This is a genomic window from Roseateles sp. T103, from assembly GCF_057219915.1.
On record NZ_JBXVVS010000002.1, the window covers coordinates 368,797 to 593,205 of the forward strand.

The 224,409-nt window shown below is 68.7% G+C and carries 201 protein-coding genes, 2 tRNA genes, 3 pseudogenes and 2 riboswitches (1 of these 208 only partly in view); of the genes and pseudogenes, 127 read left to right on the forward strand and 79 right to left on the reverse strand.

Translation table 11 applies throughout. The features are described from left to right. Nucleotides 1-38: 38 nt before the first annotated feature. Nucleotides 39-1,829 (reverse strand): acyl-CoA dehydrogenase C-terminal domain-containing protein, encoded by a 1,791-nt coding sequence (locus AC2EBS_RS08130; RefSeq protein WP_484727888.1) that lies wholly within the window; start codon nt 1,827-1,829, stop codon nt 39-41. Nucleotides 1,830-1,899: 70 nt separating this feature from the next. Continuing rightward, a complete protein-coding gene (locus AC2EBS_RS08135; protein ID WP_484727889.1) occupies nt 1,900-2,616 on the reverse strand; it encodes a TetR/AcrR family transcriptional regulator in 717 nt (238 codons plus the stop codon). A gap of 255 nt (nt 2,617-2,871) precedes the next feature. Between AC2EBS_RS08135 and AC2EBS_RS08140 the strand changes: the two genes are divergently transcribed. The 4 genes from AC2EBS_RS08140 (at nt 2,872) to AC2EBS_RS08155 (ending at nt 5,297) form a co-directional block, all read left to right on the forward strand. After that, entirely contained in the window at nt 2,872-3,429 is a 558-nt protein-coding gene (locus tag AC2EBS_RS08140; RefSeq protein WP_484727890.1) for an HNH endonuclease, read from the forward strand. A 104-nt stretch (nt 3,430-3,533) separates the two neighbouring features. Next, nucleotides 3,534-4,034 (forward strand): outer membrane lipoprotein, encoded by a 501-nt coding sequence (locus tag AC2EBS_RS08145; RefSeq protein ID WP_484727891.1) that lies wholly within the window; start codon nt 3,534-3,536, stop codon nt 4,032-4,034. A gap of 136 nt (nt 4,035-4,170) precedes the next feature. After that, complete coding sequence (ribA, locus tag AC2EBS_RS08150) at nt 4,171-4,812, forward strand: GTP cyclohydrolase II (RefSeq protein ID WP_484727892.1); 642 nt, start codon at nt 4,171-4,173, stop codon at nt 4,810-4,812. Between the two features lie 5 nt (nt 4,813-4,817). Continuing rightward, entirely contained in the window at nt 4,818-5,297 is a 480-nt protein-coding gene (locus AC2EBS_RS08155; RefSeq protein WP_484727893.1) for a DsrE family protein, read from the forward strand. A 33-nt stretch (nt 5,298-5,330) separates the two neighbouring features. On the opposite strand, the gene AC2EBS_RS08160 is transcribed toward AC2EBS_RS08155, so the two are convergent. The 3 genes from AC2EBS_RS08160 to hrcA all read right to left on the reverse strand — a co-directional run bounded on the left by AC2EBS_RS08160 (nt 5,331) and on the right by hrcA (nt 7,400). After that, entirely contained in the window at nt 5,331-5,693 is a 363-nt protein-coding gene (locus AC2EBS_RS08160) for a carboxymuconolactone decarboxylase family protein (RefSeq protein ID WP_484727894.1), read from the reverse strand. Nucleotides 5,694-6,224: 531 nt separating this feature from the next. Further along, nucleotides 6,225-6,301, reverse strand: a tRNA-Ile gene (locus AC2EBS_RS08165). 79 nt (nt 6,302-6,380) lie between these two features. After that, complete coding sequence (gene hrcA / locus AC2EBS_RS08170) at nt 6,381-7,400, reverse strand: heat-inducible transcriptional repressor HrcA (RefSeq protein WP_484727895.1); 1,020 nt, start codon at nt 7,398-7,400, stop codon at nt 6,381-6,383. 69 nt (nt 7,401-7,469) lie between these two features. Here hrcA and AC2EBS_RS08175 point away from each other — a divergent pair, with 69 nt between their 5' ends. Genes AC2EBS_RS08175 through rapZ form a run of 3 tightly spaced genes read left to right on the forward strand, consistent with a single transcriptional unit; the run spans nt 7,470 to nt 10,986 of the window. After that, nucleotides 7,470-8,348: an NAD kinase gene (locus tag AC2EBS_RS08175; protein WP_484727896.1), complete on the forward strand. Its 879-nt coding sequence runs from the start codon at nt 7,470-7,472 to the stop codon at nt 8,346-8,348. Next, nucleotides 8,348-10,063, forward strand: a complete 1,716-nt coding sequence (gene recN, locus AC2EBS_RS08180) for a DNA repair protein RecN (protein WP_484727897.1) — start codon at nt 8,348-8,350, stop codon at nt 10,061-10,063. Before AC2EBS_RS08175 ends, recN begins: the two co-directional genes overlap by 1 nt. Beyond that, the gene (gene rapZ, locus AC2EBS_RS08185) at nt 10,060-10,986 is read left to right on the forward strand and encodes an RNase adapter RapZ (RefSeq protein WP_484727898.1); all 927 of its coding nucleotides are present in this window, start codon (nt 10,060-10,062) and stop codon (nt 10,984-10,986) included. The genes recN and rapZ overlap by 4 nt, the downstream gene beginning before the upstream one ends. Before the next feature lie 54 nt (nt 10,987-11,040). On the opposite strand, the gene mutY is transcribed toward rapZ, so the two are convergent. Beyond that, nucleotides 11,041-12,099, reverse strand: a complete 1,059-nt coding sequence (gene mutY, locus AC2EBS_RS08190; protein WP_484727899.1) for an A/G-specific adenine glycosylase — start codon at nt 12,097-12,099, stop codon at nt 11,041-11,043. Continuing rightward, nucleotides 12,096-12,929 carry a bifunctional DNA-formamidopyrimidine glycosylase/DNA-(apurinic or apyrimidinic site) lyase gene (gene mutM / locus AC2EBS_RS08195; RefSeq protein WP_484727900.1) on the reverse strand — a complete coding sequence of 278 codons (834 nt, stop codon included), beginning with the start codon at nt 12,927-12,929 and terminating at the stop codon, nt 12,096-12,098. The genes mutY and mutM overlap by 4 nt, the downstream gene beginning before the upstream one ends. 86 nt (nt 12,930-13,015) lie before the next feature. Here mutM and AC2EBS_RS08200 point away from each other — a divergent pair, with 86 nt between their 5' ends. From AC2EBS_RS08200 to AC2EBS_RS08295, 20 genes are all read left to right on the forward strand, one after another. Beyond that, on the forward strand, nt 13,016-14,833 hold the full coding sequence (locus AC2EBS_RS08200; RefSeq protein WP_484727901.1) for a tetratricopeptide repeat protein: 1,818 nt from the start codon (nt 13,016-13,018) through the stop codon (nt 14,831-14,833). Nucleotides 14,834-14,838: 5 nt separating this feature from the next. Next, the gene (locus tag AC2EBS_RS08205) at nt 14,839-15,381 is read left to right on the forward strand and encodes a lipoprotein insertase outer membrane protein LolB (RefSeq protein ID WP_484727902.1); all 543 of its coding nucleotides are present in this window, start codon (nt 14,839-14,841) and stop codon (nt 15,379-15,381) included. 13 nt (nt 15,382-15,394) lie between these two features. After that, complete coding sequence (gene ispE, locus AC2EBS_RS08210; protein ID WP_484727903.1) at nt 15,395-16,351, forward strand: 4-(cytidine 5'-diphospho)-2-C-methyl-D-erythritol kinase; 957 nt, start codon at nt 15,395-15,397, stop codon at nt 16,349-16,351. A gap of 39 nt (nt 16,352-16,390) precedes the next feature. After that, a tRNA-Gln gene (locus AC2EBS_RS08215) sits at nt 16,391-16,467 on the forward strand. 116 nt (nt 16,468-16,583) lie between these two features. Beyond that, on the forward strand, nt 16,584-17,555 hold the full coding sequence (locus tag AC2EBS_RS08220; protein WP_484727904.1) for a ribose-phosphate pyrophosphokinase: 972 nt from the start codon (nt 16,584-16,586) through the stop codon (nt 17,553-17,555). Nucleotides 17,556-17,674: 119 nt separating this feature from the next. After that, nucleotides 17,675-18,298, forward strand: a complete 624-nt coding sequence (locus AC2EBS_RS08225; RefSeq protein WP_484727905.1) for a 50S ribosomal protein L25/general stress protein Ctc — start codon at nt 17,675-17,677, stop codon at nt 18,296-18,298. Nucleotides 18,299-18,437: 139 nt separating this feature from the next. Next, nucleotides 18,438-19,112: an aminoacyl-tRNA hydrolase gene (gene pth / locus AC2EBS_RS08230; protein WP_484727906.1), complete on the forward strand. Its 675-nt coding sequence runs from the start codon at nt 18,438-18,440 to the stop codon at nt 19,110-19,112. Nucleotides 19,113-19,123: 11 nt separating this feature from the next. Further along, entirely contained in the window at nt 19,124-19,618 is a 495-nt protein-coding gene (locus AC2EBS_RS08235; RefSeq protein WP_484727907.1) for a hypothetical protein, read from the forward strand. A 46-nt stretch (nt 19,619-19,664) separates the two neighbouring features. Further along, nucleotides 19,665-19,908: riboswitch (cobalamin riboswitch) on the forward strand. A 72-nt stretch (nt 19,909-19,980) separates the two neighbouring features. After that, complete coding sequence (locus AC2EBS_RS08240; protein ID WP_484727908.1) at nt 19,981-21,873, forward strand: TonB-dependent receptor plug domain-containing protein; 1,893 nt, start codon at nt 19,981-19,983, stop codon at nt 21,871-21,873. Between the two features lie 3 nt (nt 21,874-21,876). Next, the gene (gene cobU / locus AC2EBS_RS08245; protein ID WP_484727909.1) at nt 21,877-22,431 is read left to right on the forward strand and encodes a bifunctional adenosylcobinamide kinase/adenosylcobinamide-phosphate guanylyltransferase; all 555 of its coding nucleotides are present in this window, start codon (nt 21,877-21,879) and stop codon (nt 22,429-22,431) included. A 2-nt stretch (nt 22,432-22,433) separates the two neighbouring features. Then, nucleotides 22,434-23,357 (forward strand): ABC transporter substrate-binding protein, encoded by a 924-nt coding sequence (locus tag AC2EBS_RS08250; RefSeq protein WP_484727910.1) that lies wholly within the window; start codon nt 22,434-22,436, stop codon nt 23,355-23,357. After that, nucleotides 23,354-24,364 (forward strand): FecCD family ABC transporter permease, encoded by a 1,011-nt coding sequence (locus AC2EBS_RS08255; RefSeq protein WP_484727911.1) that lies wholly within the window; start codon nt 23,354-23,356, stop codon nt 24,362-24,364. The genes AC2EBS_RS08250 and AC2EBS_RS08255 overlap by 4 nt, the downstream gene beginning before the upstream one ends. After that, nucleotides 24,361-25,143, forward strand: a complete 783-nt coding sequence (locus AC2EBS_RS08260) for an ABC transporter ATP-binding protein (RefSeq protein WP_484727912.1) — start codon at nt 24,361-24,363, stop codon at nt 25,141-25,143. Before AC2EBS_RS08255 ends, AC2EBS_RS08260 begins: the two co-directional genes overlap by 4 nt. 8 nt (nt 25,144-25,151) lie before the next feature. Further along, entirely contained in the window at nt 25,152-25,721 is a 570-nt protein-coding gene (gene cobO, locus AC2EBS_RS08265) for a cob(I)yrinic acid a,c-diamide adenosyltransferase (RefSeq protein WP_484727913.1), read from the forward strand. Between the two features lie 85 nt (nt 25,722-25,806). Beyond that, nucleotides 25,807-25,995, forward strand: a complete 189-nt coding sequence (locus AC2EBS_RS08270; RefSeq protein WP_484727914.1) for a hypothetical protein — start codon at nt 25,807-25,809, stop codon at nt 25,993-25,995. Further along, complete coding sequence (locus AC2EBS_RS08275; RefSeq protein ID WP_484727915.1) at nt 25,992-27,467, forward strand: cobyric acid synthase; 1,476 nt, start codon at nt 25,992-25,994, stop codon at nt 27,465-27,467. Before AC2EBS_RS08270 ends, AC2EBS_RS08275 begins: the two co-directional genes overlap by 4 nt. Before the next feature lie 15 nt (nt 27,468-27,482). Continuing rightward, the gene (cobT, locus tag AC2EBS_RS08280; RefSeq protein WP_484727916.1) at nt 27,483-28,532 is read left to right on the forward strand and encodes a nicotinate-nucleotide--dimethylbenzimidazole phosphoribosyltransferase; all 1,050 of its coding nucleotides are present in this window, start codon (nt 27,483-27,485) and stop codon (nt 28,530-28,532) included. A gap of 33 nt (nt 28,533-28,565) precedes the next feature. After that, nucleotides 28,566-30,113, forward strand: coding sequence for a DUF3369 domain-containing protein (locus AC2EBS_RS08285; protein WP_484727917.1), 1,548 nt, complete (start codon nt 28,566-28,568; stop codon nt 30,111-30,113). Nucleotides 30,114-30,186: 73 nt separating this feature from the next. Next, a complete protein-coding gene (cobS, locus tag AC2EBS_RS08290) occupies nt 30,187-30,978 on the forward strand; it encodes an adenosylcobinamide-GDP ribazoletransferase (protein ID WP_484727918.1) in 792 nt (263 codons plus the stop codon). Continuing rightward, nucleotides 30,971-31,513: a histidine phosphatase family protein gene (locus AC2EBS_RS08295; protein WP_484727919.1), complete on the forward strand. Its 543-nt coding sequence runs from the start codon at nt 30,971-30,973 to the stop codon at nt 31,511-31,513. The genes cobS and AC2EBS_RS08295 overlap by 8 nt, the downstream gene beginning before the upstream one ends. Nucleotides 31,514-31,601: 88 nt before the next feature. Here the strand turns inward: AC2EBS_RS08295 and AC2EBS_RS08300 are convergent, their stop codons facing one another. Then, the gene (locus tag AC2EBS_RS08300) at nt 31,602-32,318 is read right to left on the reverse strand and encodes a Crp/Fnr family transcriptional regulator (protein ID WP_484727920.1); all 717 of its coding nucleotides are present in this window, start codon (nt 32,316-32,318) and stop codon (nt 31,602-31,604) included. Between the two features lie 152 nt (nt 32,319-32,470). Between AC2EBS_RS08300 and AC2EBS_RS08305 the strand changes: the two genes are divergently transcribed. Then, nucleotides 32,471-33,061, forward strand: coding sequence for a hemerythrin domain-containing protein (locus tag AC2EBS_RS08305; protein WP_484727921.1), 591 nt, complete (start codon nt 32,471-32,473; stop codon nt 33,059-33,061). On the opposite strand, the gene AC2EBS_RS08310 is transcribed toward AC2EBS_RS08305, so the two are convergent. Together AC2EBS_RS08310 and AC2EBS_RS08315 are read right to left on the reverse strand one after the other, a co-directional pair. Beyond that, the gene (locus AC2EBS_RS08310) at nt 33,030-34,367 is read right to left on the reverse strand and encodes a glycerate kinase type-2 family protein (RefSeq protein ID WP_484727922.1); all 1,338 of its coding nucleotides are present in this window, start codon (nt 34,365-34,367) and stop codon (nt 33,030-33,032) included. The two genes, AC2EBS_RS08305 and AC2EBS_RS08310, sit on opposite strands and share 32 nt — an antisense overlap. A gap of 37 nt (nt 34,368-34,404) precedes the next feature. After that, nucleotides 34,405-34,776 carry an ArsR/SmtB family transcription factor gene (locus AC2EBS_RS08315; protein ID WP_484727923.1) on the reverse strand — a complete coding sequence of 124 codons (372 nt, stop codon included), beginning with the start codon at nt 34,774-34,776 and terminating at the stop codon, nt 34,405-34,407. A gap of 214 nt (nt 34,777-34,990) precedes the next feature. Here AC2EBS_RS08315 and AC2EBS_RS08320 point away from each other — a divergent pair, with 214 nt between their 5' ends. The 7 genes from AC2EBS_RS08320 to AC2EBS_RS08350 all read left to right on the forward strand — a co-directional run bounded on the left by AC2EBS_RS08320 (nt 34,991) and on the right by AC2EBS_RS08350 (nt 43,379). Continuing rightward, the gene (locus tag AC2EBS_RS08320; protein WP_484727924.1) at nt 34,991-36,043 is read left to right on the forward strand and encodes an efflux RND transporter periplasmic adaptor subunit; all 1,053 of its coding nucleotides are present in this window, start codon (nt 34,991-34,993) and stop codon (nt 36,041-36,043) included. Between the two features lie 80 nt (nt 36,044-36,123). Continuing rightward, the gene (locus AC2EBS_RS08325) at nt 36,124-39,351 is read left to right on the forward strand and encodes an efflux RND transporter permease subunit (RefSeq protein WP_484728310.1); all 3,228 of its coding nucleotides are present in this window, start codon (nt 36,124-36,126) and stop codon (nt 39,349-39,351) included. Between the two features lie 33 nt (nt 39,352-39,384). Next, nucleotides 39,385-39,594: a YgaP family membrane protein gene (locus AC2EBS_RS08330; protein WP_484727925.1), complete on the forward strand. Its 210-nt coding sequence runs from the start codon at nt 39,385-39,387 to the stop codon at nt 39,592-39,594. A gap of 14 nt (nt 39,595-39,608) precedes the next feature. After that, nucleotides 39,609-40,988 carry a TolC family protein gene (locus tag AC2EBS_RS08335; protein WP_484727926.1) on the forward strand — a complete coding sequence of 460 codons (1,380 nt, stop codon included), beginning with the start codon at nt 39,609-39,611 and terminating at the stop codon, nt 40,986-40,988. Between the two features lie 48 nt (nt 40,989-41,036). After that, the gene (locus tag AC2EBS_RS08340; RefSeq protein ID WP_484727927.1) at nt 41,037-41,336 is read left to right on the forward strand and encodes a rhodanese-like domain-containing protein; all 300 of its coding nucleotides are present in this window, start codon (nt 41,037-41,039) and stop codon (nt 41,334-41,336) included. A 19-nt stretch (nt 41,337-41,355) separates the two neighbouring features. Continuing rightward, nucleotides 41,356-42,393, forward strand: a complete 1,038-nt coding sequence (locus AC2EBS_RS08345) for an SLAC1 family transporter (protein WP_484727928.1) — start codon at nt 41,356-41,358, stop codon at nt 42,391-42,393. A 119-nt stretch (nt 42,394-42,512) separates the two neighbouring features. Next, nucleotides 42,513-43,379 (forward strand): plasmid replication/partition related protein, encoded by an 867-nt coding sequence (locus AC2EBS_RS08350; protein WP_484727929.1) that lies wholly within the window; start codon nt 42,513-42,515, stop codon nt 43,377-43,379. Nucleotides 43,380-43,401: 22 nt separating this feature from the next. Here AC2EBS_RS08350 and AC2EBS_RS08355 read toward each other — a convergent pair whose 3' ends face one another. Continuing rightward, nucleotides 43,402-44,598, reverse strand: coding sequence for a urate hydroxylase PuuD (locus AC2EBS_RS08355; protein ID WP_484727930.1), 1,197 nt, complete (start codon nt 44,596-44,598; stop codon nt 43,402-43,404). A gap of 245 nt (nt 44,599-44,843) precedes the next feature. Between AC2EBS_RS08355 and AC2EBS_RS08360 the strand changes: the two genes are divergently transcribed. Continuing rightward, the gene (locus tag AC2EBS_RS08360) at nt 44,844-45,245 is read left to right on the forward strand and encodes a DUF302 domain-containing protein (protein WP_484727931.1); all 402 of its coding nucleotides are present in this window, start codon (nt 44,844-44,846) and stop codon (nt 45,243-45,245) included. 31 nt (nt 45,246-45,276) lie between these two features. On the opposite strand, the gene AC2EBS_RS08365 is transcribed toward AC2EBS_RS08360, so the two are convergent. From AC2EBS_RS08365 to AC2EBS_RS08380, 4 genes and pseudogenes are all read right to left on the reverse strand, one after another. Next, nucleotides 45,277-45,933, reverse strand: a complete 657-nt coding sequence (locus AC2EBS_RS08365; protein ID WP_484728311.1) for a dienelactone hydrolase family protein — start codon at nt 45,931-45,933, stop codon at nt 45,277-45,279. A gap of 90 nt (nt 45,934-46,023) precedes the next feature. Then, nucleotides 46,024-46,578 (reverse strand): annotated as a pseudogene (locus AC2EBS_RS08370) (phosphoribosyltransferase); the annotation flags it as partial. 111 nt (nt 46,579-46,689) lie between these two features. Continuing rightward, nucleotides 46,690-47,403: a glutathione S-transferase N-terminal domain-containing protein gene (locus AC2EBS_RS08375; protein ID WP_484727932.1), complete on the reverse strand. Its 714-nt coding sequence runs from the start codon at nt 47,401-47,403 to the stop codon at nt 46,690-46,692. Nucleotides 47,404-47,761: 358 nt separating this feature from the next. Then, nucleotides 47,762-48,409 carry a hypothetical protein gene (locus AC2EBS_RS08380; protein ID WP_484727933.1) on the reverse strand — a complete coding sequence of 216 codons (648 nt, stop codon included), beginning with the start codon at nt 48,407-48,409 and terminating at the stop codon, nt 47,762-47,764. A 450-nt stretch (nt 48,410-48,859) separates the two neighbouring features. Here AC2EBS_RS08380 and AC2EBS_RS08385 point away from each other — a divergent pair, with 450 nt between their 5' ends. Further along, nucleotides 48,860-50,053 carry an esterase/lipase family protein gene (locus AC2EBS_RS08385; RefSeq protein ID WP_484727934.1) on the forward strand — a complete coding sequence of 398 codons (1,194 nt, stop codon included), beginning with the start codon at nt 48,860-48,862 and terminating at the stop codon, nt 50,051-50,053. Between the two features lie 104 nt (nt 50,054-50,157). Here the strand turns inward: AC2EBS_RS08385 and AC2EBS_RS08390 are convergent, their stop codons facing one another. The 4 genes from AC2EBS_RS08390 to uraH form a co-directional block, all read right to left on the reverse strand. Further along, complete coding sequence (locus AC2EBS_RS08390; protein WP_484727935.1) at nt 50,158-51,261, reverse strand: cyanophycinase; 1,104 nt, start codon at nt 51,259-51,261, stop codon at nt 50,158-50,160. A gap of 127 nt (nt 51,262-51,388) precedes the next feature. Beyond that, a complete protein-coding gene (locus AC2EBS_RS08395; protein WP_484727936.1) occupies nt 51,389-51,859 on the reverse strand; it encodes a cache domain-containing protein in 471 nt (156 codons plus the stop codon). 87 nt (nt 51,860-51,946) lie between these two features. Then, the gene (gene xdhC / locus AC2EBS_RS08400; protein ID WP_484727937.1) at nt 51,947-52,777 is read right to left on the reverse strand and encodes a xanthine dehydrogenase accessory protein XdhC; all 831 of its coding nucleotides are present in this window, start codon (nt 52,775-52,777) and stop codon (nt 51,947-51,949) included. Nucleotides 52,778-52,960: 183 nt separating this feature from the next. Further along, complete coding sequence (gene uraH, locus AC2EBS_RS08405; protein WP_484727938.1) at nt 52,961-53,314, reverse strand: hydroxyisourate hydrolase; 354 nt, start codon at nt 53,312-53,314, stop codon at nt 52,961-52,963. 54 nt (nt 53,315-53,368) lie between these two features. Between uraH and AC2EBS_RS08410 the strand changes: the two genes are divergently transcribed. From AC2EBS_RS08410 to AC2EBS_RS08425, 4 genes are read left to right on the forward strand one after another with little or no spacing between them, the layout of a single operon-like run. Then, nucleotides 53,369-54,103: a GntR family transcriptional regulator gene (locus tag AC2EBS_RS08410; RefSeq protein ID WP_484727939.1), complete on the forward strand. Its 735-nt coding sequence runs from the start codon at nt 53,369-53,371 to the stop codon at nt 54,101-54,103. A gap of 10 nt (nt 54,104-54,113) precedes the next feature. Further along, nucleotides 54,114-55,073 (forward strand): allantoinase PuuE, encoded by a 960-nt coding sequence (gene puuE, locus AC2EBS_RS08415; RefSeq protein ID WP_484727940.1) that lies wholly within the window; start codon nt 54,114-54,116, stop codon nt 55,071-55,073. 2 nt (nt 55,074-55,075) lie between these two features. After that, entirely contained in the window at nt 55,076-56,863 is a 1,788-nt protein-coding gene (gene uraD, locus AC2EBS_RS08420) for a 2-oxo-4-hydroxy-4-carboxy-5-ureidoimidazoline decarboxylase (RefSeq protein WP_484727941.1), read from the forward strand. Continuing rightward, nucleotides 56,860-58,125, forward strand: a complete 1,266-nt coding sequence (locus AC2EBS_RS08425) for a M20 family metallopeptidase (protein WP_484727942.1) — start codon at nt 56,860-56,862, stop codon at nt 58,123-58,125. Before uraD ends, AC2EBS_RS08425 begins: the two co-directional genes overlap by 4 nt. On the opposite strand, the gene AC2EBS_RS08430 is transcribed toward AC2EBS_RS08425, so the two are convergent. Beyond that, a complete protein-coding gene (locus AC2EBS_RS08430) occupies nt 58,112-58,912 on the reverse strand; it encodes a hypothetical protein (RefSeq protein WP_484727943.1) in 801 nt (266 codons plus the stop codon). The two genes, AC2EBS_RS08425 and AC2EBS_RS08430, sit on opposite strands and share 14 nt — an antisense overlap. A gap of 322 nt (nt 58,913-59,234) precedes the next feature. On the opposite strand from AC2EBS_RS08430, the gene AC2EBS_RS08435 reads away from it, so the two are divergent. The 4 genes from AC2EBS_RS08435 to AC2EBS_RS08450 all read left to right on the forward strand — a co-directional run bounded on the left by AC2EBS_RS08435 (nt 59,235) and on the right by AC2EBS_RS08450 (nt 63,101). Beyond that, a complete protein-coding gene (locus tag AC2EBS_RS08435; protein ID WP_484727944.1) occupies nt 59,235-60,284 on the forward strand; it encodes an ABC transporter substrate-binding protein in 1,050 nt (349 codons plus the stop codon). Between the two features lie 115 nt (nt 60,285-60,399). Beyond that, entirely contained in the window at nt 60,400-61,233 is an 834-nt protein-coding gene (locus AC2EBS_RS08440) for an ABC transporter ATP-binding protein (protein WP_484727945.1), read from the forward strand. Then, nucleotides 61,230-62,060 carry an ABC transporter permease gene (locus tag AC2EBS_RS08445; protein ID WP_484727946.1) on the forward strand — a complete coding sequence of 277 codons (831 nt, stop codon included), beginning with the start codon at nt 61,230-61,232 and terminating at the stop codon, nt 62,058-62,060. The genes AC2EBS_RS08440 and AC2EBS_RS08445 overlap by 4 nt, the downstream gene beginning before the upstream one ends. Before the next feature lie 66 nt (nt 62,061-62,126). Further along, entirely contained in the window at nt 62,127-63,101 is a 975-nt protein-coding gene (locus AC2EBS_RS08450; RefSeq protein WP_484727947.1) for a porin, read from the forward strand. A gap of 312 nt (nt 63,102-63,413) precedes the next feature. Here AC2EBS_RS08450 and AC2EBS_RS08455 read toward each other — a convergent pair whose 3' ends face one another. Continuing rightward, nucleotides 63,414-64,043, reverse strand: a complete 630-nt coding sequence (locus AC2EBS_RS08455) for a TetR/AcrR family transcriptional regulator (protein WP_484727948.1) — start codon at nt 64,041-64,043, stop codon at nt 63,414-63,416. Between the two features lie 159 nt (nt 64,044-64,202). On the opposite strand from AC2EBS_RS08455, the gene AC2EBS_RS08460 reads away from it, so the two are divergent. The 4 genes from AC2EBS_RS08460 (at nt 64,203) to AC2EBS_RS08475 (ending at nt 68,369) form a co-directional block, all read left to right on the forward strand. Then, on the forward strand, nt 64,203-65,603 hold the full coding sequence (locus tag AC2EBS_RS08460; protein WP_484727949.1) for a flavin-containing monooxygenase: 1,401 nt from the start codon (nt 64,203-64,205) through the stop codon (nt 65,601-65,603). 3 nt (nt 65,604-65,606) lie between these two features. After that, nucleotides 65,607-66,413, forward strand: coding sequence for an alpha/beta hydrolase (locus AC2EBS_RS08465; RefSeq protein ID WP_484727950.1), 807 nt, complete (start codon nt 65,607-65,609; stop codon nt 66,411-66,413). Continuing rightward, nucleotides 66,410-67,216 (forward strand): SDR family oxidoreductase, encoded by an 807-nt coding sequence (locus tag AC2EBS_RS08470; protein WP_484727951.1) that lies wholly within the window; start codon nt 66,410-66,412, stop codon nt 67,214-67,216. Before AC2EBS_RS08465 ends, AC2EBS_RS08470 begins: the two co-directional genes overlap by 4 nt. A 145-nt stretch (nt 67,217-67,361) precedes the next feature. Beyond that, nucleotides 67,362-68,369, forward strand: coding sequence for a magnesium transporter (locus tag AC2EBS_RS08475; RefSeq protein ID WP_484727952.1), 1,008 nt, complete (start codon nt 67,362-67,364; stop codon nt 68,367-68,369). A 117-nt stretch (nt 68,370-68,486) separates the two neighbouring features. Here the strand turns inward: AC2EBS_RS08475 and AC2EBS_RS08480 are convergent, their stop codons facing one another. Further along, nucleotides 68,487-68,798, reverse strand: coding sequence for a hypothetical protein (locus AC2EBS_RS08480; protein ID WP_484727953.1), 312 nt, complete (start codon nt 68,796-68,798; stop codon nt 68,487-68,489). 276 nt (nt 68,799-69,074) lie between these two features. Between AC2EBS_RS08480 and groES the strand changes: the two genes are divergently transcribed. The 4 genes from groES to AC2EBS_RS08500 all read left to right on the forward strand — a co-directional run bounded on the left by groES (nt 69,075) and on the right by AC2EBS_RS08500 (nt 75,507). Next, a complete protein-coding gene (gene groES, locus AC2EBS_RS08485; protein WP_484727954.1) occupies nt 69,075-69,365 on the forward strand; it encodes a co-chaperone GroES in 291 nt (96 codons plus the stop codon). Nucleotides 69,366-69,415: 50 nt separating this feature from the next. Further along, the gene (gene groL / locus AC2EBS_RS08490; protein ID WP_484727955.1) at nt 69,416-71,059 is read left to right on the forward strand and encodes a chaperonin GroEL; all 1,644 of its coding nucleotides are present in this window, start codon (nt 69,416-69,418) and stop codon (nt 71,057-71,059) included. Between the two features lie 133 nt (nt 71,060-71,192). Then, nucleotides 71,193-73,229: a DUF1631 family protein gene (locus tag AC2EBS_RS08495; protein ID WP_484727956.1), complete on the forward strand. Its 2,037-nt coding sequence runs from the start codon at nt 71,193-71,195 to the stop codon at nt 73,227-73,229. Next, a complete protein-coding gene (locus tag AC2EBS_RS08500; RefSeq protein ID WP_484727957.1) occupies nt 73,216-75,507 on the forward strand; it encodes a patatin-like phospholipase family protein in 2,292 nt (763 codons plus the stop codon). Before AC2EBS_RS08495 ends, AC2EBS_RS08500 begins: the two co-directional genes overlap by 14 nt. Before the next feature lie 6 nt (nt 75,508-75,513). Here the strand turns inward: AC2EBS_RS08500 and AC2EBS_RS08505 are convergent, their stop codons facing one another. Further along, entirely contained in the window at nt 75,514-76,401 is an 888-nt protein-coding gene (locus AC2EBS_RS08505) for an alpha/beta fold hydrolase (RefSeq protein WP_484727958.1), read from the reverse strand. A gap of 59 nt (nt 76,402-76,460) precedes the next feature. Further along, nucleotides 76,461-77,225: a ribosome biogenesis GTP-binding protein YihA/YsxC gene (yihA, locus tag AC2EBS_RS08510; RefSeq protein WP_484727959.1), complete on the reverse strand. Its 765-nt coding sequence runs from the start codon at nt 77,223-77,225 to the stop codon at nt 76,461-76,463. A 69-nt stretch (nt 77,226-77,294) separates the two neighbouring features. On the opposite strand from yihA, the gene AC2EBS_RS08515 reads away from it, so the two are divergent. From AC2EBS_RS08515 to AC2EBS_RS08575, 13 genes and pseudogenes are all read left to right on the forward strand, one after another. Continuing rightward, nucleotides 77,295-77,912, forward strand: a complete 618-nt coding sequence (locus AC2EBS_RS08515; protein ID WP_484727960.1) for a c-type cytochrome — start codon at nt 77,295-77,297, stop codon at nt 77,910-77,912. Between the two features lie 250 nt (nt 77,913-78,162). Further along, the gene (locus AC2EBS_RS08520; RefSeq protein ID WP_484728312.1) at nt 78,163-80,226 is read left to right on the forward strand and encodes a cytochrome c biogenesis protein ResB; all 2,064 of its coding nucleotides are present in this window, start codon (nt 78,163-78,165) and stop codon (nt 80,224-80,226) included. Continuing rightward, nucleotides 80,223-81,590 carry a c-type cytochrome biogenesis protein CcsB gene (gene ccsB, locus AC2EBS_RS08525; RefSeq protein WP_484727961.1) on the forward strand — a complete coding sequence of 456 codons (1,368 nt, stop codon included), beginning with the start codon at nt 80,223-80,225 and terminating at the stop codon, nt 81,588-81,590. The genes AC2EBS_RS08520 and ccsB overlap by 4 nt, the downstream gene beginning before the upstream one ends. 15 nt (nt 81,591-81,605) lie before the next feature. Beyond that, the gene (locus tag AC2EBS_RS08530; RefSeq protein WP_484727962.1) at nt 81,606-82,388 is read left to right on the forward strand and encodes a substrate-binding periplasmic protein; all 783 of its coding nucleotides are present in this window, start codon (nt 81,606-81,608) and stop codon (nt 82,386-82,388) included. Between the two features lie 98 nt (nt 82,389-82,486). Next, nucleotides 82,487-83,467 (forward strand): protein-methionine-sulfoxide reductase catalytic subunit MsrP, encoded by a 981-nt coding sequence (msrP, locus tag AC2EBS_RS08535; protein WP_484727963.1) that lies wholly within the window; start codon nt 82,487-82,489, stop codon nt 83,465-83,467. An 87-nt stretch (nt 83,468-83,554) separates the two neighbouring features. Further along, nucleotides 83,555-84,187 carry a protein-methionine-sulfoxide reductase heme-binding subunit MsrQ gene (locus AC2EBS_RS08540; RefSeq protein WP_484727964.1) on the forward strand — a complete coding sequence of 211 codons (633 nt, stop codon included), beginning with the start codon at nt 83,555-83,557 and terminating at the stop codon, nt 84,185-84,187. 81 nt (nt 84,188-84,268) lie between these two features. Then, nucleotides 84,269-85,102 (forward strand): hypothetical protein, encoded by an 834-nt coding sequence (locus AC2EBS_RS08545; RefSeq protein WP_484727965.1) that lies wholly within the window; start codon nt 84,269-84,271, stop codon nt 85,100-85,102. An 11-nt stretch (nt 85,103-85,113) separates the two neighbouring features. Next, a pseudogene (locus tag AC2EBS_RS08550) lies at nt 85,114-85,836 on the forward strand (NAD(P)/FAD-dependent oxidoreductase); the annotation flags it as partial. 231 nt (nt 85,837-86,067) lie between these two features. Then, entirely contained in the window at nt 86,068-86,436 is a 369-nt protein-coding gene (locus tag AC2EBS_RS08555) for a dihydroneopterin aldolase (RefSeq protein WP_484728313.1), read from the forward strand. Between the two features lie 107 nt (nt 86,437-86,543). After that, a complete protein-coding gene (gene ttcA, locus AC2EBS_RS08560) occupies nt 86,544-87,482 on the forward strand; it encodes a tRNA 2-thiocytidine(32) synthetase TtcA (protein WP_484727966.1) in 939 nt (312 codons plus the stop codon). Nucleotides 87,483-87,631: 149 nt separating this feature from the next. Continuing rightward, nucleotides 87,632-88,276: a DUF4136 domain-containing protein gene (locus AC2EBS_RS08565; protein ID WP_484727967.1), complete on the forward strand. Its 645-nt coding sequence runs from the start codon at nt 87,632-87,634 to the stop codon at nt 88,274-88,276. A gap of 76 nt (nt 88,277-88,352) precedes the next feature. Next, nucleotides 88,353-89,729, forward strand: coding sequence for a bifunctional UDP-N-acetylglucosamine diphosphorylase/glucosamine-1-phosphate N-acetyltransferase GlmU (glmU, locus tag AC2EBS_RS08570; protein ID WP_484727968.1), 1,377 nt, complete (start codon nt 88,353-88,355; stop codon nt 89,727-89,729). Between the two features lie 168 nt (nt 89,730-89,897). Further along, a complete protein-coding gene (locus AC2EBS_RS08575; protein ID WP_484727969.1) occupies nt 89,898-90,362 on the forward strand; it encodes a hypothetical protein in 465 nt (154 codons plus the stop codon). Nucleotides 90,363-90,384: 22 nt separating this feature from the next. Here the strand turns inward: AC2EBS_RS08575 and AC2EBS_RS08580 are convergent, their stop codons facing one another. Next, complete coding sequence (locus AC2EBS_RS08580; RefSeq protein WP_484727970.1) at nt 90,385-91,266, reverse strand: amidohydrolase family protein; 882 nt, start codon at nt 91,264-91,266, stop codon at nt 90,385-90,387. Between the two features lies 1 nt (nt 91,267). Beyond that, nucleotides 91,268-92,113, reverse strand: coding sequence for a transposase (locus AC2EBS_RS08585; RefSeq protein ID WP_484727971.1), 846 nt, complete (start codon nt 92,111-92,113; stop codon nt 91,268-91,270). A gap of 109 nt (nt 92,114-92,222) precedes the next feature. Here AC2EBS_RS08585 and AC2EBS_RS08590 point away from each other — a divergent pair, with 109 nt between their 5' ends. Further along, nucleotides 92,223-93,143, forward strand: coding sequence for a DUF808 domain-containing protein (locus AC2EBS_RS08590; RefSeq protein ID WP_484727972.1), 921 nt, complete (start codon nt 92,223-92,225; stop codon nt 93,141-93,143). 15 nt (nt 93,144-93,158) lie between these two features. Here AC2EBS_RS08590 and AC2EBS_RS08595 read toward each other — a convergent pair whose 3' ends face one another. Beyond that, the gene (locus tag AC2EBS_RS08595) at nt 93,159-94,067 is read right to left on the reverse strand and encodes an ion transporter (RefSeq protein ID WP_484727973.1); all 909 of its coding nucleotides are present in this window, start codon (nt 94,065-94,067) and stop codon (nt 93,159-93,161) included. An 81-nt stretch (nt 94,068-94,148) separates the two neighbouring features. Here AC2EBS_RS08595 and AC2EBS_RS08600 point away from each other — a divergent pair, with 81 nt between their 5' ends. From AC2EBS_RS08600 to AC2EBS_RS08610, 3 genes are all read left to right on the forward strand, one after another. Next, nucleotides 94,149-94,391, forward strand: coding sequence for a hypothetical protein (locus AC2EBS_RS08600; RefSeq protein ID WP_484727974.1), 243 nt, complete (start codon nt 94,149-94,151; stop codon nt 94,389-94,391). 25 nt (nt 94,392-94,416) lie between these two features. Continuing rightward, nucleotides 94,417-95,040: a UPF0149 family protein gene (locus AC2EBS_RS08605; RefSeq protein WP_484727975.1), complete on the forward strand. Its 624-nt coding sequence runs from the start codon at nt 94,417-94,419 to the stop codon at nt 95,038-95,040. 83 nt (nt 95,041-95,123) lie between these two features. Beyond that, on the forward strand, nt 95,124-95,438 hold the full coding sequence (locus tag AC2EBS_RS08610; protein WP_484727976.1) for a hypothetical protein: 315 nt from the start codon (nt 95,124-95,126) through the stop codon (nt 95,436-95,438). Here AC2EBS_RS08610 and AC2EBS_RS08615 read toward each other — a convergent pair. Both AC2EBS_RS08615 and uvrA read right to left on the reverse strand, forming a co-directional pair. Next, on the reverse strand, nt 95,432-96,295 hold the full coding sequence (locus tag AC2EBS_RS08615; protein ID WP_484727977.1) for an SIR2 family NAD-dependent protein deacylase: 864 nt from the start codon (nt 96,293-96,295) through the stop codon (nt 95,432-95,434). The two genes, AC2EBS_RS08610 and AC2EBS_RS08615, sit on opposite strands and share 7 nt — an antisense overlap. Nucleotides 96,296-96,300: 5 nt before the next feature. Next, a complete protein-coding gene (gene uvrA / locus AC2EBS_RS08620; RefSeq protein ID WP_484727978.1) occupies nt 96,301-102,030 on the reverse strand; it encodes an excinuclease ABC subunit UvrA in 5,730 nt (1,909 codons plus the stop codon). 415 nt (nt 102,031-102,445) lie between these two features. On the opposite strand from uvrA, the gene AC2EBS_RS08625 reads away from it, so the two are divergent. The 4 genes from AC2EBS_RS08625 to AC2EBS_RS08640 all read left to right on the forward strand — a co-directional run bounded on the left by AC2EBS_RS08625 (nt 102,446) and on the right by AC2EBS_RS08640 (nt 105,885). Continuing rightward, entirely contained in the window at nt 102,446-102,934 is a 489-nt protein-coding gene (locus AC2EBS_RS08625; RefSeq protein ID WP_484727979.1) for a response regulator, read from the forward strand. Between the two features lie 185 nt (nt 102,935-103,119). Next, complete coding sequence (locus AC2EBS_RS08630) at nt 103,120-104,124, forward strand: Bug family tripartite tricarboxylate transporter substrate binding protein (protein WP_484727980.1); 1,005 nt, start codon at nt 103,120-103,122, stop codon at nt 104,122-104,124. Between the two features lie 13 nt (nt 104,125-104,137). After that, nucleotides 104,138-105,679, forward strand: coding sequence for a malonate--CoA ligase (locus AC2EBS_RS08635; RefSeq protein WP_484727981.1), 1,542 nt, complete (start codon nt 104,138-104,140; stop codon nt 105,677-105,679). Further along, nucleotides 105,676-105,885, forward strand: a complete 210-nt coding sequence (locus AC2EBS_RS08640; protein WP_484727982.1) for a cysteine-rich CWC family protein — start codon at nt 105,676-105,678, stop codon at nt 105,883-105,885. The genes AC2EBS_RS08635 and AC2EBS_RS08640 overlap by 4 nt, the downstream gene beginning before the upstream one ends. Here AC2EBS_RS08640 and AC2EBS_RS08645 read toward each other — a convergent pair. From AC2EBS_RS08645 to AC2EBS_RS08670, 6 genes are all read right to left on the reverse strand, one after another. Then, nucleotides 105,812-106,567, reverse strand: a complete 756-nt coding sequence (locus AC2EBS_RS08645; RefSeq protein ID WP_484727983.1) for an ABC transporter ATP-binding protein — start codon at nt 106,565-106,567, stop codon at nt 105,812-105,814. The two genes, AC2EBS_RS08640 and AC2EBS_RS08645, sit on opposite strands and share 74 nt — an antisense overlap. 13 nt (nt 106,568-106,580) lie before the next feature. Continuing rightward, nucleotides 106,581-107,840, reverse strand: a complete 1,260-nt coding sequence (locus AC2EBS_RS08650) for an ABC transporter permease (protein WP_484727984.1) — start codon at nt 107,838-107,840, stop codon at nt 106,581-106,583. Between the two features lie 15 nt (nt 107,841-107,855). Then, nucleotides 107,856-109,187 carry an efflux RND transporter periplasmic adaptor subunit gene (locus AC2EBS_RS08655; RefSeq protein WP_484727985.1) on the reverse strand — a complete coding sequence of 444 codons (1,332 nt, stop codon included), beginning with the start codon at nt 109,185-109,187 and terminating at the stop codon, nt 107,856-107,858. Nucleotides 109,188-109,203: 16 nt separating this feature from the next. Continuing rightward, on the reverse strand, nt 109,204-109,893 hold the full coding sequence (locus AC2EBS_RS08660) for a TetR/AcrR family transcriptional regulator (RefSeq protein WP_484727986.1): 690 nt from the start codon (nt 109,891-109,893) through the stop codon (nt 109,204-109,206). Nucleotides 109,894-109,923: 30 nt separating this feature from the next. Beyond that, nucleotides 109,924-110,436: a 3'-5' exonuclease gene (locus tag AC2EBS_RS08665; protein ID WP_484727987.1), complete on the reverse strand. Its 513-nt coding sequence runs from the start codon at nt 110,434-110,436 to the stop codon at nt 109,924-109,926. Between the two features lie 74 nt (nt 110,437-110,510). Then, entirely contained in the window at nt 110,511-111,527 is a 1,017-nt protein-coding gene (locus AC2EBS_RS08670) for a tripartite tricarboxylate transporter substrate binding protein (protein WP_484727988.1), read from the reverse strand. Between the two features lie 217 nt (nt 111,528-111,744). On the opposite strand from AC2EBS_RS08670, the gene AC2EBS_RS08675 reads away from it, so the two are divergent. Next, complete coding sequence (locus AC2EBS_RS08675) at nt 111,745-114,192, forward strand: Lon protease family protein (RefSeq protein WP_484727989.1); 2,448 nt, start codon at nt 111,745-111,747, stop codon at nt 114,190-114,192. 94 nt (nt 114,193-114,286) lie between these two features. On the opposite strand, the gene AC2EBS_RS08680 is transcribed toward AC2EBS_RS08675, so the two are convergent. Further along, on the reverse strand, nt 114,287-115,549 hold the full coding sequence (locus AC2EBS_RS08680) for a nitronate monooxygenase (RefSeq protein WP_484727990.1): 1,263 nt from the start codon (nt 115,547-115,549) through the stop codon (nt 114,287-114,289). Nucleotides 115,550-115,671: 122 nt separating this feature from the next. Between AC2EBS_RS08680 and AC2EBS_RS08685 the strand changes: the two genes are divergently transcribed. The 3 genes from AC2EBS_RS08685 to AC2EBS_RS08695 are packed head-to-tail and all read left to right on the forward strand — an operon-like array spanning nt 115,672 to nt 117,554. Beyond that, complete coding sequence (locus AC2EBS_RS08685; RefSeq protein WP_484727991.1) at nt 115,672-116,214, forward strand: hypothetical protein; 543 nt, start codon at nt 115,672-115,674, stop codon at nt 116,212-116,214. 53 nt (nt 116,215-116,267) lie between these two features. After that, nucleotides 116,268-116,696 (forward strand): PACE efflux transporter, encoded by a 429-nt coding sequence (locus AC2EBS_RS08690; RefSeq protein ID WP_484727992.1) that lies wholly within the window; start codon nt 116,268-116,270, stop codon nt 116,694-116,696. 39 nt (nt 116,697-116,735) lie between these two features. Beyond that, the gene (locus AC2EBS_RS08695; RefSeq protein ID WP_484727993.1) at nt 116,736-117,554 is read left to right on the forward strand and encodes an alpha/beta fold hydrolase; all 819 of its coding nucleotides are present in this window, start codon (nt 116,736-116,738) and stop codon (nt 117,552-117,554) included. Nucleotides 117,555-117,572: 18 nt separating this feature from the next. Here AC2EBS_RS08695 and AC2EBS_RS08700 read toward each other — a convergent pair whose 3' ends face one another. The 9 genes and pseudogenes from AC2EBS_RS08700 to AC2EBS_RS08740 all read right to left on the reverse strand — a co-directional run bounded on the left by AC2EBS_RS08700 (nt 117,573) and on the right by AC2EBS_RS08740 (nt 124,238). Further along, entirely contained in the window at nt 117,573-117,788 is a 216-nt protein-coding gene (locus tag AC2EBS_RS08700; protein WP_484727994.1) for a tautomerase family protein, read from the reverse strand. Between the two features lie 8 nt (nt 117,789-117,796). Continuing rightward, complete coding sequence (locus AC2EBS_RS08705) at nt 117,797-118,387, reverse strand: malonic semialdehyde reductase (protein ID WP_484727995.1); 591 nt, start codon at nt 118,385-118,387, stop codon at nt 117,797-117,799. 8 nt (nt 118,388-118,395) lie between these two features. Continuing rightward, nucleotides 118,396-119,835 carry an aldehyde dehydrogenase family protein gene (locus AC2EBS_RS08710; RefSeq protein ID WP_484727996.1) on the reverse strand — a complete coding sequence of 480 codons (1,440 nt, stop codon included), beginning with the start codon at nt 119,833-119,835 and terminating at the stop codon, nt 118,396-118,398. Continuing rightward, nucleotides 119,835-120,383 (reverse strand): VOC family protein, encoded by a 549-nt coding sequence (locus AC2EBS_RS08715; protein WP_484727997.1) that lies wholly within the window; start codon nt 120,381-120,383, stop codon nt 119,835-119,837. Before AC2EBS_RS08715 ends, AC2EBS_RS08710 begins: the two co-directional genes overlap by 1 nt. Before the next feature lie 14 nt (nt 120,384-120,397). Then, complete coding sequence (locus tag AC2EBS_RS08720) at nt 120,398-120,976, reverse strand: amino acid synthesis family protein (protein WP_484727998.1); 579 nt, start codon at nt 120,974-120,976, stop codon at nt 120,398-120,400. 4 nt (nt 120,977-120,980) lie between these two features. Then, nucleotides 120,981-121,967 (reverse strand): Bug family tripartite tricarboxylate transporter substrate binding protein, encoded by a 987-nt coding sequence (locus AC2EBS_RS08725; protein ID WP_484727999.1) that lies wholly within the window; start codon nt 121,965-121,967, stop codon nt 120,981-120,983. A 28-nt stretch (nt 121,968-121,995) separates the two neighbouring features. Next, on the reverse strand, nt 121,996-122,859 hold the full coding sequence (locus AC2EBS_RS08730) for a fumarylacetoacetate hydrolase family protein (protein ID WP_484728000.1): 864 nt from the start codon (nt 122,857-122,859) through the stop codon (nt 121,996-121,998). After that, nucleotides 122,856-124,055, reverse strand: a pseudogene (locus tag AC2EBS_RS08735) (CaiB/BaiF CoA transferase family protein). Before AC2EBS_RS08735 ends, AC2EBS_RS08730 begins: the two are co-directional and overlap by 4 nt. 9 nt (nt 124,056-124,064) lie before the next feature. After that, the gene (locus AC2EBS_RS08740; RefSeq protein ID WP_484728001.1) at nt 124,065-124,238 is read right to left on the reverse strand and encodes a hypothetical protein; all 174 of its coding nucleotides are present in this window, start codon (nt 124,236-124,238) and stop codon (nt 124,065-124,067) included. Nucleotides 124,239-124,379: 141 nt separating this feature from the next. Between AC2EBS_RS08740 and AC2EBS_RS08745 the strand changes: the two genes are divergently transcribed. Beyond that, on the forward strand, nt 124,380-125,288 hold the full coding sequence (locus AC2EBS_RS08745; RefSeq protein ID WP_484728002.1) for a LysR family transcriptional regulator: 909 nt from the start codon (nt 124,380-124,382) through the stop codon (nt 125,286-125,288). A gap of 75 nt (nt 125,289-125,363) precedes the next feature. On the opposite strand, the gene AC2EBS_RS08750 is transcribed toward AC2EBS_RS08745, so the two are convergent. Beyond that, entirely contained in the window at nt 125,364-128,309 is a 2,946-nt protein-coding gene (locus tag AC2EBS_RS08750; RefSeq protein WP_484728003.1) for an adenosylcobalamin-dependent ribonucleoside-diphosphate reductase, read from the reverse strand. A gap of 322 nt (nt 128,310-128,631) precedes the next feature. Here AC2EBS_RS08750 and AC2EBS_RS08755 point away from each other — a divergent pair, with 322 nt between their 5' ends. Continuing rightward, on the forward strand, nt 128,632-129,261 hold the full coding sequence (locus tag AC2EBS_RS08755) for a GGDEF domain-containing protein (protein ID WP_484728004.1): 630 nt from the start codon (nt 128,632-128,634) through the stop codon (nt 129,259-129,261). Between the two features lie 51 nt (nt 129,262-129,312). Here AC2EBS_RS08755 and AC2EBS_RS08760 read toward each other — a convergent pair whose 3' ends face one another. Continuing rightward, the gene (locus AC2EBS_RS08760) at nt 129,313-129,948 is read right to left on the reverse strand and encodes a DUF1134 domain-containing protein (protein WP_484728005.1); all 636 of its coding nucleotides are present in this window, start codon (nt 129,946-129,948) and stop codon (nt 129,313-129,315) included. Nucleotides 129,949-130,186: 238 nt separating this feature from the next. Here AC2EBS_RS08760 and AC2EBS_RS08765 point away from each other — a divergent pair, with 238 nt between their 5' ends. The 4 genes from AC2EBS_RS08765 (at nt 130,187) to AC2EBS_RS08780 (ending at nt 131,962) form a co-directional block, all read left to right on the forward strand. Continuing rightward, nucleotides 130,187-130,636, forward strand: a complete 450-nt coding sequence (locus AC2EBS_RS08765; RefSeq protein WP_484728006.1) for a hypothetical protein — start codon at nt 130,187-130,189, stop codon at nt 130,634-130,636. A 117-nt stretch (nt 130,637-130,753) separates the two neighbouring features. Then, a complete protein-coding gene (locus AC2EBS_RS08770; protein ID WP_484728007.1) occupies nt 130,754-131,059 on the forward strand; it encodes a PilZ domain-containing protein in 306 nt (101 codons plus the stop codon). 229 nt (nt 131,060-131,288) lie between these two features. Next, nucleotides 131,289-131,495 (forward strand): cold-shock protein, encoded by a 207-nt coding sequence (locus AC2EBS_RS08775; protein WP_484728314.1) that lies wholly within the window; start codon nt 131,289-131,291, stop codon nt 131,493-131,495. Nucleotides 131,496-131,743: 248 nt separating this feature from the next. After that, entirely contained in the window at nt 131,744-131,962 is a 219-nt protein-coding gene (locus AC2EBS_RS08780) for a hypothetical protein (protein WP_484728008.1), read from the forward strand. A gap of 69 nt (nt 131,963-132,031) precedes the next feature. On the opposite strand, the gene AC2EBS_RS08785 is transcribed toward AC2EBS_RS08780, so the two are convergent. From AC2EBS_RS08785 to AC2EBS_RS08795, 3 genes are read right to left on the reverse strand one after another with little or no spacing between them, the layout of a single operon-like run. After that, a complete protein-coding gene (locus AC2EBS_RS08785) occupies nt 132,032-133,435 on the reverse strand; it encodes an efflux transporter outer membrane subunit (protein WP_484728009.1) in 1,404 nt (467 codons plus the stop codon). 23 nt (nt 133,436-133,458) lie between these two features. Further along, a complete protein-coding gene (locus AC2EBS_RS08790; protein WP_484728010.1) occupies nt 133,459-136,620 on the reverse strand; it encodes an efflux RND transporter permease subunit in 3,162 nt (1,053 codons plus the stop codon). A gap of 35 nt (nt 136,621-136,655) precedes the next feature. Next, nucleotides 136,656-137,924 carry an efflux RND transporter periplasmic adaptor subunit gene (locus AC2EBS_RS08795; protein WP_484728011.1) on the reverse strand — a complete coding sequence of 423 codons (1,269 nt, stop codon included), beginning with the start codon at nt 137,922-137,924 and terminating at the stop codon, nt 136,656-136,658. Between the two features lie 190 nt (nt 137,925-138,114). Here AC2EBS_RS08795 and AC2EBS_RS08800 point away from each other — a divergent pair, with 190 nt between their 5' ends. Both AC2EBS_RS08800 and AC2EBS_RS08805 read left to right on the forward strand, forming a co-directional pair. Continuing rightward, entirely contained in the window at nt 138,115-138,837 is a 723-nt protein-coding gene (locus AC2EBS_RS08800; protein ID WP_484728012.1) for a TetR family transcriptional regulator, read from the forward strand. A 126-nt stretch (nt 138,838-138,963) separates the two neighbouring features. Then, nucleotides 138,964-141,318, forward strand: a complete 2,355-nt coding sequence (locus AC2EBS_RS08805; RefSeq protein ID WP_484728013.1) for a YgiQ family radical SAM protein — start codon at nt 138,964-138,966, stop codon at nt 141,316-141,318. 12 nt (nt 141,319-141,330) lie between these two features. Here AC2EBS_RS08805 and AC2EBS_RS08810 read toward each other — a convergent pair whose 3' ends face one another. Further along, the gene (locus tag AC2EBS_RS08810) at nt 141,331-141,648 is read right to left on the reverse strand and encodes a hypothetical protein (RefSeq protein WP_484728014.1); all 318 of its coding nucleotides are present in this window, start codon (nt 141,646-141,648) and stop codon (nt 141,331-141,333) included. Next, nucleotides 141,645-142,031 carry a phage holin family protein gene (locus AC2EBS_RS08815; protein WP_484728015.1) on the reverse strand — a complete coding sequence of 129 codons (387 nt, stop codon included), beginning with the start codon at nt 142,029-142,031 and terminating at the stop codon, nt 141,645-141,647. The genes AC2EBS_RS08810 and AC2EBS_RS08815 overlap by 4 nt, the downstream gene beginning before the upstream one ends. A 242-nt stretch (nt 142,032-142,273) precedes the next feature. Here AC2EBS_RS08815 and AC2EBS_RS08820 point away from each other — a divergent pair, with 242 nt between their 5' ends. Next, nucleotides 142,274-144,523, forward strand: coding sequence for a putative bifunctional diguanylate cyclase/phosphodiesterase (locus AC2EBS_RS08820; RefSeq protein WP_484728016.1), 2,250 nt, complete (start codon nt 142,274-142,276; stop codon nt 144,521-144,523). A gap of 32 nt (nt 144,524-144,555) precedes the next feature. Here AC2EBS_RS08820 and AC2EBS_RS08825 read toward each other — a convergent pair whose 3' ends face one another. Continuing rightward, entirely contained in the window at nt 144,556-144,864 is a 309-nt protein-coding gene (locus tag AC2EBS_RS08825) for an ElaB/YgaM/YqjD family protein (protein WP_484728017.1), read from the reverse strand. Between the two features lie 84 nt (nt 144,865-144,948). After that, nucleotides 144,949-146,061: an alanine dehydrogenase gene (gene ald / locus AC2EBS_RS08830; RefSeq protein ID WP_484728018.1), complete on the reverse strand. Its 1,113-nt coding sequence runs from the start codon at nt 146,059-146,061 to the stop codon at nt 144,949-144,951. 212 nt (nt 146,062-146,273) lie between these two features. On the opposite strand from ald, the gene AC2EBS_RS08835 reads away from it, so the two are divergent. From AC2EBS_RS08835 to AC2EBS_RS08845, 3 genes are all read left to right on the forward strand, one after another. After that, on the forward strand, nt 146,274-147,509 hold the full coding sequence (locus AC2EBS_RS08835) for a 6-phosphofructokinase (protein ID WP_484728019.1): 1,236 nt from the start codon (nt 146,274-146,276) through the stop codon (nt 147,507-147,509). 26 nt (nt 147,510-147,535) lie between these two features. After that, nucleotides 147,536-148,198, forward strand: coding sequence for a dienelactone hydrolase family protein (locus AC2EBS_RS08840; RefSeq protein WP_484728020.1), 663 nt, complete (start codon nt 147,536-147,538; stop codon nt 148,196-148,198). 80 nt (nt 148,199-148,278) lie between these two features. Next, nucleotides 148,279-149,442 (forward strand): hypothetical protein, encoded by a 1,164-nt coding sequence (locus tag AC2EBS_RS08845; protein WP_484728021.1) that lies wholly within the window; start codon nt 148,279-148,281, stop codon nt 149,440-149,442. 24 nt (nt 149,443-149,466) lie between these two features. Here the strand turns inward: AC2EBS_RS08845 and AC2EBS_RS08850 are convergent, their stop codons facing one another. The 8 genes from AC2EBS_RS08850 to AC2EBS_RS08885 all read right to left on the reverse strand — a co-directional run bounded on the left by AC2EBS_RS08850 (nt 149,467) and on the right by AC2EBS_RS08885 (nt 159,377). Continuing rightward, nucleotides 149,467-150,378: a hydroxymethylglutaryl-CoA lyase gene (locus tag AC2EBS_RS08850; protein ID WP_484728022.1), complete on the reverse strand. Its 912-nt coding sequence runs from the start codon at nt 150,376-150,378 to the stop codon at nt 149,467-149,469. 148 nt (nt 150,379-150,526) lie between these two features. Beyond that, nucleotides 150,527-152,518 (reverse strand): acetyl/propionyl/methylcrotonyl-CoA carboxylase subunit alpha, encoded by a 1,992-nt coding sequence (locus AC2EBS_RS08855; RefSeq protein WP_484728023.1) that lies wholly within the window; start codon nt 152,516-152,518, stop codon nt 150,527-150,529. A 30-nt stretch (nt 152,519-152,548) separates the two neighbouring features. After that, a complete protein-coding gene (gene bioB, locus AC2EBS_RS08860; protein ID WP_484728024.1) occupies nt 152,549-153,613 on the reverse strand; it encodes a biotin synthase BioB in 1,065 nt (354 codons plus the stop codon). A gap of 55 nt (nt 153,614-153,668) precedes the next feature. After that, nucleotides 153,669-154,382: a dethiobiotin synthase gene (gene bioD / locus AC2EBS_RS08865; RefSeq protein ID WP_484728025.1), complete on the reverse strand. Its 714-nt coding sequence runs from the start codon at nt 154,380-154,382 to the stop codon at nt 153,669-153,671. Continuing rightward, nucleotides 154,379-155,635: an 8-amino-7-oxononanoate synthase gene (bioF, locus tag AC2EBS_RS08870; protein ID WP_484728026.1), complete on the reverse strand. Its 1,257-nt coding sequence runs from the start codon at nt 155,633-155,635 to the stop codon at nt 154,379-154,381. The genes bioD and bioF overlap by 4 nt, the downstream gene beginning before the upstream one ends. Beyond that, a complete protein-coding gene (gene bioA / locus AC2EBS_RS08875; RefSeq protein ID WP_484728027.1) occupies nt 155,616-156,950 on the reverse strand; it encodes an adenosylmethionine--8-amino-7-oxononanoate transaminase in 1,335 nt (444 codons plus the stop codon). Before bioA ends, bioF begins: the two co-directional genes overlap by 20 nt. A gap of 10 nt (nt 156,951-156,960) precedes the next feature. Further along, a complete protein-coding gene (locus tag AC2EBS_RS08880; RefSeq protein WP_484728028.1) occupies nt 156,961-157,752 on the reverse strand; it encodes an enoyl-CoA hydratase/isomerase family protein in 792 nt (263 codons plus the stop codon). A 17-nt stretch (nt 157,753-157,769) separates the two neighbouring features. Then, nucleotides 157,770-159,377 carry a carboxyl transferase domain-containing protein gene (locus AC2EBS_RS08885; RefSeq protein WP_484728029.1) on the reverse strand — a complete coding sequence of 536 codons (1,608 nt, stop codon included), beginning with the start codon at nt 159,375-159,377 and terminating at the stop codon, nt 157,770-157,772. A 163-nt stretch (nt 159,378-159,540) separates the two neighbouring features. On the opposite strand from AC2EBS_RS08885, the gene AC2EBS_RS08890 reads away from it, so the two are divergent. The 7 genes from AC2EBS_RS08890 to AC2EBS_RS08920 all read left to right on the forward strand — a co-directional run bounded on the left by AC2EBS_RS08890 (nt 159,541) and on the right by AC2EBS_RS08920 (nt 169,656). Continuing rightward, a complete protein-coding gene (locus tag AC2EBS_RS08890) occupies nt 159,541-160,284 on the forward strand; it encodes a TetR/AcrR family transcriptional regulator (protein ID WP_484728030.1) in 744 nt (247 codons plus the stop codon). Nucleotides 160,285-160,361: 77 nt separating this feature from the next. After that, nucleotides 160,362-160,739: a zinc ribbon domain-containing protein gene (locus AC2EBS_RS08895; protein WP_484728031.1), complete on the forward strand. Its 378-nt coding sequence runs from the start codon at nt 160,362-160,364 to the stop codon at nt 160,737-160,739. Between the two features lie 46 nt (nt 160,740-160,785). Further along, nucleotides 160,786-162,444, forward strand: a complete 1,659-nt coding sequence (locus AC2EBS_RS08900; protein ID WP_484728032.1) for a FecR family protein — start codon at nt 160,786-160,788, stop codon at nt 162,442-162,444. A gap of 15 nt (nt 162,445-162,459) precedes the next feature. Next, nucleotides 162,460-165,201 carry a hybrid sensor histidine kinase/response regulator gene (locus AC2EBS_RS08905; protein WP_484728033.1) on the forward strand — a complete coding sequence of 914 codons (2,742 nt, stop codon included), beginning with the start codon at nt 162,460-162,462 and terminating at the stop codon, nt 165,199-165,201. An 83-nt stretch (nt 165,202-165,284) separates the two neighbouring features. Beyond that, nucleotides 165,285-165,755, forward strand: coding sequence for a (2Fe-2S)-binding protein (locus tag AC2EBS_RS08910; RefSeq protein WP_484728034.1), 471 nt, complete (start codon nt 165,285-165,287; stop codon nt 165,753-165,755). A 1-nt stretch (nt 165,756) separates the two neighbouring features. Continuing rightward, a complete protein-coding gene (locus AC2EBS_RS08915; RefSeq protein WP_484728035.1) occupies nt 165,757-167,907 on the forward strand; it encodes a xanthine dehydrogenase family protein molybdopterin-binding subunit in 2,151 nt (716 codons plus the stop codon). Nucleotides 167,908-167,958: 51 nt separating this feature from the next. Beyond that, complete coding sequence (locus tag AC2EBS_RS08920; RefSeq protein ID WP_484728036.1) at nt 167,959-169,656, forward strand: PAS domain-containing sensor histidine kinase; 1,698 nt, start codon at nt 167,959-167,961, stop codon at nt 169,654-169,656. Nucleotides 169,657-169,681: 25 nt separating this feature from the next. On the opposite strand, the gene AC2EBS_RS08925 is transcribed toward AC2EBS_RS08920, so the two are convergent. Beyond that, nucleotides 169,682-169,894 carry a heavy-metal-associated domain-containing protein gene (locus tag AC2EBS_RS08925; protein ID WP_484728037.1) on the reverse strand — a complete coding sequence of 71 codons (213 nt, stop codon included), beginning with the start codon at nt 169,892-169,894 and terminating at the stop codon, nt 169,682-169,684. A 139-nt stretch (nt 169,895-170,033) separates the two neighbouring features. On the opposite strand from AC2EBS_RS08925, the gene AC2EBS_RS08930 reads away from it, so the two are divergent. Next, nucleotides 170,034-172,424 (forward strand): heavy metal translocating P-type ATPase, encoded by a 2,391-nt coding sequence (locus AC2EBS_RS08930; RefSeq protein WP_484728038.1) that lies wholly within the window; start codon nt 170,034-170,036, stop codon nt 172,422-172,424. A 117-nt stretch (nt 172,425-172,541) separates the two neighbouring features. Then, on the forward strand, nt 172,542-172,955 hold the full coding sequence (gene cueR, locus AC2EBS_RS08935) for a Cu(I)-responsive transcriptional regulator (RefSeq protein ID WP_484728039.1): 414 nt from the start codon (nt 172,542-172,544) through the stop codon (nt 172,953-172,955). Nucleotides 172,956-172,964: 9 nt separating this feature from the next. On the opposite strand, the gene AC2EBS_RS08940 is transcribed toward cueR, so the two are convergent. The 4 genes from AC2EBS_RS08940 to AC2EBS_RS08955 all read right to left on the reverse strand — a co-directional run bounded on the left by AC2EBS_RS08940 (nt 172,965) and on the right by AC2EBS_RS08955 (nt 177,693). Next, nucleotides 172,965-174,002, reverse strand: coding sequence for a hypothetical protein (locus tag AC2EBS_RS08940; protein WP_484728040.1), 1,038 nt, complete (start codon nt 174,000-174,002; stop codon nt 172,965-172,967). A 35-nt stretch (nt 174,003-174,037) separates the two neighbouring features. Further along, nucleotides 174,038-176,035 (reverse strand): GspE/PulE family protein, encoded by a 1,998-nt coding sequence (locus tag AC2EBS_RS08945; RefSeq protein WP_484728041.1) that lies wholly within the window; start codon nt 176,033-176,035, stop codon nt 174,038-174,040. 55 nt (nt 176,036-176,090) lie between these two features. Further along, on the reverse strand, nt 176,091-176,990 hold the full coding sequence (locus tag AC2EBS_RS08950) for a pirin family protein (RefSeq protein ID WP_484728042.1): 900 nt from the start codon (nt 176,988-176,990) through the stop codon (nt 176,091-176,093). 79 nt (nt 176,991-177,069) lie between these two features. Continuing rightward, the gene (locus AC2EBS_RS08955) at nt 177,070-177,693 is read right to left on the reverse strand and encodes an FMN-dependent NADH-azoreductase (protein ID WP_484728043.1); all 624 of its coding nucleotides are present in this window, start codon (nt 177,691-177,693) and stop codon (nt 177,070-177,072) included. 138 nt (nt 177,694-177,831) lie between these two features. Here AC2EBS_RS08955 and AC2EBS_RS08960 point away from each other — a divergent pair, with 138 nt between their 5' ends. From AC2EBS_RS08960 to AC2EBS_RS08985, 6 genes are all read left to right on the forward strand, one after another. Beyond that, on the forward strand, nt 177,832-178,755 hold the full coding sequence (locus AC2EBS_RS08960) for a LysR family transcriptional regulator (protein ID WP_484728044.1): 924 nt from the start codon (nt 177,832-177,834) through the stop codon (nt 178,753-178,755). 44 nt (nt 178,756-178,799) lie between these two features. Beyond that, nucleotides 178,800-178,907, forward strand: a riboswitch (TPP riboswitch). 206 nt (nt 178,908-179,113) lie between these two features. Further along, the gene (thiC, locus tag AC2EBS_RS08965) at nt 179,114-180,976 is read left to right on the forward strand and encodes a phosphomethylpyrimidine synthase ThiC (RefSeq protein ID WP_484728045.1); all 1,863 of its coding nucleotides are present in this window, start codon (nt 179,114-179,116) and stop codon (nt 180,974-180,976) included. Between the two features lie 426 nt (nt 180,977-181,402). Continuing rightward, nucleotides 181,403-182,440 carry an FAD-dependent oxidoreductase gene (locus tag AC2EBS_RS08970; protein ID WP_484728046.1) on the forward strand — a complete coding sequence of 346 codons (1,038 nt, stop codon included), beginning with the start codon at nt 181,403-181,405 and terminating at the stop codon, nt 182,438-182,440. Next, nucleotides 182,437-182,646, forward strand: coding sequence for a sulfur carrier protein ThiS (gene thiS, locus AC2EBS_RS08975; RefSeq protein ID WP_484728047.1), 210 nt, complete (start codon nt 182,437-182,439; stop codon nt 182,644-182,646). Before AC2EBS_RS08970 ends, thiS begins: the two co-directional genes overlap by 4 nt. 4 nt (nt 182,647-182,650) lie before the next feature. Then, nucleotides 182,651-183,463 (forward strand): thiazole synthase, encoded by an 813-nt coding sequence (locus tag AC2EBS_RS08980; RefSeq protein ID WP_484728048.1) that lies wholly within the window; start codon nt 182,651-182,653, stop codon nt 183,461-183,463. Beyond that, nucleotides 183,460-185,190 (forward strand): bifunctional hydroxymethylpyrimidine kinase/phosphomethylpyrimidine kinase, encoded by a 1,731-nt coding sequence (locus AC2EBS_RS08985; RefSeq protein WP_484728049.1) that lies wholly within the window; start codon nt 183,460-183,462, stop codon nt 185,188-185,190. Before AC2EBS_RS08980 ends, AC2EBS_RS08985 begins: the two co-directional genes overlap by 4 nt. Here AC2EBS_RS08985 and AC2EBS_RS08990 read toward each other — a convergent pair. Continuing rightward, nucleotides 185,171-185,629, reverse strand: coding sequence for a GNAT family N-acetyltransferase (locus AC2EBS_RS08990; RefSeq protein WP_484728050.1), 459 nt, complete (start codon nt 185,627-185,629; stop codon nt 185,171-185,173). The two genes, AC2EBS_RS08985 and AC2EBS_RS08990, sit on opposite strands and share 20 nt — an antisense overlap. A 202-nt stretch (nt 185,630-185,831) precedes the next feature. Beyond that, the gene (locus tag AC2EBS_RS08995) at nt 185,832-187,877 is read right to left on the reverse strand and encodes a hypothetical protein (RefSeq protein ID WP_484728051.1); all 2,046 of its coding nucleotides are present in this window, start codon (nt 187,875-187,877) and stop codon (nt 185,832-185,834) included. Nucleotides 187,878-188,076: 199 nt separating this feature from the next. Between AC2EBS_RS08995 and AC2EBS_RS09000 the strand changes: the two genes are divergently transcribed. The 8 genes from AC2EBS_RS09000 to AC2EBS_RS09035 all read left to right on the forward strand — a co-directional run bounded on the left by AC2EBS_RS09000 (nt 188,077) and on the right by AC2EBS_RS09035 (nt 198,286). Then, complete coding sequence (locus tag AC2EBS_RS09000) at nt 188,077-189,039, forward strand: alpha/beta fold hydrolase (RefSeq protein ID WP_484728052.1); 963 nt, start codon at nt 188,077-188,079, stop codon at nt 189,037-189,039. A gap of 124 nt (nt 189,040-189,163) precedes the next feature. After that, complete coding sequence (locus tag AC2EBS_RS09005) at nt 189,164-189,535, forward strand: hypothetical protein (RefSeq protein ID WP_484728053.1); 372 nt, start codon at nt 189,164-189,166, stop codon at nt 189,533-189,535. Nucleotides 189,536-189,725: 190 nt separating this feature from the next. Next, nucleotides 189,726-190,964: a TolC family protein gene (locus AC2EBS_RS09010; RefSeq protein WP_484728054.1), complete on the forward strand. Its 1,239-nt coding sequence runs from the start codon at nt 189,726-189,728 to the stop codon at nt 190,962-190,964. 40 nt (nt 190,965-191,004) lie between these two features. Further along, on the forward strand, nt 191,005-191,568 hold the full coding sequence (locus AC2EBS_RS09015; protein WP_484728055.1) for a hypothetical protein: 564 nt from the start codon (nt 191,005-191,007) through the stop codon (nt 191,566-191,568). Continuing rightward, the gene (locus AC2EBS_RS09020) at nt 191,565-192,692 is read left to right on the forward strand and encodes an efflux RND transporter periplasmic adaptor subunit (RefSeq protein WP_484728056.1); all 1,128 of its coding nucleotides are present in this window, start codon (nt 191,565-191,567) and stop codon (nt 192,690-192,692) included. The genes AC2EBS_RS09015 and AC2EBS_RS09020 overlap by 4 nt, the downstream gene beginning before the upstream one ends. A 10-nt stretch (nt 192,693-192,702) precedes the next feature. Beyond that, nucleotides 192,703-195,822: an efflux RND transporter permease subunit gene (locus tag AC2EBS_RS09025; protein ID WP_484728057.1), complete on the forward strand. Its 3,120-nt coding sequence runs from the start codon at nt 192,703-192,705 to the stop codon at nt 195,820-195,822. Nucleotides 195,823-195,859: 37 nt separating this feature from the next. Continuing rightward, a complete protein-coding gene (locus AC2EBS_RS09030) occupies nt 195,860-196,246 on the forward strand; it encodes a hypothetical protein (protein WP_484728058.1) in 387 nt (128 codons plus the stop codon). A 129-nt stretch (nt 196,247-196,375) separates the two neighbouring features. Next, nucleotides 196,376-198,286 carry an FAD-dependent monooxygenase gene (locus tag AC2EBS_RS09035; RefSeq protein WP_484728059.1) on the forward strand — a complete coding sequence of 637 codons (1,911 nt, stop codon included), beginning with the start codon at nt 196,376-196,378 and terminating at the stop codon, nt 198,284-198,286. A 30-nt stretch (nt 198,287-198,316) separates the two neighbouring features. On the opposite strand, the gene AC2EBS_RS09040 is transcribed toward AC2EBS_RS09035, so the two are convergent. Further along, nucleotides 198,317-199,021: a GntR family transcriptional regulator gene (locus tag AC2EBS_RS09040; RefSeq protein WP_484728060.1), complete on the reverse strand. Its 705-nt coding sequence runs from the start codon at nt 199,019-199,021 to the stop codon at nt 198,317-198,319. Nucleotides 199,022-199,106: 85 nt separating this feature from the next. On the opposite strand from AC2EBS_RS09040, the gene AC2EBS_RS09045 reads away from it, so the two are divergent. From AC2EBS_RS09045 to AC2EBS_RS09060, 4 genes are all read left to right on the forward strand, one after another. Beyond that, nucleotides 199,107-200,156, forward strand: a complete 1,050-nt coding sequence (locus AC2EBS_RS09045) for a Rieske 2Fe-2S domain-containing protein (RefSeq protein WP_484728061.1) — start codon at nt 199,107-199,109, stop codon at nt 200,154-200,156. A 10-nt stretch (nt 200,157-200,166) separates the two neighbouring features. Beyond that, nucleotides 200,167-201,150 carry a PDR/VanB family oxidoreductase gene (locus AC2EBS_RS09050; RefSeq protein WP_484728062.1) on the forward strand — a complete coding sequence of 328 codons (984 nt, stop codon included), beginning with the start codon at nt 200,167-200,169 and terminating at the stop codon, nt 201,148-201,150. 114 nt (nt 201,151-201,264) lie between these two features. Beyond that, nucleotides 201,265-203,430, forward strand: coding sequence for a diguanylate cyclase domain-containing protein (locus tag AC2EBS_RS09055; RefSeq protein WP_484728063.1), 2,166 nt, complete (start codon nt 201,265-201,267; stop codon nt 203,428-203,430). 41 nt (nt 203,431-203,471) lie between these two features. Further along, entirely contained in the window at nt 203,472-203,906 is a 435-nt protein-coding gene (locus AC2EBS_RS09060; RefSeq protein WP_484728064.1) for a PaaI family thioesterase, read from the forward strand. A gap of 22 nt (nt 203,907-203,928) precedes the next feature. Here the strand turns inward: AC2EBS_RS09060 and AC2EBS_RS09065 are convergent, their stop codons facing one another. Both AC2EBS_RS09065 and AC2EBS_RS09070 read right to left on the reverse strand, forming a co-directional pair. Then, complete coding sequence (locus AC2EBS_RS09065; protein ID WP_484728065.1) at nt 203,929-204,090, reverse strand: hypothetical protein; 162 nt, start codon at nt 204,088-204,090, stop codon at nt 203,929-203,931. Between the two features lie 434 nt (nt 204,091-204,524). Beyond that, entirely contained in the window at nt 204,525-204,785 is a 261-nt protein-coding gene (locus AC2EBS_RS09070) for a hypothetical protein (protein WP_484728066.1), read from the reverse strand. A 215-nt stretch (nt 204,786-205,000) separates the two neighbouring features. Between AC2EBS_RS09070 and fabI the strand changes: the two genes are divergently transcribed. Both fabI and AC2EBS_RS09080 read left to right on the forward strand, forming a co-directional pair. Then, nucleotides 205,001-205,804, forward strand: coding sequence for an enoyl-ACP reductase FabI (gene fabI / locus AC2EBS_RS09075; protein WP_484728067.1), 804 nt, complete (start codon nt 205,001-205,003; stop codon nt 205,802-205,804). A gap of 75 nt (nt 205,805-205,879) precedes the next feature. Then, nucleotides 205,880-207,286 (forward strand): bifunctional enoyl-CoA hydratase/phosphate acetyltransferase, encoded by a 1,407-nt coding sequence (locus AC2EBS_RS09080; RefSeq protein WP_484728068.1) that lies wholly within the window; start codon nt 205,880-205,882, stop codon nt 207,284-207,286. 648 nt (nt 207,287-207,934) lie between these two features. On the opposite strand, the gene AC2EBS_RS09085 is transcribed toward AC2EBS_RS09080, so the two are convergent. Both AC2EBS_RS09085 and AC2EBS_RS09090 read right to left on the reverse strand, forming a co-directional pair. After that, a complete protein-coding gene (locus tag AC2EBS_RS09085) occupies nt 207,935-209,563 on the reverse strand; it encodes a PEP/pyruvate-binding domain-containing protein (RefSeq protein ID WP_484728069.1) in 1,629 nt (542 codons plus the stop codon). After that, the gene (locus AC2EBS_RS09090) at nt 209,560-211,521 is read right to left on the reverse strand and encodes a phosphate transport regulator (RefSeq protein WP_484728070.1); all 1,962 of its coding nucleotides are present in this window, start codon (nt 211,519-211,521) and stop codon (nt 209,560-209,562) included. The genes AC2EBS_RS09085 and AC2EBS_RS09090 overlap by 4 nt, the downstream gene beginning before the upstream one ends. A 182-nt stretch (nt 211,522-211,703) precedes the next feature. On the opposite strand from AC2EBS_RS09090, the gene AC2EBS_RS09095 reads away from it, so the two are divergent. Continuing rightward, nucleotides 211,704-213,482 (forward strand): PHA/PHB synthase family protein, encoded by a 1,779-nt coding sequence (locus tag AC2EBS_RS09095; protein ID WP_484728071.1) that lies wholly within the window; start codon nt 211,704-211,706, stop codon nt 213,480-213,482. A gap of 6 nt (nt 213,483-213,488) precedes the next feature. Here the strand turns inward: AC2EBS_RS09095 and AC2EBS_RS09100 are convergent, their stop codons facing one another. Continuing rightward, a complete protein-coding gene (locus AC2EBS_RS09100) occupies nt 213,489-213,908 on the reverse strand; it encodes a hypothetical protein (RefSeq protein ID WP_484728072.1) in 420 nt (139 codons plus the stop codon). A 244-nt stretch (nt 213,909-214,152) separates the two neighbouring features. Here AC2EBS_RS09100 and AC2EBS_RS09105 point away from each other — a divergent pair, with 244 nt between their 5' ends. Then, entirely contained in the window at nt 214,153-215,217 is a 1,065-nt protein-coding gene (locus tag AC2EBS_RS09105; protein WP_484728073.1) for a transporter, read from the forward strand. Nucleotides 215,218-215,220: 3 nt separating this feature from the next. After that, entirely contained in the window at nt 215,221-216,504 is a 1,284-nt protein-coding gene (lplT, locus tag AC2EBS_RS09110) for a lysophospholipid transporter LplT (protein WP_484728074.1), read from the forward strand. A gap of 159 nt (nt 216,505-216,663) precedes the next feature. Here the strand turns inward: lplT and AC2EBS_RS09115 are convergent, their stop codons facing one another. Continuing rightward, a complete protein-coding gene (locus tag AC2EBS_RS09115) occupies nt 216,664-217,389 on the reverse strand; it encodes a cytochrome c biogenesis CcdA family protein (RefSeq protein WP_484728075.1) in 726 nt (241 codons plus the stop codon). Between the two features lie 21 nt (nt 217,390-217,410). Then, entirely contained in the window at nt 217,411-217,800 is a 390-nt protein-coding gene (locus tag AC2EBS_RS09120; protein ID WP_484728076.1) for a thioredoxin family protein, read from the reverse strand. Nucleotides 217,801-218,015: 215 nt separating this feature from the next. On the opposite strand from AC2EBS_RS09120, the gene AC2EBS_RS09125 reads away from it, so the two are divergent. The 3 genes from AC2EBS_RS09125 to AC2EBS_RS09135 are packed head-to-tail and all read left to right on the forward strand — an operon-like array spanning nt 218,016 to nt 219,778. Beyond that, entirely contained in the window at nt 218,016-218,381 is a 366-nt protein-coding gene (locus tag AC2EBS_RS09125; RefSeq protein WP_484728077.1) for a DoxX family protein, read from the forward strand. Between the two features lie 31 nt (nt 218,382-218,412). Continuing rightward, entirely contained in the window at nt 218,413-219,117 is a 705-nt protein-coding gene (locus tag AC2EBS_RS09130; RefSeq protein ID WP_484728078.1) for a sigma-70 family RNA polymerase sigma factor, read from the forward strand. Nucleotides 219,118-219,142: 25 nt separating this feature from the next. Beyond that, nucleotides 219,143-219,778, forward strand: a complete 636-nt coding sequence (locus AC2EBS_RS09135; RefSeq protein ID WP_484728079.1) for an NrsF family protein — start codon at nt 219,143-219,145, stop codon at nt 219,776-219,778. Between the two features lie 125 nt (nt 219,779-219,903). Here the strand turns inward: AC2EBS_RS09135 and AC2EBS_RS09140 are convergent, their stop codons facing one another. Beyond that, nucleotides 219,904-221,178, reverse strand: a complete 1,275-nt coding sequence (locus AC2EBS_RS09140; protein ID WP_484728080.1) for a glycosyltransferase family 4 protein — start codon at nt 221,176-221,178, stop codon at nt 219,904-219,906. Between the two features lie 204 nt (nt 221,179-221,382). Here AC2EBS_RS09140 and AC2EBS_RS09145 point away from each other — a divergent pair, with 204 nt between their 5' ends. Further along, nucleotides 221,383-221,997 carry a hypothetical protein gene (locus AC2EBS_RS09145; protein ID WP_484728081.1) on the forward strand — a complete coding sequence of 205 codons (615 nt, stop codon included), beginning with the start codon at nt 221,383-221,385 and terminating at the stop codon, nt 221,995-221,997. A 20-nt stretch (nt 221,998-222,017) separates the two neighbouring features. On the opposite strand, the gene AC2EBS_RS09150 is transcribed toward AC2EBS_RS09145, so the two are convergent. Continuing rightward, nucleotides 222,018-223,676 carry an aminotransferase class III-fold pyridoxal phosphate-dependent enzyme gene (locus tag AC2EBS_RS09150; RefSeq protein ID WP_484728082.1) on the reverse strand — a complete coding sequence of 553 codons (1,659 nt, stop codon included), beginning with the start codon at nt 223,674-223,676 and terminating at the stop codon, nt 222,018-222,020. Nucleotides 223,677-223,751: 75 nt separating this feature from the next. Between AC2EBS_RS09150 and asd the strand changes: the two genes are divergently transcribed. Beyond that, nucleotides 223,752-224,409, forward strand: partial view of an archaetidylserine decarboxylase gene (asd, locus tag AC2EBS_RS09155; RefSeq protein ID WP_484728083.1) — the 5' portion only. 215 nt of this gene lie beyond the right edge of the window; only the first 658 of its 873 coding nucleotides appear in the window; the start codon lies at nt 223,752-223,754; its stop codon lies off the right edge, out of view.

Below are 224,409 nucleotides of genomic sequence, written 5' to 3' on the forward strand. Positions count from 1 at the left end.
CGGGGCGGCCGCGCGAGCGGCCCCCCCACGACGGGAACTTAGAACAGTGCCTCGTCCATTTCCATCAGCGGCGTCAGTCCGGCGCGGGCGGTGCGGATCAGCGATGCCGTTTCCGGCAGCAGCTTGGCGAAGTAGAAGCGGGCGGTGGCCAGCTTGGCGGTGTAGAAGGGGTCGCCACTGTCCTTCTTCTCCAGTGCGATCTTGGCCATGCGCGCCCAGAAATAGGCGAAGGTCATGTGGCCGACCACGCGCAGGTAGTCCACCGCGGCAGCGCCGACCTCGTCGGGATTCTGGAAGGCCTTCATGCCGATCTCGGTGGTCAGCTTGGTGACCTTGTCGCCCAGGTCGGCCAGCGGGTTGACGAATTCCTGCATCGCCTCGTTGGTGCCCTCTTCCTCGACGAAGGCGGCGATCTTCTTGCCGAACTTCTTCAGCGTGGCGCCGTTGTTGCCCAGGATCTTGCGGCCCAGCAGGTCCAGCGATTGCACGGTGTTCGTGCCTTCGTAGATCATGTTGATGCGCGCGTCGCGGACGAACTGCTCCATGCCCCACTCGTGGATGAAGCCGTGGCCGCCGTAGACCTGCATGCAGTGCGAGGTGGCGATCCACGCGTTGTCGGTGATGAAGGCCTTGATGATCGGCGTCAGCAGCGCGACTTCCTCTTCGCAGGCCTTGGCCTCGTCGGCATCGTCGGAAGCCAGCGCCTTGTCCAGCTGCAGCGCCACATAGGTCGCCAGCGCGCGGCCGCCTTCGGCATAGGCACGGGCGGTCAGCAGCATCTTGCGCACGTCGGGGTGGACGATGATGGGATCGGCCGGCTTGTCCGGCGCCTTCGGGCCGCTCAGCGCGCGCATCTGGATACGGTCCTTGGCGTAGACCACGGCATTCTGGTAAGCCACTTCGGTCAGGCCCAGCGACTGGTTGCCCACGCCCAGGCGGGCGGCGTTCATCATCACGAACATGGCCTGCAGACCCTTGTTGGGCTGGCCAACCAGCGTGCCGACGGCACCATCCAGCACCATCTGCGCGGTGGCGTTGCCGTGAATGCCCATCTTGTGCTCGAGGCCGCCGCAATAGATGCCGTTGCGCGCACCCAGCTTGCCATCGGCATTGACCAGGAACTTGGGCACGATGAACAGCGAGATGCCCTTGGAGCCCTGGGGCGCGTCAGGCAAACGGGCCAGCACCAGGTGGACGATGTTCTCGGCCATGTCGTGCTCGCCGGCCGAGATGAAGATCTTTTGGCCGGTGATCTTGTAGGTGCCGTCGGCCTGAGGCTCGGCCTTGGTGCGCAGCAGGCCCAGGTCGGTGCCGCAGTGCGGCTCGGTCAGGCACATGGTGCCGGTCCACTCGCCGCTGGTCAGCTTGGGCAGGTAGGTAGCCTTCTGCTCGGGCGTGCCATGGGCATGCAGGGCCTCGTAGGCGCCGTGGCTCAGACCGGGATACATGGTCCAGGCCTGGTTGGCCGAGTTCAGCATCTCGTAGAAGGCGTTGTTGACGATCACCGGCAGGCCCTGGCCACCGTACTCGGGATCGCAGCCCAGCGCAGGCCAGCCGCCTTCCACATACTGCTTGTAGGCTTCCTTGAAGCCTTCAGGCGTCTTCACCTCGTGCGTGCTCTTGTCGAGCTTGCAGCCTTCGGCGTCGCCGCTGAGGTTCAGCGGAGCGATGACTTGCGAGGCGAACTTGCCGCCCTCTTCGAGCACGGCATTGATCGTGTCCGCATCGATGTCCGCGTGGGCGGGCAGCATCTTCAGCTCGTCGACCACGTTGAGCAGCTCGTGCATGACGAACTGCATGTCACGCAAGGGAGGGTTGTACTGAGGCATCGCGATCTCCGCAGGAAAAAACGTGAAGGAAACGAAGGGTTGAAGAAACTAAAGAAACTCGGGAACCGGATCAGGCCGCCACTTTCTTGCGGCCGGCCGGTGCAGGTCTGCCGGCGCTGCTCTCGACGCGCTGGCCCGCTGGCGTGATCACCGACTGGATGACGCGCTCGAAACCGGCGCGCGCATGCTCGGTCGCACCCGGGCTGCGCATGAAGCGGGCGTCGTGGTGCAGCGACAGGATCAGCCCATGCAACTCGAAAAGCACCTGATCCACATCGGTATCGGCGCGCAGATGGCCTTCTTCCTTGGCCAGCACGATGGCCTTGTGCAAGGCGGCGTGCCAGGCCTTGACCATCGAGACCAGCGCATCGCGCACCGGGCCGGGGCGGTCGTCGAACTCGACGGCGCCGCTGATATAGATGCAGCCCGAATCGATCTCCACCGACACGCGGCGCACCCAGCGCTCGTACATGCCTCGCAGGCGCGGCAGGCCGCGCGGCTCGCGAATCGCCGGGAAGAACACCTCTTCCTCGAACTTGGCGTGGTACTCGGTCACCACCGCGATCTGCAGTTCCTCGCGCGAGCCGAAATGGGCGAACACCCCCGACTTGCTCATCTTGGTGACGTCGGCGAGCGCGCCGATCGACAGGCCCTCCAGGCCCATATGAGAAGCCAGACCCAGCGCCGCCTCAAGGATGACGGCGCGCGTGTGCTGACCCTTCTGCAGGGAACGGCCGGCCCGTCGCAGGGCGGGCTTGGCGGGGGCGGCTGTCTCTGTGGTGCTCACGGCGGCAGGGCTTGGTGGATGCAGAAGTCCGAATAATAAAACGAACGGTCGTTCTATTTTGCATGGCATTGCATCGCCACGCCAACTCCTTCCCCTGCATCTCTAGGGGCTGTCGTCTAGAACGAGGGCGCAAGCCTGGCGCGATGACCGCGGCGTGACAGCGTCGCAAGCCCGAGACGCGCGCAGGCCTGGCTGGCGGCGGCGCTTGAGTCCGTGGGGCGCGTTGCGCTACCCTGCCGTCTGGAGGTCAACGCTGTGGATGTTCTGCAACTGGATGTCTGTGGCCGGCCGCAAGCCTGGATCACGACCAAAGAGGCGGCCGTGATCTACGCCAGCGACGGCGTCGCCTGGACCCTGGGCCAAACCTGCCATGTGCTGCGCGGTGGCGTGCAGCGCATCACCGGCCTGCAATCGCGCATCGAGGTTCATCCCATCATCGCGGTGCGCGGCGCCGTGCCCAGCCGGGCCTGGCGGCAGTCGCCGGCGCTGACCAACCACAAGCTCTTCGTGCGCGACCGGCATGTCTGCGCCTACTGCGGCCACCGTTTCCCGGCCGAGGACCTGACCCGCGAGCACATCGTGCCCACCTCTCGCGGCGGTGCCGACAGCTGGATGAACTGCATCACCGCCTGCCGCTGCTGCAATGGCCGCAAAGCCAACCGTCTGCCCGAAGAGGCGCGCATGAGCCTGCTCTACCTGCCCTATGTGCCCAGCCTGCACGAGGACATGATCCTGCGCGGCCGGCGCATCCTGGCCGACCAGATGGAATTCCTGCTCGCCAGCGTGCCGCGCAGCAGCCGGCTGCACGGCTGACGCGCAGCGCACGCGGTAAAGACTTGTTGCAGACGGCGGCTGCCGCGGTCAACGCCGCGACAATGCCGGCCGTTGGGGCACTGTCCGCCCATGGAGATCATTCGATGCAAAGCAACAAGTTCCTCATCGCCACGACAGTGGCCCTCGCCGCCGCACTGTCTGGCTGCTCGACCACCAGCCCGGACGTCATCCAGCGCAGCGAGGCGCAACGCATGGCGCAGATCCAGGACGCGGTCGTGCTGACCGTCCGTCCGGTCAATGTAGATGGCTCGCAGAGCGGTGTCGGTGCCGCGACGGGTGGTGTGATCGGCGCCGTGGCCGGCTCCAGCGTCGGTGGCCGGCGCGAATCGGTGGCGGTCGGCGTGCTCGGCGCCGTGGCTGGCGCGGTGATCGGCAATGCCATCGAGCGCAGCACGACCACCGAAGAAGCCTTGGAGATCATCGTCCAGCTGCGCAACGGCGAGCGCCGCTCGGTCGTGCAGGCCAAGGGCAACGAGACCTTCAATCCTGGCGACGCCGTGATCCTCACCACCACCGGCGGCAAGACGCGCGTGAGCCGCGCACCGGCCGTCGCCGGCGGCCCGGCCGAGCCGCGCCGCGACTGAGCGCAACGGCTGGCCGGCAGCAGCGGCGCCCTAGGGCGCCGCACTTGCTTTGGGCGCGGGCGCTACCATCTAGGGCCAGAGGACGGCCTGCGGCCGTCCTGTCCGACTGTCAGCTGTCCACTCCAGACCCGTCCGCGTGAATTCCCCGTACGCCAGTTCCGCCCCTGAAGCCCCGGCAGTGCCGGCACCCGTCAAACGCGTCTCCAGCGCGAGGCTGCCGACCAAGTACGGCGAGTTCATCGTCCACGTCTACCAGGCGCCGGGCAGTAGCGAAGAGCATGTCGCCATCGTCAAGGGCGAAGTCGCCCGCGAAGGCGTGCTGCTGCGCATGCACTCCGAGTGCTTCACCGGCGACGTGCTGGGGTCGCTGCGCTGCGACTGCGGCGAGCAGCTTGCGCTGGCGCTGCAGCGCATCGAGGCCGAAGGCGGCATCGTCATCTATCTGCGCGGGCACGAGGGCCGCGGCATCGGCCTGGGCCAGAAGCTGCGGGCCTACCAGCTGCAGGACAAGGGCATGGACACCGTCGAAGCCAACCTCGCGCTGGGCTTGCCCATCGACGGCCGGCGCTTCGACGCCGCCGCCGACATCCTGCGCGACCTGGGCGTGCAGTCGGTACGACTGATGAGCAACAACCCGTTCAAGCTGGCCGCGCTGCACGAGCTCGGCATCGAAGTCGTCGCCCGCGAGGGCCACGAGGTCGAGCCCACCGAAGAGAGCGGCTACTACCTGCGCACCAAGCGCGAGAAGCTGGGTCACCAGCTCGAACTGCTGCCTTGAGCCACATGAAGCTGCGTCGCCGTCTCCTTGCCGCCCTGCCTTTGATCGGCGGCAGCGCCGCCATCGCTGCAACGCAAGCCAGGCCCGCCACCGCCAAGGCCGAGCGCTTCCCCGGCGATCCGCCCGAGCACAAGCTGGTCTACCAGCTCAACCATGCAGACGCCGACTACATCGAACACATCCTCAACTCGGTGGGCGCAATGATCGGCAAGTATGGCGACAACGTCGCGCTGGTCGTCGTGGTCTTCGGGCCGGGCATCCACCTGCTGGCCAAGGCGCCCAAGCGGCCCATCCCGGCCGAGCTGCGCGAGCGCGTGCGCAGCCAGGCGCGCGACTACAGCGTGAAGTTCATCGCCTGCGGCAACACGATGAAGACCGTCGGCTGGACGGCCAAGGACATGGCCGACTTCGCGCAGATCGAGGAAGTCGGCGCCGCTGCCTTGATGGAACTGCAGGAGCAGGGCTACGCCTACATCGCCTGGTAGCGCGCCCGCCCTGCCCGGCGGCAGCGCCCCGGGTCAGGCGGCAGGCGTTGCGCGTTCGCCGCCGAATTGCTCGTAGGCGTCCAGCGCGTGTGCGGCGTACATCAGCGCCGGGCCGCCGCCCATGTAGACGCACATGCCCAGCATCTCCTCGAATTCCTTGCGCGTGGCGCCCAGCTTCACCAGCGCCTCGGCATGGAAGCCGATGCAGGGGTCGCAGCGCGCCGCCACCGACAGCGCCATCGCGATCAGTTCCTTGCTCTTCTTGTCGAGCACGCCGTCCTTGGTGGCGGCCTGCGCCAGTGCAGAGAAGCCACGCGTCGTGTCAGGGATGTCAGCGCGCAGCTTGGCCAGCGAGGCCGAGACCTCGGCGGTGATTTCGCGATAGTTCTTCGTCATCGGGGACTCCGTGGGAATGGACGGCCCAGAGCGCGCCGGGCTGGCGCCGCATTGCCGAATCCAAATATAAGTGTGTCCGAATTTTTGCGCTAGTGTGGCCGCTGTGCCTTGAGCCAGCGCAGAGCGCGGGTTGACACAGCGCCGGCCCAGCTTGTCCAGCACCCACTGCAAGATCAGGATGTCGCGCGCGCAATGCGCCGGCGCAGCTGTGCAGGTATTTGAAGCACGACGCGGGCCGCCTGCCAATTGATTTCCCCGTAGGCATCGAGAGCCTGGCAATCCCTCGCCCTGCCCAGTTCACGGCACCGTTGCGCATACCTATCGCCATACTGCTGCTTGCCACACGCCAGAGTGACTTCGGCTACCGCCAAATGGCGCGACGGAACGCCGGGACCGGCCGCGTCAAGAACGGCTCCGCGATCTAGTTCAATGTGGACCGCCGGCTGAAGCTGAAACCGAGCTGAATGTGATCGAGTGCCACAGAGCCGGGCAGCCGAATCTGAGCATGGAGATCGTCTGATCCACGGGGATTGGTAGGCCGTATTGGACTTGAACCAATGACCAAAGGATTATGAGTCCTCTGCTCTAACCAACTGAGCTAACGGCCCCCTTGGGGAACTCCTGGCCTTGCACCAGGAGCGGCGCATTGTATCGGCGGGGCCGCAGTGCCCCACCGCGCTCAGCGGCTCACTTCTGCGACAGCACGTTGCTGACCATGCGCGAGGTGATGTCGACGATCTGGATCATGCGGTCGTAGGCCATGCGCGTGGGGCCAATCACGCCCAGCGTGCCGACCACCTGGCCGTCGATCTCGTAGGGCGCGGAGACGACCGACAGTTCCTCGAAGGGCACGACCTGGCTTTCGCCGCCGATGTAGATGCGCACGCCCTCGGCGCGGCTGGACACGTCGAGCAGGCGCATCAGCTGGGTCTTCTGCTCGAAGAGGTCGAAGAGCCGGCGCAGGCTGCCCATATCGTTGCTGAAGTCCTGCACGGTGAGCAGATTGCGTTCGCCGGAGATGACGACGCGCTCTTCCTCGTGCTCCATGGCCTCGGCGCCCACCTTGACCGCCGTGCTCATCAGCTCGGCGATCTCGCTGCGCAGCGCGTCGACCTCGCCCTTGAGCTTCTCGCGTACCGCCTCCAGCGTCAGGCCCGCGTAGCTCATGTTCAGCCGGTTGCTGGCCTCGGCCAGCTCGCTCTGGCTGAAGTCCTGCTGCGTGAAGATCACGCGGTTCTGCACATCGCCGTCGGGCGCCACCATGATGACCAGCACACGCCGCTCACCCAGGCGCATGAACTCGATGTGGTGGAACACGCTGGGCTTGCGCGGCGCGGTGACCACGCCGACAAAGCTGGACAGGCTGGACAGCAGCTGCGCGGCGCTGGCAATGACGCGCTGCGGCTGGTCGGGTTGAAGCGGCGTCTCGATAGGTGGCGGCTCGGCCACCAGCACGCCGGGGTTGGCGGTGAGCATGGTGTCGACGAAGAGCCGGTAGCCGCGCGCGGTCGGCACCCGGCCGGCGCTGGTGTGCGGGCTGGCGATCAGCCCCAGCTCCTCCAGGTCGGCCATCACGTTGCGTATGGTCGCTGGCGAGAGCTCCAGACCCGAGGCCTTGGAGAGCGTGCGAGAACCGACCGGCTGGCCGTCGGCGATATAGCGTTCGACCAGGGTCTTCAGCAGTGATTTGGAGCGCTCGTCGAGCATGGTTTTCATTGTACGGATGCCCGGCCGGCTACCCGCAAGCCGGCATATCCCTGTGGTGTAATTCTTCGCATGGTTCCCAAGCGTTTCAAACATGTCGCGGTCGTCGGCAAGCATCAGGCGCACGGCATTCGCACGGTGCTCGAGGAAGTCGTCGAGTACCTGACCCGGCAGGGGCTGGACGTTTCGCTGGAACGCGACACCGCGCTGAACACCGGCATCAGCGGCTATGAGGCGCTGACGCCTGTCGAGCTGGGCAGGCAATGCGACCTGGCGGTGGTGGTCGGCGGGGACGGCACGATGCTGGGCTTCGCCCGCGAGATGGCCCGCCACGGCACGCCGCTGGTGGGCATCAACAAGGGACGCCTGGGCTTCATCACCGACATCCCGATGGAGCGTTTCCGCGAGGCCATGGGCCCTATCCTGGCCGGCGACTTCGAGATGGAGCACCGCCCCATGCTCGAAGGCGAGGTCTGGCGCGACGGCGAATGCATCTTCGAGGGCATGGCGCTCAACGATGTGGTGGTCAGCCGCGGCGCCACCGCGGCGATGGTGGAGCTCAGGGTCGACATCGGCGACGAGTTCGTCGCCAATATGCGCGCCGACGGCGTGATCGTTGCGTCGCCCACCGGCTCCAGCGCCTATGCGCTGTCGGCCGGCGGCCCGCTGCTGCACCCGAGCATCGCCGGCCTGGTGCTGGTGCCGATCGCCTCGCACACGCTGTCCAACCGGCCCATCGTGCTGCCGGATTCGGGCGAGGTGCGCATGGAGATCGTCGCCGGCCGCGACGCCAGCGTGAACTTCGACATGCAGAGCCTGGCCAGCCTGCTGCACGGCGACCGCATCACCGTGCGGCGCTCCAGCCACCGCGTCTGCTTCGTCCACCCCAAGGGCTGGAGCTATTACGCGACGCTGCGCCGCAAGCTGCGCTGGTATGAGGGAGTCGTGTGATGTTACGGAGACTCGCGCTGCGCGACTTCGTCATCGTCCCCGAGCTGGAGCTGGACTTCGCCGCCGGCTTCTCGGCGCTGACCGGCGAGACCGGCGCCGGCAAGTCCATCCTCATCGACGCGCTGCAGCTGGTGCTGGGCGGTCGTGGCGATGCCGGCGTGGTACGTGAGGCTGCCGCTCGTGCTGAGATCAGCGCTGAGTTCGACCGCCCTACCGCGCTGGCTGCCTGGCTGGATGAAGCCGGCTTCGAGTCTGACGGCGAAACCCTGCTGCTGCGCCGCGTGATCGACGCGCAGGGCAAGAGCCGCGCCTGGATCAACGGCAGCGTGGCCACCGTGGCCCAGCTGCGCGAGCTGGCCGACAGCCTGCTGGACATCCACGGCCAGCACGCCTGGCAAGGGCTGACCCGTGCCGCATCGGTGCGAGAGCTGCTCGACGGCTTCGCCGGGCTCGATACCCGCGCGCTGGCCGGGCTCTATGCCGTGTGGAAGCAGGCCAGCGAGAAGCTCGACGCCGCGCGCGGCCGCGCCGACGAGCTCAGCCGCGAACGCGAACGCCTGGCCTGGCAGATCGAGGAGCTGGGCCGCCTCGGCCCGCGCGAGCAGGAATGGGAAGAGCTCAATGCCGAGCACCAGCGCCTCTCGCATGCCGCCTCGCTGATGGACGGCGCGCGCCTGGCGCTGGACGCGATCAGCGAGGCCGAGCTCAGCGCCGAGACGATGACCGACAAGGCCATCGACGCGCTGCAGGCGGTGATCGACTACGACGCGCGCCTGGCCCCCGCCGCCGAGGCGCTGCAGGGCGCGCAGGCACAGCTGCGCGATGCCGCACACACGCTGGCGTCCTACCTGAACAGTACCGAGCTGGAACCCGAGCGGCTGCAGGAGCTGGACGAGCGCCTGTCGGCCTGGATGACGCTGGCGCGCCGCTACCGCCGCCCCGGCGCCGAGCTGCCGGCACTGCTGCTGCAATGGCAGGACGAGCTGCGCGCATTGGATGAATCGGCCGACGTGGGCGCGCTGGAGCGCGCAGTTGCCGAGGCACGCAAGAGCTACGAGCAGGAAGCCAAGCGCGTCGGCCGCGCCCGTGCCGACGCGGCGCCGCGCCTGGCCGCTGCGGTGACGCAGGCGATGCAGCAGCTGGGCATGGCCGGCGGCGCCTTCGAGGTCAGCCTGATCGCGCAGGAGCAGCCGCAGAGCTTCGGCCTGGAGAGCGCCGAATTCCTCGTTGCCGGCCATGCCGGCAGCACGCCGCGGCCGCTGGCCAAGGTGGCCTCGGGCGGCGAGCTGTCGCGCATCGCGCTGGCCATTGCCGTCACCACCTGCCAGAGCGACCCGAATGGAGCCGGCACGCTGATCTTCGACGAGATCGACGCTGGCGTCGGCGGCGCCGTGGCCGAGACCGTGGGCCGGCTGATGAAGCAGCTCGGCCGCAGCCGCCAGGTGCTGGCCGTCACGCATCTGCCGCAGGTGGCCGCCTGCGCCGACCAGCATTACGTCGTCGCCAAGTCGCTGCGCGCCGATGGCGTCACCGCCAGCGAGGTGCGCCCCGTCGCCGGCGAGGCGCGCGTGCAGGAGATCGCGCGCATGCTGGGCGGTGAGCGCCTGTCGTCGGCCAGCCTGGCACATGCCCAAGAGATGTTGCAGTTGTCGTCGTCCACCGCAGTAGCTGAAGAGGCCGCGCCAGCGCGCGGCAGCAAGAAGGCCCGTACATGAGTGAGACCCCCGCACCGGCGGCAGCCGGCGCCAACGAGACCGCTGCCCAGCGCAGCGATGTGGTGCTGGTCACCGGCATGGCCGGCGGCGGCAAGTCGGTCACGATGCATGCGCTGGAAGACGCCGGCTTCTTCTGCGTGGACAACCTGCCGCCCGAGCTGCTGCCCGCCTTCCTGGAGCTCGAGCGCCGCCGCGGCCTGCAACGCCGCGTGGCCATCGCGGTGGATGTGCGCAGCGCGGGTTCGCTGCCTCATGTGCTGCCCATGCTCAAGCAGCTGCGCGCCGAGGGCGTAGCGGTGCGCTCGATCTTCCTGGACGCCAACACCGATGCGCTGATGCGCCGCTTCTCCGAATCGCGTCGACCGCACCCGCTGCGCCGCGATGCGAAAGACAGCGGCGAGGACGAGCACCGCGCGCTGCTCGATGCGATCCAGCTGGAGCGCGAACTGCTGTCGCCGCTGCGCGTCGAATCGACGGTGATAGACACCAGCCTGCTGCGCGCGGCGCAGCTGCGCGCCTGGGTGCGCGACCTGGTCAGCGTGGCCGGCGATTCGCTGACGCTGGTGTTCGAGTCCTTCGCCTTCAAGCACGGCGTGCCCAGCGATGCGGACTTCGTCTTCGACGTGCGCGTGCTGCCCAACCCCTATTACGACCGCGACCTGCGCCCCTTCAGCGGGCGCGACGAGCCGGTGGCGGCCTTCCTGAAGGCGCAGCCCGAGGTCAACCTGATGCTGGGCCAGATCAGCGGCTTCATCGGCCAGTGGCTACCCAGCTTCGCCGCCGACCACCGCAGCTACCTCACGGTGGCGATCGGCTGCACCGGCGGCCAGCACCGTTCGGTCTATCTGGTCGAGACGCTGGCCAGGCAGTTCGCCGGCCACGGCCATGTGCTGAAGCGCCACCGCGAGCTGGACGCCAAGTAGGCGCCTGGCAGCCACTACGCACACGCTGAGGCCGCGCCAGCGGCACCGCCTCCCTCAGCCGACCAGCAGCTTTTTCAGCGGCGCCGGCAGCGCATAGGCCGCCAGCTCTTCGCGCGCCACCCAGCGTGCACCCTCGGGCGCTGCCGCGGGTGCAGTCAGCAGCGCACGCCGCGGATGCAGTACCCAGTCGAAATGCGTCAGCGCATGTTCGATGCGCGGCAGCGGCTCCGGCTCCCTTGCCCCCAGGCTGCCGGCCTGGGCCAGCAAGGCAGCCTCGTCGTCGAACATCGGCAAGGTCCACAAGCCCGCCCAGACGCCGCTGTCCGGGCGCTGCTGCAGCAAGACCTGACCCCGTTGCTCGGCCCACAGCCACCAGTTCTCGCGCCGGCCGCGCTTGAGCTTGCGTGTTTTCACCGGATAGGCGGTGGGATCGCCCTCGGCGCGTGCACGGCACAGCTCGCCGACCGGGCAGAGCAGGCATTGCGGCGAGCGCGCCGTGCACAAGGTAGCACCCAGGTCCATCAGCCCCTGCGTGTAGGCCGGCATGTCCGCTTCGGCGGCGGGCAGCATCGCGTCGGCCAGCTGCCAGAGCTTCTTCTCCTGCGCACTGCTGGCCAAGTCGCCGTCGAAGGCGAGCAGCCGGCCCAGCACGCGCTTGACGTTGCCGTCGAGGATGGCCACGCGCTCGTCGAAGCAGAAGGCAGCGATCGCTGCAGCGGTGGAGCGGCCAATGCCGGGCAGCTGCTGCAGCGCCTCGGCGCTACGCGGGAACTCGCCGCCATGTACATCGCGTACGGCCTGCGCGCAGCGGTGCAGATTGCGCGCCCGGCTGTAGTAGCCCAGGCCCTGCCACATCGCCAGCACCTCGTCGAGATGCGCGTCGGCGAGGTCGACCACGCGCGGGAAGCGGGCCAGGAAGCGCTCGTAGTAGCCGAGCACCGTGGTGACCTGGGTCTGCTGCAGCATGATTTCCGACAGCCAGACGCGATAGGCGTCGCGCGTGCGCTGCCAGGGCAGCGCGTGGCGGCCATGCCGGCGCTGCCAGGCCACCAGCAGCGCGGCGAAGTCTCGCGGCAGCTCGTCGTGCGGTCGCTTATCTTTCTTGCGGCTCATCGCTTCTGGCAGTGCGGGCAGAAATAGGTGGAACGCTGCGCCTGCACGATGCGGCGGATCGGCGTGGCGCAGAGGCGGCAGGGCTCACCCTCGCGGCCATAGACCTGGGCCTGCAGCTGGAAACTGCCGGCCACGCCGTGTGCGTCCTTGAAGTCGCGCAGCGTCGTGCCGCCCGCCTGCAGCGCCGCGCCCAGCACCTGGCGCAGCGCCTGCGCCAGCCGCTCGCAGCGCGGCAGGCTCACCTTGCCGGCCGGCGTGCGCGGATCGATGCCGGCGAGGAACAGCGCCTCGCAGGCGTAGATATTGCCGGCGCCGACCACGATGTCGCCGGCCAGCAGCGCCAGCTTCACCGCGACGCGGCGCTTCGCGAAGCCGGCCTTCAGATGCGCGCCGTCGAAGCCCGCATCGAAAGGCTCTAGGCCCAGCCCGGCCAGCAGCTTGGCGGCCGGATCCCGGTCCAGCGCCGGCGACCAGACGACGGCGCCGAAGCGCCGCGGGTCGTTCAGGCGCAGTTGGCCGTGGTCGGTCTGCAGCTCGAAGTGGTCGTGCGGCCCCGGTGGCGGCAGATGCTCGGCAAAGGCCAGCGAGCCCGACATGCCCAGATGCAGCAGCAGCCCACCGGCGGCCTCGCCCGTCGCACCGATCAGCGGCAGCCACAGGTACTTGCCCCTGCGCTGCACCGCGCCGATGCGCAGGCCGACGAGCATCTGGACATCGACGCCCAGTGGCCAGCGCAGCGGCTTGCCCAGTGTGACGCCCAGCACGCGCGCGCCCGCGATGGCGGCCGCGAAGGAACGGCGGGTGATCTCGACCTCGGGCAACTCCGGCATGGGCGCGATCATAGAGAGGTAGCCGCCCGGCACGCTGCCCTCCACCCGCGATACCCCCTCCTACAATCCGGCAACACGGTGAGGGCATGATCCGAAGCGTCCTCGTGATGTTCACGATGTCCGCACGACGTGTGTTTGCCTTGCTGCAGGAGCAGTCCTTCATGCCCAAACCCCACTCCCTCCTCGCCAGAACCTGGCTGCCCGCACTGGCGCTCGCGCTGCTGAGCCCGGTGCTGCCGGCCGACGCCCAGGCCGCCAAGGAGGAAGCCAGCTCGGTCAGAAACTCAGAGATGGACGCGGCGCTGTTTCACCAGCTGCTGGTTGCCGAGATTGAACTGCGCGCCGGCCAGCCCGGCGTGGCCTATCAGCTGCTGCTCGACGCGGCGCGGCGCACCGGCGACGAGGGCGTCTTCCGCCGCGTCGTCAACATCGCCATGCAGGCGCGGGCCGGCGAGCAGGCGTTGACCGCCGCCAGGGCCTGGAGCGAGGCCTTGCCCGACTCGATAGACGCGCACCAGACGGTGCTGCAACTCGTCGCGCTGCTGAACCGACCAGGCGAGGCAGCTGCACCGCTGGCCCGGCTGCTCGCGCTCGGCAGCGAGACTCAGCGCGTCGGCCTGCTGGCATCGCTGCCGCGTCTATTCCAGCGTGCGCCGGAGCAGACCAAGGTGCTGGCCGCACTACGCCCGGTGCTGGACGGCGCCCGCAAGCAGGAAGCCACGCGCCTGATGGCCAGCCTGGTGTTGGGTCGCTTCGCGCTCAATGCCGGCGACAACGACCTGGCGGTGTCGCTGGTGCGCGAACTGGTGCTTGCCTACCCACAGGCGGACGAGCCCCTAATGCTGGCGCTGGATGTCATGCCGGTGCGCGCCGAGGTTGAAGAGCTGATCACAGCGCGCCTGCAGGCCCGGCCCGAACATCACAGCCTGCGCATGGCCTATGCGCGCACCCTGGCACGCAGCCAGCGCGCTGCCGACGCCGCGCGAGAGTTCCGCACCGTCACGACCAGCGCGCCGGATCTGCACCAAGCCTGGTATGCATTGGGCGCACTGGAGCTCGAGCTGCGCCACAACGCCGAAGCCGAACAGGCGCTGAATACCTTTCTGCAGCGCATCGGCGACGACGAACAGCACAAGGACCTGCGCCAGCAAGCCTGGCTGATGCTGGCGCAATCGGCTGAACAGCGCGGCGAACTGAAGACCGCCGAAGCCCTGCTGGCCAAGGTCGACCTGCCGCAACGCCAGCTGGAGGTCACGGCACGACGCGCCTCGCTGCTGGCACGGCAGGGGCAGTTGACCAAGGCGCGTCAGCTGATCCAGTCCTTGCCCGGCGACCGAGTAGAGGAGCGACGCATGCGCGACCTCGCCGAAGTGCAGCTGCTGCGCGAGGCGCGCGACTGGCGCTCGGCCCATCAGCTGCTCGAGCAGCTCAACAGGCAGTTCCCCGACGACGTCGATCTTCTCTACGAACAGGCAATGACCGCCGAAAAGCTCGATCGCCTGGACGAGATGGAGCAACTGCTGCGGCGGGTGATGACCATCAAGCCCGAGCACTACCACGCCTACAACGCGCTGGGTTACTCGCTGGCCGAGCGCAATCTGCGGCTAGCCGAGGCCAAGACGCTGATCGCCAAGGCACTGGAGTACGCACCCAACGAACCCTTCATCGTCGACAGCCTGGGCTGGGTCGAGTACCGCCTGGGCAACCATGCCGAAGCCCTGCGCCTGCTGCGCCAGGCCTACAAGGCCAGGCCCGATGCCGAAATCGCAGCCCATCTGGGCGAAGTGCTGTGGGTCAGCGGCGAACGCGAGGAAGCGCGCCGCATCTGGGCTGAAGGCCGCAAGCGCGATCCAAAGAACGAGGCGCTGCAGGAGACCACCAAGCGCCTGCAGGGCCAGCGCTGAGATCGATGCTGCGCGCCCTGTACTTGGGACCGGCAAAGGTCGGCGCGGCGCTGGCGCTGGCAACGCTGCTAACCGCTTGTGCCACCCGACCACCGGTCATGCCCGCCTACGAGGGTCAAAGGCTGCAAGGCCGGCTCTCGGTGCAAGCCGCCAGCGGCCAGGGCGGCAGCAGCGCCTTCGAGCTGCTTGGCAATGCCTTGGCGGGGCAGCTCGAGCTGAGCACGCCGCTGGGCAGCCTGGTGGCCCGTGCCAGCTGGGATGCGCAAGGCGTGCGCCTGGAGACGCCACAGCAAGGCAGCCGACTCTTCCCCAGCCTGGACGCGCTCGGGCAGGAACTGCTGGGCGAGGCCATCCCAGTCGCGGCGCTGTTCGACTGGCTGCAGGGCAAGCCCTGGTCGCAGGCCGAAGCAAGCCCGCTGCCTGCGCCCGCCCGCGGCTTCGAGCAGCTGGGCTGGCGCATCGAGCTGGATCGATTCGACGAAGGGCTGCTCATCGCCCGGCGCCTCGGTGAACCGACGGTGACGCTGCGCGCCCGTCTGGACCGCTGAAACCTCACTCCTGATGCAAGCCCTCTACGACATTCCGGCCCCGGCCAAGCTGAATTTGTTCCTGCACGTGGTCGGCAAGCGGCCCGATGGCTATCACCTGCTGCAGTCGCTGTTCGTGCTGATCGACTGGGCCGATACCCTGCACTTCGAGCGCCGCAGCGACGGCCTGCTGCAACGCCATGACCAGGGAGACGCGCTGCCGGCTGACGACCTCTGCCTGCGCGCAGCCCGCGCGCTGCAGCAGGCCAGCGGCTGCGCCTTCGGCGCAGACATCCACATCGAGAAGCGCCTGCCATCAGGCGCCGGCATGGGCGGCGGCAGCTCCGACGCGGCATCGACGCTGCTGGCCCTGAACCGGCTCTGGGGCCTGCACTGGCCGCTCGCAAAGCTGCTGCCGCTGGGGCTGCGTCTGGGCGCCGACGTGCCTTTCTTCCTCGGCGGACGGCATGCCTTCGTCGAAGGCATTGGCGAGATCCTCCGTCCCTTGGACCTGCCGACGCAGAGCTTCGCAGTGCTCAAGCCAGCGGCCAGCATCGCAACCAAGGAAATTTTTTCGAGCCCCCTCTTGGCAAGGTCGAGTTCGATGGCTATAGTAGCGGGCTCTCCTGCACACAACAGCGGAGACAACGAAAAGACAAGCTTTTCGACGTCAAACGAGGTTGTGAGCCTGGATGCCGAAGGCGCAGCAAAGCTCGCCGGTGGCTTCGGTCGAAACGACCTGCAGCCACCAGCCGAAGCGATCTGCTCCGAGGTCAGCCAGGCCTTGCAGTTGCTGGAGTCCAGATACGGCAACAGCCGGATGACGGGCTCAGGCAGTGCGGTATTCGCTCGCGTGAATATCGATGCAGCGCAGGAGAACGGCAAGTCGCTCCAATCCTCGGCGACAATGCTGGCGGATCTTCCGCCAGATTGGATTGGAAAGATCTGCCGAAGTCTGGATCGCCATCCCTTGTATGGCTGGGCAGACTGAACAGGTTTGAGGGTGCTGCAGCTCTGCAGTGTCCTGTGTAGGGGAGTCGCCAAGTTGGTTAAGGCATCGGATTTTGATTCCGACATGCGAGGGTTCGAGTCCTTCCTCCCCTGCCAAAGACTTTGTTGAAGAAGCCCGCCCGGCGGGCTTCGATGCTGATGGGGCCCGCAATGCGGGCCTCAGCTTCTGAAAGACCGGGACACGCTGGTTGACCACGGGTCCTTCACCAAGGATGGCCGACGTGCTGCTCAACACCGTCCTCTTCACCGGCAACGCGAATCCGGTCCTCTCCCAAGAAATCGCCACCCATCTGGGTCTGGAGCTCGGCAAGGCTTCGGTCGGCCGCTTCTCCGATGGCGAGGTGGCCGTGGAGATCCAGCAGAACGTCCGCGCCCGCGACGTTTTTGTGATCCAGCCGACCTGTGCGCCGACCAACGACAACCTGATGGAGTTGCTGGTCATGGTGGATGCGCTCAAGCGCGCCAGCGCCCGCCGCATCACGGCCGTGATCCCCTACTTCGGCTATGCGCGCCAGGACCGCCGTCCGCGCAGCACCCGCGTGCCGATCTCGGCCAAGGTCGTGGCCAACCTGCTGGAGACCGTGGGCGTCGAGCGCGTGCTGACCATGGACCTGCACGCTGACCAGATCCAGGGCTTCTTCGACATCCCGGTCGACAACATCTACGCCAGCCCGGTGCTGCTGTCGGACCTGAAGAGCCGCAACTATTCCAATCTGGTGGTGGTCAGCCCCGACGTCGGTGGCGTGGTGCGCGCCCGCGCGCTGGCCAAGCAGCTGGGCTGCGACCTGGCCATCATCGACAAGCGCCGTCCGGCCGCCAACGTCTCCGAAGTGATGCACGTGATCGGCGAGATCGACGGCCGCAACTGCGTGATCATGGACGACATGATCGACACCGCCGGCACGCTGGTGAAGGCAGCCGAGGTCCTGAAGGACCGCGGCGCCAAGAGCGTGTTTGCCTACTGCACCCACCCCATCCTGTCCGGCCCAGCGATCGAGCGCATCTCGGGCTCGCACCTGGACGAGGTGGTGATCACCAACACCATTCCGCTGTCGAACGCCGCCCGCGCCTGCGGCAAGATCCGCCAGCTGTCGGTCGCCTTCCTCTTCGCCGAGACCATTCGCCGCATTTCGGATGGCGAGTCGGTCACCTCCCTCTTTGCGGAGCAGAACAACAACTTCTGATCTGCACATCCAACCATCGGCCGTCGCAGCGATGCGGCGGCCTTTGACAGGAAGAGCCTGGTCGCGGGCCTTCCGCCCACTGAAGCGCCATGGGGGCGTTTCTTCACTTGGAGCTACACATGAAATTCACCGCTTTCGAGCGCAAGTTGCAGGGGACCGGAGCGAGCCGCCGCCTGCGTAACGCCGGCAAGGTGCCGGGCATCGTCTTCGGCGCCGGCGAGCCGACCATGATCGAGCTGGACCACAACGCGCTGTTCCACGCCCTGAAGAAGGAAGCCTTCCACAGCTCCATCCTGGAGATGGAACTGGCCGGCAAGACCGCCCAGGTGCTGCTGCGCGACTTCCAGATGCACCCGTACAAGCCGCAAGTGCTGCACGTGGACTTCCAGCGCGTGGACAACACGACCAAGATCACCAAGAAGGTGCCGCTGCACTTCAAGGGTGAGGCCGAGTCCCCGGCTGTCAAGCTGGACCACTGCACGGTCAACCACGTGATGACCGAGCTGGCCATCAGCTGCCTGGCGCAGCAGCTGCCCGAGTTCATCGAAGTGGACCTGAGCGGCCTGACCAAGGGTCACTCGCTGCACGTCAACGATCTGAAGCTGCCCGAGGGCATCAAGGTCGTCACGCACGGCAAGCCGAACCCGGTCGTGGCTACGCCGGTCGAGCCGGTGGCCGAGGAGATCGTCGTGGCCGCCGCTCCGGCCGCCGACGACAAGAAGGGCAAGAAGGGCAAGAAGTAATCCTTCGCCCCTGGCACCTGCGTGCCTCTGCACAGGCCCCGCTGATGCGGGGCCTTTTCATTTCTGCGCCCTGTCCGCCCCCGCCCTCGTCTTCAAGATGGATGCCGCGGCAGGGCCTGCGCCGATAATCCGCGCCATCATGATTCGACTCTTTGTCGGCCTGGGCAACCCGGGCAGCGAATACGAGGACACGCGCCACAACGCCGGCTTCTGGTGGGTGGACCAGCTGGCACGCCGCCTGGGCGCCAGCCTGCAGCTGGAGCGCAGCTACCACGGCCTCGTCGCGCGCGTGAACAACGCGCCGGGCGCGGACGGGCCGATCTGGCTGCTCGAGCCGATGACCTATATGAATGTCTCCGGCAAGTCGGTCGCGGCGCTGGCGCGCTTCTTCAAGATCGCGCCCGAGCAGATCCTCGCGGTGCACGACGAGCTGGACCTGCTGCCGGGCGAGATGAAGTTCAAGCAGGGCGGCGGCAATGGCGGCCACAACGGCCTGAAGGACATGCAGGCCCAGCTCGGCTCGCCCAACTTCTGGCGCCTGCGCCTTGGCATAGGCCATCCCGGCGTCAAGGCCGAGGTGGCCGGCTATGTGCTGCGCAAGCCGCCGCTGGCGGAACGCCAGGCGATTGAGGACTGCATCGCCAAGTCGCTGGACGCGGTGGAACTGATGCTCAAGGGCGATATGCAACGCGCCATGATGAAGATCCATGCCAAGCCGCCTCGTCCGAAACCACCCAAGCCGGCCCAGCCGGCCACGCCCGAGGGTGAGGCCAGAACCGGCGCTGCGCCGACGTCGACGAGCGCCATCGACTGAGGAGCGCCACCATGCAGCCAGCGCAGCAGCGTAAAAGGATCTCGCCGACCCTGCGCCTGCTGCTGTTGCCGCTGCTGCTCCAGGGCCTGCTCGCGCCATGCGCCGAAGCGCAGGCTCAAACGGAGACCCGCAGCACGCCGCTGTACCGCTGCGGCCCGGACGGCCGGGACCTGCGCGACTCGCCTTGCCCCGAGGCCGCCGGCAAGCCTGCGCAGAGCGTGCAGCACGATCAACCCAGTGCTGCACAGACACGCGAGGCGCGTGAGCGCGCCGCCGGTCAGCAGCGACAGGCCGACGCGCTGGAACGCGAAAGACTGGCGCGCGAAGCCAAGAGCAGACCTGCACCGCCCAGCGGCATCCACCACCGCGGCGAACCAGCGGTGGGCGCAGCCAGCGCACCGGCCGCCAAGAAATCGCCCGACAAGAAGAACAAGAACGCGAGCAAGGCCGGCAAACCCAAGACCAGCAAGAAGCCCGCACCGGCTGCCGGCGCCGCTCGATCGTGATCAAGCCGCTGCGCTGAGTCAGCGCAAGGGCCGTGCAAGGCCGTCGACTAGAATGCCTCCCGTTGGTGCTCGCGCGGCCCTTCGTTTGGTCCGCGCAGTTAAACGGGAATCAGGAGGGCGCGCCTCGCCGAGGCAAACCTAACCTGAGCTGTCCCCGCAACGGTAAGCGGACGAGGCTCACAAGCCTCCAGTCCCTGCGCAGGAATCCACTGGCGTCCATCGGCGACGCTGGGAAGGATGCAGGGGTGTGTTCCGCCAGCCCGGATACCGGCCAACAGGTGGTGTGCCGTCCATGGCGGCGCATCGTTTCACAGGGGCCTGCGGGGAAGCTGGCGCCTGGACTGTTCCGTTCAAGTTCTCAAATGACTGCTCCCATCCAAGGCGCTTCGCGTCCTTGCACCCTCGCCCGCGCGGCTGCGCTGGCCTGCCTCGCCCCCTTCGCCCTGGCCAACCCAGCGCATGCAGCACCCGCCAAGCAGCTCGACCCGGTCGTCGTCACCGCCGCGCGCATGCCGCAACGCCTGGCCGAGGTGCTGGCCGACCTCACGGTGATCACCCGCGAGGACATCGAACGCCAGGCCTTCGGCTCGCTGGCCGACCTGCTGCGCAACAGCGGCTGCGCGGAGATGGTGCGCAACGGCGGCCCTGCCGCTTCCACCACCGTCTTCCTGCGCGGCGCGGACACGCGCCACACCGTGGTGATGCTCGACGGCGTGCGCATCGACTCGCAGTCCACCGGCGGCGCCTCCTGGCAGGCCATCCCGCTGGCGCAGATCGAGCGCGTCGAGGTGCTCAAGGGGCCGGCCAGCGCGGTCTACGGCTCCGATGCCGTTGCCGGCGTCATCCAGATCATCAGCCGCAAGAACCCCGGCAAGCCTCGCGCCGAGATCGGGATCGGCGCGGGCAGCCTGTCCACGACCAAGGCCGACTTCGCGCTCAGCGGCGGTGACGCGCGCTTCGACTATGCGCTGAGCCTCGCTGCCGAAGACAGCGCCGGCTTCAACGCGACCACGCCGCAGTCGACCTTTTCCTACGTGCCGGATCGCGATGGCTGGAGCAACTACAGCGGCAGCCTGCGCCTGGGTGCGGCCCTCGTTGAAGGCCATCGTGTCGAGCTCACCGCACTGAAGGCGCACAGCGACGGCCAGTACGACGCCTCGGCCTCGCGGCCCAGCGTCGACGACCATTCCGTGCAGAAGAACCAGGCGCTGCGCGCCGCGTGGAGCGCACAGTGGAGCGCCGCGCTGCGCACCGAGCTGAGCATTGGCGAGGGCCGCGACCGCTTCCTGACCACGCCGTCGGTCTATCTGAGCGAGACGGCAATCCGCAGCGCCACGCTGCTGGGTTCCTACAAGCTCGGCCCGGCGCAGCAGCTGAACTTCCAGCTCGAGCGCCGCGAGGACCGGCTGGACAACAGCGGCCTGCGCAATGGCACCGACCGCCGGGAGCAGGATGCCGTCGGCCTGGGCTGGATCTTCAACGGCCAGAGCATCGACCTGCAGTTGCACGCCCGCCATGACGAGGACAGCCAGTTCGGCGGCGTGAGCACCGGCACGCTGGCCGGCGGCCTCAGATTCGCGCCCGGCTGGCGCGTCTACGCCTCAGCGGGCAATGCCTTCCGCGCCCCCACGCTCTACCAGCGCGGCAGCGTCTATGGCCCCGACCTGAGCAAGGCCGGCGTGGCCCCGCTGGACGCCGAGCGCGGCCGCAATCTCGAGCTGGCTCTCAAGCGCGATGCAGCGGGCCATGGCTTCGGCATCACTGCCTACCGCAACAAGGTCAGCGATCTGATCGTCTTCGGCGCCGCCGGCAACTGCAACAGCAGCTTCGGCTGCTACCAGAACGTCTCGCGCGCGCTGCTGCAGGGCGTGAGCCTGTCCGGCCATCTGCAGCTGGGCATCGTGCGTCTGTCCAGCACGCTGGACTTCGGCTCGCCGAAGAACGAGGCCACCGACAAGCTGCTGGCCCGCCGCGCCCAGCGCTTCGGCACGCTGCGGGCCGAAACCACGCTGGGCGACTGGCAGCTCGGTGCCGGCGTGCAGGCCAGCGGACGTCGCTGGGACGATGCGGCCAACACGCGCAAGCTCGGCGGCTATGCCCTGGCCAACTTCGACCTGCAGTACCGCGTCAGCGAACAGCTGCGCCTGCGCGTGAATCTGGACAACGCCTTCGACCGCGAGTACCAGACCGCTTATGGCTACCAGCAGGCGCCGCGCAGCCTCTTCGTCGGCCTGCGCTACACGCCGGAGCTCTGAGCCATGGCCGGGCACCGCCTCATCGTCGGAGGCCAGCGCAGCGGCAAGTCCCGCCAGGCCGAGCGCCTGGCGCTGGACTGGCTGCGCCACGCTGACCGCGACGTGGCGGTGGTCGCCACCGCCGAGCCGCTGGACGAGGAAATGTGCGCGCGCATCGCCCGACATCGCGCCGCGCGGCCGGCCGGCTTCGCCACCGTGGAGGAGCCGCGCCATCTGGCCGCCGCCCTGCGTGCGGCCGACGCGCCGCAGCGCCTGCTGGTGGTGGACTGCCTGACGCTGTGGCTGGCCAACTGGCTGATGCCCATGCACGCCGCGGCCGACCCTGAAGGCTGGCGCGCCGAATGCGACGCGCTGGACGCGCTGCTGCCGCAGCTCGCCTCGCCGGTGGTCTTCGTCTCCAACGAAGTCGGCTGGGGCGTGATGCCGCTGGGCCGCGAGGTGCGCGACTATGTGGACGAGCTCGGCCGCCTGAACCAGCGCATCGCCCGGCGCTGCGAAGCACTGACCCTGATGGTGGCCGGCCAGCCCTGGACCCGACCGGTGGAGCCGATCGAATGACCATGATCCGCAGACTCTGCGCGGCGCTGCTTGCCGCCCTGCTGCCGGCCGCACCGACGCTGGCCGCGCCGCTGGCGGTGCAGGACGATCGCGGCCGCAGCATCGCGCTGGCCGACACGCCGCGGCGCATCGTCAGCCTGCTGCCGTCGCTGACCGAGAGCGTGTGCGAACTCGGTGAGTGCGCGCGCCTGGTCGGCGTGGACCGCTACTCCAACCACCCGGCCGCGGTGCAGAAGCTGCCCAAGCTCGGCGGCCTGGACGACACCGCCATCGAAGGCGTGCTCGCGCTCAAGCCCGACGTGGTGCTGCTGGCGATCTCCTCGCGCCTGACCGACCGGCTCGAGTCCCTGGGCCTGAAAGTGGTTGCGCTGGAGCCCAAGACCCACGCCGATGTGCAGCGCGTGCTCGGCAAGGTGGCACAGCTGCTGGGCAAGCCCGACGAGGCGCGCCGCGTGTGGAACCGCATCGACGGCGCCATCCAGCACGCCGCCCAGAGCCTGCCGCCGGCCGCGCGCGGACTGAGCGTCTACTACGAGGTGGACAGCGCGCCCTATGCAGCCGGCACCGCCTCCTTCATCGGCGAGACCCTGGCGCGGCTGGGCACGCGCAACATCGTGCCGCCGGAGCTGGGCCCCTTCCCCAAGCTCAACCCGGAGTTCGTCGTACGTGCGGACCCGCAGGTGATCATGGTCGGCCAACGCAATGCGGCCGGCCTGCCGCAGCGCCCCGGCTGGCCCGGCATGCGCGCGGTGCGCGACAAGCGCATCTGCATCTGGACGGCCGACGAGTCCGACGTGCTGGTGCGCCCGGGGCCGCGCATGGCCGAGGCTGCCGCGCTGATGGCGCGCTGCCTGAAGGATGCCGCGGCCGGGCCGGTGACCTGGCCCACCCAGCCCCTAGGCGGCGGCGCGGGAGGCATGCGTTGAGCCCGACGCAGCGTCGCCGCCGCAGCCAGCTCTGGCTCCTGCTGCTGCTCGCCGCCAGCGCGGCGCTGCTGCTGCTCGGCCTGTCGGTCGGCGCCACCGGCTTCACGCCCTGGACATCGCAGGACGAGGCGATGCGTCAGATCCTCTGGGAAATCCGCGCGCCGCGTTCGCTGGGCACCTGGCTGGCCGGCGCCCTGCTCGCGCTGGCCGGCGCCATCGCGCAGGGCCTGTTCCGCAACCCGCTGGCCGACCCCTATCTGCTCGGCTGTTCTGCCGGCGCCTCGCTGGGCGTGGCGGGCCTGAGCTTCGCCATCGGCCTGACGCCGGCGGCCACCGCGATGGCGCTGCGCCTGGGCCTGACCGGCGCGGCCTTCGCCGGCGCCGTGCTGGCGGTGATGCTGACGCTGCTGCTGGCACGCGGCGTCGAGCAGACGCTGCGCCTGCTGCTCGCCGGCGTGGTGGTCGGCGTGGTGCTGGGCTCGGGCTCGGCCCTGCTGACCCTGCTGAACCCCGACATCCTGCGCGCAATGCAGGCCTTCATGCTGGGCAGCACCGGCTTCCTCGGCTGGAACGCGGTGGCCATCATGGCGGTGGTGCTGCTGGCCACGCTGCTGCTCGCACTGGCCAGCAGCAAGACCCTGGACGCGCTCACGCTGGGCGAGGCCACGGCGCGCTCGCTGGGCATGCGGCTGGCGCTGGTGCGCCTGCTGCTGATCGTCGCGATGACCCTGGCCACCGCCGCCGCGGTGGCGCAGTGCGGGCTGATCGCCTTCGTCGGCCTGGTGGCGCCGCACCTGGTGCGCAGCTGGGCACCGAGCGCCCACCGCGGCCTGCTGCTGCTGTCCACCCTCAGCGGCGGCGTGCTGCTGCTGGCCGCCGACATCGCAGCGCGCTGGCTGATCGCACCGCAGGAGCTGCCGGTGGGCATCGTCACCGCACTGCTGGGCGGCGGCTACCTGCTGTGGCTGATGCACCGGCGCCCGCGCCATCTGGGAGGCCAGCGATGACGGACCAGCGCCTGCCCGAGTTCCCCACGCTGACGCTGGAACTGCGCAGCCTGGCGCTGGGCGGCCGCCCCGTGCTGGGCCCGCTGTCGCTGCGCATCGCTGCGCCCGGCTGGACCGCCGTGGTCGGCCCCAACGGCGCCGGCAAGTCCACGCTGCTGCGCGCCTTGTGCGGCCTGCTGCCCTTCGACGGCACGCTGACGCTGCAGGGGCGCGACTGGGACAGCTGGCCGGCCAAGGCCCGCGCCCGCGCGCTGGCCTGGCTGGGTCAGAACGAGAGCAGCACCGACGAACTCACCGCTGCCGAGGTGGTGATGCTGGGCCGTCTGCCACACCAGGCCTGGCTGGCGCCGCCCGGCGCCGCCGACACGCTGGCCGTGGAACAGGCGATGCGCCAGACGCAGAGCTGGGACTGGCGCGACCGCCCGCTGGGTAGCCTCTCCGGCGGCGAACGACAGCGCGTGCTGCTGGCCCGGGCGCTGGCCGTGCAGTCCATGCTGCTGCTGATGGACGAGCCGCTGGCCCATCTGGACCCGCCGCATCAGAGCGACTGGGTGCAGATCGTTCGCGGCCGCGCCGGCTGCGGCGCCGCCGTAGTGAGCGTGCTGCACGAACTGAATATCGCGCTGCAGGCCGACCAGCTGATCGTGATGGACAAGGGCAGCATCGTCCATGTCGGCGCACCCGGCGATGCCGCCACCCACGCCGCGCTGCAGCAGGTCTTCGCGCAGCGCCTGCTGATCCTGCAGGTTGCCGGCCGCTGGGTCGCACTGAACGCCTGAGAGTAGCGATGAACATCGAGAGCCCCCCGGTCGATCGCGCGCGCATCGTGCCCAGCGCCGAGCGACGCGGCCTGATCCTGGTCCACACCGGCGATGGCAAAGGCAAGAGCACCGCCGCCTTCGGCCTGGCGCTGCGCGCCCACGGCCGCGGCAAGGCGGTGAAGATCTACCAGTTCATGAAGGTGCCCAGCGCGCGCTTCGGCGAGCACCGGCTGTTCGAGCAGCTGGGCGTGCCCATCGAGGGCCTGGGCGACGGCTTCAGCTGGAAGAGCAAGGACCTGGAACACAGCGCGCAGCTGGCACGCGAGGGCTGGGCCCGCGCCGCGGCGACCATCGCCGCCGGCGAGCACTTCCTCGTCGTGCTGGACGAGATCATGTATCCGCTGCGCTATGGCTGGCTGCCGCTGGAACCGGTGCTGCAGGCGCTGCGCGAACGGCCGGCGCATGTGCATGTGCTGCTCACCGGCCGCAAAGCGCCCGAGGAGCTGATCGAGCTGGCCGACACCGTCACCGAGATGGCTCTGCTCAAGCATCACTTCCAGGCCGGCGTGCCGGCGCAGCGCGGCATCGAAGACTGACAGCGGACCGAGCACCCGCCCTGCGGCGGGTGCGACGCCGGTCGAAGGACGGCCCGCCTACCAGCGGGCCGGCTGAGGCAACACGATGAACCCTGATATCACCCTGCTCCTGCCGCTGGCCACGCGGGCCACACGGCTGGTGGAACAACAGATGGATAAGCCGCCAGCGCCGCTGCGTCCGGTGGTGGCGATGGGCCGCTTCCTCGACGTCTTCAGCGTGCGCCTGTTCGCGCAGCCGGACGGCCGGCTCGCAGCGATGGAGAGACAGTCATGACTGCACGCTCGGTGATGGTGCTGGGCACCACCAGCCATGCCGGCAAGAGCTTTCTGGCCACTGCGTTGTGCCGCTGGTATGCGCGCCAGGGCCTGAAGGTCGCGCCCTTCAAGGCGCAGAACATGAGCAACAACGCGCGCGTCGTGCCCGGGCTTGCGAGCGGCCCAGCGCCCGGTCTGGCCCGCATGGGCGAGATCGGCAGCGCGCAGTACTTCCAGGCCCTGGCCGCACGCCGCGTGCCCGAGGTGCGCATGAACCCGGTGCTGCTCAAGCCCGAGGCCGACACCGCCAGCCAGGTGGTGCTGCTCGGCGCGGTCAGCGAGGAGCTCTCGCGCATGCCCTGGCGCGAGCGCAGCGCGCAGCTGTGGCCGCACGCGCGCGCCGCGCTGCACGAGCTGATGGCCGAGAACGAGGTCGTGGTGATTGAGGGCGCGGGCTCGCCGGCCGAGATCAATCTGCACGCCAGCGACTATGTGAACATGCGCTGCGCGCTGGAGGCGCGCGCGGCCTGCCTGCTGGTCACCGACATCGACCGCGGCGGCGCATTTGCGCACCTGTACGGCACCCACCAGCTGCTGCCGCCCGAGGAACGCGCGCTGATCAGGGGCTTCGTGCTGAATCGCTTCCGCGGCGATGCCGCGCTGCTCGCGCCCGGGCCCGAGCAGCTGCAGGCACTGACCGGCGTGCCCACGCTGGCCACGCTGCCGATGTGGCGCGGCCACGGCCTGCCGGAGGAAGACGGCGTTTTCGACGAGCAGCCCGTGGGCAGCGGTCTGCGCATGGCCATCGTCGCCTACCCGCGCATCTCCAACCTCGACGAGTTCCAGCCGCTGCGCGGCCTGAACGGCGTGCATCTGAGCTGGGCACGCACGCCCGAAGCGCTGGCAGCGGCCGACTGGATCATCCTGCCTGGCTCCAAGTCCGTCGCTGCCGACCTGGCCTGGCTGCGCGCGCAGCGCCTGGATGCCGCCATTGCCGCGCATGCCGCGGCCGGCAAGCCGGTGCTGGGCATCTGCGGCGGCTTGCAGATGCTGGGCGAGACCCTGGTCGATCCCCATGGTCTGGACGGCAACGCACCGGGTCTGGGCCTGCTGCCGCTGGTGACGCAGTTCGAGGTGAGCAAGCTGCTGCGCCCGGCACGGCTGCGCTTCGCCGCCACCCTGGCCGCGCCCTGGCAGGCGCTGTGCGGCGTGCAGCTGGAAGGTTATGAGATCCACCATGGCCGCACCGTCCAGCATCCCTCCCTGGCAGCCGCCGCCGAGGCCCTGCACGACGAGGAGGGCGGCGTGGTGGGCTGGCAGGCCGGACCGGTGCTGGGCCTCTATGCCCATGGCCTGTTCGAGCAGCCGGCCCTGCTGCAGGCCCTGTTCGGCGTGCAGACCGGCGGCCTCGAGCCGGTGTTCGACGCGCTGGCCGACTACATCGATTGCCATTTCGCGCCCGGCAGCCTGACCGGGCTGATCCATCCCTGACGCCGAGACCGATCCATGCAAGACCTGACCCCGACGATCGCCCCGCTGGCCAGCCTGAACCCGCCGGACCTGCCCGGGCGGCTGCAGCAGCGCATCGACGGCAAGACCAAGCCGCTGGGCGCGCTGGGCCAGCTGGAGACGCTGATGCTGCGCCTGGGCCTGATCCTCGGCGAGGAGGCACCGGTGCTGCGCGATCCGCAGCTGCTGGTCTTCGCGGCCGACCATGGTCTGGCGGCCCGCGGCGTCTCTGCCTATCCCAGCGACGTGACCTGGCAGATGGTGGAGAACTTCCTCGCCGGCGGCGCCGCGGTCAGCGTGCTGGCGCGCCAGCACGGCCTGGCGCTGAGCGTGGTCGACGCCGGCGTGCGCCACGACTTCGCGCCGCGGCCGGCGCTGATCCAGGCCAAGATCGCCGCCGGCACCGCCGACGCGCTGCAAGGGCCGGCGATGAGCGCCGAGCAGTGCGCCGCGGCGCTGGATGCGGGGCGGCGGATCCTGCGCGAACGGCCGGGCAATGTGCTGCTGCTCGGCGAGATGGGCATAGGCAACAGCTCGGCCGCCGCACTGCTGCTCGCAAGGCTGGAGCAGCTGCCCATCGCCGACTGCGTGGGCCGCGGCACCGGGCTGGACGACGCGCAGCTCGCCCGCAAGCGCGAGATCCTCGCCGACGTGCTGGCGCGCCATCAGCAAGCACAGTCGCCACTGGAGGCGCTGGCCGCCTTCGGCGGCTTCGAGATCGCGATGATGGCCGGCGCCGTGCTGCAGGCGGCCGAGGAGCGGCGCGTCATCGTGGTGGACGGCTTCATCACCGGCAGCGCGGTGCTGGTGGCAGCGCGGCTGCAACCCGCCGTGCTGGAGCGCTGCATCTTCAGCCACCTCTCGCACGAGTCGGGCCACCGGCTGATGCTGCAGGCCCTGCAGGCCGAGCCGCTGCTGAACCTGGCACTGCGACTGGGCGAGGGCTCGGGCGCAGCGCTGGCCTGGCCGCTGCTGGAGTCGGCGGCGCGACTGTTGCGCGAAATGGCCAGCTTCGCGTCGGCCGGGGTCAGCGAGCGCGAGGCATGAGGCAATAATCCGCCGAGTACAGGGAGAGACCCAATGTCCGATCTGCTGTTCGCCGACGAAGAGCCTCAAGACGAAGCGCCCCGCGCCTTGCGCCTGATGGCGCCCTGGGTGGTGCTGATCGTCGACGACGACCCGGCGGTGCACCAGGTCACGCAGCTGGTGATGAGCGGCTTCGAGTTCGGCGGCCGTCGGCTCGAGTTCCTCAACGCCTATAGCGGCGTCGAAGCGCGCGCCATCCTGTCCAGTCGCCAGGACATCGCGCTGATCCTGCTCGACGTGGTGATGGAGTCCGAGCATGCCGGGCTGGAGTTGGTACGCCACATCCGCGAGGAGCTGGGCAACGGTCATGTGCGCATCGTGCTGCGCACCGGCCAGCCGGGCCAGGCACCTGAAGAACAGGTCATCAAGACCTACGACATCAACGACTACAAGGAAAAGACCGAGCTCACCAAGCGCAAACTGCAGACGGTCTTCTACTCGGCACTGCGTTCCTACCGCGACATCATGATCATCGAGCAGTCGCGCCAGTCGCTGCGCCGCTCGATCGACGCCATCACCCGCGTCTACGATTCGCACAATCTGCGCCGCTTCGCGTCGGCAGTGCTCGAGCAGGTCGCCCACCTGCTCGGTTACGAGACCCAGGGCGTCTGCGCCAGCAGGGTCCAGGCCTATGCCGCCTCGGCCAACCACGGCCAGCTCAAGGTGCTGGCCGCGACAGCCGAGTACGCGCGGCTGCTCGTCGACGAGCAGATCAGCGAGCTGCCCGCCGACGTGCAGGCTGCCTTGCAGCAGGCACTGGAAACGCAGAGCAGCCGCTTCGAAGACAGGTTCTGCGTGGCCTACTACCGCAGCAGCAGCGGCAGCGAAAGCGTGCTCTTCATGAGCTTCGCGGAACCGGTGGATGCCGAGGCGCGCGAGCTGCTGCAGATCTTCAGCGTCAATGTCTCGCTGACCTACGAGAGCCTGCTGCTGCGCGAGGAGATCGAGGAGACGCAGCGCTCGATCGTGCACATCGTCGGCGAGGCGGTAGAACGCCGGGCCGAGGAGAGCGGCGACCATGTGAAGCGGGTCGGCGAGCTTGCCGCGCTGCTCGGCGAAGCCGCGGGCATGCGGGGGTCGGACACCGAGTTCCTGCGTCAGGCCGCGCCGCTGCACGATATCGGCAAGCTGGGCATTCCGGACCGCATCCTCAACAAGCCGGGCAAGCTCGACGAAGAGGAATGGACGCTGGTGCAGTCGCATGCACGCCTGGGCTACGAGCTGCTCAGCCGCAGCCCGCGCCGCATCATGCAGCTGGGCGCCGAGATCGCGCACGAGCATCATGAGCGCTGGGATGGCCAGGGCTATCCGCGCGGCCTGCTCGGCGAGCAGATCGGCCTGCCCGGCCGCATCGTCGCCATCGTCGATGTGCTCGACACCCTGGTCTGCCAGCGCTGCTACAAAGAGGCCTGGCCGCTGGACGAAGCGCTGCGCTTCATCGCGGACCAGGCCGGCCAGCGCTTCGATCCACAGCTGGTGGAGCTGCTGACAGCGCGGCGCGCAGCGGTGGAGGACATCTACCGCCGCCTGCCGCCCGAGTAGGCCTGCATCACCGCCACATCTCCGCCGCATCCGTTCGCGCCGAGGCGAGGCCTGTCCGGCGGCCGTTTCCGCCATGTCCACTGCCCTGCTCCACGAAATCCGCCTCTTCTTCATCGCGCTGCAGTTCCTCACCCGCGCGCCCATCCCGCGCTGGGTCGGCTATCAGCCCGAATGGCTGCAGCGCAGCGCGCGGCACTTCCCGCTCGTCGGCGCCATGCTCGGCCTGTGCGGCGCCGCGGTGCTGTGGGCAGCGCAGCAGCTGTGGTCACCGGTGATCTCCGTGCTGCTGGCAATGGCCGCCGGCGTCTGGGCCACCGGCGGCTTTCACGAAGACGGCTGGGCCGACACCTGCGACGGGCTGGGCGGCGCGGTCAGCCGCGAGAAGGCGCTGGCGATCATGAAGGACTCGCGCATCGGCAGCTACGGCGCTCTGGGCCTGCTGCTGATGCTGGCGCTCAAGGCCGCCTGCCTGGTCGCCGCGGTCGGCGAGAGCCTGGCCCTGGGCATGGCGGCGCTGCTGCTGGCCCAGTGCGGCTCGCGGGCCGCGCCGCTGTGGCTGCTCTGGCGCCTGCCCTATGCGGGCGACGCCGAGCACGCCAAGGCCAAGCCGCTGGCCACGCAGGCCGGCGCCGTCGATGTCGCCATCGCGCTTGGCTGGGCGCTGCTGCCCATGGCCCTGCTGTGGCTGTGGCAGCCCGCGCTGGCGCCGCGGCTGGCGGCACTGCTGATCGCGGCTGCAGCGGCCACGCTGTGGATGCAGCGCTGGCTGCGCCGCCGCCTGGGCGGCTACACCGGCGACAACCTCGGCGCCACGCAGCAGGTGGTCGAGGCGGCGATGCTGCTCGCCTGGTGCGCCCATGTCTGAGCCCGGCTTCACAGTCTGGCGCCATCCGCGTCCGGACGGAGCGGCGGGCCTGTGCGTCGGCGCCGGCAGCGACCTGCCGGTGCACTGGCGCCGCGCCAAGCGCCTGGCCCGGCGCATCCAGGCACAGGCACGCCGCGAGCGTCTGCCGCATGCGGTGGTGACCTCGCCGCTGCGCCGCTGCGCCGACGTCGGCCGCTGGCTGCGCCGCTGGGGCTGGCGCCACCATTGCGACGCGCAGCTGCTGGAACTGCACTTCGGCCATTGGGAAGGCCGCCCCTGGTCGACCATAGGGCAGGCGGAAGTCGAGGCCTGGGTGGCGGACTTCGTCTCGCGTGCGCCAGGCGGTGGCGAAAGCCTGGCAAGCCTGCTGCAACGCTGCGCCCCCTGGCAGGCGCCAGCCGGCGTGCGCACGGTCGTCAGCCACGGTGGCTGGATGCTGGCCCGGCAGTGGCTGGCCCGCCACGGCGCGGCACTGCCCAGCGCCAGCCAATGGCCGGCGCCGCCTCGCTACGGGGAGTGCTGGCCGATGGTGTGAGCGTGCTGCGCGCTCAGGCGCCGGCGCCTGGCCATCCAGCGCTCGCGGTGCTCAAACGGACCGGAGCGACAAAGCCGAGGCCGGCCGCTCAGTCTGCCGCCAGGGCCTCCAGCGCGGGCAGGTCCAGCAACTGGACCGTATAGCCCTGCACCTGGATCAGGCCCTTGAGCTTGAGCTGTCGCATCATGCGCGACAGCGTCTCCGGCGTGATCGCCAGCTGTGCCGCGATGTCGCGCTTGCGCTCGCCCAGTGAGACGCGATCCGGCCCCTGGGCCGAGCGGCTGCTCAGCTGCAGCAGCCAGGCCGCCAGTCGCCGCTCCGCATCCTTGTGCATCAGGTCATGCGTCACGCCGGTGAGGCTCTGCACCGTCTGCGCCAGACCGCCGAGCAGGCGCTCGGCCATCGCCGGATGGCGCAGCAGCAGTTCACGCACGCCTCCGATCTCGAGCTCGACGATGCGCGCTGGCGTCAGCACGCGCGCGTCCTGCATATGCCGCCGGCCCAGCCAGGCGCTGGCCAGGTCCAGCCAGGCCGGTCCGCGCACGGTGCGCTCAAGATGGAAAGGCTGGTCATGCCTGACCTGCCCCAGCCCAACGGCCCCCTCGAGCACCGCAACGATGCGGTCGCCCTGCTGCGCACGCCCAAAGACCAGTGCGCCCACCGACAGTGCCCGCACCTGCGCCAGCCGGTTCAGTGCACGCAGCTCTGCAGGCGCGAGCTCGCTGCCGCCCAGCAGCGCGTGCCACTCTTCCACACTCGGCGACTGGCGGTCAGGCGCTGCGCCGATCACGGCGCGCTGAGGCATCAGGACGGAGGTGTTGAGGCTATCCACAGTGCTTGACCAAGGGGCTCGTTCGATGGCTGCAATGTGGGCCAGCGGGCACCTGGAGTCCTTGCGCTGCGTCAAAGCTTCGCCGCCGCTGCAACAGGGCCTGCGCAGCCCTTGACAATTGCCAGATGGAAATCGATCGCAAGCCCAAGCCGCGCACAACAGAGCTGCCCCAGCCCGGCGCCTCCTACGCCGCACCGCTGGAGCTGCTCGACGCCTGCCATCAGCGCGTGCGCCGCAGCCTGCAGCTGCTGCTACGCCTGGCTGCGCATGTTGCAGCCCACGGCGCCGATGCCGATGCGGCGCAGGCGGCGGCCGATGTGCTGCGCTACTTCGACGTCGCCGCGCCGCTGCACCACGAGGACGAGGAGCGGCATCTGTTTCCGCTCTTCGAGCAGGGCGGCGAGCCAAGGCTTGCCGAGGCCTGCGCCACGCTGCGCGCCGAGCATCTGCAGATCGCCGCGCTGTGGCAGCAGCGTCTGCGTCCGCTGCTGGAAGCCGTGCATCAGCGCGACGCAGGCCTCGATCGCGCCGCGCTGACTCGCGCCGCCGCGGATTTCGACACGCTCCATGCCGGCCACCTCGCCTGCGAGGACCAGCTGGTCTTCCCGGCGGCGGCATCACAGCTGGGCGCCGCTGCGCAGCAGGCCATGGGACTGGAGATGGCCGCGCGCCGCGGGCTGGACCTCAGCGGATCAGCAGCGCGCGGAAGTCGTTGACGTTGGTGAAGCTGGGCCCGGTGACGAGCAGATCGCCCAGCGGCGCGAAGAAGCCATAGGCGTCGTTCGCGTCGAGCATCTCCGCGGCCTTCAGCCCCAGCGCCGCCGCGCGTGACAGCGTGTCCGGCGCTACGAAGGCGCCGGCGTTGTCCTCGATGCCGTCGATGCCGTCGGTATCGGCCGCCAGCAGATGCACGCCCGGCTCGCCCTGCAGCGCGAGTGCAGCGCCGAGCAGGAACTCGGTGGCCCGGCCGCCCCGGCCGGGCGCCCGCCCGGCCTCCTTGGCTGACGCAGCCTGGTTACGCAGCGTCACCGTCGTCTCGCCGCCGGAGAGGATCACGCAGGGTTTCGCGAAGGGCTGGCCGCGCCGCGCCACCGCGCGTGCCAGCGCCGCATGCACGCGGCCGACCTCGCGCGATTCGCCCTCGATCTCGTCGCTGAGGATGTGCGCCTCCAGGCCCAGCGCGCGCGCCGCCTGGGCCGCGGCTTCCAGGCTGGCCTGCGGCGTGGCCAGCATGTTCAGCTCATGGCCGGCGAAGCGCGCGTCGCCGGGCTTGGGCGTCTCGAAGGCGCCGCTTTCCAGGCCCTGCAGCGCGGCCGGCGGAAGCGCGATGCCGTAGCGGTGGCAGATCGCCAGCGCATCGGCGCACGTCGTCGCGTCGGGCACGGTGGGGCCGGACGCGATCACCGCCGGGTCGTCGCCGGGCACGTCGCTGATCGTCAGTGTCAGCACACGCGCCGGCGCGCAGGCGGCGGCCAGCCGCCCGCCCTTGATCGCCGAGAGGTGCTTGCGCACGCAGTTCATCTCGACTATCGCCGCGCCGCTGGCCAGCAGCGCACGGTTCACCGCCTGCTTGTCCTCCAGCGTCAGGCCCGGTGCAGGCAGGCTCAGCAGCGCCGAACCGCCGCCGGAGATCAGGCAGATGACCAGGTCGTCCGGGGTCAGGTCTTGCGTCAGCGCGAGCATGCGTGCGGCTGCAGCCAGTCCGGCGGCGTCGGGCACCGGGTGCGCGGCCTCGACCACGTCCAGCCGACGCGGCGCATAGTCAGGCGGGATATGGCCGTAGCGCGTGATTACCAGGCCGGACAGCGGCGCCTGCTCGGGCCAGGCGGCCTCCAGCGCCTGCGCCATCGCGCCGCCGGCCTTGCCGGCGCCCAGCACCAGCGTGCGGCCACGCGCCGGCGGTTCGGGCAGCTGCGCGGCCAGCACCTGCGCCGGCAAAGCCCGCGCCACTGCCACCTGGTAGAGATGGCGCAGCAGCGCGCGGGGATCGTCGAGCAGCGCTCGGGCTTGCGATGGGTTCATGCCGCCGATGATAAGAAGCCGGGCGGCGGGTAGGGACTCAGGCCGCGCGCTTGCGCGCCATCGCGCTCTTGGCCGGCGGCGGCGTGAAGGCGGCCTGCATGCGCGCATTGCTCTCGAACTGGCGCGCCACATTGCCACAGACCAGGTCGCAGAGCTCGTACACCGAGGGATCGGCGATGCGGTAGTAGGCCGAGGTGCCGCGGCTCTCGCGCACCACCAGGCCATGGCGGGTCAGCAGCGCCAGGTGGCGCGAGACATTGGCCGCGGTGAAGCCGCACAGCTCGGCCAACTCGCCGACATTGCGCTCCTGCTCACGCAGCAGGTTGAGGATCTGCAGGCGCGTCGGTTCGGACAGCGCCTGGAAGTAGGAGGCCACTTTCTCCAGGGCCTCGGGCGGAAGGGATTTCATGCGGACGCATGTCGGGGCTGAATCGGCGCTCATTATCGCGAAGTCCTCACAGCTGGTAGTTGTTTAGCCAAGCACCCACTTGACTATTTAACTACATGCTCAAATAATAAAGCATCGAAACGATTTTCGCCAGTGCCCGAGCAAGCCCCTAGGCAAGTGCAGGCAGCAGGCGGAGACTCCCACAACAGATACGCAGCCACTGAAGCCAACGACCATGCGCAAGACCCGCAACACCAGTCTTCTACGCCTGACCCTGGCCGTCGCCGGCGCCCTCGCCGTGGCCACCCCTGCCCTTGCCCAGCTGGCCAGCGCGCCGGTGCGCAGCGTCGGCGGCGCACACAGCGCCGGCTTCGACGGCGCCGTCGAAGCGGTGCGTCAGACCGTGGTCGCCGCCCAGGTGCCCGGCGCGGTGGTCGAGATCGCCGTGAAGGCGGGCGACACCGTCAAGGCCGGCCAGCTGCTGATGCGCCTGGATGCCCGTGCCGCCGAGCTGAACGCCGCCGCCGGCGACGCACAGGTCGCCGCCGGCAAGGCCCAGCTGGACGCCGCCACCAAGGAGTACGAGCGCCAGAAGCAGCTCTTCGCCAAGCAGTACATCAGCCAGGCCGCGCTGGAGCGTGCCGAGTCGCAGTACAAGGCCACGCAGGCGCAGGTCAACGCGCAGCTGGCCCAGGCCGGCGCAGCGAAGACGCAGAGCGGCTTCTACCTGGTGCGCGCGCCCTACAGCGGCGTGGTCGCCGAGCTGCCGGTCTCGCTGGGCGAAATGGCCATGCCTGGCCGCCCGCTGTTGACGATCTATGACCCCGCGCAGCTGCGTGTCACCGCCGCGGTGCCGCAGAGCGTGGCCGCCGCCCTGGGCGACAAGGCCCAGCTGAAGGTCGAGCTGCCCGGCCTGGCCCAGGCCCAGCGCTGGGTGCAGCCGGCCAAGGTGCAGCTGCTGCCTACCGTCGATGCGGGCACGCACACGATGCAGATCCGCGCCGAGCTGCCCGCCGGCATCGCCGGCGCGACGCCGGGCCTGTTCGCCCGCGTCTGGCTGCCGGCCGGCGACGGCGGCGCCAGTGCCGCGCGTCTGACGGTGCCGGCCAGCGCCGTGCTGCGGCGCGCCGAGATGAGTGCGGTCTATGTGATCGCCGCCGACGGTAAGCCGCTGCTGCGCCAGGTGCGCACCGGCCGCGTCGACAACGGACAGACGGAGGTGCTGTCCGGACTCGCCGCCGGCGAGAAGGTCGCCCTTGACCCGCAGGCCGCGGCCCGCCAGCGTTGAACGATCGCCAACAGCAAAGAGCACAGGACATGAACGACGTATCCAAGCCTGTTGTCGATACCGCCGCCACGAGTGCCTCCATGGGCGTCTCCGGCCGCATCGCCGCGTTCTTCCAGAGTGCGCAGATCACGCCGCTGCTGGCGCTGGTGGCGCTGCTGCTGGGCATCTTCGCCGTGCTGGTCACGCCGCGTGAGGAGGAGCCGCAGATCAACGTCACGATGGCCAATGTGCTGATCCCCTTCCCCGGGGCCAGCGCCAAGGACGTGGAGGCCATGGTGGCCGGCCCGGCCGAGCAGGTGCTGGCGCAGATCAGCGGCATCGAGCATGTGATGTCGGTCTCGCGCCCGGGCATGGCGGTGATCACGGTGCAATACAAGGTCGGCGTGCCGCGCATCGAGGCGCTGGTGCGCCTGCACGACACCATCAAGGCCAACAGCGACTGGTTGCCGCGCAACCTGGGCGTGATGGAGCCCATCATCAAGCCCAAGGGCATCGACGACGTGCCCATCGTCACGCTGACGCTGCACGGCAAGAGCGCCGAGACCTCCTCGGCCTTCGAGCTGGAGCGCGTCGCGCACAGCATCGAAGGCGAGCTCAAGCGCGTCGCCGGCACCCGCGAGGTCTACACCATCGGCGGCCCCGGCCGCGCGGTGATGGTGGAGATCGACCCCACCCGCATGGCCGCGGTGGGCGTGACGGTGGCCGAGCTGCGCCAGACGCTCAATGCCGCCAACCTCGGCCTGCCGGTCGGCGAGCTGCTCGCCGGCAACCGCGCGGTCGAGATCGAGGCCGGCCCCTTCCTGCGCAATGCCGAGGAAGTCGGCGATCTGGTCGTCGGCGCGCGCGCCGGCCGGCCGGTGTTCCTGCGCGACGTGGCGAATGTGCGCGACGGCGCGCTGCCCGCGCAGCGCTATGTGTGGCATGGCACGACGGCTCGCGATGGCCTGCCGGCGGCCGAGTTCCCTGCCGTGACCATCGCCATCACCAAGAAGCCGGGCGAGAACGCCATCGACGTGGCGAATGCGGTGATGCAGCGCGTCGATTCGCTGCGCAACGCGATCATCCCCGCTGATGTCGAAGTGGTGGAGACGCGCAACTACGGCGAGACCGCCGACGACAAGGCCAAGCAGCTGATCCAGAAGCTGCTCTTCGCCACCGCCTCGGTGGTGGCGCTGGTCTTCATCGCGCTGGGCAAGCGCGAGGCCGCCATCGTCGGCGCCGCGGTGATCCTGACGCTGACGGTGACGCTGTTCGCCTCCTGGGCCTGGGGCTTCACGCTGAACCGCGTCTCGCTGTTCGCGCTGATCTTCTCGATCGGCATCCTGGTGGACGACGCGATCGTCGTGGTGGAGAACATCCACCGCCACCAGGCCCTGTTCCCGGGCAAGAGCCTGGCGGAGATCATCCCCGGCGCGGTCGACGAAGTCGGCGGCCCGACCATCCTGGCCACGCTGACGGTGATCGCCGCGCTGCTGCCCATGGCCTTCGTGTCCGGCCTGATGGGCCCGTACATGAGCCCGATCCCGATCAATGCCTCGATGGGCATGCTGCTGTCGCTGGCGATCGCCTTCGTCGTGACGCCCTGGCTGGCACGCCTGTGGATGAAGCACCATGCCGCCGGCGCGCCTGTGGATCACACGCCCAAGGGCCTGGCCGCCAAGCTCGACCCGCTGTTTCGCCGCATCTTCACGCCGCTGCTCGACGACAAGCGTGGCGCGCGCAACCGCGGCCTGCTGGGCCTGGGCGTGGCCGCACTGATCGCCGTCTCGCTGGCGCTGCCGGCCACCGGCCTGGTGCTTTTGAAGATGCTGCCCTTCGACAACAAGTCGGAGTTCCAGGTCATCGTCGACATGCCTGCCGGCACGCCGGTGGAACAGACCGCTGCGGTGCTGCACGAACTGGGCGCCCATCTGGCCACCGTGCCGGAGGTCAAGGACTACCAGGCCTATGCCGGTACCGCCGCGCCGATCAACTTCAACGGCCTGGTGCGCCAGTACTACCTGCGCGCCGGCGGCGAGGTCGGCGACATCCAGGTCAATCTGGTGGACAAGGCGCATCGCAAGGACCAGAGCCACGCCATCGCCACCCGCGTGCGCCCCGAGCTGCAGAAGATCGCGCAGCGCTTCGGCGCCAACGTCAAGGTGGTCGAAGTGCCGCCGGGCCCGCCGGTGCTCTCGCCCATCGTCGCCGAGATCTACGGCCCCGATGCCGAAGGCCGCCGCCAGGTCGCCAAGGCGGTGCGCAAGGTCTTCGAGAGCCATGAGGGCCTGGTCGACGTGGACGACTCGTCCATCGCCGCGGCGCCGAAGAAGCTGCTGATCATCGACCGCCGCAAGGCCGCGATGCTGGGCGTGCCGCAGCAGGCCATCGTGACCACGCTGCGCGCCGGCCTGGCCGGCGAAGCCACCGCCTATCTGCACGACCAGAGCAAGTACCCGGCTGCGGCAATGCTGCAGCTGCCGCCAGAACTGCACGGCGATCTCGACGCGCTGCTGCAGCTGTCGGTGCGCAGCGCCGCCGGCAAGCTGGTGCCGATCCGCGAGCTGGTAACGATCAGCGACACCGAGCGCGAGCAGCCGATCTATCACAAGGACCTGCTGCCGGTGAACTTCGTCGTCGCCGACATGGCCGGCAAGCTGGACAGCCCGCTGTACGGCATGTTCGGCATGCGCAGCGAGATCGCGAAGATCCAGACGCCGGGCGGCGGCACGCTGCAGGAAGCCTTCATCCGCCAGCCGGCCGACGCGCTGCGCGACTACGCGATCAAGTGGGACGGCGAGTGGCAGGTCACCTACGAGACCTTCCGCGACATGGGCGCGGCCTATGCGGTCGGCCTGGTGCTGATCTACCTGCTGGTGGTGGCGCAGTTCGGCTCGTACCTGACGCCGCTGATCATCATGGCGCCGATCCCGCTGACCATCGTCGGCGTGATGCCCGGCCATGCACTGCTGGGCGCGCAGTTCACCGCCACCAGCATGATCGGCATGATCGCGCTGGCCGGCATCATCGTGCGCAACTCCATCCTGCTGGTGGACTTCATCAACCTGCAGGTCAGCGAAGGCATGGCCTTCAAGGATGCCATCGTCGCGTCGGCCATCACCCGCGCGCAGCCCATCCTGCTGACCGGCCTGGCCGCGATGCTCGGCGCCTTCTTCATCCTCGACGACCCGATCTTCAACGGCCTGGCGATCGCGCTGATCTTCGGCATCGCGGTGTCGACCCTGCTCACGCTGGTCGTGATCCCCATCCTCTACTTCATGGCCTACCGCAAGCAGCATGCAGCAGCAGGCCAGACGGCTTCCGCCTAAACCCCCAACCTTTGCAATCAAGGAGCTTCAATCATGACCACCTGGCAAATCGTCCGTCTCGTCGCCGGCACCTTCATCCTGCTGTCGCTGGCGCTGGGCATCCCCGGCAGCCCGATCTTCCAATCGCAGTGGTGGCTGGCCTTCACCGCCTTCGTCGGCGCCAATCTGCTGCAGAGCGGCCTGACCAAGTGGTGCCTGATGGAAACCATCCTGCGCAAGCTGGGCATCAAGCCGGGCTGCTGACCCCCCGAACCGCGATGAGGACGACGACCATGCTGCGCAAGACCTTGCTCGCCCTGGCGACACTGGCTGCCCTGCCCTCTGCCCAGGCATTCGATCTGGTGCAGGCCTGGCAGGCGGCGCTGACGCAGGACCGCGCACTGGCCGTCGCGCGTGCCGCCCAGGCGGGCGCCGATCCCAAGCGCGCGCAGGCCGATGCGCTGTGGCGTCCGGCCGTGATGCTGCAGGCCGGTGCCGGCCGCGCCACGCAGGAGAGCGACACGCGCGGCGCGCAGTTCAGCGCACCGGGCCTGGGCACGGTGGCCGGTGCCGACTTCAGCACCTCGGTCAGCAACGGCACCAGCACGCGCTGGGCGCTGCAGGCCGTGCAGCCGCTCTACAACGCCGAACGCAGCGCGCAGGCGCGCCAGCTCGGCACCGCGGCCGACATGGCCGACCAGGGCTGGCGTGCCGCGCAGCAGGGCCTGATGCTGCAGACCGCGCAGCGCTATTACGAGCTGGCGCTGGCCGACGAGCGCGTCGCAGTTCTGCAAGGCCAGCTGCAATCGGTGGAGCGCGCCGCGGCCGAGGCGCAGGACCGCTTCAAGCTCGGTGCCTCGCCCATCCTCGACAGCCATGAGGCGCAGGCGCGGCTGGCCGCGCTGCGCGCCGAATTGTTGATGGCGCAGACCGAGGCGCAGCTCAAGCGCCGCGTGCTGGCCGACAGCACGGGCCTGCCCGAGGTCCAGCTCAAGCCCACGCTGCCCGTGCCAACGGCTGGCCCCGCCGCCGAGCCGGGCGCGCTGGAGCAATGGCTGGCCCATGCCGAGTCCGACAGCCCCGAGCTGCGCCTGCGCCGCCTGGGCGTGGAGATGGCGCGCCAGGAGGCCGCCAAGCACAGCCTGCGCGCGTCGCCGAGTGTGGACCTGGTGGCGCAGGCCGGCCGCGATCGCCTGAGCGGCAGCGGCGACTTCGGCAGCAGCGCCTCCTACACCGGCGTGCAGCGCATGATAGGCGTGCAGCTCAATGTGCCGATCTACACCGGCGGCATGCGCAGCGCGCGCGAGCGCGAGGCGCTGGCCCAGGTGGAGCAGGCCGAGGCCGAGCTGGCGCTGGCACGCCAGCAGACCGAGCAGGGTCTGCGTGCCAGCTGGCTGAACCTGCAGGTGGCCGGCCAGCGCATCGCTGCGCTGGAGCAGGCGCAAAAGGCGAGCACGCTGCGCCGCGACGCCACGCTGCTGGGCCGCGAGGTCGGCGACCGCACGACGCTGGACCAGCTCAATGCCGAGAACGACAGCGCGCAATCGCGGCTGGCGCTGGCGCAGGCCCGTGTCGCGCTGCTGATGGAGCGGCTGCGTCTGGCACAGCTCGCCGGACGGCTGGACGAGGCTGCGCTGGCGCAAGCCGCGGCTCGTTGATCCGCCGACAATCGGCCCCGATGAAGAACCTCTGACTACGCAAGCATCATGTCGTCCCCCTCTCAATCCCCGCAGGCAGGCGCGCTGCTGATCGACGTCCGCTCCCAAGGCGAGTACCAGGCCGCACGCCTGCAAGGCGCGATCTGCCTGCCGCTGCCCGAGCTGCTGGCGCGCATCGCCAGCGTCGCGCCCGACAAGCAATGCCCCATCCTGCTGTACTGCGCCTCGGGTGCACGCTCGGAAATGGCGCGCCAGATGCTGATGGCCGAGGGCTATACGCAGGTGGTCAACGGCGGCGGCGCCGGCCAGGTGGCGATGCAGTACGGCCTCGGCGTCGAGCGCGGCTGAAGCAGGCGCCGTTGCATCGATGGCCGGCCGACACGCGACCCCGCTGAAATTCCTCGCCCCGGCGTGGTTCTCGTTGGTGATGGGCCTCAGCGGCCTATCGCTGGCCTGGCAGCGCGCCTCCGCTGCGATGGGCGAGCTGGCACAGGGCTTCGCCCTCGCGTTGGGCGCACTGGCGCTGGCGGTCTTTGTGGCGCTCGGCCTGTTCTCGCTGCTGCGCCTGCAACGCTACGGCCAGGCCTGGGCCGAGGATCTGAAGCATCCGGTGCGCCATGCCTTCGTCGCGGCGATTCCGATCGGCCTGCTGCTGCTCGTCACCGTCGGCGTGGCGCTCGCCGGTCCGCAAGCCTGGCTGCTGCCGCTGTGGTGGCTGGGCTCGCTGACGCTGCTGGGCGTCACGCTGTGGGTGCTGGCGCGCTGGTGGCGACCCAAGGAAGGCCTGGCCTGGCCGGCACTGACGCCGGCGCTGTTCATCCCCATCGTCGGCAATGTGCTGGTGCCGCTGGCCGGCGTGCCGCTGGGCCAGCCGGAGTGGTCGGCCGCGCAGTTCGGCATCGGCCTGCTGTTCTGGCCGCTGGTGCTGGTGCTGCTGCTGGTGCGCATCGCGGTCAACGGCCTCTGGCCCGAGCGGCTGATGCCCGCAGGCTTCATCCTCGTCGCCCCGCCGGCGGTGATCGGCCTGGCGACGCTGCAGCTGGGCGCGCCGCCGCTGCTGGCCTGGCTGGCCTGGGGCATGGCGCTGTTCTCGCTGCTGTGGGCCGCGACGCTGCTGCCGCGCATCGCCAAGCTGCCTTTCGGCGTGCCGCACTGGGCGATGAGCTTCCCGCTGGCCGCCTTCGCGGCGCTGACGCTGCGCCTGGCCGAGCTGCGCACCCTGGCCAGCGGCCACGGCGGCCTGATGCTGCTGCTCGGCGTGCTGGCGCTGGCCGCGGCCTCGCTGGTGATCACCGGCCTGGCGCTGGCCACCGTGCGCGGCCTGCGCGACGGCAGCCTCTTGGCGCCCGAACCGGTGGCGGCCATCCAGCCGGTGGCGGCAGACGGCGCACCGATCGTGCGCTAGGGCCAGCTCTAGAATCGCGCCCCTGAACGGCGCCTGCTGCTGAGACGGCAGGCGCCGTTCTTTCGTCGATTCCATCTGGTCCTCGTGCCCTCGCGCCGTTCCCGCCCCCGATCGTTTCAATGTCCGACTCCGCAGCCGCCGCCCAGCCCATCGTCATCAACGAGGAACTCAAGGCCTATATCGACCCATTGACGCCTGACGAGTGGGACGCGCTGGAGCGCTCCATCCTCGCCGAGGGCTGCCGCGACGCGCTGGTGTTGTGGGGCGATGTGCTGGTGGACGGCCACAACCGATATGCGATCTGCAGCAAGCACGGCCTCCCCTTCCGCACCGTGCAGAACCCGCGCTTCAAGAGCATGGACGACGTGCACCTGTGGATGATCGACCAGCATCTGGGCCGGCGCAGCGTCTCCGACTTCCAGCGCGGCGTGCTGGCGCTGCGCAAGAAGGAGATCGTCGCCGCCAAGCGCGCGCAGGCCATCCAGGCGGCACCGCTGCCGCAGCACGCGGCTCCGGCGACCGCCAGCGAGGAGGCTGCCTCCGGGCAGGCAAGCCCTGACCCCGCCACGTACAGCGTGCCCGAGCCGCTGAACACCCGCGAAGCCATCGCCAAGGCAGCGCGCCTGTCCAGCAGCCAGGTGCAGCTGATCGAGAAGATCCAGAAGCAGGCCGCACCGGAAGTGGTGGCCGCGGTGAAGTCAGGCGAGATCTCGATCAACGCCGCCGCCGCGGTGGCCAGCCTGCCGGTCGAGGAACAGGTCGCCGCCGCCAGCGCTGGCCGCGACGAGCTCAAGCAGGCGGCCAAGCGCGCCCGCGAGGCCAAACGCAAGCCGCGCGAGGAGGCGGCTGCCACCGATGAAGCCGGCATGCCAGCGGAGGGGGCAGCAGCAGATGAGCTGACGCTGCTGCGTCAGCGCGTCGCCGAGCTGAGTGCCGAGAACGAGCGCCTGCGCGCGGAGATTGCTGCGCTCAAGGCTGCGACCTGAGCTGCCGCCAGGTCAACGCCGCTCAGCGGCCGCGCGCCTCGAACCAGCGCTTGAGCAGCTCGCGCTCCTCGTCGCTCATTGCCGTCGCGTTGTTCAAGGGCATCAGTTTCAAGGCCACGGCCTGCTGGTAGACCGCCTGGGCGTGCTGCTCGATCAGCGCGGGCGTGTGCAGCTGCACGCCCTTCTGCGCCACTTGCGCGTTGTGGCAGACCACACAGCGCTGCTCGACGATGGCCTGCACCTGGGCCAGGGTCGCGGCCGGCGCTGACGCGGCAGCTGCGGGCTTGGCCGCCGGCGCGAGCCAGGCGATCAGGCCGCCGAGCAACACACCCACCGCCACCAGCAGCGGCCAGGCGTTGACGCCCTTGTGGCGCTTGACGAACCAGCTGCGCACCAGCGCGCCGGCGAGCATCAGCAGCACCAGCACCAGCCAGTTCTGCGCATGGCTGTAGAGGAAACCGTAGTGGTTGCTGATCATCGCCACCAGCACCGGCAGCGTGAAGAAGGTGTTGTGCACGCTGCGCTGCTTGCCGCGCTGGCCGTGCAGCGGGTCGGGCTTGCGCCCGGCGCGCATATCGGCGATGACCTGCTTCTGGCCCGGGATGATCCAGAAGAAGACATTGGCGCTCATCATCGTCGCGATGCTGGCGCCGACGATCAGGAAGGCGGCGCGGCCGGCGAAGAGCTGCGTCGCCGCCCAGCTCATCAGCACGACGAAGGCCGCGATCAGCGCGAGCACGCGGCCGTCGTTGCCGATGCTGCCGTCCGGGAGATGGCCAAAGCGACGGCAGATCTGGTCATAGACCAGCCAGGGCAGCGCCAGAAAGCCCAGCGCCGCAGCGATGGCCGCAGCGCTGGAGCCGCCCCAGTCGTAGACGCGCTTGTCGATCAGGAAACTCTCGGCATTGAACAGGTAGAGCGTGACGAAGAGCGCGAAGCCGCTCATCCAGGTCCAGTAGCTCTCCCAGTAGAACCAATGCAGGTCCTGCGGCAGGTCGCGCGGCGCGACCATGTATTTCTGCGGGTTGTAGAAGCCGCCGCCATGCACGGCCCAGAGCTCGCCGTCCACGCCCTTGGCCTTCAGGTCTTCGGCCTGCGGCTTGTGCAGATGGTTGTCCAGCCAGACGAAGTAGAAGGAGGCGCCTATCCAGGCGATGCCGACGATCAGGTGCAGCCAGCGCAGCAGCAGATTGGCCCAGTCGAGCAGATAGCTTTCCATGCTTCTTGTGCGGTCGATTGGGCCGGCTCACCACTGCGGGCGCTGTAAGCCGGCAAGAAAAGGCGTCGCGCTGATCCGGAAGGTCTTGCCATCCGGGCGCCGCTGCGACTTGTGAGCACAAGTGTATACAGTTTTGACTCATGCAGACAGGCAGTCCGGCGCAGTCGAGCGGCGGGCTCCGACTGCAGCCACTCGGATATATTCAAACTTACGAATATTCGAGACCCCAGCACGGAGACCAACCCATGAGCGCTGAACCCAGCAAGTACGCCTTCGGCAAGACCGTCGCCCTGCCCTTCGACGAGGCGCTCAAGCGCATCACCGAGGAGCTGGCCAAGGTCGGCTTCGGCATCCTCACCGAGATCGACGTGCAGGCGACGATGAAAAAGAAGATCGACCTGGACATGCCGCCCTACCGCATCCTCGGCGCCTGCAATCCGCGCTTTGCCAGCCGCGCGATCGCCGCCGAGCCGCAGATCGGCTCACTGCTGCCCTGCAATGTGGTCGTGCGCCAGGACGCTGCCGGCACCGTCTATGTGGAGATGATGGACCCGCTGGCCATCATGCAGATGGTCGACAAGCCCGAGGTCCACGCGCTCGCACAGGAAGTGCGCGGCAAGCTCGACGAGGCGCTGGCCGCGCTCTGATCGCCGCTGCGCCCGGCTTGGCAGACGCCTCTCAGCGCGGCGCCAGCAGATGCCGGGTGAACCAGTCACTGGCGGCGACAGCCACCTGCTCCAGCGTGCCCTGCTCCTCGAACAGATGCGTGGCGCCGGGCACCACGAGCAGCTCGGTGACAGCGCCAACCATGCGGCGCTGTGCCTCGCGGTTCAGCGCCAGCACCTCTTCGTCGCGGCTGCCGACGATCAGCAGCGTCGGGCTGGCCACGTGGCTCAGCGCGCGTGCGCCGGCCAGATCGGGCCGCCCGCCGCGCGAGACCACCGCCTTCACCACCTCCGGGCCCAGCTGCGCCGCTGCCTGCAGAGCAGCGGCCGCGCCGGTGCTCGCGCCGAAGTAGCCGATGCTCGCCTTGGGCGCGCGCTCGCGCAGCCAGGCGGTGGCGCCAGCCAGGCGCTGGTTCAGCAGACCAATGTCGAAGCGGCGCTCATAGTCGCGGTCTTCGTCGACGGTGAGCATGTCGAACAGCAGCGTGCCTATGCCCGCCTGGTTGAGCGTCTGCGCGACCTGGCAGTTGCGCGGGCTGTGGCGGCTGCTGCCGCTGCCATGTGCGAAGAGCACGAAGGCGCCGGGCGCCTCGCCCGGCTTGCTGCCGAAGGCCAGCTCGCCCTCCAGCGTCACATCGGGCAGCGCGATGCGCACTGTGCCCTCGGCCAGCTGCTGCGACGAATGGGGGGGATGGGCCTGGCGCAGCACCGCGATCACCTCCTCGTCCTCCACCTGGTCGAAGTGGCGGTAGAACTGGCCGACGGCCTGGAACCAGGGGCTCTGGTGCAGGCAGACCACCTCGTCGGCCTGCGCACCGACCTTGGCGACGATGTCGGGCGGCGCCACCGGCACCGCACAGATCAGCCTGGCCGGCTGCTGCTGGCGCAGCGCGTGCAGCGCGGCGATCATCGTCGCGCCGGTGGCCAGGCCGTCGTCGACGACGATGACCACACGGTCGCGTATGTCCGCCGGCCCGCGCCCCGGCGTGTACTGCGCGCGGCGGCGGCGGATCACCTCGAGCTGCTTGCGTCCGTCCTCGGCCAGATGCTGCTGCAACGAGTCGTCATAGGCCTCAGGGTTGCGGTAGATCCAGCCGGTCTCGTCGATCGCGCCGACGGCGTACTCGGGGTTGAAGGGCGCGCCGATCTTGCGCACCAGCACCACGTCGAGCTCGCCCTGCAGCTCGTCGGCGATCAGCTTGCCCATGGGCACGGCACCGCGCGGGATGGCCAGCACCAGCGGGTGCCGGCCGCGATAGGCAGACAGCGCGGCCGCGAGCTGCCGCCCCGCATCGAGTCGGTCCTGAAACTGCATGCTCGCCCCTCCTTTGTCCTGTACAGGCTAGCTTGCCAGCGCAGGCTCACGCCCACAAGGGGCAGGGATCAAGCCACGGGCGTCTGTGCGGCGGCGGCGTCCCGCCGCGCCTCAGGCCGCCGGCCGCGCCGGGATGTTCAGGCCGCGCTGCACCGCCGGCCTGGCCTTGAAGGCAGCCAGCACGCGCTGCACCTCGGCAAAGTCCTCGATGCCCACCAGGCCGCCGGCCTCGTAGTGGTTCAGCAGATTGTTGACCCAGGGGAAGATCGCAGTGTCGGCAATCGTGTACTCGCTGCCCATGATCCAGTCGCGCCCGGCCAGGCGCTGGTTCAGCACGTTCAGCAGGCGGCGCGATTCGGCCACGTAGCGATCGCGCGGACGCTTGTCCTCATAGTCCTTGCCGGCGAATTTGTGGAAGAAGCCGAGCTGGCCGAACATCGGCCCGACACCGCCCATCTGGAACATCAGCCACTGCAGCGTCTCGTAGCGCGCCGCCGGATCGGCAGGCAGGAAGCGGCCAGTCTTCTCCGCCAGATAGACCAGGATGGCGCCGGACTCGAACAAGGTGAGAGGCTTCCCGCCCGGCCCGTTGGGGTCGAGGATGGCCGGGATCTTGTTGTTGGGGTTCAGCGAGAGGAACTCGGGCGAGAGCTGGTCGTTGCTGTCGAAGCGCACCAGATGCGGTTCATAGGGCAGGCCCGTTTCCTCGAGCATGATGGACACCTTGACGCCGTTGGGCGTGGGCAGCGAGTAGAGCTGCAGGCGGTCGGGATGCTGGGCGGGCCATTTGCGGGTGATGGCGAAGGCGGAGAGATCGTTGCTCATAGGGAAGGGTCGGTTGTGCTGAAGCAGAAGAAGGCCGGGCGATTCTGCCGTGCCGCGGCCAGGCCTGCCGGCTGGGGGAATCAGGTGAGCTGCCGGGCCAATTTGCGTGCCAGCGCGGACATCGCCTTGACCTGCTTACTAGCGCTCGGAGGATTGAGCCAGCACGGAAAGAAGCCTGGCCCGATCCACGTCGCCGACAGGAATTGCCTCGCGTCGATCACCTCGTGACGGCACGTGGTGAACGGCGCCAGGGAACCCGATGCGGAGGGGCGAGTCATGGATATCTGCGAATGGGCGGGAAATGATTAAAGACCGGACCCTGGCTCCCCGACCCTGGCGCCCTCGATGCTTGCCTTGCTCATGGATGCTCTCCCTTGAGTGAGTACTTAAACCACCTGATGTATCCAATGGGCGTGGTTGGTTTGTCTGGCTGCAGATTTGCGCTCGGGGGAGCATCAAAGCAGCCGCCCGTGCGAAGCCACCACCGCAGGTTCTCGGCGCTGCTGGGGCCACCGGCCCCATAGTCAATCGCAACGGCCAACACCTCGCCAGTCTTCGCGTCAGCAACCCGTTGCTCAGTCCGCCCCACGGTGAGCCAGGGCACAACCCGTTCGTACTTGTAGTCACTACGCAGCAACCCGCCAAAGCCGACATATCGATCAAATCCGTCAGGTGCCTTTGGCAACTGTACGGATGCCTCGCGCTCTCTTCGCGATAACCCGTTCACCGCCGCCACCGCGTCCGCGTTCTTCTCATGCCACTGCTGGGCATCCACATGGGCAGTGAAGCCCGCATCCTTGGCGCACATGGCCCGGTGCACCACCAGCGTGGGAATGTGATCCCAGAACACCGGCAGATAGATCAACAGGAAAACGAAAAAGGCCTTGCGAAACGCCCTGCCGCGTGTTCCACCCTGTCCAATCTCGCTCCGCCACGCCCAACGCACGGCCATGAACATCACCGAGAAGTAAAGCGCTGCAACAGCGAGAACGACTAGCCCAAACATGCGAGCACCTCCTTGCGGGAAAACGGATACGGTAGCTTGGGGATCACTGATCCGCGAAAGAACCTTGCATGCCGTCCCATGGGATCACGCCAGCGGTTAACCGCGATCCATGCTCAATACTGCGAGCCGATGGCGCGGCGCCGAGCGATGGTATTGAGGATGCGGTTGGCCGCCTCCACTGTCGCCACATAACGCGGATCATCCCTGGCGATTCTCCGCGAACATTCGGGCAAGAGCGTTCATCAAGCAGGAAGCAATCGGCACTTTGACCGAAGACCCGATCAACTGAAGCAGGGGCCATTCCGGCCAACGAGACCTGATGCGGTCAACCCCCGCTACTGCAGAGCGCGCGACTCCGGCGGGTCTCAGCCCCGCTGAATGCTGACGCAGCACAAAGCCGCCTCAAGCGGAAATAGCGCGACGGCGGGCGCTCAGCCCCATACTCGCCGGATGAGCCGACGCCCCGCCCTCAAGCACTCCGACCTGCGCGGCGCCACCCGCCTGGCCACCGATGCCACCACCGCGCTGGCCGATTTGGTCGAAGCCATGCACGCCGGCATCGTGCGCACGCCCGATGGCCGCACCAACGGCCTCACCGGCCTTGTCTACAAGAGCATCCGCGGCGTGACACGCCTGGTGGGCGGCAGTCTGGATGCGCTGCTGGGCCTGCTGCAGCCGGCACTGGCCGGCGACGCCGCGCAGTCCAGCCCGGAACGCGAGGCCGTGGTGGCCGCGCTCAACGGCGTGATGGGCGACTACCTGGCCGCCAGCGCCAACCCGCTGGCCATCCCGATGACGCTACGCCGCGCCGGCCGCGTGCTGCCGCTGGAGCGCGCGGCGCTGGCGGCCGATCCGCAGGCCCGCGGCGGCCGCCTGCTGGTGCTGCTGCATGGCCTATGCATGAACGATCTGCAATGGCGCCGCGCCGGCCACGACCATGGCCAGATGCTGGCCGAGTCGCTGGGCTACACGCCGCTCTATCTGCACTACAACAGCGGCCAGCACATCTCGCTGAACGGCCGCGCCTTCGCGCAGACCATGCAGCAGCTGCTCGATGCCTGGCCGCAGCCCGTCGAGCGACTGGTGCTGCTGGGCCACAGCATGGGCGGCCTGCTGATGCGCAGTGCGATGCACCAGGGCGCAGCGGCCGGCCAGGCCTGGGTGAACAAGGTCGACGATCTGGTCTTCCTGGGCACGCCGCACCACGGCGCGCCGCTGGAGCGCGCCGGCAACTGGGTGACGCTGCTGCTCGGTGCCGCGCCGTATGCGGCGCCGCTGGCGCGCCTGGGCAAGCTACGCAGCGCCGGCATCACCGATCTGCGCCACGGCAGCCTGCTCGACGAGGACTGGGTGGGCCGCGACCGTTTCGCCCACGGCCCGCATAGACCGCAGCCTGTGCCCTTGCCGGTCGGGCCGCGCTGCTATGCGCTGGCCGCCAGCACTGGGCGGCGCAACGGCGATCTGAAGGACAAGCTGCTGGGCGATGGCTTGGTGCCGCTGGACAGTGCGCTGGGCCGCCATGCCGACCCGGAGCGCTGCCTTCAGTTCGCGCCCGAGCGCCAGTGGCAGGGCTGGGAACTCAACCACCTGGACCTGCTCAGCAGCCCGCAGGTAGCCGAGCAGCTGCGAAGCTGGCTCGTCTGAGCCCGCGCGCAGGGTCCGGAAGGAGCCTGCGGCTGGCGAAGGCCAGGCGGCGATACCTGCCGATTGGCTGAGCCCGCGCACAGGGCCCGGAAGGAGCCGGCCTCTCAGTAAGCGCTGCCGCCCGGAGCCGACGAGGTGAGCGCGCCACTCTCCACCGACAGCGTGTACGACGCCGCTGCCGGCCAGTTCAGCAGGTCCACGCTGCCACTGCCGGCGACCAGCTTGTTGACCTGCACGCTGCGGAAGGTCAGCGGCTTCTTCGTCTGTATCGTCGTTGCGGCGATTGATGGGCGCAGGAAGTAGGCCGCGCCGGTTCCGAGCACGCTCGCCTGGCCGCCGTCGACCATCACCGCAGTCGCCTCGTCCACGCCGATGCCGCGCGCCGCGTCCGGCCGGTCAACCCACCCGTTGGCGATGATGCGCGCGAGGAAGGCCATCAGCCGGCCCATGCGGTCACGCGTGACCAGATGCGCATCGGTGATGGTGCCGCTCAGGCCCGGCAAGGTGTTGATGAAGTCGCGGTCCAGCGCCAGGCGGCGATCGTAGGGGTTGGCCATCGCCTGGTCTGAGGTGATGGTGCCGTACTGCGCCGAGAAATCGACCTGACCCAGCACCGCCAGCCCGGCACTGGTGCCACCGAAGGGCACCTTACGCGCGACAAGCTGCTGCAGCGTGGTGTCGAGCCTGCTGCCCTTCCAGAGCTTGATGTAGTTCCACTGGTCGCCGCCGGCGATGAAGAGCACATCGGCATTGGCGACGATGCGGTTGACTTCCGGGTCGTCAGCACCGGCACGGGTCTTGATGACCAGCGTTTCCACCGAGTCGGCGCCGCCCATGTCGTAGAGGTACTGGTTGTAGCCGTCGGCGCCGCTGACACGTATCACCACCACGTCCACCTTGGCGCGCGCCGCACCACCGGCCTTGTCCATCATCGCGCGGAAGGCGGCGTCGACATCGGTGCCGCCGCCCATCAGCACCAGCAGCTGCGTGCCCGGCGCAGGCGGCTGCACATCGGCGGCACTGCCGGTGAGGTAGTAGTCGTAGGACTTGGAGCTGTAGGTCGGTGGCGCAGCGGCCTTGTCGTTGCCGCCGGCCGACCAGGCCGGACCGGCGAACGCCAGCGCCGCCAGCGTCGCCGCCGCGAGGCCACGAAACGCGCTCATCAGCAAGGAACGGCGCTCTGCTGCCCAACTGCTCTTGTCGCTCATGCTGTGCACCCCGTTACTGCATCAGGATGGAGCCAGCATAAGCGAAGCGCGCGCCAAGGACGAGCCTTGACGCGCGCTTCCTGTGATTCCCCCCGCGAGATGCGGCGGGGGCGGCGCCAGCGCCCGTTTAGCGATAGAAGCCGACGCTCACCAGCGTCTTGCCGCCTGGCAGCACGCGCACATAGCTGGTCTTGCCCTCGATCTTCTTGGTCAGCGGATTGGGCCAGTCGTAGTCCACCCAGCCGGTGCCGGAGGAGGACTTGCCAGCCTCGATCATTTTGGCCATGAAGGAGACGCCATTGGCGTCCTTGATGCCGAGCATGTTCTTGCCGATCAGTTTCTCGTTGGCGCCATGGGCCAGCGTCACACCGTCGAAGTCGGTGACCGCGACGTAGAGATCCTTCTTCATCCAATGCGCCTTGTCACTGGTGAAGTCCTTGTAGGCCTGCTCGGCGCCAACCTTCTTCACATGCTCGACGGCCGCGTCAGCCAGGGCCTTGGCTTCGTCCTTGGTACCCCGCTCCTGCGCCTGGGCACCGGCGACAAAACCGACAGCCATGACCGCAACGCCCAACATCTTGATGATCCAGCTCTTCATGGAAAGACACTCCTTTGATGATCCTGCAAGCACAGTCTGAACCTGCCAGTCGCACGCGATGCGTGCGCCAGCTTGAAGGCAGCAGGCTCAGCGTGAACAAGAACCGGAATCCTCGAAGAGCTGGGCCACCACCGAGAGCGCGACCAGCGCCGGCTGCTTTCCCTTGATGACTGTCAGGCCGACGGGGCAGACCACAGCATCCAGTTCGGCAGCGGTGAAGCCACGCTCCTCCAGACGGTGCCTGAAGCTTGCCCATTTGCTCTTGCTGCCGATCAAGCCAAGGTAAGGCAGATCGCCAGAGTCGCGACGCCGCCGCAGGCAGGCCGCCAGCACCTCCAGATCCTCGGCATGGCTGAAGCTCATGATCAGCACGCGCGCACCCGCGGTGATGTCGCGCACCGCTGCCTGCACCGGGTCCGAATGCTCGGCATGCACCGTTTCCGGGAGGTCGACAGGGAACACCTCGTCACGGCTATCGAACCACTGCACCTGCGCCGGCAGGTCCGCCAGGAGCTTGACGATGGCGCGCCCGACATGGCCGCCGCCGAACAGCGCGACCGGCAGACGCTGCACGTCCGCCTCCAGCCGCTGCGCCAGGCCGGCGATGTCGGCAGCGCCCAGGCGCGCAAAGCTGAGCGTCACCACGCCGCCGCAGCACTGGCCCAGGCTGGGGCCGAGCGGATACCGGCGCAACGTTGCGCCTTCGGCTGGCGCCGGCTGGCACAGCAGCGCGCGCGCCTGCGCTATCGCGTCGAACTCCAGCTGGCCGCCACCGATAGTGCCGATCAGCTGACCTTGCGCGCCGACGGCCATCCACGCGCCGACCTCGCGCGGACCGCTGCCCTGCAGCGCATGCACACGCACCAGCACCGCCGGCTCGCGCAGCAGCAGCGCTCGCAACTGGCCGACATGGTTCATCGCATGAGCCTGACACGGTGTTCTGCCAAGCGAAGCCCGAGGATCCGGCTTTGCCGGGCCTGCGGGCTTGCCCCCTTGAGGGGGCGTTGCTCGGACACAGTCAGTCCTGAGGACTGGCTGTGCCTAGCAACGGCCAAGGCCTCTGCGCCTTGGCGCGCGCAGCGCGTAGGGGGGGAGCCTGTTTCAGCTGCCACGATAAGTGGAGTAGGCCCAGGGGCTGGCCAGCAGCGGCACATGGTAGTGCGCGCCGGCGTCGGCAATGCCGAAATCCAGCGGCACCTCGTCGACGAAAGGCGGCTCGGGCAGGTTCGCACCGCGCGCCCTGAAGTAGGCCGCCACCGCGAAGACCAGCCGGTAGCGGCCCGGCAGCAGCGCAGCACCGTCCAGCAGCGGCCCATCGGCGCGGCCATCGGCGTTCAGCGCCAGGGTCTTCAGCAGCACCGGCTCGCCGTCGACGATGCGATAGAGCCGCACGCCCATGCCCGCAGCCGGGCAGCCGTTCATCGTGTCCAGCACATGGGTGCTCAGCTTGCCCATCACACGCTCCTCGGTTTCGGATTCAGACCGAAAGTGTATACACTTCGGAACACAATGAGCAGCAAGAAGACGAGCGCCATGCTCGCCGCCGCCTCCTCTTCCGCGACCCTGGCCGACGGCGTGACGACCACGACGCAGCGCATCGCCGCGTCCATCACGCAGGCCATCGTGGAGCGCCGGCTGATGCCCGGCACCAAGCTGGCCGAGCAGCAGCTGGCCGATATCTTCGACTGCTCGCGCACCCTCGTGCGCCAGGCCTTGAACCAGCTCAGCCGCGACCGTCTGGTGACGCTGGAGCCGGCGCGCGGCGCCTTCGTCGCCCAGCCCAGCGTCGAGGAGGCGCGCCAGGTCTTCGAAGTGCGCAAGCTGCTCGAATCGGCGATGCTGGTCGAGCTGGCCGGGCGCATCACTCCGGCGCAGGTCAAGACGCTGCGCGCGCATCTGAAGCAGGAGCGCGAGGCGATCAAGCGCACCGACGTCAGCGGCCGCACGCGGCTGCTCGCCGATTTCCACGTGCTGCTGGCGCGCATGCTGGGCAACGAGGTGCTGGCGCAGCTGCTCTCCGACCTGCTGTCGCGCAGCTCGCTGATCTCGCTGATGTACCAGAGCAGCCACTCGGCCGCGGCTTCGTCGGACGAGCATGTCGCCATCGTCGATGCGCTGGAGGCCGGCGACAAGCGCGCGGTGCAGAAGCTGCTCGACGCGCACCTCGGCAATGTGGAAGCCAATCTGCGCCTGAACCCGCGTGTCAACGATCTGAAGAGCGCGCTCGCGCCCCTTCAGCCATAAGCCGGCAACCATGAATCCGCTCACACCCGCTCCCCGCTACCCCCGCGACCTGATCGGCTACGGCGAGCATCCGCCGCATGCGCAATGGCCCGGCCAGGCGCGCATCGCCGTGCAGTTCGTCTTGAACTACGAGGAAGGCGGCGAGAACTCGGTGCTGCATGGCGATGCCGGCTCGGAGCAGTTCCTCTCCGAGATGTTCAACCCGTCAGCCTATCCGGCGCGGCACCTGAGCATGGAGGGCATCTACGAATACGGCTCGCGCGTCGGTGTCTGGCGACTGCTGAAGGAATTCGAGAAGCGCGCGCTGCCGCTCACCGTGTTCGGCGTGTCGATGGCGCTGGAACGCCACCCCGAGCTGACCCGCGCCTTCGTCGAGCTGAACCACGAGATCGCCTGCCATGGCTGGCGCTGGATCCACTACCAGGGCATGGACGAGGCGACCGAGCGCCAGCACATGGAAACCGGCATGGACATCATCCAGCGCCTGACCGGCGAGCGACCGTCAGGCTGGTACACCGGCCGCGACAGCCCCAACACGCGACGCCTGGTGGCCGACTTCGGCGGCTTCGAATACGACAGCGACTACTACGGCGACGACCTGCCCTTCTGGCTGCAGGTGAGGAAGACCGACGGTGACTTGGCGCCGCATCTGGTCGTGCCCTACACGCTGGACTGCAACGACATGCGCTTCGCGCTGCCGCAGGGCTTCAGCCATGGCGACGAGTTCTTCGACTACCTGCGCGACAGCTTCGACGTGCTCTATGCCGAAGGCGACGAGGCACCGAAGATGATGAGCATCGGCATGCACTGCCGGCTGCTCGGCCGTCCCGGACGCATGCGCGCGCTGCAGCGCTTCCTCGACCACATCGAGAAGCACGACCGCGTCTGGGTCTGCCGCCGCGTGGACATCGCCCGCCACTGGCGCGCGACGCATCCCTTCGACGCCAAGACTGCTTTCATCTGGGAATGAGCATGAGCACGCTGAGCCTGCAGCAGCTGAACGCAGCCGACACCGAGAGTTTCGTGCGCTTGCTCGATGGCACCTACGAGCACTCGCCCTGGATCGCCGAGCGCGCTGCAGCGGCACGGCCTTTCGCCAGCCTGGCGCAGCTCAAGCATGCGCTGGCGCGCGTGGTGCGCGAGTCCTCGCCTGCCGAGCAGCTGGGCCTGATCCGCGCCCACCCCGAGCTGGCCGGCAAGGCCATGGTGGCCAAGACGCTGACCGCCGAATCCACCGATGAGCAAAGCCGCGCCGGCCTGACGCACTGCAGCGCCGACGAGTTCGCGCAGCTGCAGCAGCTCAACGCCGACTACAAGGCACGCTTCGGCTGGCCCTTCATCCTCGCGGTGCGCGGCCCGCGTGGCCTGGGGCTGACGCGCAGCGAGATCATCGCCGCCTTCGCGCGCCGCCTGCATGCGCATCCCGATGTGGAACGTGCCGAGTGCCTTCGCCAGATCCATCGCATCGCCGAGATCCGCCTGAACGACAAGTTCGGCGTGCAGCCCGAGCTGGGCAATCTGGTCTGGGACTGGGCCGAGGCGCTGGCCCAGCACTCCGACCCCGGCTACAAGGAGCAAGGGCAGCTCACCGTCACCTATCTCACCGACGCACACCAGGCTGCGGCGAAGCAGCTGGCCGCCTGGATGCGCGAGGACTGCGGCTTCGACGAGGTGCGCATCGACGCGGTCGGCAATGTGGTCGGCATCTATCACGGCGCGACGCCGCAAGCACCGCGCCTGCTGACCGGCAGCCACTACGACACGGTGCGCAACGGCGGCAAGTACGACGGCCGCCTCGGCGTGCTGGTGCCCATGGCCTGCGTGCGCGAGCTGCAACGCCAGGGCCGCCGCCTGCCCTTCGGCATCGAGCTGGTCGCCTTCTCCGAGGAGGAAGGTCAGCGCTACAAGGCCGGCTTCCTCTCGTCCGGCGCATTGACCGGCGAATTCGATCCTGCCTGGCTGGAGCAGACCGATGCCGACGGCATCACGATGCGCGCGGCGATGCTGGCCGCCGGCCTGCCCGGCACGCTGGAGGCGATCGCCGCACTCAAGCGCGATCCGGCGCAGTACCTCGGCTTCGTCGAGGTGCACATCGAGCAGGGTCCGGTGCTCAACGAGCTGGACCTGCCGCTGGGCGTGGTCACGTCGATCAACGGCAGCCTGCGCTATCTTGGCGAGCTGATCGGCCTGGCCTCGCATGCCGGCACCACACCGATGGATCGCCGCCGCGATGCCGCTGCCGCGATGGCCGAGCTGATCCTGTTCGTGGAAAAGCGCGCCGCCTCGGTGCCCGACGTGGTGGGCACGGTGGGCCAGCTGCAGGTTCCCAACGGCTCGATCAACGTGATCCCCGGCCGCTGCCAGTTCAGCCTGGACCTGCGCGCCACCACCAACGAAGCCCGCGATGCGCTCGACGCCGATGTCAAGGCCGAGCTGGAGCGCATCTGCGCGCGCCGCGGCATCCGCTACACGCTGGAACAGACCATGGCGGTGGACGCCGCGCCCAGCGACCCAACCTGGATGGCGCGCTGGGAGGCCGCCGTGCGCGCCCAGGGCCTGCCGGTGCATCGCCTGCCGTCCGGCGCCGGCCACGACGCGATGATGCTGCACAAGCTGATGCCGCAAGCCATGCTGTTCCTGCGCGGTCTCAACGGCGGCATCAGCCACAACCCGCTCGAATCCATCAGCAACGACGACGCCCAGCTCTGCGTGCAGGCCTTTGAGCGCCTGCTGCACGACCTGGCCGGGGAATTCCAATGAGCAGCAGCAGTAGCAACAGCACTGGCAGCAGCGCACTCCACGCCCGGCTCGACGCCTGGATCGACGCGCACTTCGACGAGGAAGTGCGCTTCCTGCAGGAGCTGGTGCGCGTGCCCACCGACACGCCGCCGGGCAATAACGCGCCGCATGCGCGCCGCACCGCCGAGCTGCTGAAGGACTTCGGCTACGAGGCTGAAGTCCACCCGGTACCAGCCGACGAGGTGAAGGCCTATGGCCTGGAGTCGATCACCAACCTGATCGTGCGCCGCCGCTTCGCCGAGGGTGGCCCGACCATTGCGCTCAACGCCCATGGCGATGTGGTGCCGCCCGGCGAAGGCTGGACGCATGGCCCCTACAGCGGCGAGATCGTCAACGGCAAGCTCTACGGTCGCGCCGCGGCAGTCAGCAAGAGCGACTTCGCCAGCTACACCTTCGCGGTGCGCGCGCTCGAATCCCTTGACGCAGCACTGCAGGGCCAGGTCGAGCTGCACTTCACCTACGACGAGGAATTCGGCGGCGAGCTCGGCCCCGGCTGGCTGCTCAAGAATGGCCTGACCAAGCCGGACCTGCTGCTGGCCGCCGGCTTCAGCTACCAGGTCGTCACCGCGCACAACGGCTGCCTGCAGATGGAAGTCACGGTGCACGGAAAGATGGCCCACGCGGCGATTCCCGACACCGGCGTCGATGCGCTGCAGGGCGCGGTCGCGATCCTCAACGCGCTCTATGCGCTGAACGGCGAGTACAAGGCGATCCGCAGCCAGGTGCCGGGCATCAGCCACCCCTACCTGAACGTCGGTCGTATCGAAGGCGGCACCAACACCAATGTCGTGCCCGGCAAGGTGGTGTTCAAGCTCGATCGCCGCATGATCCCCGAGGAGGATCCGGTCGCGGTGGAAGCGGCGATCCGCGACACCATCGCCCGCGCGGCCGCCGGCTGCCCCGGCATCACGGTGGAGATCAGGCGCCTGCTGCTGGCGCGCGCACTCAAGCCGCTAGCGGGCAACAAACCCTTGGTCGAGGCGCTGCAGCGCAATGCCAGCGAGGTGTTCGGCGAAACGATCCCCACCTCGGGCACGCCGCTCTACACCGATGTGCGCCTTTATGGCGAGCAAGGGATCCCGGCGGCGATCTACGGCGCCGGCCCGCGCACCGTGCTGGAGAGCAATGCCAAGCGCGCCGACGAGCATCTCGTGCTCGCCGACCTGAAGCGCGCCACCAAGGTGGTGGCACGCACGCTCTGCGATCTGCTCAGCGCGGCTTGAGCAGATCGCCGTACTTGACGAATTTCACGTCGCTGGCGCGCACCCGCACCTTGGCGTACATCCACTGGCCATTGCCCACCGACGGGCAGCGCGCGGTGGACAGCACTTCCAGCTCGGCCTTGGCGTCGCCGCTGAGCAGGATCTGCGGCGCCTGCAGTTCCTGCGCACTGGGCGGCTGGATGTCCGTCATCGCCTGACGCGTGCAGTCGTTGCCGTTGCCGAGCACCACGGTGTCGGCGCGCAGCACCAGCTTCGCGACATTGCCGTCCTTGATCGCGCTCTGCTTGCCGTCGATGCTCCAGCCCGGCTGCCACGGTCCCTGCTCGGGCAGCCGTCCCACATAGACCCAGCCGGTCTCGGGCACCGGCACTGCGGCAATGCCGGCCTGCTGCTGCACGCCCTTGAGCGCCTCGCCCTGGCGGCCCAGCGCGTCGCGCACGGTGTCGAGCTTTTCGCTCACCTTGACGATCTCGGCCGCACTGACGCTGCCACCTGATTGCGCGGCCTGCGTGCGCAGCTCGTCGAGCTTGACCTTGGCCTCGGCCAGGTCCTTGGCCATGTCGAAGGCATCGTTGGCCACCAGCTTGACGCCGAAGGCATCGATCTCCTTGACCTTCAGGCCCAGCTCGGCCAGCTTCTTCTGTGCCCAGCCCGGCTGCGCGAACGCGGCGAAGGCAAACACTGTCAGCGCCAGCAGCACGAGGAACTTGCAGGCATCGGTCAGCACGCTGAACAGCTTGGCAATGCGGTCGAGCAGCGTGTTGCCGCTCGCTGTGGTCTCGCTCATCTCGGTCTCCCTATGCTTGGCTTGCCATCGATGCAGTGGCCTGCGCGGCGGGCCGCGCGGCACCGTGGCCGCAGTGGATCGCCTGGCACACCGACCAGGCAATCCCCAGTTGCCGCAAGGCCGCCCGGCTTTCGCTCGGCAGCGCCCCGCCGCAGGGCACAGGGCAGCCCCACGCTGGTGCCGCACGCCCCTGCAGCGCGCACGCGCAGGCGCACACGCGTGAGCGCTCACGCGTAGGTGCGTGCGCGTGCGTCAAACGCGCGATGGCACGGAGCTTGCTCCATTGGGGTATCTCGACCCATCGCTTGACGGAGACACCCCGATGACCGCTTCGCTTTCCCGCCGCCATTGGCTGCGCAGCACCACGCTGGCTGCCGCAACTGCCCTGCTCGCTCCGCTGGCTCAGGCACAGACGCCGATCAAGTTCCAACTCGACTGGCGTTTCGAGGGACCGTCCGCGCTGTTCCTGCAACCCATCGCCAAGGGCACCTTCAAGGCCGCGGGTCTGGATGTCACGCTGGACGCCGGCAACGGCTCGGGCGGCGCGGTCACTCGCGTGGCCTCGGGCTCCTACGACATGGGCTTCGCCGACCTGGCGGCGCTGATGGAGTTCCACGCCAACAACCCCGACGCGCCCAACAAGCCCGTCGCGGTGATGATGGTCTACAACAACACGCCGGCCGCGGTGCTGGCGCTGAAGAAGAGCGGCATCAAGAGCGTTGCCGACCTGGCCGGCAAGAAGCTCGGCGCTCCGGTGTTCGACGCCGGACGCCGCGGCTTCCCGATCTTCGCCAAGGCCAACAAGCTCGAGGGGGTCAGCTGGGTCAGCATGGATCCGCCGCTGCGCGAGACCATGCTGGTGCGCGGCGATGTGGATGCGATCACCGGCTTCTCCTTCACCTCGCTGCTCAACCTCGAGGCGCGCGGCGTGAAGGCCGAGGAAGTGGTGACCTTCGCCTATCCGGACTACGGGGTGAAGCTCTACGGCAACGCGATCATCGCCAGCCCGAAGCTGATCAAGGAGAAGCCCGAGGTCATCAAGGCCTTCCTCAAAGCCTTTGCCAAGGGCGCCAAGGAGGTGATGGCCGATCCCGACGCGGCGATCGCCTTCGTCAAGCAACGTGACGGCATCATCAACGAAGCGCTGGAAAAGCGCCGGCTTCGCATGGCCATCGACGCCGTCGTCGCCAGCCCCGATGCGCGCGCCGAAGGCTTCGGCCAGGTGATGGCCCCGCGCCTGAGCCTGATGGCCAGCCAGATCTCCGACGCCTACAACACCAAGACGCGCGTGCAGCCCGATGCGGTGTGGAATGGCAGCTTCCTGCCCAGCAAGGCCGAGCTCGACGTGCTGCCTCCCGTCAAGAAGAAATGACCCACCCCCTACGCGCTTCGCGCGCCCCCTCGAGGGGGCGATGCCGGCCGCCCGGCGAAGCCGGATCGGCGACATCCGCTCGGCCACGCGTTCCAAGCAGAGAGAACTACGAGCGATGAGCAGTACCGAATCCTTCGTCGATTTCCGGCGCGTCTGGCTGGCCTACAACGAACAGCTCTGGGCCGAGGGCAAGTTCGCGGTCGAGGACATCTCGCTGTCGCTCAAGCGCGGCGAGTTCGTCGCCATCGTCGGCCCCTCGGGCTGCGGCAAGTCCACCTTCATGAAGCTGGCCACCGGGCTGCGCCAGCCCAGCCGCGGCGAGATCTTCGTCGATGGCCAGCCGGTGACCGGGCCGCTGAAGATCAGCGGCATGGCCTTCCAGGCGGCCTCGCTGCTGCCCTGGCGCACCACGCTGCAGAACGTGATGCTGCCGCTGGAGATCGTCGAGCCGCACCGCTCGCAGCTGCGCAGCAAGAAGGCCGAGTACGCCGAGCGCGCCCGTGCGCTGCTCGCCAGCGTGGGCCTGGCCGGCTACGAGGACAAGTTCCCCTGGCAGCTCAGCGGCGGCATGCAGCAGCGCGCCAGCATCTGCCGCGCGCTGATCCATGAGCCGCAGCTGCTGCTGCTCGACGAGCCCTTCGGCGCGCTCGACGCCTTCACGCGCGAGGAGCTGTGGTGCGCGCTGCGCGACCTGCAGGCTCAGAAAGGCTTCAACGTGATCCTGGTGACGCACGACCTGCGCGAGAGCGTGTTCCTCGCCGACACCGTCTATGTGATGAGCAAGAGCCCCGGCCGCATCCTGCACCGGCGCGAGATCGAGCTGCCGCGCCCGCGCGAGCTGGAGATCACCTACACGCCGGCCTTCACCGAGATCGTCCACGAGCTGCGCGGCCATATCGGCGCCCTGCGTCATGTCGGGAAGAGCGGCACTGCGGAGGTGGCGCAATGAGCATAGACAGCACCGCCGGCTCGGTGAAGACGCCCGACGCGCCACCGCTGCGCCCGGCGCCGCACCGCCTCTTTCAGCGCTATGCCGCCTGGCTGCTGCTCGTCGCGCTGCTGCTGCTGTGGCAGCTGCTGTGCAGCGCACTGCAAATCTCGGAGTTCATCTTCCCCAGCCCCGCCGCGATCGGCAGCGCGCTGTGGGAACACCACGCCACCATCCTCGGCCATGCCTGGCGCACCTTCTGGGTGACGCTGGCGGGTTTCGGCATCGCCATCGTCGTCGGCGTGCTGCTGGGCTTCCTGATGGGCAGCTCGCAGCTGGCCTATAAGGCGATGTACCCGCTGATGACCGGCTTCAACGCGCTGCCCAAGGCGGCCTTCGTGCCCATCCTGGTGGTGTGGTTCGGCATCGGCATCGGCCCGGCGATCCTGACCGCCTTCCTGATCAGCTTCTTCCCCATCATGGTCAATATCGCCACCGGCCTGGCCACGCTGGAGCCCGAGCTGGAGGACGTGCTGCGCGTGCTCGGCGCGCGGCGCTGGGACGTGCTGATGAAGGTGGGCCTGCCACGCTCGCTGCCCTATTTCTTTGCCGCGCTGAAGGTGGCGATCACGCTGGCCTTCGTCGGCTCCACGGTATCGGAGATGACCGCCGCCAACGAGGGCATCGGCTATCTGCTGATCTCCGCCGGCGCGTCGATGCAGATGGGCCTGGCCTTCGCCGGCCTGGTCGTGGTCGGCGCGATGGCCATGCTGATGTACGAGGTCTTTGCGGTGCTGGAGCGTCGCCTGACCGGCTGGGCGCACCGCGGCGGCGGCAACAACCACTGAGCGCCGAAGAGCGCCTTCTCACCTTCCCTCTCCCCTTTTGCAACCACCCAAGAAAAAGGAAACGCGATGACTACCCGCAACAAACTCGCCGCAGCGGCGCTGCTGGCCCTGTTCGGTGCCACGGCACAGGCGCAATCCAGCGTCTCGCTGTACGGCCTGGTCGACCTGGCCGCCGGCTCGTTCAAGAACCCGGGCGCCAAGGCGGTGAAGAAGGTCGACAGCGGTGCGATGACCACCAGCTTCATCGGCTTCTCCGGCAAGGAAGACCTGGGGGGCGGCCTCGCCGCCAGCTTCGCGATCGAGAGCTTCATGCAGCCCGACGGCGGCACTGCCGGCCGCTTCGGCGGCGATGCCTTCTGGGCGCGCAGCGCCTTCGTCAGCCTGTCCAGCAAGGAACTCGGCACGCTCAAGCTGGGCCGCAACACCACGCCGCTGTTCGTCGGTACGCTGAGCTTCAACGCCTTCGGTGATTCCTTCGGCTTCTCGCCGGCGATCCGCCACACCTTCACCAGCAGCACCGTCACCGGCGACACCGGCTGGAGCGATTCGCTGCACTACATCGCGCCGAAGATGGGCGGCTTCAGCGCCGGCCTGATCGCCGCGCTGGGCGAAGGTGGCGGCGGCCGCAACTGGGGCGGCAACATCGGCTACGGCTCGGGTGCATTCGGTGCCGCGCTGAACTACCAGAAGGTGCAAAAGGGCGCCACGGTGGACGACACCGAGACCTGGCAGCTGGGCGCCTCCTACGACTTCGGCGTCGCCAAGGCATTCGGCCAGTACGCCAAGGTGGACAACACCACGCTCAATCGCGACTTCACCATCACCGGTCTGGGCGTCGCTGTCCCACTGGCTGGCGGCAAGGTCCTTGCTCAGTGGGGCCATATCGATGGCTCGGTCACGGCCGACCGCACGACCTACACCGTGGGCTACGACTACAACCTGTCCAAGCGCACCGATGTCTATGCCGCCTACATGAGCGACAAGGTCAAGGGCCTGAGCAGCGGCACCAGCTACGGCGTGGGCGTGCGGCATCGCTTCTAAGCTGGCGACTGCGCAGCTTTTCAGTCAAAGGGTCGCCGCGGGGCGGCCCTTTTTGCTTGTTCAGCCGTCGCTCATTCCGTCCTGCGCGGGGCGGCGCAAGTACGCTGCATCACTCCGCGCACCACCGTGGCACGCCACCAGTCGCGTGCCACCGTGGTGCTGGCAGCGATGGGCCGGGGCGATTTGCGCAGGTAAAAGGAGGAGGACCCACGCAGTGGGGCCGGGGGACACGGAGCAAATCGCCCCGGCCCGTCGCTGCCCCGCTCAAACGCCGCAGTGACTGCCCGCCCAACAGCACCGGTTCAGCGCAACTCAGCGCGCCGCCCCCGCCACCAAAGCCGCGAAGTAAGCCACCTGCGCCCGCACCGCCTCGCGCCGCACTGCCGGCGTGATGCGGCCTTCGCTGAAGTAGCCGTGCTTCATGCAGGCGAAGGCCATCTCCACCATCAGCGTGGCGACATCGGGGCGGCGCGGCAGACGCAGCTCGGGCTCGCGCGCCTGCAGGGTGCGCCGCACCGCGTCGCCGATGCGCGCCACCGTGACCTCCTGCGCGCGGTAGGCGCTGGGGCTCCACGGGCCGCCGAGCACGAGCATGCTGGCCACCGGCTGGCTGTCGTAGTAGTCGGAGGCTGCATCGACCAGCGCCTGGCTCAGCCGCTCGATCGGGGCCTGCGCATGGCGCGCGCAGGCAGCCTCCACCACCGCCGCCACCTCGGCCAGATGCCGCTCGGCCAGGCGCGCCAGCAGCACGTACTTGTCGGGGAAGAACTGGTAGAGGCTGGCGCGCGGAATGCCCGCGGCCTTGGCGATCTCGGGAATGGAGGTCTGCTCGGGGCCGACGGCCGCAACCATGGCCTCGGCGGCGGCCAGCGCAGCCTCGACGCGCTCCTGCGAGCGCGCCTGCGCCGGCCGGCGCGCCCGCGCAGGCACAGGCGCCGACACCGCAGTGCCGCCCTGACCGCGCCTGGGAGAAACCCGCGTTGAGGATGAATCCGACAAAAGTTAGATTCCCGCCGAACCTGACATGTGTCGGATCTTATCCGCTCGAGTCGGCTTCCCCCAATCAAGCACATGGCCGGCAAGGCCAGCAGGAGACAAGCCATGGCAGCAAGCCAGACCAACCCGACCGGAAGCCACCGCGTCTGCGTGATCGGCGCCGGCCCCAGCGGCATCGCCGCGGCGAAGAACTGCATCGCCGCCGGGTTGCCGGTGGTGGTGTTCGAGAAGAACGACAAGGTCGGCGGCAACTGGGTGTTCAATGCCGCCACCGGCCATTCCAGCGTCTACGACAACACCCACATCATCAGCTCCAAGGCCTGGTCGGAGTACGAAGACTTCCCGATGCCGGACGACTATCCGGACTATCCGAACCACCGCCAGCTGCAGGCCTATTTCGACAGTTACGCGCGCCGCTTCGGCGTGCTCGATGTCGTGCACTTCAAGCACACGGTGGACAAGGTCAGCCGCGAGGACGATGGGCGCTGGAAGGTGGAGTTCCGCGACGCCGAGGGCCAGGCGAAGACCGAGTACTTCAGTCACCTGATGGTCTGCAACGGCCACCACTGGGACCCGAAGATCCCGCAGTACCCGGGACAGTTCAGCGGGCGCTTCATGCACTCGCACGACTTCAAGGGCGTGGACGACGGCTGGCGCGGCAAGTCGGTGCTGGTGATCGGCGCCGGCAACTCGGCCTGCGATGTGGCAGTGGAATCCGCCCGGCTGGCCGGCAACGTCTGCATGTCGATGCGCAGCCCGCAATGGTTCGTGCCCAAGTTCATGTTCGGCAAGCCGTCCGATGTGTTCGCGTCCGGCAGCTCATGGCTGCCTTCGTGGCTGCGCAACTGGTCCACGACGCAGTTGCTCAAGCTGATGCAGGGGCCCTACAGCCGCTATGGGCTGCCGCAGCCCAAGGTGGGCGCGCTGCGCATGCACCCGACGCTGAACTCGGACCTGCTGGACTTCATCCGCCACGGCAAGATCAAGCCGCGCCCGGCGATCGAAAAGCTGGATGGCGACCATGTGCAGTTCGTCGACGGCCGCCGCGAGCGCTTCGACATCATCTGCGCCTGCACCGGCTTCTGGACCACCTTCCCCTTCTTCGACCAGAGCTTCATCAACTTCAAGCATGTAGAGAAAGTGCCGCTGTATCGCAAGATGCTGCATGCCGAGCACCAGAACCTCTACTTCATCGGCTTGTTCCAGCCGCTGGGCTGCATCTGGCCGCTGGCCGACTACCAGGCGCGCATCGCCTGCGAAGAAATCCTCGGCCGCTACCGGCGCCCGGCCGACATCCAGGCGGCGATCCGCCACGAGATCGAGCATCCTCATTTCGACTTCGAGGGCGGCCAGCGCCATGCGGTCGAGGTGGACTACCACCGCTTCCGCAAGGAGCTCAAGGCCGAGCTCGCCAAGGCCGGCATCGACATCGGCGAAGCGCCGGCCGGCCGGCCAGGCCACTACAAGCTGCCGCCCGCGGCGCGGCCACAGCTCAGGGCAGCCTGAGCGATGCGCAGCAGCGCGCCGGCACCGCTGCAGGTGGTGTTCGTGCACGGCATGTGGAGCACGCCGCGGGTGTGGGACGACTGGCGGGCGCGCTTCGAGGCGCGCGGGCTGCACACGCGCGCCATCGCCCTGCCCGGCCACGGCGGCGGCGATGCGGCACGGCTCGACGGCCTGGGGCTGGAAGACTGCCTCGCATCGATAGAGCAGCAGCTCGACGCCATGGCCAGGCCGGTGGCCCTGGTCGGCCATTCGCTGGGTGGCTTGCTGACGCAGATGGTGGCGGCCCGGCGCGCACTGGCCGCTGCCGTGCTGGTGTGCAGCGCCGCGCCGGCGCCGGTATTCCCGCAGCGCCCGGTGATGTGGCCGGCGCTGACGCGTCACTTCCTGCGCTGGGGCAGCTGGCGACGCGCCTTCCGGCTGTCGCGCTGGGAGGCGGAGCTGCTGCTGTTCAACGCGGTGCCCAAGCCGGCACGCGAACGCCTGCATGCCGGCATGCAGGCCGAATCCGGCCGCCTGGCCTGGCAAGCCGCTTTCGGGCCGCTGAACCTGGGCGGCAGCAACCGGGCGGACATTGCCGCGATCTCCTGCCCGCTGCTGGCCATGGCCGGCCAGCGCGACCATATCGTGCCGATCGGCGTGAGCCGTGCGCTGTCGCGCCTGTATGGGCGCGACAGGCTGGACTATCGGGAATATGCTCAGCACGGCCACTGGCCGCTGGCCGAGGAACCCGGCTGGGCCGAGCGCGCCGACGAAGCCGCCGACTGGCTGATCGCGATTACAAGCAGCAGGAAGGGAGTACAACAGGCATGAGCAAGCCCCGCATGAGCGCCGACGCGGCGCATCGCATCGCCTTCATCACCGGCGCCGGCGCCGGCATCGGCCGCGCCTGCGCACGGCGCTTCGCGCAAGGCGGATGGCAACTGGCGATCACCGATGTCGATGCCGCGGCGCTGGTGCCGCTGCGTGCCGAACTGGGCAGCGCCTGCATCTTCGACGCCGTGCTGGATGTCGCCGACGCCGACGCGGTGGACGCGGTCTTCGCGCGCTTCGCCGAGACCTGCGGCCAAGGGCTGCAGCTGCTGATCAACAACGCCGGCGTGCTGGAGATGGGTGCCTTCGAGACGCTGCCGCTGGAGCGGCAGCGCCGCATCAACCACATCAACAACGATGGCCTGCTGTACTGCAGCCATCGCGCCTTTCCCTTGCTCGCCGCAACGCCCGGCGCGCGCCTGGTCAACCTCAGCTCGGCCTCGGCCAACTACGGCGTGCCCAGCCTCGCGGTCTACTCGGCCAGCAAGTTCTGGGTGCGCGGCTTTACCGAGGCGCTGAACCTGGAGTGGGACCGCCATGGCATCTGGGTCTGCGACGTGATGCCCAACTTCGTCGGTACCGGCATGCTCTCCGACCACGGCAAGGACGCGCTGATCAGCCGGCTGGGCGTCAAGCTCGGCCCGGAGGACGTGGCCGAGGTGGTCTGGCGCGCCGCCACCGGCGCGCGCCGCGTGCACTGGCCGGTGGAGAAGAACCCGGTGCTGCGCGCCCTGGTGGCGATCAACGGCGCCCTGCCGCAGGGGCTGCAGCGGCTCGCGATGAAGGTCACCACCGGCAGTTGAGTTGCGCACAACTGGCCCGAGCGCCCGCGTGCAAGGAGGCTGACTCAGCATCGGGCGTGCGCTTCATCGATGAAGGGGCCGATCGACACATCGGCCAGCAGCCGACAATGTGCGCATCCCTGTCCTGCGAGGACTGCACCCGCCGATGAGCTCCGCCACCAACACCATCGCCACGCCCCCAGCTGCGCCGGCCGTGCCGGAAAGCTCGGGCGGGCATGTCGTCCCGCATGGCGTGCTGGTTGCCGCGGCCGAGGATTCGGCGCGGGCCGTGCGCCAGCGGGTGCGCGACGGGGGTCTGCTCGGCTGGCATCTGCTGTGCGTCGTCGATGGCAAGCAGCACTTGCTCGGCACATTGGAGGCCGCCGAACTTCTCGCCTTGCCCGACGAGATGCCGGTGGGCCAGGCGGCTCGCCACAACGGCCCCTGGGTATCGCCGGACACCGACCAGGAGATGATGGCGTCGATCGCGCTGCAGCATGGCGTCGCAGCGATGCCGGTGGTCGACGCCAACGGGCGCCTGGTCGGCGTGGTCGGGCCGGGCACGCTGATGAGCATCCTGCGCCGCGAGCACATCGAGGACATCCACCGTCTGGCCGGCATCACGCGCGAAACCGAGCTGGCCCGCCACGCCATCGAGGCGCCGCCGCTGCGCCGGGTGCGCCACCGCCTGCCCTGGCTCGCCGTCGGCCTGCTGGGCAGCATGGTGGCAACGATGGTGGTGGCGCGTTTCGAGTCGGCCCTGGCCGCCAAGCCGGCGCTGGCCTTCTTCGTGCCGGGCCTGGTCTATCTGGCCGACGCGATAGGCACGCAGAGCGAGGCGGTGGCGGTGCGCGGATTGTCGCTAAGCCACGTGGGGCTGGCGCGACTGATCGGCGGCGAGTTGCGCACCGGTGCACTGATCGGCCTGGCGCTGGCAGCGATGGCCTTCCCGATGATCTGGCTGGCCTTTGGCGAGCTCTCGCTGGCTGCGGCGGTGACCGGCGCACTGGCGCTGGCGAGCATGCTGGCCTCGGTGCTGGGGCTGATGCTGCCATGGCTGCTGGGCCGCCTGGGCACCGATCCGGCCTATGGCAGCGGGCCGCTGGCGACCATCCTGCAGGACGTGCTCAGCCTGCTGATCTATTTCGGCTGCGTCTCGCTGGTGCTGCCCTGAGGGGCCAAGCGCCAGCGCCGATAGCGTCGCCAGGCGGCAAAAAAATGGCCCGGCAACACGGAGGTCGCCGGGCCAAATGCCGGGGTATCGAGAAGACGCCCTGGCAACTGCAATCGATCAGGCGGCCAGCAGCATCGGTTCGCACGCCATGCGTTCATCGCCGCCATCGGCGCGGCCGGCACCGGTGGCATCGTCGACCGCCATCTCACCGGGCCGCAGCCGGGATCCGCCTGCGGCAGCCACCGGAATGTCGACCAGCGCGCTCGCGAACAGCGGATCGGCGGCGATGCGCCGCTGCGCCTGGCGTATCGCCGGCTGGAACTGCGCCTGGGCATGCACTGCGTAGTACTCGAGATAGGCCCAATGCCGCCCTGGGTAGACCCTCCACCAGGCGACGATGCTGTCAGGATCGTTCAGGTTCAGGTTCATGCTGGCTCCCGTCTGACGTACCCAGGCTGCTGGGCACCGTCAGCACATGATACTGGTTTTTTATACAGTCATCACCTCGCACGACAGCCGACTCCCATCGTCGCGGCGCCTACTTGAAAGCCGCAGCGTCAACCCTATAATGACTTCGCTAGCACTCACCAAGACCGAGTGCTAACGACCCGCCAGACACCGTCTGCGTCGGGTCTTCGCATGTGAATGGGTGCTCGGTTGACTGCGCACCCTGCTTCAAGCACCGAGATATCTCAAGGAGATGTAATGAAACTGCGTCCTCTGCACGATCGCGTGATCGTTAAGCGCCTGGAAAACGAGACCAAGACCGCGTCTGGCATCGTCATCCCCGACAACGCCGCCGAGAAGCCCGACCAGGGCGAGGTGCTGGCTGTTGGCCCGGGCAAGCGCAACGAGAAGGGTGATTTCGTTGCCCTGAACGTGAAGGTGGGTGATCGCGTGCTGTTCGGCAAGTACAGCGGCCAGACCGTCAAGGTCGATGGCGAAGAACTGCTGGTGATGAAGGAAGACGACCTGTTCGCGGTCGTCGACAAGTAAATCCTTCCCGCGACTTCCTGTACTGATTCACTGAATTCGGAGAAATACAAATGGCAGCAAAAGACGTTGTCTTCGGTTCCGACGCCCGTCACCGCATGGTCGAAGGCGTGAACATCCTGGCGAACGCCGTCAAGGTCACGTTGGGCCCCAAGGGCCGCAACGTGGTGCTGGAGCGCTCCTTCGGCGCCCCCACCGTGACCAAGGACGGTGTCTCGGTCGCCAAGGAGATCGAGCTCAAGGACAAGCTGCAGAACATGGGCGCGCAGATGGTCAAGGAAGTCGCTTCCAAGACCAGCGACAACGCCGGTGACGGCACCACCACCGCCACCGTGCTGGCTCAGGCCATCGTGCGCGAAGGCATGAAGTACGTGGCCGCCGGCATGAACCCGATGGACCTGAAGCGCGGCATCGACAAGGCCGTGCAGGCCCTGGTCGCCCAGCTGAAGGCAGCCTCCAAGGCCACCACCACCTCGAAGGAAATCGCCCAGGTCGGCACGATCTCGGCCAACAGCGATTCCGACGTCGGCGGCATCATCGCCGAGGCGATGGACAAGGTCGGCAAGGAAGGCGTGATCACGGTCGAAGACGGCAAGAGCCTGAACAACGAGCTGGACGTCGTCGAAGGCATGCAGTTCGACCGCGGCTACCTGTCGCCCTACTTCATCAACAACCCCGAGAAGCAGGCCGCCATTCTGGACAACCCCTTCGTGCTGCTGTACGACAAGAAGGTGTCCAACATCCGTGACCTGCTGCCCACGCTGGAAGCTGTGGCCAAGGCCGGCCGTCCGCTGCTGATCATCGCCGAGGAAGTCGAAGGCGAAGCCCTGGCGACCCTGGTGGTCAACACCATCCGCGGCATCCTGAAGGTCGTGGCCGTCAAGGCTCCGGGCTTCGGCGACCGTCGCAAGGCCATGCTGGAAGACATCGCCATCCTGACCGGCGGCAAGGTGATCGCCGAGGAAGTGGGCCTGTCGCTCGAGAAGGTCACGCTGGCTGACCTGGGCCAGGCCAAGCGCGTCGAAGTGGGCAAGGAAAACACCACCATCATCGACGGCAACGGCGCTGCCGCTGATATCGAAGCCCGCGTCAAGCAGATCCGCATCCAGATCGAAGAAGCCACCAGCGACTACGACCGCGAGAAGCTGCAAGAGCGCGTGGCCAAGCTGGCCGGCGGCGTGGCCGTCATCAAGGTCGGTGCTGCCACCGAAGTCGAGATGAAGGAGAAGAAGGCCCGCGTGGAAGACGCGCTGCACGCCACCCGCGCTGCTGTGGAAGAAGGCATCGTGGCCGGCGGTGGCGTGGCCCTGCTGCGCGCCCGTCAGGCGGCTGGCGATATCAAGGGCGACAACGCCGACCAGGACGCCGGCATCAAGCTGATCCTGAAGGCCATCGAAGCCCCGCTGCGCGAGATCGTTGCCAACGCCGGTGGCGAGCCCAGCGTCGTGATCAACAAGGTGCTGGAAGGCAAGGGCAACTTCGGCTTCAACGCCGCCAACGACACCTACGGCGACATGATCGAGATGGGCATCCTGGACCCGACCAAGGTGACCCGCACCGCGCTGCAGAACGCTGCCTCCGTGGCTTCGCTGATGCTGACGACCGAGTGCATGGTCGCCGAGGCTCCCAAGGACGAAGCTCCGGCCATGCCGGGCGGCGGCATGGGCGGCATGGGCGGCATGGGCATGGACATGTAAGAAGCGTTGCCGAACGCTACCCCGCGTTCGCTTCATGGAAGGGCCGCTACACAGCGGCCCTTTTTTCATTGCCGTCCGGTTCGATAATGCGCCCAACAATCGCATCACCGCCCTCGCCGCCGGGCAACGCAATATGGCCTCTGCCCCTACGCTGCAGATCCTCGTCGACGACGCACTCGTCCTGCTGCCCACGCTGACGCGGCGCTTCGTCGACGATGTCGCTGCGGCGCTTCGCCAGCGCATGCAGCATCACCATCTGCACGAGGTCTGGCAGCGTCAGGGTCTGCGTGTGCAACAGAACCTGCTGCAGCAGCTGCCGACGCTGATCCAGGCGGCGGCCAGCGGCGCCGACCCTTTGCAGGCCTCCGGCGCCCGAGGCCTGAGCCTGGTGGATGAAGCCCAGGCACTCAAGGACGTGGCGATCGCGCATGCGATCCGCGCCGTCGAGGAGCGCAGCGGCGCCGAGCTGCTGCAACTGGGCAACTTCTTCGCCGCACTGCGGGGTACTGCACGCGCGCGCAAGAATGACAACCCGCTGCGCCCGGCGCTCTTCGCGCAGGCCTTCTACGAGGCCATGGAACAGCAGCTGTCGCTGGACGCGCAGGGCCGCTACGCGCTGCTGCAGGCGGCAGCACCGGCACTGGCCGAGGCGCTGCACCAGCTCTATGCGCAGCTGTGCACCGAACTGCGCAGGGCGGAACTGAGCCAGCTCGTCGTCAGCCACGGACGGCCGCAGTCGGAAGACCTGCTGCGACACCGGCAGGCGGTCGATGCCTCGCTGCACGGCCCGCTCACGCCCACCGCACCCGCCTCGCTGGACCAGCTGTCGGAGCGCCTGGACCTGCTGTCCTCGCGCCCGCAACTGCTGGGCGGCCGTGGGCCGGCACTGCTCGGTCCGGCCTCGCTGGCGCCGGGCACCGATCTGCTCGCGCGGCTCTACGACCAGATCCTCGCCGACCCCTATCTGCTGCCGCCGGTGAAGTCCCGCCTGGCGCGGCTGCAGGTGGCCGTGGCACGTCTGGCCCATGTCGACCTGGGCCTGCTGCGCCAGCAAGACCACCCGACCTGGCGGCTGCTGAATCAGGTGGCGGCACACGGCATGGGCTTCGAGCGCCCCGACGATGCGCATCTGCAGCAGTTTCTTGTCTTCCTCGACGAACTGATCGAGCCCTTGCTGAGCCAGGCTCAGCCGACCGCCGCCATGTTCGAGCAAGTCCACAAGGCACTGCAGGACTTCATCGCCAGCCAGGCGCGCCAGCGCGGCGAAGCCAGCAGCACGGCACTGGCCAGGCTGGAGCGGCAGCAGCAGCGCGGGGCCTGGCAGCGCGTGCTGCGTGAGCAGATCGATGCCCAGCTGCGCGAGGCGAGGGCCACGGTGCAGACCAGCCCGATGCTGCGCGCCTTCCTGCGCGGCGTCTGGGTGGAGGTGATCGTCGATGCGATGGTCGAGCATGGCCGCGAGTCCCCCGAAGCCCTGGCGGCGATCGAGCTGGTCGACGAGCTGCTCGAGAGCCTGCACGTCCCTGCCAGCGAGGCCGAACGCGCAGGCCTGCGCCAGGCCCTGCCCGGCCTCGTGCAACGCATCGAACAGGGCATGGAGCGGGTCCAGCTGGCGGCAGAGAAGCGCCAGGCCATGCTCGACGACCTGATACAGCTGCACGGCCGCCTGCTGCTGGGCCAGCCGGCACAGGCCACGCGGCCCGAGCGCCCGGCGACACCGACGCGCCCGGCCGCGACACCCGTCGCAGCACCCGCCTCGACGCCGACGGCGATGCAGCCGCTGCTGGACGAGCGCGAATCGCGGCTGGCCAGCGAGTTCTTCCACGCCCATGTGGATCGGGCCACCTTGCCCACGGTCCCACTGCCGCTCGAGGCCGACGCGGCCCAGACCCAGGTCGTGCTCGACGACTGGATGGCGCAGCTGCAGATCGGCGCCTGGTATCACCTGTTCGTGCAAAGCGAATGGATCACCGCGCAGATCACCGCGATCAGCGACAGCCGACAGCTCTTCCTCTTCGTCGGGCAGGATGCACAACAGCACCACCCCTTGACGCGCGGTGCGGTTGAGCGACTGTTCGTCAACGGGTTGATCACCCAGCTCGAGGAACAGACCCTGGTGCAGCGCGCCATCGAGCAACTGATGCAGAACCTCGACCGTGACCCGGGCTGACGCGAAGCGGCGTGCGCTGGGCGCAGGCTGGCTCGCCGCGCTGCTGCTGGCGCTGCCTGCCGCGGCCCAGACCGATCTGCCCGGCGCAGCAGCAAGTCCCCTGCCGGCGCGACCCCAGGCCAGCGCTGCCGCGCGCGTCGGTCTGGTGCTCTCCGGCGGCGGCGCGCGCGGGCTGGCGCATATCGGTGTGCTGAAGGTGCTGGAGCGCGAGCGCATCCCAGTGGACCTGATCGCCGGTACCTCGATGGGCGCCATCATCGGTGGACTGCACGCCAGCGGACTGTCCGCCGCGATGTTGGAGCAGGAGCTCGCCAGCATCTCCTGGTCGCAGCTGTTCAACAGCCGCGTCGACCGCCAGCTGCTCTCGCAACGGCGCAAGGAGGAGGATTTCGAGTTCTCGCCCGCCATCGAGGTGGGCATGCGCGGCGGCGAGCTGCGCGCACCGCAGGGCACGCTGTCCAGCCGCGGTCTGGAGCTGCTGCTGCGCCGCTTCACACTGCCGGTCTCGCGCGTCGAGCATTTCGATGCGCTGCCCACGCCCTTCCGCGCCGTGGCCACCGATATGGAGAGCGGCGCGCAGGTCGTGCTCGATCATGGCGACCTCGCGCTGGCGCTGCGCTCCAGCATGAGCGTGCCCGGCGTGTTCGCGCCCATCGAATGGCAGGGCCGCATCCTCGGCGACGGCGGCCTGGTCAACAACGTGCCGGTGGACGTGGCCAGGCGCATGGGTGCCGAGCGGCTCATCGTCGTCAATGTCGGCACGCCGATCGCGGGGCGCGAAACGCTGGGCTCGGTGGTCGGCCTGACCGCGCAGATGATCAACATCCTCACCGAGCAGAACGTGCAGCGCAGCCTGGCCAGCCTGTGGGAGCAGGATCTGCTGATCACACCGAGACTCGACAAGCTCAGCGCCAGCGACTTCGATAGAGCGCGCGAGTTCATCGCCGCCGGCGAGCAGGCGGCCGAAGCACTGCTGGCGCGGCTGCGCCCGCTCGCCTTGCCGCCCGAGGCCTATGCGCAGTGGCAGCTGGAGCGCCAACGCAGCGCGCCGCAGTCGCCGCGATTGGCCGCCGTGACGTTCGAGGGCAGCGGGCAGACCCATCCGGAACGATTCCGCAAACAGCTGCAGTCGCAGCCCGGTGCGGCCTTCGATCCCGTCAAGGCCGAACGCGACCTGCGCCTGCTCGCCTCCTCGGGCGACTATGTGCGCGTGGACTACCGCATCGAGCCGCGCAGCCAGGGCGATGCGCTGGTCTTCGCGCTGGAAGACAAGCCCTGGGGGCCGAACTACTTCCGCATCGGCCTGGACCTGAGCACCGACTTCAGCGGCGAAAGCGCCTTCAACCTGCGCGTCAGCCACAACCGCCACTGGCTCACCGAGCGCGGCACCGAATGGCGCAACCAGCTGACCATCGGCCAGACGCCACGGCTGTACAGCGAGCTCTACCAGCCGCTGGCGCTGACCATCGGCCAGTCCAGCGACTGGTTCCTCTCCGGCTGGGGCGAGCTGGACCGCCGTGCCATCCACATCTATGCCCCGGACAGCAACCGTGCCGTCGCACGCCTGGGTCGCAGCGGCAGCACCTCGGGCCTCGACCTCGGCCAGCCCTGGGGAAGGCTGGGCGAGTTGCGCGCCGGCATCGTGCACCAGCGCTGGCGCATCAGCCCAGACCTGGTGTCGATGTCGGTGCCCGACAGCGTGTTCGACGAAACCTGGAGCGAGACCATGCTGCGCCTTCGCGCGGTGGTGGACCAGCTCGACTACGCCAACTTCCCGCAGCGCGGCTACCGCGTTCAGCTCGAGGCGTTGGCCGGACACCAGTCCAGCGCCACGCAAGCACGCGACGAGGCGAACCGTCTCGAGCTGCAGGCCACCGGCGTGAAGAGCTGGGGCGCACACACGCTGAACCTCTATGGCCGCGCGCTGGTGGCGCATCAGCCGGAGAGCTCGGCGCAAGGCCCCTACACGCTGGGTGGCTTTCAGCAGCTCTCCGGCTACAAGCCCGGTCAGATCAGCGGCAATACCCTGCTCTTCGGACGCGCCAGCTACTACATGCGACTGAGCGAGACGCCCTTGCTGACCCGCAGCTTCGTCGTCGGCGCCTCGCTCGAAGCGGGCAATGCCTGGAACCGCCGTCAAAACGTCAGCCTCTCCGATCTGCGCTATGCCGGCAGCGTCTTCGTCGGCGCTGACACGGGCCTGGGGCCGCTGTACCTCGGCATCGGCCACGCACCACGCGGCGGCACCGAGGTCTACCTGTTCATCGGCCGGCCCTGAGCGCGCTCAAGCCTCGAGCTCGGCGCGGATCAGCGCCGCGATCCGCGCCGGCTGCTGGTGGATCACCCAGTGGCCGGCATCGGGCACGCGCTGCAGCTTCAGCTGCGGCACGTAGCGCTCCAGGCCCTCGACCAGCACCGGCAGCAGCGCGTGGTCCTGCTCGCCCCAGATCACCAGCGTGGGCAGCCTGACGGTGACGAACTCGGGCGCGAACTCCAGCGCCGCGGCACCGGGATCGGTGGCGGTGGCCGGACGCATCGGCGAGGCACGGTAATAGTTCAGCGGCCCGGTCAGCCCTCGGCGCCACAGCGCGCGATAGCGCTCGCGCGTGGCCTCGTCGAGCCAGGAAGGCGCCTGCCCATCAGGACCGGCGAAGAAAGGCCACAGACGCGCGAAGTCGTTCTCTGCGAGCAACGCCTCGGCATCGGCGCGGCACAGAAAGTTCATGTAGGCGCTGGCCTCCTGCTGCGCGCGGTCGTGCTTGAGCGCGTCGAGGAAGGTGCCGGGGTGCGGCGAGTTGACGATGACCAGGCGCTGCATCAGCTCGGGCCGCTGCACCGCGAGGTTCCAGGCCACCGCACCGCCCCAGTCGTGTGCCACCAGGGCCGCCAAGGGCCCGTCACCGGTCTGCGCAACAAGCGCGACGATGTCGGCCATCAGATGCTTGGCGCGATAGGCCTCGACCCCGGCAGGATGCGAGGAGTCCTCGAAGCCGCGCAGATTGGGCGCGATGCAGCGGTAGCGGTCTGCCAGCGACAGCATCACCTCGTCCCAGATGAAGGCAGCCTCCGGGAAGCCATGCAGCAGTACGATGCGCGGCGCGTCTACCGGTCCGCAGGCACGGCAGGACAGCGCAATGCCGTGCGGCAGCTGCAGCGTGTATGTCTCGATCAAGGCGGGCCCTCCAGGTGCTGAGGGCGCCGAGTATGGCGGCGCGGCTCGCCGCCTTCCTGTCAAGCCGGCGACAGGCCCGGGGCCGGGACTTCACCGATGGCCGGCAGTCTGGGCGCGCTGTGCACCCACTCGAAGAGGATCTGCGCCACGTCGGCCACGCCCTGTTTCTTCAGCGCCGAGAACAGCGTCACCGAGATGTCCGCCGCCTCGGTGGCCATGCCGCCAAGAAAGTCCTGCAGCTGCTCCAGCGCTGCGTTCGCTTCCTTGCGGTTGAGCTTGTCGGCCTTGGTCAGCAGCACCAGCAGCTTGACCTCGCCCGTGCTCACGCGCGGGCCGACGAAGTCGAGTAACTGCTTGTCCAGGTCGGTCAGGCCCAGACGCGAGTCGACCATCAGCACCACGCCTGAAAGGCTGCGGCGGATCTCCAGGTAATCGGCCATCACCTTCTGCCAGCGCAGCTTGGCACCGCGGGCCACGGCCGCGTAGCCGTAGCCGGGCAAGTCGGCGAACAGCGCGTCCGGCTCGTCCTTGGGCCCCAGCGCGAACAGGTTGATGTGCTGCGTGCGGCCGGGCGTCTTAGACGCGAAGGCCAGGCGCTTCTGCTGCGCCAGCGTGTTGATGGCGGTGGACTTGCCAGCATTGGAGCGGCCGACGAAGGCAATCTCCGGCAGCTCGGTCGCCGGCAGGTGATGCAGTTCGCTGGCGGTGGTGAGAAAACGGGCCGTGTGGGCCCAGGCCAACACCGCCTTGTCCGACGGTGCCTCCAGGGCGACAGGCATCTCGGGCGCCTGGGCTGGCGGACGGTTCGGAGTGGGGTTGGTCATGAAGCTACCGGTCTGACTGAATTGCCATTGTAAAATCGCCGGGTTGCGCTTACCGAAACCAGAAAACTCATGAAGACTGCCGCTTTCCTGTTGTCGGGCCTCCTCGTCGCCGCCACCGCCGGCGCTGCCGAAACCAAGGCACCGGCCAAGCCTGATCTGGCCAAGGGCCAAGCGATCGCCACGCAGGTCTGTGTGGCCTGCCACACCGTCGATGGCTCGCGTGGCAGCCCTGCCAACCCCATCATCGCCGGCCAGCATGCCGACTATCTGGTCAAGCAGCTGATCGAGTTCAAGGAAGGCAAGCGCAAGAACGCCGTGATGAGTGGCATGGTCGCGGCGCTGACGCCCGAGGACATGAAGGACGTCGCCGCGTTCTACGCCAGCAAGAGCGCCAAGCCGGGCGCAGCCAAGGACAAGACCCTGGTCACGCTGGGCGAAAAGATCTACCGCGGCGGCATCGCCGACCGCGCCATCCCGGCCTGCGCCGCCTGCCACAGCCCCAACGGTGCCGGCATGCCCGCCCAGTATCCACGCCTGTCCGGCCAGCACAGCGACTACACCGAGGCGCAGATGCTCGCCTTCCGTGCCGGCAGCCGCGGCAACAGTGCCCAGATGGTCGCGATCGCGGCGAAGATGAACGACCGCGAGATCAAGGCCGTGTCCGACTACATCGCCGGCCTGCGCTGATCGATCGCCCCGAACCGGGGCCAGCCGGTCGAATAGCAAGACCCCACAGAAATGGCCGCGGCTTAGCCCGGCCATTTTTTGCATCTGCACCTGCCGTGCAGACACAACGCGACAATCTCCGCCCATGTCCGACACCGCCCTGACGTCGCCCGCGAACGCTCTGCCGGAGCAGCCGGCCCCGGCGCCCCAGCAGCCCCCTGTCGTGCCGCGCGCCAGCGTCTGGCGAGAGCTGTACGAGCTGCTGTCGTCGATGCGCTTCGCCATCGCCTTGCTGACGGTCATCTGCATCGCCTCTATCGTCGGCACGGTGGTCAAGCAGCGCGAGCCGCTGAACAACTACGTCAACCAGTTCGGCCCCTTCTGGGCCGAGGTGCTGGGCAAGCTGGATGTCTACACCGTCTACAGCGCCTGGTGGTTCCTGCTGATCCTGGCTTTCCTGGTGGTGTCCACCAGCCTGTGCATCGCACGCAACACGCCCAAGATCATTGCCGACCTGAAGAGCTACAAAGAGCATGTGCGCGAGAGCGCGCTGGCCGCCTTCCCGCACAAGGCCATCGGCGCGCTGGAGGTACCGCCCGAGCAGGCACTGGCCCGGGTGTCGGCGCTGCTGGAGCGCGAGGGCTGGAAGGCGCGCGCGCAGATTCGCGACAAGGGCACGATGGTGGCAGCGCGCAAGGGCGCGGCCAACAAGATCGGCTATCTGGCTGCGCATGGCGCCATCGTGCTGATCTGCCTGGGTGGCCTGTTCGACGGCGACCTGATCGTGCGCGCACTGATGTGGGCGCAGGACAAGACCATTTACCGCGGCGGCGGCCTGGTCTCCGAGGTCAAGCCCGAGCATCGCCTGGGCCCGAACAACCCCAGCTTCCGTGGCAATCTGATGGTGCCGGAAGGCGGACGCACGGCCACCGCCATCCTGTCCATGCCTGACGGCGTGGTGCTGCAGGACCTGCCCTTCGACGTGGAACTGAAGAAGTTCATCGTCGAGTACTACGACACCGGCATGCCCAAGCTGTTCGCCAGCGAGGTGATCATCCGGGACCATGCGGATGGCGCCACCACCGAGGCCACCATCAAGGTCAACGAGCCGCTGATCCATCGCGGTGTGGCGATCTACCAGAGCAGCTTCGACGATGGCGGCTCGCAGCTCAAGCTGCGCGCCCTGCCGCTGCGCGGCCGCGCGCCCAGTTTCGAGATCGAAGGTTTGGTGGGCGGAGCCACTTCGCTGAGCAACGGCGACGAGAAGCTCACGCTGGAATTCAGCGGCCTGCGCGTCATCAATGTCGAGAACATGAGCCAGAGCGACCCGGCGGCCACCGATGTGCGCAAGGTCGATCTGGTCGGTTCGCTGAACAAGCACCTGGGCAGCGGCGCCAAGGCGCCGGGCGACAAGAAGCTGCAGAACGTCGGGCCTTCGGTCAGCTACAAGCTGCGCGACGCCAGCGGTCAGGCCCGTGAGTACAACAACTACATGGTGCCGGTGCAGCTCGACGGCCAGCGGGTCTTCCTGGCAGGGGTGCGTGACACGCCGGCCGAGTCCTTCCGCTATCTGCGCATCCCGGTGGACGACAAGGGCGAGATCGACGGCTGGTTGCACCTGCGCCAGGCGCTGAGCGAAGCGACGCTGCGCGACCGGGCCGCCGAGCGCTACGCTGCGCTGGCCACGCCTGAAGATAGACCGCAGATGCGTCCGCAGCTCAAGGCCACCGCGCTGCGTGCGCTGGGCCTCTTCGCTGGCGCCGAGGGCGTCAAGCCGGGCACGCCGGGCGAAATCGGCGGCCTGCCGGCGCTGTCGCAGTTCATCGATTCGGAAGTTCCCGAGGCCGAGCGCGAGCGCGTGTCCGAGGTGCTGCTGCGCATCCTCAACGGCGCGCTCTTCGAGCTCTACAAGATCACCCGCCAGGACGCCGGACTGGCACCGGTGGAGCCGGGCGCCGCGACACAGGCTTTCATGACCCAGGCCGTGCTGGCGCTGTCGGACAGCATGTTCTATCCGGCCCCGGTACTGCTGCAGCTGTCGGACTTCAAGCAGGTGCAGGCCAGTGTGTTCCAGGTCGCGCGCGCCCCCGGCCAGACCCTGGTCTATCTGGGTGCGGTGCTGCTGATCGTCGGTGTCTTCGCAATGCTCTACGTGAAGGAGCGCCGACTGTGGGTCTGGATCGAACCGACGCCCACCGGCAGCTCGCGGCTGCGCATGGCGCTGTCGTGCACCCGCAATACGATGGACACTGACCAGGAATTCGCACATCTGCGACAGTCACTATTGCCTGACGCCGCGCAGGACGAGCCCAGCATGAGGACCCGCACAACATGAACGCAGCCACCGACAGCATCAGCATCCCCCTGGGCCGACGCGGCCTGCTGGCCAGCCGCAGCCTTGCCGACTGGGCCTTCGCCTTGGTCGTCGTGCTCGGGGCCGTCTTCGCCTTCTCGCGCTATCACGCCTCGATGGACGGCTACGAGAAAGGCATCCTGGTCTGTGCCGTGCCCTCGCTGATCGCGCTGGGCTGGTTCTGGCGACCGCTGCGCCTGCTCTCGGTGCTGACCGGCGCGGCCAGCCTGCTGGCCATCCATCTCTACCAGCGCCAGACCGACAGCTTCGGCGCCGACCTCGCCGCTGGCGAGCAGGTCTTCCTGCTCAAGTACATGCTGTCCAGCCAGAGCGCGATCCTGTGGATGAGCGTGCTGTTCTTCATGAGCACCCTGGCCTACTGGGGCGGCTTCTTCTCCAAGAATCCGAGCGGCCAGGACAACGTCGCCGAGCAGTTGGGCACGCGCCTGACCTGGGGTGCGGTCTTCATGGCCCTGGTCGGCACCATGGTGCGCTGGTTCGAGAGCCATCAGATCGCGCCGGACATCGGCCACATCCCGGTGAGCAACCTCTACGAGGTGTTCGTGATGTTCGCCTGGATGACAGCGCTGATGTACCTGTACTACGAAGAGCGCTTCAAGACCCGCGCTCTGGGTGCCTGGGTGATGCTCATCATCAGCGCCTCGGTGGCCTTCCTGCTCTGGTACACGGTGGCACGCGGCGCGCATGAGATCCAACCGCTGGTGCCGGCGCTGCAGAGCTGGTGGATGAAGATCCACGTGCCGGCCAACTTTGTCGGCTACGGCACCTTCGCGATGTCGGCGATGGTGGCGCTGGCCTACCTGCTCAAGACCGCCACGCCACGGGCGCTGGTGATCGGCCTGATTGGCGTGCCGGGCGCGCTGGTGGCCGTGCTGCTGGCCTTCCGCTTCGGCATGAGCGTCTCGCCCGAGACCGCCGCTGGCCTGGAAGCCTGGGCGCGCAAGATGGCCGGCGTGCTGGTCTTCCTCACCGCCTGCGTGGCGCTGCGCGGCAAGCTGACCGCACGACTGCCCTCGCTGACGCTGCTCGACGACCTGATGTACAAGGCCATCGCGCTGGGCTTCGCCTTCTTCACCATCGCCACCATCCTGGGCGCCTTCTGGGCCGCCGAGGCCTGGGGCGGCTACTGGAGCTGGGACCCGAAGGAGACCTGGGCGCTGATCGTCTGGCTGAACTACGCGGCCTGGCTGCACATGCGTCTGATGAAGGGCCTGCGCGGCGTGGTCGCCGCTTGGTGGGCGCTGGTCGGCCTGCTGGTCACCACCTTCGCCTTCCTGGGCGTCAACATGTTCCTCTCCGGCCTGCACTCCTACGGCTCGCTCTGAGTACGCCGGCCCGACATGCGCAGCGCCATTGCCGGCCTGTTGTTGTCGCTGTTGGGCTTGCTGCCGAGCGCGCCGCAGGCAGCCAGCCTGCGGATCGCCACCGGTGAGCTGCCTCCCTACGCGACGGCGTCGCGGCCCGACCAGGGCGTGGCCTTGCACATCGTGCGCCGCGCCTTCGAGCTGGCCGGGCATGAGGTCAGCTACCACTTCCTGCCCTGGTCGCGCGCGCAGCAGGAAACCCTGGCAGGGCTTTGGGATGCCACGGCCTACTGGGGCGCGTCAGAGCAGCGCCGACGCGATTTCCTGCTCAGCGACAACGTACTCACCGAACAGTGGGTGCTGTTGCACAGGCGCGATACGGCAGTCGATTGGACCAAACTGGCCGATCTGCAGGCCTGGCGGATCGGCGTGATCCGCGACTACACCTACACCCCCGAGTTCTGGTCGCTCGTCCGTGCCGGCACGCTGAAGGCGGACTACACGCCGGATGATCTGCTGGGGCTGCGCAAGCTGCTCGCCGGACGCATCGACATCATCCCGATGGAGCGCAATGTGGCCTGCGATCTTCTGTCGGTGCACTTCAGCGCCGCAGATGCTGAACGGCTGGCGGCTCATCCTCGCCTGCTGACTGACGCCTTCACCACGCATCTGCTGCTCCCGCCGAAGCGGGCCGGCAGCGCACGTCTGCTGGAGGACTTCAATCGCGGCCTTGCCAGCCTGAAGGCAAGCAAGGAGTACGCGCAGATCCTGAACTCGGTGCGCTGTCCACGGACCTGGCGACAGGGCAAGGGCCTCTGAGCTTGGGGTTTTGCGCGCTGCGGCGACTCGACCGGCGCAGATCGCGTAAGGTCTGCTCCCATCCCGGCGATTGAAGCCCGAACACCGAGGAAGACCCGATGACCAAGCCTTCGATGCGCCCGGCCGACGCGCCGCGGCCCTCCGAGATCACACCCCGGCATCTTGTCGAGAACCGCCGGGATTGGCTGCGTCTGGCCGCTGGTGCCGCGGCTGGCACTGTCCTGTCGGCGTGGACGAGCCGGGAAGCGCTGGGCCAGGCGCAGGCGACCAAGCTCGCAGCCGTCAAGAGCCAGCTTGCCGGCGCGATGACGATGGACAAGCCGACCAGCTACCGCGACGCCACCACCTACAACAACTTCTACGAGTTCGGCACCGACAAGAGCGACCCGGCCCAGTACGCCCACACGCTGAAGACGCGGCCCTGGAGCGTCGCCGTCGAGGGCGAGGTCGCCAAGCCCGGCGTCTTCGACCTCGATGCGCTGCTCAAGCTGGCGCCCATGGAAGAGCGCATCTACCGGCTGCGCTGCGTCGAGGGCTGGTCCATGGTGATCCCCTGGGTGGGCTGGTCGCTGGCCGGGCTGATCCGCAAGGTCGAGCCCAACAGCCGCGCGAAGTACGTGGAGTTCGTCACGCTGGCCGACAAGGCGCAGATGCCGGGCCTGCGCTCCGGCGTGCTGGACTGGCCCTATGTCGAAGGCCTGCGCATCGACGAGGCCATGCACCCGCTGACGCTGCTGGCCTTCGGCATGTACGGCGAACTGCTGCCCAAGCAGAACGGCGCGCCTGTGCGCCTGATCGTGCCCTGGAAGTATGGATTCAAGTCCGCCAAGTCCATCGTGAAGATCCGTTTCGTCGAGAAGCAGCCCACGTCCAGCTGGATGGCTGCGGCGCCGCAGGAGTACGGCTTCTACTCGAACGTGAACCCCAGGGTGGACCATCCGCGTTGGAGCCAGGCGGCAGAGCGCCGCATCGGCGAGGACGGCCTGTTCGCGAAGAAGCGGCCGACGCTGATGTTCAACGGCTACGAGGCCCAGGTGGGCCAGCTCTACGCCGGCATGGATCTGAAGAAGTACTACTGACCTCCCCCTACGCGCTGCGCGCGCCCCTTCGAGGGGGCGGTGCCGGCAGCCCGGCAGAGCCGGATCTGCGGCACCTGCTGGATCAAGATGAATACGCCGCACCGATCGCCACTGCTACACCCGGCCGCCAAGCCGCTCGTCTTCGTGGCTGCGCTGCTGCCGCTGGCCTGGCTGGTCTGGGGTGCGGCCAACGACACGCTGGGCGCCAACCCCGCCGAGGCGCTGATCCGCGGCCTGGGCGACTGGGCGCTGCGCTTGCTGTGGCTGACGCTGGCAATCACGCCGCTGCGCCAGGCGCTAAAGCTGCCGGCGCTGGCGCGCTTTCGCCGCATGCTGGGCCTGTGCGCTTTCGCCTACGTCAGCCTGCACCTGCTCGCCTATGGCTGGCTGGACATGGGGCTGGATCCAGCCGAGATCGCCCGCGACATCGTCAAGCGGCCCTTCATCCTGATGGGCTTCGCCGCCTGGCTGCTGCTGCTGCCGCTGGCAGCGACCTCGTTCAACGCCGCGATCCGCGCGCTGGGCGGGCGGCGTTGGCAGGCGCTGCACCGCCTGGTCTATCTGCTGAGCCTGATCACACTGGCCCATTTCATCTGGATGCGCGCGGGCAAGAACGACTTCACCGAGCCGGCCATCTATGGCGCGGTGCTGGCGCTGCTGCTGGGCTGGCGGCTGTGGCGCCGGCACGCCGCACCGGCAGCGGCCTCCGCAGCGCAGTAGGCAAGCAAGGGCCATGCAAAGCCCGCCCGCCGGGCCGAACCGGCCGCGCTGGGATAATCGCGGGTCTTCCAGAGACCAGCCATGGACAGCAGCAAAGAAGCAGCCTCCGCCTCGCCTCGCAGCAGCGGCCTGCACGACATCATCGTGACCCTGCCGGTTGCGGCCATCGTCGCGCTCAGCCTGATCGTGCTGGCCGCGATGGGCGCGGCCGTGGCCGTGCTGCTGCGCGGGCCGGACAGCCTGCAGGGCCCGGCCGGCCAGGCCCTGGTCGTGCTGCTGCCGATGCTGTTCGCCGTCGCCGCCGCGATCGGCATCCGCCGCACCTCCACCAAGCAGATCGATGAACTGGTGGCGCGCTTCCTCGAGCGCACGGTGCAGGACCGCCTGCAACTGGCCTGCCGCGACCATGCCGACACCGGCTACCCCTTCTGCCGCGCCGATCTGGTGCGCCGGGCGGGTGGCCGTTCCTATGTCAGCTACCGCCTGGACTGGGCCGATGGCTTCGCCGAGCCGGCGCGCGTGGACGTGAAGATGAATGTCTTCAACATCGAGCTGGTCGCCGAGCTGCATCTCGATGCACAGCAACTGGGCCAGCGGATGGAGCCGGGCGTCGAGCTGGTCGACCGCGCGACCCTGCACCGCATCCAGGACCACGAGTTGCTGCGCCGCTTCCACGCCAGCCTGCAGGGTGCCATCGAGGAAGGCTATGCAATCCGCATCGGCCTCTACCCGGAAGGCGAGAAGCGCGTGCGGCTCCAGTTCTCGCTGCGCCAGAAGATGCAGGAACACTTCCTGGCCTCGCCCTATCTGAAGCGCTACTTCGCCGAGGACCTGGCGATCGCCGTCGGCGTGATCTACAACGAGCTGCGCGACAGCGGCCTGCGCGCACGATCGCATCTGGAGCCCAGCGCATGAGCGATACCGGCATGCTTGACGTCGCCATCATCGGTGGCGGCCCGGCGGGCTGCAGCGCGGCTTCCTGGCTGAGCCAGCTGGGCCTGCGCGTCGCGCTGGTCGAACGCGCGCCACGCTTGTGCCACAGCCTGCAGGACCTGAGCTTCGAGCAGGACTGGGTGCTGGGCGCGCCTGGCCAGAGCCTGGCTGCGCTGGGTGAGCATTTCGCGCGCCACACCGCGCAGCTGCCCGGCGTGCAGCTGCTGCCGGGCCGCGTGCCGACGCATATCGACTGGTCGGCCGCCGGCTGGCAACTTCAGCTCGACGACGGCCAACGCCTCTCGGCCCGCACGCTGCTGCTGGCCACCGGTCTGGTGCCGCTGCGCCCCGAGCCCTTCTTCCCCGGCGGTCCGCAGGGCTCGCCAGTGATGGATGCGCTGAGCCTGACGCAACGCCGCGCAGCGCTGCCGCCGGGCCGCGTGCTGCTGCTGGGCGGCGGCGACAACGCGATGGAGAACGCGCTCTACCTGCAGGCCCGCGGCCATCGGGTGACGCTGTGGTCGCGCAGCGACTGGCGAGCGCAGCAATCGCTGCAGGACCGGCTGGCCACCGAGGGCGCGGGCATCGTGCAGCGCCCGCGCTGCCCCATGCCGAGCGCGCTGCGGGCGGACGGCGCGCAGATCGTCGTTGCGTCGAAGGACTTCGGCGAGGAGCGCTTCGACCATGTCGCTGCGCTGCTGGGGTTCACGCCCGAGCCCTCGGCCTGGCTGCTGGTCGGCGACGCACTGCAGCGTGCCGGCATCACCGCGCCCTCGCACCCCTGGCGCGACGAGCCGCGCTTCGCGCCGCTGGGCCTGTTCGTCGCCGGCGACGCCAGCGGCCGCCAGCATCCCTGCGTGCAGACCGCGCTGGGCGACGGCGTGGTCGCGGCCAAGCAGATCGAGGCCTTCCTGCGCCCCGTAAAGGAGGGCCAGCCGACGCCGGCCCTGCGCCGCAACAACCGCCAGATCATCCACATCAGCGGCCTGCGCTTCGGCGCCAACCTGGGCGTGCTCGACTTCGAGCGCGAAGGCCCGCAGCCGATCCAGGTGGATGCCGAGGTCAACCTGGGCGCGCAGACCATCGTCTCGCGCGACGCCGACATCGGCCATGTGCTGGACTACCGGCGCGTGCGCCAGATCATCATCGACGAATGCACCGCCGAGCACACCGACCTGCTCGAGGCGCTGCTGGGCAAGCTCAGCACGCGGCTGATGAAGCTCAGCGGCGTGGTGGGCGTGCGCGTCAAGGTGACCAAGCTCGAAATCTTTCCCGACTGCCAAGTCGCAATCAGTGCCGAGTGCGGCCAGTGGTAGTCCCACCCCCTACGCGCTGATGCGCGCCCCCTCGAGGGGGCAAGCCCGGTGGCCCGGCACAGCCGGATCCGCGGGCTTCACCCGATCAAGACCGACAGGATGCAACGATGACCGATACAACGCTGAGCCCCGAAGCCGCCGAACTCAAGGCCGCCGAGAAGAAGCATGCGCATGAGATGAACAAGCTCAGCAAGCGCCTGCATCGCCTGGTCGGCCAGGCGATCAGCGACTTCAACATGATCGAAGACGGCGACAAGGTGATGGTCTGCCTGTCCGGCGGCAAGGACAGCTATTCGCTGCTGGACATCCTGCGCAATCTGCAGCAGCGCGCGCCGATCAAGTTCGACATCGTCGCGGTCAACCTGGACCAGAAGCAGCCCGGCTTTCCCGAGGAGGTGCTGCCCACCTATCTGAAGAGCATAGGCGTGGACTTCCGCATCGAGGAGCAGGACACCTACAGCATCGTCAAGAAGCTGGTGCCCGAGGGCAAGACCACCTGCAGCCTGTGCTCGCGCCTGCGCCGTGGCATCCTCTATCGCGTGGCCAAGGAGCTGGGTGCGACCAAGATCGCGCTGGGCCACCACCGCGACGACATCGTCACCACGCTGATGCTGAACATGTTCTTCGGCAGCCGCATGAAGGGCATGCCGCCCAAGCTGGTCAGCGACGACGGCCAGAACGTGGTGATCCGCCCGCTGGCCTATGTGCGCGAGAGCGATCTGGCGCGCTGGGCCGAGCACCGCGAGTTCCCTATCATTCCCTGCAACCTCTGCGGCAGCCAGGAGAACCTGCAGCGCGCCACCGTCAAGGCCATGCTGCAGGACTGGGACAAGAAGTTCCCTGGCCGGGTCGACAATATGTTCACCGCGATGGGCAATATCGTCACCTCGCACATGATGGACCGCAAGCTCTTCCCCTTCGAGACCATCAAGGCCACCGGCAGTCCGGTGCCGGACGGTGACATCGCCTTCGACGAAGAGGAACACTGTGGCGAGCCCTCTGGCGGTGGCGGCAATGTCATCCGCCTCGTACGCGAGGACGACTAAGCCGAGCGAGGCGCTCCGCCATCGTTTAAGTCTGCTGAGGCTGGCTTTACATTGCGCCGCATGACTGCCGTCATCGCGCGGCCGTTGAACTGCGTTGTTATCCGGTTGCGCCGCAAATGCCGCGCGGCGCCCCAACCCAGGAGGAACCCATGGTCACGATGCCTCGCCGTGCACTGTTGAGCTTGGCCGCTGCTGCGGCTGTCGCCAGCCTGGCCGCATGCAGCGGCTTGAACACCCTGAGCGCCGATGCGCAGAGCTTCGGCAGCTGGCCCGCCGGCCGTGTGCCGGGCAGCTTCGCCTTCGAGCGCCTTCCCTCGCAACAGAGCTCCAAGCAGCAGGACGAGCTCGAGCGCGTCGCGCAGGCGGCGCTGGAAAAGGTCGGCTTCAAGCGAGCCGCGGACGCCAAGAGCGCCGATGTGCTGGTCTCGCTGGGCGTGCGCATCAGCCGCCAGGACCGCGCGCCCTGGGATGACCCGCTGTGGTGGCGCTGGAACGGCAGCTACTTCCACTGGCGCTATGGCCCTTGGCGCCCCTACTTCGGCCGGCTCGGCCATCCCTATCCGGTGGACCCGATGATGGAGCGCCGCTACGACCGGGAGGTGGCCATGCTGCTGCGTGACCGCAAGAGCGGTGAGCCGCTTTACGAAGCGCGCGCCAGCGACGACAGCTTCAGCATCGGCGATATCGAGCTGATCGGCAGCCTGTTCCAGGCCTCGCTGGCCGACTTCCCGCAGACGCGTCCCGAGCCGCATCGTGTCGTCGTGCAACTGTCCCCGGCGGGCGCGACCAAGTAGGGTGCAAGGCACCGTTGCGCTGCCGCGATAATCGCGCCACCCTCGGCACGGTGACCGGGGAGGCGCGATATACCGCATGGCACTGAACATCGTCATCATGGCCGCGGGCAAGGGCACCCGCATGAAGTCGGCCCTGCCCAAGGTGCTGCAAAAGCTCGCCGGCCGGCCGCTGCTGCAGCATGTGCTGGACCGCACCGCGCCGCTGCACGCCGCGCAGCGCATCATCATCACCGGCCATGGCGCCGAGCAGGTCGAGGCCGCGATGGCCGGCAGCGGCGCTGACTTCGTGCGCCAGATGCCGCAGCTGGGCACCGGCCACGCGATCCAGCAGACCGTGCCGCTGCTGCCCGCCACGGGCACCACGCTGATCCTCAGCGGCGACACGCCGCTGATCACCGCCGAGACCACGCGCCGCCTGGTCGAGGCCAGCGCTGGCGAGAAGCTCGTGCTGCTGACCATCGACTACAGCGACCCCACCGGCTACGGCCGCATCGTCCGCGACGGCGAGGCCGTCAAGGCCATCGTCGAGCACAAGGACGCCAGCGCCGAGCAGCGCCAGATCCGCGAGTGCTACACCGGCGTGATGGCCGTGCCCACCGCGCAGCTCAAGCGCTGGGTGATGAGCCTGTCCAACAACAACGCCCAGGGCGAGTACTACCTGACCGACATCGTCGCGATGGCGGTCGCCGAAGGGCTGCCGGTGCTGGGCGTGAAGACCGCGGACGAGATAGAGGTGCTGGGCGTCAACAGCCCGATGCAGTTGGCCGACCTGGAGCGCCGCTTCCAGCGCCAGCAGGCCAACGCGCTGATGGAGGCCGGCGTACGCATGGCCGATCCGGCGCGCTTCGACCTGCGCGGCGAGCTGGTCTGCGGCCAGGACGTCGAGATCGACGTCAACTGCATGTTCGAAGGCCGCGTCGAGCTCGGCGACGGCGTGCGCATCGGCGCCAACTGCGTGATCCGCAATGCCCGCATTGCCGCCGGCGCGCGCATCCACGAGTTCACCCATATCGATGGCGAGACCGCCGGCGCCAGCGTCGGCGAAGGTGCGCTGATCGGCCCGTTTGCCCGTCTGCGCCCCGGCGCACAGCTGGGCGCCGAGGTGCATATCGGCAACTTCGTCGAGGTGAAGAACTCGACGCTGGCCAAGGGCGCCAAGGCCAACCATCTGGCCTATCTGGGCGACGCCACCGTGGGCGAGCGCGTCAACTACGGCGCCGGCTCGATCACCGCCAACTACGACGGCGCCAACAAGCACCGCACCGTGATCGGCAACGACGTGCATGTGGGCTCCAACTGCGTGCTGGTCGCGCCGGTGGAGATCGGCGCGGGCGCCACGATAGGTGGCGGCTCGACGATCACCAAGCCGGTCGCTGCCGGCGAGCTGGCGGTGGCGCGCGGCAAGCAGGTGCTGATCAGCGGCTGGTCGCGGCCGGTGAAGAACAAGCCCTGAGCGACCTGTCGCCGGCGGACAGGCGGGCGGCGCCCGGTAAGAATCGGCAATAATGCGCAATATGCGAACAATCGACCGACTCGACCACCGAGTTGCGGGGCAGTCGCTGCAAGCGGCGGTGCCTAGCATGGAGGCGAGGTCGCGATTGTTGTGGAAGGCAGGCATCCGATGGCAAGCAAGACAGCCGAGTTATTGCAGGGGACCGAGTCGGTGACGCAGGACAAGCCCTGCGCCGCGCGACCGGACGCCGTCGAGCCGCCGGCGCCTACCGAAGCGGAGCGCGCCGCCGCGCTGGAGCAGCTGGCGCTGTATCACGCCCGCTGCGAGGACGCAGCCAGTGCCTGCTGGTACCTGTGCCGCAGCCTGGGTGCCGCTCGCCAGTTGCAGCCCGATGAGCCAGGACTGGAGCTGCTGTTCGAATTGCTGGGGGCGCTGGCCGACCTCCCCGCCGAGGTGGCGGCCGTGCCGCAGGCCGACACGGTCGGCGAGGCCGATGGCTTGGGCGTGTTCGAGCTGTGTCAGCAACTCGAGGCGGCGCGCGAGCTGAGCGCGCAGGCCTGGGCTGAGCGTGAGGACGAGGCTGGCGACATGCCTGCGCCGGCCGAAGGCCCGCCAGCCGCCACGCTGCACTGAAGCCGCCGCCGGTCGCGCCGGCCTACTCCAGGCCGAAAAGCCGCGCGCCGTTCTCCCAGCCGATCTGTCGCGCTGCCGCTGGCGGCAGTTCGCCCAGCCAGGCGCGCGCCTCGCCCATCAAGCCTTCGTAGTACTGCCAGCGCGCGTTCACCCAGGTGTCCGAGCCGACCAGGAAGCGTTGCGGCTGCTCGGTCAGCAGCTCACGCCATGCCGGGTTGAGCCGACCGTTCTCGCTCAGGCCAGGACGGTAGGACAGTTCGCCCATCAGGCGTGGATAGCGATGCAGCAGCTCGCGCACCCGCTCGATCGGTGTGCCGCCGATGCCCGTGTGGGCCCAGATCAGGCGTGCCTTGGGCGCGTGCGCCATCAGCCGGTCGATGGCGACATCGTCCACATGAGCGAGCACCACCAGCTCGCGCTCGGCCGCCAGCTGCATCAGCTGCCTGGCCACCGGCCCGTCGGCATTGGCACTGTCGTAGAGATGGAACTCGCCGATGCCACGATAGGGCCCGGATTCGGTGCCGCGCCTGAGCTCGTCCAGCACCATCTGGTAGATGCTCGGATCGGCGAACCAGCTGCTGTAGTCGGCGCGGTTGCGATAGAGCCTGATGAAGGGCACGACGCGCACGCCCGCGGCCTGCGTGGCCTCACGTGCCGCGGCGAGGCTGCGCGTGCCTTCATTGGGCCGGCTGTTGGCCACGATCGCACGCACCCCGCTGCGCTGCATGCGGCCGAGCACATCCGGCAAGGGGTGCGGACCTTGCGCATCGTCGTTGTAATGCAGATGGGCGTCGAACAGCGGGCCGGCATAGGCCGGGGCTTGCGACCGCGCGGCTCCGGGCGCGGACAGCAGGACCATCGCGAGCAGCGAACTGGCCAAGCCGGCCGACAAGCGGTATCTCATCTCAGATGTGCCTTTGGCGTTCATGAGCGGCAATGATGCGGCTGATCCTGGAAACCGACAGCCCAAGCTCGGCGGCCAGTGCCGACATGGAGAGCCCGGCCTCGGTGTGTGCCCGGTACAGGGCTTCCGCCCGCGACGGCCCGCTGCGCGGGAGCGTCAGCCGGCTGCGCGGCAAGCGCCGCGCGATCCCGCGAGCCGGGCGTCGCTTGCCAAGCGAAGCGGCGAAGTCCTCGTCGCCGAGAAAGATCTGTCGACGCAGATGGTGCCAGATGTCCAGCTGCGGCTCGGCCGCAAGCAAGCGGCCATAGCGCTCTGCAGCGCGGCGCCGGTCGCCCGCCTTGTGCACCGCACGTCCGAGCAGATGGCCGTACAGCCCATCGACATCCAGCCAGACAGGCGCCTCGCACTCAGCCAGATGCGCGCCTCGACTGTGCCAGAGCCAGGCGCGCCCATCGCGCACCAGCCCGGCGCGCTGCGCGGCTAGATCGACATAGCGGCAGACATCCAGCAGCAGGCGCTCGCGATCGACCAGCAGTGCCCTGAAGCGCCCCTGGAACACGGCACCGCCACGAGCGTGGCGCCGATTGAAGGCCTGGGTGTAGACGCCGCTGAGGTGACGCATCAGCCGCGACAGATTGGCCTGGCGCGTATGGAGAAGCAGCTGGTAGCCCTGTGGCGCCAGGCTGTAGGCCAGCGCCTGCGCATCGAAACGCTGCAGGGCCTGAGCCAACAGTTCGAGCAGCGAAGCGCAGTCCTGCTCATCCCTGAACGCGAGCGCGCCCTGCGGCGCGTGCGCGCTGACGAGGTAGACCGCGCCAGCGAATTCGATGCGTGGTGGCCTGGCCATGATGATCCAAGTTAGGCGATGAGGCGGCCAATGGCAAGGCCTGACCCCGTGGCGGGGCACGCATGAGGTACAAACAGGCCTCAATCGCCTACCGAGGATCAGCTTCACCATGGCCTCCAGCCTGCTCGCCCTGCTCGACGACATCACCACCGTGCTCGACGATGTCGCGCTGCTCAGCAAGCTGGCGGCGAAGAAGACCTCGGGCGTGCTCGGCGACGATCTGGCGCTGAACGCCCAACAGGTCACCGGCGTCGCCGCAGATCGCGAGCTGCCAGTCGTCTGGGCCGTGGCCAAGGGCTCGCTGCTCAACAAGGCCATCCTCGTCCCCGCGGCGCTGGTGATCAGCGCCCTGGCGCCCTGGGCGATCACGCCGCTGCTGATGCTGGGCGGTGCCTTCCTCTGCTACGAAGGCTTCGAGAAGCTGGCGCACAAGCTGATGCACAGCAAGGCCGAAGTCGAGGCGGAGCACGAGGCTTTGAGCCAGGCGCTTGCCGACCCGGCGGTGGACCTGCTCGCTTTCGAGCGCGACAAGATCCGCGGTGCGGTGCGCACCGACTTCATCCTCTCGGCCGAGATCATCGCCATCACGCTGGGCACGGTGGCGGAGGCCGGCTTCACGACGCGACTGCTGGTGCTCAGTGCCGTCGCCCTGGTGATGACCGTCGGCGTCTACGGTCTGGTGGCCGCGATCGTCAAGCTCGACGACGTCGGCCTGCACCTGAGCCGCCAAGCCTCCGCCGCCAAGCAGGCACTGGGCCGGAGCGTGCTCGCCGCGGCGCCCTGGCTGATGAAGGCGCTGTCGGTGCTGGGCACCGCCGCGATGTTCCTGGTCGGCGGCGGCATCCTGGTCCATGGACTGCCCTTCGCGCACCACTTGGTCGAGCAGCTCAGCGCGCCGCTGGGCAGCGGCAGCTTCAGTGCCGAACTGGCCGGCATTGCCTTCAACGGTCTTGCTGGCGTGCTGGCAGGTGCGCTGTGCCTGGCCGCAGTCTCCTTGCTCGGCCGGCTGTGGCGGCGCTCGCGCGGCTGACGCGCTGCGATCCGCTCAGACGCCGGGCTCGCGCTGGTAGGCCGGCAGCGGTGCGCCGCAATCGCGGCAGTAGCGCGCGTCGGCGGCATGCCCCTCGCTGAGGCACTCCGGACAGCGGCGCGTGGTCGGTGCGCGTCCGGCGCGTTGCATCGTCATCTCGGCGGTAACGATACCGGTCGGTACCGCCAGCACGCCCCAGCCCAGCAGCATCATCAGCGAGGCGATCGCGCGGCCCAGGTCGGTCTTGGGCGTGATGTCACCGAAACCCACCGTGGTCATCGTGGTGATCGCCCAGTAGACGCTGGTGGGGATGCTGGTGAAGCCGTTCGCCGGGCCCTCGACCAGATACATGACGGTGCCCACAATGATCACCGCCATCACGACGACGGTCAGGAAGACCTGGATCTTGCGCGCGCTGGCCTTGAGCGCCTGCGCCAGCATCGCCACCTCGGCCAGATAGGCGCCGAGCTTGAAGATGCGGAAGATGCGCAGCAGCCGCAGCACGCGCACGTCAACCAGGGCGTATAGCTCGGGCATGAACAGCGCCAGGTAGGTGGGCAGCACCGCGAGCAGATCGACGATGCCGTAGAAGCTCAGGGCATAGCGCAGGGGGTAACGCACACAGACCAGCCTGGCGATGTACTCCACGGTGAACAAGGCCGTGAACAGATACTCCAGCACATCGAACAGCAGCCCGTAGCGTGCCTGCAACGCGACCACGCTCTCCAGCATCACCACCAGCACGCTGAGCGAGACCAGCACGATCAGCCCGACATCAAAGGCCTTGCCGGCCCGGGTATCCGCTTCGAAGATGACGGTGTAGAGCTTGAGCCGCCAGCCGGACGACGGGCGTCCCAGATCGGCGGCGGAGACCGCACTCGCGGACGGGAGTGCCGAAGAGGTCGCAGGCGTTTGCTGTGGCATGGTCGGGCGGGAGGGACTGTGGTTGACGCCATCCTACCCAGGCCGCCACGCTGCTACGCTCTCGCCTTTGCAGGATTGCCCATGAAGACGCACCAGATCGAGATCCAGAAGTTCAAGGCTGCCGCCAACTCGCCACATGGCGAGTTGATGCTCAAGATCGACACCATCGTCAGCGCCCGCCAGGCCGCCCCTGACGATCTGTCGCCCAGCTCGCTGCTGATCATGAGCGAGGCCAATGCGCGCGTGCTGATGGCGCTGCTGAAGAAGCAGATCGCCGAGTTCGACGCCAAGAAACCCAAGAGTCGCCACGGCCGCCACGGCTGATCGCGCAACACAGACACACCCGCTCATGGACTATCCCCGCTACAACCCCGCCTCGGACCATCTGCCGCTGTCCGACGCAGAACTGAACGCGCTTGACGATGCGCTGGCCGCGCTGCCCAGCGACGGCGCGATGAACATCGAGGCACTGGATGGCTATCTCACCGCCCTGCTGCTCAGCCCGGTGGCGCTGGCGCAGCGCCCGGGCAGCGACTGGCTGCCCTCGATCTGGGGCGGCGATGGCGAGAACGGTGCGCCCTTTGCCAGCGGCAAGCAACGCAAGAAGCTGAGCCTGCAGGTGCTTCGGCATCTGCGCGCGCTGGACGAGCAGCTGAGTCGTCAGCCCGACGCCTGGGAGCCGATCTTCAGCATCGCCGAGCAGGCCGACGGCGCCGAATTGACCGACGCCGAGGACTGGTGCATCGGCTTCATGCTGGCGGTCGATCTCGACGGCGAGGCTTGGGCTGCCCGCTTCGACGACCCGGCACTGGCTGCCCTGCTGCAGCCCATCGTCGCGCTGGGCGGCGACGAGGGACAGCTGGACGCAGACACACTGGCGCAGCTGGCTGACCCGGTTTCACGTGACGGCCTGAGCCGCAGCGTGCCTGACGCGGTGCTCGCGTTGAGCGAGCTGCCCCGGGCCACTACCTAGTCCGGCCGCCAGACGATATCCCTCGTTTGGGGTAGCATGGCCGGTACCATCAGCGGTACGACACCGTCATTGCCCGGCCCGTCATGCTCACCAAAGTCTTTGCCAGCCTCGGTCTGCTGATCTGCATTGCGCTGGCCCTGCACATGTGCCTGGGGCGGAGGAGTCAGTTGTGGCTGGAAAGCCGCTGGGAAGACTTCAGGCGTCGACTCGGCGCCAGCCTGGGCTGGCGCTTCGACGGGCGTGAACGCCGTCGCGTGGCCCATCAGGCCACTCTCGATGCGATCGCGCGCGCCAAGCGGCGCAGCCAGTTCGGCGCAGCCCCGCTCGATGGGGCATGGGAAGGCAATGTCTACCGGCCCAAGCGCTTCGACAGCGAGCAGCAGCGCAAGCCTCACTGACCAGGCAGCGATGGCGCGCCCAGCGCCGCATCGATTTGCCGCAGCGCCAAAAGCGCACCCATCGCCAGACCCAGATCGTCCGCCTGCGGCACCCGCGGCTCGCGCAGATTGATGCGCAGCAGCCGACCGCCAAACTGGCTCACCACGCCCTGGCCGAAATGCCGGACCGACGCGACCGCGGTGCCGGCGCCGATCTCGACGACCAGCGGCTTGCGTGCCTCGCGCAGCCGCGGCAGCACCTGACGGCCCTGCTGGCGCTCGCGCGCATCGACCCAGGCGCCGTCGCCGAACATCAGCACATTGGGTCGCGCCAGCGCGCCGCACCAGGGGCAGCTCGGCAGCTCGCTGAGCAGCAGGCAGCGCTGCTCGTCGATCTCGGGCTGGAACTCGTCAGCCGGCCAGACTGCCTCGCTGCAGGGCCGCGTGCATTGCAGATGCATCAGCGAGCCATGGCATTCCCAGATCGCGCCTTCGGCAAAGCCGGCGCGCTGGAACTGCCCATCCACATTGCTGGTGTAGACGATCAGCCCCTGCTCGCTGCGCGCACCCCAGCGGGCGAGGATCTCGAAGCCGGCATGCGGCTGTGTACGCCGGTACAGGTTCAGGCGATGGCCGTAGAAGCCCCAGGCCTCGCGCGGCGCCTCTTCGAAACGACGCGGGTTGGCGGCGGCATAGAAGTCGATGCCCGACTTCGCCAGTGCCGGATAGGCGCGCCAGAAACCCTCGTTGCCGCGGAAGTCCGGCAGGCCGGAATCCACACCCATGCCGGCGCCAGCCGCGACGACGATCAGGTCGGCCTGCTCGACCAGCTCCAGCGCATGGGCCAGCTCGGCGGGGCTGAGCGTGCGTTCGTCCATCGGGGTCAGGTCTTGCCGCGGCCCAGCACCGGCGCCAGCGCGCGGCCGGTGTGGCTGCCGCTGGCGACCACGGCCTCCGGCGTGCCGGTCACCACCACGCGGCCACCGGCGCTGCCGCCCTCGGGGCCCATGTCGATCACCCAGTCGGCCTCGGCGATCACGTCCAGATCGTGCTCGATCACCACCACCGAGTGCCCGCCGGCCACCAGCCGATGCAGCACGCGGATCAGCTTCTCGACGTCGGCCATGTGCAGGCCCACGGTCGGCTCGTCCAGCACATAGAGCGTGTGCGGCGCCTTCTGGCCGCGGCGCGTGACGTCGTCGCGCACCTTGACCAGCTCGGACACCAGCTTGATGCGCTGCGCCTCGCCGCCCGACAGCGTCGGGCTGGGCTGGCCCAGCGTCAGATAGCCCAGTCCAACATCCTGCAGCAGCTTCAGCGGATGCGCGATCGAGGGCATGGAGGCGAAGAACTCCACCGCCTCGTCCACCTCCATCGCCAGCACATCGCCGATGCTCTTGCCGCGCCAGCTCACGCCCAGCGTCTCGGGGTTGAAGCGCTGGCCGTGGCATTGGTCGCAGGGCACTTTCACATCGGGCAGGAAGCTCATCTCGATGGTCTTCATGCCCTGCCCTTCGCAGCCGGGGCAGCGGCCCTCGCCGGTGTTGAAGGAAAAACGGCCCGCCGCATAGCCGCGCGCCTTGGCCTCCAAGGTCTCGGCGAAGAGCTTGCGGATCGCGTCCCAGAAGCCGATGTAGGTGGCCGGGCAGCTGCGCGGCGTCTTGCCGATCGGCGTCTGATCGACCTCGAGCACGCGGTCCACCTGCTCGTGGCCGGCGACAGCCTCGCAGCCGGTCCACTTCGCAGGCGCCTTGCGCAGCGGCACGGCTACCGCCATATTGGCCAGCAGCACATCGCGCGCCAGCGTGCTCTTGCCCGAGCCCGAGACGCCGGTGATCGCCACCAGGCGCTGCAGCGGCACGTCCACGGTGACCTGCTGCAGGTTGTGCAGCGAGGCATGCAGCACGGTCAGCTTCGGTCCCGCAGCGTCGACCGGGCGGCGCTCGTGCAGCGGATGCAGCAGCGGCCTGGACAGGAAGCGCCCGGTCAGCGAGTCCGCGCCGGCAGCCATGATCTGCGCCACCGTGCCCTGCGCCACCACGGTGCCACCGCGCTTGCCGGCGCCGGGGCCGATGTCGATCACATGGTCGGCGCGGCGGATGGTGTCCTCGTCGTGCTCGACCACGACCAGCGTGTTGCCCTTGTCGCCCAGCGTGGCCAGGGCCTTCAGGAGGATCTGGTTGTCGCGCGGATGCAGGCCGATGGTCGGTTCGTCCAGCACATAGCAGACGCCCTGCAGGTTCGAGCCCAGCTGCGCCGCCAGGCGGATGCGCTGCGCCTCGCCGCCCGAGAGCGTGGGCGCGGCGCGATCCAGGGTCAGATAGCCCAGGCCCACTTCTTGCAGGAACTCCAGCCGGCCGCGGATCTCGCTGATCACATCGCGCGCGATGTCGGCATCGCGCCCCGTCAGCTTCAGCCCATCGATCCAGGCCCGCGCTTCGCCCACGCTCCAGGAGGCCACGGTGGCGATCGACTGCTCGTCGAAGGTCACCGAGCGCGCCGCCGGGTTCAGCCGCGCGCCATGGCAGTCCGGGCAGGGCTGGTCGGTCAGGCCTTCGACTTCAGCCTCTTCCGAAGGGAAGCTCTGCTCGCGGCCGCGGTTGTCCTTGTCCTGCAGGGTCTCGTCCAGCGCCTTGCGCTGCTCGCGCGTCAGCGCAAGACCTGTCCCCACGCAGCTGCTGCACCAGCCGTGCTTGCTGTTGTAGCTGAACAGGCGCGGGTCCAGCTCGGCATAGCTGGTGCCACAGGCCGGGCAGGCGCGCTTGGTGGAGAACACCTTGACGCTGCCGATGCCGGCGGTGCTCTGCCCGCTGGCAATCGCCGCATGCAGGCCGTCCAGCGGCGCCAGCAGATGCAGCACGCCCTTGCCATGGTCCAGCGCCTTGGCCAGCAGTTCGCGCAGCTCGGCCTCCTTGTCCGGTGCGATAACCAGATCGCCCACTGGCAGCTCCAGCGTGTGCTCCTTGAAGCGGTCCAGGCGCGGCCAGGGCGAGGTCGGCAGGAACTCGCCGTCCACGCGCAGATGGCTAAAGCCGCGCGCCTTGGCCCATTTGGCCAGGTCGGTGTAAAGGCCCTTGCGGTTGACCACCAAGGGCGCGAGCAGGCCCACATGCTGGCCCTTGAAGTCGCGCATCAGCTGCGCGGCGATCGATTCGACGCTCTGAGGCCGCACCGGCATGCCGTCGTGCACGCAATGCTGCACGCCCAGCTTCACATAGAGCAGGCGCAGGAAGTGCCAGACCTCGGTGGTGGTGGCCACCGTGCTCTTGCGGCCGCCGCGCGAAAGCCGCTGCTCGATCGCCACCGTCGGCGGGATGCCGCGCACCGCGTCCACCTCGGGCCGGCCCGCCGGCTGCACGATAGAGCGCGCATAGGCATTCAGCGATTCCAGATAGCGGCGCTGGCCCTCGTTGAAGAGGATGTCAAAAGCCAGCGTGCTCTTGCCCGAGCCCGACACGCCGGTGATGACGTTGAACTTGCCGCGCGGGATCTCGACGTCCACCGACTTCAGGTTGTGCTCGCGGGCATTGATGATCTGGATCGCCTCGGCCGCCGCGCGACGCGCACGCACGATGCTCTGCAGCGGCCGGCCCTCTTCCACCGCCATGGCCGGGCGGTCCATATGCGCGGCGTATTCGCGCAGCGCTTGAGCGGTGTGCGAAGTCGGATGGTCCTTGACCTGCTCGGGCGTGCCCTGGCAGACCAGCTCGCCGCCGTCCTCGCCGCCCTCGGGGCCGAGGTCGATCAGCCAGTCGGCCGCGCGGATCACGTCCAGGTTGTGCTCGATCAGGATCAGCGAATGCCCGGCCGACAGCAGCTTGCGCAGCGCGCGCATCAGCTTGGCGATGTCGTCGAAATGCAGGCCGGTGGTCGGCTCGTCGAACAGGAACAGCGTGCCCTTCTTCGCCACCGCCTGGCGGCTCTTGCTGGCCGCCGTCGCCGCCTCGGCCAGGAAGCCGGCCAGCTTCAGGCGCTGGGCCTCGCCACCCGAGAGCGTGGGCACCGGCTGGCCCAGGGTCAGGTACTCCAGGCCTACGTCGACGATGGGCTGCAGCTTGGCAACGATCTCGCGCTCGTCCTTGAACAGCTGCACCGCCTCGCTGACGGTCAGCTCCAGCACATCGGCCACGCTGAGCTCGCGGCCGCCGCGCTCCAACTTGACGTCCAGCATCTCGGCGCGGAAGCGCTTGCCGTCGCAATCGGGGCAGCGTAGATAGACGTCGGAGAGGAACTGCATCTCCACATGCTCGAAACCCGAGCCGCCGCAGGTCGGGCAGCGGCCGTCGCCGGCGTTGAAGCTGAACATGCCCGCGGTGTAGCTGCGCTCGCGCGCCAGCGGCGCATCGGCAAAGCGCTTGCGGATCTCATCGAAGGCGCCGACATAGGAGGCCGGGTTCGAGCGCGCCGTCTTGCCGATCGGCGACTGGTCGACGAAGACCGCATCGGCCAGATGATCGGCGCCGAGCAAGCGGTCGTGCGCGCCGGGTGTCTCGGTGGCCTGGCCGAAGTGGCGGGCCAGCGCCGGATAGAGCACGTCCTGCATCAGCGTGCTCTTGCCCGAGCCCGAGACGCCGGTGACCACCACCATGCGCTGCAGCGGGAACTCCACACTGACGTTACGCAGATTGTGTTCGCGCGCGCCTTCCAGGATCAACCGCGGCGTGCCCGGCTCCACCGGCCGCTTCAGGCCCATGCCCACATGCTTGCGCGCGCCGAGGTAGGCGCCGGTCAGCGTGTCGGCGCTGCGCACCTGCTCGGGCGTGCCGTCGAAGACGATCTGCCCGCCCTTCTCGCCCGGGCCGGGGCCCATGTCGATCAGCCGGTCGGCGGCCAGCATCACGGCCGGGTCGTGTTCGACCACCACCAGCGAATTGCCGGCATCGCGCAGGCGCTGCATCGCCTCGACGATGCGGTTCATATCGCGCGGATGCAGGCCGATCGAGGGCTCGTCCAGCACGAACAGCGTGTTGACCAGCGAGGTGCCTAAAGCGGTGGTCAGGTTGATGCGCTGCACCTCGCCGCCACTGAGCGTGCGGCTCTGGCGGTCCAGCGTCAGATAGCCGATGCCCACGTCGCACAGGTACTTGAGCCGGTTGCGGATCTCGTCGAGCAGCAGCTTTAGCGCCTCGTCCAGCATGGTGCTGGGCAGGCTCAGCTCGTCGACGAAGTGGCGCAGCCTGTGCAGCGGCAGCTGCATCAGGTCGTGCAGCGACAGACCCGGCAGCGCCTCCAGCTGGGCGCGGCTCCACTTCACGCCCTGGGGCAGGAAGCGCTGCTCGGGCGGCAGCACCGCATCGGCCAGCTCTTTGGAGCCCATGCGCCACAGCAGCGCCTCGGTCTTCAGCCGCGCACCGGCGCAGGCCGGGCATTCGGTATAGCTGCGGTACTTGGACAAGAGCACGCGGATGTGCATCTTGTAGGCCTTGCTCTCCAGGTATTCGAAGAAGCGCCGCACGCCGTACCACTGCTTGTTCCAGTTGCCGTTCCAGTGCGGCGAGCCTTCGATCACCCAGTCGCGCTGGGCGGGCGTCAGCTGGTTCCACGCGGTGTCGCGCGGAATGCCGGCTTCGCCGGCGTACTTCATCAGGTCGTCCTGGCATTCCTTCCAGGCCGGCGTCTGCATCGGCTTGATCGCGCCGCTGCGCAGCGTCTTCTTGCCGTCCGGGATCACCAGGCCCATGTCCACGCCGATCACGCGGCCGAAGCCGCGGCAGCTTTCGCAGGCGCCGAAGGCCGAGTTGAACGAAAACAGCGCCGGCTGCGGGTCGGCATAGCGCAGATCGCTCTCCGGGCAGTGCAGACCGGTGGAGTAGCGCCACAGCAGCGGCTCGGCCTGGCCGTTCGCAGGGCCGCTCCCAAGAACGGCAGCGTCCCCTCGGGGGACCGCCTGCGTACCCGCAGGCGAGGGGCCAGCTCCTTCCTGCAGAACGTACACGTTCAGCCGGCCGCCGCCGCGCTTCAGCGACAGCTCGATCGCCTCCATCGCGCGCTGCTTGTCCGCACCCTGGATGCGAAAGCGGTCGGCCACCACGTCGAGCAGCTTCTTGTCGCCCGCGTCCCGCTCTGCCTGCACCTTGGTGAAACCGCTGGCCGACAGCCACTGCTCCAGCTGCTCGGCGGTGGTGTTGGCCGGCAGCTCGACCGGGAACGTCAGCACCAGGCGGGGGTCGGCGCCCGCCGTGCGGCTCATCAGCTCGGCATAGATGGTCTGCGCACTGTCGTGGCGCACTGGCAGAGCTGTATCACGATCGAACAGTTCGGCCGCCCGTGCGAATAGCAGCTTCAGGTGATCGTTCAGCTCGGTCATCGTGCCGACCGTCGAGCGCGAGGTGCGCACCGGGTTGGTCTGGTCGATCGCGATGGCCGGCGGCACGCCGTCGACCTTGTCCACCGCCGGGCGGTCCATGCGGTCGAGGAACTGGCGCGCATAGGCCGAGAAGGTCTCGACATAGCGGCGCTGCCCCTCGGCGTAGAGGGTGTCGAACACCAGGCTGGACTTGCCCGAGCCAGAGGGCCCGGTGACCACCGTCAATTCGCCGGTGCGGATGTCCAGATCCAGGTTCTTGAGGTTGTGCTGGCGTGCGCCGCGGATACGGATCAGACCGTCGGACATAGGGGCGACTCGGGCTAGGCTGATGAAGCAGGAGCCGAAGATTCTAGGAAGCTCCCGCGACATCATCTGTCAGGAGAACAGGTCACAAGTGTCAATGCCTGCCGATGGGGGAATGCGAGCCGTTGCGCCCGCGCCGGCCTCAGGCAACAATGGGCCCCACGAGCCGGCGAGCTCGACCTACGTCGTTGCGGACGCTGCCCCTGGGTGGCGTATAAATGGGCGGCGCGCCGGCTGTGTCACCTGCACGACAAGAGAGCCTCGTCGCATCAAGGTCTGCTGGGCGAAGCGCGCACGCTGTCGGGTCGCGCATCACAGGGGTCGGAAGAGCTGCCAAAAGAACAGCGCTCGACCGGGAGTTTTCGCGCTGTTGAATCGGCGACGTCAGGGCTGTGCTGCTATGAATTCTGCAAGTCTCGTGAACCATACCCGGTCGATCTGGGCGCAGGCGGGTATGGGCGTTGATGGCCCAGCTGACGCGGATCCTGGTGCGGGCGGACAGCTGCGCGCCGACGGCCGCAAGCCGGTGGTGTTGCTGGTCGAAGACAACCACATCAATCAGGTCGTGGCGCTGGAGTTCCTGGCGCTGATGGGCGTGGACACCGAGCTGGCCAAGAACGGCGTCGAGGCGCTGGAAGTCTGCCAGCGCGTGGTGCCAGACTTGGTGCTGATGGACATCCAGATGCCCGGCATGGACGGCCTGGAATGCGCACGCCGCCTGCGCGTGCAGCAGCGCGATGGCCTGCTGCCGCCCTTCCCCATCCTGGCGCTGACCGCCCATGCCCTGGAAGCTGACATCATCGCCAGCGCCGAGGCTGGCATGGACGAGCACCTGACCAAGCCGCTGGACTTCGCGGCGCTGCGCAGCCGCCTGCAGCGCTGGCTCAAGCTGCCCGGCCTGAGCTGATCGCCGACAGGCCTCGCAGCAAGCGAGGCCCTCGCATCTGCTGCAGCGGGCCTGCCGACCGCAGACCGCACAGGCCCAGCGGTCCGGCTGGGAAAGCCTGGGGCTGCCGCTGCCGCAATCCCGCTACGATCGTGACACCCCTCGCTAGAAGGGGCACATCCGTCAGCGACCAGGAGACAAGCGAGATGAATCGGAACAAGCTTCTTCGCGGCCGTGCGCTGCGCACACTGGCGATCTTCGCCTGCGCGGCCAGCGCGCTGCTCGGACCAAGCGGCCATGCGCAGGCCCAGACCTGGCCGGCCAAGACCGTGACCATCGTCGTGCCCTTCCCCGCCGGCGGCGGCACCGACGCCTTTGCGCGCCCGCTGACCGCCGCGCTGTCCAAGGCCACCGGCAAGCAGTTCATCATCGACAACAAGGGCGGCGCCGGCGGCACCGTCGGTGCCAGCATCGCGGCCAAGGCGGCGCCGGACGGCTACACCTTCTTCATGGGCGCGGTGCACCATGCGATCGCGCCGTCCATGTATCCCAAGCTGGACTACAAGCTGGAGAGCGACTTCGTCCCCGTGGGCCTGGTCTCCAGCGTGCCGCAGGTCATCGTCGTCAACCCGACCCATGTGCAGGCGACCGACCTCAAGGGCCTGCTCGACTACATCCGCAAGAACCCCGGCAAACTGAACTATGGCTCGGCCGGCAATGGCACGTCCCATCATCTGGCCGGCGAGCTGTTCAAGCTGCAGACCAAGACCTTCATCACGCACATTCCCTACCGCGGTGCCGGCCCGGCGCTGCAGGACTTGATCGCCGGCCAGGTGGACCTGATGTTCGACGGTCTGGGCAGCTCGGCCGCGCACATCAAGTCCGGTCGCATCCGCGCCATCGCCGTCGCATCGAACAAGCGCGCGCCAGGCTTCCCCGACGTGCCCACCAGCGTCGAAGGTGGCGTGCCCAGCTACCAGGTCGCCACCTGGTACGGTCTGTGGGCGCCCAAGGGCACACCCAGGGAAGCCATCGCCGGCATGCAGGCCGAGATGCGCAAAGCCTTCGCGCAGGATGACATCAAGGCCACCTGGACCGGCCTGGGCACCGAGATTCCCAGTCTGTACGGGGATGCCTTCGGGCAGTTCGTCTCTGCAGAGATCAAGCGCTGGGCCGAGGTGGTGAAGAGCTCCGGAGCCAAGCTCGACTGATTCTTTCGAAACCATGAGCAGCAAGAACGCCAATCTGTTCGCCGCACTGCGCGCGGCCTTCCCCGACGATCTGGACAGCGTCGCCATCGAATGTGCCGATGGCGCACCGCTCGCCTACAGCTGGCGCGACATCGAGCGCGCGACCGCGATGCTGGCCAATCTACTCGTCTCGCTGGACCTGCCGGCAGGGAGCCGCGTCGCCGTGCAGACCGAGAAGAGCGTCGAGGCGCTGATGCTCTATCTCGCGGTGCTGCGCGCCGGCTATGTCTATCTACCGCTGAACACCGCCTACCAGGCCGCGGAGATCGAGTACTTCATCGGCAACGCCGAGCCGGCGGTGATGGTGTGCCCGAGCCGCAGCTTCGGCTGGGTCAGCAAGATCGCCTTCAAGGCCGGCACGCAGTACGTCTTCACGCTCAACGAGGACCGTAGCGGCACGCTGCTGGACCGCGCCGCGCAGATGAGCGACCGGCACGAGATCGCGCCCAAGCGCGCCGACGAGATGGCCGCGATCCTCTACACCAGCGGCACCACCGGGCGCAGCAAGGGCGCGATGCTGTCGCACGGCAATATGCTCAGCAATGCGCTGACGCTCAAGGACTACTGGGGTTGGAAGCCAGGCGACGTGCTGATCCATGCGCTGCCCATCTTCCACGTGCACGGCCTCTTCGTCGCCTCGCATGGCGCGCTGCTCAATGGCAGCAAGATGATCTGGTTCAGCAAGTTCGACCCCAAGGCGGTGATCGCGCGCCTGCCCGAGGCCAGCGTCTTCATGGGCGTGCCCACGCTTTATGTGCGCATGCTGGGCGAAGCAAGTCTGGACAAGCAGACCTGCCGCAACATGCGGCTCTTCATCAGCGGCTCGGCGCCGCTCTTGATCGAGACCTTCCGCGACTGGCAGACGCGCACCGGCCACACCATCCTGGAGCGCTACGGCATGAGCGAGACCATCATGCTGACCTCCAACCCCTACCGCGCCGAGGATGGCGAACGCCGCGGTGGCACCGTCGGCTACGCGCTGCCCGGCGTGGGCGTGCGCGTGCACGACGACAAAGGCGCCGCCTGCGCGGTGGACGAGATCGGCAATATCGAGGTCAAGGGGCCGAACGTGTTCGCCGGCTACTGGCGCATGCCCGAGAAAACCAAGGAAGAGTTCACCGCGGACGGCTGGTTCAAGACCGGCGACGTGGGCAAGTGCGACGCGCAGGGCTACTACGCAATAGTCGGCCGCAGCAAGGACCTGATCATCTCCGGCGGCTACAACGTCTATCCGGCCGAGGTCGAAGGCTATCTGAACGAGATGGACGGCGTGGCCGAATCCGCGGTGATCGGCGTGCCGCATCCCGATTTCGGCGAAGGCGTGGTCGCGGTGGTGGTGGCCAAGCCCGGCGCCCAGCTCGATGCCGAGGCACTGATCGCCAGGCTCAAGGGCCAGATCGCCAACTTCAAGGTGCCCAAGAAGCTCTTCGTCGTCGCCGAGCTGCCGCGCAACACCATGGGCAAGGTGCAGAAGAACCTGCTGCGCGAACAGCACAAGGCCTTGTTCGCCAAGTGAGAGAGACCAGCGCCTTGAACGCCCGCTGCCCACGCTGCGGCGGCGAGTTCCACTGCGGCGCCGGCGAGGCGCGTTGCGACTGCTTCGAGGTCCAGCTCGACGAGGCGCAGCGCGCGCGCCTGGCGCGCGAGTTCAGCGGCTGCCTGTGCCTGCGCTGCCTGCGCGAGCTTCAGCAGCTGCCGGCACAGCCGGCCCGTCCCGGCTGATCCGCCCATCGACCAGCTCGATCACCCGATCGCAACGCGCCGCCAGGCGCGGGTCGTGGGTGACGATCAGGAACGAGGTGCCCAGCTCTGCATGCATCTGGCGCATCAGCGCGAACACCTCGTCCGACGAGGCGGTGTCCAGATTGCCGGTCGGCTCGTCGGCCAGCACCAGCGGCGGACGCATCACCAGCGCGCGCGCGATCGCCACGCGCTGCTGCATGCCTCCGGACAGCTCGCCGGGCTTCTTGTGCAGCGCAGCGCCCAGGCCCATGCGCTCCAGCACCGCGCGCGCCTGCTCGCGCTGCGCGGCGCCGACGCTGCCGTCGCGCATCAGCGCCGGCAGCGTGACGTTCTCCAGCGCAGTGAAGGCCGGCAGCAGATGGTGGAACTGAAAGACGAAGCCCAGTGCGCTGCGCCGCTTCAGCGTCAGCCCGGCATCGTCGAGCCCGCCGACCTCCTCGCCCTGCAGCCGGTAGCTGCCGCTGCTCAGGCGCTCCAGCAGGCCGATGATGTTCAAGAGCGTGCTCTTGCCCGAACCCGAAGGCCCGATCAGCGCGGCGAATTCGCCGGCATGCAGGCGCAGGTCCACGCCGTGCAGCACCTCGGCCTCGTTGGGCTGGCCCAGGTTGTAGCTCTTGCGCAGGCCGCTCAGCTCGATCAGCGGACGATTGCTGCCGTTCATCACGCGCGCCCCCTCATGCCCGTATCGCCTGCGCCGGGTCCAGCGCCGCGGCGCGCCGTGCCGGCGCCACCGCGGCCAGCACGCCGCACAGCGTGGCGGCCACGGCGATCTGCAGCGCCAGCATCGGCGGCAGCGTGATCGAGAACAGCGGCAGGCCGTCGGAGCCGCGCACGAAATGCGTGAAGGCCCAGATCAGCACCACCGCCAGCAGCACGCCCAGCGCCGAGCCCAGCGCGCCGACCATCGCGCCCTGCAGCAGGAACACGCGCAGCACCTGGCCGCGCGTGGCGCCCATCGCGCGCAGGATGCCGATCTCGCGCTGCTTCTGCACCACCGAGACCACCAGCACGCTGGCGATGCCCAGCACGACGACGATCATCACCACGCCGCGGATCAGCGTGGTGCTGACCGACTGCGCATTCAGCGCCGACACCAACTGGGCATTGGCCTCCTGCCAGCTCTCGATCTTGTAGGGCCAGCGCCGGCCCAGCTCCTGCGCCAGCTCCTTGGCGGTCCAGACATCGGCGAGCGTCACGTCCAGGCTGGTCGCGCCACCCGGCAGGCCCACCAGGCTCTGCGCGCTGCGCAGCGGCACGAAGACGGTGCGCCGGTTCAGGTCGCGCACGCCCAGGTCCACCAGACCGGTCACGCGCAGCGACTCGCTCACCGTCGCGCTGCCGCTGCCCAGCACCACCGCCACGCGGTCGCCGACGCGCAGACCCAGGTCGGCGGCCAGATCGCGGCCCAGCAGCGCCTCGCCCGGACCCAGCCGCGCCTGGCCGGAGACCAGCTTGCTGCGCAGCTGCACGATGCGGTCATAACGCTCCAGCTCTATGCCCATCAGCGCGATGGCGCGCGAGCCATCGCCGCGCAGCGCCAGTCCGGCGGCCGAGACCATCGGTGACACCGCCGTCACCGCCGGCATGGCCTCCAGCGTCGGCACCATCTGCTGCCAGTTGGCGATCGAACGCGGCCGCTGCGAGCGCGGCTGCGTCTGCACCAGCGCGAGCGCGTCGCCATCGGGGCCGCGCGCGCTGGCCACCGCATCGTCCAGCGGCTTGACGGTCAGGTGCGCCTGCGCGCCCAGCGTCTTGCTCAGCGTGTTGGACTGCAAGCCGGTGATCAATGCCGAGATATAGGCCACCACCGCGACGCCGGCGGCGACGCCGACGATGATCAGCACCGTCTGGAAGCGCCCCTCGCGCAGAAAGCGCAAGGCCACGCGGGATTCGAAGCCCAGCCAGCCGCGCAAGGCCTGGATCATGGTCGCCATCGCTTCGCGCCGGCCTCAGCGGCCCATCGCATTGCTCATCGCCGAGCCCATGCCGTCGCGCGCATCGCGGCTCATGCCCAACCCGGAAGCCGGCAGTGCCGAGGCCTGCAGCTGCCGTGCGCGCACCTTGGCGCCCGGCTGGGCACTGCCGGCCTGCAGCACGAGGCGCTCGCCGGCCTGCAGGCCCTGCAGCACCTCGGCTGCATCGAGCGTGCGCAGCCCCAGGCGGACCTTGCGCTCGGCCACACGATCGTCGGCGTCGAGCACCCAGACCCGCGCCTCGTCATCGGCCCCGTCCTCGCCGCGCAGCGACTGCAGCGGCAGCACCAGCGCACGCTCGCGGCGGCCGGTCTCGATCTCGACCGACAGCGTCATATCCTCGCGCAGGAAGCCGGGCAGCGGCGGCTGCGGCGCCAGCTTCAGCTCCACCGAGCCGCGCTGCGCATCGACCCGCGGAGCTATCGACTGCACCGTCGCGGCAAAACGTCGTTCCGGGAATGCATCGGCCAGCACCTGGGCCGGCTGGCCCACGCGCAGCTGGCCCAGATAACGCTCGTCGAGCTGGGCCACCAGTTCGACAGGACCGTCCACTGCCAGGCTCAGCAGCACGCGGCCGGGCTGCACGATCTGGCCCGGCTCGGCGCTGCGCGCGAGTACCCGGCCGTCGCCGGGCGCCAGCACCGCAGCCTGCGCCAACCGGGCGCGGGCCGCTTCCACGCTGGCACGCGCCTGCTGCAGCTGCGCCTCGGCCTGAACGATCTCGCTGCCGGCGCTGTCCGCGTTGGCCTGGGCCTGGGCACGGGCACTGTCCAGCTGGGCGCGCGCCACGGCCGCCGCACGGCGCGCATCGTCCAGCCGCGACTCGCTGACAAAGCCCTGAGCCAGCAGCGACTGCTGGCGCCGCAGGTCGGCCTCGGCGGCCGCCAGCACCGACTCGGCCTGCGCCACCGCTGCCTGTACCGCGCTGCGCCCGCTGCTGCGCAGACCCGCCAGCCGCGCTGAAGCTGCCCTTTCGCTGGCCTGCGCCTGAGCCAGCGCCGCCACCAGTTCCTCGCTTTCCAGACGCGCCAGCAGCTGGCCGGCACGCACCGCATCGCCCTCGCGCACCAGCACCTGCTGCACCCGGCCGGTGACGGTGGCTCCCAGCTCCACACGGCTGCGCGCGGACACGCGCGCCGAGAGCTGCAGCGTGCTCAGCAGCGGAGCCGCCTGCACCGGCATCACCTCCACACGCGGCCGCGCCTGCGTCCAGCCGATGTAGGCGAAGGCCAGCAAGACCAACGCGCCCAAGGCGATCAGCAGCACGCGGCCGCGACGCGAAACCTTCTTCTTGTTCAACAGCACCATGCGAAGCGACTTTCCCTCACGCCGCGCCGCTCCCGGCTGGCCGGGGTGGCCTCAGCTTGACGACCTGCCCGACCACCATCGCCGAGACGGTGCGGGCCAATGCCGTGGTATCGATGCTGGCATCGTCGCACGAGAGCTCGTAGGCTGCATGCATCGCGTCCAAAGCCAGACGCAGCGTCAGGCGTGCCTGGGTCACGTCGGTCTGCGGGAAGGCCGCGCGCTGCGCCTGCAGCAGCAGCTCGGTGGTCTGCTCGTGGGCATGCAGCCGCGTCGCCTGCAGCGAGGGCACGGCGCGCATCGCGCGCGTCACCCACACGCCGGCCGGCATCAGCTGCGTGAGTTCGAGCATGCGCAGGAAGAGCTGCGCCACGCTGTGCCTCAGCTCCTCCTCGGGCAGGGCCAGCGTGGCCGGCCGCGCCCAGGGCAGCAGCAGCAGGCGCTGGTGGCGCAGCAGGCGCAGGCCCAGCTCGTGCAGGATGGCGTACTTGTTCGGAAAGTATTGATACAGCCCCGGCGGCGAGATGCCGGCGCGCTGGCAGATCAGGTTGGTGGAGACGCGCTCGATGCCCACTTCGCCGAGCAGCTCGGCACAGACGCTGAGGATGCGCTCGTAGGTTTCGACCGCGCGGGCCTGCGAGGGCGCCCGCTTGGGTGCCAGGCTGGGCCCGTCGGTCGGCAGGAGGAGTTCGCCGCTGCTCGTCATCATGGTGCGGCGGAGTCTAGCAACGCGGCGCTACTAGACCCTCATCGACGTCTGGCGCAAGCGCTGCCAGGTGAGCTGGATCACCCGCGCATCGGCACTGGCGCGGTGGCGCCGCAGCTGCAGCTCGTCGCGCACCTGTTCGCGCAGCTCGTGCCAACGCTGCTGATCGTCAGGCGTGAGCAGGCTGCGCAGATCGGCCAGGCGAAAGCTGGGCGTCATGTCCACCGCATCGAACAGCCGGGCCAGCCAGGGATAGTCGTGCCCCCAGGCATCGCAGTAGACGGTCTGGCCCGCCAGCCGGCTGTTGATCTGGCCGGCCACCCAGACCGGCGGCTTGCCATGCTTGCACAGCAGCTCTCGGCTGATGCCGTGCAGCGCCTCGGCCGAGGCATCCCAGTGCTGCCAATCGGGTTCGGGCTGGATCAGCGTGCAGAAGGACTCGCCGTCGCACTGCACGAAGCCGACCTCGATGGGATAGCTGCCGCGCCCGAAACCCGAGGCTTCGACGTCGAGGACGGCAATCGGCGCATGCGTGAGCGTCTGCATCGGAGCGGGGCCAGGTCATCACGTGACAGGCCGAGTGTATGCCGCGCCGCCCGCAGCCAGCATCTGCAGCGGGGTCAGATCTTGCCGGCAGCCTTGAGACGGTCGATCGTCGCCTTCTCGGCGGCGAAAGTGCGCTCGGCGTAAGCGCCGTACTCGGCCGTGCCCATGTAGATGACCGGCATGTAGAACTTGTCCAGGGTCTCCAGCACCTTCGCGTCTTCCAGCGTCTTCTTGAAGGCGTCGTGCAGCAGCTTCACCACGGCCGGATCCATGCCCTTGGGTCCGCCGATGCCGAAGGGCGACTCGGTCACCGTGTCCCAGCCACTCTCCTTCACCGTCGGCACGTCGGCGAAGGCCTTGTTGCGCTCGCGGCCCAGCGTGGCGAGCAGACGCAACTTGCCGCTCTTCACATGGGGCGCGAACTCGGTCGTGCCGCTCATCAGCGGGATATGGCCGCCGAGGATGGCCTGCAGGATCTCGGCCGAGCCCTTGTAAGGGATGTCGGTGAGCTGGATGCCTGCCTTGGCGGCGAATTCCTCGATCGCCAGGTGCGGCGTGGTGCCGGTGCCGGTGTGGCCGTACTGCACCTTGCCGGGGTTGGCCTTGGCATAGGCGACCAGCTCCTTGAGCGTCTTGTAGGGCGCGTCCGGACTGGCCGCCAGCCCGAAGGTGTAGCCGGTCAGGCAGACGATATGCGTGAGGTCCTTGACCGGATCGAAGGCCATCTTCTGCATATGCGGCAGGCGGTAGATGCCCAGCGGCAGCTGCGTGACGGTGTAGCCGTCGGGCTTGGCCTGCAGCATTGCCGTGGCGCCCAGCGTGCCGCCGGCACCGGGCTTGTTCTCCACCACCACGCTGCCGCCGATGGCGCGGCCGGCGCTCTCGGCGAAAGCACGCATCACCGCGTCGCTGCTGCCACCGGTGGGCCAGGGCGTGATCAGTGTGATCGGTCGCGAAGGAAACTTGTCCTGCGCGCGTGCCCAGGGGCTGACCAGCGCGGGCGCGGCCAGCGCCGCCGCGCCGGCCAGCAGGCGGCGCCGGCCTTGGCTGGCCGTCTTGTTCGAGCCCTTGTCGACGGGATTGCTGCTCATGGCTTGTCTCCTGCGTTGTTGCCAGCCGCTTGCGCGGCCCCAAGGCCTTGCACCGGCCCGTGCCGATCTTCTGCCAAGCGGCGCGCTTGCGCGCGTCACGCAGGCGACCTCGGGGATCGGTAGATTCCCTGAACACCGCGTCAACACACCCAGCAGCCGCGTGTATAAGTGAGCCCCGACGGCGCCAGACCGCCCGACCAGAGCAAAGAACAAGACGATGAACCCGACCCCGCACCCGCCGCTGCAGCCCGCGCAGCTGCTGCATCGCTGCGACCCCGCACAGTTCAGCTTCGAGACCACCGCCGAGCTGCCCCTGCTGGACGAGCTGATCGGCCAGATCCGCGCGCACGATGCGCTGCGATTCGGCGCCGGCATGCGCCATGAGGGCTACAACATCTTCGTGCTCGGCGAGCCGGGCATGGGCAAGCGCACCATGGTGCGCCAGGTGCTCGCTGCCCACGCGGCGCAGAACCACAAGCCCAGCGACTGGTGCTATCTGAACAACTTCGCCGAGCCTCACAAGCCGCTGGCACTGCAGCTGCCCGCCGGCCGCGGCAATGCGCTGCGCCACGAGATGGAGGAGGTGGTCGAGGATCTGCGCGGCGCTATTCCCGCGCTGTTCGAGAGCGACGAGTACAACGCCAAGACCAAGGCCATCCACGAGGAATTCGAGAAGCGCCAGGGCGAGGCCTTCCGCGCCCTCAGCGAGGCCGCCACCGCGGAGAAGATCGCGCTGCTGCGCACGCCGCAAGGCTTCGCGTTCGCGCCCTTGCGCAACAACGAGGTGCTGCCGCCCGACGACTACGAGAAGCTGCCCGAGGAGGAGCACACGCGCATCAGCCAGGCGATCGCCGCCTTGCAGACGCGGCTGGAACTGATCCTGGCGCAAATCCCGCAGTGGTGGAAGGAACGCACCGAACGCATCAAGCAGCTCAACCGCGAGACCATCCAGGCCACGGTGGACCATGTGATGGAGCAGCCGCGCCAGCAGTTCGCCGACCAGCCCGCGGTGCTGAAGTACCTGGACGAGGTGCAGAAGGACCTGGTCGAGCATGCCGACGACTTCCGCAAGACCGAGGAACAGACCTCGGTGGGCGGCGTCACCATCGTCACGCGCGAGTCTTTCCATCGCTACCAGGTCAATGTGCTGGTCAGCCACGAGACCGGAGCCGGCGCGCCGGTGATCAGCGAGGACAACCCCAGCTACACCAATCTGCTCGGCCGCGTCGAGCACATCGCGCAGCTCGGCGCGCTGGTCACCGACTTCACGCTGATCAAGCCCGGCGCGCTGCACAAGGCCAATGGCGGCTATCTGCTGCTGGACGTGCGCAAGGTGCTGATGCAGCCCTTCGCCTGGGAAGGGCTCAAGCGCGTGCTGCAGTCGCGCGAGATCCGCATCGAGTCGCTGGGCCAGATGTACAGCTTGGTCAGCACCGTCTCGCTGGAGCCCGAGCCCATCCCTCTGGACGCCAAGATCATCCTGTTCGGCGAGCGGCTCTTCTACTACCTGCTGCAGGAGTACGACCCCGAGTTCGCCGAGCTGTTCAAGGTGGCGGCCGACTTCGAGGACGAGATGGAGCGCACGCCCGAGTCGCAGCTGCTGTACGCGCGGCTGCTCGCCTCGCTGGCGGCCAAGTACCAGCTGCTGCCGCTGGACCGCGGCGCGGTGGCGCGGGTGATCGAGCACAGCGCACGCCTGGTGGGCGATGCGCAGCGCCTGTCTACGCAGATGAGCTCGATCGCCGACCTGCTGCGCGAGGCCGACTACTGGGCACACCAGCAAGGCGTGGCCATCATCTCGGCGGCGCACGTGCAGCAGGCGATCGATACGCAGATCCGCCGCGCCGACCGCCTGCGCGACCGGCTGCATGAGGCCATCCTGCGCGACACGCTGCTGATCGCCACCAGCGGCGCGGTGGTCGGCCAGATCAACGGCCTGGCGGTGCTGGAGCTGGGCGGTTTCGCCTTCGCCCAGCCCACGCGCATCACCGCGACCTGCCGGCTGGGCGACGGCGAGATGGTCAATATCGAGCGTGAGGCCCGCCTGTCGGGCGCGATCCACTCCAAGGGCGTGCTGATCCTCGCTTCACTGCTCGCCTCGCGCTACGCGAAGAACCAGCCGCTGGCGCTGTCGGCCAGCCTGGTGTTCGAGCAGTCCTACGGCACGATAGACGGCGACAGCGCATCGCTCGCCGAGCTCTGCGCGCTGCTGTCCAGCCTCGCCAATCTGCCGATCAGGCAGGGCCTGGCGATCACCGGGTCGGTCAACCAGCTCGGCCAGTCGCAGGCGATCGGCGCGGTCAACGAAAAGATCGAGGGCTTCTTTGACATCTGCAAGGCGCGCGGCCTGGACGGCACGCAGGGCGTGCTGATCCCGGCTGCCAACGTCAAGCACCTGATGCTGCGCCAGGATGTGGTGGACGCGGTGGCGGCCGGCCAGTTCGCGGTGCACACCGTGGAAACGGTGGACGACGCGATCGCGCTGCTCACCGGCGTGCCGGCCGGCGCGCCGACAGCCACGGGCCAGTATCCGGAAGGCAGCGTCAACGAGCGCGTCGCGCGCCGCGTCGCCGAACTCGGCGAGCTGCGCAATGCCGCGCTGCACGCGCTGCCACGCAGCCGGCGCGCGCGCGGTGGCGCGCCGCGTGGTGGGCCTGGGCATTGAGGTCGGCGCGTGGTGGCTGCCTGGGCCGCAGGCTCATAAACGCAAAAGCGGCCGAGGCTTTCGCCAGGGCCGCCGATGAGGAACTCAGCCGGCCTCAGACTGCCGCCGGCTCCGCCTCAGGCAGTGCCACGCGGTTGTCCACACTGAACTGGTAGTCGCGGAACACATGCTCGGCCGACAGCAGCTGGTAGCTGCCGTCATCGCGCCGCACCGAGGTGTCCTTCAGGCGCCAAGCCAACTGGCCGCAGGTCCAGATCGCGAAGTTGCGCATGTGCGTGCACAGGCAGGTCTTGTCCATCACCGAGATGCGCTTGGCGCCAGGATGGGCCAGCACCTCGCGGTTGTAGGAATCGATGTAGGCGCACTTGCCGTTCGCGTCGAGCAGATAGCCGTAGGCCTCGCAGTTCGGACGGATGCCGTCGCCGATGCCCGGGCTGCTCTTGATCATGCGCATCGGGTAACCGGTGGGCGAGATCTGGTTGACCTCGATATCGTCCTCGTCGGCCTTGAAGTACTCCTGCTTCACATCGTCGGGCAGGCCGCACTCGCGCGTCACGGTGAAGCGCGTGGCCACCTGCACGGCGGAGGCGCCGGCCTCGAGGAAGCGCACCGCGTCGCTGCCGGTGAAGATGCCGCCGGCGGGGATCAGCGGGATGTCCAGCTGTTCGGCCTTCAGCCAGGCCTGGATCTCAGTGACGATGGTGGCCAGGTCGTACTGCGCCCAGTCCATGCCGAAGCCGAGGTGGCCACCGGCCAGCGGGCCTTCCACCACCACATAGTCGGGCAGACGACCGAGGCGCGAGTTCTTCTTCAAGAACAGCTGCAGCGCGCGCAGCGACGAGACGATGATGCCCAGCTTGGCATCGCGGAAGCGCGGATGGTCCTCGATCAGCGCGAAGGAGCCCAGGTGCAGGCCGGCGGCCAGCGTGATGCCGTCGATGCCGGCGTCCAGCGCCGCGCTCATGCGCACCTTCAGGGTCTCCTTGGGCGCGTTCATCGTCAGCTTTTCCATGCAGTTGATGAACACCATGCCCTCGCCGCGCTTGCGGCCCATGGTGTGCTCCACATGCAGCTTGGTGGCCTCTTCCAGGTGGCCCAAGTCGAACTTGACCGACGATTTGTCCAGCGAATCGACGTTGTACTTGTACTGCGCCTGCTTGGCCTTGACGTACTTGGTCTTGTAGCGACGGTCGGTGACCGTCTTGATCATCGCATCGGAGATATGGCCCACGCCGCCCAGGCGCGCAGCTTCCAGCGCCAGGTCGGACGACGAAATGTCCACCCCCATGCCGCCGATCATGATGGGCACCAATTCCTTGCGGCCCAGGCGCATGCGGAAGTCGTCCAGACGTTTCATAGCTTTGCTCTGTCAACAGCACTCGTAAAAACGGCCCGAACGGTACACCGGGCCTGATCGTCGCGTCGACACCAGGGTCGTCGTCTCCGCGGCGGATTATCCCCGTTCCGTCTTACACAAAGTTGCACGAGCGCAATGGCGTCGCAGGCATTTCTTCCACCGCCTGCCCGACCTCCATCACCCCCTTCAGGGGCGGGCACAAGGGCGGCGAGCTTGACCACAATCGCTCGCGTCACACGCAACCGATTGCTTCCGACATGAAATCGCCCCATCTTGCCTGCTTCTGCCTGGCCTTTGCGCTGGCCAGCGCTGCCATCCGCGCCGAAACGGGGGCCGCACAGCCCGCGCCGGGCGACGGGCCAGCAAGCGCGCAAGAGCCGGCCAAAAGCAGGCCGGAGCTGCCTCGCGCCGGAATGGTTTGCATCAAGATGAGCCGGCCGGAGCTGCCCGCCCTGCCCTGGCGCGGGCAGCTCGAGTTGCGCGTGCTGGCCACGGTTCGCGACGGCCGCGTCCGCTCGATCGCACACCGCTCGATCCAGATGAACCAAGCCATTCCGGCCCGCGAGCTGTTTGTGCTGCTGTCCAGCGTCGAGACAGCGCTTGCCGGCTACGAGTGTCCAGGCGAGCATGTCTTCGAACAGAGCTTCCGCTTCGTGCTGAACTAGACAGAGTTCAGCGGTTCGCCGCCGTCGCCAGCACAAGGCAGAATCGCGGCGCCATGTCTGCCGTCCAACGCCGCATCCTGCAAGCCGTGCTCTACGAGCTCGGGGCCATCGCCTTCGTCGGCCCGGTGCTGGCCTGGATGTTCGGCACGCCCATGGGCTCGACGCTGGCACTGGCGCTGCTGATGTCCAGCATCGCGCTGGCCTGGAACTACGTCTTCAATGCGCTGTTCGAGCGCTGGGAGGCGCGCCAGCCGGTGAAGGGCCGGTCCTTTGCGCGGCGGCTCGCGCACGGCACGGGTTTCGAGGGCGGGCTGGTACTGTTCCTCGTGCCGGTGATGGCCTGGTGGCTGGACACCACGCTGCTGAATGCCCTGCTCGCCGATCTGGGCGTGCTGGCCTTCTTCTTCGTCTATGCCATCGGCTTCACCTGGGCATTCGACCGCGTCTTCGGCCTGCCCGAATCGGCGCGCCCGCTCGACTGATACCAGGCCTTCAGCAGAACACAGCCCGATGACGCGGCAATGACGATCACCATCCACAACACCGAGCACTGGATCAGCGCTCTGCCGCAGGGGCCGCGCCTTTACGCACGCTGCTGGCAAACGAGCGGGCCGGCGCGCGTAGGCGGGACCCAGGCACCGCTCCTGCTCCTGCACGACTCGCTGGGCTGCGTCGCGCTCTGGCGCGACTTCCCCGAGGCCCTGGCTCGCGCCAGCGGCCGCACCGTGATCGCATACGACCGTCTGGGCTTCGGCCAGTCGGACGCGCGGCAGGCGCTGCCGCCGCTGAGCTTCGTTGCCGACGAGGCGGTGGAGGGCTTTGCCGCCGTGCGCGCGCACTTCGGCCTGCAGCGCTTCGCCGTGCTGGGCCACAGCGTGGGCGGCGGCATGGCGGTGCATATCGCAGCGCACTATGGCGAGACTGCGTGCACGGCACTCGTCACGCTGTCGGCCCAAGCCTTCGTCGAGCAGCGCACGCTGGACGGCATCCGCGTCGCCCAGGCCCAGTTTGCCGACCCCGCGCAGCGCGAGCGGCTGCGCCGCTACCACGGCGACAAGACCGACTGGGTGCTCAGCGCCTGGATCGACAACTGGCTCAGCCCCGGCTTCGCCGACTGGCGACTCGACGCGGCTCTGCCCCGAGTACGCTGCCCCGCGCTGGTGATCCACGGCGAGACCGACGAGTACGGCTCACCGGAGCATCCGCGGCGGATCGAACAGGGGCTGGGCTGCGCGGACAAGCGCGCCCTGGTGATGGCCGGCGTGGGCCATGTGCCGCATCGCGAGCAGGCGCAGCGGACGGTCGCGGAGATTGCGGGGTTTTTGGCCGCCTGCCGATGACGCGACTCGAGGCACCTGCTACTTGGTGGCCGGCGGCTTGGCCTGCTCCGTCGTCAGCGGTTTGCCGCCAACGCCCCAATGGCCGCTTCGAATCTCCTGGATCGCGCATCGTGTCATCGGCCGCAGCCCCTCGCCACCAGCCCGAACGACAGCCTCCGCCAGTTCGGCGATCAGCACCTTCTTCTGCGCTTCATCCAGCACACCTTCGATGATCTTCACGTCGATAAAGGGCATGGGAACTCCTAGGCGATGGTCGCGACGGTTGAAAAGGCAAGCCGGGGGCCGCGCGGTCGCAGCGCGCTTCGGTCCCCGTGGCCCAGGTTGACGAGAAAGTTCACGCGCGTGCGCCCGTCCGGGAAGAAGCGCCGATTCACCTCCGCTGCGTCGAACCCGCTCATCGGGCCGCAATCGAGACCCAGCAGGCGGGCGGCGATGATCAGGTAGGCGCCCTGCAAGCTGCTGTTCCGGAACGCGGTGGCTTCCGCATGGGCAGGATTGGCCTCGAAGCTCTTGGCCAGGTCTGGCATATGAGGAAACAGTTCGGGCAGATGATCGTAGAAGCGGGTATCCATGCCCACGACGACTGTCACCGGAGCGCTCCGCACCTTCTGTTGATTCCCTGCGCTCACGCATTCGATGAGCGTTTCCTTTGCTTCCGGACTCTTGACGAAGACAAGGCGTGCAGGCTGGCAGTTATTGGCCGTAGGTGCGAGCTGCACCAGCGATTGAAGCTGGATCAGCGTCTCGTCCGAGACCTGTTCCGGCGTGAAGGTGCTAAAAGTTCTGGCATCCAGGAAAGCCTGAGCCAAGGCCTGTGAGGCAGATTCACTCATGAGATTCTCTATGCAGCGGTGTACGCGGTCTTGGTGGTGGTGAAGAACTCGACGGCATGGCTGCCCTGCTCGCGCGAACCCATGCTGGATGCCTTGCGTCCGCCGAACGGCACGTGGTAGTCGACGCCTGCCGTCGGAACATTGACCATGACCATCCCCACCTCCGAGTGCCGCTTGAAGTGCGAGGCATGCTTCAAGCTCGTGGTGCAGATGCCGCTCGAAAGCCCGAACGGAGTGTCGTTCGCGATTGCGAGCGCTTCGTCGTAGCTGCCGACCCGAATCACATTGGCAACCGGGCCGAACACCTCCTCCCGGCTGATCCGCATCGCGTTCGTGGTCTCGGTGAACAACGCGGGAGCCAGGTAGTGGCCCGGATGGCCACTGGCGTCGGTGGCCATCGGTTGGCCGCCTGCGACAAGGCGCGCACCTTCTTCGCGTGCACTGGCGATGTAGTCCAGATCGATGGCCAGCTGACGCCCGTCGACGACGGGACCAATGTCCGTTCCAGGGCGACGCGCGTCGGCGATCTTGAGCTGGCCCATCCGTTCGACCATCGCCGACACGAATCGGTCGTGGATGCCCTCGGTGACGATCAGCCTGCTCGAGGCCGTGCAGCGCTGTCCCGTCGAGTAGTAGGAGCCTTGGATGGCGCAGTGGACGGCAACCTGCAGATCCGCATCGTCCAGCACCACCAGCGGGTTCTTGCCGCCCATCTCGAGCTGGAACTTCGCGCCGCGACCGGCACAGCTTCGTGCGATCCGGCTCCCGGTGGCGACGGACCCGGTGAAGCTCACGCCTGCAACACGCTCGTTCTCGACCAGCGCCGCGCCGACGGCCCCGCCCGGCCCCATGACAAGGTTGAACGTTCCGGCAGGCAGCCCTGCCCGCGAGATGATCTCAGCCAAGGCCCATGCCGATCCGGGCACGAGCTCAGCCGGCTTGAACACCACGCAGTTCCCATAAGCCAAGGCCGGCGCAATCTTCCAGGCGGGGATGGCGATGGGGAAGTTCCAGGGCGTGACAAGGGCGACCACACCCAGAGGCTCGCGAGTCACCTCGACCGAGACACCCGGCCTGACCGATGCGAGGTACTCGCCCGGGATGCGCAGCGCCTCGCCGGCGAAGAACTTGAAGATCTGAGCGGCACGCCCCACCTCGCCGATGGCTTCGGGAAGCGTCTTGCCCTCCTCACGGGCCAGCAGGTCGCCCAACTCGTCCTTGCGGGCAAGCAGTTCGGTGCCGATGCGATCGAGCGCATCGAAGCGCTGCTGAGGGGTGCTTGACGACCAGGCCGGCACGGCATTCCACGCCGCCCCAACGGCAAGCGCCGCGAGCCGCTCGTCGGCCTGAGCGTATTCGCCGATCACGTCGCGCGTGTCGGATGGATTGATGTTGGGCGCCGCCGAGGCGCCATCGACCCACTGCCCTCCGATGTACAGCTGCTTCATCACATCCTTCCCGGGCCGGTCTTGCGAAAACGGGCTTGCCATTCCTCGACCGGCATGTACGTCGGGTCATCCTTGACCATGGCGAAGGTCTCGGCCAGCAGGTCGTCTTCGGACTTGTCCAGGTCCAGCGGCGTGCCGTAAGGCTGGGCGACATAGAACGGCGTGTCCACGTAGACCTCTACGCGGTTGCCTTCCGGGTCGAAGTAGTAGAGCGACCAGGCATTCCCGTGGTTCATCGGACGAAGCTCGCTGGCCCCCTTTGCAGTGGCGATATCCCGGTTGCGGCGCAGTTCCGCCAGATCGGGCACCAGAAACGACAGCTGCATCACGGTGCTAACCGGGGAGCGGTCGGATCGGCCCGCCGACAGCGCCAGCTGGTGATGCTGGTCTTCGCTCGCACTCATGAACACAAGCCGCTGACCGAAGTTCTTTCCGATGCCCTCGTCGGTGATCGTGAGCCTGAAGACGCTCGCGTAGAAATCGACCATCCGGTCGATGTCGTACACATAGATCCCGAAATGCGCCGGGGTCGGCCTGGTTACTTTCACTTGGTTTCTCCTCTCTACCGTTGTCCGTCGTGGTCCCGGATGCCATCGAGCGTCAAGCCGCCGATCCGGGCGTGGATCCGGGGGCCCGTCGCCATGACCAGCGCAAAGACGATCTCGTCTGGTCTAGGCCCGTCCTGCACACCGATTTCGACCGCGTTGAAATGGCTTCTGACATAGGCCGCATGGATGCAATGCAAAGGCACCATCAGCCGATAGCCCGTTGCAGCAACGGCCTTGTTGGCTGGCACGATCGCCTTCGGCCCGCCCAGCACCTCCCTCATCGCCCAGCCACCCGCCTCGTGCCACAGGGCGGCATGCTCAAGTTCACCGTTGACCCCGACGATGGCGCCCTTTCCATATGCCTGGACCTGCTCCTTTCCCAGCGCCGCGCAGAGCTCTTCGGCCAACTGGCGACCCAGGTCGCGCAGATCGGCCATGAAGGGGAGCAGGTCCTCGACATACCGTCCCGCATAGGGGTTGCGCACGACTGCAAGGGCATAACCCTGCTTGAGCGGGCGGGGCGAGACCGGCCCGCCCTCATGGTGGATGGTCTCCACAGCCAGCGCCGAGCGGCGCACTTGAACGAGGCTCATCGTCTCAGTCCTTCTGGATGCCGGCATCCCGCACGAGTTGGGTCCAGCGACGCACCTCAAACTCGATGCTGGCTTGCAGTTCCTTTGGAGTGCTTCCGCGGACCTCGCCCCCGGTCGCCTCCTCAAGCTTTTGCCGAATGGTGTCGTCGCGAAGCGCGGTTCGGACCGCCGAGTTCAGCCGGTCGACTACAGCCTTGGGTGTGCCCTCGGGCGCAAGAAGCCCTGTCCAGGAGCGCACTTCATACTGCGGCACCTTCTGCTCAGCGACCGTCGCCACGTTCGGCAGAACAGACCAGCGGTTGGCGGACGAGATCGCAATGGCCCTGAGTCTTCCGGACCGAATGTGCTGGATGACGGCGGTAGGCGGTGCGACGATGAAGTCGATTTCACCGCCAAGCAAGGCGTTCACTGAACCCGCATCGCCCCGGTACGGGACATGGGTCATCGGAAGGCTTACCCGATGAGCGAAGAGCGCCGCCGTCATGTGCTGGCCCGTCCCATTGCCCGCAGTGCCATAGGTCAGGCCGCCATTCTTCACGTTTGGCGACGCGAGGAGTTCTGTCAGGTTGGTGACCGGACTCGACGAGTTGACCACCAGCAGGAAGGGGAACGAGGTCAGTGCAGAGACTGGCTGGAACGACTTCAGCGTGTCATACGGGAGCTTGTCGTACAGCGCTGCCGCAATCGCATGCGCGCCCGTCGCCAGCAGCAGCGTGTAACCGTCAGCCTTTGATTTGGCGACGGTGTCCGCCGCGAGGGTCCCACCGGCGCCGGGTCTGGGCTCGACGTTGACCTGCTGCCCAAGCTGACGACTCAGATCAGCAGCCAGGATGCGGGCAATCAAATCAGCGTTGCCGCCAGCAGCAAAGCCGTGCACCAGCCGGATCGCTCGATCCGGGTAGGTCTGCGCGCCTGCAGGCATGGCCGCCAGCGTGGCGATGAGGGCGAGCGAAAGCGTGCCGACCCAGCGGCGTGAAACGTTGTTGTCCATCGGTTGTCTCCTCTGTTTGTTATGTGGCTCAGGCGGCCTGGACAATGCGGTTGCGAAGCGTGCCGATCGCCTCGATCTCGACCTCCACGACGTCTCCAGGGACCATGAATCGAGGCGGCTTCTTGCTCCAGCCCACCCCTCCCGGCGTCCCCGTCACGATGACGTCGCCAGGCTGCAGCGTGAAGATGGTCGACGCGTACTCGATCTGCTGTGCGACCGAGAAGATCATGTCGTCGGTCTTCGTGCTCTGCATCACCTGGCCATTGAGCCGTGTGATCAGTTTCAGCGCACGGTCAGGCGCAATCTCGTCGGCCGTCACCATCCACGGTCCGAAGGCACCGGTCGACTCGAAGTTCTTTCCGGCAGCGATGGCCTTGGCATGGAACTGCCACTCCCGGATGCTGGCATCGTTGTAGATCGAATAGCCGGCGATGTATGAGGCCGCATCGGCAGCAGCAATGTTGCGCCCCTCCTTGCCGATGATGACGGCCAGTTCGCCCTCCCAATCGAGCGAGTCCGAGCAGTGCGGACGCACGATGGGCTGCTCATGAGCCGTCTGCGACCGCCAGACCCGCAGGAAGATCGGCGGAAAGCTGGACAGTTCCCGGTCGAGACCGGCCGCCACGACCTCCTTGTGGTGGTCGTGGTAGTTGCGGATCGCACAGACGATCTTCTCCGGCTGCGGGATCACCGGCAGATAGCGGATGGACGAAAGCGGGATGTCGGCTTCGACGGTGCTCGCATCGCTCTGCACCTGGCCCAGACGTCCGGCCGCCAGGTAGGACTGCAGCGTCGGATACTGCGGAAACGCACGGCCGAGGTCAGCCACCTTATCCCCGATGACCGCGCCCCAACTGGCGCGCCCGGCAAGTTCAAATGACAGCAGTTTCATGTCTGAGATGTCTCCTCGTGGTTTGAGAGTGAAGCTAGTACAGCAGCCGTGTCCGCACCGAGCGCCGGTGCAGCATTCCGGTAACGGACCGGTGTCTTGGAAAGGCGCAATGGGCTCGCTACCGCAGGCACGGTTCCGAGAACGGGGTGGGGAAGTTCGATCTTCAGCCCGCGCGCACGAACCTGCGGATCATCGAAGACCTGCTCCAGCGTGTTGATCGGACCGCAGGGGACGTTGGCCCGCTCGAGGAGTTGAACCCATTCCTGCGTCGTGCGCTGTGGCGTGAGCTGCCGAATCGCCCGCAGCAGTTCGACGCGATTCGCCACACGCGCGCTGTTGGTCATGAAGCGCGCATCGACTGCCCACTCCGACTTGCCCGCGGCGCGGCAGAAGGAGACGAACTGGCTGTCGTTGCCGACCGCGAGAATCATGTTGCCGTCGGCGGTCGGGAAGGCCTCGTACGGAACGATGCTCGGATGAGAATTGCCCAGGCGTTCAGGCGCCACCCCGGTGACCAGGTAATTCATCGCTTGGTTGGCGAGACACGAAACCTGCACATCCAGCAAGGCCAGGTCGATGTGCTGGCCTTGCCCGGACTTCTCGCGTCAGGCAAGCGCAGCCAGAATCCCCGTCACCGCATGGAGTCCGGTGAGCACGTCGGTCAGCGCGACACCGACCTTCATCGGTCCGCCTCCGCTGTCGCCGTCCGGCGCGCCGGTAACGCTCATCAGCCCGCCTAGCCCCTGGATCATGAAGTCGTAGCCTGGACGCTGCGCATAGGGCCCGGTTTGCCCGAAGCCCGTGATGGAGCAATAGACCAGTCGCGGATTGACAGCAGCCAGGCTTGCGTAGTCCAGGCCATAGCGCGCGAGGCCACCGACCTTGAAGTTCTCGATCAGGACATCAGAACGTTTGACCAGCTCGATGATCTGCGCCTGTGCCTCGGGCGTCGTGATGTCGAGTGCGACAGACTTCTTGTTTCGGTTCGCACACAGGAAGTACGCTGACTCGACAGGCTCGCCGCGAGCATCGCGCGCGTGCGGCGGCCCCCAGCCGCGGGTGTCGTCGCCCCGGTCGGGGTGTTCAATCTTCAGCACCTCGGCGCCCAGGTCGGCCAGCATCTGGCTCGCCCATGGGCCAGCAAGAACCCGGGACAGATCAAGTACGCGCAGGTGCGAAAGAGCTCCGGCTTCCATGTCTACCCCTCAGCACGCCGGAATCGTCGCGATCGCCGCGCAGGCTTCGTCTTGCGAGCGCACCCTGAGTGCAAGCGGCACCCGGCAACAGGCGCTGAGCGCATCGCGGACCTCGCACCCATCACTGCCGAGTTGGCGCTCCTGCAGCTCGGGCCGAATGAAACCGTTCTTGCCTGCACCCACCACGGAACCACTCCTTCTCATGTGCACAAGTTGCATTGATGAGAAGAACTCTAAGTGCCCGCAAACCGATGAACAACGCATTTGTTCTCATCGACTTGTGCAAGACTTGCACAAGTCGATGAGAGCAATGGAGTGCACCCGATGCGCCGAAAGATCCCCAACACTGCCGCGCTGACAGCCTTCGATGCGGCGGCCCGTCACGCGAGCTTCACCGCTGCGGCGAATGAACTTGCCCTGACCCAAGGAGCCGTGTGCCGCCAGATCGCGTCGCTGGAGAGCTACCTTGGATTGAAGCTCTTCCGACGCTCCGGGCGGGGCGTGGCACTCACCGAGGCTGGCACCACGTACTACCGGCAGATCTCCCGCCGGCTCGACGAAGTGGAACGAGACACCTTGGACCTGATGGCACGGCAAGGACGCGGCGGGTCGATTGATCTGGCCGTCGTGCCGACCTTCGGCACCCGGTGGCTGCTGCCCCGACTCCCCGATTTCGCGCGAAGGCACCCGAGCATCACGATCAATCTGTCCAGTCGGACCAGGCCCTTTCTCTTCGACGAGGCCAATATCGACGCCGCCATCTACGCTGGCGATGGGCACTGGCCAGGGGCCAGCTGCCAATACCTGATGGCGGAGAACCTCGTGCCAGTCTGCAGCCCTGCACTGATCGCCCCGAAGAAGCGCTTGACGCCCGAACAGATCGCCGAGTTCCCACTCATACAGCAGAGCACCCGACCGTACGCCTGGAGACATTGGTTCGAGTCGGCCGGACTGCGCCCGCAGGGCGAACTCGTCGGTCCCCGCTACGAGCTTTTCTCGATGTCACTGCAGGCAGCGACGGTCGGCCTTGGCATTGCACTGGTTCCCGAGTACGACCTCGCCGACGAAGTGACGGCCGGCAGGCTCATCATCCCGGTCGATCGCCCATGCCCAAGCGACCTGGGCTACTACTTCGTGACCCCAGAGCGCAAGCAGGCAGATGGCCTGATCGCGGTGTTCCGCGAATGGCTGCTCACTCAACTCAGCGCGGCACCGTCAAAGGTGACGCGCTAAGTCTTCTTCGGACGGGTGGCCTTCGAGAGAGGCCGCAACAACCTTGCAAGTTCGAACCGATCGAGCCGCCCGCCCCTACCCACACTGCCCCACATACCCGCAAGCCGTGCAGAAATCGCAGCCGTCCTTGTGGATCATCGTGGCGTTGCCGCATTCCGGGCAGGGCTTGCCGGCCTGGGGCTGCACGGCCAGGCCGGCGGCGCTCTTCGGGGCGATGGGCGATTGCAGCAGGCCCATCTCGACCAGCGGCAGGCCCTGCTCGTCCAGGATGCCCAGCATCGCGTAGCGGTGGATGATCAGGCGCGCCACATAGGCCACGGTGGAGGGCCAGATCTGCTGGCGGCGCTCACCGGAAAGGTTAGGCACCGGTGCCATGAAGTGGCCCAGCGGCTCGCCGACATTGAGAAGCTTGCGCAGCTTCATGCCGATCCAGGCCGGGTCCATCACGCGCATGTCCAGCGACAGCAGCCGCGCCATGCCGTCCAGCGCCTTCGGGTAGTTGCCCGAGAAGCCCATCGCACAGGGACGCGTCACCGTGCCGCCATCGGGCGTGGGCAGCGTCACTTCCTTCAGCGTCAGCGTGAACTGCTCGCCGGTGGCGGGGTTGTCCACGTCCACCGCCCAGGCCAGCGTGCCCATGGTGCTGGTGCGCGGCTCTTCGCGGCTGAACATCGCGTCGATCACCGGCGTGGGGCCGCCTTCCTGCAGCGCGCCCAGCTGTTCGGCGCGCCAGCGGATCACCGCCGCGGTGGCGGCCACCACGCCGGGGAACAGGCGCTGCTCGCCGCTGGGCGGCATCGGCATCTCGAAGGCGCGCTCCTCGGCCACGGTGGCCAGCGCGTCGAGCTTCAGGCGCAGCCAGGCCGCGTCGTTGGTGCGCAGGTCCATCGACAGGGTCTTGGCCACGGCAGCCAGGCCGCGCGGCTGCTCGGCGCCGTTGACCCAGACCTCGAAAGGCAGGTTCTTGCCGAACAGGCCAGCGTCCGGCCCCTCGGCCGGCAGCTCGCCGACGAAGAGCGCGAAGTCGCCATGCGGGTGGCGGATCATGTAGCTCCACGCCGGGTTGCCGCCGGGCAGGTCCGGGCGGCTGGGCCAGCGCAGCGAGGCCATCACCTGCTTGGGCAGGCGCTCGACGCGCAGGCGCTGGTTGCTGCCGCCGCCGATGTCGGCCACCGGCTTCAGCGGCTCCGGCACCGCGGTTGGCTCGACGCTGAGCACCGAGCCCAGCACGCTGTTGGGCCGGTAGGTGGCCAGACCCTTGAGCCCGCTCTTCCAGGCCTGGGTGTAGAGGTCCTGGAAGTCCACGTAGGGATAGTCCGCCGGCACGTTGACGGTCTTCGAGATCGAGGTGTCGACATAGGGCGCGACCGCGGCCACCATAGCTGCATGATCCGCGGCCGACAGCTCCAGTGCGGTGACGAAGGCCTCGGACAGTGGCGCATCGGTGCCGAACATGTGGCGATAGAGGCGCCAGGCATGGTCCTCGACCGCGTACTCCTTGAAGCCGCCATCGGCCATGCGCTTCTTGCGCGTGTAGCTCCAGCTGAACGCGGGCTCGATGCCGTTGGACGCGTTGTCGGCGAAGGCCAGGCTGATGGTGCCGGTGGGCGCGATCGACAGCAGGTGCGAGTTGCGCAGGCCCTGGGCGCGGATCTTGTCCTTCAGCGGCTGCGGCAGGCGCGACGCGAAATTGCCACCCGACAGATAGAGGTCGGCATTGAACAGCGGGAAGGCACCACGCTCCACCGCCAGATCGGCACTGGCTTCATAAGCAGCGTTGCGCATCACCTCGCTGATGCGGCGGGCCATCGCGCGCGCGGGCTCGCTGTCGTAGCGGAGGTTCAGCATCACCAGCGTGTCGCCCAGGCCGGTGAAGCCCAAGCCGACGCGGCGCTTGTTACGCGCTTCCTGCTGCTGTGCGGGCAGCGGCCAGGGTGTCACGTCGAGCACGTTGTCGAGCATGCGCGTGGCGATCTTGCAGACCTCGATGAAGGCCGGCTCGTCGAAGCTGGCGTCCAGCCCGAATGGGGCGCGCACGAAATTCGTCAGGTCCACCGAACCCAGGCAGCAGCAGCCGTAGGGCGGCAGCGGCTGCTCGGCGCAGGGATTGGTGGCCGAGATGGTCTCGCAGTAGTAGAGGTTGTTGTCGGTGTTGATGCGGTCAAGGAAGAGCACGCCGGGCTCGGCATGGTCGTAGGTGGAGCGCATCACCTGGTCCCACAACTGGCGCGCCTTCAGCTTGCGATAGACCCACAGGCCATCGCCGCGCTGGTAGGCGCCGGACTCGCGCTGCGCGGCGCCGGGCTGGGCCTTGTGCACCAGCTCCACCTCGGCGTCGGCCTCGACCGCCTGCATGAAGGCATCGGTCACGCCGATCGAGATGTTGAAGTTGCTGAGGTCGCCCTTGTCCTTGGCGTGGATGAACTCCTCGATGTCGGGATGGTCGCAGCGCAGCACGCCCATCTGCGCGCCGCGGCGGCTGCCGGCGCTTTCCACCGTCTCGCAGCTGCGGTCGAACACGCGCATATAGGACACCGGCCCCGAGGCGCTGCTCTGCGTCGAGCCCACCCAGGCGCCCTTGGGACGGATGCGGCTGAAGTCATAGCCCACGCCACCACCGCGGCGCATGGTCTCGGCCGCTTCGGTCAGCGCGGTGTAGATGCCGGGCACGCCGTCTTCGGCGGTGGCGATGGAGTCGCCCACCGGCTGCACGAAGCAGTTGATCAGCGTGGCGCTCAGCTCGGTGCCGGCAGCGGAATTGATGCGGCCTGCGGGAACGAAGCCGCGGCGCTGCGCATCAAGGAACTTGGCCTCCCACTGCGCACGCGCCTCGGGCGCCTCGGCCTGGGCCAGCGCGCGCGCCACACGGCGGCGAACCTCGTCGAGCGACTGCTCGTCGCCCTTGGCGTACTTCTCGATCAGCACCTCGGCGCTGATCTCCTGCGCAGGCAGGCTGTCGGCATCGGCCACAAGCTTGGCGGCAGCGGCAGCGGCCAGCTGCACCGGGTCGGGAATACTCATCGACGGTTCTCCATCCTGATCTGATTTGATGTGTTCGTGCTCAGCCGGGCATCTTGGCCCGCAGCTGCTGCAAGGGTCTTGAGCCAGCTCAGCATGCGCTCGGCGACGCAGCTCGCGCAAGCGCTGTCATGTCACCAAGATTAACCGCGCGCGCTGACGAAAATGAACGAATCCCGCAATGCACGAACCGACATTGGTGCTTTCCAGGGTATGCCCGCAGGCGGCTGTTCCGCAGTGCGAAAACGCGCCGTGGCGGGGTATCCTTCAGGGTGTGAACGCCATCGATCTCCCGTCTTCCGCGCCGATCGCCCCGGCAGAAGAGATGGCTCTGTGCCTGAGCCTCAGCGAGCGTTGCGCCGACGCTGGCGAGCATCGTGAGGCACTGCGTCACTACCAGCGCTACCACCAGCTCTATGCGGAATACATGGAGCAGCGCCTGGCAGCCCTGGGGAGCAGCGCCGACAACACGCCGCTGGATCCGGTCACGAAGCTCGCGGCCCGCGAGGTGCTGCGTCAGCGTCTGCCGGAGATGGTGCGCCGCGCGCATGCGGGCAGCCTGTGCCTGTGCCTGATGCGCATCGGACTCGACGCCCTGCAACCCGCGCGTGGCCTGCCTGCAGGCTTGGAGCCTATGGTGATGGGCGAGCTCGGCGGGCTGCTGCGCGCCAACAGCCGCAGCAAGGACCTGCCGGCGGCCGAGCGCGAGCTGGAAATGACGCTGATCCTCAGCGATGTGGAGCTCTCGGTGGCACGCAGCATCTGCGAGCGCCTGCGCCGTGCGGTGGCCCATCACGACTGGGCACGCCTGCATCCGCCGCTGCGCGTGACGCTGAGCATTGGCCTGACCGCATTGCGCGGCGGTGACGACGCCGAGCAACTGCTCGCGCGCGGCGACGCGGGCCTGGCGCACGCGCGCCGCGACGGCGGCAACTGCGTGCGCGCCGGGGCCTGAACGCCGGCCCAGCCGTTGCCGAGTCCGCAGTGGACTCGACTCGGTCCTGGCTCAGAACGGCAGGTAGGACTTCTCGCGCCGGTAGTGCACGTAGCCAATGTTTGCGCCGGTACGCAGGCCCACCCCCAGACGGATTGGCGCCAGCGTGATGCCGTCGCTGCGCTGGTAGTTGATGCTCGCGCCGCCGATGTAATAGAGACTGCCCTCGACCCCCGGGAAGCGCTGAAAGATTGCCGCCGTGTTGGGCAGCTTGTAGACCAAGGTGAACACCTTGGACGCGTTCGCGCCGACATCCAGTCCTATCGACGGGCCCGACCAGTACACACGCGCGCTGCCGCCGTTCTTCATCATCAGCCGGCCATCGCCGTATCGCACACCGACCGTCAAGGCCGCGGAGGCCTCCTCGCCCTTGATGTAGGCATTGGGCCGGCCCTGCTCCTTGAAGGCCTTCTCGATCACCTTGGCAAGACCTTCGGTGGTGCTGCCGAAGAACTCGGTAGCGGCCTTGAAGATGGAATCCTCGTCATACGTGTTCGCGTTGCCCTCGTTGGCGGCCCAGCCCGATGCTCCGGCGCCGCCCATCACGGCCAGCGTGGCCCCGGCGCGCAGCAGCGCCGCGCGCCGGCTCAGCGCATCCGTGCTCCTGCCGTCGTCTGGCAGGCCCAGCCTGCATTCGCTCTTGTTCATCGCTATCAGTTCCTTCTGCGCAAGCGCCAGACCATAGCGCAGGACCGCAGCCCACCTTGCGCCGCAGCCCATGCGAAGGTAATCAAGTGTAGACAGCGCCGCCGCGCGTGAACTCCGTCGCGCCGAGCGAACCACGCCAGCGCCTACACTGGCCGAGCCAGAACCGGCAGCAAGTCCGGGAAGCACCACCGAGGAGCCTGCCGATGTTCCGTCAGTTGCCGCGTCGTCACGCGCGACCATGAGCCCGCACCGGGACCTCGAGCGCCTGCTGCTGGCTCTCGAGTATGCAGATCTGGCAGCGGCCCTCTACCTCAGCGGCGGCAGCGACGAGGCCGCGCGGCTGCTGGCAGCTGCCGCCGAGCAGCAGCTTGGCGACCTCTTTCGCTTGGTCAGCCCGAGCCTGCTCGACCACAACGAAGAAGTGGCCGCGATGCTGCGTCAGATCGCGAAACGCTATGTCGCGCCGCGCTACGAGCTGCGCAGCCATGCGCAGGCACGCGCCGATCAGCCGGTGCTTGCGCGGCTGGACACTGGCGACGGCGCACGCGCCGCCGAGGCACGCAATGCCACGGCGAGCTTCCTGCGTGCCGTCTGGTACCTGCTCGAATCCATGGGGCTGCAAGCGATGGCGCCGCTGCGTCTGAACGAGGCCATCGACCGCAGCACGATCTACTCGCCCGATGTCTAGGCCAGCAGCCTGGCTGCGCCGCAAGGTCCCTTCTGCTAGCATGGCCCGACAGCGTCTGGAGTATCTGCAGTGAATGAACGCCGTCATTTCTCGCGCGTCGCCTTCGATGCCGACGCCGTGCTCACCACCACCGCCGATCGTCTGGCCGTGAAGGTCGTCGACCTGTCGCTCAAGGGCGCCTTGCTGCGGCTGTGTTCGCCGGTGCCTATTGCAGCAGGCACACCGTGCCTGATCGAAGTGAAGCTCGGCGAAGCCCGCGTCGCCATGGCGGCAGAGGTGGCACATGTACAGGGCGAGTTGATGGGCGTGCTCTGTCGCAGCATCGATCTCGAAAGCATCACCCATCTGCGCCGCCTCATCGAAGTCAACCTCGGCGACCCGCGCATGGCCGAGCGTGAACTGAAGGCCCTGGTCAGCGCCTGAGCGCAGAGCAACAAGCGCCGATGCCGGTACTGTGCTACATTCGAGGCACAGCACGCACAAGGCCGTTTCCGCAAGGTCTTCAATCTGCAGCCCCGCATGTTCGTTCGCGAGCGGCTCGCTTCAGCTTCAACTCCCCGATTGACTGTTCTTGAGTGTTTCTGTCCTCGCTGGCATGTCGCCGCGAGGTTGTCTGCTATCCATTCTTTTCAAGGAAACTCTCATGAGCACCATTCAAACCGGCACCGTCAAGTGGTTCGACGATGGCAAGGGCTTCGGCTTCATCACGCCCGCTGACGGCAGCAAGGACCTGTTCGCCCACCACAGCGAAATCCGCAACGGCGGCGGCTTCCGCACCCTGGCCGAGAACCAGAAGGTCGAGTTCGAAGTGAAGCAAGGCCCCAAGGGTCTGCAGGCTGCGAACATCAAGCCTCTGTAATCGTTCACCGGGCTCGAGCTAGCCCGCTGATCGCCACGGCAGCGCGGGAGCGCTGCCGGTCCGGCCGGCCGCCAGGCCTGCCCGACCGACACTCCAGGCGGCTGGCGCTGCGTAGCGCTGCCGCTTCCCCGGTCTCTCACGCCGGGCCTGCTGCGGCCGCACCGACGATGCCGCAGACCTCCATGTAAACCGCGCCAAGACGGACTCTCGCCTGATTCCTGATCAAGGCGCACACCTCGAGTACAACAATGCACAACGAACAAAGCATTGAGGTGGGGCGTTACCTTGTCTCACCGATGATCAAACCCCATGCCGATGGCGGCTTCGCCGCGGCTGTCTCCATTCGTTCCGGCCGCGGCCAGGCCAGCCATGACCGGGTCATGCGCTTCACACCGCGTTTCGCCTGCGAGCAGACCGCGCTGCGCTACGCCACCCGCGAAGGCCTGGCGTGGGCCAACACGCGCTGACCCGGCGCCGACATCAAAGCGCAATGAAAAAAGGGCGCCGAAGGCGCCCTTGCTGCGACCGCGCTTCGCTCAGCTGCCGGCAGCAGCCAAGCCTCCGCCCAGCGCCTTGTAGAGCTGCACGCGGTTGATCTGCAGCGCCAGCTGCGCCTGCAGCAACCCCTGCTGCGCCGCATAACTGCTTCGCTGGGCGTCCAGCAGCTCCAGGCTGTTCGATGCACCGTTGGCAAAGCGCAGCTCGACCAGCCTGAGTCGCTCGGCTTCCGCGCGCGCCAGCGCCTGCTGCGCCTGCAGCTGCTCGCCCAATGTGGCCTGGCCGGCCAGCGCATCGGCCACCTCGCGGAAGGCCGACTGCACCGCCTTCTCGTACTGCGCCACCGCGATGTCGCGCGCCACCTTCACCGACGCCAGATTCGCCTGCAGGCGGCCGGCGTCGAAGATCGGCATCAGCAGCTGTGAGCTGAAGCTCCACGCGCCGCTCTTGAACAGCTCAGACAGCTGCGTGCTGGCGCTGCCCGCGCTGGCCGTCAGCGTGATGGCCGGGAAGAAGGCCGCGCGAGCGGCGCCGATGTTCGCATTGGCGGCGATCAGCGTCTGCTCGGCCTGCAGCACGTCCGGACGCTGCAGCAGCACGCTGGACGGCAGGCCCACCGGCAAGGCCGCCAGCTTGAGCTCAGCCAGCGGCCGCGCCGCCGGTAGATGGGCAGGCAGCGGCTGGCCGATCAACAGCGCGAGCGCGTTCTCGTCCTGCACGCGCTGGCGCTGCAGCTGCGCCACGCTGGCGCGCGCGCTCGCCTCGGCAGATTCGGCGGTGCTCAGCTCCAGACGCGAAGCCGCGCCCTGCTCGAACTTCAGCTGCGTCAGCTTCAGGCTTTCGCGACGGCTGGCCAGCGTGCGCTCGGCCAGCGCCAACAGCTCTTCATCGGCCTGCAGCGCCAGCTGCGCCGCGGCGACGCTGGCCACGAGACTGATCTGCGTGGCACGCTGGCCCTCGACGCTGGCCAGATAGCGCGAGGTGGCCGCATCGGCGCTGTTGCGTGCCTTGCCGAGCAGATCGATCTCGTAGCTGGCGAGCTGCAGGCCCGCGGTGTAGGTCGAGCTGATCGAGTCCTTGGTGGTCGTCGCACGCGTGCCGGTGAGACCCACGCCCACCGTCGGCCAGCGATTCGCATCGGCCACGCGCGCCAGCGCGCGCGCCTGCTCGGCATTGAGCGCGGCCACGCGCAGATCGCGGTTGTGCAGGAGCGCCAGGCTGATCAGCTCGCGCAGCCTCGCATCGTCGGCATAGAACTGCTGCCAGCCCTGCGCCTGGGTCGAGGCCGCGCCGGCCGCGGAGTCAGCGCTTGCCTGGGGCCAGCTCGGCGCCACCGGCGCCGCGGGCCGCTCGTAGCGGGGCGCCAGGTTGGCGCAGCCGCTGAGCAGCGCGGCCAGCAAGGCGGCGGCAGCGATGCGCTGGATCTTCTGCTTCGTCTTCATCGGGGTTCGCTTCATCGTGGCGCTCATTGCGGCTTCACCTCGCTGCTGTCTGCATCGAGCTCGTGCGCATGCAGGCGCCGCTGCCGCTCGCTGCCTTTGAAAATGCGCCGCACGACGAGGAAGAACACCGGCACGAACAGCACCGCCAGCACCGTCGCAGTCAGCATGCCAGAGAGCACGCCAGTGCCGATGGCTCGCTGGCTGGCCGAGCCAGCGCCAGTGGCGAAGAACAGCGGCATCACGCCCAGGATGAAGGCCATCGAAGTCATGATGATGGGCCGGAAGCGAAGATGGCAGGCCTCGAGGATGGCCTGTACCAGCGTGCGGCCCTGCGCCTGCAGGTCCTTGGCGAACTCGACGATCAGGATCGCGTTCTTCGCCGACAGGCCGATGATGGTGATCAGGCCGACCTTGAAGTACACGTCGTTGGGCAGACCGCGCAAGGTGGCGCCCAGCACCGCACCGAGGATGCCCAGCGGCACCACCAGGATCACCGAGAAGGGGATGGACCAGCTCTCGTAGAGCGCGGCCAGGCACAGGAACACCGCGAGCAGCGAGAAGGCCAATAGCACGGTCGCCTGCGCGCCGGAGATCTTCTCCTCGCGCGACAGGCCAGTCCACTCGAAGCCTATGCCCGGCGGCAACTGGGCCACCATGCGCTCGAGCTCCGCCATCGCGGCGCCGGTCGACGCACCAGGCGCCGCATCCCCGGCCAGGCGCATCGCCGGATAGCCGTTGTAGCGCGTGGCCTGCATCTGGCCCATCACCCACTTCGTCGTGGCGAAAGCCGACAAGGGCACCGATTTGCCCTGCGCATTGGTGACGTTCAGGCGCAGCAGATCGTCAGGCTGCATGCGCGCGTGGGCATCAGCCTGCACCACCACACGCTGCAGCCGGCCCTGGTTGGGGAAGTCGTTGACATAGGCCGAGCCCAGCTGGGTGCCGAGCACCGAGGCGATCGCGTCGAAGCTCACGCCGAGCGCCGCCGCCTTGTTGCGGTCGATGTCGATCTGCAGCTGCGGCGCATCCTCCAGACCGTCGGGGCGCATGCCGGTGATGACCTTGCTCTGCATCGCCATGCCCATCAGCTGATTGCGCGCAGCGAGCAAGGCCTCGTGGCCCACGCCACCGCGGTCCTGCAGGCGCAGCGCGAAGCCGGTGGCTGTGCCCAGCTCGGGAATCGGTGGTGGCGACAGCGGATAGATGAAGGCATCGCGGACCTGCATCATCATCGCGCCGAAGGCGCGCTGCGCCAGAGCGCCGGCGCTGTTCTCTGGCTTGGTCCGCTGCTCCCAGGGCTTGAGCGGCACGAACACCAGCGCCGCGTTCTGGCCCTGGCCCGAGAAGGAGAAGCCGATCACGCCGATGGTCGCCTCCACCTCGGGCTGGGCGAGCATGAAGTCCTCCACCGCCTTGACCGCCTGCTCGGTGCGATTGGCAGTGGCGCCTGGCGGCAGTTGCACGTTGACGATCAGATAGCCCTGGTCCTCGTTGGGCAGGAAGGACGTCGGCAGGCGCACATAGAGCCAACCCACCACCGCGACCACGGCGACAAAGGCCGCCAGCATCGCCGGGGCGCGCTGCAACAGGCGGTCCACGCCGCGCTCGTAGCTCTTGGCGGTGCGCGCGAAGCCGCGGTTGAACCAGCCGAAGAAGCCGCGCTTGGCATGGTGATGCCCAGCTTGCACCGGCTTGAGCAGCGTGGCGCACAAGGCCGGCGTCAGCGTCAGCGCCATCAGCGCGGACAGGCTCATCGACGCGACCATGGCCAGCGAGAACTGCCGATAGATATTGCCCACCGATCCTGCAAAGAAGGCCATGGGCACGAACACCGCAATCAGCACCACGGTGATGCCGATGATCGCGCCGGAGATCTGGCCCATCGCCTTGCGCGTAGCCTCGCGGGGCGACAAGCCCTCCTCGCTCATGATGCGCTCGACGTTCTCCACCACGACGATGGCGTCGTCCACCAGGATGCCGATCGCCAGCACCATGCCGAACAGCGTCAGCACGTTGATCGAGTAGCCCATCGCCAGCATCACGCCGAAGGTGCCCAGCAGCGCCACCGGCACGACCAGCGTGGGGATCAAGGTGTAGCGCCAGTTCTGCAGGAACAGGTACATCACCAGGAAGACCAGCACGATGGCCTCGATCAGGGTCTGCACCACCTGCTTGATCGAGATGTCGACGAACTTGGACGAGTCGTAGGGGATCTCGTAGATCACGCCTTCGGGGAAGAAGCGCTGCAGCTCCTGCATGCGCTGCTTGATCGCCGCGGCCGTGGCCAGCGCATTGCCGCTGGGCGAGAGCTGCACGCCGATGCCGGTGGAGGGCTTGCCCTTGAGCCGCGCATAGGTGCTGTAGGCCTGGCCACCAAGCTCGATGCGCGCCACGTCCTGCAGCCGCACGCGGGAGCCGTCGGCATTGGCCCGCAGCGTGATGTTGCCGAACTGCTCGACGCTCTCGAGCTGGCCCTTGACCACCACGGTGGCGGACATGCTCTGGCTGCTCAGGTTGGGCAGATCGCCCATGGTGCCGGCGGGTACCAGCGCGTTCTGCGCGCGGATCGCCGCATTGACCTCGGCCGGGCTGATGTTGAACGACAGCATCTTGGCCGGGTCCAACCAGATGCGCATCGCGCGTTCGGTGCCGAACAGCTGCGCCTGGCCCACGCCGGGCACGCGCTGGATCTCGGGCACGATGTTGCGCGCCGCGTAGTCGCCCAGCGCCACCGGATCGAGGCGCCCATCCTTACTCGACATCGTGATGAAGAGCAGGAAGTTGCTGCGCGCCTTGTCCACGCGCACGCCCTGCTGCGTCACCGCCGAAGGCAGGCGCGGCGTCGCTCGCGAGAGCCGGTTCTGCACCTCGACCTGGGCCAGGTCGATATTGGTGCCGGGCTCGAAGGTGACAGTGATCGCGCCGGTGCCGTTGGCTTGGCTGACCGACTCCATGTAGGCCAGGCCGGGCGCGCCGTTGAGCTCCTGCTCGATCACCGAGATGACGCTCTCGTCCAGCGTCCTGGCCGAGGCGCCGGGATAGGCCACGCTAACGGTCAGCGAGGGTGGTGCCACCGTGGGGTACTGCGCGACCGGCAGCTTGGTGATCGCGACCCCGCCGAAGACGAGGATGAACAGCGCGATCACCCAGGCGAAGATCGGGCGGTCGATGAAGAAACGTGCCATCGTGAAACTCTCTTCTTCTTGTCGATCCGGCGCGCTCAGCGGCTGGCGGCCGAGGCCGGCGCGGCGCCCACGGGCGCAGCGCCGGCTCCCGGGGTCCAGGGCACCGGCTTGACCGGTGCGCCCGGCACCATCATCTTTTGGAAGCCGTCGGCAATGACCTGTTCGCCGGGCTTCAGGCCGTCGAGCACCACCCAGAAAGCACCGTCCTTGTTGACCTGCGCGCCGCCCAGGCGCACCGGGCGCGGCATCGGCTTGCCGTCGGCGCCGACCACCAGCACGGTGTCGCCGCTATTGCTGCGCGTCACCGCCTGCTGCGGCAGCAGCGTGGCCGATGGCAGCTCGGCCTGCGCCAGGCGCACGCGCACATACTGGCCGGGCAGCAGCTGACCCTCGGCATTCGGCACCTCGGCACGAAGGCTGACCTGGCCCGAGGAGGCATCGACGCTCAGGTCGGTAAACAGCAGCTTGCCAGGTCGGGCGAGCTCGCTGCCGTCGTCCAGCACCACGCGCACCTCGGTCGCACGGGCGCCAGCCTGCCTGAGCTGCTGGCCAGCCAGAGCCCGGCGCAGCTGCTGCACCTCGTTGGCCGACTGCGTGAAGTTCACATAGACGCTGCCGGTCTGCTGGATCAGCGCCAGCTGCGTGGCCTCGGTCGCGCTGACCAGCGCGCCTTCGGTGACCAGGGCCCGGCCGATGCGCCCGCTGATCGGCGCGCGCACATGGCTGTAGTCGAGGTTGAGCTTGGCGGTCGTCACGGCGGCCTTGGCCGCGGCGACATCGGCCTCGGCCTGCTTGGCCGCCGCGACCGTGCTCAGGTACTCCTGCTGGCTGATCGCCTTGGCCTCGGCCAGCGGCTTGTTGCGTTCGGCCAGTGCCGCCGCCTGGCTCAGATTGGCCTGGGCCTTGGCGAGCTGCGCCTGCGCGCTGTCCAGCGCGGCCTGGTAGGGCGCGGGGTCGATCTGGAACAGCGCCTGGCCTTCGCGCACTTCGCTGCCTTCGGTGAACAGACGCTTGAGCACCACGCCGCTCACGCGGGCGCGCACCTGCGCGCTGCGCAGCGCCTCGACGCGGCCGGGCAGTTCCACCTGCAGCGGCACGGCCTGCTGAGCCACGGTGACCACGCCGACCACCGCTGGCGGCATGCCGCCGCCCGGGCCGCCGGCCGGCGCGCCGCCCTCCTTGGAGCAGGCGGCCAGCAGCGAGACGATCGCCACGCTCAGCGGCGCGAGATAGAGCAGGCGAGCCTGCCAGGATGCGGCCGCACGTGCGGCCGGGGTCGATTGCGAGCGATGACTGTTCTTCACGGCTTGGGCTTCTTTCTGTTCTTCGATTCCGGGACCGGCTCGTCAGGAGGCATTGCGACCGATGGCTGCAGCGGCTGACGCCAGCTGCACTGCAGCACGCCGGACCGGATCCCGACAAGGCTTGTCGAAAGGCCCGCAGTATATACATACATTCGCGTATGTATGTTTTGTGATCTAAAATTCCCGTCCCATGGTCAGGAAAACGAAGCAGGAAGCGCTGGAGACGCGCGAATCCATCCTCGACGCGGCGGAACGCCTGTTCCACAGCGAGGGGGTGTCGCGCACCTCGCTGCAGGACATCGCCGCCGCCGCGCAGCTCACGCGCGGTGCGATCTACTGGCATTTCAAGGACAAAGCCGAGCTCTTCAACGCGATGATGGAGCGCGCCACCATGCCGCTGGAGCAGGGCATGACGGCCAGCGCCGTATCCGAACCCGGCGCCACGCCGGTGCCCACGCTGGCCGAGCTGCGCTGGGGTCTGGTCAACGTCTTCTACTCGGCGATGCACAGCGAACGCACCCGCCGCGCCTTCGAGATCGTCATGCACAAGGTCGAGTTCGCTGGCGAGATGGCCTCGCTGCGCGAGCGCCAGCTCGACGCCCACACGCAGTGGCGCGAGCAGAACCGGGTCTGCATCGAGGCTGCCGTGGCCCGCGGCGAGCTCCCCCCCAGCGTGGACCCGACGCAGGCGGCGATCGAGCTGATCGCGCTGACCGACGGCCTGATCCATGAATGGATACTCGCGCCGCAGAGCTTTGACCTCGTCCGCGTCGGGCAAACTGCCGTCGAGCGCTTCTTCAACTGCCTGGCTGGCCGGCCGCTGCTGCCGGAGCTGAGCGCGGCCGAACTCGATCGTCTAGGGCGCACGCCGATCTGCCCGGTGGCCCGCGGCAGCGCCGCCGACCGCGCCTGAGCCATCTCGGCTGCCGCCATCCAGGGTTATCTCGCGGGGTTATCCGCTCGCTGGGACAATAGCGCCCTGTTCGTCGCGCGCCAGGCTGTGCTGGCCGGCGCGAGGACGCCTTCTTCGAAAGCCGCCGTGTCCAGCCATTCCGTCATCGTCCCGCCCAAGCCGTCCAAGGCCCTGACCGCCTATCGCCCCTTCTGGGCCAAGCGCTTCGGGACCGCACCCTTCCTGCCGATGAGCCGCAAGGAGATGGACGAACTCGGCTGGGACAGCTGCGACATCATCATCGTCAGCGGCGACGCCTATGTGGACCACCCGAGCTTCGGCATGGCGGTGATCGGCCGCACGCTGGAGGCGCAGGGTTTTCGTGTCGGCATCATCGCGCAGCCGGACTGGCAGTCGGCCGATGCCTTCAAGGCGCTGGGCAAGCCCAACCTGTTCTTCGGCGTCGCCGCCGGGAACATGGATTCGATGATCAACCACTACACCGCGGACCGGAAGATCCGCAGTGACGATGCCTACACGCCCGGCGGCGTGGCCGGCAAGCGGCCAGACCGCGCCACGCTGGTCTACACGCAGCGTTGCCGCGAGGCCTTCAAGGACGTGCCGGTGATCATCGGCGGCATCGAGGCCTCGCTGCGTCGCATCGCCCACTACGACTACTGGAGCGACAAGGTGCGCCGCTCCATCCTGGTGGACAGCAAGGCCGACCTGCTGGTCTACGGCAATGCCGAACGCGCCATCGTCGAGATCGCGCACCGGCTGGCGCAGCGCAAGCCTATTGAGAGCATCACCGATGTGCGCGGCACCGCCTTCATGCGCCGCAGCGACGACCCGACGGCCGCGGGCTGGTTCGAGCTGGACTCCACCCATGTGGACACGCCAGGGCGCATCGACGAGCTGATCAGCCCCTACCAGACGATCGACGAGACCGCGGCCGACAAAGGGGGCGCCTGCGCCGGCAGCGGCGATGCCAAGGATGGCAATGCCAAGCCCATCACCATCCACCGCAGCGGCAAGCTCGCCCTGCCGCCGCGCGAGCAGACGGTGATCCGCCTGCCCGCCTTCGAGCAGGTGAAAAGCGACCCGGTGCTCTATGCCCATGCCAACCGCGTGCTGCACCTGGAGACCAATCCCGGCAACGCGCGCGCGCTGGTGCAGCGCCATGGCGATCGCGACGTCTGGCTCAATCCGCCTCCCATCCCGCTGTCGACCGCGGAGATGGACCATGTCTTCGACCTGCCCTACGCGCGCAGCCCGCATCCGAGCTATGCGGACCAGAACGGCAGCCACGACGGCGCCACCAAGATCCCCGCCTGGGAGATGATCCGCTTCAGCGTGAACATCATGCGCGGCTGCTTCGGCGGCTGCACCTTCTGCTCGATCACCGAGCACGAGGGCCGCATCATCCAGAGCCGCAGCGAGGACAGCGTGATCCGCGAGATCGAGGAGATCCGCGACAAGGTGAAAGGCTTCACCGGCGTGATCTCCGACCTGGGCGGCCCCACCGCCAATATGTACCGCATCGGCTGCAAGAGCCCCGAGATCGAGGCCGCCTGCCGCAAGCCTTCCTGCGTCTATCCCGGCATCTGCCAGAACCTCAATACCGACCACGGCCCGCTGATCCACATGTACCGGCGCGCCCGCGCGCTCAAGGGCGTGAAGAAGATCCTCATCGGCTCGGGACTGCGCTATGACCTGGCGATCAAGTCACCCGAATACATCAAGGAACTCGTGACCCACCATGTCGGCGGCTATCTGAAGATCGCCCCCGAGCACACCGAGGGCGGCCCGCTGTCCAAGATGATGAAGCCGGGCATTGGCACCTACGACAAGTTCAAGCAGCTCTTCGAGCAGGCCAGCGAGGAAGCAGGCAAGAAGCAGTACCTGATCCCCTACTTCATCGCCGCGCATCCGGGCACCTCGGACGAGGACATGATGAACCTGGCGGTCTGGCTGAAGAAGAACGGCTTCCGCGCCGACCAGGTGCAGACCTTCTACCCCAGCCCCATGGCCACCGCGACGGCGATGTACCACTCCGGCAAGAACCCGCTGAAGAAGGTGACGCGCGACAGCGAGGACGTGGACATCGTGCGTGGCGAGCGCCGCCGCCGCCTGCACAAGGCCTTCCTGCGCTACCACGACCCCAACAACTGGCCGATGCTGCGCGAGGCGCTCAAGGCCATGGGCCACGAGGAGCTGATCGGCAACGGCAAGCAGCAGCTGATCCCGACCTTCCAGCCGATCACCGACGGCAGCTACCAGAGCGCGCGACGCAAGAACTCCACGCCGACCGGCTCGGTGAAGACCTCGGTTGCAAAGCCGGCAGCCAAGGCCGGCAGCCCGGCCTCGACACCGGCCAGGCCGCGCCAGGGTCAGGTCTTGACCCAGCACACCGGGCTGCCGCCACGCGAGACGGGCGCCCGCCCGGCACGACCGGCGGCCAAGGCTGGCGTCAAACCCGCAGCGAGCAAACGCCCGCGCTGATCAGGCCTTCGCTCAGTTCCGCCACAAGCGGCCGATCAGACGGCCCAGCCGCACCCAGCGCATGGCACGCAGAGCCCACCCGGCCAGATCGCCAAGCCGGCCCGGACGACGCAGCAAGAGCAGCAAGCCCGCCACCGGGAGCAGCCGCGCCGGCCCGGGCAACTCCTTCAGCACGGACCAGAGCTGCACGCCGCGCTGGCCGTAGCTGAACACCGGGGCCAGTTCGCTGGCAGCGTCGGCCATGTCGGCACGCAACTCCGCACTGCGCAGCCGCAGCAGCAGCTGCCGCTCACGCAGACGGGCCCGCTGATCGGCCAAGGACTTGCTCACCGGTCCTCCAATGTCTCGCGATCGCGCTGCAACTCGGCCAAGCTCGCAGCAAACATGCCGCCCGGCGCGCTCATCTCGACCTTGACGCGACTCCACAGCGCCCAGGCACCCAGGCCATGCGCCAGCATCAGCACCAGCGCCGCGCCCCAACGCCAGTCCTCGGGGCAGAGCAGGATGACCAGCACGCTGAACAGCACCAGGGTCACGCCGATGAGCAGCATGACCGTCAGCATGCCCATCAGTGCCTGGGTCAGGCGCAGCTTCTCCGCCTCCAGCTCCGTCCCCAGCAGACTCAGGCGCACCTGCAACAGCTCCAGGCCATCCCGGCCCAAGCGCTGCAAGGCGGCCAGCAGTCCTGCCGGCTGCGGGTCTTGTTCGTTCATTGCCTTCTCCTTTGCGCGTGAGCTTAAACCCGGAGCGAGCCGCAAGGCTTGCCCAAGCACAAGCACGGACTGCGCAAAAGTGCGTAAGCCCATCAGATTTGTCGCTTTTTCGCTTCGTGATCGGAGCCAAGCTGGTGCATATTGGGCAGGTCATGCGGCGCAGGAGCAGGCGCCGTGCCAGCTGTACGCGACTTTGCCCCCGAGCGGTGCGTTGCAGCCTCCTCCCATCCATGCATCACAAGATGGACCACACAGTCACTGAGGCACAGGACAGCGATCTGCTTGAGTTCGTGCCCGGCCCCGACGAGGCCGAGCCAGTCGAGGGTGCCAACTCTGCAGGCGCGCCCTGGCTGGTGCTGGTGGTCGACGATGACGATGACGTGCATCGCGCGACCGAGCTGGCCATGCAGGGCCTGCGCGTCGAAGGTCAGGCGATGCAGTTCCTGCACGCGCGCAGCGCCGCTGAGGCGATGGAGGTGCTGCGCCGCGAGCCGGAGCTGGCTGTCGTGCTGCTGGATGTGGTGATGGAGTCCGAGGATTCCGGCCTGCGTCTGGTGCACTTCATCCGCGAGTCGCTGAACCGCCGGGCGATACGCATCGTGCTGCGCACCGGACAACCGGGCTATGCGCCGGAGATCGAGACGGTGCAGGCCTACGACATCAACGACTACCGCACCAAGTCCGAGCTGACACGCACCCGGCTCTACACCGTGCTGACTGCCGCGATCCGCTCCTACAAGCAGTTCTGCGCGCTGCAGCAGAACCAGCGGGGCCTGGAGCTCATCGTCGATGCCAGCACCGAGCTGAGCCAGCTGCATGGCTTGCAGCGCTTCGCCGATGGTGTGCTCACCCAGTTGTGCGCGCTGCTGGGCGTGCTGCCCGAAGGCATGGTCTGTGCGCAGGCGCCGAGAGAACTGATCGACCAAGCTCCCGAGACGCGCGTGATCGCCGCGGCCGGCCAGTTCAGCAGCCTGATCGACTCGCCGCTGTCCGCCGTGAACCTGCCAAAGGTCCGCGAGCGGCTGACGCAATGCCTTGGCATGCGTGAGCATCTGATCGACGGCGAAGGCGTCTGCCTGTTCTTCTCCCTGTCCAACGGCCGTTCGATGGCCGCGCTGGTCGATGTGCAGCGTCCCCTCACCGCGGTCGAGTTGCAGCTGCTGCGCGCGTTCTGCACCAACATCGCGGTGGGCTTCGAGAACGTGCTGCTCTATGGCCAGCTGCTCGACCACGCCTACAACGACCAGCTGCTGCGCCTGCCCAACCGCCTGCGCTTCATTGAGCTGCTCGACAAGAACCTGCGCGACCCCAGTGGCATCACGCTGGCGCTGATCGACCTCGACGACTTCTCCGACATCAACGATGCCTTCGGCCACAGCTTCGGCGACCAGGTGCTGCAGGCGGTAGCCCACCGCCTGGCCAGCGATCTCGGCTTTCACACCGCGATGGCGCGGGTGGCCGCCGACGTGTTCGGACTGATCGGTCCGGACTCGATCGTGAATGCGAAGACGATCGACAGCGTCTTCAAGGAACCCTTCGAAGTGGCCGGCGAGCGCCTGCAGCTGTCGGCCACCACCGGACTGGTGCGCCTGGTCGACTCATCGGCGATCGGCTCGGAGCTGCTGCTCGACGCGCAGATCGCGCTCAAGCGTGCCAAGCAGAAGCACCGCGGGGCATCGGAGTACTTCTCGTCGGCGATGGGTACCGATGCCCGCGAGCGCTTCAAGCTGCTCAAGGGCCTGCGTGCCGGCTTCGAGGAGCAACGCCTCTTCGTCGTCTACCAACCCCAGGTCGATCTGGCCAGCCGCCGGCCGCTGGGCGCTGAAGCGCTGCTGCGCTGGCGGCGCGAGGATGGCAGCTTCGTACCGCCGGACCAGTTCATCCCGCTGGCCGAGCAGTCGGGCCTGATCGTGGCTATCGGTGACTTCGTGCTGCGCACCGCCTGCCACCAGCTCAAGCGCATGGAGGCGGCCGGCTATGCCAACTTCCGCATGTGCGTGAACATCTCGCAGGCACAGTTCCGCCATCCCGGCTTTGTCGACAGCCTGAAGGACGCGCTGCGCGACGCCGAGGTGAACCCGGCCAATCTGGAGTTGGAGATCACCGAATCGCTGGCGATGGAGGATGCCGAGCTGGTGCTGCACCTGCTGGCCGACATCCGGCGCACCGGCGCCTCGGTGGCGATCGACGACTTCGGCACCGGCTTCTCCAGCTTGAGCCAGCTGCGCCAGCTGGAGGTGCAGCGCCTGAAGATCGACCGCACCTTCGTGCGCGAGGCACAGACCTCGGACGCCGGGCACACCATCGCGCAGATGGTCATCAACCTCGGGCGCGCGCTGAAGTTGGGCGTGATCGCCGAGGGCGTGGAAACCGAAGAACAGCGCACCCAACTGCTCGCACTGGGCTGCGAGGAAGCCCAGGGCTGGCTCTTCGCCCGGCCCATGCAGGCCGACCAGCTCGAACGCTGGATGATGGACCAGCCCAGGGGCTGAGCGCTCTTGCCGGCCCCAGCCGGCCGCACAACTCAGCGGCGCGCGATCAACATGCCGACCAGCAGGCCCACGGCCGCTGCGGCACCCATGGACTGCCAGGGGTTCTCGTGCACGTAGTTGTCCGTGGCGCGACCGGCGGCGCGTGCACGCTCGACCGCAGCTTCCTCAATCTCCAGCAGATTGTCCTTGGCCCGCTCCAGGCTGGCGCGAATACGGCTACGCATCTCGGCCGCGCCTTCTCCGGCATCGCTGGCCGTGGCCTTGAGCAGATCTTCGGCCTCCTGGACCACCGCCTTCAAATCGGCGACCAGGCGCTCCTTGTGCAGTTGTGTGCGGCTCATGCTGTCCTCCTTGGGCTCTGACAAAGTTAAACCATAGCGCGATTGCGCCGCATCGGATTGCCCCAGGTCAAGCCATGTCCGGCTTCACAGCAGGGTATCGGCCGGCACGTAGGCGTAGCCCAAATCCCGCGCCACGGCCTCGTAGCAGACCTTGCCCAGGGCCACGTTCAGGCCGGCCTTCAGATGCACGTCGTCCTTCATCGCCTGGCGCCAACCCTTGCCGGCCAGCGCCAGCGCATGACCCAGCGTCGCGTTGTTCAGCGCGAATGTCGAGGTGCGCGCGACGGCGCCGGGCATATTGGCCACGCAGTAGTGCACCACGCCGTCGACGACATAGGTCGGGTCGGCATGCGTGGTCGCATGGGAAGTCTCGAAGCAGCCGCCCTGGTCGATGGCGACGTCGACCACCACCGCACCGGCCTTCATGCGCGCGACCATCTCACGCGTGACCAGCTTGGGCGCAGCTGCACCGGGGACCAGCACGCCGCCGATGACCAGGTCCGCCGCCAGCACCGCCGCCTCGATCTCGTGCGCATTGGAGATCAGCGTGGTGATGCGGTTGCCCCAGACATGGTCGAGTTGACGCAGCTTGTCGATGCTCTTGTCCAGCACGGTGACGCGTGCGCCCAGGCCCACTGCCATCTGCAGCGCATTGCTGCCCACCACGCCGGCGCCGATGATCACCACATGGCCGGCGGCCACGCCCGGCACGCCGCCGAGCAGCACCCCCATGCCGCCCTTGCTCTTCTCCAGGTGCGCCGCACCGGCCTGCACCGCCATGCGCCCGGCCACCTCGCTCATCGGCGCCAGCAAGGGCAGGCTGCCCCCCGCGCCGGTGATGGTCTCGTAGGCGACGCACACCGCGCCGCTCTTGACCAACGCTGCGGTCTGCTGAGGATCAGGGGCCAGATGCAGGTAGGTGTAGAGGATCTGGCCTTCACGCAGCATCGCGCACTCCTGCGGCTGCGGCTCCTTGACCTTGACGATCATTTCGCTGTCCGCAAAGACGCTGCCCGCATCCGGCACGATCTCGGCGCCGGCAGCCTGGTACTGCGCGTCAGTGAGGCCGATGGCTACGCCGGCACCGCTCTGCACGAGCACCTGGTGACCATGGCGCGTCAGCTCGCGCACGCTGGCCGGCGTCAGGCCAACGCGGTACTCGTGATTCTTGATCTCCTTGGGGCAGCCGATGCGCATGTGAGTCTCCTGTCTGTTGTGATGGTCTGCCGCACTTGTACTGCGGCCGCCACGCCACTGCCAAGCAGGATTCGCCTTGCTACACGCGCATTAGCGCGGCTGATGACCAAGCGCCGCCGGGACTGGCCAGGCAGGATCGCGGCACGCCTGGCGGCGGCTGGGACACAATCGCCGTCGACGGCTACTCTCAATCGCCGCAACCGGAGCTGAGCATGGCAATCGGAAGCAGCAGAAGGATCCTCGTCGCCCAAGGTGGCGGCCCCACCGCGGTGATCAACCAGTCGCTGGTCGGCGTGGTGCTGGAGGCGCGGCGCCAGCAGCATGTCGAGCGCGTCTATGGCGCCCATCACGGCGTGCGCGGCATCGTGGGCGAAGACTTCGTCGATCTCACGCAGGAGACCAGCCACAACCTCGAGCTGGTGGCGCAGACGCCCTCCTCGGCGCTGGGCTCGACGCGCGACAAGCCCGATGCGGCCTACTGCCACGAGATCTTCAAGGTGCTGCAGGCGCACGAGATCACGCACTTCTTCTACATCGGCGGCAACGACTCGTCGGACACCACGCGCATCGTCGCCCAGGAAGCCGCCGCCGTCGGCTATCCGCTGCGCTGCATCCACATCCCCAAGACCATAGACAACGACCTGGTCGGCAACGACCACACGCCGGGCTTCCCGTCGGCGGCGCGCTTCGTCGCGCAGGCCTTCACCGGCGCGAACCTAGACAACGCGGCGCTGCCAGGTGTCTACGTCGGCGTGGTGATGGGGCGGCATGCCGGCTTCCTCACCGCAGCCTCGGCGCTGGGCAAGAAGTTCGCCGACGACGGCCCGCACCTGATCTACCTGCCCGAGCGGGTGTTCGAGCTGGACCGCTTCCTCGCCGACGTGAAGGCCCAGTACCAGCGCCATGGCCGCTGCGTGATCGCCGTTTCCGAGGGCATCCACGACGCCGCCGGGCAGCCCATCGCCGCGCAGCTGGCCAAGGACCTGGAGCACGACGCGCACGGCAATGTGCAGCTCAGCGGCAGCGGCGCGCTGGCCGATCTGCTGTGCGAGGAGATCAAGGCCCGCTTGAGCATCAAGCGCGTGCGCGGCGACACCTTCGGCTACCTGCAGCGCAGCTTCATCGGCTGCGTCTCCGACGTCGACCAGCGCGAGGCACGCGAGGTCGGCGAGAAGGCCGTGCAGTTCGCCTTCCACGGCGACCGCGACGGCTCGGTGGCGATCAAGCGCACCGGCTTCTATTCGGTGGACTACGAGCTGCTGCCGCTGGAGGCAGTGGCCGGCAAGACCCGCGTGATGGAGGACGAGTTCATCAGCCCCGGCAGCACCGATGTCACCGACGCGTTCCGCATGTATCTTCGCCCCTTGCTGGGCGCCGGCATGCCCGACGCCTTCCGGCTACGACCCAACCCCGTGGCCAAGATCCTGAAGACCGATACCCAGCCCTGAGCCACCAGACGAGGAGCATGACGACCATGACGACCAAACCGACCATCGAATTCAAGCGCCCCGACGGCGGCACGAGCCGCGCCTATCTGGCCGATGCCGGCCCCGGCAAGCCCGGCATCGTGCTGATCCAGGAGTGGTGGGGGCTGAACGAGCAGATCTGCGCAGTCGCCGATCGCTTTGCCGCCGCTGGCTTCACGACGCTGGCGCCCGACCTCTACCGCGGCCGACTGGCCAGCAGCGCCGACGAGGCCAACCACCTGATGACCGGCTTGGACTTCGGCGACGCGACGCATCAGGACCTGGCCGGCGCGCTGGCCTATCTGCAGCCGCGCTGCAGCAAGGTGGGCGTCACCGGCTTCTGCATGGGCGGCGCGCTGACCATCGCCGCGGCCGTTCATGTGAAAGGTTATGCCGCCGCCAGCTGCTTCTACGGCATCCCGCCGGCCGAGTTCGCCGACCCGGCCAAGATCGCCATCCCCTTCCAGGGCCACTTCGCCGATCTGGACGACTGGTGCACGCCGGCGGCGGTGAATGGGCTGGAAGGCAAGCTGAAGGTTCCTGCCGAGATCTACCGCTACCACGCGCACCACGCCTTCTTCAACGAAAGCCGTCCCGAGGTCTATGACGCGGCCTGCGCCAAGCAGGCCTGGGAGCGCACGATCGCCTTCTTCGGCAAGCATCTGGCCTGATCGGCAGGAGCCGCCACTGCCACCGCCGCGGATAAGATTCCTGCCGTCGAAGCATTCCCCAGTCGTCGCAGGATCCGGTCGTGTCTGAGCAGCAGTCCGCCAACGCCGCCAGCGCGGTCCAAGCCTTCCAATCCCTCTACGACCAGGGCAGCTTCGGCGCTCTGCTGCCGCAGCTGCAGCAATGGCTTGCGGCGCCGCCGGAGGCGGCGACCGAGCCGATGCAGCGTGCGCAGGTGTTGGAGTTGCGCTGCCTGGCCAAGCTGGAGCGCTGGGAGGATCTGGCCCGCAAGGGCGGCGTCCTGCTGCGCCAGCCGGAGCTGGCCGACCGTCCCGCAGCGATAGACACGCTGATCCTGCTGTCCTACGGTGAGCTGCAGCTGGGCGACGCCGAGATGAGCCTGCGCGCCGCGCATGCCGCGCTGCAGCTGGCGCTGCGCCTGCGCTCGGCCGAGCATGTGGCACAGGCGCTAGACCGGCTGGCGATGGGCTATCTGTGGCTGGGCGACAGCCTGCTCGCCGAGCGCTACCTGCTGGAGGCCATCGGCTACTGCCATCAGCTCAGCGACCCCGACACCAGCCTGCTGCGCTACTCCAACGGCCTGGTCCTGCTGATCACGATCTACGACGCGCTGCAAGCCGCCGGCCGCAACGACGAAGCGCGCGCGCTGGCTCAGCGCATGCAGCGCTTCGTGAACCAGGGACTCGCGGTTGAGCACCGCGCGCGCCGTCTCTACGAGCGCCGGCTTTGGGCCGCCAATCTGGCACGCTGGCAGGCCCGACGGGACAAGGGCTGCGCCAAGTCCCGAGATCAGCTGCTAGCAGCGCTGGACGAGGCCAGGGAGCGCGGCTGGGGTAATGTGCAGCGCACGCTGAGCCTGGACCTGACGCGCTTCGCGCTCGCCGACGGCCAGCCGGAGCTGGCGCTGCGCTACCTGCTGCAGATGGATGCGCCAGAACTCGGCGCAATGCGCCTGCTGCATGCGCGCTCGCAACAGCAGTTGCTCGCGCGCGCCTATCGTGAGCTGGGCCAGCCCGAAGAGCAGGCCGCTGCCGAGCGACGCCTGGCGGCCTTGCTGCAACGCGAAGCCGCCGCGACCGCCCAGGTGCGCGAACAGCTGCCCGACCTGCACCACGCCATTGCCGAGACGCTCAGCCAGTCGGACCGCCAGTTCATCGACACCGAGATGCGTCGCTTGCGCGAGGCACAGGCACAGGGCAAGGCACTGGAGACCCGCGGCGGCTGATACCCGCAGCGCGCCCTGCGGCTGTCAGCCCTGGCGCTTGGCCAGCAGCGCGCGGCCCACGCGCGAGACCGGCTGCCGGCCTAAAACGCCGGAGATGAAGGCGCCGGCATCGACCAGCTTGTCGATGTCTATCCCTGTCTCGATGCCCAAGCCGTTGAGCATGAACACCACGTCCTCGGTCGCCACATTGCCGGTGGCACCCTTGGCATAGGGGCAGCCGCCCAGGCCGGCGACGCTGGCGTCGAAGGTGTGCACGCCCATCTCCAGGCAGGCATAGATGTTCGTCAACGCCTGGCCGTAGGTGTCGTGGAAATGGCCGCTGACCTCGACCAGCGGATAGTGCTTCAGCGCACGCTCCATCGCCGCCTGGATCTTGCGCGGCGTGCCGACACCGATGGTGTCGGCGATGCCCATATGGTCCACGCCGATGGACTTCATCAGCTGCACCACGCGCTCGACCTCGTCGGCGCTGACCTCGCCCTGGTAGGGGCAGCCCACCGCGCAGGACAGCGCGCCGCGCACCTTGATGCCAGCCTCATGCGCCGCGGCGACCACCGGCGCGAAGCGCTCGATGCTCTCGGCGATCGAACAGTTGATGTTCTTCTGCGAGAAGGCTTCCGAGGCCGCGGCGAACACGACGATCTCGTCGGGCTGGGTCGGCAGCGCGCTCTCCAGGCCCTTCATGTTCGGCGTCAGCACCGAGTAGCGCACGCCGGCGCGGCGCTCGATGGCAGCCATCACCGCGGTGTTGTCGGCCATCTGCGGCACCCACTTCGGACTGACGAAGCTGGTGACCTCGATCTCCTTCAGGCCGGCGTCCTGCAGCATCGAGACCAAGCGCGCCTTGTGCTCGGTAGCGACCGGCTCCTTCTCGTTCTGCAGACCGTCGCGCGGGCCGACATCGACCAGGGTCACACGGCTAGGCAAACTGCTCATGAACGTCACCTCTCAGTAGAAAGCTTACTGCTCAGATCCACGCACGCCGCTGGCTTCATCGAGCGGAGCCCGCGGATCGGGCTCTGCCTGGCCGCCGGGCTCGCCCCCTTGAGGGGGCGCGCGAAGCGCGTAGGGGGTGGGCGATCCGTCACTCCAAACGCAAGAGTTCGGCACCATCACCGACCTGGTCGCCGATGGCAAACAGCAGCTCGGCCACCACGCCATCGCGCGGCGCGGCGATGGTGTGCTCCATCTTCATCGCCTCCATCACCGCCAGCGGCTGGCCCTTGGTGATCTTGTCGCCGGGCTGGGCGAGGAAGGCGACCATCTTGCCCGGCATGGGCGCGGTCAGGCGCCCGCCTTCGCCGGCGCCGTCGCCGGCATGGGCGATCACGTCCACCTCGGTCAGCATGGCGCTGCCTTCAGGGGCGAACACCGTCACCTGCTCGCCGACCTTGTAGGTCTTCACCATGACGCGCTGCTGCGCCAATCCCTCACCGAGCAGCAGTTCGTGCGACTCCAGACTGCGCGAATTCACCGCGAAAGGGATCGCCTCGCCGGCCACGGTCAGCTGCATGCCGCCCTGGTGGTGGCGCGACAGCAGCACGGTGTGGTGCTCGCCGTTGAACTCCAGCTCGAAGCGGCGCGCCGACGCGCCGTACATGCGCCAACCATCGCGGCGGCTCCAGGGATCGGCACCCTGGCTGGTGGCCTCCTCGGCCAGCGTGTGCGCGACCACGGCCGCGGCGCTCAGCGCCAGCGACAGCCCCGGCTGGCCGAAGAGCTGGTCCTTCTCGCGCTCGATCAGGCCGGTGTCCAGATCGGCACCGGCGAACGAGGCGGTCGCCGCGCAGCGGCGCAGGAAGGCCACATTGGTCTGCAGGCCGACGATATGCGTGTCGCGCAGCGCCGCATCCAGCCGCGCCAGCGCCTGCGCACGATCCTCGCCCCAGACGATCAGCTTCGCGACCATCGAGTCGTAGTACGGGCTGATCTCGTCGCCCTCGCCCACGCCCGAGTCGATCCGGATGTCACCGCGCTCGAAGCTCACATGCGCGGGCCAGCGCGCCACCTTCAGCGCGCCGGTCGCCGGCAGGAAGCCCGCCTCGGGGTTCTCGGCGCAGATGCGCGCCTCGATCGCATGGCCGCGCATCGCCAGCTCGTCCTGCTTCAGCGGCAGCGGCTCACCGGCGGCCACGCGCAGCTGCCACTCGACCAGGTCCTGCCCGGTGATGGCCTCCGTCACCGGATGCTCCACCTGCAGCCGCGTGTTCATCTCCATGAAATAGAAGCGGCCGTCCTGCTCGGCGATGAACTCCACCGTGCCGGCACCCACATAGCCCACCGCCTTGGCCGCGGCCACCGCGGCGCCGCCCATCTGCGCGCGGCGCTCAGGCGTCATGCCGGGCGCGGGCGCTTCTTCCAGCACCTTCTGGTGGCGGCGCTGCACCGAGCAGTCGCGCTCGAACAGGTAGACGCAGTCGCCATGGCTGTCGCCGAAGACCTGGATCTCGATGTGACGAGGCTTCTGCACATAGCGCTCGATCAGCACCGCGTCGTCGCCGAAGCTGTTGATCGCCTCGCGCTTGCACGAGGCCAGCGCGGCGTCGAACTCCTCGGCCGCGAACACCGCGCGCATGCCCTTGCCGCCGCCACCGGCGCTGGCCTTGATCAGCACCGGATAGCCGATGCGCTCGGCCTCCTTCTTCAGCAGCACCGGGTCCTGGTCGGCGCCGTGATAGCCCGGCACCAGCGGCACGCCGGCCGCTTCCATCAGGCGCTTGGATTCGGCCTTCAGGCCCATGGCCTTGATCGCCGAAGCCGGCGGGCCGATGAAGACCAGGCCCGCGTCGGCGCAAGCCTGCGCGAAGTCCTCGTTCTCGGACAGAAAGCCATAGCCGGGGTGGATGGCCTCGGCCCCGGTGTGCTTGGCCGCATCGATGATGCGCTGCCACTGCAGATAGGAGTCCTTGGGCGCCGGGCCGCCGATCAGCACGGCCTCGTCGCAGGCCTGCACATGCTTGGCGCGCGCATCGGCTTCCGAATAAACCGCCACGGTCTTCACGCCCAGGCGGCGCGCGGTGGCGGCCACGCGGCAGGCGATTTCGCCGCGGTTGGCAATCAGGATCTTCTTGAACATGAGCTTGTCTCCGGAATCTTTGCGCTGGCTTCAGTGGCAGTGGCCGCAGCCCTCGCCCGCCTGCTCCGCGCTGAGCTCGGCCTCGCTGGCGCAATGCATACCCAGGCGATCAAGAAGCGCGCGATCCTTCGCGGCTTGCGGGTTGCTGGTGGTGAGCAGCTTGTCGCCGTAGAACATGCTGTTGGCGCCGGCCATGAAGCACAGCGCCTGCATGGTCTCGGGCATTTCCTCGCGGCCGGCCGACAGGCGCACCATCGCGCGCGGCATGGTGATGCGGGCCACCGCAATCGTGCGCACGAACTCGAAGGGGTCCAGCGCCTCGGTGCCGGCCAGCGGCGTGCCTTCCACCTGCACCAGGTTGTTGATCGGCACGCTCTCCGGATAGGGGCTCATATTGGCCAGCTGCACGATCAGGCCGGCGCGCTGGCGGCGCGTCTCGCCCATGCCGACGATGCCACCGGAGCAGACCTTCAGGCCCACGCCGCGCACGCGCTCCAGCGTGTCCAGACGGTCCTGGTAGGTGCGCGTGGTGATGATCTGGCCGTAGAACTCGGGCGAGGTGTCGAGGTTGTGGTTGTAGTAGTCCAGGCCCGCCTTCTGCAGCTGTTCGGCCTGGCCATCGGCCAGCATGCCGGCGGTCAGGCAGGTCTCCAGGCCCAGCGCCTTGACCTCGGAGATCATCTCGCCGATCGCCTCCAGATGACGCTCCTTCGGCGAGCGCCAGGCCGCGCCCATGCAGAAGCGCGTCGCGCCATTGGCCTTGGCGGCGCGCGCTGCTTCCAGCACCTCCTGCAAGGGGATCAGCTTCTCGGCCTTCAGGCCGGTGTCGAAGTGGGCCGACTGCGGGCAGTACTTGCAGTCTTCCTCGCAGCCGCCGGTCTTGATCGACAGCAGCGTGGACAGCTGCACCGCGTTGGCATCGAAGTTCTCGCGGTGCACCTGCTGGGCGCGGAACATCAGGTCGTTGAAGGGCAGCTCGAACAGCGCGGCCACCTCGTCCACGGTCCAGGGCTTGGCATTGCGGCGCTCGGCGTCGGTGCTCGGCGTCAGCGACTGGACCTGGTTGACTGTCTGCTTCATCGTCGTCGTGCTCATGGGGTGTGCTTCGCTTGTCTGTCTCGTTGAATAGTGATGGTGTCGCCGACCTGGCTCAGTCGGGCTGCGCCGCTTCGATGGCCTGCAGCAGTTCCGCAGGCGAGAGAGAAAGATGGCGCGCGGCGGCGGCCGCGCTGGCCTCAGGAAGGCGGGGCACGAAGCCCCAGCAGGGCGCGGCGAGGCCAGCTTCCAGCGCGCTGAGATTGTCGGCCACATGGGGCTGAGCGGGGTCCACGGTATTGGCCACCCAGCCGGCCAGGCGCAGGCCGCGGGCGCGGATGGCCTCGGCCGTCAGCAGCGCATGGTTGATGCAGCCCAGGCGCAGGCCGACCACCAGCAGCACCGGCAGGCCCAACTCCTGCGCCAGATCGGCGGTGTCCCAGTCCTCGCCCAGCGGCACGCGGAAGCCGCCGACGCCTTCGATCAGCGCCAGCTCGCCCAACGCAGCGCTGGCCTGGATGGCCGCCAGCACCGGTGCGCGCTGGATGTCGCGCCCTTCCAGCCGCGCGGCGATATGCGGCGCGCAGGCTTCGCGAAACTGCAGCGGCCCCACCTGCTCGGGGCTCAGCCCCAGCGTCTGCACCGCGTGCAGCTGGGCGACGTCTTCGTTGACCCAGCGGCCGCTGTCGGCGTCGAAGGTCTGGCCGGCGGCCAGCGGCTTGATCGGCACCACGCGCGCACCGGCCTGCTGCAGCGCATGCGTCAATGCGGCGGTGACGAAGGTCTTGCCGATCTCGGTATCGGTGCCGGTGATGAAGAGGCCTTTCATGGCGTGTGCTCCTGCAGTTCGCGCGCCGCGGCCAGGGTCTGCGCCGCCCGCTCCAGTGTCGCCAGCAGCCTGTCGACATCGGCCGCGCTGTGCGTAGCGCTCAGCGTGATGCGCAGTCGCGCCTGGCCGACCGGCACCGTCGGCGGGCGTATGCCGGGCACGCGCAGGCCGTCGCGCTCCAGCGCGGCGGCCAGCTGCATCGCGGCGCTGTTGCTGCCGACGATCAGCGGCTGGATCGGCGTCTCCGAGGCCGGCAATCGCCAGCCCAGATGCGGATGACGGGCGATCAAGGCCTGCAGGCCGGCGCGCAGCTGCGCACGCAGCGCGCGCAGCTGCTGGCGGCGCTGGCGGCCGGTCTCGTTCGCTATCAGGTCCAGGCTGGTGAGCAGCGCATGCTCAATGGCCGGCGGCGAGGCGGTGGAGAAGATGTAGTTGCGCCCGGCCTGCAGCAGGTAGTCGGCGACGGTCGCGTGCGCGACGACGAAGGCGCCGGACAGCGCCGCGGCCTTGCCCAGCGTGCCGATGACGATCAGCCGCTCGCTGCGCAGGTCGAAATGCTCCAGCGATCCGCGCCCGCGCTCGCCCAGCACGCCGAAACCATGCGCATCGTCCACCACCAGCCAGGCGTCGAACTCTTCGGCCAGCGCCAGCAGCTGCGGCAGCGGCGCGATATCGCCGTCCATGCTGAACACCGCGTCGGTCACGATCAGCTTGATCTTCGCGCGGCTGGATTGCAGCTGGCGGCGCAGCTCGGCCAGGTCCAGGTGTGCATAGCGGCTCACCTCAGCCCTGGCCAGGCGTGCGCCGTCGATCAGCGAGGCGTGGTTGAGCTGCTCGGAAAAGATCTGCGTCTGCTCGTCGCCCAGCGCGGTCAGCACCGCCAGATTGGCCATATAGCCGGTGTTGAAGCCCAGGGCGCGCGCCTGCGGGATATGCGGCATGAACCAGTCGGCCAGCAGCGACTCGACGCGCGCATGCGCCACCGTGTGGCCGCTGACCAGCGGCGAGGCGCCCGAGCCGCCGCCCCACAGCCGCGCACCTTCGGCGATGGCGCTGGCGACGCGCGGATGCGCGGCCAGGCCCAGGTAGTCATTGCTGCAGAACATCAGCAGCTCGCGCGCGATGCCGTCGGCGCCGCGCACGCGCTGGCGCGGCGCAGTCGGGCTCTCGGCCGCGCGCACGAAGCGACGCTGATCGGCCGCGGCGATCGCGTCGAGCTTGGCTTGCAGGTGATCAAGCAGGGAGGAGGACATCGTCAAGCGTCTTGCGCACCGCGTCGGCCAGCCAGTCGGCCGTCGCGGCATCGTCGATCAGATAGGGAGGCATCAGATAGACCGTGCGGCCTATCGGGCGGATCAGCAGCTCGTGCGCACGAGCGGCGAGATGGAAGCGCTCGGCAAAGCCGGGCGGCGCAGCGGGCACCTCGAAGGCCAGGATCATGCCCTGCTGCCGAAAACCCGCCACGCGCGGGTCCTTGGCCAGCGGCGCGAAGGCGCGCGCCAGCAGCTGCGCCTGCTCGGCATTGCGCTGCAGCTGGCCGGCATCAATGCGATCGAGCACCGCATTCGCCGCCGCGCAGGCTGTGGCGCAGCCGGTGTAGGAATGCGAATGCAGGAAGCCGCGACCGACCTCCTCGCTCCAGAAGCACTGGTAGACGGCATCTGTTGTCAGCACCAGCGACAGCGGCAAGGTGCCGGCGGTGATGCCCTTGGACAGCAGGATGAAGTCGGGCCAGTCCTGCTTGGCCTCAGGATCGGTGTGCTGCCACGCGAAGAAACGGCCCGTGCGCCCGCAGCCCACCGCGATCTCGTCGGCGATCAGATGCACATCGAACTCGGTGCACAGCGCACGCAGGCCGCTCAAGTACGCTGGCGAATACATCACCATGCCGGCGGCGCCCTGCACCAGCGGCTCGACGATCACCGCCGCCATCGTTGCGGCGCGCTCGGCCAACAGCGCGCGCATCGCCTGCAGCGCCTGCTGCTCGTTGCCCAGGCGCGCATCGGGCGACTCGACGATGTGCGCGCGCATCAGCAGCGGGTCGTAAGCATCGCGGAACACCGCCACATCGGTGACGGCCAGCGCGCCTATGGTCTCGCCGTGATAGCTGTTCTTCAGGCAGGCGAACTCGCGCTTCTCAGCGCGGCCGCGGTTGCGCCAGCTGTGAAAACTCTGCTTCAGCGCGATCTCCACCGCGCTGGCGCCGTCACTGGCGAAGAAGCAATGGCCCAGCGCATGGCCGGTAAGCGCCGAGAGCCGCTCGGCCAGGCGCACTGCAGGCTCGTGCGTGCAGCCGGCCAGCATCACATGCGGCAGCGTGTCGAGCTGCTGCTTGATCGCCGCGATGACGCCTGCATCCGAGTGGCCGAAGAGGTTGACCCACCAGGAGCTGTTGGCGTCGAAATAGCGCCGGCCCTCGTAGTCGTACAGCCACGACCCCTGCCCGCGCGCGATCGGCAGCGGTGGCACGGTTTCAGCCCGCGCCATCTGCGTGCAGGGATGCCACACCGAATCCAGGCTGCGGCGCTGCAGGTCCGGCTGGCTGGGTTGACCTTCCACTGGGCTCATCGCAGGCAGTTCAGGCCAGCCACGAAGGCTTGGACTTGTTCAAGAAGCTCTGAATGCCCTCGCGCCCTTCGGCGCTGGCGCGGATGTCAGCGATGCGGCGCGCGGTGTCGTCACGCAACTCGGCGCTGATCGGCGCATGCGCCACGTCCTGCACCAGCTTCTTGCAGGCCTTCACCGCGGCCGGGCCGTTGGCCACCAGTGCGGCGCTCAGCGCGTCGACCTTGGCATCGAGCTGTTCCACCGAGTTCGCCAGCTCGTGCACCAGGCCCAGGCGGTGCGCCTCGGCGGCGTCGAAGCGCTCGGCGGTGATGAAGTAGCGGCGCGAGGCCTGCTCGCCCAGAGCGCGCACGACATAGGGGCCGATGGTCGCCGGCAGCAGGCCCAGCTTGGCTTCCGACAGGCAGTAGCCGGCCGTGTCCATCGAGACGACGATGTCAGCGCAGGACACCAGGCCCAGACCGCCGGCATAGACATCGCCCTGCACGCGTGCGATCACCGGCAGCGGGCAGCTGTAGATGCTCCACAGCATCTCGGCCAGCTTGGCCGAGTCGGCATGGTTCTCGTCCCAGCTGTAGCCGGCCATGGCCTTCATCCAGTTCAGGTCGGCCCCGGCGCAGAAGGCCTTGCCCTCGGCGGCAAGCACGATCGCGCGCAGCGAGCTGTCCTGGCCCAGGTTCTTGAAAGCCGCCGTCAGCTCGGCGATCACCGTCTCGTTGAAGGCGTTGCGTACCTCGGGACGGTTCAGCGTGACGCGGGCGACGAAGCCCTGGCGCTCGATCTTCAGCGTGGTGGGTTCGCTCATCGTTCAGCCTCCGCTGCTTACATACGGAAGACGCCGAACTTGGCGTCGGGAATCGGCGCATTCAGCGCGGCCGACAGGCCCAGCGCCAGCACGCGGCGCGTGTCGGCCGGGTCGATGACGCCGTCGTCCCACAGACGCGCACTGGCGTAGTAAGGATGACCCTGATCCTCGTACTGCTGGCGGATCGGCGCCTTGAAGGCTTCTTCCTCGTCCTTGGACCACTGGCCACCCCTGGCCTCGATGCCGTCGCGCTTGACGGTGGCCAGCACGCTGGCGGCCTGCTCGCCGCCCATCACGCTGATGCGCGCGTTCGGCCACATCCAAAGGAAGCGCGGCGAGTAGGCGCGGCCGCACATGCCGTAATTGCCGGCACCGAAGGAGCCGCCGATGATGACGGTGAACTTGGGCACATTGGCGCAGGCCACCGCGGTCACCATCTTGGCGCCGGCGCGGGCGATGCCCTCGTTCTCGTACTTGCGGCCGACCATGAAGCCCGTGATGTTCTGCAGGAAGACCAGCGGGATCTTGCGCTGGCAGCACAGCTCGATGAAGTGCGCGCCCTTGTTGGCGCTCTCGGCGAAGAGGATGCCGTTGTTGGCGACGATGCCCACCGGCATGCCCTCGATATGCGCGAAGCCGCAGACCAGGGTGTTGCCGTAGCGCGCCTTGAACTCGTCGAACTCGCTGCCATCGACGACGCGGGCGATCACCTCACGCACATCGAAGGGCTTGCGCGTGTCGGTCGGGATCACGCCGTGCAGCTCGCTCGGGTCCAGCAGCGGCGCCTTCGGCTCCTGCAGGCGCAGCGGGATCTGCTTGGTCCAGTTGAGATTGCCGACCACGTTGCGCGCCAGTGCCAGCGCATGGGTGTCGTTCTCGGCCAGGTGGTCGGCCACGCCCGACAGGCGCGTGTGCACATCGCCACCGCCCAGGTCCTCGGCGCTGACCTCCTCGCCGGTGGCGGCCTTCACCAGCGGCGGGCCGCCCAGGAAGATCGTGCCCTGGTTCTTCACGATGATGGTCTCGTCGCTCATCGCCGGCACATAGGCGCCGCCGGCCGTGCAGGAGCCCATCACCACCGCGATCTGCGGAATGCCTTGGGCGGACAGATTGGCCTGGTTGAAGAAGATGCGGCCGAAGTGGTCGCGGTCGGGGAAGACCTCGTCCTGGTTGGGCAGGTTGGCGCCGCCGCTGTCGACCAGATAGACGCAGGGCAGGCGGTTCTGCTCGGCGATCTCCTGCGCACGCAGGTGCTTCTTCACCGTGACGGGATAGTAGGTACCGCCCTTGACGGTGGCGTCGTTACAGACGATCACGCACTCGACGCCGTTCACGCGGCCGATGCCGGCGATCATGCCGCCGCCCGGCGCGGCGTTGTCATACATGTTCAGGCCCGCGAGCGGCGCGATCTCCAGGAAGGGCGTGCCGGGGTCGAGCAGCAGCTCCACGCGGTCGCGCGGCAGCAGCTTGCCGCGGGCGGTGTGCTTGGCACGCGCCGCCTCGCCGCCACCTTCGGCGATCTTGGCCAGCCGGGCATTGAGGTCGTCGAGCAGGCCGCGCATGGCCTCGGCATTGGCCTTGAACTCGGCCGAGCGCGGATTGAGCTTGGAGCTGATGACGGGCATGGAATCGTCTCCTGCGGTCTTGCCTGAGCAAGACTCAATAATTCGTGAACGCAGACCAGAAACCTGCAAGCTGCAGGCTGGCAGTCGCTGGCGACTATAACAGTCCTGCCTGCGAATTTGCCGGTCTTGAGCTTTACTCAAAAACTGGTCAGAATCCGCCGCCATGAGCCGCAGCGCCGCCACCGCCACCCCTGCCCGCAAGGCGATCGCGCAGCCGCAGCGCCGCGCGCCCGCCAGCGCCAAGTCCGAGCAGCGGGTGCGCGACATCCTGCGCGTCGGCCGCGCGGTGTTTGCCGAGCTCGGCTACGAGCGCGCCACCACCACCGAGATCGCCCGTCAGCTGGGCATCTCGGAAGCCACGGTGTTCACCTACTTCCGCAGCAAGCGCGACCTGTGCATGCGCGTGATCGCCGACTGGTACGACGAGATCATCGCGACGATGGAAGCCGGCCTGCCCCGCCAGGCGCCGATCCGCGAGCAGCTGGAATTCCTCGTGCGCACCCACCTGCGCCTGTTCCTGATCCAGGGCACGGGGCTGTGCGAGCTGGTGCTGTCCGAAGGCCGCAAGCGCGAGGCGGCGATGACCGGCGAGCTCGGCGCCGAATTCGCACAGACCTTCGTCGAGCTGCAGCGCCGCTACACCGCGCCGCTGATGGATCTGCTCGCGCGCGGCCAGGGCAACGGCCAGATCCGCCAGGACATCCCGCTGCGCCTGCTGCGCTCGCTGGTCTTCGGGCCGATGGAGCACATGCTCTGGGAAGTGATCGTCGCGCGGCGCCAGATCGACGTCGAACAGAGCGCGCGCGACCTCGTCGCGCTGCTCTGGCCGGCGCTGCAGGCGCCCGACGCCGAGTTGCAGCAGCTGCGCGAGCTGCGCCGCACATTGCAGAGTGCCTTGGCGGGCTGATTCGGCGCGGGCGGGCACGGCGCGAATCTGTCACCATTGAGCCGCGCCGCGCAGGCGCCGACTCGATGAGGTGCGGCATGGATCTGGCCGAAGGCATACGCAAGCGCGGATTTCGCAAGTGGTACGAAGGCCAGCTGCTGCGCGGCCATGCGCAGCTGGTGCTGGCCCTGCTGGCCAGTCTGGGCCTGATGATGGCCATCGAGGGCATCGTCACCTTCCGCGACACCCAGACCAAGCTGCTGGACGTGGCGATCTTCCTCGTCTGTGCCGTCATCGGCCTGCGGGCGATCCGCAGCTATGTGCGGCTGCTCGGCCAGGCCGAATCAGCCGCGCAGCAGGCGGACTGCCCGCACTGCGGCACCTACGCCCGCTTCGATCTCCAGGAGTCGGCCAACCCGCAGAGCCTGCATGTGCGCTGCCGCAAATGTGGGGAGCGCTGGCGGATCGAGCTGTAGACGCCTGCCATTACCATCGGCGCTAGTTCGCTGTAGAGAACCGCCGATGACCTCTTCGACTGTCTGGGGACCGCGCATCCCGGCATTGCTCGTCGTGCTGAGCTTGCTGCCCACGGGGCACAGCCTTGCCGCGGGCGACGCGCAGCACTGGAACTACCGGGTGCAAAGCGGCGACACGCTGCTGAGCTTGAGCGAAAGCCTGCTCGACCCCGGCTACGGCTGGCGCGATCTGCAGAAGCTCAACCGCATCGCCGACCCGCTCAGGCTGCAGCCCGGCTCCAGCCTGCGCCTGCCGCTGACCTGGCTCAGGCGCGAGGCCGCGGTGGCGCGCGTGGTTCATCTGCAAGGCGAGGTCAGGCTGCAGCGGCCTGGCGTGGCCGATGCCCAGGCCCTGCTCGCCAGCGGTGCCGAGCTGCGCGCCGGCGACCGGCTGGAGACCGGCCGCCAGGGCAGCATCAGCCTGCGCTTCGCCGACGGCTCGCGGTTGCTGCTCAGCCCGGGCAGCCGCATGACGATCGACGAACTGCTCGTGCATGGCCGCAGCGCCATCCCGTCGACGCGCCTGCGCCTGGAGCAGGGCAATGTCGAGAACAGCGTCCAGCCGGACAAGGCGAACCCGCCGCGCTACGAGATCCGCAGCCCGCACCTGAACCTGGGTGTGCGCGGCACCGAGTTCCGCGTACAGGCCGACGCCGGCAGCAGCCGCGCCCAGGTTCTGGAAGGACGGGTCGCGCTGACGCATGCCGCCGCCGAGATGCCGCTGACGGCGGGCTACGGCGTCGCGGTCGCCGCAGGCCAGCCGCCGGCCAAGGCGCAGGCGCTGCTGCCCGCACCCTCGCTGGCCGGCACCGCCGCCAGGCTGGAACGGCTGCCGCCGCAGCTCGAGTGGGCTGCGCAAGCCGGCGCGCTGCGCTGGCGTGCGCAGGTCTTCGCCGCCGGCAGCGGCGATGAGCCGCTGATCGCCGAGGCGCTGGTGGATCGACCCCTGGCGCAGTGGCCCGAGCTGCCCGATGGCAGCTACCGGCTGCGCGTGCGCGGCATCGATGGGCTCGGCCTGGAGGGACGCAGCGCCGAGAGCGCCTTCGTGCTGAAGGCCAGGCCCGAACCTCCCTTCCTGCAGGCACCGGCCGCCGACGCGGCGATCTACGGCGACAGCGTGCGCTTCGCCTGGACCCGCGTGCTGGCCGCCGCGCAGTACCGCCTGCAGGTGGCCGACAGCGCCGACTTCAGCGCACCGCTGCGCCTGGATCGCGAGCTCGAGCAGGGCAGCGAGTTCAGCACCGCACTGCCGCCCGGCCGCTATTTCTGGCGTCTGGCCAGCGTGGCCCGCCATGCCAGCGGTGCGCCCGACCCCGGCCCCTTCGGCGATGTGCAGAGCTTCACGCTGCGCCCCCTTCCGCCCAGCCCCGTGCCGCAAGCGCCCGAGCTGGGCGATGCGCTGACGCTGCGCTGGCGCGCTGTGCCCGGCATGCGCTATCAGCTGCAGCTGGCTGCCGATCAGGACTTCGCCCGGCCGATCGGCCAGTGGGACGCCAGCGAGCCGCAGCTGAGCCTGGACCGCCCCGGCCCGGGCAGCTACTACCTGCGGCTGCGCAGCGTCGATGCGCATGGCCAGGCCGGGCCCTGGGGTGGCACCCAGCAAATCGATGTGCCGCATCCGCGCTGGCTGTGGTTGCTGCCGCTGCTGCTGCTGCTCGGCCTCTGAGCCCGGGCCACGCCGATGCAGCAGCCAGACGAGACGCCGAGCCCGCTGCGCGCCCTGGCCCGTCCCTGGCACAGGCTGGGGCTGCCACTGGTTCTTGCGCTGGTGTTGCTGCTCACCCTCAGCGGCAGCTTGCGCCAGCCGCAGACCGCGTTCGCCGACCTGCTGGCACGCTGGGCGGCACCCGCGCTCAGCTACGACGAGGTGCTGGTCGTCGACATCGACGACGTCGGCCTGCGTCAGATGCAGCCATTGCTGGGCGACTGGCCCTACTCGCGCCAGGTCTACGCGCTGCTGATCGATTACCTGCGCGACGCCGGCGCCGAGCTGGTGGCGATCGACATCGTCTTCGCCGGTGAGCGCGCCGGCGACGAGGACTTCGCGCGCACGCTCGCGCAAAGGCCCGACGTGGTGCTCGCTGCCGCGGCACTGCAGCAACCGCTCGAGATGGATGCCCGCGAGGCGACGCTGCTGCAGCCGCTGGGGCAGCCCGCGCGCGGCGAGCACGATGCCGCGAAGGCCTGGGCCGCGCTGAGCCTGCCGTCGCCCGCCTTGCTGGCCGCACAGCGGCTTCCGGGCGGGCTGGGCATCATCACCACGGCGCTGGACAGCGACGGCCGGCTGCGCCAGCTGCCGATGTTGCACCGGGTGAAGGACCGCCTGCTGCCGGCGCTGCCGCTGGCCACCCAGCTGCGCCAGGCCAATGCCCTGCGCTGGCTGGTCGACGATCAGCAGCGCCTGGTGGTCGGTGCGCGACGCTGGCAGCTCGACGCGCAGGGGCGCGTGCGCCTGCCGTTGCCCGCCAGCGATGCCGCGCTGCCACGCGTGGCCTGGCAAAGCCTGGTGCGCGCCGCGCTCGGCGACGTGACGCAGGAGCAGGACGCCGCGCTGCGGCGCCAGCTGGCCGGCCGTACTGTCTTCATCGGCAGCAGCGCCTTCTTTGCGGACGCGGTGATGACGCCCGCCGGTCAGATCTCCGGCACCTCGATGCTCGCAGCGGCCCATGCGGCGCTGAGCCAGGGCCGGCAGTGGCTGGCGCCCGGCTGGGGCTGGCAGACGGTGGCCTGGCTGATCGCTGCGCTGCCGCTGCTGGCCGCCGGCGCCACCCGGCGGCCGCGGCTGGCCGCGCATGCCTTGCAGGCGCTGGCGGCGCTGCTGGCGCTGGCGCTGCTGGTCGGGCTGGCGCTCCGCCAGGCGGTGCTGTTCGCGCCGCTGGAGCCGCTGCTGCTGCTGCTCGGCGGCCTGGGCTTTCTTGCGCTGGCACAGCTGCGCTGGGAGCAGCTCAACAGCCGGCAGCTGCGCTACGAACGCGAGCTGGCCGAAGCAGCCAGCCAGGCCAAGAGTCAGTTCCTGGCCAACGTCAGCCACGAGATCCGCACGCCGATGAATGCGCTGCTCGGCACCGCCGAACTGCTGGCGCGCACGCCGCTGAGCGCCGAGCAGCGCCGCCATGTCGAGCTGTTCCAGTCCTCGGGGCAGGCGCTGTTCGCGCTGATCAACGAGCTGTTGGACATCTCAAAGATCGAAGCCGGGCGACTGGAGCTGGACGCGCGCGACTTCGACGTGCGCGCATTGGCCGAGCAGTGCATTGCCCTGCTCAGGGCCCGGGCCGAAGGCCAGGGGCTGTGGCTGCGTCTGGACTTTTCGCCGTCGGCCGAGGGCTGGGTGCACGGTGACGACAAGCGCCTGCGCCAGGTGCTGCTGAACCTGCTGGGCAATGCGATCAAGTTCACCCAGGTGGGCCGCGTCACGCTGCTCGTGCGCCGCGACGAGGACATGCTGCGCCTTACCGTCAGCGACACCGGCATCGGCATCGCGCCGAGCAAGCACGAGCTGGTCTTCGAGCCCTTCACCCAGGCGGACGGCAGCGTCACGCGCTTTTTCGGCGGCACCGGCCTGGGTTTGTCGATCAGCCGCAGCCTGGTGGAGCTGATGGGCGGGCGCATCTGGCTGGAGAGCGTGCCCGGCCAGGGCAGCAGCTTCCACATCGCGCTGCCGCTGCCGGCGTGCGCAGCGCCGCCTGCTGGCCAGCGTCCGGCGGCTCAAGCGGCGCCCAGCACGCCGCCACCGCCACAGACCATCCTGCTGTGCGAGGACAACGAGGTCAATGTGCTGGTGCTCGAAGCCATGCTGGAGCCGCAGGCGCACCGCATCGACGTGGCGACGAACGGCGTGATTGGCGTCGAGCGCTTCCGCAGCGGCGCCTACGACCTGGTGCTGATGGACGTGCAGATGCCGGGCATGGACGGCCTGAGCGCGACGCGCGAGATCCGCCGCATCGAAGCCGAGCAAGGTCGGGCGCGCACACCGGTGATCGCGCTGAGCGCGAATGCCTTCGCCGACGATGTGCGGCGCAGCCTGGAAGCCGGCTGCGACGACCATCTCAGCAAGCCGGTGGGGCTGGACGAGCTGCTCGCGATGGTCGCGCGCTGGGCGCGCCGCGGCATACCGCCCGAACTCGCACCGCAGGCGACGGCACCGGCGCTGCCGACGTTGGACACCGACGCGCTGACGCCGCAGCGCCTGGCCCATGCGCGCGCCTTTCTGGCCAGCTGGCGGCAGAGCTGGGCGATCGCCAAGCCCGAGCAGGCCGCGCATCTGCTCGCGGACCTGCTGGCGCTCGCCCGCGAGCTGCGCGCCGAAGCGCTGATTGCGGCCGTGCTGGCCCTGCGCGCTGCGGCCGACTCGGCCCAGACCGGCGACCTTGCCCGTCAGCGCCTGGAGGCCGAGATCGACCGCGTGCTGGCGGCCTTGTCCTGAGCCCTGCAGCCTCGCCGCAGCCGGTGTAGGCTTCGCGCCTGCCCATAGTCACAAAAGATCGATCGCCCACCGGAGACACCGCCATGAGCATCCAGCTCCACGTCAACGGCAAGCCAGTGCGCCTGGATGCCGACCCCGACATGCCCCTGCTGTGGGCGCTGCGCGAAGACCTGCAGCTCACCGGCACCAAGTTCGGCTGCGGCATGGCGCTGTGCGGCGCCTGCACCGTGCACCTGGACGGCCAGCCGGTGCGCAGCTGCTCGACACCGCTGTCGGCCGCCGCCGGCAAGAAGGTCACCACGGTCGAAGGCGTCGGCGCCAGCAAGACCGGCCGCGCGGTGCAGCATGCCTGGCTGAAGCTGGACGTGCCGCAGTGCGGCTACTGCCAGAGCGGCCAGATCATGAGCGCCAGTGCGCTGCTGGCGAAGAAGAAGTCGCCCAGCGACGCCGAGATCGATCAGGCGATGAGCGGCAACCTCTGCCGCTGCGGCACCTACAACCAGATCCGCGCCGCCATCCATGATGCGGCCGCCACGCTGCGCAAGGGAGGCTGAGATGAGCGATACCGCAAGCCTGACCAGGAGCACCCGCCGCGGCTTCCTTGCCGGCAGCGCCGCGCTGAGCATAGGTTTCGCCCTGCCCTTGGCCGGCGGGCGTGCACAGGCCCAGGCCAGCAACACCTTCGCGCCCAATGCCTGGCTGCGCATCACGCCGGACAACCGCGTCACCGTGGTCTGCGGCTCGGCCGAGATGGGCCAGGGCGTGCTGACCGCGATCCCGATGCTGGTGGCCGAGGAGCTGGACGCCGACTGGTCATTGGTCAGCGTCGAGCAGGCCGGTGCCGACCCGGCCTACAAGAACCCGATCTTCGGCATGCAGGCCACCGGTGGCAGCACCACGGTGCGCGCGCACTGGACGCCGCTGCGCCAGGCCGGCGCGGCAGCGCGCGAGATGCTCGTCGCCGCAGCGGCACAGCAGTGGAAGCTCGACGCCGCGCAGCTGCGCACCAAGCGCAGCCATGTGCTGGGCCCGGGCGGCAAGAAGATCGCCTACGGCAAACTGGTGCAGACGGCGGCCGCGCTGCCGGTGCCGACGTCACCCAAGCTCAAGGCCAGCCAGGACTTCAAGATCCTGGGCAAGCCGACGCGCCGGCTGGACAGCGCCGCCAAGCTCAACGGCACGGCGCAGTTCGGCATCGATGCGCGCGTCGAGGGCATGGTGGTCGCAGTGATGGCGCGCGCGCCGATCCCGGGCGCCAAGCCGCTCAAGTACGACGAGGCCGCGGCGCGTGCCGTCAAGGGCGTCACGCAGGTGATCGCGATCCCCAGCGGTGTGGCAGTGCTGGCCGAGGGCTACTGGGCAGCGAAGAAGGGCCGCGATGCGCTGCAGGTGCAGTGGGACCTGGGCGCGCATGCCCAGCTGTCCAGCGCACGCGTCAGCGAGATGCTCGCCAGCGCGGCGAGCAATGCCGACGCGGTGGCGGTGGACCGCGGCAATCTGCGCGACGCGATGGCCAATGCCGCGACCACCGTCTCGGCCAGCTACGAGGTGCCCTATCTGGCACACGCCTGCATGGAGCCGCTGAACTGCCTGGCCTGGGTGCGCGGCGACGAGGTGACGATCTGGGCCGGCACGCAGAGCCAGGGACCGTCGCAGGGCATCCTCGGCCAGGTCGCCCAGGTGGCGCCGGCCAAGGTCAAGGTCAACACGCTGCTGCTCGGCGGTGGCTTCGGACGCCGCTTCGCGCCGGACTTCAGCGTCGATGCGACGCTGCTGTCCAAGGCCAGCGGCCGCCCGGTCAAGCTGATCTACACCCGCGAGGACGATATGGCGGCCGGCTTCTACCGGCCTGCTTCGGTGGTGCGCTTCGAGGGCGCCATCGACGCACAGGGCCGCGCCAGCGCGCTGCGCGCCGATGTCGGCAGCCCGTCCATCATGGCCGGCTCGGGCTTCATGAAGCTGCCGGACAGCGGCGTCGATGGCATGGCGGTGGAGGGCATCAACGACATGCCCTATGCGATCGAGACCCTGCGCGTCGCCTACGGCCGGGCCGAGCCCGGCCCGCAGGTCTGGTTCTGGCGCTCGGTGGGGCACTCGCAGAACGCCTTCTTCGTCGAGAGCTTCATCGACGAGCTGGCGCATGCCGCCAAGGCTGATCCGCTGCAGTTCCGCCTGCAGCTGCTGGCCGACAAGCCGCGCCACCGTGCGGTGCTGCAGGCCGCAGCCGACAAGGCCGGCTGGGGCAAGCCCCGCGCCGACGGCCGCAAGCTGGGTCTCGCGCTGGCCGAGAGCTTCGGCAGCATCGTCGCCGAAGTGGCCGAGGTCTCGGTGGCCGCCGACGGCACGCCGCGCGTGCACCGGGTGGTGGCCGCGGTGGACTGCGGCCAGACCGTCAACCCGCTGACCATCGAGCGCCAGATCGAAGGCGGCATCGTCTTCGGACTCACCGCGGCGCTGTACGGCCGCATCAGCCACAAGGACGGCCGCGTCGAGCAGGGCAACTTCCACGACTATCCGCTGCTGCGCATCGCCGAGATGCCCAAGGTCGAGGTGCACATCCTGCCCAGCCAGGAGGCGCCCGGCGGCATCGGCGAACCGGGCACGCCACCGATCGCGCCGGCCGTCTGCAATGCGATCTTCGCGGCAAGCGGCATTCGTGTGCGCAAGTTGCCGATCGAGGCCTCCGCCTTGGCCCGCAAGGCCTGAACCCGGGGCAGCGCTCTGCTAAATTGGCCGGACCCTTCGTTTGGCCGATTCATGTCAACGCTGTCTCCTCTGCTTGCCTTGGCGCTGCTCGCCACCGTCGTGGCGGGCACGCTCTGGCATCGGCACCGCATGCGCCGCTGGGAGACGCTGGGCTGGGCCTTCGAGGAGGCGCCGGTGGCAATGGCCGTCGTCGATCCCGCCCAGGAATACCGGGCCCTTGCGATCAACCGTCGCTGGTCCGAGCAGTTCGGCCATGTGGACGACACCGCCATAGGCCGCAACGGCCTCGAGCTCCGGCTGTGGGAGCATGAGCAGGACCGTGACGAGCTGATCAAACGCCTGCGCGACGGCCCTTCCGAGGCACAGATCGAGGCGCCGCTGCGCCGCGCCGACGGCAGCCAGATCTGGTGCCGCATCAGCGGCAGGCAGGTGAGCCTGCGTGGCCGCCCGCATCTGCTGCTGAGCATGCAGGACATCCAGGCCCAGCACGAGCTCGAGGCAAGCCTGCGCGACAGCGAAGCAGTGGCGCGGCAGATCTTCGATGTGGTGCCCGAGGCGCTGTTGATCAGCAATGCCGACACCGGCGAGTTCATCGAGGTCAACCGCGCCTGGGTGGACCGCATCGGCTACCAGAAGGACGAGCTGATCGGCAAGACCTCGCGCGACATCCAGCTGTGGGTCGATCTGCCGGCCATAGGCCAGATGGCCGGACGCTTCGCGAAGAACGGTCAGCTCGACGGCGAACTACAGCAGATGCGCCGGGCCGACGGCGAGATCCGCGAGTTCGAGATCTCGGCGCGCCAATGGCAGAGCTCGACGAGGCGGCTCAGCATCTGGATCGCCCGCGACGTCACCGACAAGCGACGCGCTCAGCAGGCGCTGGAAGAACTCAATGCCACGCTGGAAGAGCGTGTCGCGCAGCGCACGCGCGAGCTCGCCGATGCGCTGGCGGTGGTGCAGCAGGCCCAGGATGAGCTGGTGCGCACGCAGCGCCTCTCGTCGCTGGGCGCGCTGGTGGCCGGCGTCGCCCACGAGCTGAACACCCCCATAGGCAATGCCGTGCTCTCGGCCAGCACGCTGCAGCATGTCTGCCAGGATTTCGAGCGCCAGCGTCACGAGCGGCTGACGCGCAGTGCGCTGGAGCAGTACGCCAGCACGGTGACCGAGATCTCCGGTGTGCTCGACAACAATCTGCACCGTGCCGTCGAGCTGATCAACGGCTTCAAGCAGCTCGCCGTCGACCAATCCAGCTACCAGCGCCGCGGCTTCACGCTGCACAGCGTCGTCGACGAAGTGCTGCTGACGCTGCGTCCGACGCTCAGGCGCAAGCCCTACGCGGTCGAGGTGGATGTGCCGGAGTCGCTGCTGCTGGACAGCTATCCCGGCCCGCTGGGCCAGGTGCTGATCAATCTGATCAACAACGCGGTGCTGCACGCCTTCAACGGGCGCGAGCAGGGCCGCATCCTCGTCAGCGCGCGTGCCGACGGCGAGGATCAGCTGCTGCTGCGTGTCGAGGACGATGGCGTCGGCATCCCCGCTGCGCATCTGGACCGCATCTTCGATCCCTTCTTCACCACGCGGCTGGGCCAGGGCGGCTCAGGCCTGGGCCTGCACATCTGCTTCAGCCTGATGAACGGTCTGCTGGGCGGCAGCATCGAGGCTGGCGCCTCCGAACTGGGCGGCGCTGCCTTCACGCTGCGACTGCCACGCGTGGCGCCGGCGGCGCCGCCCGGCGAGTCGGACGGCTGAGGCTGCGGCGCGCGGCCGGCCCGGCTCAGACGGCCTGCTGGGCCGGCGGGTAGCCCGCCTCGGTCAGCAACTCGACGAGCTCGTCGCGGCCCAGCTTGCTGCTGACGATCTTCAGCTCGTGGGTCGGCAGCGCGAAATCCAGCTGCGCCTCGGCATCGGCGGCCTTGACGGTCTTGGTGATCACGCCGGCGCAATGGCCGCAGCTCATATCGGGCAGGTGAAAGGCTTGTTCTGACATGCAATGCTCCATGCGGGGACTGTCGAGGCCGCCAGTCTGATGCTTGCCACGATGGCAAGGTCAAGCCCCTGTGCAGGCCGGGGCGATCCGACGGCAGCCGCTTGACCTTACCATCATGTCAAGCCTGACACTGCCCCGCATGGACAAATCCGCTACCGACACCCTCGCCTGCAAGCTGCCGATTGCGGGCATGAGCTGCGCCTCCTGCGTCAAGCGCGTGGAGAAGGCCCTGCAGGCCGTGCCCGGCGTGGCCGAGGCCGCGGTCAACCTGGCCACCGAATCCGCCAACGTGCAGGCCAGCAGCAGCACCACGCTGGACGCGCTGCGCGCCGCAGTCGAGAAGGCCGGCTACAGCCTGCGCGAGAAGACGCTGACGCTGCAGATCATCGGCATGACCTGCGCGTCCTGCGTGGGCCGTGTCGAGCGTGCCTTGAAGCAGGTGCCCGGCGTGCTCGAGGTCAGCGTCAACCTGGCCAGCGAGAACGCCACGCTGCGCCTGCTCGACAACGTGGACATGCAGGCCCTGGTCGAGGCCGTGGCCAAGGCAGGCTACGAGGCCCGGCTGCCGGCCGACAGCGATGCCCCCGCACCCACGCCCTGGCAGCACAGCGGCGCTCCGGTGCTGATTGCCGCGCTGTTCTCCGCCCCGCTGGTGCTGCCGATGCTGGGCATGGTCGCCGGCATCGAATGGATGCTGCCCGGCTGGTGGCAGCTGGCGCTGGCCGCTCCCGTGCAGTTCTGGCTGGGCGCACGTTTCTACAAGGCCGGTTGGGCGGCGCTGCGCGCCGGCAGCGGCAATATGGACCTGCTGGTCGCGCTGGGCACCAGCGCGGCCTTCGGCCTGAGCGTCTACCAGCTGCTGCGCCATGGCGAGCACGCCGGTCATGCGCTGTATTTCGAATCGGCCAGCGTCGTCATCACGCTGGTGCTGCTGGGCAAGTGGCTGGAAGCGCGCGCCAAGCGCCAGACCACCGAGGCGATCCGCGCGCTCAAAAGCCTGCGACCCGAGACCGCGCGCGTGCGCCGCAATGGCCAGGAGCAGGAGCTCCCGCTGGCGCAGCTGGTCCGCGGCGACGAGGTCATCGTGCGCCCCGGCGAGCGCATCCCGGTGGACGGCGAGGTGCTGGAAGGCGCCAGCGAGGTCGACGAATCGCTGATCACCGGCGAGAGCCTGCCGGTGGCCAAGCATGCCGGCGACAGCGTGGTCGGCGGCGCGGTCAATGGCGAAGGGCTGCTGCGGCTGAAGGCGACGGCGCTGGGCGCCGAATCGACGCTGTCGCGCATCGTGCGCCTGGTCGAATCGGCCCAGGCCGCCAAGGCGCCGATCCAGCGCCTGGTGGATCAGGTCAGCGCGGTCTTCGTACCAGTGGTCGTCGGCATCGCGCTCGCCACGGTGCTGGGCTGGGGCTTCTACAACGGCGACTGGGAGCATGCGCTGCTCAATGCGGTGGCGGTGCTGGTCATCGCCTGCCCCTGCGCGCTGGGCCTGGCCACGCCGACGGCCATCATGGCCGGCACCGGCGTGGCGGCACGCCATGGCCTCTTGATCAAGGACGCCGAGGCGCTGGAGCTGGCGGCCAAGCTGGACGTGGTCGCCTTCGACAAGACCGGCACGCTCACCGTGGGCAAGCCCGAGCTGGTGGCGCTGCAGGCCGCGCCTGGCGAGGACGAAGCGGCGCAGCTGGCACTGGCCGCCGCGCTGCAGTCGGGCAGCGAGCATCCGCTGGCGCGCGCCGTCAACGCTGCCGCCACGGCGCGGGCTCTAAGCCTGCCCGCGGTGCGCGAGCTGCGCGCGGTCGCCGGCCGCGGCGTCGCCGCGCAGGTGGACGGCGCCGAGCTGCGCCTGGGCAGCAGCCGCTTCATGGCCGAGCTAGGCGTGGACCTGAGCGCACTGCAGCCGCAGGCGCAGGCCTTGCAGAACCAGGGCCGCACCGTCTCCTGGCTGGCCACGCTGAGCCCGGCGCCGCGCGTGCTGGCGCTCTTGGCCTTCGGCGACACGCTCAAGCCCAGCGCGGCCGAGGCCATCCATGCGCTGAGCCGCCTGGGCGTGAAGAGCGTGATGCTCAGCGGCGACAACCGCGGCGCGGCAGAGGCCATCGGCCGCGAGCTGGGCATCGACGAGGTGCGCGCCGAGATCCTGCCCGAGGACAAGGCGCGCATCGTCGGCGAGCTCAAAAGCGGCGGCGCGAAGCGTGTGGCGATGGTCGGCGACGGCATCAACGACGCGCCGGCGTTGGCCGCCGCCGATGTCGGCATGGCGATGTCCACCGGCACTGACGTGGCCATGCATGCCGCTGGCGTCACGCTGATGCGCGGCGACCCGGCGCTGGTGGCGCAGGCGATCTCGCTGTCGCGCCGCACCTTGAGCAAGATCCGCCAGAACCTGTTCTGGGCCTTTGCCTACAACGTGGTGGGCATTCCGCTGGCTGCGCTGGGCTGGCTGAACCCGATGATCGCCGGCGCGGCGATGGCGTTCTCCAGCGTGTCGGTGGTCAGCAATGCGCTGCTGCTGAAGCGCTGGAGGCCGTGACCCACCCCCTACGCGCTACGCGCGCCCCCTCAAGGGGGCACGCCCGCAGGCCCGGCAGAGCCGGATCCTCGGGCGTCGCGCGGTTCCACTCCAGCGAGCGCCACGAAAGGCGAAGAGATGAAAACTGAAGATGTCATGCTCACCATCGGCGAAGCCGCGGCGCGCTCGGGCGTGTCGGCCAAGATGCTGCGCCACTACGAGTCGCTGGGCCTGCTGCCGCGCGTGGCGCGCACCGACGCCGGCTACCGGCTCTACGGCGAGCGCGAGGTGCACACGCTGCGCTTCATCCGCCGTGCGCGCGACCTGGGCTTCTCGATCGCCGAGATCACCGAGCTGCTCAAGCTCTGGCAGAACCGTCGCCGTGCCAGCAGCGAGGTCAAGCGCATCGCCCGCGCGCATATCGCCGACCTCGATCGCCGCCTCGCCGAGATGCAGGCAATGCGGCAGACGCTCATGCAGCTGGTGAGCTGCTGCCATGGCGACGAACGGCCCGACTGCCCCATCCTCGACGGGCTGGCCGACGGGCACTGACAGCGCCAATCAGCTGGCCAGCGAGGCCAGCAGGGTGTGCTGCAGGTCGGCGCGGCCGATGCGGCCCGGGCGGTTGCCGTCGGGCGTGCCGAAGGCGAAGTCGTGCGAGCCGTCGACCAGCTCGATCCAGCGCAGCGCGCCCAGGCTGTTCTGCAGCGTCTCGGCCAGGCGCTGCATCGGCGCGTCGTCCAGCGGGAAGCCGCTGACCACCGCGGTCCAGCCGCCGGGGCCGTGCCTGAGCGCGTCCTCGGCCTGCGCGACGCTGGCCACGACGTCATGCAAGATGCCGCCTTCGGTGAGCAGCTTGGCGCAGTGCACACGACTAAGGTCATTGGGGTCGATGACCAGCACGCGCGTGTTCTGCGCGATGTGCATGCGCGGCAGCCCATCGTTGAAGGCCACCGCCGGCGGCGCGCCAAACAGCAGTTCGACCTGGCTGGCCGGCGCCTCCGGCGCCGCACCGGGCGCGGCATGACGCATCAGCCGCCAGCCACGCGAGCGGGCCAGCAGACGCAGCAGCTGCCAGTGCAGCTCCAGCGCATCGGCCTGAGAGCCCAGGCCGCTCAGCCGCAGCCCTGCGGGCGAGGCCGGCGTGGCGGGCAGCGCAGCGAGGCAGAAGTCGGCGCCGCCAGCGATGCCATGGCCGATCAGCAGGTCCAGCGCATGCTGCAGCAGCACCGGCTCGATCTCCACAGCTGCCGCGTCGGCCTGCATCAGCTGCAGCGTCAGGCCGCGCTGCTGCAGTGCGGCCTGCCACAGCGGCTGACTGGCCTTGACGGCCTGCTGCAGGTCGATGCGCTCCTCGCCGCCATGGGACGGCAGACCCAGCGCACGCACCAGCTCCTGCAGCTCCAGGCCGAGCTGCTCAAGCTCGCCCATCGCGCTGCGGCCGCGCGCCGACAGGCCCGTCTCGGCCTGCAGGCTCAGCGACAGCCCGGCGAGCTTTTCGCCCAGCGTCGCCAGCAGTGCCGGCGGCACGCTGAGCAGGCCACCGTCGAAGCCGGCGGCGCGGCCGGTGCCGGGGTTGTTGCTTCGTTCGAGTTCCATGCCTTCCCTCCTGTGTGGTGCGTCGCCGCGCGACGCTACTGGTTGGTCGCGGCCAGCACCTCGGTCAGATCGGTGAGTCCGGCGAGCAGCTTCTCGATGCCATCCTGGCGCAGCGTGGTCATGCCGCTGTGCTGCGCGGCGGCAAACATCTCGGCGGCCGGCGCGCGGCGGCGGATCAGCTCGCGCAGCGCATCGTCGGCGATGACCAGCTCGTGGATGCCCAGGCGCCCCTTGTAACCGGTGCCGTTGCAGCTGTCGCAGCCGCAGCGGCGGTACTGGCGCAGCTGGCCATCGACGCCGTAGCGATCCAGCCAGGTCTTCACCAAGCGCTGTTCGTCCTGCTCGCCGCCGCTGCCCGACTGCTGGTACAGGCGCAGCAGCGAACGCAGCGCGCGCTCGTCCAGCGGCTCGGCGATGCGGCAGTCCAGGCAGAGCCGGCGCACCAGCCGCTGCGCCAGCACCGCGAGCAGCGAGTCCGAGAACATGAACGGGTCCAGACCGATCTCGAGCAGGCGGGTGACGCTTTCCGGCGCCGAGTTGGTGTGCAGCGTCGACATCACCAGGTGGCCGGTCAGCGAAGCCTCGATGGCGATGCGCGCGGTCTCCTCGTCGCGCATCTCGCCGATCATGATCACGTCGGGGTCGGCGCGCAGGAAGGTGCGCATCGCCGCGGCGAAGGTCCAGCCGATGCGCGGGTTCATCTGCACCTGGCGCAGGCCTTCCTGCGTGATCTCGATCGGATCCTCGGCGGTCCAGATCTTGCGCTTGTCCTCGTTGAGCTCGCGCATCACCGAGTGCAGCGTGGTGGTCTTGCCGCAGCCGGTGGGGCCGCAGATCAGCAGCAGGCCGTAGGGCTTGGCCATCATGCGGCGCAGGCCGGCGAGGTTGGCGTCCGACAGGCCGATGCCGTCCAGCGGCAGCGGCCGCATGCCGCCCAAGAGGCGCAGCACCACGTCCTCCAAGCCTGCGCTGGTCGGCACGGTGACCATGCGCAGCTCCAGCGGCGTGCCGCCGAAGCGAGCAAAGTCGATCTTGCCGTCCTGCGGCCGGCGGTGCTCGGAGATGTCGAGATCGGCCATGATCTTCAGCCGCGCCACCAGCGCGAAGCGCACCTTGGCGGGCAGCTCCAGATAGCGCACCAGATCGCCATCGACGCGCAGGCGCACACGCACCGGCTTCGGTGCCTCGAAGGTCTCGATGTGGATGTCCGACGCGCGCAGCTCGATCGCGTCCGCGATGATGCGGTTGACCAGGCGCACCAGCACGTTGTCCGATTCGGAGATGACGCTGCTGTCTGTATCGGCGGCGGCACTGGTGGCCTCGCCGCTGCCGAGCTCCTGCACCAGCTCGCGCACGGTGGCGGCCTGCGTGAGCCGCAGGCGCCCGTCGCCCGGCGCGCCGTTGCCAGCGCTCGGGGCCGGCGCAGCGGCGACCGCGGCGTCGGGGCCGACGATGCGGTAAGCCTGCGCGATCGCCGGCGTCAGCGTGCCCGGCGCGGCCAGCACCGGCCGCACGCGCAGCTCGGCGACGAAGCGCAGCACGTCCAGCAGGCGCTGGTCCCAGGGGTCGGGCACCGCCACCACCAGCTCGTCCTGGCGCACCATCAGCGGCAGCACCGATTCGCGCTGCGCCAGCGCGCGCGGCACGCGGTCCAGCGCCTCGGGTTCGGGGCGGGCATGGCCCAGGTCCACCGTGGGCACGCCCAGCCAGACCGCCAGCGTCATGCGCAGCTGCGAGGCGCTGATCAACCCCAGCTGCACCAGCAGCTCGCCGATCGGCACATGCTGGCCCATCGCGGCCTGGCGGCGCAGCGCCTGCTGCAGCTGCATAGGCTGCAGCAAGCCGGCTTCGACCAGCGCATCGCCCAGGTGCGGCGCATGGTGCTCGGGCTGTTCCTGAACCGCGGCCCAGAGCTCATCCAGGTCCACCGCCACCGATGCCGGCCGTGAAGGCGGCGGCCGGTCGCTGAGCGCGTCCAATGCCGCCGGGACGGTGTCGTGGGTATAGCCGCGGGTACTGCTGTCTGAACTCATCTCGGCAGGCTAAGGCCTGCCGTAGCCGGCGGCAAGCGCCGGGATCAAGAAGCGCTCACGCCAAGCGCCCGTTGTTGAAATCGTGCACAGCCTGCATCAATTCCTCGCGGGTGTTCATCACGAAGGGGCCGTACTGCGCGATCGGTTCCCTCAGCGGCCGGCCGGCGATCAGGATCGCCCGTGTCGGCGCATCGCCGGCCTGCAGGCGCACGCCGTCGCTGCCCGGCGTGTTGGCGAAGATGGCCATGCGCTGCTGCGGCACGGTGAAGCTGCCTTCGAACTGCAGTGCACCGCGGTAGACGTAGACGAAGGCGTTGTGCCCCTCGGGGATGATCTGCTCGAAGCGCGCGCCCGGTGCCAGGTGCAGGTCCAGGTAGAGCGGCTCGGTGGCCTCGCGCTGCATCGCGCCGGCCACACCGTGGCTTTCGCCGGCAATCACGCGCACGGTCACGCCGTCACGCTCGAACTCGGGGATCTGCGCCGACGGAATGTCGCGATACCAGGGCGGGCACATCTTGTCCTTACCCGGCAGGTTCAGCCAAAGCTGGAAGCCTTCCATGCGCCCTTCTTCCTGCTCGGGCAGTTCGCTGTGGATCACGCCGCGGCCGGCGGTCATCCACTGCACGCCGCCATTGCCGAGCAGGCCTTCGTTGCCAGCCGAATCGCGGTGGCGCATGCGGCCTTCGAGCATGTAGGTCACGGTCTCGAAGCCGCGGTGCGGATGGTCGGGAAAGCCGGCGATGTAGTCGTCGGCCTTGTCCGAGCCGAAGGCATCGAGCATCAGGAAGGGGTCGAGCCGGCGCTGCAGGTCCTGGGTCAGCACGCGGGTCAGCTTGACGCCGGCGCCGTCGCTGGTGGCCTGGCCAGCGACCAGGCGCTCGATGCCGCGCGGACGGCTCACCGTGTCGGCGGCGGTGCTGCTGCTGATGATGAGGGTGCCGGACTCGCTGCTCATGGCTGTCTCCTGGTTCGCGCATGCCTTGCGGGACGCCGCGGCGCCCCGCCTGCGATGGTGTGCCGGGCTGCGGCTGCGATTAGACCGCAGCCGTCTCCAGCAGCGCGGCGATCTGCTCGCGTGCCGAGGCGATGCCGGCGGCCGCCGCGTCCGGCCCCATGCCCATGCCCTCGGCATAGACGAACTCCACGTCCGTCATGCCCATGAAACCGAGCACGGTGCGCAGATAGGGCGTGATGCCGTCGGTCGGCTGGCCGCGGTGCATGCCGCCTGCGGCGACCACCACATAGACCTTCTTGCCCGTGACCAGGCCTTCCGGGCCGGTGGCGGTGTAGCGGAAGGTCGTGCCGGCGCGGGCGATCGCATCGATCCAGTTCTTCAGCTGCACCGGCACCGCGAAGTTGATCATCGGCGTGCCGATCACGATCGCGTCGTGCGCCATCAGCTCGGCGATCAACGCATCGTTGGCGGCTACGCGCTGGGCCTGCTCGGGGCTGCGCTGCTCGGCCGGCGTGAACAGCGCGGCCAGCGCGGCCTCGTCCAGCGCCGGGTGCGGGTCCAGGCCCAGCTCGCGCACGGTGATCGCCGCACCCGCGTGCTGGCGGCTCAGCGCCCTGGCCAGTTCGCCGGCCAGGCGAGTGGAGACGGAGCCTTGCTCACCGACGATGCGGCGGGCGCTGGAATTGATTTGCAGGATCTTCATCGTGGTACTCCTTGCTGGGGTGGACGGTGCGGAGCTGCCGCTGGGGCTGAGCCGATGACTCCACTGTATTAATCTCCATCCAGCAACAGAAGACATCAAAATGCACATCTCTGTTCCATCGGCGGCACAATCAAACCCATGAGCCCCGATGCCGACGATCTATTGCTCTTCGCCCGCGTGGTCGAGGCCGGCAGCTTCAGCCGGGCGGCCGAACGGCTGCAGCTGCCCAAGTCCACCGTGTCGCGGCGCCTCGCGGCGCTGGAGTCGCGGCTGGGCGAGAAGCTGCTGCAGCGAAGCACGCGCAGTCTGGCGCTGACCGCCTTCGGCCAGGATGTGCTGGAACATGCCCGCGCGCTGGCCGCCGAGGTCGAGCATGCGCTGGCGCTGGCCCAGCATCGCCGCCAAAAGCCCACCGGGCGGCTGCGCGTCTCTATGCCCGCCGACCTGGCCAACCAGGCGCTGGTGCCGGCGATGGCGGCCTATGTGCAGGCCTACCCCGAGGTGCGGCTGGAGCTGGACCTGTCGCCGCGCCGCGTCGACCTGATCGCCGAGGGCTTCGACCTCGCGGTGCGCATGGGCGATCTGGCCGACGACAGCCAGCTCGCCGCGCGACGGCTGGCGACCTTCACCACCGGTCTCTACGCCGCACCCGCCTATCTGCAGCGCGAAGGCGAGCCGCGCGCACCCGACCAGCTGCTGCAGCGCCATGCGCTGATGATCCTGACGCGATCCGGCGAGCCCATGGTCTGGCAGCTGCAGCGCAACGGTGAGGACGCGCAGCTTCAGCGTTGGCAGGGCGTGCCGCCGCAGCGCAGCCTGGTCAATTCGCCCGAGACCCTGCTGCGCCTGGCCTGCGAGGGCATAGGCATCGCCGCGGTCGGCGACCATTTCGCGCTGCCCTATGTGCAGCGCGGTGAGCTGCTGCGCGTGCTGCCCGACTGGTGCACCGCGCCGCAGAACTGCTGGGCCGTGTTCCCCGAGCGTCGCCTGATGCCGCTGCGCACGCGGCTGTTCATCGACGCGCTGGCAACGGCGCTGGCGGCCTGCCCGGCACGCGACTAGCCCACGGCTCGCGAGCGCGAGCTCGTCGGCCCGCCCTATACTGCGCGCCTGCTCCGGGGTGCCCTGTTATCGGGCTGAGATGTGGTGGAAGCCATAGACCCGCTGAACTTGATCCGGTTGATACCGGCGTAAGAAGAGCCTGCTCCCCTGCCTGGGGGCGGGCCCTGGACACGATGCTCCAGGGCTGAGGTCGCCGCCACTGGCCATAGTGGCCTGCCGATGCACCTCCCCTGCCACCGCGTCCCGGGCCCTTGTCGTCTCCAGCGCAGCCATAGCCCGCCTCGTCGCGCGTCCGCGTCCACTGCCGTCATTCATGTCCAGGCTCCGGGGCCCAACCGCCTCACGGAGACCGCCCGCCATGAACCGTCCTACCGAACCCGGCCTGGAGCCCTTCAGCCCGCAGATCAGCCGCACGCCGCTGCCCGCGTCGAGCAAGCACTACACGCCCGGCCAGCGCTTCCCCGAGCTGCGCGTGCCGATGCGGCGCGTCGCGCTGAGCAATGGCGAGCAGATCGGCCTCTACGACGCCTCCGGTCCCTATACCGACCCTGCCGTGGAGATCGACGTGCGCCGCGGCCTGGCCGCGCCGCGCAGCGCCTGGGTGGCAGCGCGCGGCGATACCGAGAGCTACACCGGCCGCAGCCTGCAGCTGATCGACGACGGCCTGCGCGACCAGGAGCAGCAGCTGCGCCTGCGCGAGATCAGCGCCGGCCTGCAGCGCCAGCCGCGCCGTGCCAAGCCGGGAATGAACGTGACGCAGCTGCACTACGCGCGCCAGGGCATCGTCACCGCCGAGATGGAATATGTCGCGATCCGCGAGAACCAGCGCATGGCCTGGATGCGCGAGTACGAGGCCGACGCCGAGCGCGAAGCGCGCCTGAAGGGCCACAGCTTCGGCGCCGCGATTCCCGATGTGATCACGCCCGAGTTCGTCCGCGACGAGATCGCCCGCGGCCGCGCGATCATCCCGGCCAACATCAACCATGGCGAGCTCGAGCCGATGATCATCGGCCGCAACTTCCTGGTGAAGGTCAACGCCAATATCGGCAACTCGGCTGTCACCTCGTCCATCGAGGAAGAAGTCGAGAAGATGGTCTGGGCCACGCGCTGGGGTGCCGACACGGTGATGGACCTCAGCACCGGCCGCAACATCCACACCACGCGCGACTGGATCATCCGCAACAGCGCCGTGCCCATCGGCACCGTGCCGATCTACCAGGCGCTGGAGAAGGTCGGCGGCATCGCCGAAGAGCTGACGTGGGCGCTGTTCCGCGACACGCTGATCGAGCAGGCCGAGCAGGGCGTGGACTACTTCACCATCCATGCGGGCCTGCGGCTGCCCTTCGTGCCGCTGACGGCCAAGCGCCGCACCGGCATCGTCTCGCGCGGCGGCTCCATCCTCGCCAAGTGGTGCATCGCCCACCACAAGGAGAATTTTCTCTACACGCACTTCGAAGAGATCTGCGAAATCATGAAGGCCTACGACGTCAGCTTCTCGCTGGGCGACGGGCTGCGTCCAGGCTCGCTGGCCGACGCCAACGACGAGGCCCAGTTCGCCGAGCTGCGCACGCTGGGCGAGCTGACCAAGATCGCCTGGAAGCACGATGTGCAGACCATGATCGAAGGCCCCGGCCACGTGCCCATGCACATGATCCAGGCCAATATGACCGAGCAGCTAAAAGCTTGCGACGAAGCGCCGTTCTACACGCTGGGCCCGCTGACCACCGACATCGCGCCGGGCTATGACCACATCACCAGCGGCATCGGCGCGGCGATGATCGGCTGGTTCGGCTGCGCGATGCTCTGCTACGTCACGCCCAAAGAGCACCTGGGCCTGCCCGACCGCGACGACGTCAAGGCCGGCCTGATGGCCTACAAGATCGCAGCCCACGCGGCCGACATCGCCAAGGGCCACCCGGGCGCGCGGGCGCGCGACGATGCGCTGTCCAAGGCGCGCTTCGAGTTCCGCTGGCAAGACCAGTTCAACCTCGGCCTGGACCCCGAGACCGCGCGCGAGTTCCACGACGAGACGCTGCCCAAGGACAGCGCCAAGGTGGCGCATTTCTGCTCGATGTGCGGGCCGAAGTTCTGTTCGATGAAGATCAGCCAGGACGTGCGCGACTACAGCGCCAAGCTGGAGGCCGAGGCGGGCATGCTGGCGAAGAGCGCGGAGTTCCGCTCGCAAGGGGGCGAGCTCTACATCCCGGTTCGGGCGGTCTGAGGTGAGGCTAGTTCCAAGCGGCATTGCCGCGAAACACTGCGGGAAACGCAGGGTGGCGGCGCGACCCCGTGGCTCCATGTCCCCCGCCCGCTGCGCGGGCTCCTCCTTTACTTGCGCCACGGGGCCACACCACCCCCCTGCTTGGCGCATTGCTCCTTCCGCTGAGCCATGCCCGCGCCGCAGAGGGTGGGCGGGGGCGGACACGGAAGTAAAGGAGGAGGCCGCAAGGCGGCCGGGGGATCGAGCCCGGACACCGAGAGTCCAATGGACTCTCGGCGCCTGGCGAGAGCCAAAGCCCTTGGGTATTGGCATGCAGTGGACGCCCCCGCCCGCCCTCTGCGGCGCCGCTCAGCCCGTCGCACGCGAGCTGTCCCATGACCTGCCATGCCGAAAGACACGCCAAGCGCAGCGGCAGGAGTCATCGAGATGAGCCGCATCGCCATTGCGGGGGCAGGTCTTGCCGGCCGCCTGTTCGCCTGGTCGCTCGCCCGCGCCGGGCATCGCGTGACGGTCTTCGATGCCGGGCCCGGCCCCGAGCCGCGCTTCGACGGCCAGGGCGCGGCCGGCTTCACTGCCGCCGGCATGCTCAGCCCGCTGGCCGAGCAGGACTGCGGCGGTGCCGAGATCGCCGCTTTAGGCTGGCGCAGCCTCGTGCTGTGGCCGGCCATCGTCGCCGCCCTGCCCGAGACCACAAGGCCGCGACTGGCGCTGGACGGCAGTCTGCTGCTCGCCCACGGTAGCGACCGCAGCGCAGCGCAGCGCGCGCTGGCCCGCATGCCCGGCGCGCAAGCCTTGAACGCGCTCGAGCTGCGTGAGCTCGAGCCGGCGCTGGCGCCCGGACTGAGCGGCTGGCTGCTGCCCGGCGAAGGGCTGATCCATCCGGTGCAGGCGATGGCGGCGCTGCACGACGATGCATGCGGCGTGCAATGGCGCTGGCAACAGCCGGTGGCCGAGGTGCAGCCCGGCGCGCTGAAGCTGGCCGACGGCCAGCGCATTGAGGCCGACTGGGCCATCGACACCCGCGGCCTGGGCACGCGGCCGACGCTGCCGCTGCGCGGTGTGCGCGGCGAGATCGTCGCACTGGACCTGCCCGGCCACGGCCTGCTGCGGCCGCTGCGCCTGCTGCATCCGCGCCATCGCGTCTATCTCGTGCCGCGCAGCGAGCGCGAGCTGCTCGTCGGCGCCAGCGAGATCGAGAGCGAAGACCGTAGCCCCGTCAGCCTGCAAAGCGCCGTCGAGCTGATGGCAGCCGCGCACAGCGTGCTGCCCCAGCTCGCCGAAGCGCGCATCACCCGGCTGGACCGCAATCTGCGTCCCACCCTGCCCGACAACCTGCCGCACACGCAGGCCGAGCCTGGCCTCTTGCGGCTCAACGGCCTGTACCGCCACGGCTGGCTGCTCGCGCCAGCGCTGGTGCAGCAGCTGCTGAGCACAAGCAGCCTGGCGAGCCTGGAGAACTCATGAGCACCATCACCATCCACCTCGACGACAAACCGCTGCCGCTGCCAACCGGCAGCACGCTGGCCGATCTGCTCGAACAGCTGCAGCGCGCGCCCGACAGCGTGGCCACCGCGCTGAACGGCCAGTTCGTCGCGCGGGACGCAAGACCTGACACCGTGTTGAACGACGGCGATCAGGTCCTGCTGTTCAAGCCCATCGTCGGAGGCTGATCTCATGCATGACCAAGACCTCCTGATCATCGACGGCGTCGCGTTGGCGAGCCGCTTCTTCCTCGGCAGCGCCGGCTATCCCAGCCCGCAGGTGCTGACGGATGCCATACGCGCCTCCGGCACGCAGCTGATCACCGTCGGCCTGAAGCGCACGCTGGCGCAGGGCGCAGGCGACAACGGCTTCGTCGCGCAGGCGCTGGCTGCGGCGCAGGCCCAGGGCGCGCGGCTGCTGCCCAACACTGCCGGTTGCCGCACTGCGCGCGAGGCGGTCAACCTGGCGCAGATGGCGCGCGAGCTCTACGGCACGCACTGGATCAAGCTCGAGGTCATCGGCGACGAGCACACGCTGCAGCCCGACCCCTTCGAGCTGCTCGCCGCGGCGAGCACGCTGGTGAAGGACAGCTTCACGGTGTTTCCCTACTGCACCGAGGACCTGGTGCTGTGCCGCCGCCTGCTCGACGAGGCCGGCTGCGCGCTGCTGATGCCCTGGGGCGCGCCGATAGGCTCGGGCCAAGGGCTCACGCACCTGGCCGGGCTGCGCACGCTGCGCGAGCGCTTGCCGGAGGCGCTGCTGGTCGTCGATGCCGGCATCGGCGCGCCCTCGCATGCGGCGCAGGCGATGGAGCTGGGTTATGACGCGGTGCTCTTGAACTCGGCCGTGGCGCAGGCGCGCGACCCGGTCGCGATGGCTCAAGCTTTCCGCGACGCGGTGCGGGCCGGCCGCGCGGCCTGGCGTGCCGGACTGATGGCGCCGCAGGACTTCGCGGTGGCCAGCACGCCGGTCAGCGGCCACGCCTTCCTGCTCGGCACGCCATGACAAACGCGCAGATGCTGCGGCCGCATCCCAGCCTCCCCTCGCCCTGGGCCGAGGCCGTAGATCCCGATCGCGAGTGGCTGCCCGATTGGCAGCAGGATGCGAGGCCGCCCCTTGTCTGGAGCATCGCCGGCACCGACAGCGGTGGCGGCGCCGGTCTCAGCGCCGACACCCGCGCCGCTGCGGCGCTGGGCGTGCATCTGTGCCCGGTGGTCGCTGCGGTCACCGCGCAGCATTCCCGTGGTGTCGATGCGGTGTTCGCCTTGCCGCGCGAGCAGATCCAGGCCCAGCTCGATGCGCTGGCCGGCGATATGCCGCCGCGCGTCGTCAAGACCGGGCTGCTGGCCAGCGTCGCCGCGGTGCAGGCGGTGGCCCGCTGCATTGATGCGCTGCGCGCACGCCACGGATTCGTCGCGCTGGTGGTGGATCCGGTGCTGGGCGCCACGGCCGGCGGCGCGGCCTTTGCGAGCGCCGAGCTGATCGAGGCCTATCGCCGCGAGCTGCTGCCGCACGCGACGCTCGTCACGCCGAATCGCCGCGAGGCCGAGGCGCTCGCCGGCCTGCAATGCACGACGCCGCTGCTGGCGGCGGCGCTGCGCCGCCTGGGTGCGCAATCGGTATGCATCACCGGCGGGGACGATGCCGATCAGCCCCACCAGCAAGACCTGGCCCTCGATTGGTGGGACGGCCCCCTCAGCCCCTGGCTGCCATCGCTGGGCGGCACGCGCGGCTGGCTGGCGCTGCCGCGCTTTCGCAGCAGCCCGCACGGTCATGGCAGCGGCTGCACGTTCGCCACGGCCACGGCGGCGGCGCTGGCGCGCGGCTTCGCGCTGGCCGATGCCGCGGTACTGGCCAAGATGCTGGCCTGGTGCGCGCTGCGCGATGGCCATGCGGCCGGCGCAGGCGCCGGGCCGCTACGGCCTTCGCCGGGCTTCATCAGCGACGCGAGCGCGATGCCGGTGATGGGCTTCGCCGACGAGGAGCGCCTGGAGCCGGAGACGCTGGCGCGCTGGAGCGCGGTGCTGCGCGGCGATGCGCCGAGAGACGCCTTCGACTCCGGCCTCTACGCACTGGCCGACGACGCGCAAGGCATCGCAAGGCTGGCCGCCAGCGGGCGGTTCGCGCAGCTGCAGCTGCGCATCAAGCGCGACCCGCTGGCCGGCGCCACAGGCGGCGACGAGACCGCGCGGCTGCGCGCCGCGGTGCGCGCGAGCATCGCCGCTGCGGGCAGCTCGGCGCTGTGGATCAACGACCACTGGCAGCTGGCGCTGGACGAAGGCGCCCGCGCCATCCATCTGGGCCAGGAGGACTGGGCCGCGCTGGATGCGGCGCAGCGCGCGCGCCTGCTCGGCAACGGCGGACCGGCGCTGGGCATCTCGAGCCACAGCCTGTGGGAGCTGGCGCGTGCGCGCGGCCTGGCGCCGAGCTACATCGCCTGCGGCCCGGTGTGGCCGACGACGACCAAGGCCATGCCCTGGCTGCCACAGGGGCTGGCGCAGCTGCGCTGGTGGGCGGCGATGGCCGGACGGCCAGTGGTGGCGATCGGCGGGATGCTCAGGCCGGAGCAGGCCGCCGCCTGCGCACGCGCCGGCGCCAGTGCGGCCTGCCTGGTGCGTGCGGCTGCGCCAGGCTCGTCGCCACACGAATGGGCAGCCTTCGACGCGGCCTGGCGGCGCGGACAGCGGATTGCGCCGCCGCGCGAGACACGGCTCAGAGCGCCAGCGTCATGAACACGCTGTGGGGATCCTCGCGGTAGTCGGCGAAGGGCCCGCACTCGATGAAGCCCATGTCCGCATAGAGCTGGCGCGCCGGCGCGAAGCCGGGCTGCGTGCCGGTCTCCAGGTTCAAACGTTGCAGACCACGCGCTCGCGCCTGGGCGACGATATGCGCCAGCATCGCGCGCGCCACGCCTTGGCGGCGGTGCGTGTCGGCGGTGCGCATGGACTTGATCTCGCCCTCGCCACCGCCCAGATCCTTCAGCGCGCCGCAGCCCATCAACTCGCCGCGATCGGACCAGACGCTCCAGAAGCTGATTTCCGGCCGGCGCAGCCCGCTCAGGTCCAGCGCATGCACGCTCTCCGGCGGCGACTGCTCGTGCATATTGGCCAGATGCTGGGCGAGCAGCGCCTGGATTTCGGGGCCCTTGAGATCGTCGAGGCGGATATGCATGGTGCGGCGAGGCAAAGCCTGGGTCGGATGGCCAGATATTGTCGCGCCCCGCCTGTGCGCGGGCCGTCAGCCGGCTGGCATCGGCGGCTGTGCTTCGCCAGCCACGAGCGCCTTCCCGGATTGTGCGCGGGCCTGCCAGCCGGCTGGTATCGCCGGCTGTCCTTCGCCAGCCACAAGCGTCTTCCGGCGCTGGTGCGCGGGCTCAGTCGGCGGCGCCCGCCATGCTGTTCAGCGAGATCACACGGGTCTTGGTGATGCGGTGGCGGTAGACCTCGCGCAGATAGCGGATCGCCTTCTTCACGTTGACGGTGTTGAGGCGGATCTCGTTGATAGAAACGAACTTGTGCTCGTCCTTGATCAGCTCGCGGTACTTCTTCTCGTACATCGGCTTGATCGCGTACCAGTTCGTGTCGAGGATCTTGGCCGGGTTCTCGTACTCGTTGAGCAGGCTGTCCAGGCGCGATTCATCCAGCGTCTCGCTCTGGATGAAGTCGAGGATGGCCTGGTCCAGCTCTTCGGTGAAGCGGTGCTTGTCGCTGGCGAAGCAGCGCTTGATGTAGGCCACCAGCAGCGTGATGCACTCGTCGCTGAGGCAGGGGCTCTTGGCGACGATGGTGGTCAGCGAGAGATTGGCCGAGGTGCCGATCACCAGCGCATAGCGCTTCAGCGTGGTGTTCGGGAACAGGCTGTTGAGGTGCTGCTTCAGGCGGCTCAGATTGCTGTAGGGCAGCTTGAAGTCCTTGGGCATCGAGATGATGGTCACCGTGGACGAGCAGTTCTTGAAGAAGTGCAGCCCGTTGAGCGCGCTGGCGTCGTACTTGCCTTCCTTGTAGGCCTTCAGCGCCTCGCGGTAGCGGTCCGACGCGATCGGCAGCACGCTGATGCCGCCTATGGTCTGCGTGTCCTTGTTGAAATGCGGCACATCGATCGAGCGGAAGAACAGATCGTCCATGTCGATGTCGACCTTGCTCTCGCCGGTGGGCACCGGGCATTCGGCATAGGCCACCGCCATCGGGCCGGCCAAGCTCATGAACAGGTCGTTGGCATCCAGGCGCACGGTCTCGCCGATGTCGATGCCGGCGCTGTGGAAGTAGTTCTCGTCGTAGTCGGCCGTCACCGCCTGCGCGGTGAGGATGTTGAAGATCTGCTGCGAGATGTACTGGTTGGCATGCTTCTCCATCGTGTTGACGTCGAAGTTGCGCGCATCGCCGGTCTCGACACCCGCCTCGTCCACGTACTTCATGATGTCGTTGGAGATCAGCATCATCGCGTTCCAGGGCCGGATGCCGGGCACCGACGCGGCTTCGCTGCCGCCGGGCTCGTCGCTGTAGGAGAAGTCCCACTCTTCTGAGAGGTACTTGCACAGCAGGCGCCCGGCGTTGATGTGCAGCGCTTCGGACACCTCTTCCTTCTGCGTGGTGGCGATGTTCGGCAGGATGCAGATGCCGCAGGTGAAGATGGGCTCGAAGATGAAGGACTGGCGGTTGCGCTCGCCGATCAGCTCGGTCTTGATCTGGTCCAGCGTCTTGCTCATGTAAGCGTACTGCTGGGCCAGGCCGAATTCCGAGGCCATGCCCGAGCCGGTGCCGCCGCCGGCGCTGAAGATGTAGAAGTACAGCCGCGACTGGTTGGCCTTGATGCCGCAGGAGTCGATCAGGTAGGCATGGTTGCGCCGCCACGAGGCGTCCTGGAAGGCATCGGCGCTGCGGTTCAGGATGGTCTTGGCCAGGTACTGGCCAAGGATGGGCGCGTTGCCTGCGCCGCCGGCGTGCACCTCGGTCAGATCCAGGATGACAAGCTTCGAGTACTCGTTGAGGAAGCGCGTGTCCTCGATGCCGGATGAATAGCGGATGCGGCCGACGATGTCCTTGTCCAGATCGCCGACCACGACGACCGGCTCGATCAGGAACACCGGCGCCTGCCCGCGCTCGCCTTCATGGCGGAAGCGGTTGCGCAGCCAGGCCACCGGTGGGCGGTCGGTCTTGCGCTGCTCGTTGGCGCGCGCCTCCATCGCATGGAAGTAGTTGGTCTTGGCGCGGTAGACCATGGTCGCCACGTCCAGCGCGATATTGGAGCCGCAGCGCCCCAGGCCGATCAGGCAGACCGAAGGAAAGTCGTTGGCGCCATCGCGTTCCTGCGCGGCACCGCCGGACAGGATGCTGGTGCGGAACTCGTCGAGGTTGTCGAGGATCTTCTCGAGGTTGCGCTCGGTGTAGTACTTCAAGCTCAGGGATCGCTCGTCAGCCATGGTGTCGCCTCGCACTGCTCTGTGGTTTTTGTTGACTTGATGTCGTCAGCGACCGCCTGCCCAGGCCTCCACGACCCTCCGTGGCGGCGACGCCCCACGGCTTTGTAACAGAAGGTCCATCAGCACCAGCACTCGTGACGGACTCTGCCCGCCCACCGCTGTTTCGGCAATCCGATTTCGCGCGGAATGTCGCGGCCGGATGTTGGGCGCGCGCCACGCCCACGGCCCGCGCGCTGCGGCACGGCCCGGCGGGCCCAAGTCCACCTATGCCGCCCAGGGCAATTCTTGTCGCCTCGCCCGCGGAGGCAGACACTTGAACCAGGCTTGGATTGACCTCGCGGGGAGCGACATGATGTCCGTGACTGCCAGGAACAATGTGCTGCAGCTGGGCACGGCAGGGCCTACCGTCGTGTTTGGCCACGGTTTCGGCACCGATGGGGCAAGTTGGCGGCCGGTTGCGGAACGCATTGCCACCGATCATCGGGTTGTGTTGTTCGACCACGTCGGCTTCGGACGCTCGGACCGGCTCGCCTACGCCGATCGCCATGGCAGCCTGGACGGCTATGCCGATGACCTGCTGCAGATCCTTCAGCGGCAGCCCCCCGGTCCGGTGATCTACGTCGGTCATTCGATCGGCGGCATGATCGGCCTGCTGGCCAGCATCAAGCAGCCGGATCGCTTCTGCCGGCTGGTGCTGCTGAATTCAAGCCCGCACTTCATTGATGATCGCGCCAGCGGTTACGTCGGCGGCTTCAGCCGTCAGCAGATCGAAGCCTCGCTGGAACTGATGGGGGCCGACTACGCGGCCTGGGCCGAGGCGATCGCACCGATGGCCATTGGCAGCGCCAACGATCCCGAGCAGATCCGCGTCTTCGGCCAGGGCCTGCACTCGCTGGACACGATGATCGCGCGCCGTTTCGGCCGTCTGGTGCTCTTCGTCGACCTGCGTCGACGCCTGTCCGATGTCTGCACGCCGGCATCCATCCTGCAGTGCGTAGACGACGACTTTGCACCCGTCGCGGTCGGCCACTACCTGCAGCAGGCCCTGCCTGGCAGCACGCTGAAACTGCTGCAGGCCAGTGGGCATTGCCCGCAGATCACCCAGCCCGAGGTTGTGGTCAGCGCGTTGCGCGAGGTGCTGGCGACCGTCAGGACTCACTAGGCGCCCCACGTCTCACGCGACGTGCCTGCTGCGACTGCACTGCCTCGACATGGCACCAGACCGCATCAGGGATTGGGATCCCATACAGATACCGCAAACCCCGTACTCGCTACACTCCTGCGCCATGCGCCACTGCATCGCCGTCCTGCTGCTCGTTCTGCTGCCGCTCCAGTTCTCCTGGGCTGCGGTGGCGGACTACTGCGAGCACGCGTCGAGCAGCGTGACAGACCACCCGGGCCACCACGATCACGCGGGTCATGCTCACGTTGCAAAGGCGGGCGGCAGCGACGCGCAGGCGGCATCCGAAGACGGCTCGTCTGCGCCTCTCGATCTCGACTGCGGCCACTGCCACGGCCACTGTGCCGCGGTGCTCGACGTACTCGAGGGACTGCAGCCCGCGGCACCCCGAGGCGCAGCGCCGACGCTGGGTGAGCTGCACTGCGCGGAGCACACGCCGGCGCAACCGGATCGCCCTCAGTGGGCCAGCCTCGCCTGATCGGCGAGGCGGCTTCCTTCTTCAGCAGAAACCCGTCCGCGCCTGAGCGCTTCGCCGCAGTGCGTCTGCGGCCACCCGCTCAGGTCGGCGCGACCCTGTGGTCGCTGCTCGCCGGTCTCCCGTGTCCCCGTCAACACTGGAGCATCGGATGCATCCGAAATCACGAACCCAAAACCGTGTGTGGCAGGCTGTGCTTGCCGCACTTCTTGCCGGCGCTGCTGCGGGGGCTGCAGCCCAGCGCTCGCCGGCCGCCGGGCCAGCCCCGGATCGCGCACCCCTCCTGAGCGAGCTCTTCGAGGCCGCCTGGGCGCTTCAGCCCGAGGCGCAGGCCTTGCCGGCGCGTCGCGACGCGGCACAGGCGCAGCGCCGCATCGCCGAGGCCTGGACGCCCGAGCCGCCGGCGCTGGAGGCCAGCCACAGGACGGATCGACTGAGCCGCAATGCCGGCGCGCGCGAGCTCGAAGTCGGCATCGCCCTGCCCTTGTGGCTGCCTGGCGAGCGCCGCAGCAGCAGTGCGCTGGCCGAGGCCGAGGCGGCGGCGGTGGACAGCCGGGCCGATGCAGCGCGCTTGCGCCTGGCCGCTGCCGTCCGCGATGCCTGGTGGAACTGGCAGCGTGCCAGCGTCGACGCGGAGATTGCCCGCGAGCAGCTCGACATGGCTCGTCGCCTCGCCAGCGATGTGGCGCGCCGGACCAGGGCTGGCGAGCTCGCCCGCTCGGACCAGTACCAGGCCGAGGCTGCCGTCGCCGCAGCCGAAGCCGGTGCAGCGCAGGCCGGGGCGACAGCGGTGCACGCCTGGCAGCAGCTCAGCGCACTGGCCGGGAGGCCAATCGTCGCGCCGCCCGCGCGAGCAGCGCTGCCTGAGCCGGAACCCGATCCTGTTGCGAGCGCCAGCGCTGCGCACCCCGCAGAGACCGAGCTGCAGGACGGCCTCGTCCTGGCAGAGCGAGCGGCCGCCCTGGCTGCCGTCCAGTCGCGCGCCAATCCCGAACTGACCCTGGCCGTCACGCGCGACCGCGGGGCTGCCGGCGAGCGCTACGACCAGACCGTCACGCTGGCCTTGCGCATCCCGTTCGGCACAGACCCGGCCCACGCCAGACGCGTCGCCAGCGCACGCGCCGAAGCCACCGAGGCGCGCGCCCAGTCGGCCCTGGCGCGAGCTCGCCTGCAGGCGCAGCGCGAGACCGCCCAGGCCGGCGTGGATGCGGCGCGCATCCAGCACGCGGCGGCCATGCGCCGCGCTGCACTGGCACGCGAGACCCGCGACTTCTTCGCGAAGTCCTTCCGGCTCGGCGAGACCGATCTGCCGACCCGGCTGCGCATCGAGAGCGAGACGGCCGAGGCCGAGCGCCAGGCGGCGCGCAGCCGCATCGAGCTGGCCGCCGCGATCTCCGCATGGCGCCAGGCACTGGGTCTGCTCCCGCAATGAGCCCCGACCTGCGCTCCACACCACCCCAGGCTTACACACCATGAGACTGAACCCACATCTGACGGCGCTGTGCTGCGTCGCCGCCCTTCTCCACCCCTCGCTGGCTGGTGCCGGCGCGGGTCATGACCACGGCCCGAGCGCCGCTGCTGCCCACAGCCCCGCGCTGCCGCGCTTCGCCGCCGTCTCCGAGAGCTTCGAGCTGGTCGGCGTGCTCGACGGCAGACAGCTCACGCTGTATCTGGATCGGGCCACCGACAACGCGCCAGTCACCGCTGCGCAGATCGAGCTGGACGTGGCCGGCGCCAAGCTGAAGGCTGGCAAGCACCCGCAGCAGGACGAGGCCTACCTGGTCGTGCTCGCGGCCGATCCCGAACCCGGCGTGCTGCCGATCACCGCCACGGTCAGCGTTGGCCAGGAGATGGACCTGCTGGCCGGCGAACTGGACCTGCACGCACCGGCCCATGCCGACGAAGCCGCCCATGCCCATGCATGGCAGGAGTACGCCGGCTGGGGCGCCGGCGGCATGGCGGCACTCGCTGCCGTGCTTGCGCTGCTTCGCCGTCGTTCGACCACACGCCCTGCCAACAGCGGAGCCGTCGCATGAAGCGCTGCACCACACAGACCCGCCTGACTGCATTCCTGGCAGCGCTGGCGCTGAGCCTGGGCCTCGCAAGCCTTGCGCCGGCCGGCGAGGGCCACGACCATGGCGACGCGCCGGCGGCCCCCAGCGCCAACGGCCCGCAACGCCTGCCCGATGGCAGCGTCTTCCTGCCCAAGCCTGCGCAGCGCCAGCTCGGTGTGCGCACGCTGCAGGCCGAAGCGGGCGAGCTGCCACGCTCGTTCGAGCTGAACGGCAAGGTCGTGATGGACCCGAACGCCGGCGGCAAGGTGCAGCCGCTGCATGCCGGCCGCATCGAGCCCGGTCCGCGCGGACTGCCCAGCCCGGGACAGCCGGTTAGCCGGGGCGAGGTGCTCGCCTATGTTGCGCCTTCCGCGCCGCCTATCGAGCGCGCGAACCAGGCCGCGCAGCTGGCGGAACTGCGCGCCAGCAAGTCGCTGGCCGACAAGCGCGTCGCGCGGCTGCGGGAGCTCGCCGACACCGTGCCGCGCCGGGAGATTGAGGCGGCCGAGAGCGAAGCCCGGAGCTTGGCCGAGCGCATCGACGCGCTCGGCCTGGGGCTGTCGTCGCGTGAGGCGCTGCTCGCTCCGGTCTCGGGTGTCATCGCCTCGGCCAACGCCGTCGCAGGCCAGGTCGTCGATGCGCGCGAGCTGGTCTTCGAGATCGTCGATCCGTCGCGGCTGCAGATCGAAGCGCTCGCCTTCGATGCCGCGATTGCGACCAGCATTGGCAGCGCCAGCCTGGCGGTGGGCGCCGAGCGTGTGCCGCTGCGCTTCGTCGGTGCTGCGCGCAGCCTGCGCGAGCAGGCGCTGCCGCTGCGCTTCGGCGCGGAAGGCCAGGCGCTGTCGGCGCTGGCGATCGGCCAGCCGGTGCGCGTCTTCGTGCAGAGCAGGGACAGGGTCAAGGGCATCGCGCTGCCCCTGGCGGCGCTGATGAAGAACCCGGCCAACCAGAGCGTGGTATGGGTGAAGACGGCGCCGGAGCGCTTCGAGCCGCGCACGGTCACCGTGCAGGCGCTGGATGGCCTGCGCGTGGCCGTGACCTCGGGCCTCAGGCCCGGAGATCGGGTGGCGACGCAGGGCGCCACCCTGATCAACCAGCTGCGCTGAAGGAGCCGCGATGTTCAAGTGGCTTCTCGAGAACAGCCTATCCCAGCGGCTGCTGGTGATCATCGCCAGCGTCGTGCTGATGGTCTATGGCGCCTTCACGCTGTCGCGCACGCCGGTGGACGTCTTCCCCGACCTCAACAAGCCCACCGTCACCGTCATGACCGAGGCCGGCGGCATGGCCGCCGAAGAGGTCGAGCAGCTCATCACCTTCCCGCTCGAGACGACGATGAACGGCCTGCCCGGCGTGGCGTCGGTGCGCTCCACCTCGTCGGCCGGCCTGTCCTTCCTCTATGTGGCCTTCGACTGGAACGTCGACATCTACCGCGCCCGGCAACTGGTGACGGAGCGGCTCTCGTCGATGGAGGAGAGCCTCCCTGACGGCGTGAGTCCGCGCATGGGCCCGGTCAGCTCGGTGATGGGCGAGATCATGCAGATCGCGATCCCCGTCGACGAGCGCAAGATCGGGCCGATGGCGGTGCGCGAATACGCCGACTGGGTGCTACGCCCCCGCCTGATGTCGATACCCGGCATCGCCCAGGTGATCCCGATCGGCGGCGAGGTGCGACAGTTCCAGGTGCAGCCCGACACGGCGCGCATGGCCGAACTGGGCATCTCGCTCGAGCAGATCGAGGCGGCGCTGCGCGGCTTCTCGGCCAACACCTCGGGCGGGTTTCTGGAGCTGAACGGCCGCGAGTACCTGATCCGCAACCTCGGCCGTACATCCAGCCTCGAGGACCTGAGAAACCTCGCGATCGGCGCCAGCAAGGGCCAGCCCGTCCTGCTGCGCCAGATGGCGCAGATCAGTTTCGCCGCCGCGGTGAAGCGCGGCGATGCCGGCTTCGAAGGCAGGCCCGCGGTGATCCTGGGCATCCAGAAGCAGCCAACGGCCGACACGATCACGCTGACCCGCCACATCGAAGAGGCGCTCGCCGGACTGCAGGCGTCGCTGCCGGCCGGCATGGAAGCGCCGCGCGTCACCTTCCGGCAGGCCAGCTTCATCGAGGCCTCGATCGACACCTTGCAGGGCAAGCTGATCGGCGCGTCGGTGTTCGTTGCGCTGATCCTGTTCTTCTTCCTCGGCACGCTGCGGCCCACCGTCATCGCACTGACCGCGATACCGGTGTCGATCTGCATCACCGCACTGGTCTTCCGCCACTTCGGCCTGTCGATCAACACGATGACGCTGGGCGGGCTCGCGATCGCGATCGGCGGCCTGGTGGACGATGCCGTCGTGGACGTGGAGAACATCCTGCGGCGGCTGAAGGAAGAGCGCAAGCGCCAGCCGGAACAGCGCCTGCACCCGCTGCAGCTGGTGGCCAGGGCATCGATGGAGGTTCGCTCGGGCATCCTCTATGCGACGGTGATCATCGTGCTGGTGTTCATTCCGCTGTTCGCGCTACCGGGCCTCGAAGGGCGACTGTTCGCACCGCTGGGCGTGGCCTTCATCGCCTCGACGCTGGCATCGCTGCTGGTCTCGGTCACGGTGACGCCTGTGCTCAGCTACTACCTGCTGCCGCGGCTGAAAAGCCTGGATCACGGCGACACCCGGCTGCTGGCCTGGCTGAAGGCGCGCTACCGCGCCGGCCTGCAGGCCGTGCTCGAGCGCCCGCGCATCGCCATCGCGGCCACCGGCGTGGCGGTGGCGGCGGCCGCGGCCACCGTGCCCTTCTTTCCGACCAGCTTCCTGCCGCCCTTCAACGAAGGCACGCTGCTGGTCGGCCTGCGGCTGAACCCGGGCGTGACCTTGTCGGAGAGCTCGGCCCTGGCCCGTCAGGCGGAGACGCTGCTGAGCCAGGTTCCCGAGGTCACGCATGTGGGCCGGCGCAGCGGCCGGGCCGAGCTCGACGAGCATGCCGAAGGCGTGCACGTCAGCGAGCTGGACATCGGCATTGTCCCGGCCGGGCAGCTGACGCGAAGCATGGACGAGGTGCGCGCCGACATCCGCGCCCGTCTGGCCAATCTGCCGGCCTCGATCGAGGTGGGCCAACCGATCTCGCACCGCATCGATCACATGCTGTCGGGCGTGCGCTCGCAAATCGCGATCAAGATCTACGGCGAGGATCTGGACGCGCTGCGCGGACAGGCCGAAGCCTTGCGCCAGCGGCTGGCCCGCATCCCCGGCATCGCGGATCTGGCCATCGAGAAGCAGGTGCTCGCGCCGCAGATCCAGGTGCGCGTCGACCATGCGGCAGCGGCGCAGTACGGCGTACCGGTACCGCAGATCCTGGCCACGCTGCAAAGCCTGGTCGAAGGCGAACGCGTCGCGCAGATCGTCGAGGGCGGCCGGCGCTTCGCGCTGGTGGTCAAGCTGCCGGAATCGGCTCGATCGGTCGAGGGTCTGAGCCAGATCCTCATCGAAACGCCTACCGGGCGCATTCCGCTGTCCAAGCTGGCGTCCATCGAGGACAGCGACGGCCCCAACCAGATCAGCCGCGACGACGGCAAGCGTCGCATCGTGCTGTCTGCCAATGCCTCGGGCCGCACCCTGTCGGACATCGTTGTCGACATCCGCCGGGTCGTCGCCGACACCGCGCTGCCGGAAGGCATGTTCATCACGCTGGGCGGCCAGTTCGAGGCGCAGCAGGAGGCATCGCGCCTCATCGGCCTGCTCTCCATCGTGTCCCTGGTGCTGATGTTCGTGGTGCTCTACAGCCGCTACCGATCGGCAACGCTGTCGGCGCTGATCATGGTGAACATCCCGCTGGCCCTGGTGGGAGCGGTGATCGGCCTGTGGCTATCGGGCCAGCCGCTGTCGGTGGCGGCCCTGGTGGGCTTGGTCACGCTGGCCGGCATCTCGGTGCGCAACGGCATCCTCAAGGTCAGCCACTACATCAACCTGATGCGCTTCGAGGGCGAGCGCTTCGACGCCGGGATGATCGTCCGCGGCTCGCTGGAGCGGCTGAGTCCGGTGCTGATGACGGCGCTGGTCACCGCCTTCGCGCTGGCGCCGCTGCTCGTCGAAGCTGAGCGTCCCGGCACCGAAGTGCTGCACCCGGTGGCCGTGGTGATCTTCGCCGGCCTGATCAGCTCGACGCTGCTCGACACCTTCCTGACGCCGGCGATGTTCTGGCTCTTCGGTCGCAAGGCGGCCGAGCGGCTGCTGGACGACAAGGATGCCGAGGCGCTGTGAACCCGCTTCTTTCGTACTCACCCAGAGAGGACATGCCATGAAGCTGCAATACCTTGTCGCCACCCTGCTTGTCGCGCTGTCGGCCGGGGCCCATGCGGCCGGCCAGGGGCACGACCACGCCCATCAGCACAAGCCGCTGCACGGCGGCGTCGTCGCCCTGCTCAAGGACATGGACTGCGAACTGGTCGCCACCGCCTCGACGCTGCGGCTCTATCTGCGCGACCACGGTAAGCCGCTCGACGTCTCCAAGTCCAGGGCCAGGCTCACGCTGCTCAGCGGCACGGAGAAGCAGGAGGTCGAGCTCAAGCCAGCCGGCGACAGGCTCGAAGCCAGCGGCACCTTCCGGGTCGGACCAACGACCAAAGTGGTGGCGGTCTTGACCGTCGACGGCAAGCCCGTCACGGCACGCTTCAGCCTGAACTGAGCCCCGCACCGAGCTCGCAGCAGCGAAGCCTGCTGCGTGGTTGACAGGAAATCATCAGCATACGTATTATATGAATACACATCGCATCGGCGGGTCGATCGTCCCGCCCCCCCGCAGGAGACAAGCGCCATGCAATACCACCTCAATGGCTTCAAGCCCGGTGATCCCGATGTCTTGCCGGCTGAGCCGGGCCACCGCCGCGCGGGCGATCCGCTGCCGGAGACGGTGGATGTGCTGATCGCCGGCACCGGCCCCGCCGGCCTGTGCCTGGCGGCGCAGCTGGCGCGCGTGCCGCAGATCCGCACGCTGGTGGTGGAACCCAAGCTGGTGCCGATGGAAAAAGGCCAGGCCGATGGCATCAGCGTGCGCACGATGGAGATGTTCCAGGCCTTCGGCTTTGCCGAGAAGGTGATGCGCGAATCGGTGTGGATCAACGAGACCACCTTCTGGGCGCCAGGCGCGGGCAACGGCCTGAACCGCGTCGCCCGCGTGCAGGACGTGCCCGACGGCATCTCGGAGATGCCGCACATCCTGATCAACCAGGCGCGCGTGCACGATATGTTCCTGGACGTGATGCGCAACGCGCCGACGCGACTGGAGCCGGAGTACGGGCTCAAGGTGCAGACGCTCAGCATAGCCCCCGACGCCAGCGAATACCCGGTGACCGTGACGCTGGAGCACACCGCGCCGGGCCGCGAGGGCCAGACCGCCACGGTGCGCGCCAACTATGTGATCGGCTGCGACGGCGCGCGCTCGAACGTGCGGGCTGCCATAGGCGGCAAGCTGCATGGCGATGCGGCGCACCAGGCCTGGGGCGTGATCGACCTGCTGGCGGTGACCGACTTCCCCGACTGGCGCATGAAGTCCTTCGTGCGCTCACAGGACGAGGGCATCCTGATGGTGCTGCCGCGCGAGGGCGGGCATCTGGTGCGCCTCTATGTGGAGTTGGATCAGCTAGGCGAGCACGAGCGCGCCGCCGATCGCGGCATGGGCGCGCAGGACATCATCGCCAAGGCGCAGCGCATCTTCAGCCCCTTCAAGCTGGATGTGAAGGAAGTGGTCTGGTCCTCGATCTACGAGATCGGCCATCGCCTGACCGACAAGTTCGACGACGTGCCCGAGGACCAGGTGGCCACGCGCGCGCCGCGCGTGATGCTGGCCGGCGATGCCTGCCACACGCACAGCCCCAAGGCCGGCCAGGGCATGAATGTGTCGATGGGCGACACCTTCAACCTGGGCTGGAAGCTGATCTCGGTGCTGACCGGCCGCGCCGACCCTGCGCTGCTGCACAGCTATTCCGGCGAGCGCCGTGCCGCGGCCAAGGGCCTGGTGGAGTTCGACCACAAGTGGGCCCGCGTGGTCGGCGCCCGCGCCGAGGACGACCTGGCGACGGACGGCCTGCCCCGCGTGGCGCGCGAGTTCGTCAACAACCTGCCCTTCACCTGCGGCCTGACCATCCAGTACGAGCCCGGCGCGCTGACCGGCGCGGCCAAGCACCAGGCGCTGGCCACCGGCTTCCCGCTGGGCATGCGCTTCCACTCGGCACCGGTGGTGCGCCTGGCCGATGCCAAGCCCATGCAGCTGGGCCACTGCATCGAAGCGGACAACCGCTTCCACCTCTTCGTCTTCGCGCCTGAAGGCGACAGCGGCGCCGCAGGCGGCGCGGTGGCCAAGCTGTGCGACTGGCTGGAGCATGACGCGGCCTCGCCGCTGCGCCGCCACACCGCCGCTGGCGAGGACGTGGACGCAGTGATCGACACCCGCGCAGTGTTCCAGCAGGGTTTCCGCGAGCTGGACTACGCCGCCATGCCCACGCTGCTGCGCCCGCATGTGGGCCGCTACGGGCTGTGCGACTACGAGAAGGTCTTCTGCGCCGACCTGAAGCGCGGCGAGGACATCTTTGCGCTGCGCGGCATCGATCGCGCCGCCGGCTGCATCGTCATCGTGCGCCCGGACCAATACGTCGGCCACATCCTGCCACTGACGGCGCGCGAGGAGCTGGCCCAGTACTTCGCGGGCATCCTGCGCGTGCGCGGCTGAGGCACGCTCACTGCTCGGCCTGCCGCGCAGTCAGCGCGGCTCGACGCCCGCCTTCAGCCCGAACACCGGCGCGTAATGCAGCGCAATGCAGGCATGCTCGCGCATCAGCGCTTCCACGCGCGCCGACTGGCCGGTCTGCAGCGCGTCGAGCACCAGGCGGTGGTGCAGCTGCGCGAGGCTGAGCTTGCGGTACTCCTTGTCCAGCGCGGCGCGGTCGATCACCAGCGAATCGGCCGAGGCAAACGGCAGGTGGTTGTTGCGCGCGATCGCGTCGGCGATCACGCGGCCGCCGCCGGCCTCGACGATGCAGCTGTGGAATCGTTCGTTGAGCTCGCTCCAGGCGCCGATCGCCGCTTCGTCCAGCTGTCCGGCGGCAAGCACGCGCTCGCCCGCCTCCACGCAGTCGCGCAGCGTGGCCAGCACCGCCTCGCTGGCGCCGGCCTCGGCCAGGCGGCGCGCGGCCAGGCCTTCGAGCACGCCGCGCACCTCGATCGCACAGAGCACATCGGCCTCGGAGAACTTGCGCACCAGATAGCCGCGCTTGCCAGCCGGCTCCAGCAGCCCCTCCTGCTCCAGCGCGCGGAAGGCGATGCGCACCGGCGTACGCGAGACGCCCAGACGCTCGGACACCGGAATCTCGGCCAGGCGCTCGCCCGCGGCGTACTCGCCACCGATGATCAGCTGGCGCAGCACCGCCACCACGCTGGCCGTGCTGGCGGGCTTGATTGGATCCATTTTTTCGAGCATTCCTTGCCTTAATCCGTGATTATCGGCATGATTGGATCCATTCGATTGGATCCAATAACGAGGAGACGATAGCATGAGCTTCCCGCTGAACACCTGGTACGTGGCCGCCAAGCCCGAGGAATTCGCCGACAAGCCGCTGGGCCGCAAGGTCTGCAACCAGCGCATGGTGTTCTTCCGCGACGAGCAGGGCCAGGTCGCCGTGCTGGAGGACTTCTGCCCGCACCGCGGCGCGCCGCTGTCGCTGGGCTTCGTCTGCAAGGGCAAGCTGGTCTGCGGCTACCACGGCCTGGAAATGGGCGCCGACGGCAAGACCGTGGCCATGCCCGGCCAGCGCGTGCGCGGATTCCCGGCCGTGCGCCGCTTTCCTGCGGTGGAGCGCTATGGTTTCGTCTGGGTCTGGCCTGGCGACGCCGAGAAGGCCGACCCGGCGCTGATCCCGCAGCTGGAATGGGCCGACAACCCCAAGTGGGCCTATGGCGGCGGGCTGTACAACATCGCCTGCGACTACCGGCTGATGATCGACAACCTGATGGACCTGACGCACGAGACCTATGTGCACTCCACCAGCATCGGCCAGAAGGAGATCGACGAGACGCCCTGCAACACCCGCACCGAAGGCGACGAGGTCATCACCAGCCGCTTCATGAACGGCATCGAGGCGCCGCCCTTCTGGAAGATGGCGCTGCGCATGAACGGCCTGCCCGACGACCAGCTGGTAGACCGCTGGCAGATTTGCCACTTCACGCCGCCCAGCCACGTGATGATCGAGGTGGGCGTGGCGCTGGCCGGCAATGGCGGCTACGACGCCCCCGACGAGGTCAAGGCCGCGAGCTGGGTGGTGGACTTCATCACGCCGGAGACCGACACCTCGATCCACTACTTCTGGGGCATGGCGCGCAAGTTCAAGCCCGAGGACCCGTCGCTGACCGTGCAGATCCGCGAAGGCCAGGGCAAGATCTTCGCCGAGGATCAGGAGATGCTGGAACGCCAGCAGCGCAATCTGCAGGAGTGGCCGGACCGCAAGATCCTGGCGCTGAACATCGACGCCGGCGGCGTGCAGGCACGCCGCATCATCGACCGCCTGCTGGCCGAGGAAGGCCGCGCACCGGCCGCGGCGGCTTGAGGTTGAACGCATGACCGTGGAGACGACTACGAACCTGCTGAGCGTGCAGCTGGCACGCAAGAGCCGCGAGGCCGAGGACATCTGCGCGCTGGAGCTGCGTCCGCTGCCGGGGCAGAGCCTGCCGCGCTTCGAGGCCGGCGCGCATCTGGACCTGCACTTGCCGAATGGACTGGTCCGCCAGTACTCGCTGTGCAACGACCCGGCCGAGACCGACCGCTACCTGCTCGGCGTACTGCGCGACCCCGCGTCGCGCGGCGGCTCGGCCGCCGTGCACGATGCGCTGGCCGAAGGCCAGACGCTGAGCATCAGCGCGCCGAAGAACCACTTCGCGCTGGTGAAAGGCGCACCGCGCACCCTGCTGCTGGCCGGCGGCATCGGCATCACGCCGCTGCTGGCGATGGCCGAGCAGCTCGTGCATGAGGGCGCCGACTTCCGGCTGCACTACGCGACGCGCTCGCCCGCGCGCACCGCCTTCCGCGAGCGGCTCGCAGCACCGCACTTCGCCGGCCGCGTGCAGCTGCACCACGACGACGGTGCGCCCGAGCAGCGCCTGGATATCGCCGCGGCGCTGGCGGCTGCGGCCGGACCCGGCACGCAGCTCTACGTCTGCGGTCCGCAGGGCTTCATCGATGCGGTGCTCGCCACTGCGCGCGCCGCCGGCTGGGACGAGAAGAACCTCCACCGCGAGTACTTCGGCGCCGCCGCACCGGTGCACACGGCCGACGAAGGCAGCTTCGAGGTGCAGATCAAGAGCAGCGGCCAGGTGGTCACCGTGCCCGCAGGCCAGAGTGTCGTGCAGGCGCTGGGCGCGGTGGGCGTGCACATCGTCACCTCCTGCGAGCAGGGCGTGTGCGGCACCTGCCTGACGCGCGTGCTCGACGGCGTGCCGGACCACAAGGACATGTACCTGACGCCCGAGGAGCAGGCGGCGAACGACCAGTTCCTGCCCTGCTGCTCGCGCGCCAGCAGCCCGCGGCTGCTGCTGGATCTCTAGCCCGTCGACCACCCGGGCTTTGCCCTATGCCTTGGCAGACGGGGCGCGCCTACAGTCGGCCGCATCGCCGCAGGCAGTCCCGCCCATCGCTGCAGCGACGGGAGTAGTTGCAGCATGTCCGCATCCGCAGAGCCCGACTCACCAGTGATCGCGCCAGCGCTGAGCGACGCGCAGCTGCGCCGCACCGTGTGGGTCAGCGCGCTGATGGCCCTGCTGCTGCCGCCCTTCATCGGCGGCACACTGATGGGCATTGCCGGCTACTACCCGCTGCCGGAGTTCTATCTGGTCTTCACCAGCTACACAGGCGCCTATCTGGCGCTGGTGCTGGTCGCCACGCTGTCCTACGCAAGGCGCTTTGCCGACCGCCTGATCCGCCTCGGCCGGGCCGAGGGCGAAGACCTGCAAGCCAAGACGCGCAAGCTCTTTGCCCGCCTGCCCTGGACGCTGCTGGGCTTTCTGACCGCCTCTTCGATGCTGGGTGCCTTCAGCGCCGATCTCTCGCTGGAGCGGCTGGGCTATCGCAGCTACACGCCGCGCGACCACCTCAACAGCCAGATCGGGCTGGTGCCGGTGGTGCTGATCAGTGCGTTCCCGATCTTTTTCTACTTCACCGACCGGCTGGGCCGCTACTTCGGCCCCCGCGGCGTACACGATGTCATCGTGCCGCTGGGCACGAAGTTCGCGTTGCTGGGCATCGTCACGCCGCTGCTGATCGACAGCGTGCTGGTGGGCTACTTCGTCAACCAGACCGGCCATGTCGACCGGCGCCTGCTGCTGATCTGGGCCGGGCTGCTGGCACTGGCCGGCGGCAGCACCTGGCTCGCCTGGCGAAGCCTGCGCCAGGGTCTGCAGCCGCTGCAGGAGGTGCTGCACGAACAGGCCTCGGCCCTCGATGCCGCAGCGCTGGCGCAGCTGCGCCCGCAATCCATCGACGAGCTGGGGGTGCTGACCCACCGTCTGGCCCTGCAGATCCAGCGCCAGCAACGACTCGGCGCCGAGCTGGACCGCACACGCGCGCTTTCGCAGGCAGTGGTGGACCACGCCGGCGTGCTGGTGATCGTGCTGGATCGCCAGGGTCGCATCGTGCGCTTCAACCCGGCCTGCGAGTCGCTCAGCGGCTACCGTGCGCAGGATGCCATCGGCCGCTATCCCTGGGACCTGCTGCTGCCGCCCGAGCAAGCCGAGTCGATACGCCGCAATGCCTTCGAGGCGCTTGCGCACAACCCCGGCGCACTTGCAGGCCACTACACCAACGAATGGGTCTGCCGCGACGGCAGCCGCGTGCTGCTGGACTGGTTCAACACGGTGCTGCTCGACGACAAGGGGACGATGGAGTTCATGGTCTCCATCGGCATCGACATCACCGAGCGCCAGCGCATGGAAGAGGCGCTGCGCCACAGCGAGAGCAAGTACCGCCGCCTGCACGAGAGCATGACCGATGCCTATGTGCAGACGGACCTGCCGGGCCGACTGCTCGAATGGAACCCGGCCTACCGGGCGATGCTGGGCTATGCGGACGACGAACTGGCCAGCCTGCACTACACCGAGCTGACGCCAGCGCGCTGGCACGAGAGCGAAGCGCGCATCGTCGCCGAGCAGGTGTTCGCGCGCGGCCACTCGGAGGTCTACGAAAAGGAATACCGACGCAAGGATGGCACCGTCTTCCCGGTGGAGATGCGCACCTACCTGCTGCGCGGCGATGACGGGACGCCGGTGGGCATGTGGGCCATCGTGCGTGACATCAGCGAACGCAAGGCGACCGAGGCGCGCATCGCCAGCCTGGCCTACTACGACGCGCTCACCGGCCTGCCCAACCGCACGCTGTTCTTCGACCGGCTGCAAACCGCGCTGGCCCATGCCCGGCGCGACAGCCAGCGCGTCGCGCTGCTCTTCATCGACCTGGACCGCTTCAAGCCGGTCAACGACACCTACGGGCACGAGGTCGGCGACCAGCTGCTGCAGCGCGTGGCGCATCAGCTGCGCGACTGCGTGCGCGATTCCGACACCGTGGCGCGCCTGGGCGGCGACGAGTTCGTCGTGCTGCTGCCGCAGGTGCACACGCTGGCCGATGCGCTCGCCGTGGCCGAAAAGGTCCATGCCCGGCTGCGCGAGCCGGTGGAGATCGGCGCCTACCGGCTGGAGATCTCCTCGGCGATCGGCGTGGCGATCTTCCCCGAGGACGGCGCCGACGAAGTGGCGCTGGTGCGCTCGGCCGACGACGCGATGTACCGCGCCAAGGCCGGCGGGCGCGATCAGGTCATCACCGCGCGCATCGCTTAGAGTCGGCCGGGACGAATCATGACTTCTCTCGAACCGACGACATGAGCAAGCTACGCCCCGAACTCGACAAGCACACCCTCAACCAGCGCGGACAGGAATACCTGCCCGGCTACCTCGGCATCGAGATCACCGAGATCCGCGACAAGGAGCTGCACAGCCGCATGCCGGTCAAGCAGCTGCACATCGCGCCCAACGAGTTCCTGCATGCGGCCAGCATCGTCGCGCTGGCCGACACCACCGCCGGCTATGCGACGCTGGCCCACCTGCCCGAGGGCGCGAGCTCCTTCACCACCATCGAGCTGAAGAGCAACTTCCTCGGCACCGTCCGCGAAGGCAGCATCGCCTGCGTGGCCACCGCCCAGCACCTGGGCCGCAACACCCAGGTCTGGGACGCCGTCGTCACCGACGAGGCCAGCGGCCGCAAGCTCGCGCTGTTCCGTTGCACGCAGATGGTGCTGTGGCCCAAGGGGGCCTGAGACTCGACGCCTCGTCCGGCGATCACGGCGTGCCGAAGACCAGCAGGATGGTGGCCAGCAGGTAGGGGCCCAGCACGCTGGCAGCGGCAAAGACCAGCCCGGCGCGGGTATCGACGAGCCCGGCATACCCGAGGCCAGGCGTGGACGACGCTGCGTGCTTGGTGTTGATGTTGTGATGCTTCATGAATTTCTCCTGATCGTGGCAGCGTCCACCAGGGACGCGCGAACACGGCTGCGCCTTGGCCGGGCGGAAACCCGGCCCGACTGGCACGCGGCCGCAAGGGGTGCGCAATGGGCTGTGCATGCCCGGGCCGACAGGCACCAGGCGGCGACAGGCACTAACGATCAGGAACGCCGAAGGAATTCGGCAGCATCCAGCGGCGGCACAGGCAGGCCACCGGCGCCGCGCCCGGAACTGGGCTGGCGAAACAATGCTGAAGGCGGGATACGAAAGGCAGGAGTCGCCTTGCGTTTGGCCCGCCGTGTTGGACGGGTTTCAACATGGGGTCTCTCCGAAGAGGGCGACGCGCAACAGGCGCGACGTGGTTGAACTGTAGCCAAAGTGGCCGAACCTTGCTTGCCTGGGGTCAATGAACTCGCGGAAGCGCCGCAGCCCGATCAACGGGAGCGCCGGAACACCAGATGCTGGTAGACCTGCTCGCCCATGCGCTCGGCATGGCACTGCTCGACGATCTCGAGCAAGCCCTCGCCGGCCATCTGCACCAGATCGCGGGCAACACGATCGAACACCAGCGGATGCTCGGTACTGCAGCCAGCGCGCGGCAGCGCCACCGGCTCGCCTACTGGCGCATCGAGATAGAAGCGCCAGGCCAGCGAGGGCAAGGACGCGCCGGGGAACGACGGGGACGACATGAACATGGAGCACTCCTCAACGACAGCATGGATCTGGAGCAGATGGGATCGAGCTCCGTCTTCTTCCTGCCCTGACTTGGCGGCAAGACTGCACCACTGCGGATCAAGGCTCGACCGAGTGTGATCAGCAGGCATCCTGTCCCGCTTGCGCCAGCGCAACGAGTCAGCCTAATGCTGCAGTGCGTCATTTGTTTGACATGCCAGCCAGAGATGCTGACGCCATGGATGCCGCCACCCTCACCCATCTTCCCCTCCAGCACAGCCCGCTGCACGGCAGCCGTGGTCTGGTGCTAGGCCTTGCCGACGAGCACAGCATCGCCTGGGGCTGCGCGCAGGCTGCACGCGCTGCCGGCGCAGAGCTCATGCTCACTTGCGTGAACGACAAGGCCCATGCAGCGGTGCTGCCGCTGGCCCGGGCGCTGGACGCGCCGCTGCACACCTGCAATGTCGAGGCTGACGGCGCGCTCGAGGCACTGGCCGAGCAGGCTGCAGCGACGCTGGGCGGGCTGGACTTCGTCATCCACTCGATCGCCTGGGCGCCGCTGGCCGATCTGCACGGCCGCGTGGCCGACAGCTCGCCGGCCGGCTTCCAGCGCGCGATGGAGGTTTCCTGCCACTCCTTCGCGCGGCTGGCGCGCTGCTGCGAGCCGCTGATGCGCGAGCGCGGCGGCGGCAGCCTGATCACGATGAGCTACCTGGGCGCGCAGATGGCCGTGCCGCACTACGGGCTGATGGGCCCGGTGAAAGCCGCACTGGAATCGCTGGTGCGCTACCTCGCCGTCGAGCTGGGCCCGGGCAATATCCGCGTGCACGCGATCTCGCCGGGGCCCATCCCCACCCGCGCTGCCTCTGGGCTGGAGGATTTCGACGCGCTGATGCGCGATGCGCGCGAGCGCTCGCCGCTGCGCCGCCTGGTCACGCTGGAGGAGATCGGCGCGCTCGCCGCCTTCCTCTCCAGCCCGGCCGCGTCGGGCATGACCGGGCAGACGCTCTACGTGGACGCCGGCCACCACATCCGGCACTGAGCGCCGCCTCCCGCGGCCAGGCACGAAGTCTGCTCGCCCCAACCGGAACCGACCCACGCCAGAAAGGCCCACCCGATGAACGCACCCGAGACCCAGTTGCGCGACGGCTGGATGCGCAACCAGACCTACGACGAGCTGCAACTCGGCCAGAGCGCGCGCCTGGTGCGCACGCTCACCCGCGAGGACGTGCAGGCCTTCGCGCTGGTCTCGGGCGATGTGAACCCCGCGCACCTGGACGAGGAATACGCGCAGGGCACGCGCTTTCACGGCGTGATCGCGCACGGCATGTGGGGCGGCGCGCTGATCTCCTCGCTGCTGGGCACCGAATTCCCCGGTCCCGGCACCATCTACCTGGAGCAGACGCTGCGCTTCGCGCGCCCGGTGCATATCGGCGACACGCTGACCGTGGTACTCACCGTCACCGAGAAGGACGATGAATCGGGCCGCGTCAAGCTCGGCTGCGAGGCGCTGAACCAGCGTGGCGAGCCGGTCATCACCGGCATGGCCACGGTGCTGGCGCCGCGCCACAAGATCGAGCGCCCGCGCCCCACGCTGCCGGCGATGCACCTGTTCGATCCCAAGGCGCGACTGGACGCCTGGGTCGGCAGCCTACAGCTGCAGGGCGGCCCGCTGCCCTGCGCCGTCGTGCATCCCTGCGATGCCGAATCGCTGCAGGGCGCGCTGCTCGCCGCGCAGCGCGGCCTGATCGATCCCTGGCTGGTCGGTCCCGAGGCGAAGATCCGCGCGCTGGCCGAGCAGTTGGGCCTGTCGCTGGCCGGCGTGCGCATCGAAGCCCAGCCGCACAGCCATGCGGCCGCCGAGCATGCGGCCGCGCTGGCCGCCGATGGCCAGGTGGCGATGCTGATGAAGGGCAGCCTGCACACCGACGAGCTGATGCACGCCGTGCTCACGCGCCCCGCGCTGCGCACCGAGCGGCGCGTCTCGCATGTGTTCCGCTTCGACATCCCCACCTATCCCAAGCCGCTGCTGCTCAGCGACGCGGCGATCAATATCGCGCCCGACCTGCAGGCCAAGGCCGACATCGTGCGCAACAGCATCGCGCTGGCGCGCGCCCTCGGCCTGGACAAGCCCAAGGTGGCGCTGCTCTCGGCGCTGGAGACCGTCACCGAAAAGATCGCCTCGACGCTGGACGCCGCCGCGCTGTGCAAGATGGCCGAGCGCGGCCAGATCGCCGGCGGCCAGCTCGACGGCCCGCTGGCCTTCGACAACGCGATCTCGGTCGAGGCCGCGCGCATCAAGGGCATCGCCTCGCCGGTGGCCGGCGATGCCGATGTGCTGGTCGTACCCGATCTGGAGGCCGGCAATATGCTGGCCAAGCTGCTCGAATACATGGCCGGCGCATCGAGCTGCGGCGTGGTGATGGGCGCACGCGTGCCCATCGCACTGACCAGCCGCGCCGACAGCGCCCAGGTGCGCATGGCCTCGGCAGCGCTGGCGGCGGTGGCGGCGCAGGCGGGCTGACCCTGGCTCCTGCTCGACCGCGGTCTATCTTGCTAAGCGCGGGCCGCGCAGCAGGCGATCCGCCGGGCCTGCGAACGCTGGATGCAGCACTGCGGCCCGGGCAGCCGCCGGGTTCAGGCTCGGAGGTCGGCCCTGCGGTCCGACTCCCTTGCGCTGCTCGCCACACCGGGCCGGCGCCAAACTCCCGCCGCTCGCTAACGCTCGCTCTGGTCAAACAGTGGCGCCGAGTCAGTCTTTGAAGCGCGCTGCGCGCGCGCCCGGCGCGGCTGTGCTGCTCAGCTCCTCACCTTCACCCGGCAACTGCCCGGGCCGCAGTGCCGGAGACGCTGAGCGCTGGCAAGAACCCGTGGCCTGCCACCACAGTGTCCTGGCGGTGGCTCGGCCCGCTGACGGGCGATTTCTGCGCGGCCGAGAGCGCAGCGTAGCGGGTCGGGCGCGCGCAGCGCGCTTCAACATCTGACTGGGCGGCACTGTCCGAGCGGCGCGAGCGCAGCGAGCAAAGCGAGTTTGCCGCCCCCGACCCCCGGAGCGAGCACCGAGGGCAGTCGGCCCGCAGGGTCGACCCGCGCAGCATGAGCCCGGCAGCGGGCCGAGCCGCCGCCGAGCGCCAAACTGGGCATGCCCAACGCAGCGCGGCGAAGCACCAACCTATCGCGCCACCTGCGCGCGCAACTTCGCCAGCCCGTCGAGCAAGGCCGGATCCACCCACCACTCGGTCTGCGCCGCGCCGGCGTAGAGCCGGCCTTCGTTGCCGTCCAGCGTCAGCAGATCGCCCTCGGCGAAGACCTGCTCGCCGATGCGCAGCTCGCGGCGCTGCTCGTCGATCTGCAGCGCCTCGCAGCCGACCAGGCAGACGCGGCCCATCTGCCGCGCCACCACCGCGGCATGCGAGGTGCGTGCGCCGCGCTGCGTCAGCAGCCCCACGGCGTGCTGCAGCGCGGCCATGTCCGAGGTCTCGGCATCGCGCCGCACCAGGATCACGCTGGCGCCGGCCGCGTGGCGCGCTGCGGCGCGCGCCTCGTCCAGCGCGATCTCCCCCACCGCCACACCGGCGCTGGCCGCGGCGGCGCGGGCCAGCGGCTGCAACGGTGCGCCGTCCGGCGCGACCACGCGCTGCAGCCGCAGCGCGCGCTCGTCCAGCGCTGCGGTGCGCTTGCGCGCGGTTGCCGTGTCGATCACGCCCTGCGCCAGCAGGTCCAGCGCGATGCGCGCCGCCGCCTGCGGCGTGCGCTTGCCGCTGCGCGTCTGCAGCAGATAGAGCCGGCCTTGCTGCACGGTGAACTCGAAGTCCTGCATATCGCCGAAGGCGTTCTCCAGCAGCGCGGTGGCGGTCTGCAGCTGCGACCAGACCTCGGGCAGCACCTCGGCCAGCTGCGCATGGCCATGCGCGCTGCGCCGGCCCGAGACCACGTCCTCGCCCTGCGCGTTGAACAGGAAGTCCACCCACAGCGCGTCCTCGCCGCTGGACGGATCGCGGGTAAAGCCCACGCCCGCGCCGGAGCTGACGCCGGCATTGCCGAACACCATGGTCTGCACCGTCACCGCCGTGCCTATCGCCGCGGAGATCTCGTGCGCAGCGCGGTAGGCGCGTGCCTTCTCGCTCTGCCAGGAGTCGAATACCGCGGCGATGGCCTGCTGCAGCTGCTCGTGCGGGTTCTGCGGGAAAGGCCGGCCGGCGGCCTCGGCATAGACGGCCAGGCAGCGGCGCGTCAGCGCGCGCAGCTCGGCGAAATCCAGCTCGCGCTCGCCGCGGCCATTGCCAATGGCGGCAAGCTCCGCTTCGAAGCGCTCGGCCGGTATGCCGGCGACGACCTCGCCGAAGCTCGCCACCAGGCGGCGGTAGGCGTCCCAGGCCAGGCGCGGCTGGCCGGTCTGGCGGATGAAGCCGTCCAGCGTCGCGTCCGACAGGCCGATGTTGAGCAGCGTCTCCATCATCCCCGGCATCGACACCGGCGCGCCCGAGCGCACCGACAGCAGCAGCGGCCGGCGCGCATCGCCCAGACGCAGGCCGGTGGCGCGCTCGAGAGCAGCAAGACCTGGCCCCCACAGCGCCTCGGAGGCGCCAGCGGCGCGCGTGGCCGCGCTGGTGCACAGGCCGGTGCCCAGCACGAAGGCCGGCGGCACCGGCAGGCCCAGCAGCGCCATGCGCTGCAGATTGAAGGCCTTGAAGCCCAGCCGCTCGGGCGTGGGCTCGGCCAGCACAGGCAGATCGCCGCAGCCGAAGGCGAACAGCTCGGGATGCCAGGGGGTGTTCAGCGCAGGCGGCATCGCGGTCATGCTCCGACCCCGCTCTTGCTGAAGGCCAGCTCGCGCAGGCCGTAGGCGCTGGCCAGCAGGCGGTCCGAGGCCAGCTCCAGCTGCGCGGCCAGCTCGTTGGCCAGCATCAGCGCGGCCGGGTCGTCCAGCGCGCGCAGCATGCGCCGCTTGGCCTGGCGCAGCAGCTCGTCGGCCTGGCGCTCGGCGCGCAGCACCTGCCAGGTGGCGGCGATGAAGGCGTCATGGTCTTCGGCATCGCTGTCGGCCCCCAGGCGGCGCGCGATCGCCAGCGCCTTGACCTGCTCCTGCGTGGCCTGCAGCACGGTGCCGGCCAGCTGCGACAGCGCCTCGCGCAGATCGTGGTCCCAGCCCTTGTGATGCTCGGCCACCAGGCTGAGCAGGAAGGCGCATTCCTCCAGCGCATCGGCCGCGTCGTCGGACTGTTCGGCCAGCCGCGCGAACACGCGCCAGCGCGGCTGGCGCAGCGCACGCTCGCGCGCCGCCATCACCAGATGGTCGGCCTGGCGCTCCCAGCTCTTGGCCTGCTGGGCGCGCTGCGCGGCAGCCTCGTCGTCGCCAGGCTTGCGGGAGAGCGCCTCGGCGATCGACGAGGCCAGCGCCTCGCAGTAGGCGGCATGCTCGGCCAGCAGGTCGAACTCCGGCCGGCGCTGCTGCAGCTGCCGCGCCAGCAGCAGCCGCGCCTCGTCGGCCACCAACGCGGCGGGCTGCTGCTGGCGCAGCGCCGCGGTGGCCAGGCGCATCAGCTCCAGCAGATAGGCCTGCGCGCCGGCCTCGCCCAGCACATCGGCGAGGCGGTCGCCGATGCGGAAGGCATCGTCGCCCAGCGCCTGCATCGCATCGAAGACCAGTCGCTCGCCGCCGGCCAGCAGCCAGCCCATATGGCCAATCTCCTGCCGCGCCGCCTCGGCCAGCAGCGCGATCGCGCCTTCCTTGCTGACGAAGCGCAACAGGCGCTTGCGCGCGCGGTTCCAGTCGATCAGGAAGACGATGCGCGACGCGATGCCGTCGAGCATCTGCTGCAGCTGCGCCTCGTCCGCGGCAACAAAGCGTGCGGTGCCCAGCTGGTAGGCCTCGCCGCGGTTCAGGCGGGCATCGACATGCGACTCGGCCGCGGTCCACTGCGCGCCGACCGCGGCGAGCTGCTGCTGGAAGAAGGCAAAGCGGCTGCGGTGCAGGTCCGAATAGGTCAGGCTGATCTCCAGGCCCTGCACCTGGATCACCAGCACATGCGCATCGTTGGTGCCGATGTCGTTCTGGATCAGCAGGCGCTCGCCGTCGCGCGTGGCGGCGGTGTCCAGACCCGGGTGATTGAACTTCAGCGCCGCGGTGCGCTGCAGGCCGCGCATAAAGGCGGCCACGCGCGCGCGGTCGGCATCGTCGGCGAGCTGCCAGACATGGGCGCCGGCGATCTCCTCGCTGCTCAGGCTGGCACCCAGCTGGTTGAGCTGCTTGTGCAGGTCCATCACCAGCAGGTGCAGGCTATCCTCGTCGGCGCTGGGCGCAGCGCCGTGCTTGGGCCGGTGGCCATGGGTCAGCTGCAGCAGCAGCGCAGGGCTGAGCACGTCGTCGCGCACCGCCGCCAGCCGCGTCTGCCAGTCGGCGCAGCGCGTGCGCGTGGCGGCGTCGGTCTCGCTGGCCAGCAGCGGGCGTGCCATCGTCGCCAGCTCGGCAGCGAGCAGCGCGCAGAGCTGCGGCAGCTCGGGCAGCAGCACGTCCTCGCCGTCGCGACTGGCGCTGGCAGGCAGCTCACGCAGCCAGGGCGCATCCAGGCCGGTGGCGGCCAGCTCGCGGCGCAGGTCGGCCTGCGCCTGCTGCGGCGCCATGGCATGCGCAGCCGCGGCTTGCAGCAGCGTCAGTAGCAGCTTGAGCCGGTCGTTGGCGCGCAGCGCGGCATTGACCCAGGCGGGCATCAGCAGGCTCTGCTGGCCCAGCGAAGCGATGGCATCGGTCTTTTCCATCCCGCCACTCTGACCCGCGCATCGTGACAACGCAGTGACAACAAGGCTGCCACTGCGACAAAGCTGAGCCAGCTCAAGACCCGCGCGTCACCGCCACATAGCCTTCATCGAAGCGCGCTACATCTGGCGGATCATTGATCGCTGGACACCGGCGCCGCCACCAGAGAAGGAGTCTGAGCCCGATGCGCACCATGGACCTGCCCCTGCCCGAAGAACTACTGTCGCCGCAAGGCCGCGCACTGCGCGCCGCCGCAGCGCTGGATCGCCAATGGCACGCCTGGCTGGCCGCAGCCGGCGCGGGCTGGTCGCCGGTGTCGGTGTCGCTGGCGGCCGCCGATTGGGCGCTGAACTGGCTGCATTCGCCGGCCAGCGCCGCCACGCTGCTGGCGCAATGGCCGCAGGCCGTGATGGAGGCGCAGGCCGAGGCGCGCCGCAGCGTGAGCGACGCCGAACAGCCGCCGCGCCCCGGCGACTGGCTGCAGGCCTTCAGCCGCGCCTGGCTCGACGGCACGCAGGCCTGGAGCCAGCGCGCCAGCGCGCTGCCCGGCATGGCGCCGCACCATCGCGAGGTGATGCAGCTGCTGGGCCGCCAGACCGCCGACTGGCTGGCCGCCGCGCACTGGCCGCTGACCCAGCCCGAGGTGCTGCGCCAGGCCTGGGCCACGCGCGGCGACAGCCTGCTGCGCGGCACCCGCCATCGCCTGCACGACATCAGCCTGCGCCACGGCCTGCGCCCGCTGCCGGCGCTGGCCGAAGCCGAGCCGGCCGCGCCCGCCGAGGCGCTGGCCCCCGGACAGGGCCTGGCGATGACGCCGGGCGAGGTGGTCTACCGCAACGAGCTGGTCGAGCTGCTGCAGTACCGGCCGACGACGGCCGAGGTGCAGCGCGAGCCGGTGTTCATCGTGCCCTCGTGGATCATGAAGTACTACATCCTCGATCTCTCGCCGCACAACTCGCTGGTGCGCTACCTGGTCGAGCAGGGCCACACGGTGTTCATGCTGTCATGGCGCAACCCGGACGAGGCCGACGCGCTGCTGGGCATGGAAGACTACCTGCACCTGGGCGTGCTGGCGCCGCTGGCGCAGGCAAAAGCGATCAGCGGCGAGGACGAGCTGCACGCGATGGGCTACTGCCTGGGCGGCACGCTGCTGGCCATCGCCGCCGCAGCACTGGCCGCGCCGCAGCGCCGCCCCGGCCTGGCCCGGCTGCCCACGCTGCGCAGCCTGACGCTGCTGGCCGCGCAGGTGGACTTCAGCGAGCCCGGCGAGCTCGGCGCGCTGATCGACGAGCAGCAGGTGCAATGGCTGGAGGACATGATGGCCGAGCGCGGCTATCTGTCGGGCCGGCAGATGGCTGGTTCCTTCCAGTTCCTACACTCGCGCGAGCTGGTGTGGCAGCGCGCGATCCGCGAATACCTGCTCGGCGAGCGCGAGGCGCCCAACGACCTGATGCGCTGGAACGCCGACGCCACCCGCATGCCCGCGACCATGCACAGCGAATACCTGCGCAGCCTCTACCTGCGCAACGAACTGGCCCAGGGCCGCTACCCGGTGGACGGCGAGCCCATCTCGCTGCACGACCTGCGCCTGCCGATCTTCGCGGTGGGCACGGTCACCGACCATGTCTCGCCTTGGCGATCGGTGCACAAGATCCACCAGCTGACACAGAGCCCGGTGGACTTCGTGCTGACGCGCGGCGGGCACAACGCCGGCATCATCTCCGAGCCGGGCCATGCCAACCGCAGCTACCGCCGCCTGGCACTGGCCGCAGACGCGCCGCGCCTGAGCCCGCAGGCCTGGCAGGCACAGGCGCCCGAATTCGAAGGCTCCTGGTGGCCGGCCTGGTCGGACTGGCTCAAGGCCCAGGGCAGTGGCGATCGCGTGCCCGCACGCGAACCGGTGCACACGCCCGAACTGGGCGCCGCACCCGGCCGCTACGTGATGCAGCGCTACGCCGATTAAGACTTCTCAATGGCCCTTCTTGGGCCGGCCGGTCTTCACCGGCGCCAGGCGCTCCAGCGCCTGCAGCAGCTGGGCCGGCGCCAGCGCGGCCAGCGCCTGCAGGCCGGCGCGCAGCAGCTCGCTCTTCTTGACCTGGCGCTGCACGCCCATGGCGCGCGCCTTCAGCTCGTCGATCAGGGCAAAGTCGAAATCAGGCATGGTGAAGCTGTCGCGCACGAGCTTGGCGCGCGGCGCCTTCTCGGCCGAAGGCTTGGCAGGCTTGACGGGCTTCAATGCCTTTTCCGCCTTGGGCGCCTTGGGCGCCTTGACCGGCTTCGTTGGCTTCGCTGCCTGCTTGGTCTCCGCCTTGGCAGGCGCGGCCGGCTTCGCCGCGGGTGTGGCCGCCTTGGCAGGCGACTTCTTCGCCGCCGGCTTTGCGGCAGTCACGGCCGCTTTTGCCACCGGAGCCTTCCTGGCTGCGGGCTTCTTGCCGGCCGCGGCCTTCGCTGCGGGCTCGCTTGCGGTCTTCGCTGCAGTCTTGGATGTCGCCATGTTCATGCCCTCGAAAAAGTGTGTATACGGTTTATACCATTCGAGCAGCACCCTCATCCGCCGCGACATCAAACTGACATGCGGCCTCGCTAGCATCGCCGCTGGCAGACGCACTGCGCCCGCCCGCCGCCCCTCGTCGATGCCCAGCCCCATCCCGCCGAAGCCCAGCCCCGTGCTGACGACACCGCCCAGCTACGGCGCCGACGCCAACGGGCTGATCTGCGGCTACCGCTTCTGCCCCGACGCCGCTGCTGAGCCGCTGGGCTCCGACGAGGCCGCGGCCTGGCTGCGCGAGGGCGGCGCCGCGCGTGCCACAGCAGACGGCGGCTTCGTCTGGCTGCACTTCAACCTCGCGCATGCACGCAGCGAGCACTGGCTGCGCAGCTATGCCGAGCTGGGCGACGAGTTCTTCGAGGCACCGCGCGCCGGCTCGCGCTCCTCGCGCATCGAGCGCGAGGGCGACGCCCTCTTCGCGGTGATCAACGACGTCGTGTTCGACTTCACCTTCGACGCCAGTGACGTGGCCACGCTGTGGGTGCAGCTGCGCGGCGGCCTGGTGGTCAGCGCGCGGCGACAGCCGCTGCGCTCGATCGATCGGCTGCGCGCCGAGGTCAAGCGCGGCCTGCAGCTGGACACGCCGGTGTCGCTGCTGGAAAGCCTGCTGCGCGACCAGGCCGACGAGCTGCAGCGCATCGTGCGCAGCGCCACCGAGCGCATCGACGACATCGAGGACGCGGTGCTCGCCGGCAAGACCGCCGGCCACAGCGCCGAGCTGGCGCGGCTGCGCCGCCTGGCGGTGCGGCTGCAGCGCTGGCTGGCGCCCGAGCCCGGCGCGCTAATGCGCATGCTGGCCAACCCGCCGCCCTTCGTCACCGCTGGCGATGCCGAACAGCTGCGCCAGGCCGGCGAGGATTTCGCCGTCGTGCTGCGCGACATCGCCGCGCTGCAGGAGCGCATCAAGCTGCTGCAGGACGAGGCCGCCGCGCGCGTGGCGGTGGAGAACAACCGCAGTCTCTTCATGCTGAGCACCGTCACGGTGATGGCGCTGCCGATCAACCTGATCGCCGGCCTGATGGGCATGAATGTCGGTGGCATCCCGCTGGCCGAGCATGCGCACGGCTTCGCCTGGGTGGCGCTGGTGACGGTGGCGATCACCGCGCTGCTGGGCTGGCTGATCTGGCGCAGCGTGCACCGGGGGGACTGAACCGTGGCGCGCGGCGAGCGGGGCGCTGAGCCTGCGGACCGGCAGCTGCCGCGCGGCTTCCATGCGCTGATAGGCACGCAGTTCCTCTCCGCGCTGGCCGACAACGCACTGCTCATCGTCACCATCGCGCTGCTCGCCGAGCGGGGCGAGGCGCCGTGGCTGGCGCCGCTGCTGAAGTTCGGCTTCACGCTGGCCTACGTCGTGCTGGCGCCCTTCATCGGCGCACTGGCCGATGCCGCGCCCAAGCACCGGCTGATGCGCTGGATGAATGCGCTGAAGATCCTCGGCCTGCTCGCACTGCTGCTGGGCCTGCATCCGGTGGCGGCGTTTGCCATCGTCGGCCTGGGCGCGGCCGGCTATGCGCCGGCCAAGTACGGGCTGCTCACCGAGCTGGTCAAGCCGCAGGCCCTGGTAGCGGCCAACGGCTGGCTGGAGGTCTCGGTGGTGGGTGCGGCGCTGCTGGGCGCGGTGCTAGGCGGCGTGCTGGTGGCGCCGCTGTGGCTGGACAGCATGGCGGCGCAAGCGCTGGTGGAACTTGCCGCCGCGGCGGGCGGCTCATCGCGCTACCTGCCCTCGCTGCTGCTGGTGTTGGGTGTGTATGCGGCCTCCAGCGCGCTGAACCTGCGCGTGCCCGACAGCGGCGCACGCTACCCGCGCGCCAGCTTCCACCCCTGGGCGCTGCTGCGCGACTTCGCCAGCCAGCAGCGCACGCTGTGGCGCGACGCCGAGGGCGGCCTGTCGCTGGCGGTGACCACGGTGTTCTGGGGTCTGGGCGCGACGCTGCAGTTCGCCGTGCTGCGCTGGGCCGAGGATAGGCTGGGCCTGCCCTTGGCCAAGGCCACGCTGCTGCAGGTGGCCGTCGCTGTGGGCGTGGTGGTCGGCGCCAGCGCCGCCGGCCGCTGGGTGCCGCTGCCCCAGGCCAGGCGCATGCTCGTCTTCGGCGTGGTGCTGGGCCTGCTGATCCCGGTGATCGGCCTGAGCCGCAGTCTGAGCAGCGCACTGCCGCTGCTGGCGCTGGTGGGCGCCGTGGGCGGTCTGCTGGTGGTGCCGATGAATGCGCTGCTGCAGCACCGCGGCCATCAGCTGCTGAGCGCCGGCTGCTCGATCGCCGTGCAGGGCTTCTTTGAGAACGCCAGCGTGCTGACAATGCTGGCCGTCTATGCGCTGCTGCTGCGCGAGGGCGTGGCCATCGTGCCGCTGATGAGCGCCTTCGGCGGCGCGATTGCGTTGGGGATGGCGGGGTTGATGTGGCGGGAGTGGCGGCGGCGTGGCAGGACTCAGCCGTAGCTGGCGGCTGAGCAAGGCCTGGTACATGCTGCGCAAGCATGCGCAGGCGGACCGGCACTACACATCACCGGTGGTCTGCGCATCGCCGGTCCGGGGCACTGCCGTGGGGCGGACGCGGTTCGATCGATCGACGCGCGCGCCACTGCTCGGTGCGTCCGGTCAAAACCGCGTGGTCAGGTCGATCCAGCCTTGCGGCATTACGTGGATCAATTGCGCCTCAAGCCACTTGTCCCACCCCATCAGGATCGCCAGGCCCAACTGCAGCACCACCACGCCGAAGCCACGCTTGGCGCGGTCCATGTGCGTCAAGACCCAGCCGCGCACGCGCCCGAAGCTGGCGCGCGAGGCATAGGCCGCGGCCACCAGCACCGTCGCCGCGCCCAGGCCGAACACGCCCAGCACCAAGCTGCCGCGCAGCGCGCCGCCCTCGCTGGCGACGATGGTCAGCGCACTGGCCAGCATCGGCCCCGAGCACGGGCTCCACACCATACCAAGCAAGCCGCCAATGGCGAAGGCGCCTGCCAACGATCCTGCGTGAAAGCGCGAGGTCGCGGTATTGGCGCGCGTCGCCATCGGCGCCATCAGTTGGGTGAAGCGTTCGTTCAGGCGAGGTACCAGCATCACCAGCCCGAAGCCGACGAGAAGCAAGGCACCCGCGACGCGGATGTGATCGGGGTTCAGGCCGAGCGCATCGCCGGCAACACCGACCAGCAGGCCCAGCAGAGCGAAGGCCCCGACCATGCCGGCGCCCATGGCGACTGGGGCCAAGCGATTCTGCTGGACCGCGCCACCGAGCACCAGCGGCAGCAGGGGAAAGACGCAGGGATTGAGCGTGGTCAGGCTGCCGGCGAGCCAAGCCAGTCCGAGTTCGGTCGCGGACACCATGGCGAAGCGGGTCGCGTTCGATCAGAGTGCCTTGACGAGCGCTTGACGAAGCTGCTCAGGCTTGGTTTCGCCGGCACTGCGGGCCACCTCGTCCGCCCCCTTGAACACGACCAGCACTGACTGCGATCGCACCTTGTGCTGGCGCTTCAGTTCCTTCTCCTTGTCGTAGTCGGCGACGAGTACCGTCATGCCCTGCAGCTGGCCCGAGGCCTTCAACTGCTCCAGGGCCCGGCTCTGATTGACGCAGGTCGGGCACCAGTCGGCATGGAAGTGGACGGCCACCGGCTTGCCTGCGCCCTGCAGGCTGGCCAGCGTGGCCCCGTCGAAGGGACGCAGCTCGAGGGCTTGCACGGCGCCGGTCATGCCGAGAAGAGAAACGGCCAGCACAGCGGCGAGGGAACGACGGTTCATAGGAACTCCTGAGTGGTTGATGAGGCTTCAGTGGATGTGAAGCCATCAGCCATTCGGCAAAGGCCCCGAAACGGTTACAGCCCGACATGCAGATTCCTTGGATGGCGAGCTGCTGGCACGCGCGGATGTAACCGCCGGGCCGCCGCGAGCGAAAGGCATGAAGCGTCGCGCTGACGCCACCCCGGTCTCACCGAGTCAGATAGAAAGGCCCCGCCATGAAAGTCCTCGCTCTTGTGCTCGCTCTGGTCTTCGCGCTGTCGGGCACAGCCAAACTCGCTGGCCTGGACTTCGAGGTCCAAGCCTTCGCCCGCTGGGGCTATCCGCTGTGGTTCATGGTGGCCGTTGGCGCGGCCGAGCTGGCCGGCGCGGCGGCACTGCTGGTGCGCAGGCTCTCGGCACTCGCCGCTGCCGGCCTGGCGGCCTTGATGCTGGGGGCCGTCTCTACCCACCTGCTGCATGCCGAGTGGGCCATGTTGGCGCTGGCCATGACCATCCTGGGACTCGCCGCCTGGCGCGCCTGGCAGGGACGCAGCGACATCCGCAACTTGCTGGGCCAGCTGCAGCGCACCGCGCACGCTTGACGGTTCGAGCCACAGCTGACATCGCCCAGACATGGATCCCACGGCCGCACTGGCAGACCCCGGCTGCGCAGACAGCGCCGGTAAACTGCCCTGGCCTCTTGCCGGATCCGGCCTCGTCGGCCGACAAGTTCGGGCAGGCGGCAAGCCCAGGACACCGTGCCGCCAGATGCCCGCTGACACCCGCCCCGATGATCTTGAGGCCAAGCTCAAGCCGCTGTGGCTGCGTGCACAGGCTGGCGATGAAACAGCCTACCGACAGGCCCTGGTACTGCTGGCAGCTCGCCTGCGCAGCTACCTGAGGCGTCGGCTTTCTGCCTTTCCGGACGAGGTGGAAGATCTGGTCCAGGAGACCTTGCTGGCCCTGCATCTGCAACGCGGCACCTACGACCCGGCGTTGCCGGTCAGCGCCTGGGCCGTCGCCATCGCGCGGCACAAGCTGGTGGATCTGTGGCGTCGGCGCGGGCGGCGCGATGGCCTGCACGAGGCGATCGACGACGTCGACGAGCGGCTGCTGGCCAGCGACCCCGACGATGGCGGTGCCCGGCGAGACCTGCTGACCCTGCTGCAGGAACTCCCCCAGGCACAACAGCAGGCCATCATGCTGACGAAGCTTGAAGGGCTGTCGGTCGCCGAGGCCGCAGGCCAAACTGGCGCCTCGGAGTCGGCCATCAAGGTGCAGGTGCACCGTGGGCTCAAGCGCCTGGCGGCTCTGGTCAGGCGGGACCCACCGGCATGATCCATCCAAGCCAGGAATCCGAGCGATGAAGACTGAACACCTGATCGATATGCTGGCACGTGATGCCGGTCCCGCGCCCCGCGCGCTGGCCGCACGGCGCCTGTCACCCGCCGCGCTCGCCGGCCTGCTGGCGAGTGCCGCTGTCGCCATCGGATGGTTCGGAGCCATACCGTCGGCTATGTTTGCCACCGTGACGCCGTGGATGAAGATCGCCTACGCGGGCACGCTCGCTCTGGCGGCAGCCTGGCTGACGGCGCAACTGGCTCGGCCGGCTGCACCCGTCCGGCAGGCTCAGCGCGCCACCGTGGCGGTCATCGGCTTGATGGCTGTGATTGGCTTGGCCACGCTGTGGGCAACGCCGCCTGAAGCACGGCTTGAGGCTCTGCTGGGCGACTCGTGGTTCGCCTGCCCTTGGCGTGTGCTGCTCTTGTCCCTGCCCGCCTTGGCAGCCGCCTTGTGGGCGGTGCGCGGGATGGCGCCGACCCGCCCCCGGGCTGCGGGCTTCGCGGCCGGCTTGCTGGCCGGCTCGGTGGGCGCCATCGGCTACTCGCTCGCCTGCCCCGAGTCCTCCGCCTCGTTCGTGGCCTCGTGGTACACGCTGGGCATCGTGCTGACCGGCGCGGTGGGCGCCGCGCTGGGACCGCGTGCATTGCGTTGGTAAGCGGCAAGCCGGCGACCAAGGGGCGCGTCATCGGTCCGGTCGGCAGCCCACGAGGTCACGAGCCCTGCTCCCTGCGTCGGAGCGCTAACCGAGCTTCGGGTCGCTTGCCCACAAGCCGCAGGCGCTCACCCGTCCGCCACCAAGCCCACCCCCAGCGGCGCCTGCCCGGCGCCCCTGAGCACGCCTTCGAGCACGCCTTCGAACTGCGCCACGATGTGCGGCCAGTCCAGCGCCAGCGCGCGGTCGCGGGCGGCAATGCCGCGTGCGCGGCGGGATGCCGGGTCTTCGGCAGCGAGCTGGCATGCCGCGCGCACGAAGGCGCCGCGATCGCCCAGCGCCACCAGCGTACCTTCCACGCCGGGGCGGATCAGCTCGGCGGCGGCGGCGTAGTCGAACGCGACGACCGGCAGCCCGCTGGCCATGGCTTCGATGGTGACGTTGCCGAAGGTCTCGGTCAGGCTGGGGAAGAGGAAGAGGTCCGCTGACGCGTAGTGCGCGGCCAGGTCGGCGCCGCTGCGCTGGCCGGCGAAGATCGCGGTCGGGCAGCGCTGCTGCAGCGTCTCGCGCAGCGGGCCGTCGCCGACGAGCAGCAGACGCGCATTCGGAAGGTTCGCGGCGATGGCATCAAAGCTGTCGAGGAGCAGATCGAGGTTCTTCTCGGCGGCCAGGCGGCCGACGCAGGCCACCACCAGGTCATCGGGGCCAACGCCCCAGCTCTGGCGCAGCGCCTCGCTGCGGCGCGCGGGGTCGAACTGCGCCAGGTCCACGCCGCGCGCCACCACCTCGAGATTGCGGAAGCCGTGGCGCTCCAGCTCGGCGCCCAGCGCCGCGGTGGGCACCATGGTGCAGCGGGTGCGGTTATGGAACTTGCGCAGATAGGCCATGATGGGCCGGTGCAGCCAGCCCAGGCCGTAGTGCTTGCTGTAGCTGTGGAAGTTGGTGCGGAAGTCGGAGCTGACCGGCAGCTGCAGCGCAGACGCCACGCGCAGCGCCGACCAGCCCAGCGGCCCCTCGGTGGCGATGTGCACGATGTCGGGCCGCTCCACCGACCAGAGCTTCTTCAGGAAGCGCCCCGAGGGCAGTCCCATGCGCAGATGCGGATAGCGCGGGATGGGCATGCCCGCAGTCAGCACCTGCTCCATCGGCAGGGTCGAGGCAGGGGCGGCGCTGTCGCCGCCGGCCGCTGCACTGGCATCGCCCGCCTGGCGCGGACGCACCAGCTGGATGTCGTGGTTGCGCTGGCGCAGGCCTTCGACGATGCGTGCCAGCGTCAGCGCGACGCCGTTCACCTCGGGCGGATAGGTTTCGGTGACCACCGCGATGCGCAGGCTGCGTCGCCGCGCCGGCAGGTGATCGACGACCAGGTGTTCGGCGGGCAGTTCATCGCGCATGGCCGTCATCGTGCCGACACTGCGCGACCGTTCCGTGACAGCGCAAGGCGCTGCGGGTAAGCGCGCGTGCAGCATGCGCCACGCCACGACCATGACATGGGCGTGTCACGGCTGCGTCATGCGCGCTGCGCAGCATCGCAGCCGCGCCGGCGGCTCTCCGCCGCTCCTGCGCCATCCCCGCCACGATTCGATAAAAGCGAGAGGCCCACAGTGATGCTCAAGCAATTCCTGCAACTGCTGGCGACCCAACGTTGGGACGACCACCGCTACTACCACCAGAGCCGCATCAACCAGTCCCTGCACCTGGTCAGCGCGATCTCCTTCCTGTGCGCCTATGCGCTGCTCTTCGTCGATCCGGCCACGGCGGCGCTGGTGGCCTGGGGCGTGTCGATGACGACGCGGCAGGCGGGGCACTTCTTCTTCGAGCCGCGCAGCTTCGACCACATCAACCAGGTGACCGACGAGTACAAGGAAGCCGTCAAGGTGGGCTACAACATGCGCCGCAAGGCGGTGCTGCTCACCGTCTGGGTGCTGCTGCCGGTGGCGCTGTGGTTCTTCCCCTCGCTGGGCGGCCTGATCGAGCCGGCCACCGACACGCGCGGCTGGCTGCACGATGTGGGCATGGCCTGGCTGTCGCTGGGCGTCACCGCGGTGCTGCTGCGCGTGCTGCAGCTATGGGTGAAGGAGCGTAGCCTGCTGCCCGGCATCGCCTGGGCGACGAAGATCATCACCGACCCGGTGTGGGACATCGTCCAGTACTACAAGTCGCCCTTCTATCTGCTCAAGGGCGAATTGCTTGACCCGATGCCCGAAGCCCGTCGCGGTTGAGGAGACGCACCAGCCCCGGCCTAGCCCCTGATCCGCTGCAGCATCTCCTTCAGGATGCCGCGGCGGATGCTGCGATTGCTCATTTCGCTGTCGTGCCACCACCAGCCATCAGCCTGCATCTCCAGCGCGGCAGCGACGAAGCGCTGCGCCACCTGTGCGAAGTCCTCGTCGCCGTAGTTCAGGCTGAAGATGAAGCGGCCGCTGCCCACCCAGCTCAAGGCCAGGCCGTGACGACGCAGGTAGAACTGCAGCATCCAGTTGTAGCGGCCCGGCTCGGTGTAGAGCACGGTCCACACGGTGGCCATATTGGCCACGCGCACCGGCAGGCCGGCATTGGCCAGACGCTCGTTCAAGCCGGCGGCGCGGGCGTTCCAGCGCTCGTCCATGCCGGCGTACAGCGCGCGCACCTCGGGCGTCTCCAGCCGGTCGAGGAAGGCCTTCATCGCGCCCATCACATAGGGGTGGCTGTTGAAGGTGCCGCGCGCGAAGCAGATGTCCGCCGGGCGCTCGTCTCGGTAGCGCTGCATCAGGTCGGCGCGGCCGCAAACCACGCCCACCGGCAGGCCGCCGCCCAGCGTCTTGCCATAAGTGACCATGTCGGCGTGCACGCCGAAGTACTCCTGCGCGCCGCCGGGCGCCAGGCGGAAGCCCATGAACACCTCGTCGAAGATCAGCACGATGCCGCGCTCGCTGCACACCTGGCGCAATTCCTTCAGCCAGCGCGTGTAGGCGGCACGGTCGAAGCCAGCGCTGCGGCTGCTGTCCACCAGCGACGAGTCGCCCGGCGCCGCTGCGTTTGGGTGCAGCGCCTGCAGCGGGTTGATCAGTACGCAGGCGATGTCGCGGCGCGTGCGCAGCACCTGCAGCGCGCGATCGCTCATGTCCTGCAGCGTGTAGACGTCGCGCGGCGGCAGCGGGTTGCCGGGGCCAGGCTGCACGTCTTCCCACCAGCCGTGATAGGCGCCGCAGAAGCGCACCAGGTGCGAACGCCGCGTGTGATAGCGCGCCAGGCGCACCGCCTGCATCACCGCCTCGGTGCCGGACATGTGGAAGGACACCTGGTCCTGGCCCGAGATGCGACACAGGCGCCGCACGTTCTCGAGCACGCAGGGGTGGTAGCTGCCCAGCACCGGACCGAGCTCGGCCACGGTGGCCGCGCCTTCGGCGATGCAGGCCTTGTAGAAGTCGACGCCGAAGAGGTTGACGCCGTAGGAGCCCGCCAGGTCGTAGGCCACGTTGCCGTCCACATCTTCGATGGTCACGCCGTGACTGGCGGCGACGAAGGCGCTGAGCTTGAGCCGCTCGCGCACATAGGGGCTGAACTGGAAGGGCACGCGGTAGCGGCTGGTGAACTCAAGGTCGGCGATGTGCTCGCGCGCTGCGGCGCTGAGCGCGGCGCCTTGCGGGTAGCGCACGGCGAACTCGGCCGCCAGTGCCTCGAAGCCGGCGCGGCGCCGCGCCTGCACCTCGGCCGGTGCGCCGTCGGCGGCGAAGAAGCGCGCCTCGTCGTAGGCATAGCCCGGCAGCAGACCTGCCAGTCGCTTTGCGATGCGCGAGTGCCCGGTGAGCGAGCGGTGCTTGGCGCGCGAGAGCTGCAGCCGGCGCTGCAGCCGCGGCAGCGCCAGCGCCAGGGCCGTGCCCAGCGTCAGCAGGGCGAGCGTGTTCTGTGGTGCATCCATCAAGCAGTGTCCCGGCAGCCGTGCGAAGCGCACGGCCGCATGTCTACCAAGCCGCTTTGACAAGCGCGTGAACCGATGAACCTGAAACAGACTTTGCGGAACCTGCTGCTGCAGGAAGACCTGAATTTCCTGCTCACCAACCGCGTGCCGCGCAAGCTGCTGACGCATCTGATGGGCTGGTACAGCCAGATCCGCAGCCCGGCGCTGACCCGGCTGTCCATCGCGGTGTGGCGCCTCTTCACCGAGCTCGACCTGAGCGATGCGCGCCAGCAGCGCTTTGCCAGCCTGCATGAGTGCTTCACCCGCGAGCTGCTCCCCGGCGCGCGGCCCTTCGATACCGACCCCGCGCTGCTGTGCAGCCCCAGCGACGGCATCGTCGGCGCCTGCGGCCGCGTGGAAGGCACGACGGTGTTCCAGGCCAAGGGATTCCCGTACACGCTGGAGGAGCTGTTCGGCCCCACGCAAGACATCAGCGCCTTTCGCGACGGCAGCTATCTGACGCTACGCCTGACGAGCAGCATGTACCACCGCTTCCATGCGCCGCACGATGCGCGCATCGAGCATGTCACCTACCTGAGCGGCGATACCTGGAACGTGAACCCGATCGCGCTGACTCGCGTGGAGCGACTGTTCTGCCGCAACGAGCGTGCGGTGCTGCGCGCGCGGCTGGACCGGGGCGGATACCCGATCGCACTGGTGCCAGTGGCAGCCATCCTGGTGGCGAGCATCCGGC

Excerpts from the sequence above, each read along its gene's own strand:
- AC2EBS_RS08130 (WP_484727888.1), bottom strand. The coding sequence starts at position 1,829 with ATGCCTCAGTACAACCCTCCCTTGCGTGACATGCAGTTCGTCATGCAC.
- AC2EBS_RS08145 (WP_484727891.1), top strand. The coding sequence starts at position 3,534 with ATGCAAAGCAACAAGTTCCTCATCGCCACGACAGTGGCCCTCGCCGCC.
- AC2EBS_RS08155 (WP_484727893.1), top strand. The coding sequence starts at position 4,818 with ATGAAGCTGCGTCGCCGTCTCCTTGCCGCCCTGCCTTTGATCGGCGGC.
- AC2EBS_RS08160 (WP_484727894.1), bottom strand. The coding sequence starts at position 5,693 with ATGACGAAGAACTATCGCGAAATCACCGCCGAGGTCTCGGCCTCGCTG.
- hrcA (WP_484727895.1), bottom strand. The coding sequence starts at position 7,400 with ATGCTCGACGAGCGCTCCAAATCACTGCTGAAGACCCTGGTCGAACGC.
- AC2EBS_RS08175 (WP_484727896.1), top strand. The coding sequence starts at position 7,470 with ATGGTTCCCAAGCGTTTCAAACATGTCGCGGTCGTCGGCAAGCATCAG.
- recN (WP_484727897.1), top strand. The coding sequence starts at position 8,348 with ATGTTACGGAGACTCGCGCTGCGCGACTTCGTCATCGTCCCCGAGCTG.
- rapZ (WP_484727898.1), top strand. The coding sequence starts at position 10,060 with ATGAGTGAGACCCCCGCACCGGCGGCAGCCGGCGCCAACGAGACCGCT.
- mutY (WP_484727899.1), bottom strand. The coding sequence starts at position 12,099 with ATGAGCCGCAAGAAAGATAAGCGACCGCACGACGAGCTGCCGCGAGAC.
- mutM (WP_484727900.1), bottom strand. The coding sequence starts at position 12,929 with ATGCCGGAGTTGCCCGAGGTCGAGATCACCCGCCGTTCCTTCGCGGCC.
- AC2EBS_RS08200 (WP_484727901.1), top strand. The coding sequence starts at position 13,016 with ATGATCCGAAGCGTCCTCGTGATGTTCACGATGTCCGCACGACGTGTG.
- AC2EBS_RS08205 (WP_484727902.1), top strand. The coding sequence starts at position 14,839 with ATGCTGCGCGCCCTGTACTTGGGACCGGCAAAGGTCGGCGCGGCGCTG.
- ispE (WP_484727903.1), top strand. The coding sequence starts at position 15,395 with ATGCAAGCCCTCTACGACATTCCGGCCCCGGCCAAGCTGAATTTGTTC.
- AC2EBS_RS08220 (WP_484727904.1), top strand. The coding sequence starts at position 16,584 with ATGGCCGACGTGCTGCTCAACACCGTCCTCTTCACCGGCAACGCGAAT.
- AC2EBS_RS08225 (WP_484727905.1), top strand. The coding sequence starts at position 17,675 with ATGAAATTCACCGCTTTCGAGCGCAAGTTGCAGGGGACCGGAGCGAGC.
- pth (WP_484727906.1), top strand. The coding sequence starts at position 18,438 with ATGATTCGACTCTTTGTCGGCCTGGGCAACCCGGGCAGCGAATACGAG.
- AC2EBS_RS08235 (WP_484727907.1), top strand. The coding sequence starts at position 19,124 with ATGCAGCCAGCGCAGCAGCGTAAAAGGATCTCGCCGACCCTGCGCCTG.
- AC2EBS_RS08240 (WP_484727908.1), top strand. The coding sequence starts at position 19,981 with ATGACTGCTCCCATCCAAGGCGCTTCGCGTCCTTGCACCCTCGCCCGC.
- cobU (WP_484727909.1), top strand. The coding sequence starts at position 21,877 with ATGGCCGGGCACCGCCTCATCGTCGGAGGCCAGCGCAGCGGCAAGTCC.
- AC2EBS_RS08250 (WP_484727910.1), top strand. The coding sequence starts at position 22,434 with ATGATCCGCAGACTCTGCGCGGCGCTGCTTGCCGCCCTGCTGCCGGCC.
- AC2EBS_RS08260 (WP_484727912.1), top strand. The coding sequence starts at position 24,361 with ATGACGGACCAGCGCCTGCCCGAGTTCCCCACGCTGACGCTGGAACTG.
- cobO (WP_484727913.1), top strand. The coding sequence starts at position 25,152 with ATGAACATCGAGAGCCCCCCGGTCGATCGCGCGCGCATCGTGCCCAGC.
- AC2EBS_RS08270 (WP_484727914.1), top strand. The coding sequence starts at position 25,807 with ATGAACCCTGATATCACCCTGCTCCTGCCGCTGGCCACGCGGGCCACA.
- AC2EBS_RS08275 (WP_484727915.1), top strand. The coding sequence starts at position 25,992 with ATGACTGCACGCTCGGTGATGGTGCTGGGCACCACCAGCCATGCCGGC.
- cobT (WP_484727916.1), top strand. The coding sequence starts at position 27,483 with ATGCAAGACCTGACCCCGACGATCGCCCCGCTGGCCAGCCTGAACCCG.
- AC2EBS_RS08285 (WP_484727917.1), top strand. The coding sequence starts at position 28,566 with ATGTCCGATCTGCTGTTCGCCGACGAAGAGCCTCAAGACGAAGCGCCC.
- cobS (WP_484727918.1), top strand. The coding sequence starts at position 30,187 with ATGTCCACTGCCCTGCTCCACGAAATCCGCCTCTTCTTCATCGCGCTG.
- AC2EBS_RS08295 (WP_484727919.1), top strand. The coding sequence starts at position 30,971 with ATGTCTGAGCCCGGCTTCACAGTCTGGCGCCATCCGCGTCCGGACGGA.
- AC2EBS_RS08300 (WP_484727920.1), bottom strand. The coding sequence starts at position 32,318 with ATGCCTCAGCGCGCCGTGATCGGCGCAGCGCCTGACCGCCAGTCGCCG.
- AC2EBS_RS08305 (WP_484727921.1), top strand. The coding sequence starts at position 32,471 with ATGGAAATCGATCGCAAGCCCAAGCCGCGCACAACAGAGCTGCCCCAG.
- AC2EBS_RS08310 (WP_484727922.1), bottom strand. The coding sequence starts at position 34,367 with ATGAACCCATCGCAAGCCCGAGCGCTGCTCGACGATCCCCGCGCGCTG.
- AC2EBS_RS08315 (WP_484727923.1), bottom strand. The coding sequence starts at position 34,776 with ATGAAATCCCTTCCGCCCGAGGCCCTGGAGAAAGTGGCCTCCTACTTC.
- AC2EBS_RS08320 (WP_484727924.1), top strand. The coding sequence starts at position 34,991 with ATGCGCAAGACCCGCAACACCAGTCTTCTACGCCTGACCCTGGCCGTC.
- AC2EBS_RS08325 (WP_484728310.1), top strand. The coding sequence starts at position 36,124 with ATGGGCGTCTCCGGCCGCATCGCCGCGTTCTTCCAGAGTGCGCAGATC.
- AC2EBS_RS08330 (WP_484727925.1), top strand. The coding sequence starts at position 39,385 with ATGACCACCTGGCAAATCGTCCGTCTCGTCGCCGGCACCTTCATCCTG.
- AC2EBS_RS08335 (WP_484727926.1), top strand. The coding sequence starts at position 39,609 with ATGAGGACGACGACCATGCTGCGCAAGACCTTGCTCGCCCTGGCGACA.
- AC2EBS_RS08340 (WP_484727927.1), top strand. The coding sequence starts at position 41,037 with ATGTCGTCCCCCTCTCAATCCCCGCAGGCAGGCGCGCTGCTGATCGAC.
- AC2EBS_RS08345 (WP_484727928.1), top strand. The coding sequence starts at position 41,356 with ATGGCCGGCCGACACGCGACCCCGCTGAAATTCCTCGCCCCGGCGTGG.
- AC2EBS_RS08350 (WP_484727929.1), top strand. The coding sequence starts at position 42,513 with ATGTCCGACTCCGCAGCCGCCGCCCAGCCCATCGTCATCAACGAGGAA.
- AC2EBS_RS08355 (WP_484727930.1), bottom strand. The coding sequence starts at position 44,598 with ATGGAAAGCTATCTGCTCGACTGGGCCAATCTGCTGCTGCGCTGGCTG.
- AC2EBS_RS08360 (WP_484727931.1), top strand. The coding sequence starts at position 44,844 with ATGAGCGCTGAACCCAGCAAGTACGCCTTCGGCAAGACCGTCGCCCTG.
- AC2EBS_RS08375 (WP_484727932.1), bottom strand. The coding sequence starts at position 47,403 with ATGAGCAACGATCTCTCCGCCTTCGCCATCACCCGCAAATGGCCCGCC.
- AC2EBS_RS08380 (WP_484727933.1), bottom strand. The coding sequence starts at position 48,409 with ATGTTTGGGCTAGTCGTTCTCGCTGTTGCAGCGCTTTACTTCTCGGTG.
- AC2EBS_RS08385 (WP_484727934.1), top strand. The coding sequence starts at position 48,860 with ATGAGCCGACGCCCCGCCCTCAAGCACTCCGACCTGCGCGGCGCCACC.
- AC2EBS_RS08390 (WP_484727935.1), bottom strand. The coding sequence starts at position 51,261 with ATGAGCGACAAGAGCAGTTGGGCAGCAGAGCGCCGTTCCTTGCTGATG.
- AC2EBS_RS08395 (WP_484727936.1), bottom strand. The coding sequence starts at position 51,859 with ATGAAGAGCTGGATCATCAAGATGTTGGGCGTTGCGGTCATGGCTGTC.
- xdhC (WP_484727937.1), bottom strand. The coding sequence starts at position 52,777 with ATGAACCATGTCGGCCAGTTGCGAGCGCTGCTGCTGCGCGAGCCGGCG.
- uraH (WP_484727938.1), bottom strand. The coding sequence starts at position 53,314 with ATGGGCAAGCTGAGCACCCATGTGCTGGACACGATGAACGGCTGCCCG.
- AC2EBS_RS08410 (WP_484727939.1), top strand. The coding sequence starts at position 53,369 with ATGAGCAGCAAGAAGACGAGCGCCATGCTCGCCGCCGCCTCCTCTTCC.
- puuE (WP_484727940.1), top strand. The coding sequence starts at position 54,114 with ATGAATCCGCTCACACCCGCTCCCCGCTACCCCCGCGACCTGATCGGC.
- uraD (WP_484727941.1), top strand. The coding sequence starts at position 55,076 with ATGAGCACGCTGAGCCTGCAGCAGCTGAACGCAGCCGACACCGAGAGT.
- AC2EBS_RS08425 (WP_484727942.1), top strand. The coding sequence starts at position 56,860 with ATGAGCAGCAGCAGTAGCAACAGCACTGGCAGCAGCGCACTCCACGCC.
- AC2EBS_RS08430 (WP_484727943.1), bottom strand. The coding sequence starts at position 58,912 with ATGAGCGAGACCACAGCGAGCGGCAACACGCTGCTCGACCGCATTGCC.
- AC2EBS_RS08435 (WP_484727944.1), top strand. The coding sequence starts at position 59,235 with ATGACCGCTTCGCTTTCCCGCCGCCATTGGCTGCGCAGCACCACGCTG.
- AC2EBS_RS08440 (WP_484727945.1), top strand. The coding sequence starts at position 60,400 with ATGAGCAGTACCGAATCCTTCGTCGATTTCCGGCGCGTCTGGCTGGCC.
- AC2EBS_RS08445 (WP_484727946.1), top strand. The coding sequence starts at position 61,230 with ATGAGCATAGACAGCACCGCCGGCTCGGTGAAGACGCCCGACGCGCCA.
- AC2EBS_RS08450 (WP_484727947.1), top strand. The coding sequence starts at position 62,127 with ATGACTACCCGCAACAAACTCGCCGCAGCGGCGCTGCTGGCCCTGTTC.
- AC2EBS_RS08460 (WP_484727949.1), top strand. The coding sequence starts at position 64,203 with ATGGCAGCAAGCCAGACCAACCCGACCGGAAGCCACCGCGTCTGCGTG.
- AC2EBS_RS08465 (WP_484727950.1), top strand. The coding sequence starts at position 65,607 with ATGCGCAGCAGCGCGCCGGCACCGCTGCAGGTGGTGTTCGTGCACGGC.
- AC2EBS_RS08470 (WP_484727951.1), top strand. The coding sequence starts at position 66,410 with ATGAGCAAGCCCCGCATGAGCGCCGACGCGGCGCATCGCATCGCCTTC.
- AC2EBS_RS08475 (WP_484727952.1), top strand. The coding sequence starts at position 67,362 with ATGAGCTCCGCCACCAACACCATCGCCACGCCCCCAGCTGCGCCGGCC.
- AC2EBS_RS08480 (WP_484727953.1), bottom strand. The coding sequence starts at position 68,798 with ATGAACCTGAACCTGAACGATCCTGACAGCATCGTCGCCTGGTGGAGG.
- groES (WP_484727954.1), top strand. The coding sequence starts at position 69,075 with ATGAAACTGCGTCCTCTGCACGATCGCGTGATCGTTAAGCGCCTGGAA.
- groL (WP_484727955.1), top strand. The coding sequence starts at position 69,416 with ATGGCAGCAAAAGACGTTGTCTTCGGTTCCGACGCCCGTCACCGCATG.
- AC2EBS_RS08495 (WP_484727956.1), top strand. The coding sequence starts at position 71,193 with ATGGCCTCTGCCCCTACGCTGCAGATCCTCGTCGACGACGCACTCGTC.
- yihA (WP_484727959.1), bottom strand. The coding sequence starts at position 77,225 with ATGACCAACCCCACTCCGAACCGTCCGCCAGCCCAGGCGCCCGAGATG.
- AC2EBS_RS08515 (WP_484727960.1), top strand. The coding sequence starts at position 77,295 with ATGAAGACTGCCGCTTTCCTGTTGTCGGGCCTCCTCGTCGCCGCCACC.
- AC2EBS_RS08520 (WP_484728312.1), top strand. The coding sequence starts at position 78,163 with ATGCGCTTCGCCATCGCCTTGCTGACGGTCATCTGCATCGCCTCTATC.
- ccsB (WP_484727961.1), top strand. The coding sequence starts at position 80,223 with ATGAACGCAGCCACCGACAGCATCAGCATCCCCCTGGGCCGACGCGGC.
- AC2EBS_RS08530 (WP_484727962.1), top strand. The coding sequence starts at position 81,606 with ATGCGCAGCGCCATTGCCGGCCTGTTGTTGTCGCTGTTGGGCTTGCTG.
- msrP (WP_484727963.1), top strand. The coding sequence starts at position 82,487 with ATGACCAAGCCTTCGATGCGCCCGGCCGACGCGCCGCGGCCCTCCGAG.
- AC2EBS_RS08540 (WP_484727964.1), top strand. The coding sequence starts at position 83,555 with ATGAATACGCCGCACCGATCGCCACTGCTACACCCGGCCGCCAAGCCG.
- AC2EBS_RS08545 (WP_484727965.1), top strand. The coding sequence starts at position 84,269 with ATGGACAGCAGCAAAGAAGCAGCCTCCGCCTCGCCTCGCAGCAGCGGC.
- ttcA (WP_484727966.1), top strand. The coding sequence starts at position 86,544 with ATGACCGATACAACGCTGAGCCCCGAAGCCGCCGAACTCAAGGCCGCC.
- AC2EBS_RS08565 (WP_484727967.1), top strand. The coding sequence starts at position 87,632 with ATGGTCACGATGCCTCGCCGTGCACTGTTGAGCTTGGCCGCTGCTGCG.
- glmU (WP_484727968.1), top strand. The coding sequence starts at position 88,353 with ATGGCACTGAACATCGTCATCATGGCCGCGGGCAAGGGCACCCGCATG.
- AC2EBS_RS08575 (WP_484727969.1), top strand. The coding sequence starts at position 89,898 with ATGGCAAGCAAGACAGCCGAGTTATTGCAGGGGACCGAGTCGGTGACG.
- AC2EBS_RS08580 (WP_484727970.1), bottom strand. The coding sequence starts at position 91,266 with ATGAGATACCGCTTGTCGGCCGGCTTGGCCAGTTCGCTGCTCGCGATG.
- AC2EBS_RS08585 (WP_484727971.1), bottom strand. The coding sequence starts at position 92,113 with ATGGCCAGGCCACCACGCATCGAATTCGCTGGCGCGGTCTACCTCGTC.
- AC2EBS_RS08590 (WP_484727972.1), top strand. The coding sequence starts at position 92,223 with ATGGCCTCCAGCCTGCTCGCCCTGCTCGACGACATCACCACCGTGCTC.
- AC2EBS_RS08595 (WP_484727973.1), bottom strand. The coding sequence starts at position 94,067 with ATGCCACAGCAAACGCCTGCGACCTCTTCGGCACTCCCGTCCGCGAGT.
- AC2EBS_RS08600 (WP_484727974.1), top strand. The coding sequence starts at position 94,149 with ATGAAGACGCACCAGATCGAGATCCAGAAGTTCAAGGCTGCCGCCAAC.
- AC2EBS_RS08605 (WP_484727975.1), top strand. The coding sequence starts at position 94,417 with ATGGACTATCCCCGCTACAACCCCGCCTCGGACCATCTGCCGCTGTCC.
- AC2EBS_RS08610 (WP_484727976.1), top strand. The coding sequence starts at position 95,124 with ATGCTCACCAAAGTCTTTGCCAGCCTCGGTCTGCTGATCTGCATTGCG.
- AC2EBS_RS08615 (WP_484727977.1), bottom strand. The coding sequence starts at position 96,295 with ATGGACGAACGCACGCTCAGCCCCGCCGAGCTGGCCCATGCGCTGGAG.
- uvrA (WP_484727978.1), bottom strand. The coding sequence starts at position 102,030 with ATGTCCGACGGTCTGATCCGTATCCGCGGCGCACGCCAGCACAACCTC.
- AC2EBS_RS08630 (WP_484727980.1), top strand. The coding sequence starts at position 103,120 with ATGAATCGGAACAAGCTTCTTCGCGGCCGTGCGCTGCGCACACTGGCG.
- AC2EBS_RS08635 (WP_484727981.1), top strand. The coding sequence starts at position 104,138 with ATGAGCAGCAAGAACGCCAATCTGTTCGCCGCACTGCGCGCGGCCTTC.
- AC2EBS_RS08645 (WP_484727983.1), bottom strand. The coding sequence starts at position 106,567 with ATGAACGGCAGCAATCGTCCGCTGATCGAGCTGAGCGGCCTGCGCAAG.
- AC2EBS_RS08650 (WP_484727984.1), bottom strand. The coding sequence starts at position 107,840 with ATGGCGACCATGATCCAGGCCTTGCGCGGCTGGCTGGGCTTCGAATCC.
- AC2EBS_RS08655 (WP_484727985.1), bottom strand. The coding sequence starts at position 109,187 with ATGGTGCTGTTGAACAAGAAGAAGGTTTCGCGTCGCGGCCGCGTGCTG.
- AC2EBS_RS08660 (WP_484727986.1), bottom strand. The coding sequence starts at position 109,893 with ATGATGACGAGCAGCGGCGAACTCCTCCTGCCGACCGACGGGCCCAGC.
- AC2EBS_RS08665 (WP_484727987.1), bottom strand. The coding sequence starts at position 110,436 with ATGCAGACGCTCACGCATGCGCCGATTGCCGTCCTCGACGTCGAAGCC.
- AC2EBS_RS08670 (WP_484727988.1), bottom strand. The coding sequence starts at position 111,527 with ATGAGCAGCAATCCCGTCGACAAGGGCTCGAACAAGACGGCCAGCCAA.
- AC2EBS_RS08675 (WP_484727989.1), top strand. The coding sequence starts at position 111,745 with ATGAACCCGACCCCGCACCCGCCGCTGCAGCCCGCGCAGCTGCTGCAT.
- AC2EBS_RS08680 (WP_484727990.1), bottom strand. The coding sequence starts at position 115,549 with ATGAAACGTCTGGACGACTTCCGCATGCGCCTGGGCCGCAAGGAATTG.
- AC2EBS_RS08690 (WP_484727992.1), top strand. The coding sequence starts at position 116,268 with ATGTCTGCCGTCCAACGCCGCATCCTGCAAGCCGTGCTCTACGAGCTC.
- AC2EBS_RS08695 (WP_484727993.1), top strand. The coding sequence starts at position 116,736 with ATGACGATCACCATCCACAACACCGAGCACTGGATCAGCGCTCTGCCG.
- AC2EBS_RS08700 (WP_484727994.1), bottom strand. The coding sequence starts at position 117,788 with ATGCCCTTTATCGACGTGAAGATCATCGAAGGTGTGCTGGATGAAGCG.
- AC2EBS_RS08705 (WP_484727995.1), bottom strand. The coding sequence starts at position 118,387 with ATGAGTGAATCTGCCTCACAGGCCTTGGCTCAGGCTTTCCTGGATGCC.
- AC2EBS_RS08710 (WP_484727996.1), bottom strand. The coding sequence starts at position 119,835 with ATGAAGCAGCTGTACATCGGAGGGCAGTGGGTCGATGGCGCCTCGGCG.
- AC2EBS_RS08720 (WP_484727998.1), bottom strand. The coding sequence starts at position 120,976 with ATGAGCCTCGTTCAAGTGCGCCGCTCGGCGCTGGCTGTGGAGACCATC.
- AC2EBS_RS08725 (WP_484727999.1), bottom strand. The coding sequence starts at position 121,967 with ATGGACAACAACGTTTCACGCCGCTGGGTCGGCACGCTTTCGCTCGCC.
- AC2EBS_RS08730 (WP_484728000.1), bottom strand. The coding sequence starts at position 122,859 with ATGAAACTGCTGTCATTTGAACTTGCCGGGCGCGCCAGTTGGGGCGCG.
- AC2EBS_RS08745 (WP_484728002.1), top strand. The coding sequence starts at position 124,380 with ATGCGCCGAAAGATCCCCAACACTGCCGCGCTGACAGCCTTCGATGCG.
- AC2EBS_RS08750 (WP_484728003.1), bottom strand. The coding sequence starts at position 128,309 with ATGAGTATTCCCGACCCGGTGCAGCTGGCCGCTGCCGCTGCCGCCAAG.
- AC2EBS_RS08755 (WP_484728004.1), top strand. The coding sequence starts at position 128,632 with ATGGCTCTGTGCCTGAGCCTCAGCGAGCGTTGCGCCGACGCTGGCGAG.
- AC2EBS_RS08760 (WP_484728005.1), bottom strand. The coding sequence starts at position 129,948 with ATGAACAAGAGCGAATGCAGGCTGGGCCTGCCAGACGACGGCAGGAGC.
- AC2EBS_RS08765 (WP_484728006.1), top strand. The coding sequence starts at position 130,187 with ATGAGCCCGCACCGGGACCTCGAGCGCCTGCTGCTGGCTCTCGAGTAT.
- AC2EBS_RS08780 (WP_484728008.1), top strand. The coding sequence starts at position 131,744 with ATGCACAACGAACAAAGCATTGAGGTGGGGCGTTACCTTGTCTCACCG.
- AC2EBS_RS08785 (WP_484728009.1), bottom strand. The coding sequence starts at position 133,435 with ATGAAGACGAAGCAGAAGATCCAGCGCATCGCTGCCGCCGCCTTGCTG.
- AC2EBS_RS08790 (WP_484728010.1), bottom strand. The coding sequence starts at position 136,620 with ATGGCACGTTTCTTCATCGACCGCCCGATCTTCGCCTGGGTGATCGCG.
- AC2EBS_RS08800 (WP_484728012.1), top strand. The coding sequence starts at position 138,115 with ATGGTCAGGAAAACGAAGCAGGAAGCGCTGGAGACGCGCGAATCCATC.
- AC2EBS_RS08815 (WP_484728015.1), bottom strand. The coding sequence starts at position 142,031 with ATGAACGAACAAGACCCGCAGCCGGCAGGACTGCTGGCCGCCTTGCAG.
- AC2EBS_RS08820 (WP_484728016.1), top strand. The coding sequence starts at position 142,274 with ATGGACCACACAGTCACTGAGGCACAGGACAGCGATCTGCTTGAGTTC.
- AC2EBS_RS08825 (WP_484728017.1), bottom strand. The coding sequence starts at position 144,864 with ATGAGCCGCACACAACTGCACAAGGAGCGCCTGGTCGCCGATTTGAAG.
- ald (WP_484728018.1), bottom strand. The coding sequence starts at position 146,061 with ATGCGCATCGGCTGCCCCAAGGAGATCAAGAATCACGAGTACCGCGTT.
- AC2EBS_RS08835 (WP_484728019.1), top strand. The coding sequence starts at position 146,274 with ATGGCAATCGGAAGCAGCAGAAGGATCCTCGTCGCCCAAGGTGGCGGC.
- AC2EBS_RS08840 (WP_484728020.1), top strand. The coding sequence starts at position 147,536 with ATGACGACCAAACCGACCATCGAATTCAAGCGCCCCGACGGCGGCACG.
- AC2EBS_RS08850 (WP_484728022.1), bottom strand. The coding sequence starts at position 150,378 with ATGAGCAGTTTGCCTAGCCGTGTGACCCTGGTCGATGTCGGCCCGCGC.
- AC2EBS_RS08855 (WP_484728023.1), bottom strand. The coding sequence starts at position 152,518 with ATGTTCAAGAAGATCCTGATTGCCAACCGCGGCGAAATCGCCTGCCGC.
- bioB (WP_484728024.1), bottom strand. The coding sequence starts at position 153,613 with ATGAGCACGACGACGATGAAGCAGACAGTCAACCAGGTCCAGTCGCTG.
- bioD (WP_484728025.1), bottom strand. The coding sequence starts at position 154,382 with ATGAAAGGCCTCTTCATCACCGGCACCGATACCGAGATCGGCAAGACC.
- bioF (WP_484728026.1), bottom strand. The coding sequence starts at position 155,635 with ATGTCCTCCTCCCTGCTTGATCACCTGCAAGCCAAGCTCGACGCGATC.
- bioA (WP_484728027.1), bottom strand. The coding sequence starts at position 156,950 with ATGAGCCCAGTGGAAGGTCAACCCAGCCAGCCGGACCTGCAGCGCCGC.
- AC2EBS_RS08880 (WP_484728028.1), bottom strand. The coding sequence starts at position 157,752 with ATGAGCGAACCCACCACGCTGAAGATCGAGCGCCAGGGCTTCGTCGCC.
- AC2EBS_RS08885 (WP_484728029.1), bottom strand. The coding sequence starts at position 159,377 with ATGCCCGTCATCAGCTCCAAGCTCAATCCGCGCTCGGCCGAGTTCAAG.
- AC2EBS_RS08890 (WP_484728030.1), top strand. The coding sequence starts at position 159,541 with ATGAGCCGCAGCGCCGCCACCGCCACCCCTGCCCGCAAGGCGATCGCG.
- AC2EBS_RS08895 (WP_484728031.1), top strand. The coding sequence starts at position 160,362 with ATGGATCTGGCCGAAGGCATACGCAAGCGCGGATTTCGCAAGTGGTAC.
- AC2EBS_RS08900 (WP_484728032.1), top strand. The coding sequence starts at position 160,786 with ATGACCTCTTCGACTGTCTGGGGACCGCGCATCCCGGCATTGCTCGTC.
- AC2EBS_RS08905 (WP_484728033.1), top strand. The coding sequence starts at position 162,460 with ATGCAGCAGCCAGACGAGACGCCGAGCCCGCTGCGCGCCCTGGCCCGT.
- AC2EBS_RS08910 (WP_484728034.1), top strand. The coding sequence starts at position 165,285 with ATGAGCATCCAGCTCCACGTCAACGGCAAGCCAGTGCGCCTGGATGCC.
- AC2EBS_RS08915 (WP_484728035.1), top strand. The coding sequence starts at position 165,757 with ATGAGCGATACCGCAAGCCTGACCAGGAGCACCCGCCGCGGCTTCCTT.
- AC2EBS_RS08920 (WP_484728036.1), top strand. The coding sequence starts at position 167,959 with ATGTCAACGCTGTCTCCTCTGCTTGCCTTGGCGCTGCTCGCCACCGTC.
- AC2EBS_RS08925 (WP_484728037.1), bottom strand. The coding sequence starts at position 169,894 with ATGTCAGAACAAGCCTTTCACCTGCCCGATATGAGCTGCGGCCATTGC.
- AC2EBS_RS08930 (WP_484728038.1), top strand. The coding sequence starts at position 170,034 with ATGGACAAATCCGCTACCGACACCCTCGCCTGCAAGCTGCCGATTGCG.
- cueR (WP_484728039.1), top strand. The coding sequence starts at position 172,542 with ATGAAAACTGAAGATGTCATGCTCACCATCGGCGAAGCCGCGGCGCGC.
- AC2EBS_RS08940 (WP_484728040.1), bottom strand. The coding sequence starts at position 174,002 with ATGGAACTCGAACGAAGCAACAACCCCGGCACCGGCCGCGCCGCCGGC.
- AC2EBS_RS08945 (WP_484728041.1), bottom strand. The coding sequence starts at position 176,035 with ATGAGTTCAGACAGCAGTACCCGCGGCTATACCCACGACACCGTCCCG.
- AC2EBS_RS08950 (WP_484728042.1), bottom strand. The coding sequence starts at position 176,990 with ATGAGCAGCGAGTCCGGCACCCTCATCATCAGCAGCAGCACCGCCGCC.
- AC2EBS_RS08955 (WP_484728043.1), bottom strand. The coding sequence starts at position 177,693 with ATGAAGATCCTGCAAATCAATTCCAGCGCCCGCCGCATCGTCGGTGAG.
- AC2EBS_RS08960 (WP_484728044.1), top strand. The coding sequence starts at position 177,832 with ATGAGCCCCGATGCCGACGATCTATTGCTCTTCGCCCGCGTGGTCGAG.
- thiC (WP_484728045.1), top strand. The coding sequence starts at position 179,114 with ATGAACCGTCCTACCGAACCCGGCCTGGAGCCCTTCAGCCCGCAGATC.
- AC2EBS_RS08970 (WP_484728046.1), top strand. The coding sequence starts at position 181,403 with ATGAGCCGCATCGCCATTGCGGGGGCAGGTCTTGCCGGCCGCCTGTTC.
- thiS (WP_484728047.1), top strand. The coding sequence starts at position 182,437 with ATGAGCACCATCACCATCCACCTCGACGACAAACCGCTGCCGCTGCCA.
- AC2EBS_RS08980 (WP_484728048.1), top strand. The coding sequence starts at position 182,651 with ATGCATGACCAAGACCTCCTGATCATCGACGGCGTCGCGTTGGCGAGC.
- AC2EBS_RS08985 (WP_484728049.1), top strand. The coding sequence starts at position 183,460 with ATGACAAACGCGCAGATGCTGCGGCCGCATCCCAGCCTCCCCTCGCCC.
- AC2EBS_RS08990 (WP_484728050.1), bottom strand. The coding sequence starts at position 185,629 with ATGCATATCCGCCTCGACGATCTCAAGGGCCCCGAAATCCAGGCGCTG.
- AC2EBS_RS08995 (WP_484728051.1), bottom strand. The coding sequence starts at position 187,877 with ATGGCTGACGAGCGATCCCTGAGCTTGAAGTACTACACCGAGCGCAAC.
- AC2EBS_RS09000 (WP_484728052.1), top strand. The coding sequence starts at position 188,077 with ATGTTGGGCGCGCGCCACGCCCACGGCCCGCGCGCTGCGGCACGGCCC.
- AC2EBS_RS09005 (WP_484728053.1), top strand. The coding sequence starts at position 189,164 with ATGCGCCACTGCATCGCCGTCCTGCTGCTCGTTCTGCTGCCGCTCCAG.
- AC2EBS_RS09015 (WP_484728055.1), top strand. The coding sequence starts at position 191,005 with ATGAGACTGAACCCACATCTGACGGCGCTGTGCTGCGTCGCCGCCCTT.
- AC2EBS_RS09020 (WP_484728056.1), top strand. The coding sequence starts at position 191,565 with ATGAAGCGCTGCACCACACAGACCCGCCTGACTGCATTCCTGGCAGCG.
- AC2EBS_RS09025 (WP_484728057.1), top strand. The coding sequence starts at position 192,703 with ATGTTCAAGTGGCTTCTCGAGAACAGCCTATCCCAGCGGCTGCTGGTG.
- AC2EBS_RS09030 (WP_484728058.1), top strand. The coding sequence starts at position 195,860 with ATGAAGCTGCAATACCTTGTCGCCACCCTGCTTGTCGCGCTGTCGGCC.
- AC2EBS_RS09035 (WP_484728059.1), top strand. The coding sequence starts at position 196,376 with ATGCAATACCACCTCAATGGCTTCAAGCCCGGTGATCCCGATGTCTTG.
- AC2EBS_RS09040 (WP_484728060.1), bottom strand. The coding sequence starts at position 199,021 with ATGGATCCAATCAAGCCCGCCAGCACGGCCAGCGTGGTGGCGGTGCTG.
- AC2EBS_RS09045 (WP_484728061.1), top strand. The coding sequence starts at position 199,107 with ATGAGCTTCCCGCTGAACACCTGGTACGTGGCCGCCAAGCCCGAGGAA.
- AC2EBS_RS09050 (WP_484728062.1), top strand. The coding sequence starts at position 200,167 with ATGACCGTGGAGACGACTACGAACCTGCTGAGCGTGCAGCTGGCACGC.
- AC2EBS_RS09055 (WP_484728063.1), top strand. The coding sequence starts at position 201,265 with ATGTCCGCATCCGCAGAGCCCGACTCACCAGTGATCGCGCCAGCGCTG.
- AC2EBS_RS09060 (WP_484728064.1), top strand. The coding sequence starts at position 203,472 with ATGAGCAAGCTACGCCCCGAACTCGACAAGCACACCCTCAACCAGCGC.
- AC2EBS_RS09065 (WP_484728065.1), bottom strand. The coding sequence starts at position 204,090 with ATGAAGCATCACAACATCAACACCAAGCACGCAGCGTCGTCCACGCCT.
- AC2EBS_RS09070 (WP_484728066.1), bottom strand. The coding sequence starts at position 204,785 with ATGTTCATGTCGTCCCCGTCGTTCCCCGGCGCGTCCTTGCCCTCGCTG.
- fabI (WP_484728067.1), top strand. The coding sequence starts at position 205,001 with ATGGATGCCGCCACCCTCACCCATCTTCCCCTCCAGCACAGCCCGCTG.
- AC2EBS_RS09080 (WP_484728068.1), top strand. The coding sequence starts at position 205,880 with ATGAACGCACCCGAGACCCAGTTGCGCGACGGCTGGATGCGCAACCAG.
- AC2EBS_RS09085 (WP_484728069.1), bottom strand. The coding sequence starts at position 209,563 with ATGACCGCGATGCCGCCTGCGCTGAACACCCCCTGGCATCCCGAGCTG.
- AC2EBS_RS09090 (WP_484728070.1), bottom strand. The coding sequence starts at position 211,521 with ATGGAAAAGACCGATGCCATCGCTTCGCTGGGCCAGCAGAGCCTGCTG.
- AC2EBS_RS09095 (WP_484728071.1), top strand. The coding sequence starts at position 211,704 with ATGCGCACCATGGACCTGCCCCTGCCCGAAGAACTACTGTCGCCGCAA.
- AC2EBS_RS09105 (WP_484728073.1), top strand. The coding sequence starts at position 214,153 with ATGCCCAGCCCCATCCCGCCGAAGCCCAGCCCCGTGCTGACGACACCG.
- AC2EBS_RS09115 (WP_484728075.1), bottom strand. The coding sequence starts at position 217,389 with ATGGTGTCCGCGACCGAACTCGGACTGGCTTGGCTCGCCGGCAGCCTG.
- AC2EBS_RS09120 (WP_484728076.1), bottom strand. The coding sequence starts at position 217,800 with ATGAACCGTCGTTCCCTCGCCGCTGTGCTGGCCGTTTCTCTTCTCGGC.
- AC2EBS_RS09125 (WP_484728077.1), top strand. The coding sequence starts at position 218,016 with ATGAAAGTCCTCGCTCTTGTGCTCGCTCTGGTCTTCGCGCTGTCGGGC.
- AC2EBS_RS09130 (WP_484728078.1), top strand. The coding sequence starts at position 218,413 with ATGGATCCCACGGCCGCACTGGCAGACCCCGGCTGCGCAGACAGCGCC.
- AC2EBS_RS09135 (WP_484728079.1), top strand. The coding sequence starts at position 219,143 with ATGAAGACTGAACACCTGATCGATATGCTGGCACGTGATGCCGGTCCC.
- AC2EBS_RS09140 (WP_484728080.1), bottom strand. The coding sequence starts at position 221,178 with ATGACGGCCATGCGCGATGAACTGCCCGCCGAACACCTGGTCGTCGAT.
- AC2EBS_RS09145 (WP_484728081.1), top strand. The coding sequence starts at position 221,383 with ATGCTCAAGCAATTCCTGCAACTGCTGGCGACCCAACGTTGGGACGAC.
- AC2EBS_RS09150 (WP_484728082.1), bottom strand. The coding sequence starts at position 223,676 with ATGGATGCACCACAGAACACGCTCGCCCTGCTGACGCTGGGCACGGCC.